This window comes from Kitasatospora sp. NPDC088346 (genome assembly GCF_044740765.1).
Lineage (GTDB): Bacteria > Actinomycetota > Actinomycetes > Streptomycetales > Streptomycetaceae > Kitasatospora.
Genome location: NZ_JBIURH010000001.1, coordinates 622,580 through 835,803, shown reverse-complemented (window position 1 = coordinate 835,803; position 213,224 = coordinate 622,580). Strand labels below are relative to the sequence as shown.

At 73.7% G+C, this 213,224-nt stretch carries 185 protein-coding genes, 1 tRNA gene and 2 pseudogenes (1 of these 188 cut by a window edge); 87 read left to right on the top strand and 101 right to left on the bottom strand.

Translation table 11 applies throughout. From position 1 onward, the window contains the following. Window positions 1–260: hypothetical protein (locus ACIOFR_RS03710; protein ID WP_400992092.1), on the bottom strand; the 260-nt coding region annotated here is incomplete at its 3' end. Between the two features lie 392 nt (window positions 261–652). On the opposite strand from ACIOFR_RS03710, the gene ACIOFR_RS03705 reads away from it, so the two are divergent. Continuing rightward, complete coding sequence (locus ACIOFR_RS03705; RefSeq protein WP_400992090.1) at window positions 653–1,585, top strand: SGNH/GDSL hydrolase family protein; 933 nt, start codon at window positions 653–655, stop codon at window positions 1,583–1,585. 189 nt (window positions 1,586–1,774) lie between these two features. After that, window positions 1,775–4,477, top strand: coding sequence for a PKD domain-containing protein (locus ACIOFR_RS03700; protein WP_400992088.1), 2,703 nt, complete (start codon window positions 1,775–1,777; stop codon window positions 4,475–4,477). A gap of 130 nt (window positions 4,478–4,607) precedes the next feature. Here ACIOFR_RS03700 and ACIOFR_RS03695 read toward each other — a convergent pair whose 3' ends face one another. Next, window positions 4,608–7,034 carry an endonuclease/exonuclease/phosphatase family protein gene (locus ACIOFR_RS03695; RefSeq protein ID WP_400992087.1) on the bottom strand — a complete coding sequence of 809 codons (2,427 nt, stop codon included), beginning with the start codon at window positions 7,032–7,034 and terminating at the stop codon, window positions 4,608–4,610. Between the two features lie 475 nt (window positions 7,035–7,509). On the opposite strand from ACIOFR_RS03695, the gene ACIOFR_RS03690 reads away from it, so the two are divergent. Next, window positions 7,510–9,633, top strand: a complete 2,124-nt coding sequence (locus tag ACIOFR_RS03690; RefSeq protein ID WP_400992145.1) for an NPCBM/NEW2 domain-containing protein — start codon at window positions 7,510–7,512, stop codon at window positions 9,631–9,633. Window positions 9,634–9,776: 143 nt separating this feature from the next. Here ACIOFR_RS03690 and ACIOFR_RS03685 read toward each other — a convergent pair whose 3' ends face one another. Then, entirely contained in the window at window positions 9,777–10,880 is a 1,104-nt protein-coding gene (locus ACIOFR_RS03685) for a HoxN/HupN/NixA family nickel/cobalt transporter (RefSeq protein ID WP_400992085.1), read from the bottom strand. A 265-nt stretch (window positions 10,881–11,145) separates the two neighbouring features. Between ACIOFR_RS03685 and ACIOFR_RS03680 the strand changes: the two genes are divergently transcribed. Further along, window positions 11,146–12,126 (top strand): hydrolase, encoded by a 981-nt coding sequence (locus ACIOFR_RS03680; RefSeq protein WP_400992083.1) that lies wholly within the window; start codon window positions 11,146–11,148, stop codon window positions 12,124–12,126. A 267-nt stretch (window positions 12,127–12,393) separates the two neighbouring features. Continuing rightward, window positions 12,394–14,424 carry a CocE/NonD family hydrolase gene (locus ACIOFR_RS03675; RefSeq protein ID WP_400992081.1) on the top strand — a complete coding sequence of 677 codons (2,031 nt, stop codon included), beginning with the start codon at window positions 12,394–12,396 and terminating at the stop codon, window positions 14,422–14,424. On the opposite strand, the gene ACIOFR_RS03670 is transcribed toward ACIOFR_RS03675, so the two are convergent. The 4 genes from ACIOFR_RS03670 to ACIOFR_RS03655 are packed head-to-tail and all read right to left on the bottom strand — an operon-like array spanning window position 14,421 to window position 18,954. Next, on the bottom strand, window positions 14,421–15,788 hold the full coding sequence (locus tag ACIOFR_RS03670) for a GH1 family beta-glucosidase (RefSeq protein WP_400992080.1): 1,368 nt from the start codon (window positions 15,786–15,788) through the stop codon (window positions 14,421–14,423). The genes ACIOFR_RS03675 and ACIOFR_RS03670 overlap by 4 nt on opposite strands. 20 nt (window positions 15,789–15,808) lie before the next feature. Beyond that, the gene (locus ACIOFR_RS03665; RefSeq protein WP_400992078.1) at window positions 15,809–16,651 is read right to left on the bottom strand and encodes a carbohydrate ABC transporter permease; all 843 of its coding nucleotides are present in this window, start codon (window positions 16,649–16,651) and stop codon (window positions 15,809–15,811) included. Then, window positions 16,644–17,594: a carbohydrate ABC transporter permease gene (locus ACIOFR_RS03660; protein WP_400992144.1), complete on the bottom strand. Its 951-nt coding sequence runs from the start codon at window positions 17,592–17,594 to the stop codon at window positions 16,644–16,646. The genes ACIOFR_RS03665 and ACIOFR_RS03660 overlap by 8 nt, the downstream gene beginning before the upstream one ends. A 46-nt stretch (window positions 17,595–17,640) precedes the next feature. Next, window positions 17,641–18,954 carry an ABC transporter substrate-binding protein gene (locus ACIOFR_RS03655; RefSeq protein WP_400992076.1) on the bottom strand — a complete coding sequence of 438 codons (1,314 nt, stop codon included), beginning with the start codon at window positions 18,952–18,954 and terminating at the stop codon, window positions 17,641–17,643. Between the two features lie 144 nt (window positions 18,955–19,098). Between ACIOFR_RS03655 and ACIOFR_RS03650 the strand changes: the two genes are divergently transcribed. From ACIOFR_RS03650 to ACIOFR_RS03640, 3 genes are all read left to right on the top strand, one after another. Continuing rightward, window positions 19,099–20,331, top strand: a complete 1,233-nt coding sequence (locus tag ACIOFR_RS03650) for an ROK family protein (RefSeq protein WP_400992075.1) — start codon at window positions 19,099–19,101, stop codon at window positions 20,329–20,331. Window positions 20,332–20,703: 372 nt separating this feature from the next. Beyond that, window positions 20,704–23,232 (top strand): discoidin domain-containing protein, encoded by a 2,529-nt coding sequence (locus ACIOFR_RS03645; protein ID WP_400992143.1) that lies wholly within the window; start codon window positions 20,704–20,706, stop codon window positions 23,230–23,232. 146 nt (window positions 23,233–23,378) lie between these two features. Then, window positions 23,379–24,422, top strand: coding sequence for a LacI family DNA-binding transcriptional regulator (locus ACIOFR_RS03640; RefSeq protein WP_400992073.1), 1,044 nt, complete (start codon window positions 23,379–23,381; stop codon window positions 24,420–24,422). Between the two features lie 13 nt (window positions 24,423–24,435). Here the strand turns inward: ACIOFR_RS03640 and ACIOFR_RS03635 are convergent, their stop codons facing one another. From ACIOFR_RS03635 to ACIOFR_RS03620, 4 genes are all read right to left on the bottom strand, one after another. Continuing rightward, window positions 24,436–25,167: a HEAT repeat domain-containing protein gene (locus tag ACIOFR_RS03635; RefSeq protein ID WP_400992071.1), complete on the bottom strand. Its 732-nt coding sequence runs from the start codon at window positions 25,165–25,167 to the stop codon at window positions 24,436–24,438. An 80-nt stretch (window positions 25,168–25,247) separates the two neighbouring features. Continuing rightward, window positions 25,248–25,871, bottom strand: coding sequence for a dihydrofolate reductase family protein (locus tag ACIOFR_RS03630; protein ID WP_400992069.1), 624 nt, complete (start codon window positions 25,869–25,871; stop codon window positions 25,248–25,250). 176 nt (window positions 25,872–26,047) lie between these two features. Next, entirely contained in the window at window positions 26,048–27,784 is a 1,737-nt protein-coding gene (locus tag ACIOFR_RS03625) for an acyl-CoA dehydrogenase (RefSeq protein ID WP_400992067.1), read from the bottom strand. Next, a complete protein-coding gene (locus ACIOFR_RS03620; protein WP_400992066.1) occupies window positions 27,781–29,568 on the bottom strand; it encodes an acyl-CoA dehydrogenase family protein in 1,788 nt (595 codons plus the stop codon). Before ACIOFR_RS03620 ends, ACIOFR_RS03625 begins: the two co-directional genes overlap by 4 nt. A gap of 451 nt (window positions 29,569–30,019) precedes the next feature. On the opposite strand from ACIOFR_RS03620, the gene ACIOFR_RS03615 reads away from it, so the two are divergent. The 7 genes and pseudogenes from ACIOFR_RS03615 to ACIOFR_RS03585 form a co-directional block, all read left to right on the top strand. After that, complete coding sequence (locus ACIOFR_RS03615) at window positions 30,020–31,159, top strand: alpha/beta hydrolase (RefSeq protein WP_400992065.1); 1,140 nt, start codon at window positions 30,020–30,022, stop codon at window positions 31,157–31,159. A gap of 148 nt (window positions 31,160–31,307) precedes the next feature. Beyond that, on the top strand, window positions 31,308–33,620 hold the full coding sequence (locus tag ACIOFR_RS03610) for a glycosyltransferase family 39 protein (RefSeq protein ID WP_400992063.1): 2,313 nt from the start codon (window positions 31,308–31,310) through the stop codon (window positions 33,618–33,620). A gap of 234 nt (window positions 33,621–33,854) precedes the next feature. Further along, entirely contained in the window at window positions 33,855–34,757 is a 903-nt protein-coding gene (locus tag ACIOFR_RS03605; RefSeq protein WP_400992062.1) for a hypothetical protein, read from the top strand. 100 nt (window positions 34,758–34,857) lie between these two features. Beyond that, window positions 34,858–35,451: a helix-turn-helix transcriptional regulator gene (locus ACIOFR_RS03600; protein WP_400992061.1), complete on the top strand. Its 594-nt coding sequence runs from the start codon at window positions 34,858–34,860 to the stop codon at window positions 35,449–35,451. A gap of 24 nt (window positions 35,452–35,475) precedes the next feature. Beyond that, on the top strand, window positions 35,476–36,483 hold the full coding sequence (locus tag ACIOFR_RS03595; RefSeq protein WP_400992059.1) for a hypothetical protein: 1,008 nt from the start codon (window positions 35,476–35,478) through the stop codon (window positions 36,481–36,483). A gap of 339 nt (window positions 36,484–36,822) precedes the next feature. Beyond that, window positions 36,823–37,110 (top strand): annotated as a pseudogene (locus tag ACIOFR_RS03590) (Scr1 family TA system antitoxin-like transcriptional regulator); the annotation flags it as partial. After that, window positions 37,085–37,213, top strand: a pseudogene (locus ACIOFR_RS03585) (hypothetical protein); the annotation flags it as partial. The pseudogenes ACIOFR_RS03590 and ACIOFR_RS03585, both read left to right, overlap by 26 nt. 19 nt (window positions 37,214–37,232) lie before the next feature. Here ACIOFR_RS03585 and ACIOFR_RS03580 read toward each other — a convergent pair. After that, window positions 37,233–37,880, bottom strand: coding sequence for a class I SAM-dependent methyltransferase (locus ACIOFR_RS03580; RefSeq protein ID WP_400992058.1), 648 nt, complete (start codon window positions 37,878–37,880; stop codon window positions 37,233–37,235). 162 nt (window positions 37,881–38,042) lie between these two features. Between ACIOFR_RS03580 and ACIOFR_RS03575 the strand changes: the two genes are divergently transcribed. After that, window positions 38,043–38,807 (top strand): alpha/beta fold hydrolase, encoded by a 765-nt coding sequence (locus ACIOFR_RS03575; protein ID WP_400992056.1) that lies wholly within the window; start codon window positions 38,043–38,045, stop codon window positions 38,805–38,807. A gap of 61 nt (window positions 38,808–38,868) precedes the next feature. On the opposite strand, the gene ACIOFR_RS03570 is transcribed toward ACIOFR_RS03575, so the two are convergent. The 4 genes from ACIOFR_RS03570 to ACIOFR_RS03555 all read right to left on the bottom strand — a co-directional run bounded on the left by ACIOFR_RS03570 (window position 38,869) and on the right by ACIOFR_RS03555 (window position 42,707). After that, the gene (locus tag ACIOFR_RS03570; protein WP_400992054.1) at window positions 38,869–40,461 is read right to left on the bottom strand and encodes an alpha/beta hydrolase; all 1,593 of its coding nucleotides are present in this window, start codon (window positions 40,459–40,461) and stop codon (window positions 38,869–38,871) included. A 39-nt stretch (window positions 40,462–40,500) separates the two neighbouring features. Next, window positions 40,501–40,971, bottom strand: coding sequence for a hypothetical protein (locus ACIOFR_RS03565; protein WP_400992052.1), 471 nt, complete (start codon window positions 40,969–40,971; stop codon window positions 40,501–40,503). Window positions 40,972–41,063: 92 nt separating this feature from the next. Next, window positions 41,064–42,182, bottom strand: coding sequence for an AI-2E family transporter (locus ACIOFR_RS03560; protein WP_400992051.1), 1,119 nt, complete (start codon window positions 42,180–42,182; stop codon window positions 41,064–41,066). Window positions 42,183–42,311: 129 nt separating this feature from the next. Beyond that, complete coding sequence (locus ACIOFR_RS03555; protein ID WP_400992050.1) at window positions 42,312–42,707, bottom strand: ArsR/SmtB family transcription factor; 396 nt, start codon at window positions 42,705–42,707, stop codon at window positions 42,312–42,314. Window positions 42,708–42,774: 67 nt separating this feature from the next. On the opposite strand from ACIOFR_RS03555, the gene ACIOFR_RS03550 reads away from it, so the two are divergent. Further along, window positions 42,775–43,761 (top strand): zinc-binding alcohol dehydrogenase family protein, encoded by a 987-nt coding sequence (locus tag ACIOFR_RS03550; protein WP_400992049.1) that lies wholly within the window; start codon window positions 42,775–42,777, stop codon window positions 43,759–43,761. Between the two features lie 22 nt (window positions 43,762–43,783). Here ACIOFR_RS03550 and ACIOFR_RS03545 read toward each other — a convergent pair whose 3' ends face one another. Further along, the gene (locus tag ACIOFR_RS03545) at window positions 43,784–44,533 is read right to left on the bottom strand and encodes an HNH endonuclease family protein (RefSeq protein ID WP_400992048.1); all 750 of its coding nucleotides are present in this window, start codon (window positions 44,531–44,533) and stop codon (window positions 43,784–43,786) included. 127 nt (window positions 44,534–44,660) lie between these two features. Continuing rightward, entirely contained in the window at window positions 44,661–45,677 is a 1,017-nt protein-coding gene (gene moaA, locus ACIOFR_RS03540) for a GTP 3',8-cyclase MoaA (RefSeq protein WP_400992047.1), read from the bottom strand. Window positions 45,678–45,807: 130 nt separating this feature from the next. Here moaA and ACIOFR_RS03535 point away from each other — a divergent pair, with 130 nt between their 5' ends. The 4 genes from ACIOFR_RS03535 to ACIOFR_RS03520 all read left to right on the top strand — a co-directional run bounded on the left by ACIOFR_RS03535 (window position 45,808) and on the right by ACIOFR_RS03520 (window position 49,810). Further along, a complete protein-coding gene (locus tag ACIOFR_RS03535; protein WP_400992046.1) occupies window positions 45,808–46,428 on the top strand; it encodes an NTP transferase domain-containing protein in 621 nt (206 codons plus the stop codon). A gap of 196 nt (window positions 46,429–46,624) precedes the next feature. Next, window positions 46,625–47,488: a hypothetical protein gene (locus tag ACIOFR_RS03530; protein WP_400992045.1), complete on the top strand. Its 864-nt coding sequence runs from the start codon at window positions 46,625–46,627 to the stop codon at window positions 47,486–47,488. 87 nt (window positions 47,489–47,575) lie between these two features. Then, window positions 47,576–48,439, top strand: a complete 864-nt coding sequence (locus tag ACIOFR_RS03525) for a hypothetical protein (protein WP_400992044.1) — start codon at window positions 47,576–47,578, stop codon at window positions 48,437–48,439. A 252-nt stretch (window positions 48,440–48,691) separates the two neighbouring features. Continuing rightward, a complete protein-coding gene (locus ACIOFR_RS03520) occupies window positions 48,692–49,810 on the top strand; it encodes a DUF2637 domain-containing protein (protein ID WP_400992043.1) in 1,119 nt (372 codons plus the stop codon). 85 nt (window positions 49,811–49,895) lie between these two features. On the opposite strand, the gene ACIOFR_RS03515 is transcribed toward ACIOFR_RS03520, so the two are convergent. Together ACIOFR_RS03515 and ACIOFR_RS03510 are read right to left on the bottom strand one after the other, a co-directional pair. After that, the gene (locus ACIOFR_RS03515; protein ID WP_400992042.1) at window positions 49,896–52,160 is read right to left on the bottom strand and encodes a SpoIIE family protein phosphatase; all 2,265 of its coding nucleotides are present in this window, start codon (window positions 52,158–52,160) and stop codon (window positions 49,896–49,898) included. A 276-nt stretch (window positions 52,161–52,436) separates the two neighbouring features. Next, a complete protein-coding gene (locus ACIOFR_RS03510; protein WP_400992041.1) occupies window positions 52,437–53,006 on the bottom strand; it encodes an ATP-binding protein in 570 nt (189 codons plus the stop codon). A 506-nt stretch (window positions 53,007–53,512) separates the two neighbouring features. Here ACIOFR_RS03510 and ACIOFR_RS03505 point away from each other — a divergent pair. From ACIOFR_RS03505 to ACIOFR_RS03485, 5 genes are all read left to right on the top strand, one after another. Beyond that, entirely contained in the window at window positions 53,513–54,223 is a 711-nt protein-coding gene (locus ACIOFR_RS03505; RefSeq protein WP_400992039.1) for an urease subunit gamma, read from the top strand. Between the two features lie 52 nt (window positions 54,224–54,275). Continuing rightward, window positions 54,276–56,000, top strand: a complete 1,725-nt coding sequence (locus tag ACIOFR_RS03500) for an urease subunit alpha (RefSeq protein ID WP_400992038.1) — start codon at window positions 54,276–54,278, stop codon at window positions 55,998–56,000. 31 nt (window positions 56,001–56,031) lie between these two features. Beyond that, on the top strand, window positions 56,032–57,069 hold the full coding sequence (locus tag ACIOFR_RS03495) for an agmatine/peptidylarginine deiminase (RefSeq protein WP_400992037.1): 1,038 nt from the start codon (window positions 56,032–56,034) through the stop codon (window positions 57,067–57,069). A gap of 288 nt (window positions 57,070–57,357) precedes the next feature. Then, window positions 57,358–57,807, top strand: a complete 450-nt coding sequence (locus ACIOFR_RS03490) for an FxLYD domain-containing protein (RefSeq protein ID WP_400992036.1) — start codon at window positions 57,358–57,360, stop codon at window positions 57,805–57,807. A gap of 148 nt (window positions 57,808–57,955) precedes the next feature. Beyond that, entirely contained in the window at window positions 57,956–58,579 is a 624-nt protein-coding gene (locus ACIOFR_RS03485) for a hypothetical protein (RefSeq protein WP_400992034.1), read from the top strand. Between the two features lie 8 nt (window positions 58,580–58,587). Here the strand turns inward: ACIOFR_RS03485 and ACIOFR_RS03480 are convergent, their stop codons facing one another. Beyond that, window positions 58,588–59,784 (bottom strand): helix-turn-helix domain-containing protein, encoded by a 1,197-nt coding sequence (locus ACIOFR_RS03480; RefSeq protein ID WP_400992033.1) that lies wholly within the window; start codon window positions 59,782–59,784, stop codon window positions 58,588–58,590. Between the two features lie 128 nt (window positions 59,785–59,912). Next, on the bottom strand, window positions 59,913–60,425 hold the full coding sequence (locus tag ACIOFR_RS03475; protein WP_400992032.1) for a hypothetical protein: 513 nt from the start codon (window positions 60,423–60,425) through the stop codon (window positions 59,913–59,915). A gap of 275 nt (window positions 60,426–60,700) precedes the next feature. Between ACIOFR_RS03475 and ACIOFR_RS03470 the strand changes: the two genes are divergently transcribed. The 3 genes from ACIOFR_RS03470 to ACIOFR_RS03460 all read left to right on the top strand — a co-directional run bounded on the left by ACIOFR_RS03470 (window position 60,701) and on the right by ACIOFR_RS03460 (window position 63,121). Further along, window positions 60,701–61,339, top strand: coding sequence for an HAD family hydrolase (locus ACIOFR_RS03470; RefSeq protein WP_400992031.1), 639 nt, complete (start codon window positions 60,701–60,703; stop codon window positions 61,337–61,339). 80 nt (window positions 61,340–61,419) lie between these two features. Further along, on the top strand, window positions 61,420–62,310 hold the full coding sequence (locus tag ACIOFR_RS03465; protein ID WP_400992030.1) for a spherulation-specific family 4 protein: 891 nt from the start codon (window positions 61,420–61,422) through the stop codon (window positions 62,308–62,310). 205 nt (window positions 62,311–62,515) lie between these two features. Next, window positions 62,516–63,121, top strand: a complete 606-nt coding sequence (locus tag ACIOFR_RS03460; RefSeq protein ID WP_400992142.1) for a TetR/AcrR family transcriptional regulator — start codon at window positions 62,516–62,518, stop codon at window positions 63,119–63,121. Window positions 63,122–63,146: 25 nt separating this feature from the next. Here the strand turns inward: ACIOFR_RS03460 and ACIOFR_RS03455 are convergent, their stop codons facing one another. Beyond that, a complete protein-coding gene (locus ACIOFR_RS03455; RefSeq protein ID WP_400992029.1) occupies window positions 63,147–64,670 on the bottom strand; it encodes a hypothetical protein in 1,524 nt (507 codons plus the stop codon). A 274-nt stretch (window positions 64,671–64,944) separates the two neighbouring features. Between ACIOFR_RS03455 and ACIOFR_RS03450 the strand changes: the two genes are divergently transcribed. From ACIOFR_RS03450 to ACIOFR_RS03440, 3 genes are all read left to right on the top strand, one after another. Continuing rightward, complete coding sequence (locus ACIOFR_RS03450; RefSeq protein WP_400992028.1) at window positions 64,945–65,436, top strand: hypothetical protein; 492 nt, start codon at window positions 64,945–64,947, stop codon at window positions 65,434–65,436. A 112-nt stretch (window positions 65,437–65,548) separates the two neighbouring features. Further along, complete coding sequence (locus tag ACIOFR_RS03445; protein ID WP_400992027.1) at window positions 65,549–66,274, top strand: DUF3105 domain-containing protein; 726 nt, start codon at window positions 65,549–65,551, stop codon at window positions 66,272–66,274. Continuing rightward, window positions 66,271–66,960, top strand: a complete 690-nt coding sequence (locus ACIOFR_RS03440) for a DUF305 domain-containing protein (RefSeq protein WP_400992025.1) — start codon at window positions 66,271–66,273, stop codon at window positions 66,958–66,960. The genes ACIOFR_RS03445 and ACIOFR_RS03440 overlap by 4 nt, the downstream gene beginning before the upstream one ends. Before the next feature lie 247 nt (window positions 66,961–67,207). Here the strand turns inward: ACIOFR_RS03440 and ACIOFR_RS03435 are convergent, their stop codons facing one another. Further along, entirely contained in the window at window positions 67,208–68,671 is a 1,464-nt protein-coding gene (locus tag ACIOFR_RS03435; protein WP_400992024.1) for an MFS transporter, read from the bottom strand. Window positions 68,672–69,168: 497 nt separating this feature from the next. Between ACIOFR_RS03435 and ACIOFR_RS03430 the strand changes: the two genes are divergently transcribed. Further along, window positions 69,169–69,681: a MarR family winged helix-turn-helix transcriptional regulator gene (locus ACIOFR_RS03430; protein WP_400992022.1), complete on the top strand. Its 513-nt coding sequence runs from the start codon at window positions 69,169–69,171 to the stop codon at window positions 69,679–69,681. 104 nt (window positions 69,682–69,785) lie between these two features. On the opposite strand, the gene ACIOFR_RS03425 is transcribed toward ACIOFR_RS03430, so the two are convergent. Then, on the bottom strand, window positions 69,786–70,292 hold the full coding sequence (locus ACIOFR_RS03425; protein ID WP_400992021.1) for a methylated-DNA--[protein]-cysteine S-methyltransferase: 507 nt from the start codon (window positions 70,290–70,292) through the stop codon (window positions 69,786–69,788). After that, window positions 70,289–71,941, bottom strand: a complete 1,653-nt coding sequence (locus ACIOFR_RS03420; RefSeq protein ID WP_400992019.1) for a DNA-3-methyladenine glycosylase 2 family protein — start codon at window positions 71,939–71,941, stop codon at window positions 70,289–70,291. The genes ACIOFR_RS03425 and ACIOFR_RS03420 overlap by 4 nt, the downstream gene beginning before the upstream one ends. Window positions 71,942–72,246: 305 nt before the next feature. Between ACIOFR_RS03420 and ACIOFR_RS03415 the strand changes: the two genes are divergently transcribed. Further along, window positions 72,247–73,332, top strand: coding sequence for a LacI family DNA-binding transcriptional regulator (locus ACIOFR_RS03415; protein ID WP_400992018.1), 1,086 nt, complete (start codon window positions 72,247–72,249; stop codon window positions 73,330–73,332). A 132-nt stretch (window positions 73,333–73,464) separates the two neighbouring features. On the opposite strand, the gene ACIOFR_RS03410 is transcribed toward ACIOFR_RS03415, so the two are convergent. From ACIOFR_RS03410 to ACIOFR_RS03400, 3 genes are read right to left on the bottom strand one after another with little or no spacing between them, the layout of a single operon-like run. Continuing rightward, window positions 73,465–74,253, bottom strand: a complete 789-nt coding sequence (locus tag ACIOFR_RS03410) for an ABC transporter permease (RefSeq protein WP_400992016.1) — start codon at window positions 74,251–74,253, stop codon at window positions 73,465–73,467. After that, a complete protein-coding gene (locus ACIOFR_RS03405; protein WP_400992014.1) occupies window positions 74,250–75,212 on the bottom strand; it encodes an ATP-binding cassette domain-containing protein in 963 nt (320 codons plus the stop codon). The genes ACIOFR_RS03410 and ACIOFR_RS03405 overlap by 4 nt, the downstream gene beginning before the upstream one ends. A gap of 12 nt (window positions 75,213–75,224) precedes the next feature. Next, window positions 75,225–75,893, bottom strand: a complete 669-nt coding sequence (locus ACIOFR_RS03400) for a DUF4097 family beta strand repeat-containing protein (protein ID WP_400992012.1) — start codon at window positions 75,891–75,893, stop codon at window positions 75,225–75,227. A 229-nt stretch (window positions 75,894–76,122) separates the two neighbouring features. Between ACIOFR_RS03400 and ACIOFR_RS03395 the strand changes: the two genes are divergently transcribed. Together ACIOFR_RS03395 and ACIOFR_RS03390 are read left to right on the top strand one after the other, a co-directional pair. Beyond that, window positions 76,123–76,935: a helix-turn-helix domain-containing protein gene (locus ACIOFR_RS03395; RefSeq protein ID WP_400992011.1), complete on the top strand. Its 813-nt coding sequence runs from the start codon at window positions 76,123–76,125 to the stop codon at window positions 76,933–76,935. 52 nt (window positions 76,936–76,987) lie between these two features. Then, a complete protein-coding gene (locus ACIOFR_RS03390) occupies window positions 76,988–77,422 on the top strand; it encodes an ASCH domain-containing protein (protein WP_400992010.1) in 435 nt (144 codons plus the stop codon). A 105-nt stretch (window positions 77,423–77,527) separates the two neighbouring features. Here ACIOFR_RS03390 and ACIOFR_RS03385 read toward each other — a convergent pair whose 3' ends face one another. Next, window positions 77,528–80,428, bottom strand: a complete 2,901-nt coding sequence (locus tag ACIOFR_RS03385) for a glycosyl hydrolase (protein WP_400992009.1) — start codon at window positions 80,426–80,428, stop codon at window positions 77,528–77,530. 311 nt (window positions 80,429–80,739) lie between these two features. Between ACIOFR_RS03385 and ACIOFR_RS03380 the strand changes: the two genes are divergently transcribed. The 4 genes from ACIOFR_RS03380 to ACIOFR_RS03365 all read left to right on the top strand — a co-directional run bounded on the left by ACIOFR_RS03380 (window position 80,740) and on the right by ACIOFR_RS03365 (window position 85,352). Beyond that, window positions 80,740–82,041 carry an extracellular solute-binding protein gene (locus tag ACIOFR_RS03380; protein ID WP_400992007.1) on the top strand — a complete coding sequence of 434 codons (1,302 nt, stop codon included), beginning with the start codon at window positions 80,740–80,742 and terminating at the stop codon, window positions 82,039–82,041. Window positions 82,042–82,117: 76 nt separating this feature from the next. Beyond that, window positions 82,118–83,056: a carbohydrate ABC transporter permease gene (locus tag ACIOFR_RS03375; RefSeq protein ID WP_400992006.1), complete on the top strand. Its 939-nt coding sequence runs from the start codon at window positions 82,118–82,120 to the stop codon at window positions 83,054–83,056. Between the two features lie 5 nt (window positions 83,057–83,061). Beyond that, complete coding sequence (locus ACIOFR_RS03370; protein ID WP_400992140.1) at window positions 83,062–83,898, top strand: carbohydrate ABC transporter permease; 837 nt, start codon at window positions 83,062–83,064, stop codon at window positions 83,896–83,898. A gap of 29 nt (window positions 83,899–83,927) precedes the next feature. Next, entirely contained in the window at window positions 83,928–85,352 is a 1,425-nt protein-coding gene (locus ACIOFR_RS03365) for a GH1 family beta-glucosidase (protein WP_400992005.1), read from the top strand. A gap of 115 nt (window positions 85,353–85,467) precedes the next feature. Here the strand turns inward: ACIOFR_RS03365 and rsgA are convergent, their stop codons facing one another. The 10 genes from rsgA to ACIOFR_RS03315 form a co-directional block, all read right to left on the bottom strand. After that, window positions 85,468–86,559, bottom strand: a complete 1,092-nt coding sequence (gene rsgA, locus ACIOFR_RS03360; RefSeq protein WP_400992003.1) for a ribosome small subunit-dependent GTPase A — start codon at window positions 86,557–86,559, stop codon at window positions 85,468–85,470. 265 nt (window positions 86,560–86,824) lie between these two features. Then, a complete protein-coding gene (locus tag ACIOFR_RS03355) occupies window positions 86,825–87,793 on the bottom strand; it encodes a quinone oxidoreductase family protein (RefSeq protein WP_400992002.1) in 969 nt (322 codons plus the stop codon). Between the two features lie 32 nt (window positions 87,794–87,825). Continuing rightward, entirely contained in the window at window positions 87,826–89,238 is a 1,413-nt protein-coding gene (locus tag ACIOFR_RS03350) for an aspartate aminotransferase family protein (RefSeq protein ID WP_400992000.1), read from the bottom strand. 4 nt (window positions 89,239–89,242) lie between these two features. Then, window positions 89,243–90,604, bottom strand: a complete 1,362-nt coding sequence (locus ACIOFR_RS03345; RefSeq protein WP_400991999.1) for a methylaspartate mutase — start codon at window positions 90,602–90,604, stop codon at window positions 89,243–89,245. 11 nt (window positions 90,605–90,615) lie between these two features. Further along, the gene (locus ACIOFR_RS03340; protein ID WP_400991997.1) at window positions 90,616–91,044 is read right to left on the bottom strand and encodes a cobalamin-dependent protein; all 429 of its coding nucleotides are present in this window, start codon (window positions 91,042–91,044) and stop codon (window positions 90,616–90,618) included. 73 nt (window positions 91,045–91,117) lie between these two features. Beyond that, window positions 91,118–92,338: a fatty acid desaturase gene (locus tag ACIOFR_RS03335; RefSeq protein ID WP_400991996.1), complete on the bottom strand. Its 1,221-nt coding sequence runs from the start codon at window positions 92,336–92,338 to the stop codon at window positions 91,118–91,120. A 52-nt stretch (window positions 92,339–92,390) separates the two neighbouring features. Next, window positions 92,391–93,911 carry a pyridoxal phosphate-dependent decarboxylase family protein gene (locus ACIOFR_RS03330; RefSeq protein ID WP_400991995.1) on the bottom strand — a complete coding sequence of 507 codons (1,521 nt, stop codon included), beginning with the start codon at window positions 93,909–93,911 and terminating at the stop codon, window positions 92,391–92,393. A 107-nt stretch (window positions 93,912–94,018) separates the two neighbouring features. Beyond that, window positions 94,019–95,080 carry a hypothetical protein gene (locus tag ACIOFR_RS03325; protein WP_400991994.1) on the bottom strand — a complete coding sequence of 354 codons (1,062 nt, stop codon included), beginning with the start codon at window positions 95,078–95,080 and terminating at the stop codon, window positions 94,019–94,021. Beyond that, window positions 95,077–98,142 carry an AfsR/SARP family transcriptional regulator gene (locus ACIOFR_RS03320; RefSeq protein ID WP_400991992.1) on the bottom strand — a complete coding sequence of 1,022 codons (3,066 nt, stop codon included), beginning with the start codon at window positions 98,140–98,142 and terminating at the stop codon, window positions 95,077–95,079. Before ACIOFR_RS03320 ends, ACIOFR_RS03325 begins: the two co-directional genes overlap by 4 nt. Before the next feature lie 120 nt (window positions 98,143–98,262). Beyond that, entirely contained in the window at window positions 98,263–99,276 is a 1,014-nt protein-coding gene (locus ACIOFR_RS03315; RefSeq protein ID WP_400991991.1) for an EamA family transporter, read from the bottom strand. A 117-nt stretch (window positions 99,277–99,393) separates the two neighbouring features. Between ACIOFR_RS03315 and ACIOFR_RS03310 the strand changes: the two genes are divergently transcribed. Beyond that, a complete protein-coding gene (locus ACIOFR_RS03310) occupies window positions 99,394–99,978 on the top strand; it encodes a CGNR zinc finger domain-containing protein (protein WP_400991990.1) in 585 nt (194 codons plus the stop codon). A 33-nt stretch (window positions 99,979–100,011) separates the two neighbouring features. Here ACIOFR_RS03310 and ACIOFR_RS03305 read toward each other — a convergent pair whose 3' ends face one another. Beyond that, the gene (locus tag ACIOFR_RS03305) at window positions 100,012–101,295 is read right to left on the bottom strand and encodes a YihY/virulence factor BrkB family protein (RefSeq protein WP_400991988.1); all 1,284 of its coding nucleotides are present in this window, start codon (window positions 101,293–101,295) and stop codon (window positions 100,012–100,014) included. A gap of 199 nt (window positions 101,296–101,494) precedes the next feature. On the opposite strand from ACIOFR_RS03305, the gene ACIOFR_RS03300 reads away from it, so the two are divergent. From ACIOFR_RS03300 to ACIOFR_RS03250, 11 genes are all read left to right on the top strand, one after another. Continuing rightward, on the top strand, window positions 101,495–101,578 hold the full coding sequence (locus ACIOFR_RS03300; protein WP_317634116.1) for a putative leader peptide: 84 nt from the start codon (window positions 101,495–101,497) through the stop codon (window positions 101,576–101,578). A 191-nt stretch (window positions 101,579–101,769) separates the two neighbouring features. Then, the gene (locus ACIOFR_RS03295) at window positions 101,770–103,494 is read left to right on the top strand and encodes a nitrite/sulfite reductase (protein ID WP_400991986.1); all 1,725 of its coding nucleotides are present in this window, start codon (window positions 101,770–101,772) and stop codon (window positions 103,492–103,494) included. After that, window positions 103,491–103,667: a hypothetical protein gene (locus ACIOFR_RS03290; RefSeq protein WP_400991984.1), complete on the top strand. Its 177-nt coding sequence runs from the start codon at window positions 103,491–103,493 to the stop codon at window positions 103,665–103,667. The genes ACIOFR_RS03295 and ACIOFR_RS03290 overlap by 4 nt, the downstream gene beginning before the upstream one ends. Beyond that, the gene (locus ACIOFR_RS03285) at window positions 103,651–104,349 is read left to right on the top strand and encodes a phosphoadenylyl-sulfate reductase (RefSeq protein WP_400991982.1); all 699 of its coding nucleotides are present in this window, start codon (window positions 103,651–103,653) and stop codon (window positions 104,347–104,349) included. The genes ACIOFR_RS03290 and ACIOFR_RS03285 overlap by 17 nt, the downstream gene beginning before the upstream one ends. 41 nt (window positions 104,350–104,390) lie before the next feature. Continuing rightward, entirely contained in the window at window positions 104,391–104,990 is a 600-nt protein-coding gene (cysC, locus tag ACIOFR_RS03280; protein ID WP_400991980.1) for an adenylyl-sulfate kinase, read from the top strand. Next, entirely contained in the window at window positions 104,987–105,925 is a 939-nt protein-coding gene (gene cysD, locus ACIOFR_RS03275; RefSeq protein WP_400991979.1) for a sulfate adenylyltransferase subunit CysD, read from the top strand. The genes cysC and cysD overlap by 4 nt, the downstream gene beginning before the upstream one ends. A 2-nt stretch (window positions 105,926–105,927) precedes the next feature. Then, window positions 105,928–107,277, top strand: a complete 1,350-nt coding sequence (locus ACIOFR_RS03270; protein WP_400991977.1) for a sulfate adenylyltransferase subunit 1 — start codon at window positions 105,928–105,930, stop codon at window positions 107,275–107,277. Window positions 107,278–107,505: 228 nt separating this feature from the next. Further along, entirely contained in the window at window positions 107,506–108,660 is a 1,155-nt protein-coding gene (locus tag ACIOFR_RS03265; protein ID WP_400991976.1) for an aliphatic sulfonate ABC transporter substrate-binding protein, read from the top strand. Between the two features lie 138 nt (window positions 108,661–108,798). Then, entirely contained in the window at window positions 108,799–109,602 is an 804-nt protein-coding gene (locus ACIOFR_RS03260) for an ABC transporter ATP-binding protein (protein WP_400991974.1), read from the top strand. Next, on the top strand, window positions 109,589–110,482 hold the full coding sequence (locus tag ACIOFR_RS03255; protein WP_400991972.1) for an ABC transporter permease: 894 nt from the start codon (window positions 109,589–109,591) through the stop codon (window positions 110,480–110,482). Before ACIOFR_RS03260 ends, ACIOFR_RS03255 begins: the two co-directional genes overlap by 14 nt. Window positions 110,483–110,489: 7 nt before the next feature. Continuing rightward, window positions 110,490–111,290 carry a sirohydrochlorin chelatase gene (locus ACIOFR_RS03250; protein WP_400991970.1) on the top strand — a complete coding sequence of 267 codons (801 nt, stop codon included), beginning with the start codon at window positions 110,490–110,492 and terminating at the stop codon, window positions 111,288–111,290. Window positions 111,291–111,392: 102 nt separating this feature from the next. Here the strand turns inward: ACIOFR_RS03250 and ACIOFR_RS03245 are convergent, their stop codons facing one another. Further along, window positions 111,393–111,902 (bottom strand): hypothetical protein, encoded by a 510-nt coding sequence (locus tag ACIOFR_RS03245; protein WP_400991968.1) that lies wholly within the window; start codon window positions 111,900–111,902, stop codon window positions 111,393–111,395. A gap of 84 nt (window positions 111,903–111,986) precedes the next feature. After that, a complete protein-coding gene (locus tag ACIOFR_RS03240; RefSeq protein ID WP_400991967.1) occupies window positions 111,987–113,576 on the bottom strand; it encodes a hypothetical protein in 1,590 nt (529 codons plus the stop codon). 235 nt (window positions 113,577–113,811) lie between these two features. Here ACIOFR_RS03240 and ACIOFR_RS03235 point away from each other — a divergent pair, with 235 nt between their 5' ends. Beyond that, window positions 113,812–114,267, top strand: a complete 456-nt coding sequence (locus ACIOFR_RS03235) for an RICIN domain-containing protein (RefSeq protein ID WP_400991965.1) — start codon at window positions 113,812–113,814, stop codon at window positions 114,265–114,267. A gap of 78 nt (window positions 114,268–114,345) precedes the next feature. On the opposite strand, the gene ACIOFR_RS03230 is transcribed toward ACIOFR_RS03235, so the two are convergent. From ACIOFR_RS03230 to ACIOFR_RS03220, 3 genes are all read right to left on the bottom strand, one after another. Further along, window positions 114,346–115,989 carry a DEAD/DEAH box helicase gene (locus ACIOFR_RS03230; protein WP_400991964.1) on the bottom strand — a complete coding sequence of 548 codons (1,644 nt, stop codon included), beginning with the start codon at window positions 115,987–115,989 and terminating at the stop codon, window positions 114,346–114,348. 212 nt (window positions 115,990–116,201) lie between these two features. Further along, entirely contained in the window at window positions 116,202–116,405 is a 204-nt protein-coding gene (locus ACIOFR_RS03225; protein ID WP_033817632.1) for a cold-shock protein, read from the bottom strand. 288 nt (window positions 116,406–116,693) lie between these two features. Next, window positions 116,694–118,859: an MMPL family transporter gene (locus ACIOFR_RS03220; RefSeq protein WP_400991962.1), complete on the bottom strand. Its 2,166-nt coding sequence runs from the start codon at window positions 118,857–118,859 to the stop codon at window positions 116,694–116,696. A 522-nt stretch (window positions 118,860–119,381) separates the two neighbouring features. Between ACIOFR_RS03220 and ACIOFR_RS03215 the strand changes: the two genes are divergently transcribed. From ACIOFR_RS03215 to ACIOFR_RS03205, 3 genes are all read left to right on the top strand, one after another. After that, window positions 119,382–121,586 (top strand): MMPL family transporter, encoded by a 2,205-nt coding sequence (locus ACIOFR_RS03215; RefSeq protein WP_400992139.1) that lies wholly within the window; start codon window positions 119,382–119,384, stop codon window positions 121,584–121,586. A 182-nt stretch (window positions 121,587–121,768) separates the two neighbouring features. Beyond that, window positions 121,769–122,662 (top strand): phosphotransferase enzyme family protein, encoded by an 894-nt coding sequence (locus ACIOFR_RS03210; protein ID WP_400991961.1) that lies wholly within the window; start codon window positions 121,769–121,771, stop codon window positions 122,660–122,662. Window positions 122,663–122,817: 155 nt separating this feature from the next. Beyond that, on the top strand, window positions 122,818–123,819 hold the full coding sequence (locus tag ACIOFR_RS03205; protein WP_400991960.1) for a polysaccharide deacetylase family protein: 1,002 nt from the start codon (window positions 122,818–122,820) through the stop codon (window positions 123,817–123,819). A gap of 27 nt (window positions 123,820–123,846) precedes the next feature. On the opposite strand, the gene ACIOFR_RS03200 is transcribed toward ACIOFR_RS03205, so the two are convergent. After that, window positions 123,847–124,548, bottom strand: coding sequence for an exonuclease domain-containing protein (locus tag ACIOFR_RS03200; RefSeq protein WP_400991958.1), 702 nt, complete (start codon window positions 124,546–124,548; stop codon window positions 123,847–123,849). Window positions 124,549–124,816: 268 nt separating this feature from the next. On the opposite strand from ACIOFR_RS03200, the gene ACIOFR_RS03195 reads away from it, so the two are divergent. Next, on the top strand, window positions 124,817–125,740 hold the full coding sequence (locus tag ACIOFR_RS03195; protein ID WP_400991957.1) for a S1 family peptidase: 924 nt from the start codon (window positions 124,817–124,819) through the stop codon (window positions 125,738–125,740). Window positions 125,741–125,863: 123 nt separating this feature from the next. Here the strand turns inward: ACIOFR_RS03195 and ACIOFR_RS03190 are convergent, their stop codons facing one another. After that, window positions 125,864–127,033, bottom strand: a complete 1,170-nt coding sequence (locus ACIOFR_RS03190) for a Dyp-type peroxidase (RefSeq protein WP_400991956.1) — start codon at window positions 127,031–127,033, stop codon at window positions 125,864–125,866. Between the two features lie 179 nt (window positions 127,034–127,212). Beyond that, entirely contained in the window at window positions 127,213–128,472 is a 1,260-nt protein-coding gene (locus ACIOFR_RS03185; RefSeq protein WP_400991954.1) for an SAV2148 family HEPN domain-containing protein, read from the bottom strand. Window positions 128,473–128,886: 414 nt separating this feature from the next. Between ACIOFR_RS03185 and glgX the strand changes: the two genes are divergently transcribed. The 3 genes from glgX (at window position 128,887) to treZ (ending at window position 135,241) form a co-directional block, all read left to right on the top strand. Further along, window positions 128,887–131,004 (top strand): glycogen debranching protein GlgX, encoded by a 2,118-nt coding sequence (gene glgX / locus ACIOFR_RS03180; RefSeq protein WP_400991952.1) that lies wholly within the window; start codon window positions 128,887–128,889, stop codon window positions 131,002–131,004. Window positions 131,005–131,081: 77 nt separating this feature from the next. After that, on the top strand, window positions 131,082–133,487 hold the full coding sequence (treY, locus tag ACIOFR_RS03175) for a malto-oligosyltrehalose synthase (protein WP_400991950.1): 2,406 nt from the start codon (window positions 131,082–131,084) through the stop codon (window positions 133,485–133,487). Beyond that, on the top strand, window positions 133,484–135,241 hold the full coding sequence (gene treZ / locus ACIOFR_RS03170; RefSeq protein WP_400991949.1) for a malto-oligosyltrehalose trehalohydrolase: 1,758 nt from the start codon (window positions 133,484–133,486) through the stop codon (window positions 135,239–135,241). Before treY ends, treZ begins: the two co-directional genes overlap by 4 nt. Here the strand turns inward: treZ and ACIOFR_RS03165 are convergent. Together ACIOFR_RS03165 and ACIOFR_RS03160 are read right to left on the bottom strand one after the other, a co-directional pair. Continuing rightward, window positions 135,231–136,133 carry a transketolase family protein gene (locus tag ACIOFR_RS03165; protein WP_400991948.1) on the bottom strand — a complete coding sequence of 301 codons (903 nt, stop codon included), beginning with the start codon at window positions 136,131–136,133 and terminating at the stop codon, window positions 135,231–135,233. The genes treZ and ACIOFR_RS03165 overlap by 11 nt on opposite strands. A gap of 28 nt (window positions 136,134–136,161) precedes the next feature. Then, on the bottom strand, window positions 136,162–136,881 hold the full coding sequence (locus ACIOFR_RS03160) for a transketolase (RefSeq protein WP_400991947.1): 720 nt from the start codon (window positions 136,879–136,881) through the stop codon (window positions 136,162–136,164). Between the two features lie 63 nt (window positions 136,882–136,944). On the opposite strand from ACIOFR_RS03160, the gene soxR reads away from it, so the two are divergent. From soxR to ACIOFR_RS03145, 3 genes are all read left to right on the top strand, one after another. Then, the gene (gene soxR / locus ACIOFR_RS03155) at window positions 136,945–137,433 is read left to right on the top strand and encodes a redox-sensitive transcriptional activator SoxR (RefSeq protein ID WP_400991946.1); all 489 of its coding nucleotides are present in this window, start codon (window positions 136,945–136,947) and stop codon (window positions 137,431–137,433) included. Window positions 137,434–137,556: 123 nt separating this feature from the next. Then, complete coding sequence (locus ACIOFR_RS03150; protein ID WP_400991944.1) at window positions 137,557–138,408, top strand: SAM-dependent methyltransferase; 852 nt, start codon at window positions 137,557–137,559, stop codon at window positions 138,406–138,408. 37 nt (window positions 138,409–138,445) lie between these two features. Next, the gene (locus ACIOFR_RS03145) at window positions 138,446–138,835 is read left to right on the top strand and encodes a VOC family protein (protein WP_400991943.1); all 390 of its coding nucleotides are present in this window, start codon (window positions 138,446–138,448) and stop codon (window positions 138,833–138,835) included. 28 nt (window positions 138,836–138,863) lie between these two features. Here the strand turns inward: ACIOFR_RS03145 and ACIOFR_RS03140 are convergent, their stop codons facing one another. From ACIOFR_RS03140 to ACIOFR_RS03130, 3 genes are all read right to left on the bottom strand, one after another. Further along, entirely contained in the window at window positions 138,864–139,556 is a 693-nt protein-coding gene (locus tag ACIOFR_RS03140; protein WP_400991941.1) for a hypothetical protein, read from the bottom strand. Then, window positions 139,549–140,100, bottom strand: a complete 552-nt coding sequence (locus ACIOFR_RS03135; protein WP_400991939.1) for a SigE family RNA polymerase sigma factor — start codon at window positions 140,098–140,100, stop codon at window positions 139,549–139,551. Before ACIOFR_RS03135 ends, ACIOFR_RS03140 begins: the two co-directional genes overlap by 8 nt. Before the next feature lie 79 nt (window positions 140,101–140,179). Beyond that, complete coding sequence (locus ACIOFR_RS03130) at window positions 140,180–141,073, bottom strand: LysR family transcriptional regulator (protein WP_400991937.1); 894 nt, start codon at window positions 141,071–141,073, stop codon at window positions 140,180–140,182. A gap of 85 nt (window positions 141,074–141,158) precedes the next feature. Here ACIOFR_RS03130 and ACIOFR_RS03125 point away from each other — a divergent pair, with 85 nt between their 5' ends. After that, on the top strand, window positions 141,159–141,884 hold the full coding sequence (locus ACIOFR_RS03125) for a hypothetical protein (RefSeq protein ID WP_400991935.1): 726 nt from the start codon (window positions 141,159–141,161) through the stop codon (window positions 141,882–141,884). Here ACIOFR_RS03125 and coaE read toward each other — a convergent pair. Further along, window positions 141,872–142,471, bottom strand: a complete 600-nt coding sequence (coaE, locus tag ACIOFR_RS03120) for a dephospho-CoA kinase (RefSeq protein ID WP_400991933.1) — start codon at window positions 142,469–142,471, stop codon at window positions 141,872–141,874. The two genes, ACIOFR_RS03125 and coaE, sit on opposite strands and share 13 nt — an antisense overlap. 179 nt (window positions 142,472–142,650) lie before the next feature. On the opposite strand from coaE, the gene ACIOFR_RS03115 reads away from it, so the two are divergent. Then, the gene (locus tag ACIOFR_RS03115) at window positions 142,651–143,538 is read left to right on the top strand and encodes an alkaline phosphatase family protein (RefSeq protein ID WP_400991931.1); all 888 of its coding nucleotides are present in this window, start codon (window positions 142,651–142,653) and stop codon (window positions 143,536–143,538) included. A 60-nt stretch (window positions 143,539–143,598) separates the two neighbouring features. Here ACIOFR_RS03115 and ACIOFR_RS03110 read toward each other — a convergent pair whose 3' ends face one another. Next, entirely contained in the window at window positions 143,599–143,817 is a 219-nt protein-coding gene (locus ACIOFR_RS03110) for a hypothetical protein (RefSeq protein ID WP_400991930.1), read from the bottom strand. A 124-nt stretch (window positions 143,818–143,941) separates the two neighbouring features. Beyond that, window positions 143,942–144,586 (bottom strand): MBL fold metallo-hydrolase, encoded by a 645-nt coding sequence (locus ACIOFR_RS03105; protein WP_400991928.1) that lies wholly within the window; start codon window positions 144,584–144,586, stop codon window positions 143,942–143,944. 62 nt (window positions 144,587–144,648) lie between these two features. Between ACIOFR_RS03105 and ACIOFR_RS03100 the strand changes: the two genes are divergently transcribed. Then, entirely contained in the window at window positions 144,649–145,065 is a 417-nt protein-coding gene (locus tag ACIOFR_RS03100) for a MarR family winged helix-turn-helix transcriptional regulator (protein WP_400991927.1), read from the top strand. Window positions 145,066–145,150: 85 nt separating this feature from the next. Then, window positions 145,151–145,300, top strand: coding sequence for a hypothetical protein (locus ACIOFR_RS03095; protein WP_400991926.1), 150 nt, complete (start codon window positions 145,151–145,153; stop codon window positions 145,298–145,300). On the opposite strand, the gene ACIOFR_RS03090 is transcribed toward ACIOFR_RS03095, so the two are convergent. Continuing rightward, on the bottom strand, window positions 145,290–147,503 hold the full coding sequence (locus ACIOFR_RS03090; RefSeq protein WP_400991925.1) for an MMPL family transporter: 2,214 nt from the start codon (window positions 147,501–147,503) through the stop codon (window positions 145,290–145,292). The genes ACIOFR_RS03095 and ACIOFR_RS03090 overlap by 11 nt on opposite strands. Window positions 147,504–147,692: 189 nt before the next feature. After that, window positions 147,693–149,186 carry a 30S ribosomal protein S1 gene (gene rpsA, locus ACIOFR_RS03085; protein WP_400991924.1) on the bottom strand — a complete coding sequence of 498 codons (1,494 nt, stop codon included), beginning with the start codon at window positions 149,184–149,186 and terminating at the stop codon, window positions 147,693–147,695. Between the two features lie 438 nt (window positions 149,187–149,624). Here rpsA and ACIOFR_RS03080 point away from each other — a divergent pair, with 438 nt between their 5' ends. Together ACIOFR_RS03080 and hrpB are read left to right on the top strand one after the other, a co-directional pair. Then, entirely contained in the window at window positions 149,625–150,506 is an 882-nt protein-coding gene (locus ACIOFR_RS03080; protein WP_400991923.1) for a class I SAM-dependent methyltransferase, read from the top strand. 3 nt (window positions 150,507–150,509) lie between these two features. Then, window positions 150,510–153,023, top strand: coding sequence for an ATP-dependent helicase HrpB (gene hrpB, locus ACIOFR_RS03075; protein ID WP_400991921.1), 2,514 nt, complete (start codon window positions 150,510–150,512; stop codon window positions 153,021–153,023). A gap of 14 nt (window positions 153,024–153,037) precedes the next feature. Here the strand turns inward: hrpB and ACIOFR_RS03070 are convergent, their stop codons facing one another. From ACIOFR_RS03070 to polA, 3 genes are all read right to left on the bottom strand, one after another. After that, a complete protein-coding gene (locus tag ACIOFR_RS03070) occupies window positions 153,038–153,625 on the bottom strand; it encodes a hypothetical protein (RefSeq protein WP_400991920.1) in 588 nt (195 codons plus the stop codon). A gap of 84 nt (window positions 153,626–153,709) precedes the next feature. Beyond that, window positions 153,710–154,462 (bottom strand): hypothetical protein, encoded by a 753-nt coding sequence (locus ACIOFR_RS03065; protein WP_400991918.1) that lies wholly within the window; start codon window positions 154,460–154,462, stop codon window positions 153,710–153,712. 92 nt (window positions 154,463–154,554) lie between these two features. Further along, a complete protein-coding gene (gene polA, locus ACIOFR_RS03060; protein ID WP_400992138.1) occupies window positions 154,555–157,233 on the bottom strand; it encodes a DNA polymerase I in 2,679 nt (892 codons plus the stop codon). Between the two features lie 222 nt (window positions 157,234–157,455). Between polA and ACIOFR_RS03055 the strand changes: the two genes are divergently transcribed. The 7 genes from ACIOFR_RS03055 to ACIOFR_RS03025 all read left to right on the top strand — a co-directional run bounded on the left by ACIOFR_RS03055 (window position 157,456) and on the right by ACIOFR_RS03025 (window position 164,774). Then, window positions 157,456–157,908 carry a PaaI family thioesterase gene (locus ACIOFR_RS03055; RefSeq protein WP_400991917.1) on the top strand — a complete coding sequence of 151 codons (453 nt, stop codon included), beginning with the start codon at window positions 157,456–157,458 and terminating at the stop codon, window positions 157,906–157,908. Window positions 157,909–158,037: 129 nt separating this feature from the next. Further along, window positions 158,038–158,727, top strand: coding sequence for a Tat pathway signal sequence domain protein (locus ACIOFR_RS03050; RefSeq protein WP_400991916.1), 690 nt, complete (start codon window positions 158,038–158,040; stop codon window positions 158,725–158,727). Window positions 158,728–159,016: 289 nt separating this feature from the next. Further along, complete coding sequence (locus tag ACIOFR_RS03045) at window positions 159,017–160,243, top strand: branched-chain amino acid ABC transporter substrate-binding protein (RefSeq protein ID WP_400991914.1); 1,227 nt, start codon at window positions 159,017–159,019, stop codon at window positions 160,241–160,243. A gap of 196 nt (window positions 160,244–160,439) precedes the next feature. After that, window positions 160,440–161,369, top strand: a complete 930-nt coding sequence (locus ACIOFR_RS03040) for a branched-chain amino acid ABC transporter permease (RefSeq protein ID WP_400991913.1) — start codon at window positions 160,440–160,442, stop codon at window positions 161,367–161,369. Between the two features lie 20 nt (window positions 161,370–161,389). After that, window positions 161,390–163,186 carry a branched-chain amino acid ABC transporter permease gene (locus ACIOFR_RS03035; RefSeq protein ID WP_400991912.1) on the top strand — a complete coding sequence of 599 codons (1,797 nt, stop codon included), beginning with the start codon at window positions 161,390–161,392 and terminating at the stop codon, window positions 163,184–163,186. Window positions 163,187–163,194: 8 nt separating this feature from the next. Continuing rightward, window positions 163,195–164,061: an ABC transporter ATP-binding protein gene (locus ACIOFR_RS03030; RefSeq protein ID WP_400992137.1), complete on the top strand. Its 867-nt coding sequence runs from the start codon at window positions 163,195–163,197 to the stop codon at window positions 164,059–164,061. Next, on the top strand, window positions 164,058–164,774 hold the full coding sequence (locus ACIOFR_RS03025) for an ABC transporter ATP-binding protein (protein ID WP_400991911.1): 717 nt from the start codon (window positions 164,058–164,060) through the stop codon (window positions 164,772–164,774). Before ACIOFR_RS03030 ends, ACIOFR_RS03025 begins: the two co-directional genes overlap by 4 nt. A gap of 172 nt (window positions 164,775–164,946) precedes the next feature. On the opposite strand, the gene ACIOFR_RS03020 is transcribed toward ACIOFR_RS03025, so the two are convergent. Further along, complete coding sequence (locus tag ACIOFR_RS03020; protein ID WP_400991909.1) at window positions 164,947–165,597, bottom strand: ANTAR domain-containing response regulator; 651 nt, start codon at window positions 165,595–165,597, stop codon at window positions 164,947–164,949. Window positions 165,598–165,693: 96 nt separating this feature from the next. On the opposite strand from ACIOFR_RS03020, the gene ACIOFR_RS03015 reads away from it, so the two are divergent. Together ACIOFR_RS03015 and ACIOFR_RS03010 are read left to right on the top strand one after the other, a co-directional pair. Continuing rightward, window positions 165,694–165,768 (top strand) — tRNA-Leu (locus ACIOFR_RS03015). 109 nt (window positions 165,769–165,877) lie between these two features. Beyond that, window positions 165,878–166,660, top strand: coding sequence for a helix-turn-helix domain-containing protein (locus ACIOFR_RS03010; protein ID WP_400991908.1), 783 nt, complete (start codon window positions 165,878–165,880; stop codon window positions 166,658–166,660). Window positions 166,661–166,712: 52 nt separating this feature from the next. Here the strand turns inward: ACIOFR_RS03010 and ACIOFR_RS03005 are convergent, their stop codons facing one another. Next, complete coding sequence (locus tag ACIOFR_RS03005; RefSeq protein ID WP_400991906.1) at window positions 166,713–167,711, bottom strand: hypothetical protein; 999 nt, start codon at window positions 167,709–167,711, stop codon at window positions 166,713–166,715. A gap of 271 nt (window positions 167,712–167,982) precedes the next feature. Continuing rightward, a complete protein-coding gene (pyk, locus tag ACIOFR_RS03000) occupies window positions 167,983–169,410 on the bottom strand; it encodes a pyruvate kinase (protein WP_400991904.1) in 1,428 nt (475 codons plus the stop codon). A 393-nt stretch (window positions 169,411–169,803) separates the two neighbouring features. Here pyk and ACIOFR_RS02995 point away from each other — a divergent pair, with 393 nt between their 5' ends. The 3 genes from ACIOFR_RS02995 to ACIOFR_RS02985 all read left to right on the top strand — a co-directional run bounded on the left by ACIOFR_RS02995 (window position 169,804) and on the right by ACIOFR_RS02985 (window position 172,572). Further along, window positions 169,804–171,621, top strand: a complete 1,818-nt coding sequence (locus tag ACIOFR_RS02995; protein ID WP_400991902.1) for a bifunctional metallophosphatase/5'-nucleotidase — start codon at window positions 169,804–169,806, stop codon at window positions 171,619–171,621. A gap of 179 nt (window positions 171,622–171,800) precedes the next feature. Next, a complete protein-coding gene (locus ACIOFR_RS02990) occupies window positions 171,801–172,313 on the top strand; it encodes a GNAT family N-acetyltransferase (RefSeq protein WP_400991900.1) in 513 nt (170 codons plus the stop codon). Between the two features lie 64 nt (window positions 172,314–172,377). Beyond that, window positions 172,378–172,572 (top strand): hypothetical protein, encoded by a 195-nt coding sequence (locus tag ACIOFR_RS02985; RefSeq protein ID WP_400991899.1) that lies wholly within the window; start codon window positions 172,378–172,380, stop codon window positions 172,570–172,572. A 190-nt stretch (window positions 172,573–172,762) separates the two neighbouring features. On the opposite strand, the gene ACIOFR_RS02980 is transcribed toward ACIOFR_RS02985, so the two are convergent. Next, window positions 172,763–174,007 carry an MFS transporter gene (locus ACIOFR_RS02980; RefSeq protein WP_400991898.1) on the bottom strand — a complete coding sequence of 415 codons (1,245 nt, stop codon included), beginning with the start codon at window positions 174,005–174,007 and terminating at the stop codon, window positions 172,763–172,765. Between the two features lie 70 nt (window positions 174,008–174,077). Here ACIOFR_RS02980 and ACIOFR_RS02975 point away from each other — a divergent pair, with 70 nt between their 5' ends. Then, the gene (locus tag ACIOFR_RS02975) at window positions 174,078–175,052 is read left to right on the top strand and encodes a DUF5937 family protein (protein ID WP_400991896.1); all 975 of its coding nucleotides are present in this window, start codon (window positions 174,078–174,080) and stop codon (window positions 175,050–175,052) included. Between the two features lie 123 nt (window positions 175,053–175,175). Here the strand turns inward: ACIOFR_RS02975 and ACIOFR_RS02970 are convergent, their stop codons facing one another. The 21 genes from ACIOFR_RS02970 to ACIOFR_RS02870 form a co-directional block, all read right to left on the bottom strand. After that, window positions 175,176–176,633, bottom strand: coding sequence for an aldehyde dehydrogenase family protein (locus ACIOFR_RS02970; RefSeq protein WP_400991895.1), 1,458 nt, complete (start codon window positions 176,631–176,633; stop codon window positions 175,176–175,178). A 67-nt stretch (window positions 176,634–176,700) separates the two neighbouring features. Further along, a complete protein-coding gene (locus ACIOFR_RS02965) occupies window positions 176,701–177,570 on the bottom strand; it encodes a helix-turn-helix domain-containing protein (protein ID WP_400991894.1) in 870 nt (289 codons plus the stop codon). A gap of 246 nt (window positions 177,571–177,816) precedes the next feature. Further along, entirely contained in the window at window positions 177,817–179,277 is a 1,461-nt protein-coding gene (locus ACIOFR_RS02960; RefSeq protein WP_400991892.1) for a glutamate synthase subunit beta, read from the bottom strand. Beyond that, window positions 179,270–183,868 (bottom strand): glutamate synthase large subunit, encoded by a 4,599-nt coding sequence (gene gltB, locus ACIOFR_RS02955; protein ID WP_400992136.1) that lies wholly within the window; start codon window positions 183,866–183,868, stop codon window positions 179,270–179,272. Before gltB ends, ACIOFR_RS02960 begins: the two co-directional genes overlap by 8 nt. A gap of 493 nt (window positions 183,869–184,361) precedes the next feature. After that, entirely contained in the window at window positions 184,362–185,090 is a 729-nt protein-coding gene (locus ACIOFR_RS02950) for a VIT1/CCC1 transporter family protein (protein WP_400992135.1), read from the bottom strand. A 224-nt stretch (window positions 185,091–185,314) separates the two neighbouring features. Further along, a complete protein-coding gene (gene lgt / locus ACIOFR_RS02945) occupies window positions 185,315–186,286 on the bottom strand; it encodes a prolipoprotein diacylglyceryl transferase (RefSeq protein WP_400991890.1) in 972 nt (323 codons plus the stop codon). Window positions 186,287–186,403: 117 nt separating this feature from the next. After that, window positions 186,404–187,261, bottom strand: coding sequence for a DsbA family protein (locus ACIOFR_RS02940; protein ID WP_400991888.1), 858 nt, complete (start codon window positions 187,259–187,261; stop codon window positions 186,404–186,406). Between the two features lie 56 nt (window positions 187,262–187,317). Next, the gene (locus ACIOFR_RS02935; RefSeq protein ID WP_400991886.1) at window positions 187,318–187,833 is read right to left on the bottom strand and encodes a MauE/DoxX family redox-associated membrane protein; all 516 of its coding nucleotides are present in this window, start codon (window positions 187,831–187,833) and stop codon (window positions 187,318–187,320) included. Window positions 187,834–187,978: 145 nt separating this feature from the next. Then, window positions 187,979–188,242 carry a hypothetical protein gene (locus tag ACIOFR_RS02930; RefSeq protein ID WP_400991885.1) on the bottom strand — a complete coding sequence of 88 codons (264 nt, stop codon included), beginning with the start codon at window positions 188,240–188,242 and terminating at the stop codon, window positions 187,979–187,981. Between the two features lie 156 nt (window positions 188,243–188,398). Further along, window positions 188,399–188,782, bottom strand: a complete 384-nt coding sequence (locus ACIOFR_RS02925; protein ID WP_400991883.1) for a DUF4180 domain-containing protein — start codon at window positions 188,780–188,782, stop codon at window positions 188,399–188,401. A gap of 41 nt (window positions 188,783–188,823) precedes the next feature. Continuing rightward, the gene (locus ACIOFR_RS02920) at window positions 188,824–189,267 is read right to left on the bottom strand and encodes a helix-turn-helix domain-containing protein (RefSeq protein WP_400991882.1); all 444 of its coding nucleotides are present in this window, start codon (window positions 189,265–189,267) and stop codon (window positions 188,824–188,826) included. Between the two features lie 202 nt (window positions 189,268–189,469). Continuing rightward, window positions 189,470–190,279: a tryptophan synthase subunit alpha gene (trpA, locus tag ACIOFR_RS02915; RefSeq protein WP_400991881.1), complete on the bottom strand. Its 810-nt coding sequence runs from the start codon at window positions 190,277–190,279 to the stop codon at window positions 189,470–189,472. Window positions 190,280–190,281: 2 nt separating this feature from the next. Next, window positions 190,282–191,520, bottom strand: a complete 1,239-nt coding sequence (gene trpB / locus ACIOFR_RS02910) for a tryptophan synthase subunit beta (protein WP_400991879.1) — start codon at window positions 191,518–191,520, stop codon at window positions 190,282–190,284. Between the two features lie 59 nt (window positions 191,521–191,579). Then, window positions 191,580–191,729, bottom strand: coding sequence for a tryptophan biosynthesis modulator TrpM (trpM, locus tag ACIOFR_RS02905; protein WP_368666561.1), 150 nt, complete (start codon window positions 191,727–191,729; stop codon window positions 191,580–191,582). A 10-nt stretch (window positions 191,730–191,739) separates the two neighbouring features. Then, window positions 191,740–192,552: an indole-3-glycerol phosphate synthase TrpC gene (gene trpC, locus ACIOFR_RS02900; protein WP_400991877.1), complete on the bottom strand. Its 813-nt coding sequence runs from the start codon at window positions 192,550–192,552 to the stop codon at window positions 191,740–191,742. Between the two features lie 238 nt (window positions 192,553–192,790). Next, window positions 192,791–193,231, bottom strand: a complete 441-nt coding sequence (locus ACIOFR_RS02895; RefSeq protein WP_400991875.1) for a DUF2752 domain-containing protein — start codon at window positions 193,229–193,231, stop codon at window positions 192,791–192,793. 94 nt (window positions 193,232–193,325) lie between these two features. Continuing rightward, window positions 193,326–193,571: an HGxxPAAW family protein gene (locus tag ACIOFR_RS02890; RefSeq protein ID WP_400991874.1), complete on the bottom strand. Its 246-nt coding sequence runs from the start codon at window positions 193,569–193,571 to the stop codon at window positions 193,326–193,328. Between the two features lie 149 nt (window positions 193,572–193,720). Further along, a complete protein-coding gene (locus tag ACIOFR_RS02885; protein WP_400991873.1) occupies window positions 193,721–194,326 on the bottom strand; it encodes a TIGR02234 family membrane protein in 606 nt (201 codons plus the stop codon). A gap of 115 nt (window positions 194,327–194,441) precedes the next feature. Beyond that, the gene (locus ACIOFR_RS02880; protein WP_400991871.1) at window positions 194,442–195,959 is read right to left on the bottom strand and encodes an anthranilate synthase component I; all 1,518 of its coding nucleotides are present in this window, start codon (window positions 195,957–195,959) and stop codon (window positions 194,442–194,444) included. Window positions 195,960–196,017: 58 nt separating this feature from the next. Further along, entirely contained in the window at window positions 196,018–196,392 is a 375-nt protein-coding gene (gene hisI / locus ACIOFR_RS02875; RefSeq protein WP_400991870.1) for a phosphoribosyl-AMP cyclohydrolase, read from the bottom strand. A gap of 99 nt (window positions 196,393–196,491) precedes the next feature. Further along, window positions 196,492–196,938: a hypothetical protein gene (locus tag ACIOFR_RS02870; RefSeq protein ID WP_400991869.1), complete on the bottom strand. Its 447-nt coding sequence runs from the start codon at window positions 196,936–196,938 to the stop codon at window positions 196,492–196,494. 116 nt (window positions 196,939–197,054) lie between these two features. Between ACIOFR_RS02870 and ACIOFR_RS02865 the strand changes: the two genes are divergently transcribed. Then, a complete protein-coding gene (locus tag ACIOFR_RS02865) occupies window positions 197,055–197,573 on the top strand; it encodes a hypothetical protein (protein ID WP_400991868.1) in 519 nt (172 codons plus the stop codon). Between the two features lie 12 nt (window positions 197,574–197,585). Here the strand turns inward: ACIOFR_RS02865 and ACIOFR_RS02860 are convergent, their stop codons facing one another. Beyond that, on the bottom strand, window positions 197,586–198,281 hold the full coding sequence (locus ACIOFR_RS02860) for an ester cyclase (RefSeq protein WP_400991867.1): 696 nt from the start codon (window positions 198,279–198,281) through the stop codon (window positions 197,586–197,588). A gap of 107 nt (window positions 198,282–198,388) precedes the next feature. On the opposite strand from ACIOFR_RS02860, the gene ACIOFR_RS02855 reads away from it, so the two are divergent. Then, window positions 198,389–199,024 carry a TIGR03085 family metal-binding protein gene (locus ACIOFR_RS02855; protein WP_400991865.1) on the top strand — a complete coding sequence of 212 codons (636 nt, stop codon included), beginning with the start codon at window positions 198,389–198,391 and terminating at the stop codon, window positions 199,022–199,024. Window positions 199,025–199,069: 45 nt separating this feature from the next. Here ACIOFR_RS02855 and hisF read toward each other — a convergent pair whose 3' ends face one another. Genes hisF through hisD form a run of 8 tightly spaced genes read right to left on the bottom strand, consistent with a single transcriptional unit; the run spans window position 199,070 to window position 204,824 of the window. Next, on the bottom strand, window positions 199,070–199,840 hold the full coding sequence (hisF, locus tag ACIOFR_RS02850) for an imidazole glycerol phosphate synthase subunit HisF (protein WP_400991863.1): 771 nt from the start codon (window positions 199,838–199,840) through the stop codon (window positions 199,070–199,072). After that, complete coding sequence (locus tag ACIOFR_RS02845) at window positions 199,837–200,271, bottom strand: RidA family protein (RefSeq protein WP_400991861.1); 435 nt, start codon at window positions 200,269–200,271, stop codon at window positions 199,837–199,839. Before ACIOFR_RS02845 ends, hisF begins: the two co-directional genes overlap by 4 nt. Next, window positions 200,268–200,993, bottom strand: coding sequence for a bifunctional 1-(5-phosphoribosyl)-5-((5-phosphoribosylamino)methylideneamino)imidazole-4-carboxamide isomerase/phosphoribosylanthranilate isomerase PriA (gene priA, locus ACIOFR_RS02840; RefSeq protein ID WP_400991860.1), 726 nt, complete (start codon window positions 200,991–200,993; stop codon window positions 200,268–200,270). The genes ACIOFR_RS02845 and priA overlap by 4 nt, the downstream gene beginning before the upstream one ends. Before the next feature lie 20 nt (window positions 200,994–201,013). Further along, window positions 201,014–201,649 (bottom strand): imidazole glycerol phosphate synthase subunit HisH, encoded by a 636-nt coding sequence (hisH, locus tag ACIOFR_RS02835; RefSeq protein WP_400991859.1) that lies wholly within the window; start codon window positions 201,647–201,649, stop codon window positions 201,014–201,016. A 25-nt stretch (window positions 201,650–201,674) separates the two neighbouring features. After that, window positions 201,675–201,827, bottom strand: coding sequence for a hypothetical protein (locus ACIOFR_RS02830; RefSeq protein WP_400991858.1), 153 nt, complete (start codon window positions 201,825–201,827; stop codon window positions 201,675–201,677). Further along, window positions 201,824–202,417 (bottom strand): imidazoleglycerol-phosphate dehydratase HisB, encoded by a 594-nt coding sequence (gene hisB, locus ACIOFR_RS02825; protein WP_400991856.1) that lies wholly within the window; start codon window positions 202,415–202,417, stop codon window positions 201,824–201,826. Before hisB ends, ACIOFR_RS02830 begins: the two co-directional genes overlap by 4 nt. 5 nt (window positions 202,418–202,422) lie before the next feature. Beyond that, window positions 202,423–203,520, bottom strand: coding sequence for a histidinol-phosphate transaminase (locus tag ACIOFR_RS02820; protein WP_400991854.1), 1,098 nt, complete (start codon window positions 203,518–203,520; stop codon window positions 202,423–202,425). Further along, a complete protein-coding gene (gene hisD / locus ACIOFR_RS02815) occupies window positions 203,517–204,824 on the bottom strand; it encodes a histidinol dehydrogenase (RefSeq protein ID WP_400991853.1) in 1,308 nt (435 codons plus the stop codon). Before hisD ends, ACIOFR_RS02820 begins: the two co-directional genes overlap by 4 nt. 95 nt (window positions 204,825–204,919) lie before the next feature. Here hisD and ACIOFR_RS02810 point away from each other — a divergent pair, with 95 nt between their 5' ends. The 3 genes from ACIOFR_RS02810 to ybaK all read left to right on the top strand — a co-directional run bounded on the left by ACIOFR_RS02810 (window position 204,920) and on the right by ybaK (window position 207,870). Continuing rightward, the gene (locus ACIOFR_RS02810) at window positions 204,920–206,497 is read left to right on the top strand and encodes an oxidoreductase (RefSeq protein WP_400991851.1); all 1,578 of its coding nucleotides are present in this window, start codon (window positions 204,920–204,922) and stop codon (window positions 206,495–206,497) included. Window positions 206,498–206,590: 93 nt separating this feature from the next. After that, a complete protein-coding gene (locus ACIOFR_RS02805) occupies window positions 206,591–207,319 on the top strand; it encodes an LON peptidase substrate-binding domain-containing protein (RefSeq protein ID WP_400991850.1) in 729 nt (242 codons plus the stop codon). Window positions 207,320–207,375: 56 nt separating this feature from the next. Beyond that, a complete protein-coding gene (gene ybaK / locus ACIOFR_RS02800) occupies window positions 207,376–207,870 on the top strand; it encodes a Cys-tRNA(Pro) deacylase (protein WP_400991849.1) in 495 nt (164 codons plus the stop codon). 79 nt (window positions 207,871–207,949) lie between these two features. On the opposite strand, the gene ACIOFR_RS02795 is transcribed toward ybaK, so the two are convergent. The 5 genes from ACIOFR_RS02795 to ACIOFR_RS02775 form a co-directional block, all read right to left on the bottom strand. Next, window positions 207,950–208,711 (bottom strand): hypothetical protein, encoded by a 762-nt coding sequence (locus tag ACIOFR_RS02795; RefSeq protein WP_400991847.1) that lies wholly within the window; start codon window positions 208,709–208,711, stop codon window positions 207,950–207,952. 45 nt (window positions 208,712–208,756) lie between these two features. After that, complete coding sequence (locus ACIOFR_RS02790) at window positions 208,757–209,611, bottom strand: ABC transporter permease (RefSeq protein WP_400991846.1); 855 nt, start codon at window positions 209,609–209,611, stop codon at window positions 208,757–208,759. Further along, entirely contained in the window at window positions 209,611–210,609 is a 999-nt protein-coding gene (locus tag ACIOFR_RS02785) for an ABC transporter ATP-binding protein (protein WP_400992134.1), read from the bottom strand. The genes ACIOFR_RS02790 and ACIOFR_RS02785 overlap by 1 nt, the downstream gene beginning before the upstream one ends. Window positions 210,610–210,763: 154 nt before the next feature. Further along, on the bottom strand, window positions 210,764–212,167 hold the full coding sequence (locus ACIOFR_RS02780) for an NYN domain-containing protein (protein WP_400991845.1): 1,404 nt from the start codon (window positions 212,165–212,167) through the stop codon (window positions 210,764–210,766). A 245-nt stretch (window positions 212,168–212,412) separates the two neighbouring features. Then, window positions 212,413–213,224, bottom strand: the 3' portion of a protein-coding gene (locus ACIOFR_RS02775; protein ID WP_400991844.1) for an aspartate-semialdehyde dehydrogenase. It continues 217 nt past the right edge of the window; only the last 812 of its 1,029 coding nucleotides appear in the window; its start codon lies off the right edge, out of view — the gene reads right to left on this strand; its stop codon occupies window positions 212,413–212,415.

Genomic DNA, 213,224 nt, shown 5'->3' with positions numbered 1-213,224 from the left:
CACAGGCCGGCCTCGGAGACCTTGTAGACGCCGACGCACTTGTCGCCGGTGCCCGCGGCCACCAGGCCGGTGTAGACCATGCCCTTGCCTATGTCCCCCTCCGGCACCGAGGCCACCGGTGTGGGTGCCTCGTTGTGCAGCGGACCGGCCGCCGGGCCGATCTCCTGCGAGAGTGCGGCGTCGGCGGACACCACCACCGGGCGGTCACCCTCCAGTGCGGTGCCGATCGTGACGGCTCCCGCGATGAGGCCGGCTGTCACGGTGGCTGCGACCAGCAGCCGACCGCGACGATTTCGGCTTCGGCGGCGTGATACCGCTCCCCTGCGTCCCATGTGTGTCTCTCCCTCAACGGCAGGTGTCGGTGTGGGTGCCGACACCTAGGAGACGGGTGGGGCGGACGGGGATAACAGAAAATCGCACAGACTTTTTTCGGACGGATTCGCGAACGCCTCGGGGAACCTGGGGAAGGCGTGGTTGCGCTCCACCATGGAGCGTAATTCCAAGGAGAACTGACCGACCTTCAGGCTGAATTGATGGCGACGGGGGCCTGGACACCCTCTTAACGTGCCAGTAACTTACCAATGAGTAGCCGCTGTGGCTTGGCTCACACGCACCCCCACCCACCGATCGTTTCTCTCCCCCAGGAGGAACCGTGCTCGGCCCTGCCCCGAAACGAAAGTCCGTCCTGGCGGGCGGCGTCCTGATGGCCGCCGCCCTCACCGCCCTGACCGCCCTCGGCGCCCCGGCCCAGGCCGCCGCCGGCACCGGCAAGTACGTGGCCCTCGGCGACTCCTACGCCGCCGGCGCGGGCGTGCCCGGACAGTACGCCGGCCTGTGCCTGCGCTCGGACCGCAACTACGGACACCTGGTGGCCGCCGCGCTGCACAGCAGCTCGTACACCGACACCACCTGCTCGGCCGCCAAGATCAAGGCGATCACCTCCGCCCAGTACGACGCCTTCATCAGGGTGAACGACCCCCAGCTCGACGCCGTCACCGCCGACACGGAGCTGATCACCGTCGGGATCGGCGGCAACGACCTGGGCACCTCCGACCTCGGCATCGCCGACGTGATCGCCACCTGCATCGGCGGCGCGGTGGTCAACCCGCTCGGCACCCCCTGCAAGGACCACTACGCCGACGGGCACTGGGACTGGAACAGCTGGAGGTGGCAGTGGGGCGAGGACACCCTGCAGCGCCGGATCGCGGCCGCCCGCCCACAGCTGGCCGACGCCCTGCAGCGGATCCACGCCAAGGCCCCGAAGGCCAAGGTCCTGCTGGTGGGTTACCCGTCCGTGCTGCCCGACGACGAGTGGGACTGCGTCGGACGCCAGCCCGTGACCGTCGGCGACGTCGCCTACCTGCGCGGCGTCCTCGGCAGCCTGAACTCCATGCTCGCCTCGACCGCCGCGGCCAACGGCGCCACCTACGTCGACACCGCCGCACCCACCAAGGGCCACGACATCTGCTCGGACGACCGCTGGATCGAGGGCACCATCCCGCACTCCCTCGCCGTCCCCTTCCACCCGAACGCGACCGGCGAGCAGGTGATGTCCCGCGCCGTACTGAAGGCGCTGGGCCGCTGACGGACCACCGGCGCCGGAGGGCGTCGCGGCGGCCCGCCGAGGGCCGTCCGCGGCGCCCCGGAATCCGGTTCGACGGCCGGGTCGTTCGGGTGACAAGCTGTGCGGATCTTCACCGCTTCTCCGCCCAGCGTTCGAAGGTGCGTCAGGGCGGAGTCGCGGGCTACGCCCTGACTCCAGGAGAAGCCCCAGATGCGTCTGAGACATGTCACCGGACTGACCGCCGCGGCGGTCACCACCGTCCTCGGACTTCCGATCCCCGCCGCGACGGCCGCCGCGGCCGTCCTGGTCGTGAACAACAACGACCCCGCGCGCTGCTCCGACGCCGGCGCCGGCACCGTCGCACAGCCGTACTGCACCATCTCCGCCGCGGCGAAGGCCGCCGAACCGGGCCAGACGGTCCGGGTCCTGCCGAGCCTCGCCGGCTACCAGGAGGAGGTGCACGTCACCAGGTCGGGCACCGCGGACAAGCCGATCACCTTCCTCGGCGGGACGCTCCAGATCGACAACTCCGCCCTGCCGACTCTCCACCACAAGACCCCCGGCGAGAAGGCCTTCGTCCTCTCGAACGTCCACGACGTCGTGGTCCGGGGATTCCAGGACGGCGACGCCGAGACCGCGGTGGCGGTCTCCGACTCCAGCCGGGTGACGGTCGACCAGAACCTGTTCACCCTCGAGACCGGCCCCGCCGCCGTCCGGGTGTCGGGCGCGAGCGACCACGTCACGGTCAGCCGCAACCTCTTCCTCGGCTCCGCCGGGGTGCTCGTCGAGGGCGCGCGCTCCACACTGGTGACGGCCAACGACTTCAACTCGGTCGCGCTGAACGCGGTCACCGTCACCGACGCCCCGGACTCCGCGGTCACCAACAACACCGTCGCCTTCCCGTGCGGTGCCGGTGTGGTGCTCGGCGGCGCCTCGACGGGCGCGGTGGTCGAGAACAACCTCATCACCATGCACAACGCGGGCAACCAGGACGACCGCACCTGCGCGGGTAAGCCGGCGCCGGTCGTGGTATCCGCGGGCGCCGCGGGCAGTGCCAAGGTGGACTACAACACCGTCCACCCCTGGCCGGGCGGGACGTCCTACGACTGGGCCGGCACCGGCTACCCGACGGTCGCCGCGTTCCGGTCGGCGACCGGGCAGGGCGGGCACGACGCCGACCTCGACACCGCCTTCGACCCGTACCTGAACTGGCCCTTCAACCAGCTCCCCGACAGCGCGACGGCGGCCATCGACTCGGGTGACCCCGCCGCACCCGGCGTCGGCACCGACCTGTTCGGCGCGGGCCCGGTCGACCACCCGGCCGTCGGCAACACCGGCCCCGGCGGGACCGTCCGGGACCGCGGGGCCTTCGAGCGCACCGGCCTGCGCACCGCCGGCATCACCCTCCGCGGCGACCAGGTCCGGTACCCCAGGGGCGTCGCGCCGTTCGCGATCCAGGCGAAGGCCTCGGCGCAGAGCGAGTGGAACTCCCCCCTCGTCAGCTACTCCTACGACTTCGGCGACGGCACCGCGCCGGTCGTGAGCACCTCGGGCGCCGAGATCGGCCACACCTACGAACAGCCCGGCAGCTACTACGTGGTGGCGACCCTGACCGACGCCCGTGGCGAACGGGTCTCGACCACCAGCTTCCCGGTGGAGGTGTCCGCGCCCGCCGACCTCGTCGCCGACTTCACCACCGAGGTCAACACCAGGCTCGGCGTGCACGTCGCGTCGACCTCGACCTCGCCCTACCGGGTCACCGGCGTCCAGGTCGACTTCGGCGACGGCACCGTCCTCAGCAACGACCAGTTCAACAACCACGCCTACCAGCGGTCCGGCACGTACGACGTCAAGGTCACGGTGACCGACGACGCCGGCCGCACCGCCTCCAGGACCAAGCAGGTCGTGGTCAAGGCCGACCCCGCCTACGAGGTCCTGCTCCCGTCCCAGCGCGTCCAGGTGATCGCCCGGACCTCCGCCGGGCTCCTCGACGCCGGCAACAACCTCGACCGCAACCTCTGGTCCCCGTTCGCCCCGGTCGGGGCCACCGGTGCGAGCTTCTCGCCGGACCAGGTCACCGCGCTGACCACCGTCGGCGTGCACTGGGACCGGCTGCGGACCTTCGCGGTCGCGGGCGGCCGGATCTACGCCGCGGACCGCAGCATGGAGCCGTTCCACCTCGTCGGGTCGTCCGGCGGCATGGACCTGGGTCAGTGGACCAGCTGGTCCGAGGTGACCGCGGCCACGGGCGCGGGAGCTCTTCCCGACGTGACCCAGGTGGCCGCCGCCGCCATCGGGACCACCACCCACCTGGTCGCCGTCTCCAACGGCCGGGTGTACGAGGCCTCCCACGACCGTGCGACCGACCGGTGGAGCGCCTGGGGCGACATCACCGGCGAGGCCCGGCTGCCCGCCGGCACCACCCGCATCGCCGTGGCGACCATCGGCAACGCGCTGCACGTCGCCGCGCTCGGCGCCGACGGCCGGGTCCGGATCGCCGACGGCGACTACACCGCCGGCCGCTGGAGCAGCGGTGACCTCAGCGCCGCCATCGGCAACCCGGCCGGCATCACCGAGCTGTCCGCCGCCGCGATCGACTCCAAGTTCCACGTCCTCGCGCTGGCCGGCGGCAACGTCCACCAGGCCACCGGCGACTACCGGGCCGGCACCTGGACCACCTGGGCCGACGTCACCGCCGTCACCGGGCTCCGCGGCTCGGTCACCCAGCTGAGCGCCACCACCTGGGGCGGCAGCTACAACACGCTGCGCCTCTACGGCGTCAGCGGCGGCCACGTCTTCAACGCCAACGGCGACTACACCGCCGGCCGCTGGTCCACCTGGGCCGACGTCACCGCGCCCGGCGCGGGCGGCGCCACCGCCCCGGTGACGCTGCTGTCGGCCGCACAGCTGTAACACCCTCTCACGGCAGCACGAAGCCCCCGGGTCGCCCCGGGGGCTTCGTGCTGCGTGCGGTCACCGGCCGGCCGTCACGGACCTGACGTCACCGGCGGGACGTCACCGGCCGACCGTCACCGGCGGGCGGTCACGGCTTGATCCGGACCACCTGCGGGTCGTGGTCGCTGGCCTGCGACGCGAACTCGCTGTTGATGTGCACCACGTCGTACTTGGCGTGGGTCACGCCGGGGCTGACCAGGATGTGGTCGAGCACCTGCGAGTTGCCCTGGTAGACGTAGGAGTAGCGCTGCTTCTCGGGGAGCTCGTTGACCAGGTCGCGCAGGACGCAGCCCTTGGTGAGCGCGGTCAGCGCCGGCGAGAACTGGTAGTCGTTGAAGTCGCCGAGCGAGACCACGCTGGCCTGCGGGTCGGCGGCCAGCAGCTTGGCGACGAAGGCCTGCTCGATGCCGGCCTGCTTGACCCGCTGCACCTCGGAGGAGCGGGTCGGGGCCTGGAAGCGGCTGTCGATGCCCTGGTCGCCGCCCTTGCTGTTGAAGTGGTTGGCGATGACGAAGACCTTCTTGCCCTTGAACGAGAACTGGCCGACCAGCGGCTTGCGGCTGGAGTTCCAGGCCTCGTTGCCGGGGTCGATCCGGCCGGGCGAGGCGGTCAGGGCGGTGGTCCGGCCCTTGCCGGCGACGTCGACGGCGGTGGTGGCCGAGCCGCCCGCGATGTCGGTGAAGGAGACCCGCTGCGGGTTGAACAGGAAGACCTGGCGGATGTTCCCGCCGGGCTCGCCGCCGTCCTTGTTGTTCTCGGGGTTGATGGCACGCCAGTCGTACGCCGGGCCGCCGGCCGCCTTGATCGCGGCGACGAACTTGGCCACGGTGGCGCTCGCGTCCACGGTGCCGTCGTTGGTGGCGCCGTTGTTGTCCTGGATCTCCTCCAGGGTCACGATGTCGGGCGAGCGCAGGTTGGTCACCACGCCCTTGGCGAGCTCGGCGAACTTGGCGTCCGGGTCGCCGGGGTCGAGGTTCTCCACGTTGTAGGTGGCGACGGAGAGTTCGCCGGCCGCCGCCGGCTTGGTGACCTCGCGTTCCAGGCCGTTGTCCTGGAGGGTTCCCAGGGTGGAGGCCGCCAGGGTGTAGCCGCCGAACTGGTTGTAGTCCAGCGGGCCGGTGGTCAGGCCCTTGAGCTGGTCGCCGACGTTGGCCAGCGGGAACGGCTTCTCGGCCTCCGGGGTGAGCGCCTGGACCATCAGCCGGCCGGAGTTGGGCTTGTCGTAGCCGAGGTAGACCGCGCCGCCGCGCTTGGACTTCTCGTCCTCGCGCCGGGCCTCGACCCACAGCTCGTGGTACTGGTCGGTGGCCTGCACCACGCGGACGTTCTTGACCTGGACGTTCATCCCCTCCAGGGACTCGAACAGGTCCAGCGCGTAGGTGCCGGGCTTCAGCGGCAGGGCCTCGATCGAGCCGCCGGCCGCCTGGGCCGTGTACTCGGCGGGGATGGAGTCGTCGTTCAGCACGACCGGCGCGGGCACCGGGTTGCCGGAGGAGACCACGGTCACCAGCGGGTTGGTCAGCTCGGTGACGGACTGGCTGCCGCCGGCCTGGTTCGGGTAGTACTCGGTCACCTTGGCGGTCACCAGGACCGAGTCGCCGACCTTGACGGTCGGGGCGGCGCTGCCGGTGTAGACGAACACGCCCTCGCTGGTGGCCGGGTCGGCGTCCGGCGTGGTGTCCTGGATCCAGAAGCCCTTGGAGCCGTAGGTGCGCACGCCGGTGACCACACCGGGGATGCCGGGGACGGTCTGGCCGGCCTTCGGCGACACCCGGGTGGTGCCCTGGATGTCGTGGATCCGCACGGTGCCGGGCTCGGTCGGGTTCGGCGGGGTGGTCGGGCCGCCGGTGCTCTCGCCCTTGCTGTTGGTGGGGGTCGGGTCGCCGGCCTTGAGGTCGGCCGCGTTGTCGTCGGTGTCGGCGAGGTTCGCGGCGCGGGCCACCGAAGCGGTGTTGCTCGCGCCGGCGGCGGGGCCGCTGCCCTCGCGGACCACCGCGGTGCCGAAGCCGACCAGGTCGCGCACGCGCGGCTCGGCGGCACAGTCGGCGGCGGTCTTGCAGGTGAGCGGGGCGGTGCCCTGGACGAGGGCGACGGTGCCGGCGGTGCCGGACAGCGCGAGGGTGCCGGTGGCGTCCGGGGTCGGCAGGTCGACGGTGCCGCCGGTGCCGGCCGCACCGGCCACCAGGTAGCGGCCGCCGGGGGCTATCGAACCGGCGAGCGGGGTGACGCTCCACGCCGAGGTCGGGCCGGGGCTGGCCGAGATGTACTGCACGCTGAAGTCGGCCAGGCCGAACGCGGCGCCACCCTTGTTGGCCAGCTCGATGAAGTCGTTCTTCAGCGTGGCACCGGAGTTGCCGCCACCGCCGTAGACCTCGGCGATCACCGCGTCGGCGGACGGCGCGGCGGCGGCACCCGGCAGCGGGACGAGCACGAGCGAGGCCGCGACGCCGGCCGGGAGGATGGTGGCGCGCAGCAGCGCCCTGCGGGAGCGGGGGCGGGCGGTGGGCTTGGACACCGGTACAGGACTCCTTGATCTGCCCGGTCCCGTCACGGCGGTCCGTTCCGGGCAGGGCGGCGGCCCGGCCGACGTGGGGTCTCCGGGCGGTTGAGGGTATGTCAGAGCGCTTACTACTCGCGTAGATCCGAGGCCCGCGGGCACGTCGGCCTGCCAAAGATACGCGCGTAGAAAATGACGCGACAAGAGCTTGCGCGTTAACTCTTGGCGCGGACACGGTCGCCCACCGGCACGAAGGCGTCCAGCCCTTGGACAGGCTCCCTGCATAGATCAACATTTCCCAACAGTCGGCCGTCGACCTGTTGATTCGAGTCGACCTCCCGCCGGTTTCGGCCAACGGCCTGATCTGAAGCTGCGTCAACACCCTTGACGGGTCCGGGAATCACCGCTGTCATGTGTGACATTCCGTTGGAACGCGTTGGCTTTGGTTGCCTTCTGTTCCGACTCACCCTCACCCTGCAGGAGCCCACCCGTGCTGTCCCGCAGAACCACCTGGCGCCGCCGATCGGTCTCGGCGCTCACCTCGCTCGCCCTGCTGACCGGTGGCGCCGCCCTCACCGCGACCGTCCAGCTGGCGAGTGCGCCGCCCGCACTGGCCCTGGACAACGGCCTCGCCCTCACTCCGCAGATGGGTTTCAACAACTGGAACTCCACCTGGTGCGGCAGTGACTTCAACGAGGCGATGGTCAAGGGCATCGCCGACCTCTTCGTCAGCAAGGGCCTCAAGGAGGCCGGCTACCAGTACGTCAACCTGGACGACTGCTGGGCGCTGCCCGACCGGGACGCCGCCGGCAACCTGGTGCCCGACCCGGTGCGCTTCCCCAACGGCATCAAGGCCGTCGCCGACTACGTGCACTCCAAGGGCCTCAAGTTCGGCATCTACTCCAGCGCCGGGACGAGGACCTGCGACGTCAGGGGCTTCCCCGGCGGGCTCGGCCACGAGCGGCAGGACGCCGCACTGTGGGCCTCCTGGGGCGTGGACTACCTCAAGTACGACAACTGCAACAACCAGGGCGTGGACGCCCGGCAGCGGTACACGACCATGCGGGACGCGCTCCAGGCCACCGGCCGCCCGATCCTGCTGAGCATCTGCGAGTGGGGCGCCAACCAGCCGTGGAACTGGGCGCAGCCGGTCGGCAACTCCTGGCGCACCACCGGCGACATCAGCGACTCCTGGTCCAGCATGATCACCATCGCGCACCAGAACCAGCAGCTCGCACCGTACGCCCGTACGGGTGCCTGGAACGACCCGGACATGCTGGAGGTCGGCAACGGCGGGATGACCGAGACCGAGTACCGCACCCACTTCAGCCTCTGGGCCCAGATGGCCGCCCCGCTGCTGATCGGCACCGACCTGCGGACGGCCGACGCGGAGACCTTCGACATCCTGACCAACAAGGACGTCATAGCCGTCGACCAGGACCCGCTGGGCCGGCAGGGCACCGTGGTGTCCTCCTCCGGCGGCAAGGTCGTGATGTCCAAGCCGCTGGCGGACGGCAGCCGTGCGGTGACCCTGACCAACGAGGGGACGTTCACCGCGACCGTCGCCACGACCGTTCAGGCGGTCGGCATCGGCGGCGCGACCTCGTACGCCGTCAAGGACCTGTGGAGCAAGCAGACCGGCAGCACCACCGGGGCGATCAGCGCCTCGGTGCCGGCGCACGGCACGGTGATGCTCCGGGTCACCCCCGGCAGCCCGGTGCCGCCGCCCGCCGGGATGAACCGGCTCAGCGACCTGTCCTGGACCTCCGCGATCAACGGCTGGGGCCCGGCGGAACGGGACCGCAGCAACGGTGAGACCGGCACCGGTGACGGACGCACCCTGGCTCTGCGCGGCGCCGCGTACAGCCGGGGTCTGGGCGTGCACGCCTCCAGCGACATCCGCTACCACCTCGGCGGCACCTGCCGGAACATCACCGTGGACGTGGGCGTGGACGACGAGGCGTACGGCAACGGTTCGGTGGTCTTCCAGATCTGGAAGGACGGCACCAAGGCCGCCGACAGCGGGACGCTGACCGGTCGCGACGCGGTCCGGCGGCTCAGCGCGGACCTCACCGGCGCCGCCGACCTGCGGCTGGTGGTCACCGACGCCGGCGACGGCGCGCGGTACGACCACGCCGACTGGGCCGATCCCAAGCTCGCCTGCGGCGGTGGCCCGGCGGCCGGCACCCGGCCGCTGAGCGACCTGCCGTGGTCCGCCGCGGTCAACGGCTGGGGCCCGGTCGAGCGGGACCGCAGCAACAACGAGGCCCCGGCGGGCGACGGCCACACCCTGACCGTCCAGGGCGCGACCTACGCCAAGGGCCTCGGCACCCACGCCTACAGCGAGATCACCTACTACCTGGGCGGCGACTGCACCTCCCTCAGCACCGACGTGGGCGTGGACGACGAGTCCGCCACCAAGGGCTCGGTGGTCTTCCAGATCTGGAAGGACGGCACCAAGGCCGCCGACAGCGGCCTGCTCACCTACCAGGACGCGGCCAAGCACCTGACGGCCGATCTGACGGGTGCGCTGGAGCTGCGGTTGGTGGTCACCGACGGCGGGGACGGGGCCTCCTCGGACCACGCCGACTGGGCGGCGCCGCAGCTGACCTGCTGAGCGCGGGCCCGGGCCGCTGATCCGTGCCGGACGGCACGGGGCCCGCCGGTCCGGAGTTCGACTCCGGGCCGGCGGGCCCTCGGTGGTGCGGAGCGGTGGGGCGACGTGTGGGGCGGAGCGGCCGGTGCGGGCCGCTCCGGGGGTCAGTCCTGGACGGCGGCGGGCTCGCGGACGGCCGCCGACCACTTCTGCTCGACCCGGCCGAACTTCCAGTACGCGACCGCGCCGATCCAGGTCAGCACGAACAGGCCGACGATCGCGTAGCCCACCAGGTTGAGGTCGAGCTCCGCGATCCAGCCGACCGGGCCCGAGGTGATCTCCAGCTTCTCGCCGAGCAGCCCGACCAGCTCGATGACGCCGATCACCAGGGCCACCAGCACCGACAGGCCGGTCACGGTGAGGTTGTAGTAGATCTTGCGGACCGGCTTGGAGAAGGCCCACTCGTAGGCGAAGTTCATGAACGAGCCGTCGATGGTGTCCAGCAGGCTCATGCCCGCCGCGAACAGCACCGGCAGCACCAGCAGCGCGTACCAGGGCAGTGAGAAGGCCGCCGCGCCGCCGGCCAGCACCAGCAGCGAGACCTCGGTCGCGGTGTCGAAGCCGAGGCCGAACAGCAGGCCGACCAGGTACATGTGCCAGGGCTTGGTGACCGCCCGGGTGACCCGGCCGAGGATCCGGTTCATGAAGCCGCGCTTGTCGAGCTGGCGCTCCAGCTCCGCCTCGTCGTACTCGCCCTGGCGCATCCTGCGGAACACCTTGAGGATGCCGTTGAAGGCGCCGAGGTTGATCAGCCCGATCAGCACCAGGAAGGTGCCGGAGACCGAGACGCCGATCAGTCCGGTGGCGTTGTGCAGCGAGGAGTCGTCCGACTCGACCTGGCCGGCCAGCGACTGGATGCCGAAGGCGAGCAGCGCGCACAGGCCGAAGACGATGGACGAGTGGCCGAGCGAGAACCAGAAGCCCACCGAGAGCGGCCGCTTGCCCTGCCCCATCAGCTTGCGGGTGGTGTTGTCGATGGCCGCGATGTGGTCGGCGTCGAAGGCGTGCCGCATGCCCAGCGTGTAGGCCGTCAGGCCCATGCCAGCGCCGAAGACCTGGCCGCCGACGTCGTAATGCCGGGGCGCGATGACCGCCAGCAGGGTGAACCATCCGATGACGTGCAGGGCGAGGATGAAGCCGCCCATCCCCGCGAGACGGATCCACTCGTCCCGGGTGAGCCGGTCGCGCAGTCGGCCAGTCGCTGACATGGAGGTCCTCTCGGGGCGGGTGGTCGAGCCGGGCCAGTTTTCCCCCCTGTTGTACCCATGTGCAAATCATGCGCAACAGCGACCGCGAATCGTCTGCCTACATCTCGCACACCGGACCGGTGACCGCCGGGGAGATGTCACACCTCGTACACGGTCCGGTAACGCACCGATACTTACGCCCGCCTCGTCTACGCGCGGATACTCGATGCCGTCCGCGCGGCCGACCCGGCCCGGACACCCCCGACTCCCCACGGAGGAACGGCAGATGACCACCTTCCGGCACATCCGCGGCAAGGCCGCCACCACCACCCTGGCCGTGCTGACGGCCGCCCTCACCGGCCTCGCCGCCCCGGCCCCCGCCGCGCACGCCGCGGCGCGGACCCCCGCCCGCGCCGGTGCGCAGGCCGCCACCTCCGCCGTCCCGCACCGGGTGCTGTTCGACAACACCAAGGCCGAGACCGCCGGCAACGCCGACTGGATCATCAGCACCGCCCAGCCCGACCCGCTGGCCCAGAACCCCGCCCCCACCACCGAGCGGAGCTGGACCGGCGCCCTCTCCGCCTGGGGCGTCGCCCTGCAACGGACCGGCCAGTACACCCTGAAGACGCTGCCCGCCGGCAACACCATCAGCTACGGCGGCGGCGGCGCGCTGGACCTCGCCAACTTCGACACCTTCGTGGTCGCCGAGCCGAACACCAGATTCAGCGCGGCCGAGAAGACCGCCGTCATGCGGTTCGTGCAGAACGGGGGCGGCCTGTTCCTGATCTCCGACCACCTCAACAGCGACCGCAACAACGACGGCTGGGACTCCCCGAAGATCATCAACGACCTGTTCACCAGCAACGGCGTCGACAACACCGACCCGTTCGGCTTCTCGGTCGACCTGGCCAACATCTCCACCGACAACCCGCGCGCCGACTCCCTCCCGGCCGACCCGGTGCTGCACGGGCCGTTCGGCACCGTCACCGGCTCCATCCTGCGCAGTGGCACCACGTTCACCCTCAAGCCCGCCGACAACGCCGCCGTCAAGGGCCTGCTCCACCGCACCGGCTACAGCGGCAACACCGGCGCCTTCTTCGTCACCAGCACCTTCGGCAGCGGCCGGGTCGCCGCCTGGGGCGACAGCTCCCCCGTCGACGACGGCACCGGCCAGTCCGGCAACACCCTCTACAACGGTTGGGACGACCCGGCCGGCACCGACGCGGCCCTGGCCCTGAACGCCACCGCCTGGCTCAGCAAGGCCTGAAGCCCGCGGCCCGAGGCCTGAACGCCGCGGCCTCGGCCCCGAACCCTGCACCCCCGGCCGTGCCCAGCGGCGGCCGACCGGGAGGCTGGGCAGGCGGCCGACCGGGAGCCCGAGCAGGCGACCGACCGGGAGGCTGGGCGCAATGTCCACTATTGTCTGATTCGGCGACCGTCCGGCCGGGCCGCCCGGAGCCTTCAGCCGCTCCCCGCGCGTCCGGCCCGACGGCCACCGGCCGACCGGACCGCCCACGCGCAGGGAGCAGCCACCATGCGGCACCCCACCTCGTACCCGTACCCGATCACCCGCGAGGACGTCCGCATCCCGCTGCCCGACGGCACCCTGCTGCACGCCCGGGTCTGGCGGCCCGTCACCCCCGAACCGGTGCCCGTCCTGCTGGAGTACCTGGCCTCCCGGCTCACCGACCGGACGGCCCGGCGCGACGCCGAGCGGCACCCCTGGTACGCCGGCCACGGCTACGCCTCCGTCCGGGTCGATGCCCGCGGACACGGGAACTCCCAGGGCGTCCCGGCCGCCGAGGACAGCGGGCAGCAGGAGGCCGACGGCGCCGCGGTGATCGACTGGCTCGCCGGCCGGCCCTGGTCCAGTGGCGCGGTCGGCCTGTTCGGCCTCGCCGACGGCGCCACCCTCGGCCTGCGGATCGCCGCGCTCGCACCCCCGCCGCTGCGGGCCGTCGTCGCCGTCTGCGCCGCCGACGACCGGTACGGCGACGACGGGTCCTACCCGGGCGGCTCGCTGCACGCCGTCGACCTGCACGCCCGCTCCGCCGCCGCGCTGGCCCTCGCCGCCCTCCCGCCGGACCCGCGCCACGTCGGCGACGACTGGCGGCGGATGTGGACCGAACGGCTGGACGCCCTGACCCCCGCCGTCCACGAGCGGCTCGCCCACCAGCACCGCGACGACCACTGGCGGCGCGGCAGCCTCCGCGAGGACTACGGCTCGGTCACCGCCGCCGTGCTCGCGGTGGCCGGCTGGGCCGGCCCGCACGCGGACACCGTGCTGCGCCTGGTCGAGCACCTGGACGCCCCGGTGCGCGGCATCATCGGTCCCTGGCCGCAGCAGTACCCCGACCGGGGACGGCCCCCCGGCCCGGCGATCGGCTTCCTCCAGGAGAGCCTGCGCTGGTGGGACCAGTGGCTCAGGGGCCGGGACACCGGCGTACTGACCGAGCCCGCGCTGCGCAGCTGGATGAACGAGTCGGTGCCGCCGGCCACCGCCTACGCCAACCGGCCCGGCCGCTGGGTGGGCGACGAGTCCTGGCCCTCCCCCGACGTCCGGGAGATCCACTACGGCCTGGACACCGCGCTGCGGACCGCGGGCACCGCCTCCGGGGACCGCTTCGTCCGGGTCCGCTCCCCCCAGCACACCGGCATCGACGCCGGACACCCGCGCCCGCTCGGCGGCCCCGCCGACCTGCCGCCCGACCAGCGGGAGGAGGACGGGCGCTCGATCTGCTTCGACTCCACCCCGCTGCCCGAGGCGGTCGAGGTCCTGGGGCGCCCGGGCGTGCGGCTGCGGGTGCGCTGCGACAGCCGGCGCGGCCAGGTCGCCGCCCGGCTGTGCGACGTCGCCCCGGACGGCGCCTCCACCCTGGTCACCCGCGGCGTGCTCAACCTGACCGCCCGGCACGGCACGGACCGCACGGTCGGCTGGGAGCCGGGCGCCGTCGAGGAGGTCGACCTCGACCTGACGGCCGTCGCCCACGACTTCCCGGCCGGCCACCGGCTGCGGCTGGCGCTCTCCTGCTCGTACTGGCCCTGGGTGTGGCCGCAGCCCGAGGCGGCCGGCTTCGAGGTCGACCCGGGGCACAGCACACTGACCCTGCCGGTGCGCCACCTGGCCGCGGACGCCGGCAGCCGCCCGATCACCTTCGAGGCGCCCGAGCAGGCCACAGCGCTGGACGTCGCCACCGCCGAGCCGCTCACCGCCCGCCCCGACCGACTGGCCGTCCACGACGTCGCCGCCGGCGAGTGGCGGCTGGAGGTCTCCCCCGACGTCGGCGCCGCCCACACCCATCCGGACGGCCTGGTCCACCAGGAGCACGCCCTGGAGGCGTACCGGATCGGCTCGGACGACCCCCTGGGCGCGCAGGCCCGCTCGGACCGGACGGTCCGGCTGGAGCGCCCCGACATCGGGTGGGACGTCACCGTCCAGAGCCGCTCCGAGATCAGCTGCGACGCCACCCACTTCATCACCCGCGACCACGTGCGGGCCCTGGAGGGCGGCAGCGTCCTGTTCGACCGGCACTGGGAGCGGCGGATCCCCCGCACGGCCTGCTAGGACTTGTCCGCGAGGTCCCGCCGGCTGCGGGCGCGGTGCCGGCGGATCAGCTCCGCGTAGCGGTGGCCGCTGGTCTTCACGGTGCGCCGCTGGGTCTCGTAGTCGACCCGGATCAGGCCGAAGCGCTTGTCGTAGCCGTACGCCCACTCGAAGTTGTCGAGCAGGGACCAGGCGAAGTACCCGGCCAGCGGGGCGCCCTGGGCGGCTGCGGAGGCGCAGGCGGCGAGGTGGCGCTCCAGGTAGGCGGTGCGCTCCGGGTCGTGGACGCTGCCGTCGGGCGCGACGGTGTCCCGGTAGGCGGCGCCGTTCTCGGTGACGTACAGCTTCGGTGCGTTGTACTCCTTGGTGAGGCGCAGCAGGAGTTCCTCGATGCCGGGGGCGTGCACCTCCCAGGGCATCGCGGTGTGCTCGGGGCCGGGGCCGGGCAGCTGGCGGAAGCGCGGCGCGGGGCCGGCGGGGTCGTCGGCGACGATCTGGCGGAAGTAGTAGTTCAGGCCGAGCCAGTCGAGCGGGGCCGAGATCAGTTCCAGGTCGCCGTCGCGGACGGGGAGTTCGACGCCGTAGAGGTCGACCATGTCCTGCGGGTAGCCGCGCCCGAGCACCGGGTCGAGCCACCAGCGGTTGATGTGCCCGTCGGCGCGGACGGCCGCGGCGAGGTCCTCGGGGCGGTCGCTGCCGGGCTCGATGGTGGAGAGGTTGTTGACGATGCCGATCCGGGCGCCGGGGACGTGCGCCCGCAGCGCCCGGACGGCCAGGCCGTGGCCGAGGTGCAGGTGGTAGGAGGCCCGGACGGCGGCGGTCAGGTCGGTCAGGCCGGGGGCCATGGCGCCGTCGAGGTGGCCGATCCAGGCCGAGCAGAGCGGCTCGTTGAGGGTGGCCCAGTGGGTGACCCGGTCGCCGAGCCGTTCGGCGACGACGGCCGCGTACTCGCCGAAGCGTTCCGCGGTGGAGCGCTCGGGCCATCCGCCGCGGTCCTGCTGGGCCTGCGGGAGGTCCCAGTGGTACAGGGTGGGAAAGGGGGTGATGCCGGCCTCCAGCAGCGCGTCGACCAGACGGTCGTAGAACGCCAGGCCGGCCGCGTTGACCCGGCCGTCGGCCTGCGGCACCACGCGGGGCCAGGCGATGGAGAACCGGTAGGCGTCCAGGCCGAGTTGCCGCATCAGGCCGAGGTCCTCGGGCCAGCGGCGGTAGTGGTCGCAGGCGGTGTCGCCGGTGTCGCCGCCGGCGACCTTCCCGGGGGTGTGGGAGAAGGTGTCCCAGATGGAGGGTGCGCGGCCGTCGGCGTCCACGGCCCCTTCGACCTGGTACGCGGCGGTGGCCGCGCCCCAGACGAAGTCGTCCGGGAGTGCACTGAGGTCGTTCACGGCAAACCTTTCACGGAGGGTCACTTGACGGCCCCGGCGGTCAGGCCGGCGACCAGGTAGCGCTGCAGCAGGAGGAAGCCGGCGACCACGGGCACGCTGACCACCAGGGAGGCGGCCATCACCTGGTTCCAGTACACGTCGGTCTGGGTGGCGTAGCCCTGGAGGCCGACGGCGAGGGTGCGGGTCTCGTCGTTGGTCATGACGGAGGCGAACAGCACCTCGCCCCAGGCGGTCATGAAGGCGTAGACGGCGACCGCGACGATGCCGGGCACGGCGGCCGGGACGATGATCCGCACCAGGGTCCGCAGCGGTCCGCAGCCGTCGACGGCGGCGGCCTCGTCGAGGTCGCGCGGGATGGAGTCGAGGTAGCCGACCAGCATCCAGATCGAGAAGGGGAGCGAGAAGGTCAGGTAGGTGAGGATCAGCCCGCCCCGGCTGCCGTACAGGGCGAGGCCGGTGGTGTTGCCGATGTTGACGAAGAGCAGGAACAGCGGCAGCAGGAAGAGGATCCCGGGGAACATCTGGGTGGACAGCACCGTGACGGTGAACAGCCTGCGTCCGCGGAAGCGGTAGCGGCTCACGGCGTACGCGGCGAGGATCGCGATCAGCACCGAGCAGAGGGTGGCGCCGCCGGCCACGATCAGCGAGTTCACGACGTACCGGCCGAGCGGGACGGTCCTCCAGATGTCCACGTACGGTCGCAGGGTCACGGTGCTGGGGATCCAGCGGAACGGCCCCTGGACGTCCTGCAGCGGCTTCAGCGAGGAGCTGAGCATCACCAGCACCGGGGTGAGGGTGAAGACCAGCAGCACGGCGAGCGCGATCCGGCGGATCCACCGGTAGGAGGCGGGTGGATTAATCATCGGCGCCCTTCCGGCGCGAGGTGGCGAACAGGTAGGCGGCCGTGACCAGCAGCAGGAAGAGCAGCAGCAGCACGGACATGGCCGAGCCGGAGCCGAAGTTCCAGGTGACGAAGGAGGACTGGTAGATGTGGACGGAGATCAGGTCCGCCGCCTCCGGGGCCGAGCGGCCGAACAGCACGTACGGCGTGTTGAAGTCGTTGAAGGTCCACAGGAAGAGGACCAGGACCAGCACCAGGTTGACCGGGCGCAGCGACGGCAGGGTGATCCGGCGGATCTGCTGCCAGACGCCGGCGCCGTCCATCGCGGCGGCCTCGTAGAGCTCGCGCGGGATGTTCTGCAGGCCGGCCGTCAGGGTGAGGAAGGCGAACGGCCAGGACTTCCAGACCGAGACGGTGAGCAGGGCGGCGAAGCTGTTGTCGCCGATCAGCCAGAACGGCCGGTCCGAGGTGAGGTGGAGCTGGTCGTGCAGCACGTGGTTGATCAGGCCGGTGTCGCGCTGGAACATGAAGGACCAGGTGATGACGGCGGCGTACACCGGGAGGGCGTAGGGCAGCAGGAAGGCCGCGCGGAGCAGCCCCCTGCCCTTGAAGGCGTCCTGCATGAAGATCGCCGCCGCGGTGCCGATCAGCCAGGAGAGGCCGACCGACAGCACGGTGAAGGTACAGGTGACCGAGAACGAGTGCAGCAGCGACCGGCCGACGGGGGCGCTGAAGTCCACCGCCGTGCGGTAGTTCCCCAGGCCGGTCCAGGGTGCGGCCGACCAGTCCCGGATGAAGAACTGGGTGAGCCGGCTGAAGCTCATCACGATGCCGACCACCATGGGCACGAGGTGGATCAGCAGCTCCAGGGCGAGGGCGGGGAGCAGGAGCAGGTAGGGCAGGCTCGGGCGGTACCGGCCCGGGCGGGACCGGCCCGAGGCGGATCGGATCGGGGCGGATCGGATCGGGGCGGATCGGATCGGGGCGGATCGGATCGGTCGCGTCCGCACGTCAGGAGGCCGGCATCTGCTGCTGGGCCTTGGTGAGCTCGGCCTTGACGGTGTCCTCGGTGACCGGCTTGCCGGCCGCGGCGGAGGCGAGCAGGTTCTTGACGGCGGTGCCGATCAGGGTCTCGAACTGGCTCTCGTTCGCGACCTGCGGCAGCGGCTGGGCGCTACTGCCCAGGACGTCGGCCAGGGCCTTCAGTTCGGGGGTGGCGAAGGCGGGGTCGGCCTGGGCGGCCCTGACCGGCGGGATGGAGCCGTAGGTCCGGTTGAGCTGCTTCTGCTCCTCGTCGCCGGTCATGAACTTCACGAACTGGAGCGCACCGTCCTTGTTCCGGGTGTTCCTGAAGACGGCGAGGTTGATGCCGGCCACCATCGAGGTGGTGGCCCGGGTGCCGGAGGCGCCGGCGGGGACGGGGATCGGGACGACGCCGAAGTCCTCGGGGTTCATGCCGTGGGACTTGAGGTTGGCGCCGGCGGACTGCCACATCAGCATGGCGGCCTTGCCGGTGGCGAAGTCGGTGACGGACTGGTTGTTGGCGTACTCGGCGTTGCCGGGCGCGGCGATCCGGTCCCTGGCGATGAAGTCGACGTACTGCTTGATCGCGGCGACGGCCTCGGGGGTGTCGAAGGCGGGCCTGCCGGAGCCGTCGAACCAGGCGGTGCCGTGCTGGAGGCCGAGGGCGAAGGCGTGGTGGACGTTCTCGGAGACGTTGCCGCCCTCGATCGCCAGGCCGTACCGGCCGTCCCCGGTGAGCTTCTGGCCGTCGGCGACCAGTTCCTCCCAGGTGGTGGGCGGGTGCGCGATGCCGGCGTCGCGGAAGGCCTTGACGTTGTAGTAGAGCCCGTAGGCCATGGAGTAGAGCGGCACGGCGGCCGGGTCCTTGCCGGCCGCGCCGGCCGAGGCGATGGTGGCGGGCAGGAAGCGGTCCTTGCCGCCGATCGCCGCGAAGGTTGCGTCGTCGAAGGGCAGCAGTGCGCCGGTGGCCTGGAGGGAGGCGGACCAGGTGTTGCCGATGTTGAGGACGTCGGGGCCCTGGCCGGAGGCGGTGGCGGCGAGGATCCGGTTCAGCAGGTCGGACCAGGGCACCACCTCCAGCTTGACCTTGATGCCGGTCTGCGCCTCGAACTTTCTCAGCTCGGGCTCCAGGACCTCCTTGTCGTTCTCCAGGCTGGTGCCCTGGTTGGAGGCCCAGTACGTGAGAGTCTTGGGGCTGCTGTTGTCGCCGCCGGAGCTGCTGGAGCCTCCGCCGCAGGCGGTGGCGGTCAGGGCGAGCGTGGCGACAAGTGCGGTGGCGGCGGCGAGGCGGTTGATGCGCATGACCGTTGCCCCTCTCGGGCGGGGTGGCGTGGTGGGGGGTGAAGTGCGCGATGCGGCGGCTTACTTCACGCCGTGATTTAACGTGTGAGAAAAGCTGGCGTCAAGGGTTTGTGCAGCGTAGATTCAGCCCAGGAGGGAGAGTCCATGACACTTCGAGGCAAGCAGACCGTGCGTGACCTGCGGCGGGGCAGCAGATCGACCCTGTTGCGCAGGCTGTACTTCGACGGGCCGCTGAGCCGGCAGGAGCTCGGCCGGATCAGCGGCCTGAGCGCCGGATCGATCAGCAACGTGATCGGCGAGCTGCTCACCGACGGCCTGGTGGAGGAGTGCGGCTCGGTCGAGTCGGACGGCGGACGGCCGCGGATCCTGCTCCGGGTACCGCCCGGCCGGGCCCACCTGGTGGGGGTGGACGTCGGCGAGACACAGGTCCGGGTCGCGCTGTTCGACCTGACCCTGACCGAGCTGGCCGCCAGCGACCACGCGCTCTCCGACAAGGGTCACGACGTCGACCACGTGGTCGAGTTGATCCTCACCGGGCTGGCCGAGGTGCTGGCCGCGACCGGCGTCGACCCGGACACCGTGCTCGGCGTCGGCGTCGGCGTCCCCGGCATCGTCGAACAGGGCGAGGAGGCCGAGCACGGCCGGGGGATCGTGGTGCACAGCCAGACCGTCGACTGGGACGCGGTGCCGCTCGGCCGGCTGCTGCGGGCCGGCACCGACCTGCCGCTGCACGTCGACAACGGCGCCAAGACCCTCGGCCAGGCCGAGATGTGGTTCGGCGCGGGCCGGGGCACCCGGCACGCCGTGATCGCCCTGTTCGGCTCGGGCGTGGGCGCCTGTGTGATCGCCGACGGCGTCCGGTTCCGCGGCGCCACCAGCAGCGCCGGCGAGTGGGGGCACACCAAGGTGCACGTCGGCGGCCGGCTCTGCCGGTGCGGCTCGCGCGGCTGCCTGGAGGCCTACGTCGGCGCCGAGGCGCTGGTCGAGCGCTGGGGCGCCGCGCCCGCCGGCTCCAGCGAGAAGGCCGGCCTGGCCGCCCTGCTGACCGCGGCCGAGGCCGGGGAGCCCGCCGCCGTCGAGCTGCTGGCGGAGGCCGCCGAGTACTTCGGTGCGGCCATCGCCGACCTGATCAACCTGTTCAACCCCGAGCGGATCGTGATCGGCGGCTGGGCCGGCCTGATGCTCGGCCCGCGCCTGCTGCCCGCCGTGCGGGAGGCCGCGACGGCCTACGCGCTGCGCTTCCCGCGCGCCCAGACCTCGATCGAGCTCGGACGGCTGGGCCCGGACGCCGTCACGGTCGGCGCGGCCACCCTGCCGCTGTCGCAGTTTCTCGACTCGGGCGGTGAACTCCCGGCCCGGGCAGCAGCCACGAGCTGACCGGCCGTCACCTGCCCCGACCAGCGACGACGCCGCGAGGGCGGGGCCGACGGCCGGTCAACCGGCCTCCCCTGCGCGGGAGATGCTCCGGTCCGGACTCGCGACCGGGGGGTTGACACCCGCTCCGGGCGGCCCCGAGACTCCTGCCGGGGAGCGCTCTCCGAGCCTCCGTCGAAACGACCGGCGACCCCATCGCCCCGCTCCCGGCGCCCCTGTGCCGCGCCGGCCGGCCCGTCCGCCGGTCCCCGTGGACGTCCCCTCGTCCGCGCCCCACCCCCACCACCCCACCCACCGCAGGAGAAGCCCGTGAGGCTCACTTCAGCACGCCCCGACGGCAGAGCCGCCCTCGGTCGCCGCGGTTCCGCCGGCCTGCTGGGCCTGGCCCTGCTCTCCGGCGCCGTCCTGGCGCTCCCGAGCACCGCCGCCCAGGCCGCCGACACCCTGATCTCGCAGGGCAAGGCCGTCACCGCCTCCTCCACCGAGAACGCCGGCACCACCGCCGCACTCGCCGTGGACGGCAACACCGGCACCCGCTGGTCCTCCGCCCCCGCCGACCAGCAGTGGCTCCAGGTCGACCTCGGCGCCACCGCCACCATCGGCAAGGTCGTGCTCAACTGGGAGGCGGCGTACGGCAAGGCGTACCAGATCCAGACCTCCGCCGACGGCACCACCTGGACCACGGTCTACTCCACCACCACCGGTACCGGCGGCACCGAGACCCTGAACCTCTCCGCCACCGGCCGCTACGTGCGGATGAACGGCATCACCCGGGGCACCGGCTACGGCTACTCGCTCTGGGAGTTCCAGGTCTTCGGCTCCTTCGGCACCACCACCCCGGGCACCTGCGGCACCGCCGACGCCGCCCAGGGACGCCCCGCCACCGCCTCCTCCACCGAGAACGCCGGCACCGCCCCCGCACTCGCCGTGGACGGCAACACCGGCACCCGCTGGTCCTCCGCACCCGGCGACCGGCAGTGGCTCCAGGTCGACCTCGGCTCGACCCGGCAGATCTGCCAGGTGGTGCTCGACTGGGAGACCGCGTACGGGAAGTCGTACCAGATCCAGACCTCCGACAACGGGACCGCCTGGACCACCGTCTACTCCACCACCACCGGCACCGGCGGCACCGAGACCCTGAACGTCTCCGGCAGCGGGCGCTACCTGCGGATGAACGGCACCGCCCGGGGCACCGCGTGGGGCTACTCGCTGTGGGAGCTCGGCGTGCACACCGCGGACGGTCCGACCGTGCCCCCGGTCCAGGGCGGCGGCGACCTCGGCCCGAACGTCCTGGTCTTCGACCCGTCCACGCCCGGCATCCAGGCCAGGGTCGACCAGGTCTTCGCCCGGCAGGAGTCCAACCAGTTCGGCAACGAGCGGTACGCGCTGCTCTTCAAGCCGGGCACGTACAACGACATCAACGCCCAGATCGGCTTCTACACCTCGATCGCGGGCCTCGGCCTCAGCCCCGACGACACCACCTTCAACGGCGACGTCACCGTGGACGCGGGCTGGATGGGCGGCAACGCCACCCAGAACTTCTGGCGCTCCGCGGAGAACCTGCACCTCAAGCCGGTCAGCGGCACCGACCGCTGGGCGGTCTCGCAGGCCGCGCCGTTCCGCCGGATGCACGTCGAGGGCGGTCTAGACCTCGCGCCGAACGGCTACGGCTGGGCCAGCGGCGGCTACATCGCCGACTCCCGGATCGACGGCACCGTCGGCAACTACTCGCAGCAGCAGTGGTACACCCGCGACAGCGCCATCGGCGGGTTCACCAACGGCGTGTGGAACCAGACCTTCTCCGGCGTCCAGGGCGCCCCCGCCCAGGGCTTCCCCAACCCGCCGTACACCACGCTCGCCACCACCCCGGTCTCCCGCGAGAAGCCGTTCCTCTACCTCGACGGCAACGGCTACCGGGTGTTCGTGCCGAGCAAGCGCACCGACGCCGCCGGCGTCTCCTGGGCGAACGGCCCCGGCGCCGGCAGCTCGCTGCCACTCGACCGGTTCTACCTGGTCAAGCCCGGTGCCACCGCGGCCACCATCAACCAGGCGCTGTCCCAGGGCCTCAACCTGCTGTTCACCCCGGGCGTCTACCACGTCGACCGGACGATCGAGGTCACCCGGCCCGGCACCGTGGTGCTCGGCCTCGGCCTCGCCACCGTCGTCCCCGACAACGGCGTGGTCGCGATGCGGACCGCCGACGTGGACGGCATCCGGCTCGCCGGCCTGCTGTTCGACGCGGGCCCGGTCAACTCCCCTGCGCTGCTCCAGATCGGCCCGGACGGCGCCGGCGCCGACCACGCGGCGGACCCGACCACCGTCCAGGACGTGTTCGCCCGGATCGGCGGCGCGGGCCCCGGCTCGGCCACCACCGCCCTGGTGGTCAACAGCAACAGCACGGTCGTGGACCACACCTGGCTCTGGCGGGCCGACCACGGCGCCGGCGTCGGCTGGACGGCCAACCCGTCCGACTTCGGCATGGTCGTGCACGGCGACGACGTCCTGGCCACCGGCCTGTTCGTCGAGCACTTCAGGAAGTACGACGTGGAGTGGGCCGGCGAGCGCGGCCGGACGATCTTCTACCAGAACGAGATCGCCTACGACGCCCCCGACCAGGCCGCCGTCCAGAACGGCGCCACCCGGGGCTACGCCGCCTACAAGGTCGACGACGGCGTCGACGTCCACGAGGCCTGGGGGCTCGGCTCCTACTGCTACTTCAACGTGGACCCGACCATCCGGATGGACCACGGCTTCGAGGCGCCCGCCAAGCCCGCCGTGCGCTTCCACGACATCCTGGTCAACTCGCTCGGTGGCAACGGCCAGTTCGACCACGTGATCAACAACGTCGGGGCGGCCACCTCGGGCACCTCCACCACCCCGTCCAACGTGGTCTCCTACCCCTGACCCGCCCCCGGCACGGCTGACCCGGCCCGGCCGGACGGCGCCCCGAACGAGCGCTCCACCCGCGAGGACCGGCCCCACAGGCCGCGGGTGGAGCGCTCTCCCAGCGCGCCCTGACGGTCCGCCGCCGAGGTGCTATAACAACCCGTATGACTGACGCCCTCCAGCCCACGGCAGCCCGGCCGGCCACCCTGGAGGACGTCGCACGCGTCGCCGGCGTCTCCCGCTCCACCGTCTCCCGGGTCGTCAACGGCGTCCGCAACGTCGACGCCGCCCTCCAGGAGACCGTCCGGCAGGCCGTCGCCGCCACCGGCTACGTGCCCAACAGCGCCGCCCGCGCCCTGGTCACCCGGCGCGCGGACACCGTGGCCCTGATCGTTTCCGGCGCCGGCGAGACCGGCGGCGACGGGATGCTCTTCACCGACCCGTTCTTCGGCCGGATCGTCAGCGGCGTACTCGGCGGCCTGAGACCGCTCGGCATGCACCCCGTGCTGATGCTCGCCGACGACGACACCTCCCGCGCGCAGGCCGTCGGCTACCTGCGGCGCGGCAGCGCGGACGGCGCCCTGCTGGTCTCCACGCACGCCGACGACCCGCTGCCCGCCCTGCTCGCCGGCGCCGGTCTGCCCGCCGTCCTGTTCGGACGGCCCACCGGCCCGCTGCCGCTCAGCTACGTCGACCTGGCCAACCACGACGGTGCCCGGCTCGCCGCCGACCATCTCGCCGGCCGCGGCTGCCGACGCGTCGTCACCGTCGCCGGCCCCGGCTCGCTCCCCGCCGGCCAGGACCGGCTCGCCGGCTTCCGGGAGGCGATGGCCCGGCACGGACAGCCCTGGGCACCCGCCGAGTCGGGCGACTTCAGCCAGTCCGGCGGCGCCGCGGCGATGCGCCGGCTGCTCGCCGAACACCCCGACCTGGACGGCGTGTTCGCCGCCAACGACCTGATGGCCCAGGGCGCCCTGGCCGTACTGCGCCACCACGGACGCCGGGTGCCCGAGGACGTCGCCGTGGTCGGCTTCGACGACAGCAGCGCCGCCACCTCGGCCCACCCCCGCCTCACCACCGTCCGCCAGCCGGTCGAGGAGATGGCCGAGCGGATGACCACCCTGCTGCTCGACCGGATCGAGCAGCCCGGCGAGCGGGCCACCTCGGTCCTGTTCGAACCGCGGCTGGTGGTACGGGAGTCCGCCTGAGCCGGGGCGTTCCCTAGGTCGTGACCGCCGGGCCGCCCGCCGACAGCAGCAGCCCGCGCAGCACCTCGTCGGCGTCCTCCTCCAGGGTGGTCCCGATGTGGCGCAGCTCCGCACAGCGCTCGGCCCCGGCCTCCGGGTCCGCGCCGGCGCCCGCCGCGTCCACCAGGGCGGACGCCCAGGCGCGTCTCCGCTCCGCCGGGACGCCGGAGGTCTCGTTGAACCGGGCGTAGAGCGCGTACCAGCGGACGTCCTCGTCCTCGTCCGCGCCCAGCCGCAGGAGCACGTCGACGACCCGCTCCTCGGTCCGGTCCGGGTCCGCCACGCACGGGAGTGCGGCCGCGACGCCGAACCTGACCTGCCAGGCCTGGTGGCGGGCGTACCCGAGGACGGTGTCCAGGGCCTCGGTCGCGCCGAGGAAGCCCAACGCCGAGATCATCCCTCCCAGCACCCGCGGGTCCGGCTCGTGCGGCATCGCCCGCCGCAGCAACCGAACCGTCTCGGCGGTGAACGGGCGCCGGCGGTCCCCGTCCAGCGGGCCGAGCTCCCGCAGGACCAGGACGCCCAGCAGGCGCCGTACGGGCTCCGCAGCGGACAGCAGGCCGACCGCCCGGTCGAACACGTCCCGGGTCGGCCGCCCGTGCAGGGCCACCAGGCAGGGCACGGGCAGGTCGGCCTCGTCCTCCTGTTCGGCCAGTGCTCCGGCGAACAGGTCGTCCGTGGTCCGGGCATCCGGGTCGAACGTCATCGCGGGCCTCCCTGCCGGTGCTGTCCGAGTTGCCCGCGGCGCCGTCCGTGGCGTCCGCAGGTGTCCGGCGGCGGCCGAGCCTACCCGGCGGCGACGGCGGGGGCGGGGGCGGCGGCGCCCCGGTCGTAGGTGAGGAACAGCGGGCCGTCGTCGAGCACGGTGTGCTCGGTGAGGTGCCAGCCGGTCGGGTCGAAGGCGGCCTCGCGCGAGAGGAGCGGGATGCCGTTGCCGATCGTCAGCGGGCTGAGCTTGACGACCAGGCGGTCGATCTCGCCGAACAGCGCCGCGGCCAGCTCACCCCCGCCGAGCAGCCAGATGTCCTTGCCGTCCTGCTGCTTCAGCTCGCGCACCGTCGCCACCGGGTCCCCGGAGACCAGCTCGACGCCCGCGTCCGGGCTCTGCGCGAGGGTGCGGGAGAACACCAGGTGGCGCAGGTGCGGGTAGGCGTTGGTGAGACCGGCCTCCAGGCCGGTCTCGTAGGTGCGGCGGCCCTCGACGACGGTGTCGAACCGGGTGCCCTCGGCCGTCACCCCCAGCGCGGCCCGGGCCGGCGCGGGCAGCGTCTCCGGGTACTCGGCGACCAGGTGCCTGACGTAGGACTCGGTGACCGGCCAGAAGCCGTCCGGCCCGGTGGGGTCGGCACCGTCCGGCCCGGCGATGTAACCGTCCAGGGAGGAGGCGATGAAGTACACGAGCTTGCGCAACGGAGGCCTTTCGACGACGGTCGGCGGGGTGCGCGACCTGCGGCCCAGGTGCCGTTCGCACGCGTCCCTGCAGACCCCCCGGTGCACCCACGATCGCCGATCGGCGCCCGGGGATCAACGTCCGTGCACCCATGGTCATGGGGCCCGACCCGGCGCACCGGACCGGGCCCCACCGCTCAGGCCAGCCGGCGGCCGGTCAGGTCGAACGCCCTCCCGGTCTCCTGCCGGTGCGTCAGCTCGGCGAACACCCGGGCGTGGCCGGCCTCCGCGCCGGGCACCGGGGAGCATCCGAGCCGGGCGGTGAGACGGGCCAGGGCGCCGGTGAGCCAGTCCGGTTCGCCGAGGAAGGAGGTGCCGGTGCCAGCGCCGGAGGCGGCGCGGGTGGTGCTGGTGGTGCTGGTGTGGTGCTGCCAGGTCCCCAGGCAGGCGGCCGCGGCCAGCAGGATCGCGTGGCGCTCGGCGAGGGCGGCGGCGGCCGGCGTGTCGCCGCCCGGCGGGGCCTCGGCGAGGTCCCGCACCAGGTCGCGGAGTTCGTCGGCCAGTTGGGCGCAGAGCGGGCCGAGGACCGGTTCGGTGCGCAGGGCCGCGGCGGCGGCCGGCAGCACCGCCAGGAGCGGGTCCGCGCGGTCACTCCGCCGAGCCCGGTCACCGGTGCCGGTCCCGATGCCGATCCCGGCGAGCCGACCGTAGTCCAGGCCGGGCAGGACGCCGTCCGGGTCGAAGAGGCCCGCGACCGGGTCCACGCCGAGGTCCGGTGGCGGCGGTACCACCGGACCGGCGCCGCCGCCGTGGCCGCCGCCGTTGTCGCCGTCGCCGCCGTGCAGGAGCCGGAGGGCGGAGAGGTCCCGCAGGTGCTTCTGGAAGATCCCGTGCGGGCCCTCCCGCAGGAAGGACCGCGCTCCCAGCAGCACGGTCAGGGCGCCCGCGGCCTCCTGGGTCAGCCGCGGCAGCAGGGTCCGGGCCGCCGCCGTGTACCCGCCGCTGCGGTCGGGCAGCAGGTGCAGGGACCGGCAGACCGCGCCGGCCAGCGCGTCGATCGTCAGCAGGTCCAGGTAGGCGCCGGTGAGGGCGGCCCGGGCGTGCGGCAGGTCGGACACCGTGCGCTGGTAGAGCCGCCGTCCGGTGGCGAACCCGGTGACCGTGCGCAGCTGCTGGTCGAGGGTGCCGACGGTGGCGCCGGCCAGCACCGCGGCCGCGACCCGCGCGGCCGGGCCGGCCCCGGCCGGGCCGGCGAGCAGGGCGCCGGCGGGGACCCGGCCGTCCCGGAAGTCCACGCCGTCGAGGTACGCGGTGCGCAGGCCGACGGTCCGGTGGCGGGGCAGGAAGCGCAGCCCGTCGCGCGGGACGGCGTCCAGGTCCAGCAGCAGCGTTGCGGCCCGGTCTCCGTGGCGGACCGGCAGCACGGCGAGCTCGGCCCGGGCGAGGTTGCTGACCATGGCCTGACGCCCGTTCAGGACGACCTCCGTGCCGTCGGGTGCGGCGAGCACGGTCGCGTCCGCGGGTCCGGGGGCCGCGATCCGGCCGCCGTTCAGCAGCACCGCGGCGGCCCTGGCCCGCTGTTCGGGGCTGCCGGCCGACCAGACCGCGAGCGCCCCGGCCGGGCTGCCCGCGCCGTGGGCGACGGCGAGTCCGGCGTCGCGCCGGAACAGCGGGCGCAGCAGCACGGCCAGCCGGTCGGCCCGGTCGAGCCGGCCGCCGAGTTCGACGGGGACGAGCTCGGCGCCCAGCCCGTGGGTTTCGAGCAGCCGTTCCGCCGCCGGGAGCGGGGTGCCGCGGTCGTCCGCGCGAAGGAGGGCGGCGAAGCCGACGGGGTTGTCCTGGTCGTTGGGATCACCTAGCAGGTCCTCCAGCGGTGCGAGGTCCTCGGGGTCGGGGTGACGGCGGTCCTCCGCCGTCGGGTCGAGGGTCTTCATGCGGGGTCCTTCACCAGGGGGTAGTTCAGCAGGGAGGGCAGGTCCCCGGACTCGTACTGGTCGAGCAGGACGGGCAGCAGCCGCTCGAACACCTCGTCGGGCGGTGCCGGCCGGCCGGGCCGGAGCCCGGCCAGGATCCGGACCAGGACGGCTTCCAGCCACAGTCCCCGGTGCCAGAGGGCGGCGCGGCCGGTGTGGGAGTCGCGGTTGCGCAGCCACAGGTGCAGCGCCGCCGAACCGGCGTAGCAGCGGGCGTACCGTTCGGCCAGGGCGAACGCGGGGGCGGGGACGTCGACCGGGGTCGGCCGGTGGGCGGCGAGGTCCGCGGCGAGCCGTTCGGCCTCGGCGCGGAGCTCCTCGGCCCGCCCGGCCAGGGAGGCCGGGACGGCTCCGGCGGCCGCGAGCACGCCCAGCTCCCGCACGGCCTCGCCGAGGCCCTGGACGACGCTGGAGCCGCCGCGGGAGAGCAGCGAGAGCCGGGTGCGGTCGAAGTCGGGCAGCGTCAGGTGGAGCGCGGTGGCTGCGGCCAGGCCGTCGCCGTCCACCACGCCGGCGGCCAACTGCCGTGCGAGCAAAGGGAACTGGGTGATCAGCGAGTGCAGGTTGACCAGCGTGTTGCCGTCGAAGATGCCGACGATCTGGTGGTCGCGGAGCACCTTCTGGTAGCGGCCGTCGTGGCCGTCCCCGCCGCTCGCCCGGTCGCCTCCGGCGGTCGCGTCACCGCCGGTCAGCTGGGACTGCGCGCCGAGGACCGGGCCGAGCCCGGCGATCAGCCCGTCCACGAGGGTCGGCACGAAGTACTTGGTGACGGCGGAGGCCACCGACATCTCGCCGGTGAGACTGTGGATACCGCGGCTCGCGACCAGCGTCGTCGCCTCGGCGAGCAGCAGGTCCGCGTAGGACTGCGCGAGCAGGTGGCGGACGCGGGGTGCGCCGAGGGCGGCGCGGTCGACGGCGGGTCCGCCGGGGGTGACGCCGCCGAGCGCGGACCGCAGGGCCAGGGAGAGGGCGTTGTCGGCGGCGCCCAGCGAGAGCGAGGCGCACAGCGTCCTGGTCAGCTGGAGGCTCTTGAGGACGATCTCCATGCCGCGCCCCTCGGAGCCGACCACCGAACTCGCCGGCACGGGCGCGTCGGTGAAGGCGATCCCGCTGATGTCGGCACCCCGGATGCCGTGCAGGGGCACGCCGGGCAGCGGCCGGTAGCGGCTGGGGTCCAGGCCGTGCTTGTCGATCATCAGCAGCGAGAAGCCGAGCGGGCCGCCGGCGCCGGTGCGGGTGAGCAGGCAGACCAGGCGGCCGCGGGTGGCGTTGTTGATCAGCCACTTCTCTCCGGTGACCAGGTAGCCGCCGTCGGCGGGGCGGGCGGTGACCTCGCCCGCGAGCAGGTCGCTGCCGTGCTCACGCTCGGTCAGCCCCCAGGAGACCGGGTCGCCTCCGATCACCCGGTCGGCCAGCGCCCGGGCCTGTTCGGCGGTGCCGCCGACCCAGACGGAGACGGCGCCGAGGAAGGTCTTGCCGTGCGCGATGGCCACGGTCAGGTCGCGGCGGGCGACGGCCCGGACGAGCTGCAGGGCGGCCTCGAAGCTGTGCAGGTCTCCGCCGTGGGCGGCGGGGACGTAGTGCCGGGGCAGGCCGAGGGCGTCCAGCTCCCGGCAGATCTCCGCCGGGAACTCCTCACGGGCGTCCAACTCCGCACTGCGGGCGTAGGAGAAGACACGTCCCCCGTCGTCGGGATCGCCCATCCTGCGGTCGAAACGTAAGGCCAGGTCGTACGCGGTGTGCATGACGAATTTCCCCCTGATGTCATGTCGAGCGGTGTTCCCCCCTCGCCCGCCGGAACCGTCCGGCGGCGGGGCGTTCGCGGATGCGAGGAAGGCGGTCGCCGCGCAGTTCCCGCGCTCCCGAGGAGCGAACGGGCCAGGTCAGGGGCGCCGGTCCTGCATGTGCCCCCCGGCGTGCCGATCCTGCGCGGACCGCTGTCGAGACTGCCACATCCCCCACCGTCCTGTCCCGGCACATTTGGATCCGAGTGATGACCAACTCACTTGTGAGAATGATGTTTTGGTCCGGACGGAACAGCGCCCGGCCGGTCCCGACAAACGGCCCGCCACGGAATGTCCGCACCGCCTCACCGAGTGCAGCCGAAATGGTGCCGACCCCTTCTCCTTCAGCGCGGTCCCAGGCTGCACCCAGCCCGCTCCCAGCGTGGCCCCGGCGGTCAATTACGATCAGCGGGTGCCAAGCCTCACCGGACTTCCGCTTCAGATCATCACCGCCCTGCTGGCGGTCGCCGCGTTCGCCGCGACCATGTGGCTCTGGCCCAGGATGGGCGGGAGCGGGTGGAAGGCGTGGCTCGGGCGGCTCGGGGCGTTCTTCGGGACGCAGGTCGCCGTCCTGGTCGCGCTGGGCCTGGTGGCCAACGCGTACTTCGGCTTCTACACCACCTGGAGCGACCTGCTCGGGCTGGACGGCGCCCCCGGCCAGGTGGTGGACCACCAGCCCGGCGGCAAGGCCCTCAAGGTGACCGGGGAGCAGAAGATGTACTCCTCCCAGGGGTCCACCACGGAGCGCGCCGGGAAGATCGAGAAGGTGGACATCAGCGGCGAGGCCTCCGGGCTGAGCGGCGACGCGTTCGTCTACCTGCCGCCGCAGTACTTCCAGCCCGAGTACGCCGGCAGCCGGTTCCCGATGGCCCTGGTGCTCTCCGGGTACCCCGGCTCGGCGGAGAAGCTGATCACGCTGCTGAAGTACCCGGAGTCGGCGCTGCACGCGATCGAGGCCAAGCAGCTGCCGCCGACCGTCCTGGTGATGATGCGTCCGACGCCGTCCGGGGTCGGGAACCGCGACACCGAGTGCATGGACATCCCGAACGGCCCCCAGGTGGAGACCTTCTTCACCACCGACGTGCCGAAGGCGATGGCCACCGGCTATCGGGTCTCCGACCGGCCCGAGGCGCGGGCGGTGCTGGGCGACTCGACCGGCGGCTACTGCGCGCTGAAGTTCGCCCTGCGCAAGCCCGACTCGTACCGCTCGGCGGTCTCGCTGTCCGGCTACTACGAGGCGCCGACCGATCCGACCACCGGTGACCTGTTCGGCGGCAACGCCGACCTGAAGCGCGAGAACGACCTGCTGTGGCGGCTGGAGAACACCCCGCCCGCGCCGGTCTCGCTGCTGCTGGCGACCAGCCTGGACGAGGAGAACTACAAGGACACCCAGCGCATGGTCGCCGCCTTCAAGGCGCCGACCCAGCTGTCGACCATCACCCTGGACACCGGCGGGCACAACTTCCACACCTGGACCCGGGAGATCCCGCCCGCGATGGAGTGGCTCGGCCGGCGGATCGCCCCGCCGGTCCCGGCGGCCCACCCCGCCTGACCCTTCGAGCACCAGGGTGGCGGGCCCGGGGGCGGGGCCGGGGTGGCGGGCCCGGGGGCAGGGCCGGGGCCGGGGTCCCGCACAGATCCCACCGTGCTCACAGAGAGTGTTCACACCCCTCTCAGGTACGCCCGCGAGCGTATCGCCCATGACCACGACCAGTTCCGTTCCTCCGACCAGCGAACCGTGGCCCGAGGCTGCGAACTACCCGCCGCCGGCACCGCCGGCCCGGGCCGCGGTCGTCGCCCCGTTCCCGCCGGTCGCCCTTCCCCAGCCCGGCCCCAAGGGCCCGGGGTCCTGGGCCGGACGGCTGCGCACGCTGCCGTCCCGCGCCTGGCGCGGCCGTCCCGACGACCCCCGCTGGGCCAGACCCGCGCTGCTCGGCCTGCTGGCCGCCACGGCGGCGCTGTACTTCTGGAACCTCAGCTCCTCCGGCTGGGCCAACGCCTTCTACTCCGCCGCCGTGCAGGCCGGCAGTGAGAGCTGGAAGGCCTTCTTCTACGGCTCCTCCGACGCGGCGAACTTCATCACCGTCGACAAGGCGCCGATGTCCCTGTGGCCGATGGCCCTCTCGGTCCGGATCTTCGGCCTCAGCTCGTGGAGCATCCTCGCGCCACAGGTGCTGATGGCCGTCGCGACGGTCGCCACGGTGTACGCGACGGTGCGTCGGCGCTTCTCCCCGCTCGGCGGCCTGGTGGCGGGCGGGGCGCTGGCCCTCACCCCGGTCGCGGCGCTGATGTTCCGCTTCAACAACCCGGACGCGCTGCTGGTCCTGCTGCTGACCCTGGCCGCGTACGGCGTGGTGCGGGCCACCGAGACGGCGAGCACCCGGTGGCTGCTGTTCACCGGTGTGATGTTCGGCTTCGGCTTCCTCACCAAGACCCTCCAGGCCTTCCTGGTGCTGCCGGGCTTCGCCCTGGTCTACCTGGTGGTCGCCCCGACCGGCCTGTGGCGCCGGGTCCGCCAGCTGCTGCTGGCCGGGCTGGCGATGGTGGCGGCGGGCGGCTGGTGGGTGGCGATCGTCGAGCTGGCGCCCGCCTCGGCCCGGCCGTACATCGGCGGCTCGCAGGACAACGACTTCCTCTCGGTCACCTTCGGTTACAACGGCTTCGGCCGGATCACCGGCAACGAGACCGGTAGCGTCGGCGGCGGTGGTGGCGGCCGGGGCGGCGGCCAGGGCGGCGGGATGTGGGGCAGCACCGGCATCACCCGGCTGCTCGACGGCGACATCGGCGGCCAGATCGCCTGGCTGCTGCCCGCCGCGCTGATCCTGCTGGCGGCCGGCCTCTGGGCCACCCGCCGCTACGGGCGCTCGGACGGCGCCCGCGCCGCGTTCCTGGTGTGGGGCAGCTGGCTGCTGGCCACCGGCCTGACCTTCAGCTTCATGTCGGGGATCTTCCACCAGTACTACACGGTGGCCCTCGCACCGGCGATCGCCGCCCTGGTCGGCATGGGCGTGGACGGCCTGTGGCGGGCCCGCGAGCGGATGCCGTACGCGGCGGTGCTGAGCGGCACGCTCGCGGTGACCGCCTGGTGGGCGTACGTCCTGCTCGGGCGCAGCGGCGAGTTCCTGCCGTGGCTGCGGTGGGCGGTGCTGGTCGGCGGCCTGGCCGCGGCGGTGGTGCTGCTGGTCGCGGGCCGGCTCTCCGGCCGGCTCGGCGCGCGGGTCGCGGCGGTGGCCGGGCTGGCCGCGCTGGCGGCCGCGCTGGGCGGCCCGGCGGCGTACGCGCTGGACACGGTCTCCACCGGGCACTCCGGCTCGATCGTCACGGCCGGTCCGCGGGTGCAGGGGTCGAACGGCTTCGGCGGCCCCGGCGGCGGTCCCGGCGGGGGCGGGCCGGGCGGCGGCCGGATGATGCCCCCCGGCGCCGGGCAGGGCTGGAACGGGCAGAACGGCGGCACCGGACAGAACACGATGCCGGCCTTCCCGGGCGGCACGGCCCGTGGCGGCACGGCCCCCGGCCAGGGCCAGAACGCTCAGGGCCAGAACGCTCAGGGCCAGAACGGGATGCCCGGCTTCCCGGGCGGCACCGCCGGGGACGGCGGTCGGCGCGGTGCGACGGGCGGCGGCGGCATGGGTGGTCTGCTGAACGGCGCCCAGGTCAGCAGCGAGATGTCGGCGCTGCTGAAGCAGGACTCCGACGCGTACACCTGGGTCGCGGCGGCGGTCGGTTCGCAGAACCAGGCGAGCTACCAACTCGCCACCGGCAAGCCGGTGATGGCGCTGGGCGGCTTCAACGGCACCGACCCGTCGCTCAGCCTGGAGGCCTTCCAGCAGTACGTCGCGGAGGGCCGGATCCACTACTTCATCAGCGGTGGCGGCATGGGTGGCGGCATGGGTGGCGGGATGGGCGGCGACGCCTCCGGCAACGACTCCTCGAAGATCGCCGCCTGGGTCGCGGCCACCTACCCGGCCAAGACGGTGGGCGGCACCACGGTCTACGACCTCACCCAGAAGTAGACCCCACCCATCAGGAACTGGCCCCACCAGCCGGCCCGTCCCCCGCAGCCCGGCCCGTCGGAACTCCCCGGCGGGCCGGGCTCGTTCCTGTGTTCGCACGGCGCCACTCGATGGCGTGACGCAGCGTCATATGTGTTTCCGGCGGCCTACCATGGCTCGTGCCCGACCGAACAGATTGACCCCGGCGGTGCGGAAACACCCCGGGGTCCGGCAACAGGAATACGCGAGTCCCTGATGCACATCCATCGTAGCGCGCCCAGGCGCAATTTCACGGTCCTGCCCAACAGCGTCGTCCAGGACCGGGGCCTGAGCTTCACCGCCCGCGGCCTGCTCCACGATCTGCTGTCCCGCCCGGACGGCTGGCGCGAGGACGCCCGCCAGATGGCCGACTCCAGCACGCAGGGCCGGGGCGCCGTCCGCCGGGCCCTCAGGGAGCTGACCGAGGCCGGGTTCTACCGGGTCGACAAGGTCCGCCGGCCGGACGGCACGGTCCGCTCGGAGGCCCACGCCTTCGACACCCCGCAGGCGGTGGCACCGGCCACCCGGCGGGCGGCACCGGCCGTTCGGCGGGCGGCACCGGCCGACCACCCCCCGGTCCCCGGTGGAGCGGAGTCCGGCGCCCCTGACACCCCTTCGGTAAAGGACCGGGAGAAACCACCCACCCTCCCCGCCGCGCCTCCGTGGATCCGCGAGGCGGTGGCCACCCTGTTCCGCGTGATCAGGCCCGAACCACGCCTGCAGCTGGGCGAGTCGGAGGCACGGGCACTGGCCCCCCTGGTGGCCGGCTGGCTGGATCGCGGCCGTACGGTCGCCGAGCTGGCGCACGCACTGCTGACCGGACTGCCCGCGATCGTGCACTCACCGGTCGCCCTCCTGCGCAGCCGTCTGGAGCGCAAGATGCCGCCGGCTCCGCCGACCGCGGCGGCCTCCGCGCCACCTCCGGGCGATCACGTGTCGCGCCTCCCGGAGTGCACCGGATGCCACGATCCGGTCCCGCGCCCGGGCGTCTGCGGTGCCTGCGCCGGTCTCGGCAGACCCGCCGTCGCGGTCGGGGGCGGCGCGGCGGCCACTCCGGCGGGCGCCGCGGAGGCGCGGGCCGCGATGCGGGGCGCACGGGCGACGGCGGGCGCCGCCTGATCCCGACCGCCCCGGCCCGACCGCCCAGGCTCGACCATCCCCGCCCGTCTAGGCTCGACCGCCCCTCGCAATAGTCTATTTCGACTGATAGATTTCGACCATGCCTCGCCGCGCGCTCGACAACCCGCTCGTCCTCGCCGTCCTCGGCCTCCTCCTCGAACAGCCCGCCCACCCGTACCAGATGCTCGCCGAGCTGCGGAAACGCAGCGAGAACCACGCCGCGGCGATCAACCGGGGCTCGCTCTACAACATCGTGCAGGCACTGGCCGAAGCCGGCTGGGTCGCCGCCCGGGGCCAGCAGCGCGAGGGCAACCGCCCGGAGCGGACCGTCTACGCCCTCACGCCCGCCGGCCACCAGGAGCTCGTCCACCGGCTGGACACCCAGATCCGCACCCCCGAACGGGAGTTCTCCCGCTTCCTGGGCGCCGTCAGCTACCTCGGAGCCCTCGGCCCCGACGGCGCCACCGAGGCCCTCACCGAACGCGGCGCCCGCCTGCACGAGCGCACCGCGACGGACCAGCAGCGCCTCGCCGAGGCGCTCGCCGCCGACGTCCCCCGGCTCCACGTCATCGAGGCCGAGTACGCGCTGGCACTCGCCCGATCCGAACTCGCCTGGATCGACGCGGTCGTGGCCGACATCCGCACCGGCGCCCTCACCTGGCCCGCCGCACCGGCGACCCCGCTCGCACCCTGACCACCGAGAGGACCAGAACCCACCGTGCCCACGACCCCACCGGACGGACTGCTCTTCGGGATCTACCCCGGCTCGATCACCGGCGACGACGCCGGCGGCCTGGCCACCGGCCCGTCCGACGACCCCGCCGCCGTGTCCGCCGCCCTCGACCTGCTCCAGGGCCGCCCGGGCCGCCCCTTCCTCGTCCGCGCCTACGCCACCTTCGACGACACCACCCCACCCGGTTCCCCGCACCCGACGGCCACCCCGGCCGACGCGACCCGGTACGCCGTCCGGGGCCGCCGGCTGGACCTGGTCGCGCAGTACCGGTCCACCGCCGGGGACGTCGACGGCTACTGCGCGTTCCTGCGCGACCTCGTCGAGCAGTACGGCGACACCACCGCGACCCTCCAGGTCACCGAGGAACCGAACGTCACCTCGAATCCCGTACTGGACGGCCACTACCCCGCCGTCACCGAGGCGATCGTGCGGGGAGTCGCCGCCGCCAAGGCCCGGGCCCGGGAGCTCGGACACACGCACCTCAGGATCGGCTTCAACACCACCCCGCTCTTCGGCCCGGCCGCCTCCTTCGTCACCGACCTGACCGCCCGGGGCGGGCCCGACTTCCTCCGCGACCTCGACTACGTGGGCCTCGACTTCTTCCCCGACGTCTTCCGCCCCATCGCCGCCCCCGAGTTGGCGCCGTCCGTCGCAGGCCTGCTGCACCACCACCGCACCGAGGTCCTGACCCCGGCCGGCCTCGGCGACCTCCCCCTGCACATCACCGAACACGGCTGGCCCACCGGCCCCGACCGCTCACCCGCCCGCCAGGCCGAGGTCGTCGACACCGTCGTCCGCACCGTCGCCACCCACGCGGCGGAGCTCCACCTCAGCGGCTACACCCACTTCGCCCTCCGCGACGCCGACACCACCCACCCGGGCCTCTTCCACCGCTTCGGCCTCACCACCGACGACTACGCGCCGAAGCCCGCCTTCGACACATTGCGCCATTTGGTGGAGGAGCTGAGCACCGCCGAACGCGTGCACCCGTAAATCGGCAGCGTGGCGAACAGCCAGTCGACACAAGGGGGTTGCCCGTGAGTCGTCGCACCCTGCGGCCCCCGGGGACGACCGGAAGCACCGCCGCGCTGTTCGGGGCCGAGCTCAGACACGCCCGGGAGGCGGCCGGCTACAGCCAGAGCAACCTGGCCCCGCTCGTGCACTGCGACCGCGTGACCAGGTGCTCCGCACCGCCGGTCACTGACACGAATCCGGTCACTCGTCGACTGGTCCGTCGGGGTGGAGGATCCCGACTGGTTCCGCCGCTTCGCGGAGCTGGCGGCCGAAGCGGTGGAGATGCGCAAGTTGGTCGAGGAGCGGGTCGCGGCCCGGATGAGCCGACAGCCCCGCCACCTCGACCCCAACGGCCCACTCCTGGTCGTCCTCCTCGACGAGGGGGTCATCCACCGCGACATCGGCGGACCGGAAGTGATGAGGGAACAGCTGGCTCATCTCCTGGCGGTGTCCGAACAGCCGGACATCGCCCTGCAGATCGCGCCGTTCGCCCCGAACGAGGTGATCGGACCGGCGCTCTCCATGACGCTGCTCACGCTGCCGGATCGGAGCGAGTGGGCCCATTCGGAGTGCCTGGAGCGTGGCCACTTCAGCAGTACGTTGGACGTCCCGTCCCGCAACTCCCGCGTCTACGGCCTGCTGCGGGCGGGCGCGCTGTCCGCCCGTCAGTTCCAAGAACCCCGACGGCCCCGTCCTCCACTTCCCCTCCACCGCCTGGCAGGCCTTCGTCACCGCCGTACGGGCGGGCGATCCCCGCCCGCACCGACTGGACGCCGCAGGGCCAGGTGGCTCCAGTGCACACCGTGCCGGCCGTGCAGATCCGCGCGCTCGCCGAGGTGCACGACGTCCAGGCCGTGACGGCGCGCGAGGGCGACGGTCTCGTCCGCGGACACGTCGAACATCCGCCGGCCCTCCGGCACCGGCCCGTGCCGGAGAGTGAGGAACGCCTGTCCTTCGGCGGTGAGCAGTTCGGCGAGGGCCGCCATTCCGGCGGACCGTTCCGGCTCGTCCAGGTGCATCCAGACGGCGGTCAGCAGGATCAGGTCGAAGCGTCGCGCCCGACGACGAAGCACGGACAGTTCCGGCAGCGAGTCGTCGAGCCACTCGATCTCCCGCCCGGCGTGGATCCGCCGCCCCAGCGCCCGGAGTTCGGCGGTGGGTTCGACGGCGACGACCCGGTGACCCAGCGCGGCCAGTGCGGCGGCGTCCCGGCCACTGCCCGCACCGACGTCCACCACCACGCCGGGCTCCGAGGGGAGCAGGTGCAGGACCTCGTGGTGGACCTCGGCGAAGGACACGCTCTCGTACTGCTCGGCGAGGGCCTCGGCGGCTTCGCCGTAACCGGCGGTGCCGGCCGGCGACTTCGAATCGATCACTCGCACACAGTAGCGACCGGCCGAATCTCGTATGCACACCACCCACCGTCCCCCTAGGACCGACCGACCGGCACACGGTGGGTGGATGAAGGAGCGGCGTCGGGGCCGAGTCCGGGCGTCGCGACGCCGCCCACCATGTACCGGCCGGTCTAAGGTGACCCGGTGATCCTTTCTCATGATGTGGCCGGAACCGGCCCGACCGTACTTCTGCTGCACTCCACCGTCTGCGACCGACGGATGTGGGACCCGCAGGTGCCGGTCCTGGCCGAGGCCGGCTACCGGGTGGTGCGGTGCGACCTGCGGGGCTTCGGGCAGACCCCGATGCCGGACGGGCCGTACGGCAACGCCCAGGACGTCATCGATCTGCTGGACCTGCTCGGCGCCGAGCGCGTGGCGCTGGTCGGGTCGTCCGGTGGTGGCCGGATCGCGCTGGAGATCGCGGCGCGCTGGCCGGAGCGGGTGGCGTCGCTGACGCTGCTGTGCACCGCCGTCGCGGGCCACGAGCCGGGCCCCGAGCTCCAGGCGTTCGGCGAGCGCGAGGACGCGCTGATCGAGGCCGGCGACGTCGCCGGTGCGACCGACCTCAACGTGGCCACCTGGCTGGGCCCCGAGGCCTCGGCGGCGACCCGCGAGCAGGTGTCCCTGATGCAGCGTCACGCCTTCGAGGTGCAGCTCGCCGCCGTCGAGGAATTCCCCTCCCTCAAGCCGGAGTTCGACCTTGCGGACGTGACGGCCCCGACGCTGCTCGTCTCCGGCGCGCACGACCTGCCGGACTTCCGGCAGATCGCCACCGCCCTGGCGGACCGCCTCGCCGACGCCCGCCACCTCGAACTCCCCTGGGCGGGCCACCTCCCCGGCCTGGAGCGGCCGGACGCGGTGAACCCGCTGCTGGTCGACTTCCTGCGCGAGACGTACCCGGCCGGCTGAGCCGCCCGCCGACCGGGGTGCGGGCCGCAGGCCGCCGGCCCGCACCCGGCGGGGGTCGCGGTCAGTCGCTGCCGCAGCGGGTCCCGGCGGCCGGGACGGTGCCCTCCGTCAGGTAGGCGTCGACGGCCGCCTTGATGCAGCCGCTCTTCCCGTACGCGGTGTGGCCCTCGCCCTCGCGGGTGAGCAGCGTGCCGTGTTCGAGGCCGGCGGCGAGCTTCTCGGCCCAGGCGTACGGGGTGGCCGGGTCGCCGGTGGAGCCGACCACCAGGATGGGGGCGCTGCCGGCGGCCTTCACCGGGTGCGGCTGCTCGGTGGTGTGGAAGGTCCAGGCGCGGCAGTCCGGGTCGAACAGGTCCCGCTCGGTGAAGTGGCCGCCGACCAGCGGGGCCTGCTCGTGGATCTGCCGGAGCGCGGCCTGCTGCCGCTCCGGGGAGGGGGTCTGCGATCCGGGGTCGGCGCAGTGGATCGCGGTGTAGGCGTCCGCGGCGTTGCCGTAGTGGCCGTCGGAGCCCCGGTCGTTGTAGTTGTCGGCCATGCCGAGCAGGTCGTCGCCCTTGCCGCGCACCATGGCCCGGCCGACGGCGTTGCGCAGGTACTCCCAGTCCTTCCGGTCGCCGTAGAGCATGCCGATGGTGCCGGTCCAGCCGAGGCCGGCGGTGAGCGTGCGGCCGTCCGCGGTCCTCAGCGGCTTGTCGTGGAGGCCGTCGAGGAAGTCCGCGAGCTTCTGGGCGGCCCGGTCCGGGTCCTTGCCCAGGCTGCAGTCGGTGTGTCGGGTGCAGTCGGCGGCGAACGCCCGCAGCGACTTCTCGAAGCCGGTCACCTGCTGCACGAGGAGGTCGAGTTGGTCCGCGGTGGGGTCCACCGCGCCGTCCAGGACGAGCCGGCCGGTGCGGCCGGGGAACTGCTCGGCGTAGCTGCTGCCCAGGTAGGTGCCGTAGGAGAAGCCGAGGTAGTTGAGCTTCTGGTCGCCGAGGGCCGCGCGCAGCACGTCCATGTCGCGGGCGGCGTCCTTGGTTCCCACGTGGTCCAGCAGCGGGCCGGAGGTGGCTCGGCAGGCCTCGGCGAACGTCCGGCCGCCGTCGTCCTGGCCACTGTCGGTGCTCAGGAGCCGGTCGCGGGTCCTGTCGTCGAGGCAGTGCACGGCGGTGCTGTCGCCCACGCCGCGCGGGTCGAAGCCGACCAGGTCGAAGCGGTCGTGCAGGGCGCCGTCGAAGATCTTCGAACCGTGCAGCAGGAGTTGCACGCCGGAGCCGCCGGGACCGCCGGGGTTGACGAGCAGTGAGCCGATCCGCTCCGCCGCGTGGGCGGCCGGGGAGCGGGTCAGGGCGACCTCGACGGCCTCCCCGGCGGGGGCCGCGTAGTCCAGCGGGACGCGCAGGCGGCCGCACTGGAAGGCGGACTCGTCGAGCTTGTCGGTGGTCGGGTCGTCCGGGCAGGCGGCCCAGGCGATCTGCTGCCCGTAGAACGGCTTGAGCGCGGGGTCGTCCGCCCCGGTGGCCGGCGCCGAGGGGCCGGCGGCGGCGCTCGGCGGGGCCGCGGCCACCGCCGTGCTGTCGGGGCCGGTGGTGCCGCCGCCGGTGCAGCCCGCGACGAGCGCGGCGAGGAGGACAGCAGGGAGCACCCGACCGGAGAGCCGGGCTGTACGCGTGTTCACCGCCCATGCATATCACCTGGTCACAGACATGATCACATCTCATCCCGAGGCCGATGCCCGGGCCAGGCGGCGGTACCACCAGAACTCCGTGCGCCATGCCCGGCGGTGCGTGAACGGGTCCGGCAGGGTGCGGCGCAGGAATTCGGCGTCCAGGGGCCGCAGTGCCCGGCCGAGCTCGCCGCGGGCTCTGGGCGGTAGGTCCCGCAGGATCTCCTCCAGCACGTCGCGCGCGTGCCTGACGTCGTCGAAGGAGCAGCACCCGCAGGAGCACGCCGCCTCCGCCGGGTACAGCGGACGGTTTCCCGGCGGGCTCAGGAAGGCGCGGTAGCGCCGCAGCGCCTGATCGGTGGCGCCGGGGTGGACGAACCAGCTGCCGCCTCGCCGCTCCGCGCGGTGGATGGCCAGGCTGGTTCCGGCCGAGAGGCCGTGGATCCGGGTGGGCGGCACGGGGCCCCAGACCGGGTGGATCGGGTGTTCGGCGCGCAGCGCGCGCGGCCGGCTACGCGGCACGGGCCTTTCGGTACATGGTCATGGGAGGCATCCTGTCGGCCCCGCCGCGTGCTGTCACCGGGATTTCAGCCGCCCACCGCCGGTCGGGGTCGTCAGCCGGCCTCCCGCAGCTCCTTGCTGACGGCCCACACCACCGAGACCGCCGGGACGGCCACCACCGCCCCGATCACCCCGGCCGCGATGCTGCCGCACAGGACGGAGGCGGCGACCACGACCGGGTGGAGGTTGACGGCCCAGCTCATCACCAGCGGGTGCAGCACGTGGCCCTCGATCTGGCCGATCACCACGATGAGCAGCAGCACGACGAGGGCGATCACCGGCCCGCGGGAGGCGAGGGCGACGATCGAGGCGATCGCCATCGCGATCGGCGAGCCGACCAGGGGGATGAAGGAGGCGAAGAACTCCAGCAGGGTCAGCGGCAGGGCGAGCGGGACGCCGAGCAGGAAGAGCGCGATGCCGACCAGGACGGCGTTGGTGCCGGCCACGATGACGATGCCCCGGGTGTAGCCGGCGAAGGTCCGCCAGGCGGTGCGGCCGGCCCGGTGGTAGGGGTCGCGGGCGCCGGCGGGGAGCTGTCCCCTGGTCCAGAGCCACATCCGGTCGCCGGAGTGGAGCAGGAAGACGGTGGTGAACACGGCGAGGGCGGCTCCGGTCGCGACCTCGGCCACCCGGCCTGCGCCGCTGACGGCTCCGCTGATCAGGGTGGACCGGTGCTCGGCGAGGTAGGTGGTGACCTTTCCGCGCAGGTCGTCGAAGACCTTGGGGTCGATGTGGAACGGGTTGCCCGTCAGGAAGCGTTCGAGCCGGTCGATGCCCCCGGTGAACTCGTCGCTGAGGCTGGACGCCTCCAGGGCGACGGTCTCCCCGATCAGGGCCAGCAGGCCGGCGATCAGCAGCACGGCCCCGATCAGTCCGATGGCGACGGCCGGCGCGCGGGGCATCCGTCGGGCAAGCAGGTCGACCGGCGGGCGCAGCACCGAGGTGATCACCAGGGCCAGGAAGAAGGCCAGGGTGACCAGGTGGAACTTGCCGAGGACCATCAGCACCAGGTATCCGGCGGCGGCGACCACGAGCAGGCGCCAGGCGTGGTCGGAGAGGATCCGCAGGGCCGTCGCGGCACTGCGCCGGCCCGTTCCGCGGTCGGCAGCGGCTCGCCGGTGGGGCGGTGGTCGGTGGCCGGGGCCGGGCCGGGCCGGGTGCTGGTAGGACATCAGTCCTGCATACCGGCCCGCCGCCGGGGCGGGCGGCTCCCGCGCCGAGGAGCCCGCCGGGTGGGCCCGACCGGCGCAGACGCTCCGGGGCTCGGGAGCCGGCTGCGGCTCGGGCGGCCGCGCTCCGGCTCAGGTGCCCGGGGCCGGCTCAGCCGCTCCGGATCCGGTCGGGGCGCGGCCGCCGTACGCGGCGAGGACGGTGGTGACCAGGCCGGGGAAGCGGGCGTCCAGGTCGTCGCGCCGCAGGGTGGTGAGGCGGCGGTTGGCCTCCTCGCGCTGGCGGATCACGCCGGCTTCCCGCAGGACCTTGAAGTGGTGGCTGAGGGTGGAGGGGGCGACGTCCACCGGGAAGGTGCCGCAGGCGCGTTCGGGGCTGGCGTCGAGGGTCCGCACGATGGTCATCCGGGTCGGGTCGGCGAGCGCGTGCAGGACGTCGAGCAGGTCGATCTCCTCGGTCGCCGGGTGGGCGAGCGGGGCCCGCCGCCTGCTGGGTCCGGGCATGCCGGGCACCTCCATGTTCGACATCCATCGAATATCGGTGGTACTAATTCGTTGTTCGTAGAACATCGTAGCTGGCGGACGGGAGCCCGACATGCGTGCCCTGGTGATGACCGCACCCGGCGGTTCGGAGAACTCGCAGGTGCGGGAGGTGGACGAGCCCCTCCCCGGTCCGGGCGAGGTCGCGGTGGAGGTGGTCCGCGCCGGGCTGAACTTCGTCGACGTGATGGCCCGGCGCGGCGACGCCGGGTACGCCGCGTCCTGGCCGTACCGGCCGGGCAAGGAGGTGGCGGGCACCGTCCGGGCGCTCGGCCCGGGGGTGACCGGACTCGCGGTCGGCGACCGGGTGGCCGCGGCGACCACGGGCGGCGGCCTGGCCGAGGTGGTGATCGCGCCGGCGGCGCTCACCGTGCCGGTGCCGGAGGCCGTCCCGTGGGCGCAGGCCGCCGCGGCTCCGCTCGGGCTGGCGACCGCACTGCTCCTGCTGACCGCCGCCGGCCGCTTCACCCCCGGCGACACCGTGCTGGTGCACTCGGCCGGCGGCGGGATCGGCCGGGCCGTCGCGGAGCTGGTCCCGCTGCTGGGCGGCGGGCGGCTGATCGGCACGGTCGGCCGCCCGGACAAGGCCCCGGCCGTCGAGGCCGCCGGCTACCACGCGGCCCTCCCCCGCGGCGAGGGGCTCGCCGACGCCGTCCTGGCCGCCACCGGCGGGCGCGGCGTGGACCTCGTACTCGACCCGCTCGGCACCGAGGCGCTGGAGCTGGACCTGACGGTGTCCGCACCGGGCGGACGGACCGTGCTGTTCGGCAACGCGGGCGGCGGGCGGCTGGACGCCCTGCCGTCGGCCGGCCGGCTGCTGGCGGGAAACCTCACCGTCACCGGCTTCAGCCACCGGGGCCTGGTCGCCGCCGCCCCCGAGCGGGTCGCCGGGGCGCTGCGCCGGGTGCTCGGCCACCTCGCGGACGGCACGCTCACCGCGCCCGTCACCGAACTGCCCTCGCTGGAGGCCGTCCCGGCCGCCCACGACCTGCTGCTGGCGGGCCGGGGCGCCGGCAAGTACGTGGCGGCCGTGCGCGGTTGAGGCCGGCGGGGCCGGCCCGGGGTCAGCCGCCGCACTGCTCCAGCATGGCCTTCTTGTCCGCCGGGGTCACCGGCAGCTGGTACTTCAGCGACACCTGGGCGAACCGGACCGCGTACGCGCAGCGGATCTGCTGGTTGGCGGGCAGCCAGGTGGCCGGGCCGGAGTCGCCCTTGGAGGCGTTCTGCGAGCCGTCGGCGGGGATCAGGTTGAGCGGGTCGTTGGCGATCTGGACGCGCTTGGCCTTGTCCCACGCGGAGGCGCCCTGCTGCCAGTCGTAGGACAGCGGCATCACGTGGTCGATCTGGATCCGGCTCGCCTGCTGCTTGGTGAACTGCACCTGCTTGCCGGTGTAGGGGTCGTAGATGGTCATCCCGGTGACCACGCAGGCGGAGCCGTCCTTGTGCTCGACCTTGGTGCCGTCCCGGCTGAGCAGGTCGTCCCGGGTGGAGCAGTTGTTGTGGCCGAGCGGCACGTCGTCGACGTTGTCCGTCCAGGCCGGGCCGAACTGGTCCCGGTCGTAGCCGGTCCGGGGACCAGGCTCGGCGGTCTTCACCCGGGAGATCAGGTCACGGCCTGCCTTGCGGTCCGCGTCCGAGCTGACCGGGGCGAGGCCGGGCTTGGTGCCGTCCGGGTTCTGCAGCGGGCTGGTGCCGATCGCCCGGGCCGGGCCGGAGCCGCCGGAGGTGGACGAGGACCCGCCGGTGCAGGCGGTGAGCGCCAGCGCGGGTATCAGCAGCGCGGCGGCGGACAGGGCGGTACGGCGGGCGCGCACGGAGTTCTCCCCCGGTCAGTGCGGTTGACGGCGCCCCAGAACACCAGTGCGGCTCACGCCCGGTCAAGTCGTGCGCGCCGCGTACCGGGGGCACCGGGGGCCCGCCCGCCCGCCGCGGGCGCCCCGCTCAGCCGCCGATGGCGGACATCGGCCGCTCCGGCCGGACGAAGTCGGGGGAGTTCACGGAGTGCCCCGGCCCCTTGCGGGCGACCGTGTCGCGCCAGGCCGACTCCACGGCCGCGTCCCCGGCGCCACCCCGCAGCAGCGCCCGCAGGTCGGACTCCTCGGCGGCGAACAGGCAGTTGCGCAGCTGACCGTCGGCGGTCAGCCGGACCCGGTCGCAGCCGCCGCAGAACGGGCGGGTCACCGAGGCGATCACGCCGACCACGGTGCCGGTGCCGGCGATCCGCCACTCCTCGGCGGGCGCGTTGCCGTGCCGGCCGACCGGGACGAGCTCCCAGCGACGCCCGAGCACCGCCAGCAGCTCGTCGGCGGTCACCATCGCCTCGCGGTTCCACGCGCCCTGGGCGTCCAGCGGCATCGACTCGATGAACCGCATCCGGTAGCCGTGCTCGGCGGCGAACTCCACCAGGTCGAGGATCTCGTCGTCGTTGACGCCGCGCACCGGCACCGCGTTGATCTTGACGGGAGCCAGCCCGGCGGCCTTCGCCGCGGCCAGACCCGCGAACACGTCGGCGATCCGATCCCGTCGGGTGATCGCGGCGTACCGCTCGGGCCGCAGCGTGTCCAGGCTGACGTTCACCCGGTGCAGGCCGGCCGCTTCGAGCTCGGCGGCCGTCCGCGCCAGTCCGATGCCGTTGGTGGTGAGCGAGAGCTCGGGCCCGAGCGCGGCCAACCGGGCGATCAGGCCGGGCAGGCCGCGGCGCAGCAGCGGTTCACCGCCGGTGAGCCGGACGGTGCGGATGCCGAGCCGCTCGACCGCGACCCGCACCAGCCGGACGATCTCGTCGTCGGTGAGGACCTCGGCCCTGGGCAGCCAGTTCAGGCCCTCGGCCGGCATGCAGTAGGTGCAGCGCAGGTTGCAGCGGTCCGTGAGGGAGACCCGCAGGTCGGTGTGGACCCGCCCGAAGCGGTCGACCAGCGGGGACGGCGCGCCGTGCCCGCGCTCTGTACGTGGTGCCATCGACCCAGTACAGGGCCCGGCCGGCGGAAGTTCCAGCGGCGGAAGAACCGGGGTGCGGCCCCGGCCCGCACCGGCGCCTCGGAGGATCGTCCAACTGTGACGCGCTGACCAGGCACGACAGACTGGGGACATGGCGAACCCGGCCCCCTCCCCCGCCCCCGTCACCGCGCTGGTCCTGGCCGCCGGCGGCGGCCGCCGCCTCGGCGGACGGCCCAAGGCACTGATCCGCTACCGGGGCCGGACGCTGCTCGAACACACCCTGGCGGTCGCCCGGGCCGGCGGCTGCGCCGCGACGGTGGCGGTGCTCGGCGCGGCCGGCGAGGAGGTCCGGGCCACCGCGGCGCTCGGCGACTGCCTGGCCGTCGACAACCCCGATTGGGCGACCGGCATGGGCTCCTCGCTGCGGGCCGGCCTGGCCGCCCTGCACCCCGGCACCCCGGCGGTGCTGGTGCTGCTGGTCGACACCCCGGGTGTCACCCCCGCGGCGGTGGCCCGACTGCTGGCCGCACACGCCGCCGGGGCCGAACTGGCCGCCGCCGGGTACGACGGGCGCCGCGGGCACCCCGTCCTGATCGGTGCCCGGTACTTCGCCGAGACGGCGTCCACCGCGGTCGGCGACGCCGGCGCCCGGGCCCTGCTGGCCGCGCACCCGCAGGCCCTGCGGCTGGTCGAGTGCGGCGACGTCGCCGGCCCCGAGGACCTGGACACCCCGGAGGACCTCGCCCGCTGGACCGGTCCGCAGGCGGACTGAGCCGGCGTCAGTACCCGGCCCGACCCGACCGCGGGGCCCCTCCCCCGAGCGGCCGGGCGACAGCCGGCCGCCCTCCGACCGTGGCGGGATCCCGCCCCTGAACTGTCCCGGAGGATTGCCGCATTCCGCGCCATCACCTGCGCGAATGGGCGAGGATGGAGGGCGTACTGCCCAGCGACGGAACGGGGTGCCAGCCATGGCCGCAGTGCCGCTGCCCGACGACTTCAGCGAGCCGGCCCGGTTCGGGGCCAACCCGCCCTCGGGGGCGAGCGCGATCCGCTGCCCCGCCTGCCGCCGCGAGCACCTCTACGAGCCCCCGAGCCTGCCCTGCCCGTGCGGTGCCCAGCTCCGGGTGCCGCTGCTGCGCGGCGGCGTCCCGGTCCAGGTCCGGTTCCGCTCCTGGGAGGACTCCTGGCTGAGCATGCGGTGCCCGCACTGCGGCCGCAGCGACCAGTGGCCGCAGCCCGAGTTCACCTGCAACTGCGGCGCGACGGTCCGGCTGCCGGTCGACCGGGCGCCCCGGCTGCAGAGCACCGGCCTGCCCGGTGCCCCGGCCGCCGCCGGCCCGACCGGCAACCGCCCCGCCGGCGCCCGCCCGTACACCACAGCCGTACCCTCCGGCCCGGTCGACCCGACCGGGCCGCCGAGCGGGCACGGGCCCCGGCTGCTGCGCCCACCGTTCCGGCCGCAGCCCGTGCACACCTCGCAGGACGCGGTGCTGACGGCGGCGCGCTACCTGCAGTGGCTGGGCTTCGACGACCTCGAACTGACGGAGGGTCAGGACCGTGACGCGGTCACCCTTCTGGGTGGTCACATGGTCGCCCGGGTGGACACCTTCGCCGAGCCGGCCGACGTGAAGGCCGTCGAGTGCCTGTGGCTGGAGACGCTGCACGCGGAGCAGGTCGCCGCCGCGATGTTCACCACCGCCGGCTACTCCCGGCAGGCCACGGTCCGCGGCGAACAGCTGCTGGTGGCGCTGTTCACGCTGGACGCCGCCGGCATCCCGCAGGCCGCCAACGGCGCGGCCGAGTCGCTGATGGAGACCGGCTGGACCTCCTGACGGACCGTCGGGTTCCGGAATCAGTCGCGCTCGTGATCTGGTGCACAAGCTCACCCCCGTGTTGAATTGCGGCCACAGCAGTACCGCATGCCGGATGGCGCACACAAGGAGGTGGCGTTGTCGGAGCACGGAACGGCCCTGGGGGGGACGGCGGACGCGGTGTGGCGGCTACGGTCGCGCGGCTGTTGGCAGGAGGCCGCCGAACTGCTCCGGCCCAGCGCCGCAGACGACCCCGACGCAGCCCTGAACCGAGCCGAACTCCTCATCGAGCAGGCCCTGTTCACCGGTGACCACTGGGAGCCGGCCGAGGACGCGCTACGCCTGGCCGAGGCCCGGGTGTCCGGGACGGAACAGCGCGCCGCGGCGGCCTGCGCCCGCGGCTTCCTCGCGTACGTGGCGAGCGTGCTGGGCCCGCGCGACCGGCTGGACGAGGCGCAGGCCGCACTCGGCCGGACGTCCGCCCTGCTGCCGCCGGCCTCGCCCGGCCGCCCGCTGCTCGACTTCCGGCGCGGCCTGGTCGCGGAGAACCTGCAGCACGACCCGGGCGCCGCCTGGATCGCCTACCGCCGGGCGCACGACGGCGCGGCCGAGCACGGGGACGAGCTGCTGCGCTCGTACACCTGGCAGCATCTGGCGTCGCTCGCGCTGGCCACCGGGGACCGCGAGCGGGCGCGGGAGGGCTTCCGGGCCTCGCTGCGGCTGCGCGAGGAGCTCGGCTTCACGGTGGGGGTGGCCCCGGCGCTGGCGGCGCTGGCGGACGTGTCGGAGCCGGTGGAGGCGGCCCGACTGCGCGCCGAGGCGGCCCGGCTGGTGCAGGCCCTGGGCGGAGTGCCGGTGTGGCTCGCGCGCCGGTTGCGCGCGCTGTCCGCTCCGGGCGCGCCGTCGGACACGCGCGTCGGGCCGCAGGCCGAGCGCCGGTCCGGCCGGCCGCTGGCGGACGAGGTCGGCTGACACCCGCCCGGGCCCGCCGCGGCGGCCGACGGGCCCGGACCGGGGCGGTGACCCGGCCGGTCCCGGGCCGTGGCACGGGCCCGCCCGACCCTGAAATGGCCACCCCGCACTAAATCTGACGATATTTCGAGCTTGCGTTCGGAATTCCCTCTCCCCGGTGTATTGACGGCAAACCGGTCCATTCCTCTTGCATTTCTCCGCCATGATGGTCCCCGCTCATCACTAGGCTGGAAAGCGAGGCTGGTTCAGGTCATGAGACTGTCGGACATACCGCTGGGCTGGGCCGTCGCGGTGGTGGCCGCCCTGGTGGTCGTCGCCACGCTGGTGGTCGTCGCCCGCACCCGGGCCGCGGCCGCGGCAGCGAGCAGCTCGGATTCCTGGGAGCGCAGCGAGGAGCGCCGACGACGCAAGGAATCGATGTACGGGGGCGCCTCGTACGTCCTGCTGTTCTGCTGCGCGGCCGTCGCCGCGGCGCTGTCCTTCCACGGACTGGTCGGCTTCGGGGTGCAGAACCTCAACCTCTCCGGCGGCTGGGAGTACCTGGTGCCGTTCGGCCTCGACGGCGCGGCGATGTTCTGCTCGGTGCTCGCCGTCCGCGAGGCCAGCCACGGTGACGCGGCGCTCGGATCCCGGCTGCTGGTCTGGCTGTTCGCCGGCGCGTCGGCGTGGTTCAACTGGGTGCACGCCCCTCGCGGGTTCGGTCACGCCGGAGCACCGCAGTTCTTCGCGGGCATGTCGCTCTCCGCCGCCGTGCTCTTCGACCGGGCCCTGAAGCAGACCCGGGTGGCGGCGCTGCGCGAGCAGGGCCTGGTGCCCCGTCCGCTGCCGCAGATCCGGATCGTGCGCTGGCTGCGCGCGCCGCTGGAAACGTACGCCGCCTGGTCGCTGATGCTCCTCGAAGGCGTGCGGACGCTGGACGAGGCGGTCGAGGAGGTCCGGGACGACAAGCGCCAGGCCTCCGTCAACCGCGAGCAGCGACGGATGGCCCAGCGGCGCGAGCGGGCCGAGATCCGGGCCATCGGCCGGACCAACGGCGGCGTCTGGCGGCAGCGCGCCGCGCCGCGTCAACTGGAGCGCCAGCTGGATCACCAGTTGGAGGCCGGCTCGGAGCCTGCCATAGCCGGGCCCACCGACCCGGCCGAGCGGACGTCGGCCGAGCACACCTCCGCCGGGCGCGGTGCGGCCGAGCGCGGCGGGGCGGAGCCCGGTCGGACCGGGTCCCCCGTCGAGGGGCGGCTCGGTCAGGCGGGACTGCCGGCCCGGCCGGCCCGCCGCAGCGTGGACCTGACCCCGGAGGAGGACACCCTGGCCATCCCCCGGCTGGACTCGCTGGAGCAGAAGCTCAAGGACCTGGAGCAGCAGTTCGGTTGAGCCGGTGCCGCCGGCCGGGCCGCCGGGGTGAAGTCCCCGTCGGCCCGGCCCGCTCGGGCCGTCCCGCCCCGCTCGCGGCCGCCGGTCAGTCCGACGGCCCGCCGGCGGCCCGTGCCGCCTGTGCGGCCTGCGCCGCCTGGTCGGTCTCCGCGTCGACCGACAGCTCGAACCACATCCGCTTGCCCGAACCGCGCGGCTCCACGCCCCAGCCGTCGGCCAGCGCCTCCACCAGCATCAGGCCGCGGCCCGAGGAGGCCTGCTCCCCCGGGGTGCGGCGGGTCGGCCAGAGGTCGGACTCGTCCTCCACCTCGACCCGCAGCCGGGCACCGCTGCCGGGCTCCCGGTAGAGCCGGGCGGTGAACATCGCGTCCCGGTCGGTGTGCCGGATCGCGTTGGTCACCAGCTCGGAGGAGAGCAGCTCGGCGGTGTCGATCAGGTCGGGAACGCCCCAGCGGCGCAGTGCGTCCCGGAGCTCGCCGCGCAGTTCGGCGATCCGGGCCAGGTCGGCCTGGCCGATCCGGCGGCGCAGCTGCTGGGCGGCGAGGCCGCCGGCCGGTCCGTCCCAGCGCAGCAGCAGCAGCGCTATGTCGTCCTCACGCTCGCTGGAGTCGGCCGCCTGGGAGGCGATCCGGTCGGCCAGGTCCTCCAGCGGCTCGCGGGCCGCCTCGTCGATGCCGGGCAGCCGGCCGGAGATCGCCCGGCAGAGCCGCTCGAAGCCGGTGTCGAGGTCCATCCCGCGGGCCTCCACCAGCCCGTCGGTGCAGAGCACCACGGTCTCGCCCGGGTCCAGGCTGAACCTGGTCACCCGGTACTCCTCGTCCGGCGAGATGCCGAGCGGCAGGCCGCCGGCCACCGGGACCAGGGCGGCCGACCCGTCGGCCCGGCGGACCACCGGGTCGAGGTGGCCGGCCCGGACGGCGTAGACCACGCCGTAGTCGACGTTGACCTCCGCGTAGGTGCAGGTCGCGAAGTGGTCGGTGTCCAGGTCCGCGAGGAAGCGCGAGGCGCGGGCCATCACAGCGGCGGGCGGGTGGCCCTCGGCCGCGTAGGCGCGCAGTGCGATCCGCAGCTGGCCCATGATGCCGGCCGCGTGCACGTCGTGGCCCTGCACGTCGCCGATCACCAGGCCGACGTGGCCGCCCGGCAGCGGGACGACGTCGTACCAGTCGCCGCCGATCTGCAGGCCGGAACCGGCCGCCAGGTAGCGGACGGCGGTGGTGACGCCGGGGACGGCCGGGACGGTGCGGGGGAGCATCACCCGCTGGAGGCCGGCCGCGAGCTCGTGCTCGGCGTCGTGCAGTCGGGCCCGGGCCAGCGACTGGGCGACCAGGCCGCCCAGCGTGGAGAGCAGGGTGCGCTCGTCGGTGTCCAGCTCGCGGTCGTCGTCGAAGCTGACCACGCAGACGCCGATCGTCCTGCCGCTGGCCACCAGCGGCAGGAACGCCCAGGCGCTGCGGCCGGTGCCGCGGGCCCAGTCCCAGGCCTCCGGGTAGCGCTCCCGGTACTCGGCGCCGCTGCCGATGAAGACCGGCGTGCGGTTGCGGACGGCCTCGGCGAGCGGGTGCGCGGGGGCTAGCGGGGAGCGGTCGTAGAGGGCGACGTCCTCCTCCCGGTAGCCGCTGGCGCCGAGGATGGCGAGCCGGCCGGCCTCCATCGAGGCCAGCACCAGGCCGTCCGGCGGCAGGCCGGGCAGTGGGAGCTCGGTGAAGACCCGGGCCACGTCACGGACGGTGACCGCCTCGGCGAGTGCCCGGGCGGCCTCTTTGATGAAGCGGGAGCGCTCCTCGCGCAGCGCGGCGAGCTCGCCGGCCCGCTCGCGCTTGTGCAGCTCGACGGTGGCGTCCCAGACGAAGCCGACCATCCGGGACGGGCGGCCGAAGGCGTCCGCGAGCACCCGCCCGCGGAACCGGACGGCGTGCAGCTCACCGCTGGGGAAGAGGGTGCGGTAGTAGGCGCCGCACTGGCCCAGCTCGGTCACCGCCCGCTCGACCCGGCGGCGGACCACCGGCGCGTCCTCCGGGTGCAGCATCGCCAGGAAGGCGGCGGAACTGCGGTCGTACCGGTCGAGGGCCAGGCCGAGGATGGCGCAGGCCCGCGGGTCGGCCTCCAGCACGTCGTGCCGGATGTCCCAGTCGAAGGAGCCGATGCCGTTGGCGGCCATCGCGGGTTCGAGCCAGTCCGGGGTGGAGTCCCCGGTGCGGGTGGGCAGGCCTCGGGAGACCGCCGCACCGATCCGGCCGGTGGCCGTCCCGGAGGCGGCGCGCAGCGGCTGGGCCGCGGCGATGCTCCTGGTGGCCTGGGCCGGCGGGATGTGGCGGACGGGCCCAGGCGGCTCGGGCTCTGTGGCCATGCTTCTCCTGCCGCTGCCGGGGCATGCGGTCCGGTCGGACTGCGTTAGCCGTGGGATCAGTGGGTTCAGTGGAACTGGGTGGGACATTGTGTGACCGGTGTGTCTGAGTGGCCGGTCGAGGCACGATTCTCCCCGCCGTCCCGGGCACACATTCTCACTAGCCTCTCGTATGTTCGGCAATGCGGCAATGCCGACGAACCATCCGGGGGACAATCGTGGACGATCCGAGTGATCGCCCGGCGCGGCGGCACCCGCTCGCGCCCACCCACCGCCGCCTCAGACGGCGCCGAGCTCGAACCAGGTGACCTTGCCGTCGCCGCGCAGGTGCACGCCCCAGTCGTCGGCGAGCGACTCCACCAGCAGCAGCCCGCGCCCCGAGGTGGCCCACTCGGCCGGTGCCCGGCGGCCGGGCAGCCGGGTGGTGCCGTCCTGCACCTCGATCCGCAGCCGCTGCCCCGGGGTGAGCACCGCCTCCAGCACGGCTCCCTTACCGGTGTGCAGCAGCGCGTTGGTGACCAGCTCGGAGGTGAGCAGCTCGGCGGTGTCGGCCAGCTCCGGGACGCCCCAGCGGCTCAGCGCGGCCCGCAGCCGGTGCCTGATCTCGCCGACCGCGACCAGATCGGCCGGGGCGAACGCCGCGTGCAGCCGGCGGTGCAGCGCACAGCCCGGCTCCGGGTCCGGGTCGGAGTCGGATTCGGGAGCCGGGCCGGAGTCGGGCGCCGGGCCGCCGCGGGAGGATCCGCCGGCCCGGGCGGGGCCTGCGTGCCGGGCGGGATCGCCGTTCGGGGTGGCCGGGCCGCTGCCCGAGGCCGAGCGCTGCCGCGGAAACCTTGCCTGTCCGTCCATCACCGTACGCCCCCGCCCTTCGCCCGACGGTCGGCGCCGAGTCCCCCACCGGCGACGTCCGCTTGTCGACATCCTCCTTCCCACCGTCGACGCCTGGCAACAGTGCATCCCCGGCCACCTGGGGTGAAGCGGGGCTCATGGGGGGTCAAGTGATCCGTCTGGTGGGAGCGTCGAGGTTTGCGGGCTCCGATGACTAGTTCGGGCCCGTACGTACTCGGCGCGCGCCGGCTGTCGCACGCCGGTGCTCCCGCATCTCCGCCGCACGCCCCACGCGCCTGCTCGCCCCACGCGCCCGCTTGCGCTGTGCGCGCGCTGCCGGGTGGCGCAGCCGCCCGCGCCGCCGTGCGCAATCGGGCGAGATGACACGCCGGCGGCGCGCCCGGCACGCGCAGCGGTCCGACAGGGGCAACGCTGGACATGACGCCCGGGCCCGGGTTCAATGGGCCGCGGAAGTTTGAACGCCGTTCTAACCAGACTCATCCACCGGCACCCGCGAGCGAGGAACCGTGCGACTGACCCCCACCGAACGGGACCGGCTGCTGATCTTCACAGCGGCCGAACTGGCCCGCGCCCGCCGCGCCCGCGGCGTGAAGCTGAACGTGCCCGAAGCCACCGCGCTGATCGCCGACACCGTCTGCGAGGCCGCCCGGGACGGCCGCCGGCTGGCCGAGGCCATCGAGGCCGGCCGCACCGTGCTGAGCGCCGACGACGTGCTGCCCGGCGTCCCGGACGTGGTCACCGTGATCCAGGTCGAGGCCGTGTTCGACGACGGCACCCGGCTCGCCGTGGTCAACGACCCCTTCCGCGGGCACGGCTCGCTCGGCGACGACGCCCCCGGCTCCGTACTGATCGGCTCCGGCGCGGGCTACGACCCGGTCGAGGAGACCGTGGTGCTCCCCGTCCACAACACCTCCGACGTGCCGATCTCGGTCACCTCCCACTTCCACTTCTTCGAGGTCAACCCCCGGCTGGCCTTCGACCGCGAGGCCGCGTACGGCACCCACCTCGCCGTCCCCGCCGGCTCCTCGGTCCGCTTCGACCCGGGCGCCACCGTGGAGGTCGGGCTGGTGCCGATCGGCGGCGGACGGGTCGCGATCGGCTTCGCCGGCCTGGTGGACGGCCCGCTGGACGCCCCCGGCGCCAGGCAGGCCGCCCTGGAGAAGGCCCGCGCGACCGGCTACCTCACCAGCTTCGACGACGCGGAGGTGGAGTCGTGACCCGCCGGCCCGCCCCCGCCAGCCCCGCGTCCCACACCCCGGAGGTCGGCGCATGAGTGCCATCACCCCCCACGACTACATCGCCGTCCACGGTGCCCGCACCGGCGACCGGATCCGGCTCGGCGACAGCGGCCTGATCATCCGGGTGGAGTCCGACTCCCAGGAGCCGGGCAACGAGTTCCTGGCGGGCTTCGGCAAGACCGCCCGCGACGGCCTGCACCTCAAGGCCACCGCCGTCCGCGAGACCTGCGACGTCGTGATCAGCAACGTGGTGGTGATCGACGCCGTCCTGGGCATCCGGAAGACCTCGATCGGCATCCGGGACGGCCGGATCGTCTCCGTCGGCCGGGCCGGCAACCCGGACACCATGGACGGCGTCGACGTGGTCGTCTCCACCGGCACCACGATCGTCTCCGGCGAGGGCATGATCGCCACCGCCGGCGCCATCGACACCCACGTCCACCTGCTGTCGCCGCGGATCATGGAGGCCTCGCTGGCCTCCGGCGTCACCACCGTCATCGGCCAGGAGTTCGGCCCGGTCTGGGGCGTGGGCGTCAACTCCCCCTGGGCGCTGCGGCACGCGTTCAACGCCTTCGACGCCTGGCCGGTCAACATCGGCTTCCTGGGCCGCGGTTCGTCCTCCGACCCGGCCCCGCTGATCGAGGCGCTCGCCGAGGGCGGCGCCTCGGGCTTCAAGGTGCACGAGGACATGGGCGCCCACACCCGCGCCCTGGACACCGCGCTGCGGGTCGCCGAGGAGTACGACGTCCAGGTCGCCCTGCACACCGACGGGCTGAACGAGTGCCTGTCCGTCGAGGACACCCTCAGGGTGCTGGAGGGCCGGACGATCCACGCCTTCCACATCGAGGGCTGCGGCGGCGGACACGTCCCCAACGTGCTGAAGATGGCCGGCGTCGAGAACGTCATCGGCTCCTCCACCAACCCCACCCTGCCGTTCGGCCGCGACGCCCTCGGCGAGCACTTCGGCATGATCGTCTCCGCCCACGACCTCAAGGTCGACCTCCCCGGCGACGCCGCCATGGCCCGCGACCGCATCCGGGCCGGCACCATGGGCGCCGAGGACGTCCTGCACGACCTCGGCGTCATCGGCATCACCTCCTCCGACGCCCAGGGCATGGGCCGGGCCGGCGAGACCGTCCGCCGCACCTTCGCCATGGCCGGCAAGATGAAGGCCGAACTCGGCCCCCTCGACGGCTCCGGCTCGTACGGCACCACCGAGAGCGGCGACGACAACGAGCGCGTGCTGCGCTACATCGCCAAGCTCACCATCAACCCCGCCATCGCCCACGGCCTCGCCCACGAGGTCGGCTCCATCGAGCCCGGCAAGCTCGCCGACATCGTGCTCTGGCGGGCCGACCACTTCGGCGCCAAGCCGCAGCTCATCCTCAAGGCCGGGTTCCCGGCGTACGGCGTGGTCGGCGACCCCAACGCCTCCACCGACCGCTGCGAACCCCTCGTCCTCGGCCCGCAGTTCGGCGCCCACGGCGCCACCGCCGCGGACATCTCCGTCGCCTTCGTCGCCCAGGCCGCCGCCGACGGCTCGTACCTGGACGTCGCCGCCGACCAACTGCCCACCCGCAGGCGCCGGGTGGGTGTCCGCAACACCCGCGGCATCGGACCGCGCAACATGGTCCGCAACGCCCGGATCGGCCAGGTGCAGGTCGAGGCCGACACCGGCCTCGTCTCGCTGGACGGAGCCCCGATCCGCTCGGACCCGGCCGACAGCGTCTCGCTCAGCCGCCTGTACTTCCTCTGAACCCCTCCCCCACGTTTAGGACCCGCCTCTCATGACCACTCCCGCCTCGCTCGGCTACCGGATGCCCGCCGAATGGCACCCGCACGACCGCACCTGGATGGCGTTCCCGACCGACAACCAGACCTTCGACAGCCCCGAGCACCTGCACGCCGCCCGGCAGGCCTGGGCCCGGGTCGCCAACACCATCGTCCGCTACGAGCCGGTGACGCTGATCGTCAACACCGGTGAGAGCGCGGCCGCCCGGGAGTACGTCGCCGCCGAGGTCGAGATCGTCGAGAAGCCGCTGGACGACGCCTGGATGCGGGACATCGGCCCGACCTTCCTGATCGACGGCAAGGGCTCGCTCGCCGCCGCCGACTGGATCTTCAACGGCTGGGGCGCCCAGTCCTGGGCCCGCTGGGACAACGACCAGCACATCGCCGAGCACATCACCGAGCTGACCGGCGTCCGGCGCTTCGCCTCCCGCCTGATCAACGAGGGCGGCGGCATCCACGTCGACGGCGAGGGCACCGTCCTCGTCACCGACACCGTCCAGCTCGGCGAGGGCCGCAACTCCGACTGGACCCGCGAGGAGGTCGAGGCCGAGCTGCACGCCCACCTCGGCACCACCAAGGCCGTCTGGGTCCCGCGCGGACTCACCCGCGACTACGACGAGTTCGGCACCCGCGGGCACATCGACATCGTCGCCTCCTTCGTCCGCCCGGGCGTCGTCGTCGCCCACATCCAGCCCGACCCCGCCCACCCCGACCACGAGGTCTGCCAGGAGATCGTCGCCGGCCTGCGCGCCGCCACCGACGCCCGGGGGCGCACCCTGGAGGTCATCGAACTCCCCGCCCCGACCGTCCTCACCGACGAGGACGGCGAACCGGTCGACTACTCCTACATCAACCACTACGTCGGCAACGGCGTGGTCGTCCTGTGCGCCTTCGACGACCCCCGCGACCAGGAGGCCGCCGCCATCCTCGAAAAGGCCTACCCGGGCCGCGTCGTCGAACTGGTCGACGCCCGCGAGATCTTCGCCAACGGCGGCGGCATCCACTGCATCACCCAGCAGCAGCCGACGGCCTGACGGGCAGGTCGCGCAGTGACCGGAGCCGGGTCGGTCCGGGCGCCCCCGGGCGTTCGACGACCCGGCTCCGGCCGTTCCCGCTCCGACCGTTCCCGCTCCGACCGTTCCGACTCCGGCCGTTCCGACTCCGGCCGCACGAACGGGCATCGATCACATGATCGATCAAATCCCTTGCCGCACAGCAGATTTCACCCCCGTCCAGTCACGGACCGGTCACATGCGGCATGTCCCGGTCCGCCTCCGCGTAGCGTCGCGCACCTCACCACATCCGACGTCCCTGGGGGGACCATGCGCACGCGTGCCATCATCCTGACCGTCGCCGCCACCACCGCAGTCCTCGGCCTCGCCGCCTGCGACCCGGCCGCCACCTCCACCAGCACCGGCACCGCGGCCGCAGTGCCGGCCGCCACCGCTGCGGGCGACGCCGCGGCCGCACCGGTCGCGGCCGGCGACGGCGAGAAGCTGAAGGACGTCGAGATCACCAAGTGCACGGTCGACGCGACACTCAAGTGGCCGTCCGCCGAGCTGAAGATCACGAACCACAGCAGCAAGAACTCCAACTACATGGTCCAGGTGGAGTTCCTGGACGCGGCGGGCACCCGCATCGGCGAGGGCGTGGCCGCCACCAACGGCCTGGCCCCCGGACAGGCCTCCGTGCAGAAGGCGCAGGGCGCCACCGAGACCACCGGCAAGACGTCCTGCAAGGTCATCGACGTGACCCGGTACGCCGCCCCCTGAGCCGCCCCTGAGCCGGCGCCGAGCCGACGCGCCACACCGTCGGCTCGGCCCTGCCGGTGCCGCCCGACCCGCACGCCTCCCGAAACCTCCTGTGCCCCCGCGGGCCCGTCATGGGAGGATGCGGTCCGGCCCGGGGGGAGTGGCACGCATGGGACTCGACTACAGCTACGAGATCTACACGCCTGCCCGGAACGTCACCCGGGCGCTGACCGAGCTCGCCCGGCTGGCGCCGCGAACCGACCGGGTACCGCCCCTCACGGTCACCGTGCCCGGCGGTGGCACGGTCGTCGTCCCGTTCACGTCCCACTTCAGGAGTGAGCCGGTCGACTGTTCCACGGGCGGCACGCTCGAACTCGACACCGCGATCATGGTCGGCGTCGACGACGCGGTGCGCGAGTTCGAGGGAGGTCGCGGCCTCGAAGTCGACGAACTCGGGAGGGTCGCGATCGGGTACGTCTACCTCACCGTCCGGTTCGCGCCCACCCTGCACCCTCGCCACGCCTCACTCCAGTTCACCGCCGCCACCTCGGGGATGAGCCGGATGTTCGAGCGGTCCGCGAGCGTCAGAGCGGTGTTCACCGACCTCACCGCCGCCGCCGGCGGGGTCTGCTGCGTGCTCGACACCGAGAGCCACACCGTCCAAGTGTGCTGGCTGAACGGCCGGCCGGCCCGGGAGACGGTCCCCGGCCCCCGCTTCGCGAACTGCCGCGACCTCGTGGCAGCCTGGGCCGACCCGGGCGAGGGGCCCGCGGTGCGGTCCGGCGACAGCTGAGGCGGCCGTCAGAGCGGGATGGCCAGGTGCCGCGCCGCGTCCGCCGCCGGGCCGGGGGTGCGGGAGCGGTGGGCGGCGGTCAGGACCAGTTCCGCGGTGAGGGGGTGCGCGCGGACGGCCTCGGGGGCGAGGCGGTCGGCGGCGAGCAACTCCTCCAGGGCGGTGGTGTCGTCGCCCGCCCGGGCGAACAGGCGGGCGCGGTCGATGCCGTGGCGGGCGCGGCGCTCCCGGGGGAGGCCGGCCAGGTCGGTCGGCGCGATGCGGTCGAGGACGTCGGGGTCGGCGCCGAGTTCGAGGGCGGCGTGAACGAGGTGGACGGCCCGTTCGCCGGCCGAGAACTCCGTCCGGTGGCCGGGGTGTTCGCCGACCCGGTCGGCTGCCGTGGCCGCCTCCGCCAGGTGCGCGGTGGACTCGGTCTGACGGCCGTGTTGCGCCTCGATGACCGCGCCGACCAGGTGCAGCGTGCCCCACAGGCTCCAGGGGTCCCGGGCGGTATCGGTGAGCAGCCCGTCCAGGCGGGCGAGTCCGCCGTCGATCAGTCGTCGGGCCTCTGCGGTGGCACCGAGCGTCAGGCAGACCTCGGCCTGGAGCCACTGCGCCGCGGTGACCAACAGCGGGTCCCCGGGTACGGCCGCCGCCCGGTGGGCCTGGGCCGCGGCGGTGGCGGCCAGGTCAAGGTGGCCGAGCCTCTTGGCCAGCATCGCGGCGTCGTGCCGGGCCTCGGTGAGCAGGTGATGCGCGATGTCCCGGTCGGTCCCGGCCGCGGTGTCGGCCGCCGCGCGCAGGTCCTCCAGCAACGGCGGTAGCAGCAGGCCGAGTTCGCCGTAGTGGCCGTGGCGCCGCAGCCGGTCGGACTCGTCGACCCGGCGGCGCAGGGCGTCGAGCGGCGGAGGCTCCTCGTCGGCGGTCGGCGGCAGGTCCGCGCGGAGCAGGGCGCGCCGCAGGGCGGGCACCGTCCGGTGGGCGGGGGCCGTCCGCGGGTCGCCGAGCCGGGTCGGGCGGCCCAGCAGGTCGACCGGGTCGGTGTCGAGCGCCGCGGCGAGCGCGTGCACCATCGTGTAGCGGTCCAGCGGCAGGCGGCCGCTCTCGACCGACCGGAGCCAGTCGGCGTTCCGGCCGACCTCCTCGGCGAGTCGGGCCCGGGACAGGCCGGAGGCCTCCCGGTGGCGCGCCACCCGCTGCCCGATGGATCGCCGAGCTGCCACCAGGTTCCCTCCGTCGTCGGTGCCCTCACGCTAGGTCCGTCCGGCCCCGGGGCCCGGTACCTGCCGCGCGGTCCGCGTGGCGGCGCGGACCGCGGGCCGCGCGGCGGGTGAGGGCGGGCCGGGCGCCGTCACCAGGCCTGCGAGACGTCAAGCAAGCGGACGTCGATCGAGCGGACGTCGCCGGCCCGCCGGCGGCCGGGCCTGGACGGGTCGGGACCGGCCGTGACGAGCAGGCGGGCGCCGGTCTCCGGTACCCGGTAGTGGTGCAGGTCGCCTTCCTCGGAGGTGAGTTCGACGGTCCGGCCGGTGGCGGAGATCGCGGCGCGCAGCCGCTCGAAGCGGACCCGGGGCGCGAAGGACCCGTACCGCCGGGCGAGCATCGGGGGGACGAGGTCGGCGGCCCGGCCGTGGACCAGCCGGTGGATCCGGACGCCGAAGCCCAGGCAGGCCATGGTGCCGGCCGGGGTGCGGGCGAAGAGGGCTTCGAGGAGCCCGTAGTCGCGGCGGAGGGTCGTGCCGTGCGGGGTGTCGAGGCGGCCGGGCCCGAGGGCGGCCTTCCAGTCGGCGGGGCTGGCGCCGATCCCGGCGCCGGGGAGGGCGCATCCGGCCGCCGCATGGGCGTAGAAGTCCAGATCGGACACGTGCGTACCCGCCTCTCCCGGCTGTGCGGTCACCGTCCACCGAACAACCTTGACCTCGTGTCAGCTTCGACGTGCGGCGTGGTTCCCGAGCGGCCGGCCCAAGCGGTCCGGTCCGGTGAGCCCACCAGTGTGCGGAGTACCCAGTCAGGGGCGTCCCCATCGCAGAGTTCGCCGCGCAGGAAAGGGAGGTCCTGGTTCCACCCGGTCGGCGACGCGAAGCCCACCCCGGCTCCCGGCTCCCCGGCCGGCGCCCGGCCCGTGGGTACGGTGACGGCATGCAGCGGCTCGCACTCGTCGACCTGGACCACACCCTGATCGAGCGCCGGTGCCCGGTGCCCGAGTGGACGGCCGAGTTCTGCGCCGCCCGGGAACTGCCCCCGGACGCCGCGCCGGAGATCCTCACGACCACCACCCCCGAGACCTTCGCCGGGCTCGCCCGGCGGCAGGGGCGCGCCGGGGCCGGTGAAGCGCTCTGGGCGGCGTACGTGGACGGGCTGGCCGAACGGGTCTACTGCCTGCCGGGTGCGCTGGACGCGGTGGGGCGGCTGCGCGCGGCCGGCTGGACGGTGGTCGTCCTGACCAACGGGTACAGCGCGATCCAGCGCGCGAAGCTCGCCCGGACCGGTCTGCTGGACGCGGTCGACGGTGTCTGCGTGTCCGAGGAGGCCGGGCTCCGCAAGCCGGATCCGGAGATCTTCCGGGTGGCGGCCCGGCGTTCGGGGCTGGATCTGGCGGCCGGGGCCTGGATGGTCGGCAACAATCCGGCGACCGACATCCTGGGCGCCCGGGCGGCCGGGGTCGGTTCGATCTGGATCTCCCCCGGGCTGCCCTGGCCGACGGAACAGCCGGCCCCGGACCACACCGTCCGCGACGTGCCGGCGGCGGCGGATCTCCTTCTCGGGCTGTTCGTCTGAGGTTGCGTCAAGCACCGCGGACGGGTCACTGCCGGGTGCGAGAATGCGATCACGTTCGATCAATCATGGGGGATTTCTACATGCGCACTGTGACCAAGGGCCTTTCGGCTCTGCTGATCGGCGCGGCACTGGCGGTGGGGACCGGTACGTCCGGAGCGGCCGCGGCCACCGGCACCCGGGGCCTGGAGATCGCCGTCCCGGCCTACGTCCACCCGGGCGAGGCGATGCTGACCGGCATCCAGGCCACCCACCCCGCACCGTCGATCGTCATCCTGAACCCCAACAACGGCTACGCCCCGTTCGACGCCGCCTGGCAGGCGCAGGCCGACTCGCTGCGCACCGCCACCACCGCGACCGGCGGCCACACCAAGGTGATCGGGTACGTCGACACCAACCGCACCCTACGACCGATCGCCGACGTCAAGGCGACCGTCGACAACTACCTCAGGACCGGCGACCACAAGCTCCACGTGGACGGCATCTTCTTCGACCAGTCGGGCCGGGACTGCGGCACCGACAACGTCACCCGCGACTACTACGCCGAACTGCGCGCCTACGTGCAGAACGCCGTGTACGCACTCGACCCGCAGGCCGAGGAACTGGTGGTGGACAACCCCGGCACCGCCGTCGCCGACTGCTACCTGGAGCCCGGCCACCGCACCGCCGACACCTTCGTCACCTTCGAGGGCAGCTACGCCGCGTACACCGGCGGCGGCTGGCTCGGCGGCAACGTCTTCAACTACAACGTCGGTTACTACTCCGGTGCCGCCCTCGACCCGAGCGGCACCGCCTTCTGGCACCTCGTGCACGCCGCCCCGAACGCCGAGGCCTCCACCACCGCACTCGACACCGCGTTCACCCGAGGCGCCGGCTACGCCTACGTCACCGACGACGTGATGGACAACCCGTGGGACGCCGCGCCGAGTTGGGGATTCCAGTCGGAGACCTCGCACGCCGCCACGCTGGGCTGACCCCGCACCGCCGGGCGGTGATCACCGGTCACCGCCCGGCACCCGCCGGTCGTCCGCGCCCCACCGGCGCGCCCCACCGGCGCGCGCCGCCGCCGCACGCCGGGCCTCGGGGCGCCGACCTGCGGACCTGCCGACCGGACGGCACCGGACGGACGGCGGCACGACGTATCGTGAGGTCGTGCCGAGCAGCCGGGAGGAACAGCAGATGGCCCAGCCACGGGCGCGCCGGGCCGCGCGGCCCCGCGAGGAGGTCTTCGCGGCCGCCCGGGCGGCGATCGCCGAACACGGGCTGGCCAAGCTGACCATGGCCGGGCTCGGCAAGGACCTCCAGATGAGCGCCGGCCACCTGCTCTACTACTTCGGCAGCAAGGACCAGCTGCTGCTGGAGACCCTGCGCTGGAGCGAGGAGCAACTCGGCGAACGCCGGCGGGCGGCACTCGCCCGGCCGGGCGCCACAGCCCGCGAGCGGCTCGCCTCGTACGTCGAGCTGTACCTGCCGGAGGGCCCCGGCGACCCGCGCTGGATCCTGTGGGTCGAGGTGTGGGGCCGCTCCCCCGCCAGCGCCGAGCTCCGGCAGGGCCAGCTGGCCATCGAGATCCCCTGGCAGGCCGACCTGGTGGCCCTGATCGAGGCCGGCGCCGCCACCGGCGAGTTCACCCCGCACGGGACGACGGGGGATCTCGCGACCCAGATCAGGGCGCTCCTGGACGGCTTCGCGGTACCGATCGCGATCGGGCTGCCCGGCGCTCGGCGCGAGGACGCGCTCGGCCAGGTCGCCTCGGCCGCCGCGGCCCTGCTCGGGCACCGCTGACCCCGCCGGCCGTCCGCCCCGCGCGTCACTCCGTCCAGAGTGCGGCCGCGGTGCGGTCGTCGGCGTAGCCCTTGGCGCGGACCTGGACCTGCCGCAGGAAGTCGACCGTGCCCGGCGGATGCGGATGAGCCCAGTGGCTGGACAGGAAGTGCGCCACGGCTGGCTCCTGCTCGATCGGCTCGGCCAGGCCCAGGGTGCAGAGCAGCAGGATGTCCCCCGGGGTGGCCGGGACCAGCCGGAACCTGAAGGGCCGCACCGGCGCCGCCGGAGCCGCCGGCAGCGGCTGGCCGTCCGGGTGGTGCAGCAGGCGCGCCGCGTAGGCGTCGATCCAGTGCCCGGAGCGGAGCAGGTAGAGCGCGCCGGGACCGGTGCCGAAGGCCGCACGGTGGGTGGCCGACTCATCGAGGGAGACCATCAGGCAGTGCAGCGAGCCGAGGTCCGCCTCGGGGCCCGTTACGTGGGGACCGGTGGCGTCGGGACCGGCGGTGTCGGGGATCGTCCGGTCGGGGTTGGCCAGGTCGGGGTTGGCCAGGTCGGAGGGGGCCCGGTCGGAGCGGGCCCGGGCGGGGTCGACCGCGGTCGCGAGCGGGCCGGCGGCCAGGACGGTGAGCCGCTGGAGCCCGTACCGCAGCCGGTCGCGGGCCCCGGCACGGAGGTCCGCGGCGAGCTCCGTCCGGTTGCGGCCGACCGCGGCCGCGAGTCGGCGGGCGGCTTCGGCGGCCGAGCCCGCGGCGGCCTCGGCGGACTCGCGGCGGCCGGGCGAGGCGAGGACCGCGAGCAGCAGGCCGTCCTCTCCCTGACCGAAGCGGGTGACCAGCAGGGCGTCCCGGCGGGACTCGCCGCGGTAGCGGGCGGAGTCACCGCGGACGGAGACCGCGCGCAGCGTCGCCCTGCCGTACTGCGCGCCGTCCAGCGCCGTGTCCGGCACCAGGCCGGCCAGCGTCTCCGGTTCGGCGGCGGGCAGGGCGGTGGGCTCGGGGCCGTAGGTGGGCGGGCGGTCACCGACGTGCGGGACGACGGGTTCCGGCTCCTGCCGGGGACGGCGCAGCGGCTGGACGGGCTGCGCGGGCCCGGCGAGCGAGGGATCGGCGGCCGGTGGGGGCGCCTCGGCCCGCGGGGGTTCGGCGGCCCGCGGGGGTTTGACGGGGGTCGGAGCGAGCTTCGGGGCGGGGGGCGGAGGTGCAGCGGAGGCCGCGTGTTCGGGCACGCGGGGCTCCCGCTCGGCGGCCGGCCCGGGCTGCGTGGGCGGGGCCACTGACGGTGCGGGTACCGGTACCGGTGCGGCAGCTACGGGCGGTACGGGAGAGGCTGCCGGTACGAGAGCGGCCGGCGGCGCGGGCGGTGGTGTCGGCGCGGGCGGTGGCGCGATGGGCTCCGCCGTGCGCTGGGCGCCGATCATGCCGGCCGCCGAGTCGAACCAGTCGTCGACCGTACCCGGGCCCGTCACCGCGTCCGGGGTGTCCGGGAGAGTTCCGGCGGGTCCCTCGTAGACCGCGTGCCACCAGCCGTCCTCCGGCCGCCGCTGCGGGGGTGCGCCCTGGTCGCTCAACTGGCCGCTCCTCGTCCCTGTGTGCCATCTGTCGAGCGGCCTCGTGCCGGACTCGACGTCATTCTCCCCAAGAAGAACGACGGTGTCCGGGATTCGGGGACAACCCACCACCCGATGGGAGGGGTGTTCCGGCCACGGTGGGTGCCGTTCCGTCCGTGCTTGTCGGAACTGTTCCCAGCAGGGGCGATCAAGCGGCGACCGGCCCGTGACCGGCCGGGGAAGGAAGGCCGAAGAGGGGCATCACATCACTCGTTCGGCTGATTAATATGTGCGCATGACCGCGCCAGGACCGATCGCACCCCCACCGGGGAGTACCGCACTCGCGGTCTCCCGTCCGGCCGTGGTGCTGTGGTCCCTGATCGTCATCGGCCTGATGGCGCTGCTGCCCTGCGCCGGCCGGGCCGGAGCGGTCACCGCGGCCCCGGCCTCCCCGGTGGCCGCGGCCGCCGTCGGTCCGGTCGTGGACGGCCCGGTGCTCCTCCACCACGGCCGGCTGCCCGGACTGGTCGCGCCCGCCGAGCGGGACCGCACCCCGGTGGCCCTGTGCACCGCCGACGACGAACGCCCCTCGCCCGGCAGCGGTTGTTCGAACCACTCGTTCTGCGGCCCGGAGGCACAGCTCCCGAACGCGCCGCCCCAGCCGGCCGCCGTCGTGCCGGCCCGGCTGATCACCGTCCGGGCACTGCCCTGCGGCAACCGGATCGGTGTCCTGTCCGGCCCCGACCACTCACCCGACCTGCACGCCCTGCAAGTCCACCGGTCCTGAGCGGAACCCACCGCCGGCCCGCAGCCGACCCGGTCGGCCCGGCGGCTCCGCCAACCCCACCACCCCCGCACACCGCCGTGCGCCAACGCACGGCGGGGACAAGGACATCTCCATGGGTTCCGCCTCCAAGCAGTCCAAGCCGGCCGCCGGCAAGCCCGGTCGCTCCGGCGGCCGCGCCGACCAGGCCGCCGACCGGAAGGCGCGGATCGCCGAGCTGCGCGCGGCCGAGGCGCGCCGCGACCGCCGCAACAAGATCGTCGCGATCAGCGTGGCCACCGTCCTGATCGGCGGCATGGTCGCCGCCGGCGGCTGGATCGCCCTCGACGCCAAGCAGAAGCAGGACGACAAGAAGGCCGCCGCGGCCGCCGCCGAGAAGGCCCGCCAGGACGCCGCCAACGTGCCGATCGACGGCGTCCAGACCTTCGACAAGCTCAGCCGGAACCACGTCACCACGCCGGTCACCTACGCGCAGACCCCGCCGGTCGGCGGCGACCACAACCCGGCCTGGCTGACCTGCATGGGCAACGTCTACGACAAGCCCGTGAAGAACGAGAACGCCGTTCACTCCCTGGAGCACGGCGCGGTCTGGGTCACCTACAACGCCAAGGCCACCCCGGACGACATCAAGACACTCGCCGCCAAGGTGAGCACCACCCCGTACTCGCTCATGAGCCCGTACCCGGAGGAGCAGGGCACCATCACCCTGAACGCCTGGGGCACCCAGCTCTCCGTGGACAGCGCCACCGACCCGCGGGTCGAGCAGTTCTTCACCAAGTACGTGCAGGGCCCGCAGACCCAGGAGCCCGGCGCCTCCTGCAGCAACGGGACCATGCAGTGACCCCGGCCGAGGGGACCGGCACCGAGGAACTGCACGCAGGCCCGGACACGCCGCCGCGCCGCCGGCTCTGGTGGCCCGCGGCGCTGGCCGCGGTGGTCGCGCTCGGACTCGGCGTCCCGGCGCTGCTGACGAGCGGCCCGAGCGCCTCCGGGACGGTCGCCGCCGCCTCCACCCCCGCCACCGACTCCCCGGAGGCCGGCTTCGCGCGGGACATGGCGGCCCACCACCAGCAGGCCGTGGACATGTCGTTCATCGTCCGGGACCGCACCGCCGACCCCGCCGTGCGGACCCTCGCCTTCGACATCATCAACACCCAGGCCAACCAGCGCGGCATGCTGATGGGCTGGCTCGACCAGTGGGGGCTCACGCAGAACTCCCCGGCCAAGCCGATGGCGTGGATGGGCCACACCTACGAGGCCCACGACGGCTCGCTGATGCCCGGCATGGCGACCAACACCGAGCTGGACCGCCTCCGCGGCCTGGGCGGCCAGGAGGCCGAGGTCTGGTACCTCCAGCTGATGATCGAGCACCACAAGGGCGGGCTCGAAATGGCCCGGGCCTACGTGGACGCGAGCAGGAACCAGGCCGAGAAGCGGTTGGCCCAAACCATGATCAACGGGCAGCAGGCCGAGATCGACCTGATCACCGGCATGCTCGCGGAGCGGGGCGCGAAGCCGCTCAAGTGAACCGGCCGCCGCCGGGGCGGCCTTGGCGTCACGGGGTGGTGCCACGGGGTGGTGCCACGGGGCTGTGGCATGGAGTGGTGCCACGGGGTGGGCCCGACCGAGCCGGTCGGGCCCACCCCGGTCGCGTTGCCGGGCCCTCGCGAACCGGGCCCGCGACGGCAGGGGCCATCCGCGGCCGGGGTCTACGACGGCCACGGTCGTCGACGGCCGGGGTCGTGGATAGCCGCGCGCTCGTGGATAGCCGCGGTCAGCAACGGCCCGGGTCGACGGCAGGGCGTTCGGGGCGCCCTGCCCTGGTGGCGAGCAGGCCGGCCCCGAGCGCCACCACCGCGAGCAGCACCAGCAGTGCGCGGCCGCCGGAACTCCGGCCCGCCAGGTGGACGGCCAGCACCGGAAGGGCGGTGCCCAGGGCCGTACCGAGGCTGCGAACGGTGTTCAGCATGCCGCCGCCGACCGCCGAGCTCTCCGCCGGAACGGCCCGCATCACCAAGGCGTTGTTCGCGGGCAGCAGCAGCCCCAGCCCGAGGCCCACCACCAGGAGGGCCGGCACCGCCGCGGCCGGGCCGATCGGCAGCAGGGCCGATGCGAGCAGGCCCGCCGACGCCGCGAACGCGCCCACCCGGCAGCGCGCGGCATCCGTCCAGCCGGCCGGCAGCAGGCTGCCGCCGAGCGTGGCGGCGAGCGCGAAGGCACCCGGAAGCGCGGTGATCACCAGGCCTGCGGCAGCGACCGGCACCCCGGCCCCGGACAGCATCACCGGGCCCAGCACCAGCGGGCAGAACAGCAACAGGTAGCCGACCAGCGCGAGCACCAGGCCGGCCCTGATCCCCGGGGTGTTGACCAGGCCCGGGGCGATGATCGGCCGGTCGGCCCGCCGCTCCTGGCGGACCAGACCGGCCGAGAGGACGGCGGAGGCGGCGAGCAGCGCGAGCACCGCCCAGCCCGGCAGCGGCAGGCCCGAGGCCGCGGACAGCGCCAGCAGCAACGCGGCCGAGGCACCGGCCAGCAGCACCATGCCGGCCAGGTCGAACCGGCCCCGGTCCGCGTCCCGGCCCCCAGGACGGTCGGGGCGCCCGGCCGGGTGCGTACGGGGCAGCAGGAACCAGCCGGCCAGGATGCCCAGCAGGCCGATCGGCACGTTGATCCAGAACGCCCAGCGCCAGGAGGCGTGGGCGACCAGCAGCCCGCCCAGCGTCGGGCCCAGGGCGAGGCCGAGGGCCTGGGCGGCCGCCTGGATACCGAGCGCGGTGCGCATGGCCCGCTCGGGCACCCCGCGGGCGACCAGGGCGACGCTGTTGGCCTGCATCATCGCCCCGCCGACCGCCTGGACGGCGCGGCAGGCGATCAGCTGGCCGAGGCTTCCCGACAGGCCCGCTCCCAGCGAGGCCAGACCGAAGACCGCGAACCCGCCGAGGTAGACGGTCTTGCGTCCGACCAGGTCGGACAGCCTGCCGACCGGGGCCAGCAGGGCGACCAGAACCACGAGGTAGGCGAGCGCGACCCACTCGACGGCGGCGAGCCCGGCATGGAACCGTTCCTCCAGTGCCGGGAAGACCAGGGCGGTGACGCTCGCGGTGAGCTGACCGAGGAAGGCGCCGACGCAGACCGTGCCGACCGCGAGCCAGTGCGCGTGCGGCCAGGCGGCGACGGCCCGGGGACGGGGACGCTCGGCGAGCAGAGGGCTGTCGAGCAGACGGAATCTGGCGGGCATCGGCACACCGAGAATATATCTGCTGCCGACACACTCTTGCACAGAGTCGCTCGGCATTCGATTTGATCGCACAGGGAGTCATCAGGATGTCGACTCGTTCGGTCGACCAGGGTGTCCGAGGTGGAGCAGCTGGGTGGTGGAGCCGTTCGAACGGGGAGCCGCTCGGACAGGGAACCACTCGGGCGGGGACCGGCTCGGACAGGGACCGGCTCGGATCCGGAACCGCTCGGGCGCGGAACCACTCGGGCCGGGAAGTGCGCGGATACGGCATCACCTGGGCACGGAGGCGCTCGGACGGGGAGCACCTCGGACGGGGACCGCCTCGAACGCGAAGCACCTCGGGCCCCGCCGTGTTCGCCCGCAGAGTCGAACGGGCGCCGAAACGATCGGCCGCCGAACGGACTGGTCGCCGAGGGGATCGGTCGGCGAGCGAGCTGTTCGGTTGCCGACCTGGTCGGGGACCGAGGTGGCCACGGCGAACCGATACGCTGTCGCCCATGCCGCCGCAGCCCGCCCCCACCCCGCCGCAGCCCGAGTCCTCCGCCCTGGAGGAGACGGCCCGGCTGGCCCGCGCCCAGCGGCTCACCGATGTGATCACCCGGCTCCGTCGCGCGCTGCGCAGCAGCATCCGCACCGACTACCCGTGGGAGTCGCTGCCGATGGCCCAGGTCGAGCTGCTGCAGACGCTGGCGGCAGCGCCCCTGCGGGTCGGCGAGCTGGCGGACCGCCAGCGGCTCGCGCCCAACACCGTGAGCGGGCTGATCGGCAAGCTGCTGGACGCGGGGTTCGTGGACCGCCAGGCCGACCCCGGTGACCGCCGGACCGCCCGGATCGCCCTGACCGAGGCCGGTCACCAGCAGCTTAGGGACTGGCGGCAGGCCCACGAACGCCGGCTGGCCGACGCCCTGGAGAGCCTCTCCCCCACCGACCGTGACGCGGTGATGCGTGCCCTCCCCGGTCTGGAGCAGCTCGCCCGCTCCCTGGCCGGCGGCGGCAGCGGCAGCGTCTGACCGCACCGCCGGATCCGCCCGCCCGAACCCCGTCGGGCCCTCCCGAACCCCGCCCGAACCCCGTCCGGGCCCTCGCCCTGGGGCCGAGCCCCCGGCAACGCCCGTCAGAACAGCGCCGCGCCGCGCTCCAGTTCCAGCAGCAGCCGCTTGTTGTCCGTCCCCGCGGCGAATCCGGTGAGCGCCCCGCTGGCGCCGATCACCCGGTGGCAGGGGCGGATCACCAGCAGCGGGTTGGCCCCGACCGCACCGCCCACCGCCCGCACCGCGCGCGGCGAGTGCCCGGCGGCCTCGGCGAGTTCGCCGTAGGTGACGGTGGCGCCGTACGGGATGTCGTCGAGCGCGGCCCAGACGGACTGCCGGAACTCGGTGCCGACCGGCGCCAGCGGCAGGTCGAACGTGGTCAGCTCACCCGCGAAGTAGCCGGTCAGCTGCTCCACGACAGGCGCCAGGGCGTCCGCGTCGGGCACCCAGCCGTCGGCGGGTTCGCTCAGCGCGCCCTTCTGGCCGGGAGCGGTGACGGCCGTCAGCGCGAGCGGGCCGCCGTCCTGGTAGACGCCGCTCAGCAGCAGGCGCCCGAGCGGGCTGTCCATGGTCGTGAACGCCGTTGTCATGCCGTCTCCTCCGTCGTACTGTCCACGTTCGATTCCCCGCCCCTCGCCGCCACACCGGCCGGAACCCCACCACCGGAAGCCCCACCGCCCGACGCCCCACCGGGCACCCCACCACCCGGCGCCCCACCACCAAGCACCCCACCACCACGCACCGCACCACCCGGCGAGGCCGCCGCCACCCAGAGCCGGTGCACGGCGTACGAGCGCCAGGGCGCCCACGCGGGCGCGGCCAGTTCGGCGGCCTTCGGGTCACCGGGCAGGCCCAGGCCTTGCAGGCCGTGCCGCACGCCCGCGTCCGTCGGCAGGAAGACGTCCGGGTCGGCCAGGGCCCGCATCCGCAGGTAGCCGACCGTCCAGGGGCCGATGCCGGGCAGGGCGAGCAGTTCGGCGGCGGCCTCCTCGCGGTCGACGCCGCCGTCCAGCCGGACGGTGCCCTCGGCGAGGGCGGCGCACAGCCCGCGCAGCGCCCGGCGCCGCGATTCGGGCATCGCGAGGTGTTCCGGTGCCGCCTGCGCGAGCGCGTCGGCGGTGGGGAAGAGGAGGCGCAGGCCGCCGCTGGGGGCGGGCAGCGCGGCCCCGTACCGTTCGGCGAGCCGGCCGGCCAGCGTCCGGGCGGCCGTGACGGTGATCTGCTGGCCGAGCACGGCGCGGGCGGCGAGCTCGTGCGGGTCGACGTGGCCGGGCGAGCGGATGCCCGGGCGGGCTTGGACCAGCGGGGCGAGCGCCGGGTCGGCGGCGAGCTGGCCGTCGACGGTGTCCGGGTCGGCGTCGAGGTCGAAGAGGGCGCGCAGCCGGTGCACGGCGGTGGTGAGGTCGCGCAGGTCGGTGAGGACGAGCCGGCAGTCCAGCCAGCCCCGGGTCGGTGGGTCGGCGGGTCCGAGGCCGTCCACCTCGGCGACGGCGTGGCCGTACGGGAGGGCGAGGGTGCGGCGGTAGGTGCGGACCCCGGGGGGCGTGCCGGGGACGACCTCCTCCACCCCGGGCACCGCGCGCAGGGCCAGGAAGTCGATCAGGTGGTCGCTGTCCAGTGCGCCGCGGTAGGCGAGCCGGAGGCTGATGCTGCCGGGAGTGCCGCCGCCCCGGCGGCCGGCCGCGACCTCGGTGCGCAGCCTGCTCGGGGTGCGGTCGTAGACCTCGCGCACGGTGTCGTTGAACTGCCGGACGGAGGCGAAGCCGGCCGCGAACGCGACCTCGGTGACCGGCAGTTCGGTGGTCTGCAGGAGCAGGCGGGCCGCCTGTGCGCGCTGGGCGCGGGCGAGGGCGAGCGGGCCCGCGCCGAGTTCGGCGGTGAGCTGGCGCTGGAGCTGGCGGGAGCTGTAGCCGAGCCTGGCGGCCAGGCCGGCGACGCCTTCGCGGTCGACGATTCCGTCGCCGATCAGCCGCATGGCGCGGCCGACCAGGTCGGCGCGGTGGTTCCACTCGGGCGAGCCGGGCACGGAGTCGGGCCGGCAGCGCCGGCAGGCGCGGTAGCCGGCGCCCTGGGCGGCGGCCGCGGTCGGGTAGAAGCTGCAGTTCACCCGCTTCGGGGTCACTGCCGGGCAGCTCGGCCGGCAGTAGATGCCGGTGGTGCGGACGGCCGTGAAGAACACCCCGTCGAAGCGGGAGTCCCGGCTGTCGACCGCCCGGTACCTGGTCTCGTCGTCGATCACGTTGTCCAGTCTGCGCCATCCCGGAGGGCTCGACTGGCGGGAATCGGACACGGCGGTCCGGCACGGTTCCGGACATCCCCTGGGAGCGCTCTCAGGCCCGTCGCCCGACCCGCTAGGCTCAGCACTGCACACCCACGCGCGGCCACGTACGTCTCGTACGATCACGCACGGCGGGGCGCACCCGCGAGGAGCGCCGCCGTACGGATCGGCGGACGGTCGCGGAGAGCGCCACCGTGCAGAGCGGTGGACGGTCGCCGAGAGCGGCGTCGTGGGGAGCGGTGGACAGTCGCGGAGAGGAGCGCACGGTGACCGAACCGTCGGGGCAGCAGCAGTCGGCCGGGGTCGTCGGGGGCGTCTCCGCGCGGCCCACCCTGGAGTCGGTCGCCGAGCGGGCGGGTGTCTCCAGGGCGACCGCCTCCCGGGTGGTGAACGGCGGGGCGGGCGTGCGCGAGGCCCTCCAGGAGAAGGTCCGCCGCGCGGTGGACGAGCTCGGGTACGTCCCCAACCTGGCGGCCCGCACCCTGGTGACGCGGCGCAACCAGGCGGTGGCCGTGGTGGTCGCCGAACCGGAGAGCCGGATCTTCTCGGACCCCTTCTTCGCCCAGCACCTGCGCGGCATCAGCCGCGAACTCTCGGCGGCCGACAACCAGATGGTGCTGCTGATGATCGAGGAGCAGCGCGACTACGACCGGGTGGGGCGCTATCTGGCCGGCGGCCACGTCGACGGCGTCCTGCTGTTCTCGTTGCACCGCTCGGACCCGCTGCCGCAGATCGCCCGGCGGGTCGGCCTGCCCTTCGTGGTCGGCGGCCGGCCGGGCTGGCCGGGGGCCGAGTCCGACCGCGAGCTGGTGTACGTGGACAGCGACAACCGGGGCGGTGCCCGGCAGGCCGTGCAGCACCTGCGGGAGCTCGGCCGGGTCCGGATCGCCACCATCACCGGCCCGCTCGACCAGACCTCCTCGGTCGACCGTCTGGACGGCTACCGCGACCTGCTGCCCGACGGCGACCCGGCACTGATCGCCGAGGGTGACTTCACCCCGGACGGCGGCGGCCGGGCGATGGCCGGTCTGCTGGCCCGCCGGCCGGACCTGGACGCGGTGTTCGCCGCCTCGGACTCGATGGCCTCCGGGGCGCTGCGGGTCCTGCGCGCGGCCGGGCGCCGGGTGCCGGAGGACGTCGCGGTGGTCGGCTTCGACGACGTCGAGTCGGTGGCGGCGTGGACGGAGCCGCCGCTGACCACCGTCCGGCAGGACATCGAGGAGATGGGGCGGCTGATGGCCCGGATGCTGCTGCGGCACCTGTCCGGCGAGCCGGAGCGGCCGGTCGGCCGTGGCTCGGCCCCCACCTCGGTGATCATCCCGACCCGGCTGGTCCGGCGGGAGTCGGCCTGACCGCGCAACCGCCGGAACACGCCGCCGGGCGGCGAACGCCGACGCGGTGTCGGGTACGCCGCCCGGGGGCGGAACGCGGTACAGGCGGAACGCGGTGCGGAGGGCCGTGCGCGGAGCGAGGGGGCACGGCGGCTACTTCGGGTCACGGTTGAAGGTCGAGGTGGACCAGAAGTAGCCGAGCACCGCGAGCGCCAGGCACCAGGCGACGGCGAGCCACCCGTTGTGGCCGATCTCGCTGCCGAGCAGCAGGCCCCGCAGGGTCTCGATGGCGGGCGTGAACGGCTGGTACTCGGCGATCGGCTGGAACCAGCCGGGCATCGCGTGGACCGGCGTGAAGGCACTGGACAGCAGCGGCAGCAGGATCAGCGGCATCGCGTTGTTGCTGGCGGCCTCCGCGTTCGGGCTGACCAGGCCCATGCCGACGGCGAGCCAGGTGAGGGCCGTGGCGAAGAGCACGAGCAGGCCGAACGCCGCCAGCCACTCCAGGACGCCGGCCCCGGTGGAGCGGAAGCCGATCGCCACGCCGACGGCCCCCACCAGGACGACGCTCGCGACCGACTGCAGCACGCTGCCGACGACGTGCCCGACGAGCACCGAGGGCCGGTGGATCGCCATCGTACGGAAGCGGGCGATGATGCCCTCGGTCATGTCGTTGGAGACGGAGACCGCGGTGCCGACCACGGTGCTGCCGATGGTCATCAGCAGCAGGCCCGGGACGACGTAGGCGATGTACGCGGAGCGGTCCGGGCTGCCGCCGAGGCCCGAGCTCATCGCGTCGCCGAAGATGTAGACGAAGAGCAGCAGCAGCATGATCGGGGTGAGCAGCAGGTTCAGGGTGAGCGAGGGGTAGCGCCGGGCGTGCAGGAGGTTGCGGCGCAGCATGGTGGACGAGTCGCGGACGGCGAGGGAGAGAGAGCTCATCGGACGGTCTCCTTGGGCTGGTCGGGGATGCCGGCGGTGCCGGTGAGGGCGAAGAACACGTCGTCGAGGTCGGGGGTGTGCACGGTCAGTTCGTCCGCCTCGATGCCGGCGGTGTCCAGCCGGTCGAGGACGGAGCGCAGGGCGCGCTGGCTGCCGTCGCTGGGGATCTGCAGGGTCAGTGCCTCGTCATCGCGGGTGACCTCGCCGAGGGCGGAGGCGGCGCCTTGGTACGCGGCGGGGTCGGCGAACCGCAGCCGGACGTGTCCGCCGGGGACCAGCCGCTTCAGCTCCTCGGCGGTGCCCTCGGCGGCGATCCCGCCGTTGTGGAGGACGGCGATGCGGTCGGCGAGCTGGTCCGCCTCCTCCAGGTACTGGGTGGTGAGGAAGACGGTGGTGCCGTCGGTGACCAGCCGGCGGATGATCTGCCACATGGTGTGCCGGGAGCGCGGGTCGAGGCCGGTGGTCGGTTCGTCGAGGAAGATGATCCGCGGGTTGCCGACCAGGGTCATGGCGATGTCCAGGCGGCGCTTCATGCCGCCGGAGTAGGTGGCGGCGGGCTTCTTGGCCGCGTCCACCAGGTCGAAGCGTTCGAGCAGGTCGGCGGTGGTGCGGCGGCCCTCGCTGCGGGGCAGGTGGTGCAGGTCGGCCATCAGGAGCATGTTCTCCTCGCCGGTGATCAGGCCGTCGACGGCGGAGAACTGGCCGGTGACGCCGATCGCGGCGCGTACCGCCTGGGGGTCGGCGGCCAGGTCGTGGCCGCCGATGTGGACGGCGCCGGTGCCCGGGTCGGCGGAGACGAGGGTGGAGAGGATCTTCACTGCGGTGGTCTTGCCGGCGCCGTTGGGGCCGAGCAGGGAGAAGACCGTTCCTTCGGGGACGGCCAGGTCGACGCCGTCGAGGACGACCTTGTCGTTGTAGGACTTGCGCAGTCCGTTCGCCGCGATGGCCAGGTTCGTCATGGTGGCTGCTCCTCAGATGCTGCGGGCGGTGATGTCGCCGTGGGCGGTGGTCGCGTGGATGGTCAGGTCGGCGGCGCCGCCGGCGTTGCGCAGCGCGTTGTGGATCCGGCCGTAGCCGGTGCCGGCGTCGAGGGAGGCGGAGATGCCGGGGGCGGCGCCGACCGACACCTCGCCCAGCTGGGTGGTCAGCACGAGCGCGCCGCGCACGGCTTCGGTGATCCGGATGTCGCCCTTCTGGGTGCTGATCTCCGCGGGGCCGCCCAGGCGGCCGATCGAGACGTCGCCGGCGGCGGTGGTGAGGCGGGCGCTCGCGGCCTCGTCGATCTTGATGGCGCCGGCCGAACCCTCGTAGGCGACGTCGCCGAGGCGTCCGACGCCCCGGAGGTCGGCCGCGGCGGCCTTCACCTCGATGCGCGAGCCGGCCGGCAGCTGGACGGTGACCTCGATGGAGCCGGAGGGGCCGAAGTACTGGTTCTTCGCCTCCGGGGCGGCGACCCGCAGGACGCCGTCCCGGTAGTCGACGGTGGCCTGCGCGGCGGCCTTGACGTCGCGGCTCCTGCCGGGGTCGGCCGGGCGGACGTCGACGGTGGTGTCGGTCCGGTCGGCGGCGATGACCTGGACGCGTCCGGCGGGGATCTCGATGACGGCGGCGACCGGGGCGGGGCTGTCGAACTTCTGCATCGTGTGCTCCTGCACTCGCTGGTGTTGTTTCTGACTTCGCAAAAGCTACGTTGCGTTCAAGAACCTGGCAACAACCACGTTGCATGAAATCGGCATCAGTGCAGGTCACATCAGCAAAATCATTGCAACGGCTGCGAATTTAACGCAACGTCAGACGGGCATGCGTTGCATTGGATGGGGAATGAAAGCTACAGTGCGGGCATCCGACGGACCGTGAGAGGGGATCTCGATGCCGGGAGGCAGGCTTACTCAGCAGGAGCGCCAGCAGATCGCACTGGGGCTGGCCGACGGGCTGGCCTACGCGGAGATCGCGAGGCGCCTGGACCGTCCCACCTCGACGATCACGCGTGAGGTGCTGCGCAACGGCGGGCCCGTCTCCTACCGCGCCGAGCTGGCCCACCGTGCCACCGAGCGCCGCGCGCACCGGCGCCGGCAGGCGACGCCCCGGGCGCAGCAGGCGCCCGAACAGACCCACGGACGCGACCCCGAGGCCGTGCGCGAGTACGAGGAGACCTTCACCACGCTCTTCATGCAGCAGGGCCTGCCGAAGATGACGGCCCGGGTCCTGACGTGCCTCTTCACCACCGACGCGGGCAGCCTCACCGCGTCCGAACTCGTCCAGCGCCTCCAGGTCAGCCCGGCGTCCGTCTCCAAGGCGGTCGCGTTCCTCGAAGGCCAGGGCCTGGTCCGACGGGAACCCGACGAGGGCCGCCGCGAGCGCTACGTCGTCGACAACGACGTCTGGTACCAGTCGACGATGGCCGCTGCCCGCGCCAGCGCCCAACTCGCGGAGATCGCCCGGCAGGGCGTCTCCGTCCTCGGCCACGACACCCCGGCAGCCACCCGTCTGGAGAACATCGCCCGCTTCAGCGAGTTCATCAGCGAGACCATCGCCCGCGCCGCCGAGCAGTCCCGCGAGGTGCTCTATGCGAAGGCCCCCGCCGCCCCCGGCCGGGCGGCCGCCGTCGGCGGCGGCGCCGACACCGACGCCGACGCCGACGCCGACGACGCAGCCAGCGCGCCGGGTGCGGAGCGCGGGTAGGGCGGCGGAAAACCCCGGGCGGCCCTTCCGTGGACGCCGTACGGTCTGCCCCATGAGTGATGATCGGAACGACGATCGGTACGCCGGTCTCCCGAAGGCCGAGTTCGCCTTCCCCGGGCCGCTGCGCGACCGGTTGGTGGCCGCGATCCTCGGCGGCGAGAAGCGCAGCACCACCGGCCTGATGGCCGAGTACCGGGCGCTGGGCGAGGCCCTGCCGACGGTCGGGGACCGGCAGGTGGTGGTGGACTCGGACGACGTCCCGGTGGCCGTGATCGAGCTGACCGAGGTGCGGGTGGTCCCGCTCGGCGAGGTCGACCTCCGGCACGCCCTCGACGAGGGCGAGGGTCTGCGGACGGTGGCCGAGTGGCGGGCCGGCCACGAGCAGTACTGGAGCAGCCCGGAGATGCTGGCGGAGCTGGCGGACCCGGACTTCGCCGTCGACGACACCACCGAGGTGGTGCTGGAGCGGTTCCGGGTGGTGCGGTAACGCGCGAGGCGCTCCGTCCGGCCGAACGCGGGCAGGCCACGACGCCCGCAGGCCGGGTGGCCGGGCAGCCATCGAGCCACCCGGCCACCCGGCCTACGGCGCAGGTCAGTTGAAGGGGATCCGCAGGACGGAGGCGCTGCCCTGGGCCTGGGTCGCACCGACCCGCAGCTGGGACGGGGCGTTGCCGATCGCCGACCACACCTCCACCCGGACGGTTCCGTGGTCGAGGGCGCCCAGCGTGCCGGTCGCGCCGGCCAGACCCGCGGCCGCCCCCGAGTACCGCTCCCAGCCGGCCACCGGGTCGGTCGCGAAGTAGCGGTACGTCTCGACCCGGTCGAAGCTGCCGTCCCCGGTGAGGTCGTAGGAGACCCGGACCTGCTGCCCGAGGCCGACCGCCGAGCCGGCGTCGAGGTAGAGGTCGAAGTCGGTACCGGCACCGGACTTGAGGGTGCCGCTCAGGTTCCGGACCTCGTAGACCCTGGCCTGGTACGGCGTGCCGTCGTGGTTGCCGCCGCCCGCCGAGGGCAGGGTGTCGGTCGCGGCGGCGCTGCCGTAGGCGGTGGTGAGGGTGCCGGCGGCCTGGAGGTAGAAGGTGTTGCCGCTGCCCGCCGGCACCGAGGGCGACGGCGACGGCGACGGTGTCCCCGACGGCGAGGACGACGCCGAGGGAGAGGGAGAGGACGACGGCGAGGGCGGGCTGGTCGGTCCGCCGGTGCCGCCGTCCTGGAAGGCGCCCCGCTCGCTGGCCGTCGATCGGGCCGGCACGGTCAGCGTGTACCCGTCCGAGAAGCGGACCTGCCGGGCGGTGGTGGAGTAGTTGTGCGCCACGTGGGTGCGGGTGGCGCCGTTGCTGAAGACGGCGGCCGTCGGGGTGTCGGCGGTGGTGGCGGGGTCGAGGGTGCCGAGCGCGGCGAGGGCGTAGATCCAGTGGTAGGTGTGCGCCCTGGACTCCCCCTCCTCCGGGGTGTAGCCGCCGTTGCCGCTGTCCCAGGCCGACTTGGCGGCGGCCGGGTCGGCAAGGGCCTGGAACTCCCACAGCAGGTCGCGCCAGTCGGTCAGCACCCCGCCGTTGTTGGCCTTGAGCTCGGCGAGGTTGGCCCGGATCTCGTCCTGGCGGCGGGCCAGGTAGAGCGAACCCCCGGTGACCGGCAGCACGTTGATGCCGTGGATCATGCCGGGTGCCGCGGTCCACCACGTGGAGTAGGCGGCGCCGCTGCCCCAGACCATGCCGACGGTGCCGTGGCCGAAGGAGGCCGGGAAGTTGGCCCGGTCCGCGTCGAACCAGTACTGCTCGACCGCGTTCGCCTCGGTGGTGTAGAGGTAGACGCCCAGGTCGCGCAGGGTGGTGTCGCCGGTGGCGGAGCCGTAGAGGATCAGTCCGGCGCTGAAGTTGAGCGACTCGGAGGAGGACTCCTGGTTGTTGCCCGCGGCGAACGCCGCGTGGCCGGCCGCCCAGCCGTGACCGGCGTAGACGTCGAAGTTGCGCAGCAGCGGGAAGCGGGTGTCGGCGCGGTCCGCGTTGGCGGCGTCCTTGGCGATCAGCTTGACCATGCCGCCCCAGGCGGAGTCGGCGGCCCACGCGCTGTCGTAGCGGGCGACGGTGGCGGCGGCCTGGACGAAGTACCCGTAGTGGAAGTGGTGGTCGTTGAGTTCGGCGTCGGTGCCGTAGGAGGCGGGGTAGCCGATCAGGGTCTTCCACACCGCGTCGTACGCGAAGCCGGGTGAGCCGGTGCCCCGGAACCAGGTCTGCAGCTTCCCCTTGATCAGGCCGAGCAGCTTGTCCCTGGTCGCGGCGTCGCCCAGCTGGTCGGCGACGGGGACGAGTTGGGACAGCCGGCCGAGGGCCTTGCCGGTCCAGTAGGTGTCGGTGGCGCCGGCGAACGGGTCGGCGGCGTCGGCCTCCTGGCGCACCAGCGCGCCGAGTGCCGCCCGGTCGTAGCCGCCGACGTCCGGCAGCGAGGGCAGCACGCCGCCGACGCTCTGCACGGTGGTGAAGCCGCCGCCCTCGCGGACCTTCATCGGCCCGCGCGGCGAGACGTAGCCGAGCGGGGTCAGCGGGTCGGTCGTGGCCCGCCACTGGTGCGGGTAGAGGGCGAGCAGGGTGCCGGTCCGGGTGCCCTCCTGGGCGGTGGTGGTGGCGGTGTAGGTGGTGGTGAGGGTGCCCGCCGCGGGCTGGTGGCTCCAGTCGGCCCTGGTGTCGGTGACGAAGCTGTACGCGTAGGTGCCGAAGAGCGCCAGGTCGGACTGGGCCGGCAGGACGGCGACGGAGTAGTAGTCCTTGGCGCCGAGCGCCGCGCTCAGGGTCGTGCCGTTGACGTTCCAGCCGGTGCCCGCGGGTGCGAACAGGCCGTAGTTGTGGCCGGCCACGGTGATCCCGAGGACGTTGCCCTGGTTGGCGAAGACGGTGGGTGCGGCGGCGGTGGTGATCTGGGCCGCGCCGCCGGTGGCGTGGGCGTAGACGTACGGCAGGCCGTGTCCGATGGTGGCGCTGAAGGTGTGCGCGCCGTCCGCCCAGTACGGGGTGACGGTCCAGTCGGTCCAGCCGTCGACCTTGGTGTCCGGGGAGTTGAGCCCCGCCACGCCGAGGGTGAGGTCCCGGGTGTGGGTGTAGTCGTACTGGCGCCCGTCCCCGGTGACGGTCGGGGTGGTGGGGTAGCCGACCTCCAGTCCGGCGGCGACGGCCTTGAAGGTGAGCGGGTGGCCGTACATGTTCTCCGAGTACGGGTTGCCCGCGTAGCGCTGGAAGACCAGGGAGGACCACCAGTCGTTGGTCGGCACGGCCTTGCCGGCCATCCGCGGGGTGACCTTGGGGGTGACGGGTGCGCCGTCGGAGTTGCTCGGGCCGACGGTTCCGGCGGGGCGGCTGTCGCTGTAGCCGCCGAGGCCGACGGGGACGGTCGCGGCGGCGGCGCTGCCCGCGCCGACGGTCGCGGCCAGCGCGGCCGCGGCGGCGAGCGCCAGTGCCGTGACGGCGGCTGCCGGGCGACGCACGGATCTGAACTTCATGGATCCACCTCGGGTGGGGGACGGTGGGGCGGGAGCACCGCTTGAGAGCGCTCTCAGCGTTGGGACGCTAGGGCGGTCACAGACCCCTGTCAACGCTCCGGACACAATCCCCGACTTCACTCTCCGAACGGACTCCCGCGTCAACCCCGAAGGTTACGTTCGGGTTTCGGACTCTTGACGAGCGAGAACGCCACCGGGCACTCTCCTGACATCGCATTGAGAGCGCTCTCAGACATTCTTCGCCGGTCCACTCCGGCACCCACCGGCACCCACCCGCCACCCACCGACCTGCTGCGCCAGGAGGCACCCCCATGCGCCCGTTCAGAAGCCGCACCACCGTCGCCCTCGCATCCGCCGCACTCGCCTCCGGTCTGCTGCTCACCGGCTGCGGATCCGGCGGCACGGCCTCCGGGGACACCGCCGACGCCAAGGTCACCCTCACGGTCGACCTCTTCGGCACCTTCGGTTTCAAGGAGAGCGGCCTCTACGACGAGTACTCCAAGCTGCACCCCGACATCACCATCAAGCAGACCGACACCCAGGACGAGGCCCAGTACTGGCAGGCGCTGCAGACCAAGCTCGCGGGTGGCGGCGGCCTCGCCGACGTCCAGGGCCTGGAGGTCGGCCGGGCGGCGAGCGTGGTGCGGAAGCAGGCGGACAAGTTCACCGACCTGAAGACCCTCGGCATCGGCGGGGTCAACGACGAGCTGGTGCCGTGGAAGGGCGCCGCCGTCAAGACCCCCGACGGCAGGGTGCTGGGCGCCGGCACCGACATCGGCCCGGAGGCGATCTGCTACCGCACCGACCTCTTCAAGGCCGCCGGCCTGCCCACCGACCGCACCGAGCTCGCCGCCAGGTGGTCCACCTGGCAGGGCTACCTCGACCTCGGTCGGACGTACGCCGGCAAGGCCGCGGCCGGCAACGCCTGGACCGACAGCGCGGCCGGCATGTTCACCGCCGAGGTCGGCCAGCAGAAGGTCCGGTACGCCGATGAGAGCGGCAAGCCGGTCTTCGACAGCAACCCGGCCGTCAAGACCGCGTGGAGCGACGCCAACCGGCTCGTGGCCGACAGCCTGTCCGCCAAGCTGCCGCAGTGGACGCCGGAGTGGAACAAGGCCTTCAGCACCGGCAGGTTCGCCACCCTCAGCTGCCCCGCCTGGATGATCGGCTACATCAAGGGCCAGGCCGGCGACGCCGGCGCGGGCACCTGGGACATCGCCCCCGGCCCCGGCAGGACCGGCAACTGGGGCGGCTCGTACCTGACCATCCCGCGCACCGCCAAGCACCCCAAGGAGGCCGCCGCGCTGATCACGTGGCTGACCGCCAAGGAGCAGCAGGCGAAGCTCTTCACCAAGCAGGGCTCCTTCCCGTCCAGCACCGGCGCGCAGGCCGAGATCAAGGCCGTCACGGACCCGTACTTCAACAACGCCCCGATCGGCCAGATCTTCGGCGAGTCCGCCGCCAACATGCCCGCCCAGGTGCTCGGCACCGACGACGGCGTGATCGGCAAGGCCTTCACCGACGCCCTCGGCGAGGTGGAGCGCACCGCCACCGCCCCGGACACCGCCTGGCAGCACGCCATGGACAACATCAAGAAGGCCAACGGCAACTGACCCGCCGGCAGCCACCCGCTCCCGGCCCGACCGGCCGCCGCCGGCCCGGGCCGGGAGCCCGTCGAAGGACTCCTCCATGGCCATCACCTCCGCCCGGCTGCCCGCCGTGGCCGCCGCCGGGTCCCGGCCGCGGCGGGCCGGCCGGCTCGCCCCGTACGGCTTCGTCGCCCCCTTCTTCGTCCTGTTCTCGGCCTTCGGGCTGTTCCCGCTGGTGTACACCGCGTACGTCTCGCTGCACCGGGTGGAGCTGCAGACGGCGGACCGGATGGACTGGCTCGGGCTGCAGAACTACACCCGTCTCCTCGACGACCCGTTCTTCTGGAACGCGCTGCGCAACACCTTCACCATCGGGGCGCTCTCCACCGTCCCGCAGCTGCTGATGGCGCTCGGCCTGGCCCACCTGCTCAACTACCGGCTGCGCGGCCGGACGTTCTTCCGGGTCGCGATGCTGATGCCGTACGCGACCTCGGTGGCCGCCGCGACGCTGGTGTTCGCGCAGCTCTTCGGCCGGGACTACGGCCTGATCAACTGGGCGCTCGGCAGCGTCGGGCTGGACCCGGTGGACTGGCAGGCCGACACCTGGGCCTCGCAGTTCGGTGTCTCGGCCGTCGTCACCTGGCGCTGGACGGGCTACAACGCGCTGATCTACCTGGCCGGCATGCAGGCCATCCCGGCCGACCTGTACGAGTCGGCGGCCGTGGACGGCGCCTCCCGCTGGCAGCAGTTCCGCCACATCACCGTGCCGGGCCTGCGGCCCACCATCGTCTTCACCGTGGTGGTGTCCACCATCGGCGCCACCCAGCTGTTCGGCGAACCGCTGCTGTACGAGGGCAACTCGGGCGGCGGCATCTCGCACCAGTACCAGACCCTCGGCCTGTACATGTACGAGCAGGGCTGGTCCTTCTTCCACCTGGGCCGGGCGGCCGCCGTGGCCTGGGTGATGTTCCTGCTGATCGTGGTGCTGGCCCTGGTGAACGCGGCCGTCGCCGCCCGGCGCAACCGTACGGACCGGTGATCGAGATGAAGACCGCCAAGCGCTCCCCCCTCCGGGGCGGCCCGCTCGCCTACGCGGTGCTGGGCGTCGCCACCCTGCTCGCCGTGTTCCCGTTCTACTGGACGCTGGTGGCCGCCAGCCGGTCCAACTCCGAGCTCAGCGCGGCGACTCCGGCGCTGACCCCCGGGCCGAACCTGTTCCACAACCTCGGCGAGGCGTTGCAGCAGGCCGCCATCGGCACGGCGCTGCTCAACTCGCTGCTGGTCTCGTCCGTCGTGACGGCGGGCGTGGTGCTCTCCTCCACCCTGGCCGGATTCGCCTTCGCCAAGCTGCGGTTCCGCGGCCGCGGGCTGCTGCTGGCGGTCACCGTGGGCACCATGATGATCCCGCCGCAGCTCGGCGTGATCCCGCTGTTCATGGTGATCGTCAAGCTGGACCTGCAGAACAAGCTGCCGGCCGTCGTGCTGCCCTCGCTGGTCTCGGCCTTCGGGGTGTTCTTCATGCGGCAGTTCCTGCTCCAGGCGCTGCCCGACGAGCTGATCGAGGCCGGCCGGATGGACGGCGCCTCCCTGCTGCGGATCTTCCGGTCGATCGTGCTGCCGGTGGCCCGCCCGGGGATGGCCGTGCTCGGCATGCTGACCTTCATGGCCACCTGGAACGACTTCTTCTGGCCGATCGTCGCGCTCAGCTCGCAGAACCCCACGGTGCAGGTGGCGCTCAAGTCCCTCGGCCAGGGCTACGTGCCCGACCAGTCGATCGTCATGGCGGGCACCCTGCTCGGGACCTTGCCCGTGCTGGTGGTCTTCGCGCTGCTCGGCCGTCAGATCGTCGGCGGCATCATGCAGGGCGCGGTCAAGGGATGAACACTCAACTCACGATCCTGGAAGGCGAGATGACAGTCGAAGCCCTGCCCTCCCCGGTCCGCGCCGGCTTCCCCGCCGACTTCGTCTGGGGTGCGGCCACGGCCGCGTACCAGATCGAGGGCGCGGCGACGCTGGACGGCCGCACGCCGTCCATCTGGGACACCTTCAGCCACACCCCCGGCAAGGTCCGCAACGGCGACACCGGCGACATCGCCGCGGACCACTACCACCGCTACCGCGAGGACGTCGCGCTGATGTCCGAACTCGGGCTCGGGGCTTACCGGTTCTCGCTCTCCTGGCCGCGGGTGCGGCCCGGCGGGCGGGGGCCGGCCAACCGGGCCGGGCTGGACTTCTACGACCGGCTGGTGGACGAGCTGCTCGCCGGCGGCGTCACGCCGGTCGCCACCCTGTACCACTGGGACCTGCCGCAGGAGCTGGAGGACCGGGGCGGCTGGACCGACCGGGACACCGCGTACCGCTTCGCCGAGTACGCCGCGATCGCCGCCGCGGCGCTCGGCGACCGGGTCCCCACCTGGACCACCCTCAACGAGCCCTGGTGCAGCGCCTTCCTCGGCTACGGCAACGGCGTGCACGCGCCCGGCCGCACCGACCCGGCGGCAGCCCTGACCGCCCACCACCACCTGCTGCTCGCGCACGGCCTGGGCACCGCCGCCCTGCGGTCCGCGCTGCCCGCCGGGGCGCAGGTCTCGCTGACCCTCAACCTGGCCGCCGTGCGCCCGCTGTCGACCGACCCGGGCGACCTCGACGCGGCCCGCCGGATCGACGGCCTGGCCAACCGGATCTTCCTGGACCCGGTCTTCCACGGCCACTACCCCGCCGACGTGCTCGCCGACACCGCGCAGCTGACCGACTGGTCCTTCGTCCGGGACGGCGACCTCGCGGAGATCTCCCGCCCGATCGACTCACTGGGGATCAACTACTACACCCCGACGGTGGTCGCGGCCGACGACCCGGCGGCGCCGGCCCCCCGGCAGGACGGCCACGCCGGTGAGCTCTCGCCCTGGCCCGCCGACCGGGGCGTGCGGTTCCTGCCCGCCGAGGGCAGCCGCACCGCGATGGGCTGGCCGGTGGACGCCGACGGCCTGTACGAGCTGCTCACCCGGCTGCGCGACGACCTGCCCGGCCTGCCGCTGCTGGTCACCGAGAACGGCGCCGCGTACGAGGACTACACCGACCCCTCGGGCGCGGTGCACGATCCGGAGCGCGTCGCGTACCTGCACGGCCACCTGTCGGCGGTGCGCCGGGCGGTGGCGGACGGCGCCCCGGTGCGCGGGTACTTCCTGTGGTCGCTGCTGGACAACTTCGAGTGGGCGTACGGGTACAGCAAGCGGTTCGGGATCGTGCACGTGGACTTCGCCAGCCAGCGCCGCACGCCCAAGGACAGCGCCCGCTGGTACGCCGAGGTGATCCGGACCGGCGACCTGCCGCACTGACCGGACCGGCACCGGACGGGACCCCCGACGGCCGCGAGGCCGACCCGAGACCTGACGGCCGGGTCGGCCTCGCGGCACGCGGTGGGAGCGGCACCGCCGGCGTCCGCCGGAGGTGTCAGCGGTGCCGGGTCGGGCTGTTCGGCCCGCGCATCGACTTGGTGATGGTCTTCCACTTCTGCAACTGCTCCTTGCGCAGCCGGGCGTCGCTGCGCGAGGCGATCCAGGCGCTCTCCCGCTGGAGCTTGCGGTAGCTCTCCATCCGCCGGTACGGCAGGGTGCCGTCCTCCAGCGCGGCCAGCACGGCGCAGCCCGGCTCGCTGTGGTGCCCGCAGTCGTCGAAGCGGCACCGCCCGGCGAGCTCCTCGATCTCGGCGAAGGCCTGGCCGAGGCCCTCGCCGCCGTAGAGGCCGACCTCGCGCAGGCCGGGGGTGTCGATCACCAGGCCGCCGCCGGGCAGGGCGACGAGTTCCCGGGTGGTGGTGGTGTGCCGTCCCTTGCCGTCGCTGTCGCGGGTCTGCTGGACGGTCATCACCTCCCGTCCGGCGAGTGCGTTGGTCAGGGTGGACTTGCCGGCTCCGGACTGCCCGATGAGGGCGCTGGTGCCGGGTGCGCAGGCGCGCAGCACGTCGATGCCCTCGCCGGTCTCGGCGCTGACCGCGAGCACGGTGACGCCGGGGGCGATGTGTTCGACGTCGGCCCGGATGTGGTCGGCGTCGTCCACCAGGTCGGCCTTGGTGAGGACGACGACCGGTTCGGCGCCGGACTCCCAGGCCAGGGCGAGGAAGCGCTCGATCCGGCCGAGGTCGGGGTCGAGGGCGAGCGAGACCGCGATGAGGACGGTGTCGATGTTGGCGGCCAGCACCTGGCCGTCCGAGCGGCCGCCGGAGGCCTTGCGGACGATGGCGGTGGAGCGCGGCAGCAGGGCGTCGACGGTGGGCAGGCCGGCGGTGGCCAGGTCGACGGCGGCCCAGTCGCCGGTGCACGGGCCGTGCAGCGGGTCGGAGCTGCCGACCGGCCGGGAGTCGGCGCGGACGGTGCGCGGCTCGCCGGTTTCGGGATCGGCCAGCAGGACGTCGCAGCGTCCGCGGTCGACCCGGGCGATCAGCGCGGGGGTGAGGCCCGCCTCGGCGAGGGGGGCGAATTCGGCGGCCCTGCTCTGGTTCCAGCCGTGGCCGGAGAGCGGGTGGGCAGCGGAGAGGGAGTTCAACGGGGTGACCCTTCGGAGGGTGTGGCCCCGGCTGTGTGCGCGCACGGCGCGGCACGCACCGGCGGTGCGTGGTGGAACAGCGGTTGGAGTCAGCCGGAGACCACGGAGGTAGGAACGGTGGGCTTCTGAGCGCTCGCGGCACTCACCGTAACGACGGCCATCACGGTCCTCACCTCCTGATTCGTTCCGGGTCGACGGGCACGGCCCACCGCGGGCCGGCCGAACACGGAAACCGTAGCCGGGCCGGGCGGTGGGCCGCCACCGGTTATTCGGGCAGGAGCAGCAGCTTGCCGGTGGTGGCCCGGGACTCCAGCAGTTCGTGCGCCTTGGCGGCCTCGTCGAGCGGGAGTTCGGCGTGGATCCGCGGGCGCAGCCGGCCGTCCGCCAGGTGGGCGAGGACGGCGGCGGCGGAGCCGGTGAGGGCCTGCCGGTCGCGGACGTGGTCGGCCAGGCTGGGCCGGGTGACCTTGAGGGAGCCGAGGGTGCGCAGCCGTTCCAGGTCGAAGGGCGGCACCTTGCCGCTGGAGAGTCCGCACAGCACGAGCAGTCCGCGCGGGGCGAGGGCGTGCAGGCTGGACTCGAAGGTGTCGGCGCCGACCGAGTCGTAGACGACGGTGGCGCCGCCGCCGGTGAGTTCCTCGATCTGCCGGCGCATCCGCTCGGGCTCCAGGTACGGCAGCACGAAGTCGGCGCCGTGTTCGCGGGCGGTCTCCCGCTTGGCCTCGGTGGACGCGGTGGCGAGCACGGTGGCGCCGCGGGCCGCCGCGAACTGGACCAGCAGTCCGCCGAGGCCGCCGGCGCCGGCGTGCACCAGGACGGTGTCGGCGGCGCCGACCGGGTGGGTGGTGTGGCTGAGGTAGTGGGCGGCGAGCCCCTGCAGCAGGATCGCGGCGGCGGCCCGGGCGGAGACCCCGGGCGGGACCGGCACCGCCTTGGCGGCGGGCACGACGGCGTACTCGGCGTAGGCGCCGAGCGCCGTCGCGTAGGCCACCCGGTCGCCGGGGGCGAAGCCGGCGCCGGGGCCGGCCTCGACCACCGTCCCGGCGGCCTCCTGGCCGGGTACCAGCGGGAGCGGGGCGGGGTAGGTGCCGTCGCGGTAGTAGACGTCGATGAAGTTGACGCCGACGGCCTCGTGCCGGACCAGGATCTCGCCCGGCCCGGGCGCGGGCGTCGCCACCTCGCGCGCGACCAGGACCTCGGGCCCGCCGGTCTGCTCCACCAGGGTCGCGCGCATGGCAATTCCTTTCGTCAGCACCTGTGTTGATGTTACGTCAGATACGAGTCCGCGACGGTGAGCGCCTCGTCGACGGCGGCCAGGCCCTCACGGGCCTCCTCCTCGCTGGTGGTGCAGGGCGGCAGGACGTGCAGCCGGTTGTAGTTGGCGAAGGGCCACACGCCGCGCTTGCGGCAGGCGGCCATCACCTGGTTGAGGGGCTCCGCCTGGGCCGGGGTGGCGGCGTACGGGACGAGCATCTCCCGGCTGTCGCGGTCGCGGACCAGCTCCAGGGCCCACATCACGCCGAGGCCGCGGACCTCGCCGACCGAGGGGTGCCGTTCGGCGATCTCCCGCAGGCCGGGGCCGAGGACCTGTGCGCCGAGCCGGGCGGCGTTCTCCACGATCCCCTCGTCCTCCATGGCCCGGATGGTGGCGACCGCGGCGGCGCAGGCCAGCGGGTGTCCGGAGTAGGTCAGCCCGCCCGGGTAGACGCGGTGTTCGAACTCGGCGGCGACCCGTTCGGAGATCAGGACGCCGCCGAGCGGGACGTAACCGGAGTTGACCCCCTTGGCGAAGGTCATCAGGTCCGGCACCACGTCCCAGTTGTCGACCGCGAACCAGCGGCCGGTGCGTCCGAAGCCGACCATCACCTCGTCGGTGATCAGCAGGACGCCGTACTCGTCGCACAGCTGCCGCACGCCCGCCAGGTAGCCCGCCGGGGGCACCAGCACGCCGCCGGTGCCGATCACCGGTTCGAGCAGGACGGCGGCGATCGTGGACGGGCCCTCCATCCGGATCACCAGGTCGAGGTGGGCGAGGGCGCGCTCGCACTCCTCCTGCTCGGTGGTGGAGTTGAACGGCGAGCGGTAGAGGTAGGGGCCGAAGAAGTGGGCGACGCCGGCGGCGCCGGTGTCGGTGGCCCAGCGCCGGGGGTCCCCGGTGAGGTGCATCGAGGTGGCGGTGGAGCCGTGGTACGAGCGGTACGCCGAGAGGACCTTGGGGCGGCCGGTGGTCAGCCGGGCCATCCGGACGGCGTGCTCGTTGGCCTCGGTGCCGCCGTTGGTGAAGAAGACTTTGTCCAGGTCGCCCGGTGCGTGGGCGGCGACCAGCCTCGCCGCCTCGCCGCGCCGGTCGTTGGCGAAGTGCGGGGCGATGGTGCACAGGCGGGCGGCCTGCTCCTGGATCGCCCGGACGACCTTCGGGTGGGCGTGGCCGATGTTGAGGTTGACGAACTGGGACGAGAAGTCGAGGTACCGGTTGCCCTCGTAGTCCCAGAAGTAGGAGCCGGCCGCACCGGCCACCGGCACCGGGCTGATCTGCCCCTGGGCGGACCAGGAGTGGAAGACGTGCGACCGGTCGTCGGCCCGGACCGCCCGACCGCCTTCCGGGTCGCGGTCCCGGGCGACGGCCCGGTCGAGGGCGGCGGTGCCGGCGGAGAGGTCGGTGGTGTCGTCGACGGTCATGGGTTCACCTCGTGGGCTCAAGGAAGTAGTTGATGTCCGCGGTGACGCGTTCGATGATCCGGTCGCGGTCCGCCCGGGCGCCGAGCCGGCGCTCCTGGAAGTGCCGGGTCGGTGCGGAGAACGGCAGCCCGGCGTGGTGGAGATAGCGGACGGCCCCGGAGGGGTCCCGGCCGGGGATGACCTCGGAGCGGGCGTGCCGGCTGGCGCTGAACGGGATGTCGAGCCGGCCGGCCGCGAAGGCCCGGGCGACGGCGCCGGCCAGGTCGTCGGTGCCGTCCTGGAGGACGGGTTCGACGAGTTCCTCGACCTCGCGCCGGATCCAGTGCTCCTCCTCGGCGATCCGCTCCTCGTCGAGCCGGACGAAGTCCAGCAGGCCGGAGAGCGCGAGCGAGGTGGTGCGGATGCCATGGGCGTTGGCGGCGGCGTCGGGGATCCCGTGCGCCTCCTGGTTGGTCTTGTTGATCACCTTGGTGGCGCGCCCGAGGCGGGCGACCAGGCCGCCGTAGAGGATCAGTTCGTCGGCGGCCCGCTCGGAGTGCGGGAAGACGCCCATGAACTGGTGCAGCACCGGGAACACCTCGACGGTGTCCGGCAGGTAGCGCCGGGCCAGGGTGCGCACCGAGCGGAGCGCGGCGATGTCCTGGTGCGCCTCGCCGCCCTGCGGGTAGGCGATCGACAGGCACCGGACGCCGGCCCGGGCCGCCAGCACGGCCTCCAGCAGGGTGAGGGCGAGGCTGGTGGACGGCGGCACCAGGACGGCGGTCAGGGTGCCGAACAGTTCGCGGTCCATCACGACGCCCTGGTCGGCCAGCCGCCCGCAGGCGGCGTCCACCTGCTGCCAGGCGCGCAGCGAGTGCTCCAGCGGGACGTCCTTGGAGTAGGGGAGGTTGTAGGTGATGCCGCCGCCCTCGAAGGAGCTGATCCCGGAGGCCACCGTGACGGCGAACAGGTCACGGGCGTCGGGCGAGCCGTGCCGGACCTCCAGCGGGACGGCGACGGTCTCGTTGAGCTCGCGGCCGCGCTGCCAGCCGTGCGCGACCAGCGGGTAGCCGTTCAGGTCGCCGGGGTTCTCCCGGAGCAGCCGCCGGGCGGTGGCGAACTGCTTCAGCCGGGTGTACGAGTCGATGGTCAGGGTGAGGAGGCCGGGCCCGGCCGGTTCCAGGGTGCGCAGCAGGGTGGCCATCTGCTGGTGGCCGCCGACCCCGCAGCGGGGCTGGACGAGCGGGCGTCCGGCCAGGTCGGCCGCCCTCAGGACGTCGACGGCCAGGGGCTTTCCGCGGTCCCGGAGGTAGCCGACGGCCTCGGCGGCGGGCGGCAGGGAGGCCGCCACCTCGGGGTGCAGCTCCAGTTCGTCGAAGACGGACACGCTCTCCCCCGTCAGGCGCCGGCGAGCTGGGTCGCCCGGGCGGCGTGGATGAGGTCGAGCAGGACGGGCAGCTGGGTGGCGTCGGCGAGCAGGTGGTCGACGCCGAGGGAGCGCAGGCGTTCCTCCTCCCCGCCGTCCTTGCGGCTGCCGACGGAGAGGTTGCCGCCGACCACGACCGGGCAGTTCAGCAGGCCGCGGGCGCGCAGCTCGGGCAGGGTGCGCAGGTCCTGGTGGGCGTGGCCGTTGAGGCTGCCGATGACGACGGCCTCGGCGTGCGGGTGGGCGGCGTGCGCCGCGGCGAAGTCGGCGAGCGGGGTGCAGACGCCGAGGTTGAGCACCTGGAGGCCGTGCAGGCGCAGTTGCATCGCGATCAGGTGGTTGGCGACGGCGTGGGCGTCACTCTCGGCCACGCCGAGGATGACCAGGCGGTCCTCGTTCACGGGTTCCTCTCGGGGGCGGGCGGTGCTTCCGGGCGCGGGCGGTGCTTCCGGGCGCGGTCGGGCCGCGGCGGTCTCAGTCGTCGAAGGCGGCGAACAGCTCGCGTCCGCTGACCTCGGCGAGGCGGGCCGGGTCGTACTCGGCCGGGTCGGCCGCCGCCAGCGAGTCGAAGACCAGGTTGACGGCGGCGACCAGCCCCCAGACCTCCCGGTAGGGCGGCCAGCCGCGGCCGGGTGCCCGGTCGTCGGCGGCGCGTTCGAAGATGTACGCGCCCCAGCGGCGGCTCATCGGGTGGCGGTGGTGGAAGTCGTGGCACACGGTGTCCCCGGTGAGGACCAGGTAGCGGGCCGGGAAGTGGACCAGCAGCATCCGGGTCCACCAGCGGGTCCAGGCGAGCAGGCGGCGCGGGAGCGGCAGTCCGGGTGCCGGGGCGCGCTCGCCGAGGAAGATGGCGTTGGTGAGGCTGCCGAAGTAGGCCTTGCCGCGGCGCTCGGTGGTCGTGGCGGCGGGGAAGGTGTGTTTCACGCACAGGCGCAGGGTGTTGCTCAGTTGGTAGAAGAGGGTGAGCGGCAGGACCCAGCCGACCAGCAGGAAGGTCCAGCCGTGCAGCCAGGTGGCCAGGCCGGCGGCGGTCGCGTACCCGGCGAGGGTGAGGGCGCGTTCGGTGCGGGAGGCGGTCGACCAGTAGGAGCGGGCGCGGGCCACCAGGAAGCGGGCGTGGAAGACCGGTGAGGCCAGCTTGCGGAGCAGTACCGTGCGCCACATCTGGCGCCGGGTCATGCCGGGGTGCAGTTCCAGGCTGACCAGGAAGGCCTGCACGGTCGGGTCGCGCAGGGTCATGTGGTGCAGGGCGTGGTGGTCGGCGACGTGTTCGGTCCGGTACCGCTCGAAGTGCTGGATCATCAGGGTGGCGGCGATGATCCGGCCGAGCACGCGGTCCTGGCGCGGTCGGGCCCACATGTTCTGGTGGGCGCACTGGTGGAAGATCATCATCCGGAGGTTGCGCATGCCGTGCAGGGTCATCGCCCAGCCGAGCGGCAGCAGCGCGAGCCACCCGGCGCCCAGGGTCAGTGCGGTGCCGGTGACGGCGAGGCCGCAGGCGGTCGAGAGCAGCGCGTTCAGCAGGTGGGCGGTGGGTGACAGGCGCACCGGGCGCTGGTCGGTGTGGGGTTTGCCGGTCAGGAAGGTCAGTGGCAGGGCGAGCACACCCGGGAGGGTGCGCATCGAGTCCCGGATCCCGGCCGCGTCGGCGCCGCGGCCGGCTCCCGGCTCGTAGCCCCGGTCGAGGAGTACCACGTGTCGTGCCCTTCTCGTGTCGAGGTCCGAGGTGCCGTGGGGTGGTGGACGGTCAGTCCTGCTGCTCGGCGAGGGACTTGGCGGCGGTGTCGAGCACCGAGTCGATCACCAGGTCGAGGTCGGCGTCGGCCGTCGCGGGGTTGAGCATCATCAGCTTCAGGAAGACCGGCTGGGTGCCGTCCTCGCGCGGGACGCGGGTCCGGGCGAGCAGGGCGGTACCCTCGGCCATCAGCCGGCGGCGCAGCGCGCCGTTGAAGGCGTCCGCGTCGATCCGGTCGTCGGTCGGCAGGTAGCGGAAGAGCACGGTGCTGAAGGCGGGTCGGGCTGCGAGCTCCAGCCTCGGTTCGGCCTCGATCCGGGCGGCGGCGTGGCGGGCCTGGTCGTGGCAGCGGTCGACCATCGCGGCCAGCCCGTCCCGGCCCAGGGTGCGCAGGGTGACGGCGATCTTCAGGGCGTCGGAGCGCCGGGTGGCCTGGATCGAGGTGCCGTAGAGGCCGAAGTAGCCGGCCTCCTTGTCGTCGCCGGCGTTCAGGGTGGTGGTCTGCTGGGCGAGCGGGCCGAACGAGCCGGCGTCCTTGACCAGGAAGATGCCGGAGGACGCCGGCGTCCAGCCGAACTTGTGCAGGTCCATGGTGATGGAGTCGGCCTCGGCCAGGCCGTCCAGCATGCCGCGCAGCCGGGGCGAGAACAGCGCGCCGCCGCCGTACGCGGCGTCCGCGTGCAACCAGACGTCGTGCCGGCGGGCGATCTCGGCCAGCTCGGGCAGCGGGTCGACCCAGCCCTCGTCGGTGGAGCCGGCGCAGGCGATCAGGGCGATCGGCAGGACGTCGTCGCCGAGTTCGGCGAGCATCCGGTCGGTCTCGGCGGGGAGGATCCGACCGACCAGGTCGGTCGGGACCCGCAGGATGGCGTCCTCGCCGATGCCGACGATGCCGGCGGCCCGGCCGATCGAGAAGTGGGTGGCGGGGGAGCAGAGCACGACCGGGCGGCGCTCCAGGGCGGCGATGCCGTCCTGGAAGGGGTGGCCGGCGCCGCGGCGGGCGGCGGTGTTGTCGCGGGCGGCGAGCAGCGCCATCAGGTTCGAGAGCGAGCCGCCCGCGGTGAGCGTGCCGCCCGAGCCGGGGCCGTAGCCGGCCAGCCGGGTCAGCTCGCCGACCACGTACTTCTCAAGTTCCAGCGCGAACGGGCCGCTCTCCCAGGCGTGCAGCGACTGGTTGAGGGTCGCGGTGACCAGTTCGGCCGCGGCGGCGACGGTGGTCGGCGGGCACTGCATCCGGGCGACCGCCGCGGGGTGGGTCACGTCGACCGAGAACTCGGCGTACGCCTCGATCAGTTCGCGGAACGCCATCGCCGGTTCGGCGGGCTCGGCGGGCAGCAGCGGCCCCTCCAGCGCGCGGCGGGCGGCCTCGGCGGCGGCGGCCGGACCGCCCTCGCGGACCGGGCCGCCGCGGACGGTGTGCGCCGCGGCGAGGACGTCGATCGCGGTGTTGACCAGGGAGCGCAGCTCCTCCAGCCCTTCGACCGTTCCGGCCGGCCGGAACACGGACGTGCTCGCATGCTCGTTCTTGACCATGGTGAAGCCCTCCTGGCGTGCGTCCGGTGCGTCATCTGTGACAGGTGCTGGTCAGCAGGTGCTCGACCGATTGCACGCGGAGGGGATATCGATCCGGTATCGACCGCCTATTGCCGTTCCTCGGCCCGCGCCGAGCGCGCGCCGGGCGCCGCCGTGCGGGGTGGTGGTGCGGCGGCCCCGGAGCGGCGGACCGCGGCCCGGCAGAGCCGGGTCAGGAAGGTCGCGTCGTACGCGGCGGTGCCGAGCAGCTCGACCAGGACGCTCTCGTCGGCGTCGCGCCAGCGGCCGGTGCTGTCGGCGATCACCGCACCGAGCCTCGACTCCACCGGCCGGCGGCCACCGGCGAGTTCGAGCGCCCGGCGGGACTCGCTGCGCCGGGTGAACAGCCGGCGTCCGGCCCCGGCCGGCCCGACGAACCGCCAGTCGTCCACCACCAGGTGGTCGGCGAACGCGTACATCTCCTCCGGGAGGTCCGCGCCGGTGGCGTTGACCACGACCGCGCCCGGCGCGGTCCAGTCCGGGCGCAGCTGCTCGGCCGGACCGGTCAGCAGCACCAGGTCGGCACCGAGCAGGGTCTCGCGGACGTCGGCGGCGAAGGTCAGCCCCACGCCCCGCTCGCGCAGCGCGCGGGCCAGCCGCCACCACAGTCGTGCCGTCCGGACCGGATCCCGGTCGTGCAGCGCCACATGGGTCAACCCCGGTAGCCGAAGGGCCAGTTGGACCAGCAGCTCGGCAGCCGGCGGGCCCGCCCCGACCACCCCGGCGGTGACCACCCCGCCCGGGGCCAGGGCGCACATCGCGGCGGTGCCCAGCCCGGCCGTCCACAGCCTCAGCGCGCAGGACGCCGACAGTGCCCACTCCCGTCCCGAGGGGCCGTCGTGGAGCCGGACCTCGTCCCGGTCGGCGCACACCCGCAGCACCGCGGGCGGGGAGCCCCCGGCGGGGGGTCCGGCCAGCGTCTCGCGGACCACCGCCAGCGGGTCCAGGTCCAGGAAGGCGGCCTCGGCCTCCTCGTCGCTCAGCCACCGGGCCGGGCCGTCGTCCCCGGTCCCGCTGTCACAGCCGGTCTGGGCGCCGCGGCCGGACAGGGCGCCGGAGGGATCGCCGTCGCACCGGCCGCCCCGGTCCTGGCGGGCCGCCAGGTGCGCCGGGTCGGGCGGACGCTTCACTCGCCCACCGCCCGCAGCCCGCCGCGCGGATCCGGGCCGAAGCCCGGTGCGCGGTGCGGCGGGTGGCCGTCCGACGCGCCGGTCGCCCCGTGCCACCGGCGCAGCGAGGCCCGTGCGGCGGCCTGTCCCTGCGGGTGCCCCAGCTCCACGAACACCTCCAGCGCGTCCCGCAGTTGGACCTGGGCGGCGCTGGTGCGGCCCTGCGCCAGGCTGGTGTCCCCGAGGCTGAGCATCACCCTGGCGTACAGCAGCCGGTCACCGGCGTGCAGCGCGATCCGCAGCGCGTGCTGGAGGGCCGGGCCGGCCTCCTCCGGCCGCCCCTGGCGCAGCCGGACCCGGCCCAGGCCGTGCAGGGCGTGCGCCTCGCCGATCCGGTCCCGGGTGTCCCGGGCCGTCCGCAGCGTCTGGTGGAAGCCGCACTCGGCGGCGCCGCTGTGGCCGGTGAGCAGTTGCAGCTCGCTGACGCAGTGCCGGACCCGGGCCTGGACTCGGCCGCTGCCGGAACGGACGCCCAGCTCCAGGGCGCGTTCCAGCAGCTTTCCGGCCGGGCGGGGGTGGCCCGCCTCCAGGCTCGCCACGGCCAGGTCGCACAGCACCTGCGCCTGCCCCGCGGTGTCGCCCGCGGTGTGGAGGACGGCCATCGCGCGGGCCCAGTGGCGCTGTGCCGCCGGGCCGTCGCCGAGCAACCGGCCGCTCTCCCCGAGGGCGCGCAGCGTCCGGCCGAGGCCGGGCCGGTCGTCGAGCTCCGCGAACAGCGCCCGGGCCCGTTCCAGCCGCTCGCGGGACTCCGTCAGCCGGCCCTGTGCCGCGTCGACCGCGCCCAGCGAGTACAGCGCCGCGGCGTGGCCTCGGGCGTCGCCGGCCGGGCCGCCGGTCACCGCGACCGCCGCCTGCGCGGTGCGGCGCCAGTCGGCCAGGTGCCCGCCGGTCGCCAGGAAGTCGGCGGCGGCCAGGGCCAGGCCCCAGCATAGGCCGGCGAGTCCGTGCTCGGCCGCCTGCCGGACGGCCGCGACCAGGGCCTGCCGCTCGCTCTCCAGCCAGGCGGCCGGACGGCGCAGCAGCTCCCGGGTGAACGGCTTCGGCAGCGGCCAGCGTTCGGTGGCGCCGTCCGGGAGCGGCAGGCCGGCGCCGTACTCGCGTCGGTGCGCCTCCTCGGTCAGCGCCAGCCAGGCGCCGAGCGCCCGGCGCAGCGCGGCCTGTGGTGCGCCGTCCCGCTCCTCGGCGTCCAGCCGCTCGCGGGCGAAGGAGCGGATCAGGTTGTGCAGCCGGTAGCGGACCGGCCGGCCGCCGCCGGCCGGGGCGGCGACCTCGACCAGCCGCACGTCCACCAGGCTCTCCAGCAGGTCCTCGGCCCGGCCGGGATCGAGCTCGCAGAGCGGTGCCGCGACCCACCCGGGGAACTCGGGGACGTCCAGCACCGCCAGCCGGCGGAACAGCCGCCGGGCCCCGGCGGACAGCGCGTCGTAGGTCTCCTGGAAGCAGCTGCGCACGGCCAGCCCGTCGTGCACCAGCTCGCCGAGCGCGCCCTCCCGGCTGCGCAGCCGGGCGACCAGCTTGCCGACCGGCCAGTGCGGCCGGGAGGCGAGCCGGGCGCCGGCGATCCGCAGGGCCACCGGCAGCCCGCCGCACTGCTGGACGAGCTGCGCGGTCGTGTCCCGGTCGGCGTCGATCCGCTCGCGACCGGCGATCCGGCCGAGCAGTTCCACCGCGTCGTCGGGACCGAGCACGCCGACGTCGACCGGCAGCACCCCCGGCAGGCCGGTCAGCCGGTGCCGGCTGGTGGTGATCACCGCGCAGCCGCCGCTGCCGGGCAGCAGCGGCCAGACCGGCTCCGTCGACAGCACGTTGTCGAGGACGATCAGCACCCTGGCCTCGGCGAGGGTGTCGCGGTAGAGCTCGGTGCGCTCGGCGGGGTCCTCGGGGATGGCCCGCTCGCTGACGCCGAGCGCCCTGAGGAAGCGGACCATGACCGGCTGGGCGCCGTCGGCGGCGCGGTGGCCGTCCAGGTCGGCGAAGAGCTGGCCGCCCGGGTAGGCGTCCCGGACCTGGTGGGCGACGCCGACGGCCAGGCTGGTCTTGCCCACGCCCGGGGTGCCGCTGATCGCGACCACCCGGGGGGCGGCCCGGCAGGAGGTGCCGGGCCCGGCCAGCAGGTGGTCCCGGATCCGCCGGGCGTCCTCCTGACGCCCGACGAAGTCCACCAGGCCGGGCGGGAGCTGGCGCGGGGTGGCGAGCCGGCCGGTGTCGCCGCCGCGCTGCGGGCCGCGCTCGCGGCGGGCGCGCCCGGCGCCCCGTTCGCGGCCGCCGGGACCGAGGTCGAGTGCGGGCCGGCGGGCCAGGATGTCGCGGTGCAGGCGCCGCAGGTCGGGGCCGGGCGAGACGCCGAGCTCCTCCGCGAGGGCGCGGTGGGTGCGCAGGTAGACGTCGAGGGCGTCGGCCTGCCGGCCCGATCGGTAGAGCGCGAGCATCAGGTAGCCCTGGAGCTTCTCCCAGAACGGGTCGGCCGAGGCCAGGGCGGTGAGTTCGCCGAGCAGGTCGTCGTGCCGGCCGAGGGCGAGGTCCAGCCGCAGCCGCTCGTTGAGCGCCGCGCGTCGGGCCTCCTCCAGCCGGACGGCCTTCTCCTGGACCAGCCGGCTGGGGATGCCCGCGAGGGCGGCGCCGCGCCAGACCGCCAGCGCGGCCTGCAGCAGGTCGGCACCCTGGGCGAGGTGGTCGCGCTGGACGGCGGCGCGGGCCCGGGCCACCAGGTCCTCGTAGGTGTGGACGTCCAGGCTGCCCTCGGGCAGGGCGAGCAGGTAGCCGGGCGCCCGGGTGTGGATCAGGGTGCGCTGGCCGGCCGCGGCGAACCTGCGGCGCAGCGCGGAGACGCAGATCCGGATCTGCTCGCGGGCCGTCGGCGGCGGGCTGTCGTTCCACACGGCGTCGATCAGGCGTTCCACCGACACGACCCGCTCGGCCTCCAGTGCGAGCACGGCCAGGATGATCTGCTGCCGCACACCGCCGAGGCCCACCGGCCGGCCGTCGACCTCGACCTCGATCGGGCCGAGTATCCGAAAGTCCATCTGTGGCCTTTGCTCCTCGGTCTACGGGGGTGTCCACGTGCGAGGTTCGAGGCTGAGCGGGGTGGTGCGGGGCCCGGCGCCGGGGCGGGCGGGCAGGCGGGTCGGAGCCGGGCGGGTGGGTCAGAGCCGGGCCTTCGGCCGGTCGTCGGGCAGCGGGTCCGGGGTGCCGGCCGCCGGTGCGGGCGGCGCCGCGGGCTCGCGCCGCTCGGCCCGCTGGAGGTGGACGATGCCGCCCAGCAGGACGGCGGTGCCGACGAGCTGGAGGGCGTTCAGGGCCTGTCCGAGCCAGACCCAGGCGAGGACGGCGCCCGCGAGCGGCTCCAGGGAGATGTTGACGGCCCCGGCCTGCGCCCCCACCCGGGCGGTGCCCCAGGAGTAGAGCAGGAACGGCAGCAGGGTCCCGAAGACGCCGATCACGGCGGCGCCGAGCAGCAGCCGCGGGTGGTGGAACAGGTCCGGTACGCCGTGGGCGGCCTGGAAGGCAAGCCAGAGCACGCCGGCCACCCCGAACGCCCAGGTGTTGGCGGTGAGCGCGCCGCAGACCCGGGCCGCGTGCCCGCCGAAGGCCGAGAAGCAGGCCACCCCGGCCGCGGTGAGCAGGCCGAAGCCGATGCCGGGCAGGTCGAGGCCGCCGAGCGGGGTGGTCGGGAGTTCCACCACGAGGGCCACCCCGACCAGGGCGGCGGCCAGGCCGGCCAGCATCCGCAGCGAGGGCGCCCGGCGGGTGGCCGCCAGGGTCCAGGCCATCACGAAGGCGGGGGCGAGGTTCTGCAGGACCAGCGCGACCGCGACCGGCAGCCGCTGGATGGCCAGGAACAGGCCGGCGTTGGCGACCGACACCGACACCCCGAAGCCGATCACCCACGGCCACGGCACCGGAGCCCGGCGCGGGGCCGCACCGGCCGGCCGGGCCGCTGCCGCCCGGCGGCGGGCGAGGACGGAGAGGACCGTCAGCCCGGCGAGCGCGATCCAGGTCCGGAACGCGACGACCTCCAGCGGGTCCGCGCCCTGGCCGAAGAGCTTGCCGGCGAGGGTGCCGCCGAGCCCCCAGAGCGTCGCGGCGGCGATCACGGCCGCCAGCCCGCCGTGCCGGGCCGCCGTGGCGGCGAATCGGTGTGCGTGGATGCGTGGCATGGCCGGACTCCGAGGATTGACGGGGCCCGTGGGCACCCGAGCGGTTGATCCACAGCGCAACGTTAGGTAACCTACAAACCATTTAGCCGGTTAGTCAAGATGGCTGGTGAACCACCGATGAAGCGCCAGGAAGCCCCGGGCCCGCTGGAACTGGTCCGCGGGTTCATCAACACGCACGACCTGGAGAAGGGGACGGACGAGCTGTCGACCCCCGCCCGGACCGGGGCCTGGCTGGCCGACCGGCGGCTGCTGCGCCCGACCGTGCCGGTCGACGAACCGCTGCGGCTGCGCGCGGTCGAGATCCGCGAGGCACTGCGCTCCCTGGCCGGCGCCAACTCGGGCTCGGGGGCGGACCCGACGGCCCTCCGGGCACTGGACGAGCTGGCCGGCGCGGCCGCCGTCCGGCTGCGCTTCGGCCCGGACGGCAGCCAGGACGTCGCCCCGGGCTGCGGCACGGCGCCGGCCGGGGACGTCACGGGCGCGCTCGGCCTGCTGCTCGCCGCCACCGCCCGGGCGGCCTTCGACGGCACCTGGCGGCGGCTGAAGGTCTGCCCCGCGCCGGACTGCCGCTGGGCCTTCTACGACCACTCCAAGAATCGCTCCGGCACCTGGTGCCAGATGGCCGAGTGCGGCAACCGCGCCAAGGCCCGCACCTTCCGCACCCGCCACGGCGGCGCGGCGGGGGCCGACGACGGCCCCTGAGGCCCAGGGCCCGTCCGGCCGGTCCGGCCGGTCCTACCGGCCGTCCCAGGAGCCGGGCGCCGGGTAGGACGGCGGCGCCGGCGGCCAGTCCGGGCGGTCGCTGTCCGGCGGCGGCGGAGGACGGCGGCGGGTGCCGCCGCCGCCGAGCCGGCCGCGGACGTTGTGCGGCGGCAGCACCTCGGCCCAGCGCTCGGGGTACTCCGAGGGCGGCACGCCGTCGTCGTCGTCCTCGTCGAGCTCCTCCTCGGCGCCGTCGCCCAGGCCGAGCTCGCGGGCCCGCACCGCCCGCTGGACGGCGCGCCGGGCGGCCACCTCGCGGACCAGGGTCGCGGCCGCCTCCTCGCTGGCGCGCTCGTTCTCGGCGCGGGCGTCGGCGGTCTCCACGGTCGGCCAGCGCCGGTCTATGGCGGCGTTCATGGCCGCGCCGATGAGCACCGCGAGCGCCACCACGCCGATCCACAGCAGGACGGCGACGGGCGCCGCCAGCGAGCCGTACACCGAGGGGCCCTCGACCGAGCTGACCAGGTAGAGCCGCAGCAGAACGCTGCAGAACACCAGCACCACCAGCGCCACCAGGGCACCCGGGATGTCCTCGCGCCAGGGCGTGCTGACGGGCACCGCCACGTGATACAGGGTGGTCAGGAAGACCACCAGCAGCAGGATCGCGGCCGGCCAGTACAGCGCGCTGACAAGCCCGGCCGAGTCCGGCAGGGTGTGCACCACCAGACCGGGGCCGGCCACCAGCAGCGGCATCACCAGCGAGCCGATCGCCAGCGCCCCGAGGTAGAGGCCGAGCGACATCAGCCGGGTCTTCACGATGCCCCGCTTGCCGTCGAGGCCGTACATCACGGTGATGGTGTCGATGAAGATGTAGAGCGCCCGGGAGCCGGACCACAGCGAGAGCAGGAAGCCGATCGAGATCAGGTCCGGCCGGCCGCTGTCGAACACGCCCTTCAGCAGCGGTTGCACGATCTGCTCGACCGAGCTCGGTGAGAGCACCGTCCCGGATGCCGAGACGATGTCCTGCTTCAGCTTGTCGATGGTGCCGGCGCCGAGGATGTCGTCCAGGTAGCCGAGGGTGCCGGCGAGGCAGAGCAGCAGCGGCGGGATGGACAGCAGCGTGAAGAACGCGGCCTCCGCGGCCAGGCCGGTCACCCGGTACTCGACACAGGTGTTGGTGGTGTCCTTGAGCAGGCCCCACAGCGTCCGGCGCCAGGTGTTCTGCTTCGCCGCGCGCCGACGCCCGCCCCGGCGGCGGACGGGACGCTCGACGGCCTGGCCCTGGTTGTCCTGCGAAGTACTGCCGGCTGCTTGCACGCCTCTACGGTATCGGCCCGTGCCACCAGGTCCGCGCGCCCGCACGCGCGAGGCCCGCGCCCGGGGCCCCGCGGGCAGGGTGGCGGCCCCGGCGGCCCGGAGCTCCGGGATTCGACCGGTGTCTCACACTGCGAAACCTTTGCGTCCAGAATACGGACGTTGGTGGACCGGGGGTCGCCCGCCGTGCGAATCTCTTGCCATGCCAAGCGCCGGAGCCACCCTAGTAGGTCGACTGCACGTCGATCTCCTTCGCGTGTCCAGCGCCATCTGTCCGGTGACCTGAGCCCACCCCGCCGCCACCACCGCACCCGGCGCCACCGCCGTCGCCGCTCGTGCGGTTGCGCGAGCGCCCCCGGGCAACAGGTCACTGCTCATCGACTCCCCGCCGCAGTTCGCACGAGAACGCGCAGGTCGGAGCAGGACGTGCCCGGGACGCAGTGCCCCGAACCACGCCAGCCGATTGAGGACGACACCATGGCCCCCACTCCCGAACCGGTCGAGCCCCAGGTCGACAGCGCCGCCGCGCGCCGTCCCGCCGCCGCCCGCAAGGTGACCCGCCACCGCGGCGAGGGCCAGTGGGGCATGGGGCACTTCACCCCGCTCAACCCCAACGAGCAGTTCAAGAAGGACGACGACGGTCTCAACGTGCGGACACGCATTGAGACGATCTACGCGCACCGCGGCTTCGACTCGATCGACCCGGCCGACCTGCGCGGCCGGATGCGCTGGTGGGGCCTGTACACCCAGCGCAAGGAGGGCATCGACGGCGGCAAGACCGCGATCCTGGACCCGCACGAGCTGGACGCCGAGTACTTCATGCTGCGGGTCCGGATCGACGGCGGGCGCCTGACGGTGGCCCAGCTGAAGGCGATCGCCGAGGTCTCCGAGCAGTACGGCCGGGGCACCGCCGACCTGACCGACCGGCAGAACATCCAGTACCACTGGATCCGGATCGAGGACATGCCCGCGATCTGGCAGAAGCTGGAAGGCGTCGGCCTGTCCACCACCGAGGCCTGCGGCGACACCCCGCGCGTCATCCTCGGCTCCCCGGTGGCCGGCATCGCCGAGGACGAGATCATCGACGGCACCCCCGCCATCGACGAGATCCAGCGCCGCTTCATCGGCAACCCCGAGTTCTCCAACCTGCCGCGGAAGTTCAAGTCGGCGGTCTCCGGATCGCCGCTTCTGGACGTGGCGCACGAGATCAACGACATCGCCTTCGTCGGCGTCGTCCACCCCGAGCACGGCCCCGGCTTCGACCTCTGGGTCGGCGGCGGCCTGTCCACCAACCCCAAGCTCGGCGTCCGGCTGGGCGCCTGGGTCCCGCTGGAGGAGGTCGCGGACGTCTACGGCGGCGTCATCGGCATCTTCCGCGACTACGGCTACCGCCGGCTGCGCAACCGCGCCCGGTTGAAGTTCCTGGTCGCCGACTGGGGCGTGGAGAAGTTCCGCCAGGTGCTCCAGGACGAGTACCTGAAGTACGACCTGATCGACGGGCCCGCGCCGAAGGAGCCCAGCGGCACCTGGCGCGACCACGTCGGCGTCCACCGGCAGAAGGACGGGAAGTTCTACGTCGGCTTCGCGCCGCGGGTCGGCCGGGTCGACGGCGCGCTGCTCGGGAAGGTCGCCGACCTGGCCGCCGCCCACGGCAGCGACCGCCTGCGCACCACCGCCGAGCAGAAGATGCTCGTCCTGGACGTCGCCGAGGACCGGGTCGAGTCCCTGGTGGCCGGGCTGGAGGCACTGGACCTGCGGGTCACCCCCTCCCCGTTCCGCCGCGGCACCATGGCCTGCACCGGCATCGAGTACTGCAAGCTCGCCATCGTCGAGACCAAGGAGCGCGGCCGCACGCTCATCGACGAACTGGAGCGGCGCCTGCCGGAGTTCAGCGAGCCGCTGACCATCAACATCAACGGCTGCCCGAACGCCTGCGCCCGGATCCAGGTCGCGGACATCGGTCTCAAGGGCCAGCTGGTCACCGACGAGAACGGCGAGCAGGTCGAGGGCTACCAGGTGCACCTCGGCGGCGCGCTGGGCCTGGAGGCCGGCTTCGGCCGCAAGGTCCGCGGGCTCAAGGTCACCAAGGCCGGCCTGCCGGACTACGTCGAGCGCGTGCTGACCCGCTTCCAGGCGGAGCGCACCGAGGGCGAACGGTTCGCCCAGTGGACCGCCCGCGCCAGCGAGGAGGCCCTGTCGTGAGCGAGCGCGCGGCACCGTTCTTCTGCCCCTACTGCGGGGACGAGGACCTGCGCCCGTCCGAGGCCGGGCACGGCGCCTGGGAGTGCCACAGCTGCCGCCGGGCGTTCCAGCTGAAGTTCCTGGGCCTGCTGTCACCTGCCAACGGGGGGAGTTCGGATGAGCACCGCGACTGACCTGGAGGCGCTGGCCACCGCGGCCGGCCGTGACCTGGAGGAGGCGTCCGCGCAGGACGTCCTGCGCTGGGCCGCCGACACCTTCGGCCGGAAGTTCTGCGTCACCTCCTCGATGGAGGACGCGGTCGTCGCCCACCTCGCCTCCTCGGTCTTCCCGGGCGTGGACGTGGTGTTCCTCGACACCGGCTACCACTTCGCCGAGACCATCGGCACCCGGGACGCGGTGGCGGCGGTGATGCCGGTCAACGTCATCACCCTCACCCCGCAGCTCAGCGTGGCCGAGCAGGACGCCCGGTACGGGCCCCGCCTGCACGACCGCGACCCGGACCTGTGCTGCTCGCTGCGCAAGGTCGAGCCGCTCAACCGCGGCCTCGGCGGGTACGACGCCTGGGCGACGGGCCTGCGCCGCGACGAGTCCCCGAGCCGGGCGAACACCCCGGTGGTCAGCTGGGACCCGAAGCGCCGCAAGGTCAAGATCGCCCCGATCGCCCGCTGGACCCAGGAGGACGTGGACGCCTACGTCGCCGCCAACGGCGTGCTGCTCAACCCGCTGCTGTGGGAGGGCTACACCTCGATCGGCTGCTCACCGCTGTCCTGCACCGCCAAGCCGGGCGACGGCGAGCAGGGCCGGGCCGGCCGCTGGGCGGGCTCCGGCAAGACCGAGTGCGGCATCCACCTCTGACCCCCGCCCCGACCCCCTACGCACCACCAGGAGATCCCACCGTGACGACAGCCGACACCTCGGCCGCCGGGGCCACCGCAGAGGCGGCCCCCCGGGCCGCCACCTGCGAGCGCGGCGCCACCGTGTGGCTGACCGGGCTGCCCAGCGCGGGCAAGACCACGCTCGCCTTCGCCCTGGCCGACCGGCTGCGCGCCGAAGGCCACAAGGTCGAGGTCCTGGACGGTGACGAGATCCGGGAGTTCCTCTCCAAGGGCCTCGGCTTCACCAAGGAGGACCGGCACACCAACGTGACCCGGATCGGCTTCGTCGCCGAGAAGCTGGCCGCGCACGGTGTGAAGGTGCTGGCCCCGGTGATCGCGCCGTACGCCGACTCCCGGGCGGCCGTGCGCGAGCTGCACGCCGCCAGGGGCACCGACTTCCTGGAGATCCACGTCGCCACCCCCGTCGAGCTCTGCGCAGAGCGCGACGTCAAGGGCCTGTACGCCAAGCAGGCGGCCGGCGAGATCTCCGGCCTGACCGGGGTGGACGACCCGTACGAGGCTCCGGTCGACCCGGAGCTGCGCATCCAGACGCAGGGCCGCGAGGTGGCCGACTCGGCCGCCGAGCTGCACGTCTTCCTGACTCAGAGGGGCCTGGCATGACGACCGCGACCCACCGCCCGCTCGACACCCACGAGAGCCCCTACGCGCTGTCGCACCTCGACGCCCTGGAGGCGGAGTCGGTGCACATCTTCCGCGAGGTGGCCGGCGAGTTCGAGCGCCCGGTGATCCTGTTCTCCGGCGGCAAGGACTCCATCGTCATGCTGCACCTGGCGCTCAAGGCCTTCTGGCCCGCGCCGGTGCCGTTCGCCCTGCTGCACGTGGACACCGGCCACAACTTCCCCGAGGTCATCGCCTACCGCGACCGCGTGGTGGCCCGGCACGGCCTGCGCCTGCACGTGGCGCACGTCCAGGACTTCATCGACGACGGCCGGCTGCGCGAGCGCCCCGACGGCACCCGCAACCCGCTGCAGACCGTCCCGCTGCTGGACGCCATCGAGTCCAACAAGTTCGACGCCGTGTTCGGCGGCGGCCGCCGGGACGAGGAGAAGGCCCGCGCCAAGGAGCGCGTCTTCTCCCTGCGCGACGAGTTCGGCGCCTGGGACCCGCGCCGCCAGCGCCCCGAGCTGTGGAGCCTGTACAACGGCCGGCACGCGGTCGGCGAGCACGTCCGGGTCTTCCCGCTCTCCAACTGGACCGAGCTGGACGTCTGGCAGTACATCGAGCGCGAGAGGATCGAGCTCCCGGAGATCTACTACGCCCACGAGCGGGACGTCTTCGCCCGCGACGGCATGTGGCTGACCGCCGGCGAATGGGGCGGACCCAAGGAGACCGAGCCCGTCCAGCGGCGGCTGATCCGCTACCGCACGGTGGGCGACATGTCCTGCACCGGAGCGGTCGACTCGGACGCGGCGACCATCGCCGACGTGATCGCCGAGATCGCCGCCAGCCGCCTCACCGAGCGCGGCGCCACCCGGGCCGACGACAAGCTCTCCGAAGCCGCCATGGAAGACCGCAAGCGCGAGGGGTACTTCTAGACATGCCGACCGACCTGCAGGCCGACTCGACGGCCGAGAACCCCTTCGGCGAGGCCTCCGCCACCGCGCTGCTGCGCTTCGCCACCGCCGGCTCCGTGGACGACGGCAAGTCGACCCTGGTCGGCCGCCTCCTGCACGACTCCAAGTCGGTGCTGGCCGACCAGTTGGAGGCCGTCGAGCACGCCTCCCGCAGCCGCGGCCAGGAGACACCCGACCTGGCGCTGCTCACCGACGGCCTGCGCGCCGAGCGCGAGCAGGGCATCACCATCGACGTGGCGTACCGCTACTTCGCCACCCCGCGGCGGCGGTTCATCCTCGCCGACACCCCCGGGCACGTGCAGTACACCCGCAACATGGTGACCGGCGCCTCCACCGCCGAGCTGGCCGTCGTACTGGTCGACGCCCGCAACGGCGTGGTCGAGCAGACCCGCCGGCACGCCGCGGTGGCCGCCCTGCTGCGGGTGCCGCACGTGGTGCTCGCGGTCAACAAGATGGACCTGGTCGGGTACGCCGAGCCCGTCTTCGCCGCGATCGCCGAGGAGTTCACCGCCTACGCGGCCTCGCTCGGCGTGCGCGACGTGGTGGCCGTGCCGATCTCCGCGCTGGCCGGGGACAACGTCGTCGTCCCCTCCGCGCACATGGACTGGTACGGCGGCCCGACCCTGCTGGAGCACCTGGAGACCGTGCCGGTCGGCACCGACCCCGGCGAGGAGCCGGCCCGGTTCCCCGTCCAGTACGTGATCCGCCCGCAGAGCGAGGAGCACCGCGACTACCGCGGCTACGCGGGCCAGCTGGCCTCCGGCGTGCTGCGGGTCGGCGACCCGGTCACCGTGCTGCCCTCCGGCCACACCACCACCGTCGCGGGCATCGACGCCCTCGGCCGGCCGACGGACATCGCCTGGGCCCCCCAGTCGGTCACCGTCCGCCTCGTCGACGACATCGACATCTCGCGCGGCGACCTGATCGCGGCCGGACCGGCCCCGGTGCCCACCAAGGACATCGTGGCCACGGTCGCCCACCTGAACGAGCGCCCGCTGCGCACCGGCGACAAGGTGCTGCTCAAGCACACCACCCGCACCGTGCGCGCGCTGGTGAAGGAGATCTCCTACCGGATCGACATCACCACCCTCGAACAGCGCAGCGGCACCGAGGGCCTGGACGTCAACGACCTCGGCCACGTGGTGCTGCGCACCGCCGAGCCGCTGGCCCTCGACGACTACAGCGCCAACCGCCGGACCGGATCGTTCCTGCTGATCGATCCGTCCGACGGCACCACCCTCACCGCCGGCATGGCGGGCGAGGCGTTCGACACCGTACGCACCACCGATCCGGACGAGGAGGACTGGGTCTGATGCCCAGCGAGGCGTTCTCGGGCATGGACAAGGAAGGCGGCCGCATCGGCAGCGGCGTCCTCGGCAGCGGCCAGGGCGGACTGACGCGATGTGGGGGCGGACAGGGGCACTGATCCCCTGTCACCGGGCCGGCCCTTCCCCCAGCAGAGCCGGCCCGGCCTGCCCGGCATCCCGATGCCGACAGCACCACCGCAACCTTTCACCCTCCATGGAACAGGGACGACTCTCATGGCACCCAGCACCTCCCTCACGCATACCCCGGCCCGCCCGAACGCCGGCCGGATCAGACGCTCCGCCGTCGCCGTCGTCGCCGCGGTCACCGTCGCCGGCCTGCTCAGCGCCTGCAGCTACGGCTCCAAGAGCACCGACAAGGCCTCGGCCGCCCCGGCCTCCGCGTCCGGCGCCGCGGACACGAAGCTCTCCGCCGACACCGTGAAGATCGGCTACTTCGCCAACCTGACCCACGGCACCCCGCTGGTCGGCCTCCAGGAGGGCCTGATCCAGAAGGAGCTCGGCGCCACCCAGGTCAAGACCCAGATCTTCAACGCCGGCCCGGCGGAGATCGAGGCGCTGAACGCCGGCTCGATCGACATCGGCTGGATCGGCCCCTCCCCGGCGATCAACGGCTTCACCAAGTCCAAGGGCACCTCGCTGCGGGTCGTCGGCGGCTCCGCCTCCGGCGGCGTGAAGCTGGTGGTCAACCCTGACAAGATCAAGACCCTGGACGACCTCAAGGGCAAGAAGATCGCCACCCCGCAGCTCGGCAACACCCAGGACGTGGCCCTGCTCAACTACCTGGCCGAGAAGGGCTACAAGGTCGACGCGCAGTCCGGCGCCGGCGACGTCTCGGTGGTCCGCTCGGACAACAAGGTGACCCCGGACGCCTACAAGTCGGGCTCCATCGACGGCGCGTGGGTGCCGGAGCCGACCGCCTCCAAGCTGGTCTCGCTCGGCGCCAAGGAACTGCTCAACGAGAAGCAGGTCTGGCCGGACGGCAAGTTCGTGATCACCAACATCATCGTCTCGCAGAAGTTCCTCAAGGAGCACCCGGACGTGGTGGAGGCCGTGCTGCGCGGCTCGGTGAACACCAACGCCTTCATCAAGGCCAACCCGGACAAGGCCAAGGCCGACGCCAACGAGGCCATCAAGGCCGCCGCCGGCAACGCCCTGGACCCGGCGGTCCTCGACCCGGCCTGGAAGGACATCGAGTTCCTGGACGACCCGCTGGCCGGCACCTTCCAGGCGGAGGCCGACCACGCGGTCAAGGCGGGCCTGCTGGAGAAGCCGAACCTGACCGGGATCTACGACCTCACCCTGCTCAACAAGGTGCTCAAGGAGAAGGGCCAGCCGGCCGTCGCGGACGCCGGCCTCGGCGTCAAGTGACCCCCGCCCCGTGACTCCGCGGTCCGCGCCCCGTTCCCGTCCGGTCGATGCCCAATCACAGGACGGAACGGGGCCGGGCCCCGGCTCCCGCTCCGCAGGCCCACGCCAGACCCCTCACGCAGGACAGGAGGTGCCCGGATGACCCCGGCACTGACCACCTCGGAAGACGCTCCCGGCGTCGAGCTGCCGACCGGCGGCCCCGCCGTCCGCCTCTCGCACGTGCACAAGACCTTCGGCCGTCCCGGCACCGCCGCCCCCGTCCTGGAGGACATCTCCCTGGACGTGGCCCCCGGCGAGTTCGTCACCCTGCTCGGCGCCTCCGGCTGCGGCAAGTCCACCCTGCTCAACCTGGTCGCCGGGCTCGACCGGCCCACCTCCGGCACCATCGAGGTGCCCGGCGGCCGCCCGGCCCTGATGTTCCAGGACCACGCGCTCTTCCCGTGGCTCACCGCCGGCCGCAACATCGAACTGGCCCTGCGGCTGGCCGGCGTGCCCCGCGAGGAGCGCCGCCCCGAGGCCGAACGGCTGCTGGAGCTGGTCCGGCTCGGCGGCTCGTACCGCAAGCGGGTGCACGAGCTGTCCGGCGGCATGCGCCAGCGCGTCGCCCTGGCCCGCTCGCTCGCCCAGGGCGGCAACGTGCTGCTGATGGACGAACCGTTCGCCGCGCTCGACGCCATCACCCGCGACGTGCTGCACGACGAGATCACCCGGATCTGGGCCGAACGCCGGCTGACCGTGCTGTTCGTGACCCACAACGTGCGCGAGGCCGTCCGGCTGGCCCAGCGCGTCGTCCTGCTCTCCTCCCGCCCCGGCCGGATCGCCCGCGAGTGGCGGATCGACCTGCCGCAGCCCCGCCGGATCGAGTCCTCCGGCGTGGCCGATCTGTCCATCGAGATCACCGAAGAACTGCGTGGGGAGATCCGCCGCCATGTCCAGCACTGACACCGCGCCCGCCCAGGAGTCCACCGACTCCGCCAGCGTCGAGGCCGGCCTCGACGCGCTGGAGACCGTGCAGGTCCAGCGCACCCCCGTCAGCCAGGTGCTGCGACAGAAGGTCCTGCCGCCGGTGCTCGGCATCCTGCTGGTGCTGGGCGTCTGGCAGCTCGCCGTCACCCTGGAACTGACCACCACCGACAAGCTGCCCAGCCCCGGCGAGGTCTGGCAGTCGCTCACCAAGCTCTGGTACGCGGGCACCCTGTTCGAGATCATCTGGACCAGCCTCTGGCGGGGCCTGTCCGGCTTCCTCGCCGCCGTGGTCATCGGCACCCCGATCGGCCTGCTGGTCGCCCGGGTCAAGCCGGTCCGGGCGGCGCTCGGCCCGGTGCTCTCCGGCCTCCAGTCGCTCCCCTCGGTGGCCTGGGTGCCGGCCGCCGTCATCTGGCTCGGCATCAACAACTCGGCGATGTACGCCGTGATCCTGCTCGGCGCCGTCCCCTCCATCGCCAACGGCCTGATCTCCGGCATCGACCAGGTGCCGCCAATCTACCTGCGGGCCGGCCGCACCCTCGGCGCCACCGGCCTGGCCGGCGCCCGGCACGTGCTGCTGCCCGCCGCCCTCCCCGGCTACCTGGCCGGCCTCAAGCAGGGCTGGGCCTTCTCCTGGCGCTCGCTGATGGCCGCCGAACTCATCGCCGCCTCCCCCGACCTGGGCGTCGGCCTCGGCCGGTACCTGGAGAACCAGCGCGAGTTCTCCGACATGTCCGGGGTGCTGCTCGGGATCATCCTGATCCTGGTCGTCGGCGTCGCCATCGACCTGCTGATCTTCTCGCCCATCGAGCGCCGGGTGCTGCGCAGCCGCGGCCTGCTCGTCACCACCCGCTGAGGTCCCGATGCACCACGGCCGGCCGACCGCCCTCCCCCACCGGTTCCCCGCCCACGCGGGGGGCGGCCCCGCCCTGCTGCTGATCGCCCACGGCAGCCGGGACCCCCGGCACGCCGCCACCGTCGAGGCGCTGGTCGACCTGGTGCGGGCGGCCCGGCCGTCGCTGGAGGTCGTCACCGCCTACCTGGACCACTGCGCGCCCCGGATCCCGCAGGTGGTCGGCCGCCTCGACGGGCGGGCCGCGGTCGCCGTGCCGCTGCTGCTCGGGCGGGCGTTCCACGCCCGCAGCGACATCCCCGCCGCCCTGCGCGCGGCCGCGGCCGACCTGCCGCTGGCCGACGTGCTGGGCCCCTCCCCCCTGCTGCTCGACGCCCTGGACCGGCGCCTGGCGGAGGCGGGCCTCGACCTCGGCTCCGCCGCCGTCCGGGCCGGCACCGGCGTGGTGCTCGCCTCGGCCGGCTCCTCCGACCCGGCGGCCAACGCCGCCGTCCGCGAGCTCGCCGCCGAGTGGCGGCGCACCCGCGGCTGGGCCGCCGTGGAGACCGCCCACGCCTCGGCCGTCCCGCCGCACGTCCCCGACGCGGTCGCCGCCCTGCGGCGCACCCCCGGCGTACGACGGGTGGCCGTCGCCCCCTACCTGCTGGCCCCCGGCCTGCTCCCCGACCGGATCGCCTCCGCCGCCACCGCGGCCGGCGCCGACCTGACCGCGGCCGTCCTCGGCCCGTCCCCCGAGATCGCGGCCCTCCTGCTGCACCGCTACGACCGCGCCGCCCTGGCCACCTCGGCCCCGGCCGCCCTCAGCGCCTGACGTCCGGTCACCGAAGGGTGCCGGAGCGGCGGACCGTGGCGGCGGTCATCCGCCACGGCGGCGCTCCCCCTCGCCCGCCGACCGGCTGTCCCGGCTCTCCGGTCAGCCGGTGGCCGCGCGGAACCGGGCGGCCAGGTCGGCGACGGCCTCGCGCTCGGCGCGGCTGGTGGCCGTCGGGCGGTCCTCCCGGCGGGCCTGCTCGCTCGCGTACCGCAGCGGCGGCTCGGCCCAGCGCCAGGCGTGCCCGGCGCAGCGCCGCTCGTCCGGGGTGCCCCGTTCGGCCGCGCGCAGCAGGTCCTCCAGCACCCGGCGGCGGCCGACCGCCGCGACCAGGGCGGCGGTGAGCCAGCGCGGCGCGCTGGGGTCGTCCTCGCGGAGCACGGCGGCGAGCACCAGGTCGTAGTGGTGCGCGGCCGCGGCCCGGTCGGCCTCCAGGGCGCGGCGGACCGTCTGCCGCTTGTGGCCGATCCGGTGGTACTGCGGGTAGTGCGGCTGCCGTTCGGCGAGCCGGGCCACCCGCTCGTCCGGCTCGTCCTGCCAGTCCAGTGCGAGCGCGGCGAGCAGCTCGTCCAGCCCGCGTTCCTGTCGGCCGAGCCGTTCCCCGAGGTCCATCGGTCCACCGTACGCCGGGCCGGGCGGGGGCCCGGGCGCGGGGCGGCCCACCCGCCGGGCGGCGGGTGGGCCGTGCGGTGCCGGTCAGGACAGGGCGCCGCGGTCCTTCGGGGAGGTGACCCCGTCGAAGGTCAGCAGGTGCCGCTGGGCGGTCACCGCGTACAGGTCGGGGCGGCCGTCGCCGGTGCCGTCGCCGGAGCTGCCCAGCGTCGGGTAGTCCGCGACCGGGAAGGTCCCGATCAGGGTGCCGCCGGCCGGGTCCGCGAGCGCGGAGAGGTCCCAGGAGCCGTCCGCGGCCCGGGTGACGGGGTGGCTGCGCAGCGCGCCGGTGGCCCGCTCGCGCGACCAGAGGGCGAGCGTGCCGTCCGCGGCCCGGCCGGGGGTGATCAGGTCGTAGCCGGCCCAGGTGGCGGCACCGAGCTTCCTGACCGACCAGAAGCTGTACATGTTCACGTCGGTGAGCAGCCAGAGGTCGCCGTCCTCGACGGTCAGCAGGGAGGGCCGCTGGTCCTCCCCCAGGGCGCCGAGCGACACCATCTGGTCGGCCTTGGCCCAGTCGGGGGCGAAGCCCGCCGGGATGGTCGGCTCGTCCCAGGGCGAGTCGGCCGGCCGGTCGACGGAGCGCACGCCGCCGGTGAAGCTCCCGTAGTCCGCGTTGTTGTAGAGGTACGGGCCGTAGTGGGGCCGGAACGCGATCAGGTCGTCCATCGGCGCGTGCTGCTCCCAACCGCGGTGGACGAGCTGGTAGTTGCCCCAGCTCTGTCCGTCCGGGGCGCGGTTGGCGGCGACCACCGAGCTCGGGGCGGTGCCGGTCGCGGTGGCGCTGATGATCTGCAGGTTGCCCTTGGCGTCCGGCAGGAGGATGTCCGGGACGCCGTCGCCGTCCACGTCGCCGGGGGTGCTCGGCGGGTTGGGGTCGGACGGCGCGTAGAAGGTGTACTGCGCGGGCCAGCTGATGTTGCCGGCGTGGTCCATCGCCCGCAGGGTGAGGGTGTTGGTGCCCCAGGAGGTGACCCGGATCGGCACGGTGGCGCGGCCGTCCGGCCCGGCCGGCACCGCGTTCGGGCTGGTGCAGTCCTGGCCGAAGCCGAGGTAGGGGCCGGTGGTGTACCAGTAGCAGGCGACGCCGGAGGTCGGGTCGGCGGCGGTGAAGGTGAAGGAGCCGGTCTGGCCGGCGTGCTTGGCGGGATCGCCGCTCGACGGGAAGTCGGTCGACTCGACGGCGAGTTCGGCGGGTGCGGTGGTGTCGACCCGGAACCGGCAGGCCTCGGTCGGGCCGTCCGCGTGCACGCCCTTGGCGCGCCAGCTGTAGGCGTGGCCGTCGGTCAGGCCGGTGACGGCGGCCTGGGCGGTGCCGGCCGTGGTGGTCGCGGTGGCGTCGAAGACCTCGGTGTGCTCGGGCGTCCCGTCGTCCCGGACGGTGAACCGGACCTCCGGGGTGCTCGCGGTGACGGCCAGGGTCGGTGCGGCGGTGGTGATCCAGCCGGGCGCGCCGCCGTCGCCGCAGGCGGTCCGCTGGCCGGTGGCGGCGAAGCCGGGGGCGGGTACGGTCCTCGGGTCCCGGACGGGTGCGCTGTCGGCGGCGCCGGCCGGCGCCGCGGTGAACAGCCCCGCGACGGCGGCGAGCGCCGCTCCCGCCGCGACGGCCGGAAGCCTGCCGGTGGTACGGGCCATCTGTGTCTCCCCCTCGTTCGGGCCGGGTGCGGTGCGGTCGGCCCTGTGCGATCGATGCGCGAGTGATCATGTCCGATCGGCAGCGGGCACGGCAAGGCGGTTTCCGGGCGAACGAACCGGCGGCCGGGGGCGGTTCCGGCCGGTTCCGGCCGGTTCCGGCCGCTGTCCGGGGCACGGCGTACGGTGGTCGCGGCGGGTCACGGCGGGTGACGGCGACGATGGTGGGGGTCGGGCGATGGGACGGGCGGCGCAGGGACGCGGACCGGTGGCGGAGGGGAGCTACCGGCTGCGGAACGTCGGGAGCGGGCTGCTGCTGGAGGTCGCCGGCGGCAGCGTTCGGCACGGTGCCAAGGTGCGGCACGGGCGCGACGACGACAGTGCCGCCCAGGTGTGGCGGGTGTCGGCCGTGCACGAGGGCGCGGGCCTGTACCACCTGGAGAACGCCGCCAGCGGCAAGCGGCTCGACGTCACGGGTGCCCGCACCGACGACGGGGTGCCGTTGCAGCAGTGGTCGGCGAACGCCTTCGGCGCCCAGGAGTGGCTGTTCGAACGGCACGTGGACGCGCCCGGGACGTTCACGGTGACGGCGTTCGTCAGCGGCAAGGTGATGGAGGCAGCGGACGACGGCACCGTCCGGCAGTGGGAGGACACCGACACCCCGGCGCAGTGGTGGCGTCTGGAGCAGGCCTGAGGCCGGGCGCCGCCCGGTACGCCGGAGGGGCGCCCGGCCAAGGTGACGGCCGGGCGCCCCTCCGTGCGGCAATCGGGGTCAGTCCGCCTTGCGGCGCTGGCGACCGCTGCCGTAGTTGGAGCCGCTCTTGGTGCCGGAGCCGGGCTGGGCCCGGCCGGAGGTCTTGCCGATGAACCCGGCGGCCTGCCGGCTGCCACCGGCCGCCGCACGGTTGCCGCCGGCCGCCGCGCCGAGGCGCTGCTTGGGGCGCGGGCGGCGCGGGTTGCCGTTGAGGTCGACGTCCTTGGGGAGCGCGGAGCGCTTGGACTGCGGACGGCGGCGGGGCTGGCCCTCGGCGCCGCCCTCGGCCTTGGCCGCGGCCTGGGCGGCCTGCGCCACCTGGGCGGGGGCGAGCAGCGGCAGGACCGCGACGCCGCTGGGGGTGCGGGCGCCGGTGATCCGGTTCAGCTCGCCGTCGCCGGGGCGGACCTTGGTGACGGTCGGCCGGATGCCGGCGGTGGTCATCAGCCGCGAGACCTCGCGCCGCTGCTCGGGCAGGACCAGGGTCACCACGGTGCCGGACTCGCCCGCGCGGGCGGTGCGGCCGCCGCGGTGCAGGTAGTCCTTGTGGTCGATCGGCGGGTCGACGTTGACGACCAGGTCCAGGCCGTCGATGTGGATGCCGCGGGCGGCGACGTTGGTCGCGATGAGCGCGCTGACCTGGCCCTCACGGAACTGGTCCAGGGTGCGGTTGCGCTGCGGCTGGGACTTGCCGCCGTGCAGTGCGGCGGCCTGCACGCCGGCGGCGCGCAGCTGCTTGGCGAGCCGGTCGGCGCCGTGCTTGGTGTGCACGAACATGATCACGCGGCCATCGCGGGCGGCGATCCGGGCGGTCGCCTCGGCCTTGTCGGCCGGGTCGATCTGGATGACGTGGTGGTCCATGGTGGTGACGGCGCCGGCCGACGGGTCCACCGAGTGGGTGACCGGGTCGGTGAGGAAGCGGGTCACCAGGCGGTCGACGTTGCGGTCCAGGGTGGCGGAGAAGAGCATCCGCTGCCCGCCGGGGGCGACCTGCTCCAGCAGCTTGGCGACCTGGGGCAGGAAGCCCATGTCGGCCATCTGGTCGGCCTCGTCCAGCACGGTGATGTCCACGTGGTCGAGCCGGACGTCACCGCGGTTGATCAGGTCGTCCAGCCGGCCGGGGGTGGCGACCAGGACCTCGGTGCCGCGGCGCACCTGGTTGGACTGGCGGGTGATCGACATGCCGCCGACCACGGTGGTGATCCGCAGGTTGAGGCCGATCGCGTACGGGCTGAGCGCCTCGGTGACCTGCTGGGCCAGCTCGCGGGTGGGCACCAGCACCAGGGCCAGCGGGTAGCGCGAGTCGGCGCGGCGGCCGGCGGTGCGGGCCAGCAGCGGCAGGCCGAAGGCCAGGGTCTTGCCGGAACCGGTGCGGCCGCGGCCGAGCACGTCGCGCCCGGCGATGGCGTCCGGCAGGGTGGCGGCCTGGATCGGGAAGGGCTCGGTGACGCCTTCGCGGGTGAGCGCGGTGAGCAGCGCCTTGGGCATGTCCAGCTCGGCGAAGCTCGCCGCCGGCGGACGCGCCGGGGTGCCCTGGACGACCGTGAACTCCTCGGCCGGGCGGGGGGCCGCGGTGCGCGGGCGGGCGGAGGCGCCGGCGTTCCTGCGCGGCGGGCGGCCGCCACCGGTGCGGGTGCGCTGGGTGCGTGCGGGGTCGGTCATGGTGCTCCAAATCCTGCTCGGCCGACCGCTGCGGCGCGCTGCCGCGGACGGTGGGACCTCGGGTGCGACCCCCGGCCGGTGGGCTGGGGGAAGGTCGGCCGTCAACAGGAGTGGGAAGTGCGCCGCCCCGGCCGTTCGGCGGCATGGGCGAGGGCCCGCACCCTGCGGTACGGGCCCTCGCGCAGCACTGGTGAGTCGGCTGGAAGCCGGTCTCAGATGGTGCGGATGTTCTCGGCCTGCGGGCCCTTCTGGCCCTGCGTGACGTCGAACTCGACCTGCTGGCCCTCGATGAGCTCGCGGAAGCCGTTGGACTGGATGTTCGAGTAGTGGGCGAACACGTCAGCGCCGCCACCATCCTGCTCGATGAAGCCGTAGCCCTTTTCGCTGTTGAACCACTTCACGGTGCCGGTAGCCATAACCGTCTCCATTTTTCACTGGGGCGTCAGGGTCCACACCTCGTGAACCCCAAGTAGCCGCGATCCCCATCCGGAGACAAAACACCGGACAAAACAAATGCGCCTGTTGGTTGATACCAGCAGGCGCACACACACGTTCATGGGAACCAATACTGCAACTGCCTCGACTGTAGCACGGCCGATCGGTGTGGTGATCGGAAAGTTCCCCTGGTCACACGACGTTTGGGTGACGAAGCGAGGGGGCAGGCGGATCGACTCCGCACGCCCCCTCGCCTTCAGGTGGTGAACTCAGCGCCGGCCGGCGGGCTCCGGCGCGACGGTGGCCGCCGGAGCGTCCTCCGCGTGGCCCGGGAGCCCGGAGTGGCCGGGCCACCAGGCCGCCCGGCCCAGCAGCGCGGTGAGCGCCGGGGTGAAGAACATCGCCATCACGAAGGCCGAGACGGCGATGCCGAAGGCCACCGAGAAGCCGATCTGGCTGAACAGCGAGTTGCCGGCCAGCAGCATGGTGGCGAAGGTCAGGGCCAGGATGCTGCCCGCCGCCGCGACCGTGGGACCGCCGTGCCGCATGGCCAGGCCGGCCGCCTTGCGCGGACTGTGCCCCTCGGCCGCCTCCTCGCGCAGGCGGGCGATCATCAGGATGTTGTAGTCGGTGCCGATCGCCACCACGAACAGGTAGATGAACATCGGCAGCATGAACATCAGGCCCGGCTCGCCCTGGAAGCGCTGGAACACCAGGCTGGTGGCGCCGACGGTGGCGCCGAAGCCGAGGCCCACCGCCGCCATCAGGTACCAGGGGGCGACGATGCTGCGCAGCAGCAGCGCCAGGATCAGCATGATCAGCAGCGCGGCGACCGGGAAGACCAGCGAGTAGTCGCGGGCCATCGCGGTGTTGATGTCCTTGTACACCGAGGTGATGCCGCCGACGTAGGCCTCGGTGCCCTGCGGCGCGGAGCCGTGCGCGACCTTGCGCAGGCCGTCGATGCTGTCGATGGCCCGGTTGGTCGCCGGGGCGTCCTTGAGCATCACGGTGATGTCGGCCGTGGCGCCGTCCTGGCTGAGGTGGGGCTGCGGCACGACCTGGGCCACGCCGGGGACCTTGCCGAGCTCGGCCACGTACCCGGTCAGCGCGGAGGCGTCGAGCTTGGCGCCCTCCTTGGTGCTGGTCAGGTAGATGTGGCTGGGGTCGGCGGCGCCGGCCGAGAAGGCCGTCATCAGGGTGTCCTGGACGACCATCGACTCCTTGGTCTTCGGCATCGAGCCGGAGGCCAGGTCGAAGGTCCCCTTGTAGCCGAAGGCCGCGAGCGACAGCACCACCAGCAGCGCGCCGGAGACCAGCGTGACCAGCAGCGGCTTGCGCTCCACCGTCCGCCCGAGCGCGGCGAACCGGGCGTTCTCGGGCTCGATCCGCCAGGCCTTGGAAGGCCAGAACAGCACCTTCTCCGGGATCAGCGACAGGATGGCCGGCACCAGGGTGACCGAGGCCAGCGCGGTGACGAAGACCGCGATGGCCAGCGACGGGCCGAGCGCCTTGAACATGCCGAGGCTGGAGAGCACCAGCACGCTGAACGCGACGATGACCGCGCCGGCCGCGGAGGCGATCGCCTCGCCGACCCGGCCGACCGCGTTGACCACGGCCTCCTTGCGGTCGTCGCCGGCCCGAAGCCGCTCGCGGTAGCGGAACATCAGGAAGAGGAAGTAGTCGGTGCCGACGCCGAACAGCACGATGATCAGGATGGCCGAGACCGAGCTGTCCGCCTTGAGGCCGAAGGCCTTGCTGGCGTCGGCGATCAGGCCGTTGGCGACCATCGAGAAGACGAAGATCGACAGGACCGGCAGCAGCGCGATGATCGGGCTGCGGAAGATGATCCCGAGCGTGAGCAGGATGATCACGATCGTGCCGACGCCGATCAGCATGTTGGCGAGCTTGGAGGAGTCCTGCTGGTCCAGGTTCTGTGCGGCCTGGCCGCCCAGCTGCACCTTGAGGTTGGTGCCCTCGGCCAGCTTCTTGGCCTCGTCGCGCAGTTCCTTGGCCGAGTCGGCGGCCTCGGGCTTGTGCGCCGAGTTCTTCTCCATGCCGACCATGGACAGCGCGTAGCGGCCGTCCTTGGAGGTGGACTGCTCGCTCACCGGCAGAATGGTCTCGACCATCTTGACGTGCTTGTCGGTGAGGCCCTGGACGACCTTGCCCATGGCGGCGGTGTCGGCGGCGTCCAGCTTGCCGCCGTCGGTCCGCTCGAAGAGCACCATCGCGGCCGGGGTGAAGTTGGCCGGGAAGGCCTTCTCCTGCACCTGCGCGGCCTGGATCGACTCGTAGTGCTTGGGTAGGAACGCGCTCTCGTCGGTCTGCGCGGTCAGCGTCGGCGCCGTGGCGATGATCGCGACAGCGGCCACCAGCCAGCCGACGATCACCCACCAGGCCCGCCTGACGACGAAGTGTCCTATTCGGTGGAACATGCTCGTTGTGCCTCCTGGGCATGGTTCACCGCAGCCCTGGGGGGACGGGACGCCGGGCGACGGCAGGACCGGGCGGTGAGCGGCGGCGCCTGCTCTTAGCCGGTCGGCAGGTAAGTACGGTCAGCATCCTACGGGAATTTACTTGCCGCCCGGCAAGTGGATTCCCGTGGACCGCCCCCTAGGGGTGGCCCCGTGCCGCCCCCGGACCATCCTGACCTGCGGACCGCCCCGAACACCTCGTACTCCGGGTGGAGATGCCTCCCCCTCAGGGTGGACTCGGGTCCTCCCCGTCCAGGAGGAGATCTCGGGGACCCGGGTAGGGGAAACCCCACCTCCGGGGTGAGGGAAGGCCCAGGGACGACTCCCCCGCCAGCCCGATGTCGCCCCGGCCGGCGTTTTCCTAGCCTTCCTCATGCAGCTTCCACAGCGCGCCGGACCGCAGCCGGCGACCGCTTCCGGCGGCATCCGGCCGCCGCTCTCCCTGGGGGACGAACACCCGTGAAACTTGGACTCGCCGCGACGATGGGTGCCTGGAGCGCCCGGCACAGAAAGACGGCCGTCTTCGGCTGGCTGCTGTTCGTGGTCCTCGCCGCCTACCTCGGCGGGGTGCACGGCAGCACCAAGGTCGAGCAGTCGGAGTCGATGCCCGGCCAGGTGGCCCGGGCCGCCCGGATCCTCGACGAGGCCGGGATCGAGAGGCCGGCGGGCGAGAGCGTCCTGGTCCAGAGCCGGACCATGACCGCCGACGACCCGGCCTTCCGCCGGGTGGTGGACGAGGTCGGCGCCGCCGTCACCGGCACCGGCCGGACGGCGGACCTGCACAGCCCGTACGACAGCGGCGCGATCTCGGCCGACCGGCACTCCGCCCTGCTGCAGTTCACCCTGACCGCCAAGGACGACAAGGCGGTGGAGGACGTCCCCGCCGTGCTGGCCGCCGTCGGCACCGTCCAGGCGGCCCACCGCGACCTCACCGTCGAGGAGTTCGGCGAGGCCAGCGCCGGCAAGTGGTTCCAGGACCAGTTCAAGAACGACTTCAGCCGCGCCGAGTGGACGGCCGTGCCGCTCGCGCTGGGCATCCTGCTGATCGCCTTCGGCGCGCTGGTCGCCGCCGTCCTGCCGGTGCTGCTCGCCCTCACCGCGTTCATCGCGGCCGGCGGTCTGGTGGCGCTGAGCAGCGGGCTGCTGCACACCAGCGACGACGCCAGCTCGGTGATGCTGCTGGTCGGCCTCGCGGTCGGCGTCGACTACTGCCTCTTCTACCTGCGCCGCGAGCGCGAGGAACGGGCCGCCGGACGGGACGCCGCGACCGCCCTGCGGATCGCCGCCGCCACCTCGGGCCGCGCCGTCCTGGTCTCCGGCATCACCGTCGTGGTCGCGATGGCCGGCATGTTCCTCACCGGTATCGCCGACTTCCAGGCCATGTCGCTGGCCACCATCATCGTGGTGGTCACCGCCGTGCTCGGCTCGCTGACCGTGCTGCCCGCGCTGCTCTCCATGCTCGGCGACCGGGTCGACAAGGGCCGGGTGCCGTTCCTGCACCGGCTGCGCCGCGGCGACGCCGCCGGCGGCCGGGTCTGGAACGCCGTGCTCACCCCGGTGCTGCGCCGCCCGCTGGCCGCCACCGTGCTGTCCGGCGGCCTGCTGCTGGGCCTCGCCGCGCCGATGCTCACCATGCACACCGCCAACCTGACCTTCCAGCAGCAACTGCCCGCCGGCAACGCGCTGGTGGCCACCTCGGCCCGGATCGAGGCGGCCTTCCCCGGCAGCCCCTCGCCCGCCACCGTCGTGGTCAGGGCCCGGGACATCGACTCCCCCGAGATGACGAAGGCGATCGCCGACTTCCAGGCCAGGGCGCTCACCACCAAGGGCATGCACGGCCCGATCCAGGTCACCGTGCACCCCGAACAGAACGTCGCCACCATCGACGTCCCCCTGCTCGGCAGCGGCAACGACGCCACCAGCAACGACGCGCTGGAAGCGCTGCGCGGCACGGTGGTCGCCGACACCCTGCTCAAGGTGCCCGGCACCGAGGCCCCGGTGACCGGCCAGACCGCGGGCTCCTACGACTTCAACCGGCAGATGTCGGACTCGATGCTCCCGGTCTTCGGCTTCGTCGTGGCGTTCGCCTTCCTGCTGATGCTCACCTCCTTCCGGTCCCTGGGGATCGCCGTCACCGCCGTGGTGCTCAACCTGCTGTCGGTCGGCGCGGCGTACGGGGTGCTCGCGCTGGTCTTCCAGCACGGCGTCGGGGCGTCCCTGCTCGGCACCGCCGGGGTGGGCGCGGTGGAGTCCTGGGTGCCGCTGTTCCTCTTCGTCATCCTGTTCGGGCTGAGCATGGACTACCACGTCTTCGTGGTCTCCCGGATCAAGGAGGCGCACGACCGCGGTCTGTCCACCCGGGCCGCGATCTCGTACGGCATCCGCAGCACGGCCGGCGTGGTGACCAGTGCGGCCGTGATCATGGTCGGCGTGTTCGCGGTGTTCGGCACCCTGTCCATGCAGTCGATGAAGCAGATGGGCGTCGGCCTCGCGGTGGCGGTGCTGATCGACGCCACCGTGATCCGGGCGGTCCTGCTGCCCGCCGCGATGACCCTGCTGGGCGAGCGCAACTGGTACCTGCCGCGCTGGCTGTCCTGGCTGCCGAGGCTCGAACACGGCGAGCCCGCCGCACCGGCCGCCGCGGCCCCGGCCCGGCCGGCCGCCGAGCCCCAGCACGCCGGGCGCTGACCAGCCCGGCCGTACGGACCCCCACCGACCGCACAGGGGACGGCCGGTGGGGGTCCGTGCCGTCCGGGCGCACACCCCCGGGCCCCGTCCGCGCCGACCGCGCGTCGCACGGGGCCCGGCGCCGTTCGTGTCCGACGCTTACGGCAGGATGGACCGGCACCCGCCAGAACGGAGCCGCCACGATGACCACCGCAGCCCCCTTCGACGAACCCCGCGCCCGCGCCCTGCTGGCCGCCGCCTGCGCGACGGCCGGCCTGCCCCGGCCCGACGCCGCCGCCCTGCTGGCGCTCGGCGAGAACGCGGTCTTCGACCTGGGCACCCCGGCCGTGGTCGCCAAGGTCGGCCGCGGCCCCGCCACCGCAGAGCGGGCCGGACGCGAGCTGACCACCGCTCAGTGGCTGGCCGGCCAGGGCGTACCGGTGGTCCGCCCGTACCTGCCGGAACCGGTCGAGCAGGACGGACACCCCGTCACCTTCTGGCACCGGCTGCCGCCCGCCGTCCGCGCCGCCCGGCCCGCCGACCTCGCCCCGCTGCTGCGCGCCCTGCACCGGCTGGCGCCGCCGCCCTTCCCGCTGCGGCCGCGCGACCTGCTGGCCCCCGTCGACCGCTGGCTGGACGCCGCCGACGGTCGGATCGACCCGGCCGACGCCCGCTTCCTGCGCGAGCGCAAGGAACGGTTCGCCGCGGCCGCGGCCGGGCTGACGCCGCACCTGCCGCCGGGCACCGTCCACGGCGACGCGCTGCCCCGCAACGTCCACGTCGGCCCGGACGGGCCCGTCCTGCTCGACCTGGAGAACGTCGCCCAGGACCTCCGGGAGCACGACCTGGTGGTGCTCGCCCTCAGCCACGACCGGTACGGCGTCCCCACCGAGGACTACCTCGCCTTCACCGAGGCGTACGGCTGGGACGTCCGCGACTGGTCCGGCTTCGCGGTGCTGCGCGGCGCCCGGGAGACCGCGAGCGCGGCCTGGGTGGCCCAGCAGGCCGCGACCGCCCCGGCGGCACTCGCCGAGTTCCGCCGCCGGGTGGACTCCTTGCGGGCCGACGACCCGCAGGTGCGCTGGTACCCCTTCTAGGGATCCGCGGGAGCCCCGGATCCGGCCACCGCCACGGCCGGTTCCGGTCATCGGCACCACTCCTACCCGGTGGCCGGAACCGGTCCGCCCGGCCCCGCGTCCATGGCAGCACACGACCCGCCCCGAGCCGGTCGGCACGACACCAGGAGTCGTCCATGCTGCCTCCCCGCCACCTGTCACCGCACCACCGCGCCGTGTGCGGGGCCCTGGCCGCGCTGCTCCTCCCCGTCCTGCTCGCGGGCTGCGGAAGTGCCGGGGGGCACTCGGTCCGGGCGGCCGGGGACGCGGCCACCCCCAGCGCCTCCGCGTCGGCATCCGCCGCCTCCCCGAGCGCGAGCGTCTCGCCGTCCGCCACCGCGACGCCCGGCGCCGGGTCGAGCGCCGCCCGGGGCGCGGCCGGTGCCACGAGCGGCCCGGCCTCCCCCTCCGGCCGTCCGGCCACGCCGAACGCCCCGGCCGCCACCAAGCCCGCCGCCCCGCGGCCGGACACCCCGGCCGCCCCGCGGCCCACCGGCGGCCGGCCGGTGACGAGCACCCCGCCCGCGCCGGCGCCACCGGCCGTCGCACTGGTGCGCTCCACCGCCACCGGCGGCCGGAGCGTGGCGCTGACCTTCGACGACGGGCCCGGTCCGGCGACCGGTCCGATCCTCGACCTGCTCGCCCAGTACCACGTCCGGGCCACCTTCTGCATGGTCGGCACCAACGCGGCCGCCAACCCGGCCCTGGTGCGGCGGATCGTCGCCGAGGGGCACCGGCTGTGCGACCACACCGTGCACCACCCGCAGCCGCTGCACGCGCTCTCCCACGACCGGCAGGTGCAGGAGATCACCGCGGCCAAGGACATGATCCTGGACGCCGCCGGGGCGGGTACCCCGGTGACCTGGTTCCGCGCCCCGGGCGGGGACTTCACCGCCGAGAACGAGCAGATCGCCGCCCGGGCCGGGATGCGGTCGCTCAGCTGGTCGGTCGACCCGCGCGACTGGTCCCGCCCCGGTACGGCGGCGATCGTGTCGGCCGTCCAGCGCGGCCTGCGGCCGGGCGGTGTGGTGCTGATGCACGACGGCGGCGGCGATCGCAGCCAGACCGTCGCGGCGCTCCGGCTGCTGCTGCCGTGGCTGACTGCACAGGGGTACTGCTTCGACCTCCCGGCCTCCTGACCCCCGCGCCCGCCGCCGGGCCGGGGATCAGCGCAGCGGCCAGCGCCCGTCCACCACGGCGTCGGGCTCCTTGCCCTGGCGCAGCCAGCTCTGCAGGCCCTCGGCCCAGGCGCGGTACCAGTCCACCTGACGGTCGTGCAACTGCTCGGGGGTCAGCTCGCCGGCCTGCGCCGGGTACCGCTCGCCGAGCGCCACCGCGACCCGGACGGCGGCCAACGCGTCGCTGCCGGCCTCGTGCGCGTCGGCCAGCTCCACCCCGTACACCTCGCAGACCCGCTGCAGGGTGCGCGAGCCCTTGCGGTACTTGTCGACCGTGCGGTCGATCACCAGCGCGTCCAGCACCGGCCCGACCCGGCCGCCGAGCCGCTCGGCCAGGGTGGGCAGCCGGTACCGGCGCAACTCGGCGTCGAGCAGCGACAGGTCGAACGGCGCGTTGAACAGCACCACCGGACGGCCGGCCAGCAACCGCGAGCAGAGCGCCCGGGCTATCTCCTCCACGCCCTCGGCGGCGGGGCGGCCGTGGGCGCGGGCGTACGCGTCGGCTATGCCGTGGACGGCGGTCGCCTCGGCGGGCACCGGGACGCCCGGGTCCAGCAGCCAGCCGGCGGCGGCCTCGGTACGGCCGCCCAGCGTGTCCACCAGGGCCGCGCTGACGATCCGGGACTCCGCCGGATCGGTGCCCGTGGTCTCCAGGTCGAAGCCGACCAGTGGCCCCTTCCACCAGCTCATGTGGCACGTCCTCTCCGTCTGTGCTGCCGTGACGTGCTCCATCATGGCGGGCGCCTGTGACAGCCCGGCCGCCGGGACCTGCGCTGCGGGCGGGCGGCCGGCCGGTGCGGGCCTGCCGCGCGGGGCCGGTCTGCGCTGATCAGGTGAGCCTGCGGGCGCGCTGGACGGCCCGGGTGGTTCGCCTTCGTACGGTGGCCGCTCAGGGCCGTTCCGGCGCACGAGTCCCCGTGCGGGCAGGCGGGCGGCCGACGAACGGAGAGCACCGCTGATGACACGTAAGGTCCTGCGCACACTGCTGCCCGCAGCCGCACTCCTCTGGACGGCCGCGGTCGGCCCGGCCGCAGCGGCCGTCCCGCTGCCGATCGAGGCGCCGCCCTGCGGCCCGGCGGAGCTGGCGCGGCTGGGCGGTCTGCAGGCCGACCTGGACGCCAAGGCCGCCGCGGGCGAGGCCGGTCGGGCCCAGTACTGGTACGTCGACCCGCGGGCCTGCCGGCTCAGTGTCGCGGTGCTGCGCGGCGCCGGGGACGCGCACACCGAGGGGTTCGTCGGCGCCGCGCTGGCCGCGTCCGCGCTGCCCGCGCCGACCGCGCTGACCGAGCTGGACGAGCCGGTCGGCCGCCGGATCGCCCGGGTGCCCGCCCCCGCGCAGCGCGGCGCCCGGGCCGCCGGGACACTGCACGGCGGCAGCGCGATCTACAGCGGGACCTCCGGGCTGGTCTACGAGTGCACCAACGGCCTGAACAACTACCGCCCGGGCACCACGACCACCGCCGGCCACTGCGCCGACGCCGCGACCACCTGGTACGACGCCAAGGGCAACCGGATCGGCGCGGTCACCGACTGGCGGTACCCGGGTGCGGACTGGGCGGTGATCACCCCGGTCGCCGGCTGGAGCCTGCCGAACGACGTGCTGGGCTCCTCGCTGCCGATCAGCCGCTTCGCCCGGGCGTCGCTGGGCGAGGCGGTCTGCGGCCGGGGGGCCACCAGCGGCACCCGGTGCGGCTCGGTCACGGCGCTCAACGTCACGGTCAACTACCCGGACGGGCTGGTGAAGGGGCTGGTCAGGAGCAGCCAGAGCGGCGGCGAGGGCGACTCGGGCGGCCCGGTCTACGACGGCGGCGCCGGGCTCGGCCTGATCAGTGGCGGCGCGTCGAGCGGCAGCCCCACCTTCTTCCAGCCGCTGACCTTCTGACCGCGGGCTGACCCCGCGCAGACCGCGGCTCACCCCGCACTGACCCCGGGCTCACCCCGAGCCGACCCCGCGCACCGGCGGTGCGGCCGTCCCGGTCCGGGCGGCCGCACCGCCGGAGGCGCGTCAGCCGGCGGCCAGCAGGCTCCGGCCCAGCCAGTCGTCCTCGTCCCGCACGCCGGGGAGGACGAAGAAGTAGCCGCCGCCGACCGGCACCGTGAAGTCGGCCATCGGTTCGCCGGCCAGCCGGAGCTGCACGGCCTCGAACTGCCGGACCACGTCCTGCTGGTAGCAGCAGAACACCAGGCCGAGGTCGAGCCGGCCGCCGGCGTCGACGCCCCGGTCGAAGTTGTAGCCGCGGCGCAGGATCCGGCTGTCGGCGCTCTGCGGGGTCCGCGGGTCGGCCAGCCGGACGTGCGCCCGCTCGGGCGCCTCGTCGAGGCGTGCGCCGCTGTCCTTGCGGCGGCCGACGATCCGTTCCTGGTCGGTGGCCGGCAGCCGGTCCCAGGCCTCGCCGAGCATCTGGATCACCCGGATCACCTGGTAGCTTCCGCCGGCCGCCCAGGCGGGCTCGCCGCCCGTCCCGGAGACCCACACCAGCCGGTCCATCTCCCGTTCGGAGCCGGTGTCGGGGTTGACGATGCCGTCCTGGAAGCCCATCAGGTTGCGCTGGACTCCGGCCGGCCGCGGCCGGTTCTGGAAGCCGTCCACCCGCCAGCGCGGCTGCAGGCCACCGTCGCCGTGCGCGATCAGGTCGCGCAGGGCGTGCAGCACGGTGTCCCGGCTGTCGGCGCAGATCTGGAGCGAGAGGTCGCCGTGCGCGTCGCCGGGCGGCATCCGGTCCTCGGGGAAGGCGCGCATGGCGGTCAGCCGGGCGGGCCTCGCGGCGGCCAGGCCGTAGCGGTCGTCGAAGAGCGAGGCGCCGACGCCGACCGTGACGGTGAGGTTGTCGGCCGGGACGACGGGACCGAGCATCCCGTTGTCGCCGTCCGGGTCGGGCGGGGCGCCGCCGGTGGTGAGGAAGGCGATCCGCCGGGTGAGGGTGCGCAGCAGCCGTTCCAGGGCGGCCCGGTCCGGCGCTCGGACGTTGCAGGCGACGAAGGCGGCGTGGGCCTGCGGCGGGGTGGTCACACCGGCCTGGTGCGGACCACGGAACGGGATCCGGAGCCCGCCCGGCTCGTCGGCCCGGGCCGGGGCGGCGGTGAGGGGCAGGGCCAGGGTGCCGGTGGCGAGCGCGGCGGTCCTGAGCAGGCTGCGGCGGGCCGGGCCGACGTCGGCGGTGGGCTGGCTGGTCATCGGACGGGCTCCCGGGTGCTGGGCTTCAGGGCGGGGCGGCCCGTACGGACAGGGGGCCGCTCACCTGTTTGGTATCCGCGCCGCCCGGCACCGGCAACCGGGGCTCGGCCGCCTGGCCGAGGTGTGCGGGCGCGTCAGGAGGGGTGCCCGGCCGTCTCCGGGTGCCCGCCCGCCGCCCTTCAGGAGACCGCCCGGGAGTCGGCCCAGACCCCCTCGAACTCCTCGCGGTAGACCTCCAGCAGTCCCGGCTCGGTGCCGCCCGGCTCCTGTCCGGCCCCGCCGCGCAGCACCAGCGCGGGCGACTCGATGCCCCGGGCCCGGCGCAGGTACGGCTGGACCACCCCGAGGTCGGTCGAGCGGCGGCGCCCGCCCGGCCCGGCCGTCCGCGGTCCCTCCACCAGGTACGCGGTGAACCGGGGCATCTCGTCGAAGACCCGGATCTCGAAGCCGCCCTGGTCGCGCAGCCGGGCCCGGACCCGGCGCACGTGCATGATGTTCATCTCGATCGACCGGGACAGCTCACCGCGTCCGATGCCGAGCTCGCGCTCGCGCCGGCGCACCGCGCTGGAGGCCGGGTTGAGGAAGAGCAGCCGGACCCGGCAGCCGTCGGTGGCGAGCCGGACCAGCCGCTTGCCGGTGTAGTTCTGGCAGAGCATCCCGAGCCCGATGCCGACCGCGTCCAGCCGCCGGGCGCCGTCCAGCAGGTCCTCGACCGGCAGCTCGCGCTGCAGCCGGACCCGGTCGGCGTGGACGGCGACCACGTCCGCGAAGCGCCCGCCGACCAGTTCCTCGACCACGTCGGAGGGCACCCCGCCGTGGCCGCCGTCGAGCAGGGCGAGCAGCCGGGCGGCGGCCCGCTCGGTCTGGTCCAGCACGGTCTGCGACAGGCTCCGGTTGCGGGAGACCACGTGCCGGGCGACCTCCAGCTCGTCCAGGGCCAGCTCCACCTCGCGGCGCTCCACCAGGTACGGCTCGAAGCAGGGCCAGTGCTGCACCATCAGTTCGCGCAGCTGGGGCAGGGTGAGGAAGACCAGCGGGTCGTCGTCGGCCGGGTCGAGCAGGTAGCCCTTGCGGCGGCTGACCTCGCGGACGGCCGCGGCCCGGTGCACCCACTCCTCGCCGGCCGGGCCGGCGGCGGCCGTCACCCAGTCCTCGCCGTGCGCGGGGGCGTAGAGCGGCCGGAGCACCTCGTCGACCAGGGAGCGCATCTTCTGCTCGACCAGGTTGAGCCAGACGTAGGCCCGCCCGGCCAGCCGGACCCGGCGGTAGGCGGTCTCCCACTCGGCGGCCGTCCAGGCCATCAGCGGGCCCTCGACCGGGCCGGCCTGGCCCGGGACGGTGCCGCGTCCGGCGCCGGAGGGCCGCATCACCAGGGTCGGCGCCTCGCTGCGCCGGGGGCCCAGTTCGGGCCCGCCCTGGCCGTCGGCGGGGAACCCCATGCGCCACCTCACCTCTCGGCCATCCGCTCACCGGGAGTGACGGGCCGTCCACTGACACGGACTCAACCGTGGCGGCCCCGACGGAACCTGGGCCGGCACGCGGTCCGGTGGGCATGCCCGGACGATCAAGAGTACTGCCCCGTCCGTCCGGGGCGCAGCCCGTTGACGGCGCGGTCGGACCGACGATCGGACAGTCGGTCCGCTGGAAACAGCCGAGATTCCGTCAGTTTCGGCCAACGGACACCCGTTCGGGCGAACAAGTGGTGAATGGGTTCGGTCTTCGGGCGGCCGTTGGGGAGTATGCGACATGTGCCGTGCGTCACGGTACGGACGGGTGGTACCCGCCGCGGCGCTCCACCGGGGAACACTGCGGTGGGCGCCAGGTCCCGTCCGCTACACGGAAGTTGAGGACATATGCAGGTCTGGCCAGGGCAGCCGTACCCGCTCGGCGCCACCTACGACGGAGCCGGCACCAACTTCGCGGTGTTCTCCGAGAGCGCCGACCGGATCGAGCTGTGCCTGATCGCGGAGGACGGCTCGGAGACCGCCATCGAGCTGCGCGAGACGGACGCCTTCGTCCGGCACGCGTACCTGCCCGGTGTCCAACCGGGCCAGCGCTACGGCTTCCGCGTGCACGGCCCGCACAACCCGGGCCTCGGCCAGCGGCACAACAGCGCCAAACTACTGCTCGACCCGTACGCCAAGGCGATGAGCGGCCACATCGACTGGGACGAGTCGGTGTACGGGTACCACTTCGGCGCCCCCGAGCGGCGCAACGACCTGGACTCCGCGCCGCACACCATGCACTCGGTGGTGATCAACCCGTACTTCGACTGGGGCACCGACCGGCCGCCGCGCACCGACTACCACCGCACCGTGCTGTACGAGGCCCACGTGAAGGGCCTGACCAAGCTGCACCCGGGCATCCCCGAGGAGATCCGCGGCAGCTACGCGGCACTGGCGCACCCGGCCGTCATCGAGCACCTGGCGAAGCTGGGCGTCACCGCGATCGAGCTGATGCCGGTGCACCAGTTCGTCCGCGACCACCGGCTGCGCGACCTGGGCCTGTCCAACTACTGGGGCTACAACACCGTCGGCTTCTTCGCCCCGCACTCCTCGTACTCCTCCACCGGGGACCGCGGGCAGCAGGTGCAGGAGTTCAAGTCGATGGTGAAGGCGCTGCACGCGGCCGGGATCGAGGTGATCCTCGACGTGGTCTACAACCACACCGCGGAGGGCAACCACCTGGGCCCCACACTCTCCTTCCGCGGCCTGGACAACGTCTCGTACTACCGGCTCGCCAAGGACCAGCGGTTCTACGAGGACACCACCGGCACCGGCAACAGCCTGCTGATGCGCAGCCCGCACGTCCTTCAGATGATCATGGATTCGCTGCGCTACTGGGTCACCGAGATGCACGTCGACGGCTTCCGCTTCGACCTCGCGGCCACCCTCGCCCGGCAGTTCCACGAGGTGGACCGGCTGTCCTCGTTCTTCGACCTGGTCCAGCAGGACCCGGTGGTCTCCCAGGCCAAGCTGATCGCCGAGCCCTGGGACCTGGGCGAGGGCGGCTACCAGGTCGGCAACTTCCCCCCGCTGTGGACCGAGTGGAACGGCATGTACCGGGACACCGTCCGCGACCTGTGGCGCGGCGAGACGGCGACACTGGCCGAGTTCGGCTCCCGGCTCACCGGCTCCTCCGACCTCTACCAGGACGACGGCCGCCGCCCGATCGCCTCCATCAACTTCGTCACCTGCCACGACGGCTTCACCCTGCGCGACCTGGTCTCCTACAACGAGAAGCACAACGAGGCCAACCACGAGGACAGCCGCGACGGCGAGTCCTTCAACCGCTCCTGGAACTGCGGCACCGAGGGTGAGACCGAGGACCGCGCCGTCCTGGACCTCAGAGCCCGCCAGCAGCGCAACTTCATCGCCACCCTGATGCTCTCCCAGGGCGTGCCGATGCTCTCCCACGGCGACGAGCTTGGCCGCACCCAGCTCGGCAACAACAACGCCTACTGCCAGGACAACGAACTCACCTGGGTGCACTGGCCCGAGGCCGGCGGCCCGCAGGCCGAACTGCTGGAGTTCACCCAGGGCATGATCTGGCTGCGCCGCGACCACCCGGTCTTCCGCCGGCGGCGGTTCTTCCACGGCCGCCCGGTCTCCGGCACCCACGACGACCTGACCGACATCGCCTGGTTCACCCCCTCGGGCGAGGAGATGACCAAGCAGGACTGGTCCACCAGCTACGCCAAGTCCCTCACCGTGTTCCTCAACGGCAACGCCATCTCCGAGCCCGACCGGCGCGGCGGGAAGATCGTCGACGACTCCTTCCTGCTGCTCTTCAACGCCAGCTCCGCCCAGCTGGAGTTCACCGTCCCCGCCGACCACGGCGACGCCTGGGTGGTCGTCGTCGACACCACCCTGCCGGTGCTGCCCGCCCCCGGCACCGGCACCCGGGTGAAGGCCGGCGACACCCTCTGGCTCGCCGACCGCTCGCTGCTGGTGCTGCAACGGCCGGCCTGAGCGGCCCCGCGCCGGGCGCTGCGCCATTCGTACCAGGACGGAGGTAGGCCGCCCCCGGCGCGGGTAGGCATGACCTCATGACCTCAGCCGCCGCCCGACCGCCGACGGCCAGCTACCGGCTCCAGCTGCAACCCGGCTTCACCCTGCACGACGCCGGGCGCGCGGTGCCCTACCTGGCCGCGCTCGGCGTCTCGCACCTGCACCTGTCGCCGCTGCTGGAGGCCGTACCGGGATCCACCCACGGGTACGACACCGTCGACCACACCCGGATCAGCGAGCAGCTCGGCGGCGAGGACGCCCTGCGCGACCTGGCCGCCGAAGCCCGCCGGCACGGCCTCGGCCTGATCGCCGACGTGGTGCCCAACCACATGGCGCTGCCCGTGCCCGAGCAGCTCAACCAGCCGCTGTGGCAGGTGCTCCGGGACGGCCCCGACTCGCCGTACGCGCCCTGGTTCGACATCGACTGGGCGGCTCAGACCGGCCCCGAGGACGCCCCCGGGCGCGGGCGGCTGCTGCTGCCGCTGCTCGGCGACCGGCTCGGCGCCGTCCTCGACCAGCTGATCGTCGACGGCGACGTGCTGCGCTACCACGACCACGCCTTCCCGCTGCGCCCCGGCACCGAACGGCTGCCGCTGGACCGGCTGCTGGCCCGCCAGTGGTACCGGCTGGCCTGGTGGCGGCTGTCCTCCGAGGAGCTGAACTACCGCCGCTTCTTCACCGTCAACGAGCTGATCGCCGTCCGGATCGAGGTGCCGGAGGTCTTCGAGGCCACCCACCGCACCCTGCTGCGGCTGCACGCCGAGGGCGTCCTGGAGGGGTTCCGGATCGACCACCCGGACGGGCTGGCCGACCCGCGCGGCTACCTGCGGCAGCTCGCGGCGGCCACCGGCGGCGCGTACACCGTGGTGGAGAAGATCCTCACCGGCGAGGAGCGGCTGCCCGCCGACTGGCCGTGCGCGGGCACCACCGGCTACGACGCGCTGCGCCGGATCGACGGCGTGCTCACCGACCACGCCGGGGCCGAGCGGCTGACCACCTCGTACCAGCGGGATGTCGCCGACCGGACCACGGCCGCCGAGGCCGGGCTGCGGGCCCGCGCCGAGCTGACCGGGCCGGACGGCGAGCTGGCCGCCGAGGTGGAGCGGCTGGTCCGGCTGGCCGGCCGGATCTGCGCCGCCGAGCCCGCCCTCGCGGACCACGGCGCCGGCGAGCTCCGGCAGGCCCTGCGGGCGCTGCTCACCGCCTACCCGGTCTACCGCCCGTACGTGGTGCCGGGCGAGGTGGCCCCGGCGCAGGCGGTGGCGGAGTTCGCCGCGGTGTTCGAGGCGCTGCACGAGTCCGGCACCGAGCCGGGACCGACCGCGGAGCTGGTCCGCGACCTCGCGCTCGGCCGGCTCGGGCGCAGCGCCGCCAAGGACGAGTTCTGCGCCCGTTTCGGGCAGACCGCCTCGGCGGTCGCCGCCAAGGGGGTCGAGGACACCGCCTTCTACCGCTGGACGGGCCTGCTGGGGCTGAACGAGGTCGGCGGCGACCCGGGCCGGCCGGGCGTCCGCCCGGCGGAGTTCCACCGCTGGTGCGCGGATCTGGAACGGCAGTGGCCGCACGCGATGACGGCGCTGTCCACCCACGACACCAAGCGCAGCGCGGACGCCCGGGCCCGGCTGGCGGTGCTGACCGAGCTGCCGGAGATGTGGGCCGCCGAGTGCGCCGCCTGGACGGCCGCCGCCGGCCCCTGCCCGGACCGCCCGAGCGCCTGGCTGCTCTGGCAGACCCTGGTCGCCGCCTGGCCGCTGCCGGCCGAACGGCTGGTGGGCGTGGTGCTGAAGTCCGCCCGCGAGGCGAAGGTGCACACCTCCTGGGCGGCCCCCGACGAGCAGTACGAGAGGCGGCTGACCGAGTACGCCCGGGGGGTGCTGGGCCACCCGGGCCTGTGCCCGCGGGTGGAGGGCATGGTCGGGCTGCTGGCGCCGTTCGCGCGCAGCAACTCGCTCTCGGCGGCGCTGCTGCACCTGACCGTGCCCGGGGTGCCGGACCTCTACCAGGGCAGCGAGGAGCCGCTGACCACCCTGGTCGACCCGGACAACCGGGCGCCGGTCGACCTGTCCGCGCTGGCCGTCCGGCTGACCGACTCCCCCGCCGGGCGCCCCGGCGACCTCGCCCGGGAGAAGCTGCACCTGACCACCACCGCCCTGCACCTGCGCCGCACCCACCCGTTCGGGCCCTACCGCCCGCTGGAGGCCACCGGCCCGGCGGCCGGGCACCTGGTCGCCTTCGCCCGCGGGGACGGGGTGGTCACGCTGGCCACCCGGTTGCCGTACGGGCTGCAGCGGCGCGGCGGCTGGGCGGACACCACGGTCGCCCTGCCGCCCGGCCGGTGGACCGACGAGCTGACCGAACGGCATCTCGACGGCGGCGGGGCGAGGGTGTCCGAGCTGCTGGAGCGGGCGCCGGTGGCGCTGCTGACGGCCGGGCGGCGGCCGTGACCGAGTACCGGGTGTGGGCGCCCGCCGCCGAGCGGGTCGAGGTCGAGGTGGCCCGCGGGGTCCACCCGATGCGGCCGGACCCCGGCCGGCCCGGCTGGTGGCGGGGCGAGGCCCCCACCGGGGACTACGGCTTCCGCCTCGACGGCGGCCGGGCGCTGCCGGACCCGCGCTCGCCCCGGCAGCCGGACGGGCCGGACGGGCCGAGCCGGCCGGTGGACCACACCGCCTTCGCCTGGTCCGACACCCCCTGGTCTGGCCGGCCCCTGCCGGGGGCGGTGCTGTACGAGCTGCACGTGGGGACCTTCACCCCCGCCGGGACCTTCGACGCCGCCGCCGAACGGCTCGACCACCTGGTCGCCCTGGGGGTGGACTTCGTCGAGCTGATGCCGGTCTGCCCGTTCCCCGGCCGGTACGGCTGGGGCTACGACGGGGTGTCGCTCTGGGCGGTGCACGAGCCGTACGGCGGCCCCGACGGGCTGAAGCGGTTCGTGGACGCCGCGCACCGCAAGGGGCTGGGCGTGGTGCTGGACGTGGTGCACAACCACCTCGGCCCGTCCGGCAACCACCTGCCCGCCTTCGGCCCGTACTTCACCGAGCGGCACCACACCCCCTGGGGGGCCGCCGTCAACCTGGACGCACCCGGCTCGGACGAGGTCAGGGCGTACCTGATCGGCAGCGCGCTGGCCTGGCTGCGGGACTACCGGATCGACGGGCTGCGGCTGGACGCCGTGCACGCCCTCGCGGACGACCGGGCCCTGCCGTTCCTGGAGGAACTCGCCTGCGAGGTCGACCGGTTGGGCGCGGCGACCGGCCGGCCGCTGTTCCTTGTCGGCGAGTCCGACCTGAACGACCCGCGCACCACCGGCCCCCGGCAGGCCGGCGGCCTCGGGCTGGCGGCGCAGTGGAGCGACGACTTCCACCACGGGCTGCACACCCTGCTGACCGGCGAGTCCCAGGGCTACTACGGGGACTTCGCCGAGGACCCGTACGCGGCGGTGGCCAGGGCGCTGACCCGGGGCTGGTTCCACGACGGCGGCCACTCCTCGTTCCGCGGCCGGCGGCACGGGCGGCCGTTCCCGCCGGCGTACGGCCACCGGCTGCTCGGCTACCTGCAGACCCACGACCAGGTCGGCAACCGGGCCACCGGGGACCGCCTCTCGGCCTCCCTCTCCCCCGGCCGGCTGGCCGCCGGGGCGGCCCTGGTGCTGACCTCGCCGTTCACCCCGATGCTCTTCATGGGCGAGGAGTGGGGCGCGAGCACCCCCTGGCAGTACTTCACCGACCACACCGACCCGCAGCTGGCCGAGGCCGTCCGGCAGGGCCGGCGCCGGGAGTTCGCCGAGCACGGGTGGGCCGCCGAGGACGTCCCCGACCCGCAGGCCCGTTCCACGGTGCTCGGCTCCACCCTGGACTGGACCGAACCCGCGCAGGCACGGCACGCCGCGCTGCTCGACTGGTACCGGCGGCTGATCCGGCTGCGGCGCTCCGCCCCCGAGCTGATGGACCCGGACCTGGCGGCCGTGCGGGTCGGGTACGACCGCGAGCAGGGCTGGCTGCTGGTGCACCGCGGCCCGTACCGGGTGGCGGTCCGGATCGGCGGCGCCGGGCCGGTGGCGGTCGGCCTCGACGCACCGTACGCGGGCACCCTGGCGGCCTTCGGCGACGCCCGTCCCGGCGGGGACGGCTCGCTGGTCCTCGGCCCGGACTCGGTGGCGGTCGTCCGGGTCGGCCGCGCCCCGGCGCTCAGCCCGTGAAGCCGGTGAAGCCCGTGATCCTGGCCCGCAGACCGGCCGCGTCGAGGCCGTAGGCGGCCAGGTGCTCGGGGATGGAGCCGTAGTGGCGGTGCTCCTCGCGCGGGACGCCGAGGCCGAGCACCCGGTGCGGCAGGTCGGCCAGGGCCGCGTGCGCCTCGCGGTCGGAGGTCCCCGCCAGGTAGGGCTCGACCAGGACCACGTCGGATCCCTCGCCGAGGGCGGCCCGCAGGCCGGCCGCGTCGAAGGGGCGCACGGTGGCGGCGTAGAGCACCGTGACGTCCAGGCCCTCGGTCGCGGCGAGCACCGCGTCCAGCATCGGGCCGACCGCCAGCACCACCGCCCCGCCGCCGCGCCGGACGGTCAGGAAGCGGCCCGGGCGCACCGCGCGGGCCGCTCCGTTGCTGTGCACCGAGAGCCGGACGTACTGCAGGCTGTCGCCGTCGGCGGCGGCGTGCCGCAGCAGCGCCTCGGCCTCGTCGGGGTGGCCGGGCACGTGCACCGACCAGCCGGGCAGGGTGTCCAGCAGCGCGACGTCGCCCGGCGCCATGTGGGTGCGGCCGCCCGCCGGCCAGTCGTACGAACCGGAGGCGCTCACCAGGACGGCGCCCACGCCCTGGTGGCCGAGGTCCAGTTTGACCTGCTCGAAGGGGCGCTCGACCAGGAAGCTGGCGAAGGTGTGGGCGATCGGCCGCATCCCCGTCAGGGCCATCCCGCCGGCCGCGCCGATCAACAGCTGCTCGCGGATGCCGACGTTGACCACCCGGTCCGGGTGGCGCTCGGCCGCGGCCGCGAAGCCGGCCGCGCTGATGTCGGCCAGCAGCACGGCCAGCCGGGGGTCGGTGTCCAGCAGGTCGCCGGTGACGTCGATGAAGCGGTCGCGCATGGTTTCCATCGGGGGTTCCTCTACGGGGAAGGGGAGTTCAGGCGTTCTTGGGCTCGACACGGGCGACCACGGCGTGCGGGCGGCCGGGGTGCGGCGCGGTGAAGGCCCGGTACAGCGCCTCGTGGTCACGGCCGTCGACGGTCTCGGTCGACCAGCCCTCCGCCGCGAACCGGGCCGCGATGCCGCCGCGCCAACCGTGCGTGGCCGAGGAGTTGTCGATCGCCACCACGTGCAGCCGTTCCAGCCCGGCGGCCCCGGCGAAGGCCACCGCCTCGTGGTTGCTGCCCTCGTCGAACTCGGCGTCGCCGATCAGCACCCACACCGCCGGGTCGGCCAGCGCCCGGGCCCGCAGACCGAGCGCGGTGCCGACGGCCAGCGGCAGGCCGTGCCCGAGCGATCCGGAGCCGACCTCGGCGCCCGGCACCAGCAGCCGGTCCGGGTGGTGGCCGAGCGGGGAGTCGTAACCGCCGAAGCTCGCCAGCAGCTCGGGGGCCAGGAACCCCTTGGCGGCGAGCACCGCGTAGTACGCCATCGGGCCGTGGCCCTTGGAGAGCAGGAAGCGGTCCCGGTCGGCGGCCCCCACGGTCTGCGGCGAGACCCGCAGGACCCGGTCGTAGAGCACCCACAGGACGTCCAGGGTGGAGGTGGCGGCCGGGCCGTGCTTCTCCGCGCCGGTCATCAGGGAGAGCAGGTCGGGCAGGTCCGAGAAGCCGTACGGGGACTCGGGCCGCCGCTCGGTTCGTGTCGCGGTGGTCATGGAAGGATCGTGCAACCTGAAGTCGACTTCAAGTCAAGCCGCGCCGGCGCTATCCTCGGCGCCATGGGACTCAGCCGGCAAGACCTCCTGACCATCGGCCAGCTCGCCGAACGCAGCGGCCTGGCCACCTCGGCGCTGCGCTACTACGAACGGATGGGCCTCATCCACTCCGAACGGACCACCGGCAACCAGCGCCGCTTCGCCCGCTCCACGCTGCGCCGGATCGCCTTCGTCCGGGCCGCCCAGCAGGTCGGACTCTCCCTCGACGAGGTGCGCACCGCACTCGACCGGCTGCCCGTCGACCGGGCCCCCAGCCACGAGGAGTGGAACGGCGTCGCCCGCACCTGGCAGCTGAGGATCGAGCGGCAGATCGAGGAACTGGAGCTGATGAAGCGGAAGTTGACCGGCTGTATCGGCTGCGGCTGCCTCTCGCTCACCCGCTGCGGGCTCTACAACGCGGACGACCGCGCCGGCCGGGCCGGCTCCGGCGCCCGCTACCTGCGCACCGGCGACCCCACCGCCGGCCCCGAGCCGCTGCCCGCCACGACCTGAGGGCACCCGCGGAGCCAGGGCGTGTTCGCCGAGTCCGCCGGGCCCGGTTCTCCGTTCCCTTCGGCAACTCCACCCGTCCCGTCTATGCTGCCAGCGACACCACGCGCAACGGGGGAGCACTCCATGACCGACCATCAGGACGTCTCGCTGGACTGGATGTCGGGCGAGGGGGCGGAGGCCCACGTACCGGTCGACCTGCGCCCGGACGTGCCGCACCCGGCCCGGATGTACGACTACTACCTCGGCGGCAAGGACAACTTCCCGGCCGACCGGGCCGCCGCCGAGCAGGTCGTCTCGCTCGGCCCGCTGGTGCGGATCAGCGCCCGCGCGAACCGGGCCTTCCTCCAGCGCGCCGTCCGGCACCTCGCCGAGGAGGGCATCACCCAGTTCCTGGACATCGGCACCGGCATACCCGCCGCCGGAAACACCCACGAGATCGCCCAGCGGATCGTCCCGGACGCCCGGGTCGCGTACGTGGACAACGACCCGATCGTGCTGGTGCACGGCCGCGCCCTGCTCGCCGGCTCGGGCGCCGGCCACGTCACCGTCGTCCAGGGCGACCTGCGCGACCCCAAGGCCGTACTGGCCGACCCGGCCGTCCGCGCCGTGATCGACTTCGACCGGCCGGTGGGCCTGCTGCTCTTCGCCGTCCTGCACTTCATCGACGACGCCGACGACCCGTACGGCATCGTGCGCACCCTGCTGGACGCACTGCCCGCCGGCAGCCGGATCGCCCTCTCCCACGCCACCGGCGACTTCACCACGCCCGAGCAGGCCGCCAAGGGACCGGCCGTCTACCGGGCCGCGACCGCGCAGCTCAGCATGCGCAGCCGCGAGCAGGTGGCCCGGTTCTTCGACGGGCTGGAGCTGGCCGAACCCGGCCTGGTCACCGCGCCGCTGTGGCGGCCCGACCAGGAGCCGCAGGACACCGACCGCGAGGTCGCGATCTGGGCCGCAGTGGCCCGCAAGCCCTGACAGCCCGCCGCCCGGCACCGGCTGGCAGGATCGGGGCATGGCGCACATCTCCCTCACCACCCTGCTGGTCCGCGACTACGACGAGGCCATCGCCTTCTACGTCGACGCCCTCGGCTTCGAACTGCGCGAGGACACCCCCCGCGGCGACGGCAACCGCTGGGTGGTGGTCGCCCCGCGCGGCGCCACCGAGTCCGGCCTGCTGCTCGCCCGGCCCACCAGGGCCGAGCAGCAGGCCCGGATCGGCGACCAGACCGGCGGCCGGGTCGGCCACTTCCTCGTCACCGAGGACTTCGCCGCCGACCACCGCCGGATGACGGCCGCCGGCGTGGTCTTCCTGGAGGAGCCCCGGCACGAGCCGTACGGCACCGTCGCGGTCTTCCAGGACCTCTACGGCAACCGCTGGGACCTGCTCCAGCCGGCCGGCTGACCCCGCCGGGCCGATCCGCCCGTCCTCCTCAGGACCGGTTCGGCCCGACCACGTCCAGCAGGTCGCCGACCTCGGTGTGCTCGAAGTACCACCGGGCGTCGGCCTCGGACAGCCCGACCGCGGCCGGCGTCCCGGCCTGCCGCCGGAAGGGGTCGAGCCCCTCCGGCCGGGTGCAGATCCACACCGCGGCACCGTCCGGCGCGGTCAGCCCGACGCACCAGGCCAGCGCCGCCGTGTCCGCGGCCGGCCCGGCCTCCGCCAGGACGGCGCCGCTGCGCCGGTCCATGGCCGCGGTCGCCCGCTTGGCCGTCACCGTGTACCGCCGGCCCTCGGCCACCGCGCCCGGCCCGTCCAGCGGCCAGCCCGGGGCCGCCATCAGCGGCCTCGCCGGCTCGGAACCGGTGCGGACGATCAGCAGGTTGGCGTTCGGGACCACCACCGTGGTCTCGGTCCGGTGGGCTCCCGGCGAGGCCGCCGGAGCCACCGGCCCGGCGGCCGCCCCCCGGCCCTGCTGCCACAGCAGCCCGCCGCCGCCCAGCAGCGCCGCCGCGCACACCGCCGCGGTCACCCCCAGCGCGGCCCGCCGCCGTCGCCTGCGCCGCACCCCGCGTTCGCGGACCGTGCCGTACGGCAGCGGGATCGCCGCCGGAGCGTCCGCCACCAGCTCCCGCAGGGCCAGCGTGAGACTCTCCCCGCCCGTGAACTCGTCCGCCTCAGGCACAGTTCGCCATCCTCTCGTCGCCGCGGGAAGACCCCCGCCCCCGCCGCCCGGCCGCCCCGGCCGGGCCCTCCTCGTCACCGAGGTACTCGGCCAGCGCGGCCCGGCCGCGCGACAGCCGCGCCTTGACCGTGCCGATCGCCGCCCCGGTCTCCTCCGCCACCTGCGCCAGACTCAGGTCGCACAGGTGGAACAGCACCACGGCCTGCCGCTGTGCCCCCGGCAGCCGCCGCAGCGCCGCCACCAGGGCGGTGTGCTCGGGGCCCGGGCCCGGCACGTCGCGGCGGCTGAACTGCTGCCGCTCCAGCACCCGCCCGCGCAGCGCACGGCGCCACCGGCTGACCGCCAGCCGCCGGGCGACCGTGCGGATCCAGGCGTGCGGCGTGCCCTCCTCCGTGCTCAGCCCCGCGCGGTTCGCCCACCCCCGTACGAAGGCCTCCTGCACCGCGTCCTGCGCCTCGTTGAAGTCCCCGGTCATGGCGTAGACCTGCCGCACCAGAAGGGAGAACGAGGACAGGTAGAACGCGTTGTACTCCTCGTCGGTCATCCTGTCGCTGCTCCATCGTGTCGATCGGATGCCCGCGCATCCGACGGGGGTACGCACGGCCGCCGCGCCGGGTTGCAGGTCATTTCTCAGGTGCGGCGGCGAGCAGCCGCACCAGCCGGTCCGCCGGGCCGGGCGGCAGGCTGCCGTGCACCAGCTCGACCCGGTGGACCAGCCGGGGCGTCCGCAGCGCGACGGCCACGACGCCGTCCGCCCCACGCAGGGCGGCGGACGGGAGCAGCGCGATCCCGTGCCCGGCGGCGACCAGCGCCAGCAGGCCGCGCAGTTCGCTGCCCAGGTAGCGGGTGGCGGGCCGGAAGCCGTCCGCTCCGGCGGCAACGCGCAGCCGGTCCAGCGCCATGGCCACCTCGGGCGCGTCCAGCCACCGGGCGTCGGCCAGGTCGGCCAGCGCCACGCCGGGGCGGGCGGCGAGCGGGTGCCCGGCCGGCAGGGCGAGGGCCAGCGGTTCCTCGGCGACCGCGGCGGTGAGCAGCGGTCCGACGTCCGGCAGGCCGAGCGGGTCGCTGGGGGCGGCCACGCCGTCGACCAGACCGAGGTCGACGGCGCCGGTGGCGACCTCGGCGGCCACGGCCGCGCGCGGCAGCTGCCGCAGGGTCAGGTCGAGGCCGGGATGGGCGGACCTGACCCCGGACAGGGCCCGGGCCAGCCGGTCGGTGACGGCCTGGGCGGAGACACCGACCACCAGCCGGGCCGGCCGGGCGCCCGCCAGACGCCGGACGTCCGCGCGGGCCGCGTCCAGGCGCAGCAGCAGCGGGCCGGCGTGTTCCAGCAGCCGTTCCCCGGCCTCGGTCGGGCGGACCGGGCGCCGTTCGAGCAGTGCGGCGCCCAGGTCCGACTCCAGCGCCGCGACCTGCTGGGAGACGGCCGACTGGGTGTAGCCGAGCTCCCGGGCGGCGGCCGAGAAGGAGGCGAGCCGGGCGACGACGGTGAAGGTGCGCAGGAAGACCGGGTCCATCCCGCTATTGTCCATCAGCTCCACTGATGGACAGGTCATGGATCATCGTTGGCGCTGATGACGGACGGCCCCTCAGGATGGACGCATGACCTACCGCACCGCGCGGGTCGCCCTGGTCGGCGACCGCTCCCCCAGTGTCCGTTCACACGCCCGCATTCCCGGTCTGCTGGACGCCCTCGCCCGGCGCGAGCAGCTGGTGCTGGACGCCTACTGGATCCCCACCGAGGACGCCGTCGCCGACGGCGCGGTGGCCGCCTTCGACGCCGTCTGGCTGGTGCCGGGCAGCCCGTACCGCAGCGAGGCCGGCGCGGTCGCGGCCGCCCGTACCGCCCGTGAGCTGGGCATTCCGTTCCTGGGCACCTGCGGCGGGTTCCAGCACGCGATGCTGGAGTTCGCCCGGACGGTCTGCGGGCTGGCCGGGGCCGCGCACGCCGAGAACGACCCGGGCGCCGCCGATCCGCTGATCGCCCCGCTGGCCTGCTCGCTGGTGGGCCACGAAGGCGCGGTCGCCGTCGAGCCGGGGTCGCTGGCCGCCCGGCTGCTGGCGGCCGGGCGGACCGTCGAGCGCTACCACTGCTCGTACGGGCCGAGCGGCCCGGGGCTGGCCGTCCTGGCCGAGCACGGCATGCGGTTCAGCGGGCGCGACGAGGCGGGCGAGGTGCGGATCGCCGAACTGCCGGGGCACCCGTTCTACCTGGCCACGCTCTTCCAGCCGGAGCTGTCGGGCGGCGCCGGGGGCGGCGTGCACCCGCTGATCCGCGGGCTGGCGGCGGCGGCCGTGGCGCGGGCGGCCGCGCCTCAGTCGGCCTGACGGTCCTTCAGTCGCCGCCAGACCTCCTGCACCCGGGGCGCGAGGTCGGTCAGCGGGCCACTGTTGTCGATCACCAGGTCGGCGACGGCGAGCCGGGTCGGCCGGTCGGCCTGCGCCGCCATCCGGGAGCGGGCCTCCTCCTCCGGCATCCCGCGCAGCCGCACCAGGCGCTCCAGCCGGACGTCGTCCGGGACGTCGATCACCACCACCAGGTCGTAGAGCGGGGCGAGCCCGTTCTCGGCCAGCAGCGGCACGTCGTGCACCACCAGGTCGTCCGGCCCCGCAGCGGCCTCCAGCTCGGCGGAGCGGGCCCGGACCAGGGGGTGGACGATCGCGTTCAGCGCGGCCAGCCGGGCCGGGTCGGCGAAGACGATCCGGCCGAGCGCGGGGCGGTCCAGCGAGCCGTCCGCCAGCAGCACCTCCGGGCCGAACTCGGCCACCACGGCCCGCAGTCCCGCGGTGCCCGGGGCCACCACCTCGCGGGCGATCAGGTCGGAGTCGACGATCACCGCGCCCAGCTCCGCGAGCTGTCGCGAGACCTCGCTCTTGCCCGCGCCGATCCCGCCCGTCAGTCCGATCCTCAGCATGGCGCCAGGCTACCGGTGGGCCGGGCCCCCGCTCCGGGCGGGCCGGACGGCGAACGCCCGTCGAACATCGGGCGAACACTTCGGCGGTCCGGCCCGCAGCCCCGGGGCCCGGGTCCGCCGACGGGCCGTCAGCCCGGTTAGGGTGCCGGACAGACACTCGAACGGACGGAGCACCCCCCATGTCCAGCCTCTGGCCCACCGGCCCGCGCCGGGTCCTGGTCGTCGGCATCGACGGCGTCCGGCTCGACCTGCTGCCCGAGCTGCACACCCCGCACCTGGACGCGGTGGCGAAGGCCGGCTTCCTGGCGCCGGTGCTGGTCGACGACGCGACGCCGACCATGTCGGGGCCGTGCTGGGCGACCATCACCACCGGTGTCGGGGTGGCGAAGCACGGGGTGCTCGGCAACCACCTCGGCGGCAACCGGCTGGACGTCTTCCCGGACTTCACCACCCGGCTGGCCGCCACCCACCGCCGCCGCACCTTCGCGGCCGGCGGCTGGGAGCCGCTGTTCCTGGCCCGCAGCGGCGGCCCGCTGTTCGCCGCGCCGGGCCGGCTGTCCTACGTCGCCCCGCTGGAGGACACCCCGCAGGCCTGGGAGGTCTGCGACGAGCGGGTCACCGCCGAGGCCGAGTACGTGCTCGGCCGCAGCGACGACGACCCGCAGGCCTCCTTCGTCTACCTCGGCGCGGTCGACGAGACCGCCCACTTCCTGGGCTGCGGCGAGGAGTACCGCCACTCGGCGGAGGCCGCCGACCGCCGGCTCGGCCGGCTGCTGGCCGCCGTCGACGGCCGCCCGAACCGGGCCGGGGAGGAGTGGACGGTCATCGTGGTCACCGACCACGGCCACGTCGACCAGGGCGGCCACGGTGGCCGCAGCGAGCTGGAGCGCACCGCCTGGATAGCCGCCCAGGGCCCCGGCATCGTCCCCGGCGGGGCCGTCCGGCCGCTGCACCACACCGATGTCGCGGCGCACGTCTACGCGGCGCTGGAGATCGTCCCGGACCCGCACTGGACGCTGGACGGCCGCCCGTTCACCCCCGCCGGGGAGCCCGCACCGGCCTCCTGAGCGACGGCGCGCGCCCACCCGGCTGCGGTCCAGCCGGGTTGGGCCGCCGGCGGGACCCGCTCACCGGTGGACCAGGGCGGCCGTCACCCGGCCCGCCGCGTCCAGGCACGGGACCAGCCGGTACCCGTCCAGGTCGACCAGCAGGGCGAGCGCCGGGCCGCCCGAGGCCTCGTCGGGGAGCATCAGCCAGCCCTCGGCGAAGTCGTCCGGCTCGCCCCGGCCCGCCGGGCGGTCGGCGGGCCGCCGGCCGGCCAGGACCCGGCCCGGCGGAACCGCCACGGCCCGGGCACCTCGGCCCCGGCGTCCAGGGCGGGCAGGGCCGCGAAGAGTTCCGGCAGATAGTCCATACGGGCGAGGACGAGCCGCGCCGCGCCGCGCACCCGGTTCCCGGTCCGGCGGGCGCTCAGCCGGGCAGGTCGACGCCCTCGCCGACGGCGAGCTGGGCGAACTCGGCGCCCGTCCCGGGACCGCCGTCGCCGAGCAGCCGCCCGTGCACCGACCGGCCGACGTCGCTGAGCACCGCCTCGTGGATGGCCAGGGCCCGCGAGGGGCCGGCCTCCCGGACGTAGTCGATCAGCTCCGAGACCTTGGTCCACGGGCCGGCGACCGGCAGCAGCAGCGTCTCCACCGGGTGCGGCGGGACGGTGAGCGCGTCCCCGGGGTGGAAGAGCGTGCCGCCGAGCAGGAACCCGATGTTGTGGACCCGCGGGATGTCGGGGTGGATCACCGCGTGCCACTCGCCGTGCACGCTGACGTCGAGGCCGTCGATCTCGAAGGCGTCGCCCTCGCCGACCACCGAGACGTTGGCGGCGATGCCGTCGAGGTGGTCGGCCACCGCGCGGTTGGTCCAGATCCGCAGGCCCGGGTGGTCGGCGACGGCCGCCCGGAGCCGGTCCTCGGCGAAGTGGTCCAGGTGTTCGTGGGTGATCAGCACCGCGTCGGCGCCCCGGAGCGCGTCGGCCTCGGTGAACATCCCGGGGTCGATCACCATGGTGGTGCCGCCCCGCTCGATCCGGACACAGGCATGGCCAAGCTTGGTCAGTCGCATGGGAAAAACCCTACAGCAAGGCTGTGCAGTTTTGCTGCACATCAACGCGCTAGGCTGACCCCATGGAGAACGTCGACCCCCTGGAACTCGCCGCCGAGCTGCGCCTGACCGTCGGCACCCTGGTGCGCGGGCTGCGGGCCGGCGACGAGCTGCCGCAGAACCAGGCCGCCGTCCTGGGCCGGCTGGTCCGCGAAGGCCCCTGCACCACCAGCGAACTGGCCGAGCTGCAACGCGTCCGCCACCAGTCGATGGCCCGGACGGTCGCCCTGCTCACCGAGGCGGGGATGGTCGAGCAGCGCCCGCACGCCCACGACGGCCGCAAGGTGCTGATCGCCGCGACCCCGAGCGGCACCGCCGCCCTGCACGCCCAGCGGGCCCGCCGCGAGGGGGAGCTCGCCGCCGCCATCACGGAGCGGCTCAGCCCGGACGAGCAGCAGGTGCTGCGGCGGAGCGTGGAGCTGCTGCGACGGCTGGCCTGAGGGCCGTCCGGGTGAACGGGACATGCCCCGGGGCCGCTCGCGCGTTGTGCAGGGCGACCGTCATCGAGAGAGGCAGCACCCCGCCATGAGCAGCACCGCCCGCTCCGCCCTGATCATCGCCGCCGCCCTGTTCGGGCTGCTGGCCGCCGGCACCGGCTCGGCCTCCGCCTGCGGAGTGCTGGACGCCGCGACCGCGCTGGCCCCGAGCTACGGGAACGGCTGCGTCAATCGCTGAGCCGGGCGACCGGCCCGACCATCGGCAGCCGCGGCGCGGGCAGCCGGCCGGGAAGGTGGAGCGGCGGCAGCTTGACGTGCTCGCTGAGCCCGATCATCCTGTGCAGCCTGCGCAGCGGCGCCGGCGCCCACCAGTTCAGCTTGCCGAACAGCGACATGGTTGCCGGCACCAGCAGGCAGCGCACCAGCGTGGCGTCCACCGCGACGGCCACCGCGAGCGCGATGCCCATCTGCTTGACCATGAGCATCTGCCCGGCCGCGAAGCCCGCGAAGACGATCACCATCAGCAGGGCTGCCGAGGTGATGATCCGACCGCTGCGCTGCAGTCCGAGCTGCACCGCCTTGGCGCTGTCGTACCCCTGGTCGTGCAGTTCCTTGATCCGGGAGAGCAGGAAGACCTCGTAGTCCATCGAGAGGCCGAAGGCGAAGGCGAAGACCAGGACCGGGATGAAGGTCTCCAGCCCGCCGGTCGGGGTGAAGCCGAGCAGTCCGCTGAAGTAGCCGTGCTGGAAGACCAGGGTGAGCGCACCGAGTGAGGCGCCCAGCGAGAGCACGTTCATCAGCAGGGCCTTGACCGGCATCACCACGGAGCCGGTCATCATGAACAGCAGGATCAGCGTGCCGGCCCCGACCAGGGCGAGCGCCCACGGGCCGCGGCTGGATATCTCGTGCTGGAAGTCGACCACCGAGGCGGCGTCGCCGGTGACGTAGGTCTGCAGCCCGCCCCGGTCCGCCCGCAGCTCGTCGACCACGGACTTCGCCTGCGCGCCCTGCGGATCGCCGTGCACCAGCACCTCCACGGTGCTCAGCCGCTCGTCCACCGGGGTCACCGCCCGCACCCCGTCCACGCCGGGCAGCTTCGCCACCACGCCGTCGGCGTACGCCTGGGCCCGGGCCGCGTCGGCCTCGACCACCACGGTCACCGGGGCCGGCGCCTGCTGCGGGAAGCGCTCCTCGACGGTCTGCGCCACCTGGCGGGCCGCGAAGGACTTCGGCAGGACGTCGGCGCCGGAGTTGCGCCACTGCGAGCCCAGGAACGGCGCGCCGGCGGCCAGCAGCAGCGCGACGCAGACCAGCATCACCGGGACGGCGCGCTTCTGCACCACGCGGACCGTCCGGGAGAAGAAGCCCTCGTCGGGCACCGGGGCGAGGGGCGTCCTGATCCGGCGGCCGACGAAGCCCAGCAGCGCCGGGATCAGCGTCAGCGCGACGGCGACGGCGATGACCACCACGGACACCCCGGCGGCCGCGACCGCCCGGAAGACCGGGCTGGTGAAGACGAAGAGCCCGGAGAGGGCGACGGCCACGGTCAGTCCGGAGAAGGCGACGGTACGGCCGGCGGTGGCGGAGGTGCGTTCGACGGCCTGGGCGATGGTGGCGCCGTTGCCGCGCTCCTCGCGGAAGCGGTTGACCATCAGCAGCGCGTAGTCGATCGAGAGTCCGAGGCCGAGCACGGTGGCGATCGGCAGCACGCTGGTGTCGATGTCCATCATCCGGCTGAACCCGAACATCGCCAGCAGGGCCCCGCCGACCGAGGCGATCGCGCCGATCCCGGGCAGTCCGGCCGCGGCGAGGCCGCCGAACACCAGCACCATCACCAGCAGCGTCAACGGCAGGGTGACGATCTCACCGAACCGGGTGTCCTTCTCGGTCTGGTCCTTGACCTCCTGCTGGAGCACCAGGTCGCCGCCGATGGTGACGTGCGCCCCCGGCGCGCCGATGTCGGCCAGCCGGTGGGTGACGGCGTCCAGCTGGGCGGGGGTGCCGGCGTCGGCCATCCGTACGGAGACCAGACTGGCGTTCCCGTCGGCGGAGGTGAGCGAGCCGCCCGCGCCGTAGGTGTCGGCGACCGAGGCGACCCCGGGCAGACCGGCGATCTCGGCGGTGGCCGCCGTGACGGCGGCGCGTACGGCCGGATCGGTGACGGCCGCCCCGTCGACCACCGCGGTGACGGTGCCCTGGACCGGGTCGGCCGCCTGGACCACCGCCTCGCCCCGGGCCGACTCGGAGCCGCCGGCCCCGGTCGAGGCCACGGTGCCCTCGAAGACCCGGCCTCCGATCAGCACGCCGAGGGCGAGCACCACCACCCAGAAGCCGAGGACCCAGCGGCGGTGCCGGTAGCAGGCCCGGCCGAGGGCTGCGAGCCGCCCACCGACCTTGGGGTCGGCGGGCGCGTGCGGTGCTGCGGTGTGCGAGTGGCGCATATGCAGGAGGCCTTTCGGACAGTTGCCCCAAACGTATGCGCAAGCTCATCTTCAGCCTATAGGCGGACCATGAGCCTCATATCACACTTTCCTTCACATAAAGACCACATAAGCAGCAAGAAGCCCCCACCCGGTCTCCCGGGTGGGGGCTTCCTCAGCTACGAACCGTCAGGGACGGACCGTCAGCGATCAGCTCTGGCCGCCGGCCAGCTTCTCGCGGAGCGCGGCGAGCGCCTCGTCCGAAGCGAGAGCGCCGGAGCCCTCGTCGCTGCTGGAGGAGTACGAGCCACCGCCACCGGAGACCGGAGCCTCTTCGCCGGCCTCGGCCGCAGCGGCGGCGTCGGCCTCGCGGCTCTTGATGACCTGGGCCTGGTGCGCCTCGAAGCGCGACTGCGCCTCGGCGTACTGGGCCTCCCAGGCCTCACGCTGCTTCTCGAAGCCCTCGAGCCAGTCGTTGGCCTCGGGGTCGAAGCCCTCCGGGTAGATGTAGTTGCCCGCGTCGTCGTACGAGGCAGCCATGCCGTACAGGGTCGGGTCGAAGTCGACCGTCGCCGGGTCGGCACCGAGGGACTCGTTGGCCTGCTTCAGCGAGAGGCTGATGCGGCGGCGCTCGAGGTCGATGTCGATGACCTTGACGAAGATCTCGTCGCCGACCTGGACGACCTGCTCCGGGATCTCGACGTGGCGCTCGGCCAGCTCGGAGATGTGGACCAGGCCCTCGATGCCCTCGTCCACGCGGACGAACGCACCGAACGGAACCAGCTTGGTGACCTTACCCGGGACGACCTGACCGATCTGGTGGGTCCGGGCGAACTGCTGCCACGGGTCCTCCTGGGTCGCCTTCAGCGACAGGGAGACGCGCTCGCGGTCCATGTCGACGTCGAGGACCTCGACGGTGACCTCCTGGCCGACCTCGACAACCTCGGACGGGTGGTCGATGTGCTTCCAGGACAGCTCGGAGACGTGAACGAGACCGTCGACGCCACCCAGGTCCACGAAGGCACCGAAGTTGACGATCGAGGAGACGACGCCGGAGCGCACCTGGCCCTTCTGCAGGGTGGTGAGGAAGGTCTGGCGGACCTCGCTCTGGGTCTGCTCCAGCCAGGCACGGCGGGACAGGACCACGTTGTTGCGGTTCTTGTCCAGCTCGATGATCTTGGCCTCGAGCTCCTTGCCGACGTACGGCTGGAGGTCGCGGACGCGGCGCATCTCGACCAGCGAGGCCGGGAGGAAGCCACGGAGGCCGATGTCGAGGATGAGACCACCCTTGACGACCTCGATGACGGTACCGGTGACGATGCCGTCCTCTTCCTTGATCTTCTCGATCGTGCCCCAGGCACGCTCGTACTGAGCGCGCTTCTTGGACAGGATCAGACGACCCTCCTTGTCCTCCTTCTGGAGAACCAGGGCCTCGATGTTGTCACCAACCTTGACAACCTCGTGGGGGTCGACGTCGTGCTTGATCGAGAGCTCGCGAGACGGGATGACACCCTCGGTCTTGTAACCGATGTCGAGGAGCACCTCGTCACGGTCGACCTTCACGATGACGCCCTCAACGATGTCGCCATCGTTGAAGTACTTGATGGTCTCGTCGATCGCCGCGAGGAAGGCTTCCGCGTCGCCGATGTCGTTGACCGCAACCTGCGGGGTGGTGCTGACAGAGGTGTCGGTGGGGCTCGTCATTAGGAAAAGGGCTCCGGTACGGACATGAAGTCGTAGGTAATGCCACGCGGAGGGCCCGTATCGCTCCCACCGAAAGCCGGACAGCCAAGAACACGGCACACCGAGATCCCGATCAACGAGAAGTGGTGTCCGTCTTGCGACCGTGGGGTCTTCGACAGATGCGAGCGCGACCTGCTCCGTCCGAGGCGCGCAGGCCCGCAGCGCAACTTGTAGCATACGGGGACAGCCGGGCACGGTCAACGCCAAGAAGGCGCGACCGGTAGAGGCCGGGATCGATCAGGCCATATCCTCCGAATGCGCGCCCCACACCTGGGTGTGGGACAGGCAGCCGCAGGGGCCCACCCCGGATGCCACCGTCCGCTCCCGGTCCCGTGTCAGGGGCCGGTCACGACAGCAGCGCTTCCGCACCCCATACCCTACGCGACGGGCACTACCACCTTGGCCACCACCCCCGACTTCCAGCCCGACGATCTCGACGATCTGCCGCCCGAGCACCTCGCCGTCGAGGACGAGGAGGACGGCGACGCCCTCCGCCGCACCGCGGGCGGGCCCGAGAGCAGCCGCGCCAGCCGGCACTGGTGGGACCGCAACGCGGACGAGTACCAGGACGAGCACGGGGAGTTCCTCGGCGACGACCGCTTCGTGTGGTGCCCGGAGGGCCTGGACGAGGCCGACGCCCGGCTGCTCGGCGAGGCCGGCTCGCTCAAGGGCCGGGACGTGCTGGAGATCGGCGCCGGCGCCGCGCAGTGCGCCCGCTGGCTCGCCGCACAGGGCGCCCGTCCGGTCGCCCTGGACATCTCCTTCCGCCAGCTCCAGCACGCCCGCCGGATCGACCTCGGCCGCGGCGGCGAGCCGGTCGCCGTGGTGCAGGCCGACGCGGCCGTGCTCCCGTTCGCCGACGGCGCGTTCGACCTGGCCTGCTCGGCGTACGGGGCGGTGCCGTTCAGCGCCGACACCGGCGCCCTGATGCGCGAGGTGCACCGGGTGCTGCGGCCCGGCGGACGCTGGGTCTTCTCGGTGACCCACCCGATCCGCTGGGCCTTCCCCGACGAGCCCGGCCCCGAGGGGCTGACGGCCGCCGCCTCCTACTTCGACCGCACCCCCTACGTGGAGCAGGACGAGCAGGGCCGGGCCACCTACGTGGAGCACCACCGCACCCTCGGCGACCGGGTACGCGAGCTCACCGGCGCCGGCTTCCGGCTGCTGGACCTGGTCGAACCGGAGTGGCCGGACGGGCACGAGCAGGAGTGGGGCGGCTGGAGCCCGCTGCGCGGCCGGCTGATCCCCGGCACCGCGATCTTCGTGGCGGAGCGGGGCTGAGCGGTGCGTCCCGTGGGGGTGGAACTGCCCGTCCGCAGCGCCGTGCCGGCGCTGCACCGGGCCCTGGCCGAACGCGGCGTCGCGGTGCTCGCCGCACCGCCCGGCACCGGCAAGACCACGCTGGTGCCGCTGGCCCTGGCCGGGCTGGTGCCCGGACTGGAGGGGCCGGCCCGGCGGGTGCTGGTCGCCGAACCGCGCCGGCTCGCGGTCCGCGCGGCCGCCCGCCGGATGGCCTGGCTGCTCGGCTCGGCGGTGGGCGAGGAGGTCGGGCACACCGTGCGCGGCGAGCGGCGGGTCGGCCCGAGGACCGTCGTCGAGGTGGTCACCACCGGCGTCCTGCTCCAGCGGCTGCAACGCGACCCCGAGCTGGCCGGCGTCGACGCCGTGGTGCTGGACGAGTGCCACGAGCGGCACCTGGACGCCGACACCGCGCTCGCCTTCCTGCTGGACGTCCGGGCCGCGCTGCGACCGGAGCTGCACCTGGTCTGCGCCTCGGCGACCTCCGACACCGATGCCTGGGCCGACCTGCTGGGCGGCGAGGACGGGCCGGCGCCGGTGGTGGAGGCGCACGGCGTCTCCCACCCGGTCGACGTGGTGTGGGCTCCCCCGCCGCGCGCCGTGAAACCCCCGCAGGGCACCCGGGTCGACCCCGCCCTGCTCGACCACGTCGCGGCCACCGTCCGGCGGGCGATGGCCGAGCGGGACGGCGACCTGCTCTGCTTCCTGCCCGGGGTCGGCGAGATCGCCCGGGTCGCCGGGCAGCTCGCCGACCTGCCGGCCGAGGTGCTGCACCTGCACGGCCAGGCACCGCAGGCCGTCCAGGACGCGGCGCTGACCGCCGGCGAGCGGCGCCGGGTGGTGCTGTCCACCTCGGTCGCCGAGTCCTCGCTGACCGTGCCGGGCGTCCGCGTCGTGGTCGACTCCGGACTGGCCCGTGAACCGCGCACCGACCACGCCCGCGGCCTCGGCGGCCTGGTCACCGTCCGGGCCTCGCTGGCCGCCGGACGGCAGCGGGCCGGACGGGCCGGACGCGAGGCCCCCGGCACGGTCTACCGCTGCTGGGCCGAGGCCGCCGACGCGCTGGCACCGCGCTTCCCCGCCCCCGAGATCGCACTGGCCGACCTCACCTCCTTCGCCCTGCAGGCCGCCTGCTGGGGCGATCCCGGGGCGGTGGCGCTGACCCTCCCGGACCGGCCACCGGCCGGGGCGATGGCCGCCGCCCGGCAGACCCTCACCGCGCTCGGCGCGGTGGACCCCGACGGCCGCGCCACCGCACGCGGCCGCCGGATCGCCCGCACCGGCCTGCACCCCCGGCTGGCCCGCGCCCTGCTCGACGGCGCGGAGCGGGTCGGCGCCGACCGGGCGGCCGAACTGGTCGCCCTGCTGTCCGAGGAGCCGCCCCGGGCGCTCGGCGACGACCTCGCCCAGGTCTGGCGGGCGGTCCGGGACGGCCGCGACCCCTACGCCCGCCGCTGGCGGGAGGAGGTCCGCCGGCTGCGGCGCTCGGTCGACACGCCGCGCACCGGCCCCTCCGACACGGCCGCGGCCGGGCTCGTCGTCGCCCTGGCCCACCCCGAGCGGATCGCCCGCGCCCGCGGCGCCGACGGGCCGTACCTGATGGCCTCCGGCACCGCCGGCACCCTCGCCCCCGGGTCCCGGCTGGCCGGCTCACCGTGGCTGGTGGTCGCCGTCGCCGACCGCCCGGCCGGGTCGCCGTCGGCACGGATCCAGCGCGCCGTCACCCTGGACGAGGAGACCGCACGAATGGCCGGGGCAGCCCTGCTCACCGACCGGCAGGAGGTCGAGTGGTCCTCCCGGGACGGCGAGTTGACGGCCCGTCGGGTCGAGTCGCTGGGCGCGATCGAACTGGCCGCCGAACCGCTGAAGTCCCCCGACCCGGCCCTGGTCCGGGCGGCGCTGCTGACCGGACTGGCCCGCGAGGGCGTCGCCACCCTGCTGAGCTGGCCGCCGAACGCGACCGGACTGCGCGAACGGCTGGCGTTCCTGCACCGCACGCTCGGCGACCCGTGGCCCGACGTGAGCGACCGGGCCCTGCTCGACGCCGCCGACCGGTGGCTGGAACCCGAACTCGGCCGGGCCCGCCGGCGCGCCGACCTCGCCCGGATCGACACCACCGCCGCCCTCCAGCGCCTGCTGCCCTGGGCGAGCGGGCAGGCCGGCCGGCTGGACGAGCTGGCGCCCGAGCGGATCACGGTGCCGACCGGCTCACGGATCCGGGTGGACTACGGCGGCGACCGGCCCGTACTGGCGGTCAAACTGCAGGAGCTGTTCGGCTGGCAGGCCACACCCCGACTGGCCGACGGGCGCGTCCCGCTCACCGTGCACCTGCTCTCCCCCGCCGGGCGCCCCGCCGCCGTCACCGGCGACCTGGCCGGCTTCTGGCGCGAGGGCTACAAGGCCGTCCGTGCGGAGCTCCGCGGGCGCTACCCCCGCCACCCGTGGCCGGAGGACCCCGCGACGGCCGAACCGACCCGGCGGGCCAACCCGCGCCACTGAGCCCCGCGAGGACCTCAGCCGGGGGGCGCGGGCGGGCCGGTGTACTGCTTGGGCGAGGCCGCCGGGTTGGGCAGCGGGGTCGGCGTCAGCACCGGGGTGCAGGTCATCACGGTGCCCGCCGCGTCGCGCTGGCAGTTCGGGTTGACCGGAGCCGGGTTGTGGTCGCAGCGGCAGTCGTCGGTGCGCGGGGAGACCTGGCTGCGCGGCGTCGTGGTGGCCCGCCGGGTGGGCGTGGCGCTCCTGGCGGACGGCCCGGCACTCGGCCCGGCCGCGTGCCCGGCACCCCCCGCCGGGCCGCTCTGCCCGGAGCCCGGCTGCGCACTCGAACCGGCGTCCGACCCGGCGTCCGACCCGGCGCCGGCCGGGGCCGGGGCCGGCGGCTCGGCGGACGGCGACGGGGAGGCCACCGAGGACGGCGACGGCCCGGCGGCCGGCACCGACGCCGCGGGCGCGACCGCGGGCGTCCGGGCGGGCGCCGAGCCGGATCCCGTGAGCGCCCAGCCGCCCAGGCCCGCCGCCGCCAACACCCCCGCCGCGACCAGCCCGGCCGACCGCACCCGCCGCCGGGCCCGTACCGGCTGCCCGACCTCGTCCTCGACCATGGTTCCCCTCCTCGGCCGGACCGATCACCGGCCCGGGCTGGCGGGATTCTAGGTCCTGTCCGGGCCCGGGCCCCGACCCGGGTCCTACCCGCCGCGGCGCGGTCGGCGGGCGGTGAACCCCAGCGGATGCCGCCGCAGGAACCGCAGCCCCTGCCGGAGGTACCCGCGCGGGTTGGTGTCCAGGTGGACCGCCCAGCCCGGACGGTCCTCCCCGCGCAGCTGCGCGTAGCAGGCCAGCGCGTACCCGTACGCCTCCTGGGTCAGGTAACCCAGCCTGCGGTGGCCGACCCGCCCGTCACGCTCGACCCGGGTGAAGGCCGCGTTGGCGTTCAGGACCCCGAAGCCGAAGACGACGGTCAGCAGGTCGGTCAGCGGCTCGCCGTCGGTGCGGCCCGGGTCGATCCGGTGCTCGGCGAGCAGCCGGACGTGCCCCAGCTCGTGGGCGACGGTGGCGACCAGCGCGACCGGGTCGGCGGCCAGCGCCTGGTCCACGGCGATCACCGGACGACCCCGCTCGATCCGGAAGTGGCCCGCAGCCCCGCTGGAGCGCACGGTCAGCCCCAGTTCGGCCGCCATCAGGTCGGCCCGCGGATCGTGCGGCTCCACCTCCACCAGCAGACCGGCCGGGTCCACCCCGAACGGTCCGCAGAGCCCGGCCACCAGCTCGCCGATCCGCTGCGCCGAACCGTCGAACGGCCCCGGGAAGTGCTCGGCGGTCGGCAGCACCGGCGGACGCAGCAGCACCCCGGCCCCGAACTCCGCCAGCAGCCAGGCCGTCGACTCCTCGATCCAGGCCCGCTCGCGCGGCCCGACCGGGCACCTCGCCGTACCGAACACCCGCCGCCCCCGTCGTCCGCCGCCGTCGTCCGCCGCCGTCGTCCGCCCCGTCGTCGCGGCGGCGGCCGCCCCCGCGACGACGGTGGTGCGGGTCAGTGCGCGGCGGCCTCCCAGTTCGCGCCGACGCCCACCGAGACGTCCAGCGGGGCCCGCAGCGGGTACGCCCCGGCCATCTGCGCGCGCACCAGTGCCTCGACCTGCTCCCGCTCGCCGGGCGCCAGCTCCAGCACGATCTCGTCGTGCACCTGGAGCAGCATCCGGGAGGCCAGCCCGGCCCGGGTGAGCTCCTCGTCGACCCGCAGCATGGCGATCTTGACGATGTCGGCCGCCGAGCCCTGGATCGGGGCGTTCAGGGCCATCCGCTCGGCCATCTCGCGGCGCTGGCGGTTGTCGCTGGTCAGATCGGGCAGGTAGCGGCGGCGGCCCAGCAGGGTCTCCGTGTACCCCACCGCACGGGCCTCCTCGACCACGCGCTGGAGGTACTCGCGCACCCCGCCGAAGCGCAGGAAGTAGGTGTCCATCAGGCCCTGCGCCTCGGCCGGCTTGATGCCGAGCTGCTGCGAGAGCCCGTACGCGGACAGGCCGTAGGCGAGGCCGTAGGACATCGCCTTGATCTTGCGGCGCATCTCGGCGTCGACCGCCTCCGGCTCGACCTCGAAGACCTGCGAGGCGACCGTGGTGTGCAGGTCCTCACCGCTCTCGAAGGCCTCGATCAGCGCCGCGTCCTCGGACAGGTGCGCCATGATCCGCAGCTCGATCTGGGAGTAGTCGGCGGTCAGCAGCGCCTCGTACCCCTCGCCGACCACGAAGGCGCGGCGGATCGCCCGGCCCTCCTCGGTGCGGACCGGGATGTTCTGCAGGTTCGGGTCCTGGGAGGACAGCCGGCCGGTGGCGGCCACCATCTGGTTGAAGGTGGTGTGGATCCGGCCCTGCGGCGAGACCGTCTTGAGCAGGCCCTCGACCGTGGTGCGCAGCTTGGCCTGGTCCCGGTGGCGCAGCAGGATGACCGGCAGCTCGTTGGTGGTCTGGCCGGCCAGCCACGTCAGCGCGTCGGCGTCGGTGGTGTAGCCGGTCTTGATCTTCTTGGTCTTGGGCAGCGCCAGCTCGCCGAACAGGATCTCCTGGAGCTGCTTGGGCGAGCCGAGGTTGAAGGGGTGGCCGGCGGCGGCGTGCGCCTCCTCGACGCAGCGCTGGATCTCGGCGGAGAACTGCGCCTCCAGGCCGGTCAGCCAGTCGCGGTCGGCGGCGATGCCGTAGCGCTCCATCCGGGCCAGCAGGGCGGCGATCGGCAGCTCCATGTCGTGGAACAGCTCGACCGCGCCGACCTCGGCCAGCCGGGTCTCGAACAGGGCGGCCAGGTCGAGGACGGCCCGGGCCTGCACCATCAGGGCCTGCGCGGCGGCGGTGCCGTCCTCCTCCTCCGCGTCGAAGGACAGCTGACCGGTCTCGGCGGCCGCCGCGGGGGCCAGTGACCGGGCCAGGTACTCCTCGGCCAGCACGTCCAGCGTGAAGGTGCGCCGGCCGGGCTTCTCCAGGTACGCGGCGAGCGCGGTGTCGGCGGTGACGCCCGCGATCTGCCAGCCGTGCTCGGCGAAGGCGCGCATCACGTGCTTGGCGATGTGCAGGGCCTTCGGGCGGGAGGCGTCGGCCAGCCAGGCGGTGAAGGCGTGGTCGTCGGCCTCGGCGAGCTGCGCCGGGTCGAACCAGGCGGCGGTGTCGCCGGCGGCGAGCGCGATCTCCTGGACCTCGCCGGAGCCGAGCGCCCAGCGGTGGACGGTGGCGATCGCGACCAGGCCCTTGCCGTGCTGGTCGAGCCAGCCGGCCAGGGCGCCGGGCTCGGTGAGCAGCTCGCCGTCGACGTCGAGGCCCGGGGAGGCCTCGGCGGCGGCCTCGGGCTCGGCGCCGGCCGGGTCGATGCCCTGGATGCGGTCGCGGAAGTTGGGGTTGCGGAACTCCAGGCTCTCCATGAGCCGGGCGACGGCGTCCTTGTCGAAGGGCTCGCGGCCGAGGTCGGCGACGCCGAGCGGCAGTTCGACGTCGCGGACCAGCTCGGTGAGGACGCGGTTGCGCCGGACGGAGTCCAGGTGCTCGCGGAGCTTCTCGCCGACCTTGCCCTTGACCTCGTCGGCCCGCTCGACCAGTTGCTCGAAGGAGCCGAACTGGTTGACCCACTTCGCGGCGGTCTTCTCGCCGACGCCGGGGATGCCGGGCAGGTTGTCGGACGGGTCGCCGCGCAGCGCGGCGAGGCCGGGGTACTGGGCCGGGGTCACGCCGTACTTCTCGGCGACCTTGTCCGGGGTGTAACGGGTGAGCTCGGAGACGCCCTTGGTCGGGTAGAGCACGGTGGTGTGCTCGGTGACCAGCTGGAGCGAGTCGCGGTCGCCGGTGACGATCAGCACCTCGAAGCCCTCGGCCTCGGCGGCGGTGACCAGGGTGGCGATCACGTCGTCGGCCTCGAAGCCCTCGACCGACAGCCGCCGGATGCTCATCGCGTCGAGCAGCTCGTGGATCAGGCCGATCTGGCTGCGGAACTCGTCCGGCGTCTTGGCGCGGTTGGCCTTGTAGTCCGGGAACTCGGCCGAGCGGAACGTCTGCCGCGAGACGTCGAAGGCCACCGCGAGGTGGGTGGGGCGCTCGTCCCGCACGGTGTTGGCCAGCATCGAGGCGAAGCCGTACACGGCGTTGGTCGGCTGGCCGGTGGTGGTGTTGAAGTTCTCCACGGGCAGGGCGTAGAACGCCCGGTAGGCCATCGAATGCCCGTCGAGCAGCATCAGCCGGGGCCGGCCACCCGCACCCTCGCCCGCGCCCTTGCCTGCACTCTGCGTAGCCACGTCCACGTCCGTCCTGCCGGTTCCACTGCCAGCAACAGATCCTATGGCCCGCCGCCGACAACGGACGTGAGGACGCAGACCACCGCCGCCGGGGGCCCCGGCCGCACCGGTCGTACGATCGCAGTCAGCACCATGCGATCCCTTCACAGCGGCAGGAGCGCCATGACCGACGAGGCCCCCGTACTCAACGTGCCCCAGGACGTGCTCGACCACTTCGCCAAGCTCGGCGTCAGCCCCGAGACGTTCTCCGGCGGCCACCTCGGCGACAAGCTCGGCCTCAAGGTCGTGGAGGCCTCACCGGACCGGGTGGTGGGCACCATGCCGGTGGACGGCAACCAGCAGCCGTACGGGCTGCTGCACGGCGGTGCCTCGGCGGCGCTGGCCGAGACGCTCGGCTCGATCGGGGCGATGCTGCACGCCGGCCCGGGCCGGTACGCGGTCGGGGTGGACCTGAACGCCACCCATCACCGGTCGGCCACCTCCGGGCAGGTGACCGGCGTGGCGACGGCGGTCTTCAAGGGTCGGACGGCCGCCACCTACGAGATCTCGATCACCGACGACACCGGCCGCCGGATCACCAGCTGCCGGCTGACCTGCATGCTGCGGGATCTGTAGCGGCCCGGATCCGCGGCCGCCGCGATCCGTGTCGGCAGGGCCAACTACCCGTCCCCGCCCCCTCGTTCGAACGCCGGTTTGATCCCCGCCCGGCCGGGGCAGGCCATGGCCAGACGAGGGGGCGGTGGCATGTCCGGCACAGGGCGGGAACGCGGCGCGGGGCCACCCGCCGGCCGCGGCTCCCTCGGGCCGGTGGAGGCCGCCCGGGGCACCGTCGAGGCCGGGCCGACCGGCCACCGTCCGACCCACCGCCGACCGCACCCGGCGGACCTGACCCGACGTCAGAAGTACGCCCTGGCCACCCTGCTGCTGGCCGCGGCCACCCTGCCGGCCACCGGGCACGCCGGCAGCCGTCCCGAACAGGCGGCCAACTCCCCGCCCCCGTACCCGGCCCAGATCACCCACTTCCGCTACGCCGGGACGGGCCCGGCCGCGGTGGCCGGCGGCGACGGCTTCGCGCTGCGGGTGACCGTCCGCAACGACGGGCCCGGGCCGGTGGAGCTGGTCGCCGTCCGGCAGAGCTACCGGGGTGTCGAGGTGACGGCGCCGGGCGCCCTCCCGCGCCGGCTGGATCCGGGCGTTACGGCCGTGGTCGAGGTGGTGTTCCGGGTGACCGACTGTGCCCAGGCGCCGCCGGACGCGGGCATGCCCTTCCTGGATGTAACGCTGCGTAACACGCGTGCAATCCAGACCCTGAGCCAGATCCTCGGCGACGCCTACGCGGGAGATCTGTCGCGAAACCTCCATATCGCCTGCCCGGATTCCGATAACCGAACAGGGATGCCCGTTCCGCCCTTCCCGGACGTAGTCGTCCGATAACCGGACATTCCTTGGGTGAGCAGGGAATCCGGCCCGACAGCCTTCCACAGGACGAGACGAGGAGCGCTATTCGGAGCCCCCAAACGGCGAACGGCTCAGCATGTGAGATTTTCGCCGGGGGTACTCATAACAAGAGAATCACAGCATGTCCGGACCTCTGCCCCAGCCGCCGAACCCGTTCTAGAGTCACGGCCAGTCACCGCGCCAACCGATTGGGCCCAGGCCCAGCGCGCGACCCGGCCGCCGCCATCTCTGGCGCCGCGCCTTCCTGATCCAGAAGGGGACCCTCGTGCGTAAGAGTTCACTGCTTGTCGTGAGCATTGCCGTCACCGGAGCTCTCACCCTCTCCGCGTGCGGCTCGCGTGGTGAGAAGAAGGCCGGCGACGACGCCAGCGGCAGCACTGTCGTGACCATCGGTGTCGACGCGCCGCTCACCGGCCCGCTCGCTCCCCTCGGCCTCGGCATCCAGCACTCCGCGGAGCTCGCCGCGAAGATCGCCAACGACACCAAGGAAGTTCCGGGCGTCACGTTCAAGGTCAAGGCCCTCGACGACAAGAAGTCGCCGCAGGAAGGCCAGTCCAACGCCACCGCCCTGGTCGCCGACAAGACCGTGCTCGGCGTGGTCGGCCCGCTCAACTCCGGTGTCGCCCAGTCGATGCAGCAGATCTTCGAGACCGCCAACCTGGCCGAGGTCTCCCCCGCGAACACCAACCCCGCCCTGACCCAGGGCGAGAAGTTCGAGACCGAGAAGAAGCGCCAGTTCAAGAGCTACTTCCGGACCGCCACCACCGACGCCATCCAGGGCCCCTTCGCCGCTCAGTACGCCTACAACGACCTGAGCAAGAAGAAGGCGTACCTGATCGACGACAAGAAGACCTACGGCGTCGGCCTGGTCGCCGCCTTCCAGAAGGAGTTCACCAAGCTCGGCGGTTCCGTCGCGGGCAGCGACCACATCGACGAGAACAACCTGGACTTCTCGGCCGTCGTCACCAAGGCCAAGGCCGCCGGCGCCGACATCATCTACTACGGCGGCGAGTACCCGCAGTCCGGCCCGCTCAGCGACCAGCTGAAGAAGGCCGGCGTCACCGTCCCGGTCATGGGCGGCGACGGCATGTACGACCCCGAGTACATCAACAAGGCCAACAAGAACGCCGAGGGTGACCTCGCCACCTCGGTCGGCGCCCCGGTCGAGACCCTCGACTCGGCCAAGAAGTTCGTCGCCGACTACGCCGCCGCGAAGTACGCCGACCCGTACGCGGCCTACGGCGGCTACTCCTACGACGCCGCCTGGTCCATCGTCCAGGGCGTCAAGGCCGTCGTCGCCGCCAACAACGGCAAGCTGCCCGACGGCGCCCGCGGCAAGGTCGTGGAGGCCCTCAGCAAGGTCAGCTTCGACGGTGTGACCGGCAAGGTCGCCTTCGACGAGTACGGCGACGCCGTCAACAAGCAGCTCACCGTCTACGTCGTCAAGAACGGCGCCTGGACGGTCGCCAAGTCCGGCACCTACTCCGGCTGACCCGGACCCGGACCCGCCCCGCGGTGACCGCACGGCACCGCGGGGCCGCACCACGAACCACCGGCACCACACAACGAACCACCAGGCGGGGGGCGCTGCGAACCAGCGCCCCCCGCTGTACATCCTCTGTACGCCACCCGGTTCGAGCCGACCCCCACAGCGAACCCACCCACCGAACCCCCTCGGAGGCCCAGCGGTGCACCAACTGCCGCAGCAGCTGGCCAACGGCCTGATTCTCGGCGCCCTTTACGGGCTGATCGCGATCGGCTACACAATGGTCTACGGCATTGTCCAGCTCATCAACTTCGCCCACGGCGAGATCTTCATGACAGGTGGGTTCGGCGCCCTCACCACCTACCTCATCCTCCCGTCCGGCACCAGTCTGTGGCTGGCCCTGCCCCTGATGCTGGTCGGCGGCGTCATCGTCGCCGTCCTGATCGCCGTCGCCGCCGAGCGCTTCGCCTACCGGCCGCTGCGCGGGGCCCCCAAGCTCGCACCGCTGATCACCGCGATCGGTCTGTCGATCGCCCTCCAGCAGCTCGTCGAGCAGTTCTACCCCGGCGCCAAGTCCGGCCGCAGCTTCCCGCAGCTCCCGGGTGGCCCCTACGTCTTCGGGCCGATCACGCTGCAGCCCGCCGACTTCTACCTCTTCATCGCCGCCCCGCTCTGCATGGGCGCGCTCGCCGCCTTCGTCGGCAAGACCCGCACCGGCCGCGGCATGCAGGCCACCGCGCAGGACCCCGACACCGCCAAGCTCATGGGCATCAACACCGACCGCATCATCGTGATCGCGTTCGCCCTCGGTGCCGCCTTCGCCGCCGTCGCCTCCATCGGCTGGGGCCTGCGCTACGGCCAGGTCGCCCCCGCGATGGGCTTCCTCGCCGGCCTCAAGGCCTTCACCGCGGCCGTCCTCGGCGGCATCGGCAACATCTACGGCGCCATGCTCGGCGGCCTCGTGCTCGGCGTCGCGGAGGCCATGGCCACCGCGTACATCCAGGAAGTCCCCGGCATGCAGCAGCTCGGCGGCGGCTCCTGGGCCAACGTCTGGGCCTTCGTCCTGCTCATCGTCGTCCTCCTCGTCAGACCACAGGGTCTGCTCGGGGAACGCGTCGCGGACCGAGCCTGAGGAAGCGGGAGACCCACACCATGAGCACCATCACGCGCCGTGCCGTCCCGATGCCCCCGGTCGCCGCCAAGGCCCTGGTCGCCGTCGGCGGTCTGGCCACCGCCGCCAGCACCATGATCCACTGGACCTACACCGCCGAGTTCCCCGGTGACCTCACCGTCGACGGCTACCCCGGCGGCCTGCAGATCCTGACCCTGGTCGCCGGCCTGCTCACCGCCGCGTTCGCCCTCCCCCTGTACGGGGTCAAGGGCACCCGCTGGCTCAGCCCCGCCGGCCCCGAGGCCGCCGCGCTGATCCTCGCCGTCGCCGGCTTCGCCACCACCTGGTTCACCGTCATCGCCATCAGCGTCGAGCTCGGCGGCGTCGCCAACCTCGAACCCGGCGGCGCCATCGCCGCCGTGGCCTCGCTGATCCCGCTGATCGGCGCCCTCGGCCTGCCGCAGCAGAGCAGCGTCACCCCGGCACCGGAGACCAGGAACCCGCTGGTCACCCTCCGCCACATCGCCGGCTCCCTCGGCCGCCTGATCGGCCCCCGCCCCGACCTGCGGCCCGCACCGCCGCAGAACCGCTGGGTCGAGGTCCTGATCATCATCGGCGCGGCCGCCGTCGGCCTCACCGTCTTCACCTACGGCATCACCACCGAGTACGGCGAGCTGTTCATCGGCTTCATGATCCTCACCGCCATCGGCAGCTGGGCGCTGCTGCGCGGCGGCCTGCTCGGGCAGCTCACGGCGATCACCGCCCGGCACCGCGGCACCACCACCGCCGCCGCCTTCGCCGCGGCCGCCGCCTTCCCGTTCACCCAGACCGACGACCACTTCGCCACCGTCGGCGTCAACATCCTGATCTTCGCCACCGTCGCCCTCGGCCTCAACGTCGTCGTCGGCCTGGCCGGTCTGCTCGACCTCGGCTACGTCGCCTTCCTCGGCGTCGGCGCCTACGCCGCCGCCCTGGTCTCCGGCTCCAGCTCCTCCCCGGTCGGCCTGCACTTCCCGTTCTGGGCCGCCGCCCTGACCGGCATGGCCGCCGCCCTGGTGTTCGGCGTCGTCATCGGCGCACCGACCCTGCGCCTGCGCGGCGACTACCTCGCCATCGTCACCCTCGGCTTCGGTGAGATCTTCCGCATCGCCGTCAACAGCCTCGACGGCATCTCCGGCCCCAAGGTCACCAACGGCCCCAACGGCATCCGCAACATCCCCGACCTCGACATCCTCGGGTTCAACTTCGGCGCCGAGCACACCTTCGGGTCCTTCACCCTCGGCCGGTTCGCCAACTACTTCCTGCTGATGCTCCTGGTCACCGCCTTCGTCGTGATCATCTTCAGCCGGGCCAACGACTCCCGGATCGGCCGCGCCTGGGTCGCCATCCGCGAGGACGAGACCGCCGCCCAGGCCATGGGCATCAACGGCTTCAAGCTCAAGCTGCTCGCCTTCGCCCTCGGCGCCGCGCTCGCCGGCCTCGCCGGCACCGTCATGGCCCACGTCAGCTACAGCGTCGTCCCCGACCCGTACCAGTTCGCCGGACCGGTCCCGCCCAACAGCGCCTTCCTGGTCGCCGCGGTCGTCCTCGGCGGCATGGGCACCATCAGCGGACCGCTCGTCGGCGCCACCCTGCTCTACCTGATCCCGGAGAAGCTGGTCTTCCTCAAGAACTACCAGCTGCTCGTCTTCGGCATCGCCCTCGTCCTGCTCATGCGCGTCCGCCCGGAAGGCCTCATCGCCAACCGCCGCGCCCAGCTGGAGTTCCACGAGGACGCCGCCGACTCGCCGCCGCCCGCAACGGCCGGCGAGCCCGCACTCACCAAGGCAGGGGCGTGACCCGCACCATGACCACCAGCACCGTCCCCGCCCCGCGCCCCGCCGACAACGCGGACACCACCCCGATCCTCGAAGCCACCGGCGTCATCATGCGCTTCGGCGGCCTCACCGCCGTCAACGACGTCAACCTCACCGTCAACAGCGGCGAGATCGTCGGCCTGATCGGCCCCAACGGCGCCGGCAAGACCACCTTCTTCAACTGCCTCACCGGCCTCTACGTCCCCACCGAGGGCACCGTCCGGTACAAGGGCACCGTCCTGCCGCCCAAGCCCCACCTCGTCACCCAGGCCGGCATCGCCCGCACCTTCCAGAACATCCGGCTGTTCGCCAACATGACCGTCCTGGAGAACGTCCTGGTCGGCCGGCACACCCGGACCAAGGAAGGCCTCTTCTCCGCCATCCTGCGCGGCCCCGGCTACCGCCGCGCCGAGGCCGAGAGCCGCGAAAAGGCCATGGAACTCCTGGAGTTCTGCGGCCTCGCCCACAAGGCCGAGCACCTGGCCCGCAACCTCCCCTACGGCGAGCAGCGCAAGCTGGAGATCGCCCGGGCCCTGGCCAGCGACCCAGGCCTGCTGCTCCTCGACGAGCCCACCGCCGGCATGAACCCGCAGGAGACCCGCGCCGCCGAGGAGCTGGTCTTCGCGATCCGCGACAAGGGCATCGCGATCCTGGTCATCGAGCACGACATGCGGTTCATCTTCAACCTGTGCGACCGCACCGCCGTCCTCGTCCAGGGCCAGAAGATCGTCGAGGGCGACCGCGAGACCGTCCAGGGCGACGAGCGCGTCATCACCGCCTACCTCGGTGCGCCGCTCGAAGGGGCCACCGAGACCCCGGCAGCAAGCACGGACACCAGCACGGAGGCAGACCAGTGACCGCGCTCCTTGAGGTCGAGGACCTCCGCGTCTCGTACGGCAAGATCGAAGCCGTCAAGGGCATCAGCTTCACCGTCAACCAGGGCGAGGTCACCACCCTGATCGGCACCAACGGCGCCGGCAAGACCACCACCCTGCGCACCCTCTCCGGGCTGCTCCGGCCGACCTCCGGCAAGATCACCTTCGAGGGCAAGCCGCTCACCGCGGTCCCCGCCCACAAGATCGTCTCGCTCGGGCTGGCCCACTCCCCCGAGGGGCGGCACATCTTCCCCCGGATGAGCATCGAGGAGAACCTCCTCCTCGGCGCCTTCCTCCGCAAGGACACCCCCGGCATCACCGAGGACGTCGAGCGCGCCTACACGCTCTTCCCGATCCTCGGCGAGCGCCGCAAGCAGGCCGCCGGCACCCTGTCCGGCGGCGAGCAGCAGATGCTCGCCATGGGACGCGCCCTGATGTCCCGTCCGAAGCTCCTCATGCTGGACGAGCCCTCCATGGGCCTGTCCCCGCTGATGATGCAGAAGATCATGGCGACCATCGTGGAGCTCAAGGCCGCGGGCACCACCATCCTGCTCGTCGAGCAGAACGCCCAGGCCGCCCTGTCCCTCTCCGACCAGGGCTACGTCATGGAGACCGGCCGCGTCGTGCTCACCGGCACCGGTGCCGACCTGCTCCACGACGAGTCGGTGCGCAAGGCGTACCTCGGCGAGGACTGAGCAACACCCGCACGCGCGAAGGGCCCCGCCGGACGGCGGGGCCCTTCGCCGTCCGCCCCGGGGCGGCGCGGCACGCCCCGGACCTGGACCGGGCCCGGACAGCGCTCCGCCCCGCCGGAGGCGGCCCGGCGGGGCGGAGCGGAGTGGAGCGGGACGGGTCGGCGACGTGCCGTCAGGCCTCGGACTCGGCCTTCTTGCGGTCCTGGGCGTCGCCCTCCTCGATCACGGCCTGCGCGACGGCGGCCATGGTCATCCGGCGGTCCATCGAGGTCTTCTGGATCCAGCGGAACGCGGCCGGCTCGGTCAGCCCGAACTTGGTCTGCAGCACGCTCTTCGCCCGGTCCACCAGCTTGCGGGTCTCCAACCGCTGGGTGAGATCCGCGATCTCCTCCTCCAGCGTCCGCATCTCGGTGTAGCGGGAGACCGCCATCTCGATCGCCGGCACCAGGTCGCTCTTGCTGAACGGCTTCACGATGTACGCCATCGCACCAGCGTCCCGGGCACGGTCCACCAGCTCGCGCTGCGAGAAGGCGGTCAGCATCAGGACGGGGGCGAGATGGGCCTCGTGGATCTGCTCGGCCGCCGAGAGGCCGTCCAGGACGGGCATCTTCACGTCCAGGATCGCCAGGTCGGGCCTGAGCTCCTCGACCAGCCGCACCGCGGTCGCACCGTCCCCCGCCTCGCCGACGACGGTGTAGCCCTCCTCCTCCAGCATCTCCTTCAGATCGAGGCGGATCAGGGCCTCGTCCTCGGCGATGACGATGCGGGTGATCTGGGGCAGATCGGGCTCAAGCGGCTGGGGCTGCTCGTCGGCGGTGCTCACGGGGCTCCTCGTTCCGGCGGGGTACTGCATGCACGAGCCTACCTAGACACGGTATGTTGGTGTCACACCGGGAGGCCATCCGCCTTCGAAGTGTAGGCCCCGATAGCCCAATTGGCATGAGGCAATGGTCTCAAACACCATACAGTGTGGGTTCGAATCCCACTCGGGGCACTTAACCTTCGATTTCAAGGTCGTAAGTCAAGCGAGGATCTTCATCACCTCGGGTGAATATCGGCGATTACCCACTCCGAATGGATGACTCGCCGCAAGCCTCGCTCCCATGCACGATCTCAGCGTGAGGCAGCACGCCGTCTCATTGCTCCGCAACGGGTGCCGCAATGTCGAGGTGGCCGAACGGTGCGGTGTACCCGTCGGGACCGTCGCGCGCTGGAAACACGCGGACCTCTCACGACGGCACGCACTACCCGGGCGGAGGCCGTCGACCTGCCTCCACTGCCACGGTGACCCTCTGGACCGCTCCGCCTACAGCTATCTGCTCGGGCTCTACCTGGGCGACGGGTACATCGTCCAGCCCAGGCAGCACCGCGCGCACAGCCTCGCCATCACCTGTGACGACAAATGGCCCGGACTGATGAACGAGGTCGAGCACACCATACGACTGGTGCTGCCGAACAACACGCCGTGCCGGGTCAGCCGGGGCGGGTGCCACGACGTGAAGGTGTACTCGAAGCATCTGCCCTGCTACTTCCCGCAGCACGGACCCGGCAAGAAGCACGAGCGCCCGATCGTCCTCGCCCCGTGGCAGCAGGAGATCGTGACGGCCCATCCCTGGAGATTGGTCCGAGGCCTGATCCACTCGGACGGGTGCCGGATCACCAACTGGGCCACGCGTACGGTCGCCGGTGCGACCCGGCGCCACGAGTATCCCCGGTATTTCTTCACCAACACCTCGGCCGACATCGTCCGTCTGTTCACCGACACCCTGGATGCCGTGGGTGTCGAGTGGAAGGCCTGCCGGCGCGCCGGCGGAGCGGTCAACGTCTCCGTCGCCCGGCGGGCGTCCGTGGCGTTGCTGGACGAGCACGTCGGCGCGAAGTGGTGACGGCGCGGCCCTCCCCCCGGAGGGCCGCGCCGTCGGCCGGTGGGGCGGCGGGTCAGTCCACGGGGCCGCTAGCCTTGACCCCGGTGGCGGGCAGGACGGCGGTGGCGGGGGCGGCGGTTCCCCGGTCGGGGTCGGTGACGGTGAGGGTGTAGTCGCCGTCGGTGGCGCCGGGGAAGACGAACCAGGCGACCTGGTCCTGCCGGGTCGGGCGGTCGGGGTAGATGGCCTCGATGGGGGCGACGGTGGGGCCGACCTCCTGGCCGTTGGGGAGCCGCAGGCGCAGGCTTCCCCCGTCGAGGGCCATGCCGGCCGGTCCGACCTGGCCGTTCAGGTCGAAGACGAGGAGCAGGCCGCGCTGGCCGAGGGTGAGGGCGCCGCTGCCGTTTCCGCCGCCGACGTCGGCGCGCAGCTGGGCGGACTTGAGGGTGAGGGTGAGCCGTCCGGAGGTGAGGGCGGGCTTGGCGGGGAGCTTGAGGTCGACGGGGGCGAGGGTGACGGCGGGCCGGCCGCCGGTGCCGAGGGGGACGACGGACTGGGCCTGGCCGGAGTCGCCGAGGACGAGGGAGGCGCCGTCGAAGCCGAAGGGGCCGGTGCCGGTGAAGGTGATCTGCAGCGGGTTGGTGGCGCCGGGGGTGGGCGGGACGGCGCTGCCGTGGTCGCCGGTGAGCGGGGTTCCGCCGATGTCGATGGCGATGTCGGGCCAGTCGCGGACGGCGGTGGTCCGGAAGGTGTTGGTGACGGTGGTGGCGAGGGTGACCTCGAACCGTTCGCCGTCGGGGTCGGGGTCGGGGGTGTAGGTGGCGGTCTTGACGTCGAAGCGCAGGCCGCCCCAGTAGGCGGTCCTGCCGATGGTGACGGTGCCGGCCTTCGCGGCGGCGGGCGTGCCGGTGGCGGCGCCCGGGGCGGCGGTGCCGGCGGCCGGGGTGGTGGCGGCCGGGGCCGGGGCGGGGTCGGCGTGGTCCTCGGGTCCGCAGGCGGTGGCGAGGCCTGCGGCGAGGAGGGCTGCGGCGAGGGCGAGGGCGGTGGATCTGCGCGGTCTGCTGCTGCTCATGGCGGGTCGGTCCCCCTGTGGGCGGCCCTGCTGCCGGGCCGGTCGAGGGGAACGTACCCGGGCGGCCGCAGGGTCGGTCCGGCTGTGACGGGATGGGGACGGTACCGGTGCGCGGCGGCCGTGATCGGTGCGGAAACGTGAAGCGCCGCCCCCTCCCAAAGGGGCGGCGCCTCAGCGGTGATGGTGCCCGGGTGGTGCGGTGTTCAGCGGTGCGGTGTTCAGCGGTGCGGTGGTGCGGTGGTCGGCGGTGCGCCGTTGGGTGGCGCGGTGGTCAGTTGTCGAGTTCGCCGACGTGGTGGACCCGGACCAGGTTGGTGGAGCCGGCCAGTCCGGGCGGTGAGCCGGCGGTGATGATGACGATGTCGCCCTTCCGGCAGCGACCGAGGCTCAGCAGCTGGGCGTCGACCTGGGCGACCATCTCGTCGGTGGTGGGGACGAACGGGCCGAGGAAGGTCTCCACGCCCCAGGTGAGGGCGAGTTGGCTGCGGACGGCGGGCTCGTAGGTGAAGGCGAGCACGGGGATGGGCGAGCGGGAGCGGGTGAGCCGGCGGGCGGTGTCGCCGCTCTGGGTGAAGGCGATCAGGTACTTGGCCTCCAGGAAGTCGCCGATCTCGGCGGCGGCCCTGGCCACGGCGCCGCCCTGGGTGCGGGGCTTGTTGCGCTCGGTCAGCGGCGGGAGGCCGGCGGCGAGGACGTCGGCCTCGGCGGCCTCGATGATGCGGCTCATGGTCTTGACGGTCTCGACCGGGTACTTGCCGACGGAGGTCTCGCCGGAGAGCATCACGGCGTCGGTGCCGTCCAGGACGGCGTTGGCGACGTCGGAGGCCTCGGCGCGGGTGGGCCGCGACGCGTTGATCATCGAGTCGAGCATCTGGGTGGCGACGATGACCGGCTTGGCGTTGCGCTTGGCCAGCTTGACCGCGCGCTTCTGGACGATCGGCACCTGCTCCAGCGGGAGTTCGACGCCGAGGTCGCCGCGGGCGACCATGATGCCGTCGAAGGCGTCGACGATGGATTCGAGGTTCTCGACGGCCTGCGGCTTCTCGATCTTGGCGATGACGGGGAGGGTCCGGCCCTCCTCGGCCATGATCCGGTGCACCTCGTCGATGTCCTTGGCGCTGCGCACGAAGGACAGGGCGATCAGGTCGGCGCCGGTCCGCAGGGCCCAGCGCAGGTCGGCGACGTCCTTGTCGCTGAGCGCGGGCACGGAGACGGCGACGCCGGGGAGGTTGAGACCCTTGTGGTCGGAGATCAGGCCGCCCTCGATGACGATGCAGTGCACCCGGGGGCCCTCGACGTGGGTGACTTCGAGGCAGACCCGGCCGTCGTCGATCAGGATGCGCTCGCCGCGGGAGACGTCGGCGGCGAGGCCCTTGTAGGTGGTGCCGCAGATGTCGCGGTCGCCCGCGACGTCCTCGACGGTGATGGTGAACTCGTCGCCGCGTTCAAGAAGTACAGGCCCATCGGCGAAGGTGTCCAGGCGGATCTTCGGGCCCTGGAGGTCGACGAGGATGCCGACGCTGCGGCCGCTCTCGTCGGAGGCCTTGCGGACCCGGCGGTAGCGTTCCTCGTGCTCCAGTTGCGATCCGTGGCTGAGGTTGAATCGGGCGATGTCCATTCCGGCGTCGACCAGGGCCTTGATCTGGTCGTACGAGTCGGCGGCCGGCCCGAGAGTACAGACGATTTTTGCTCGGCGCATACCTCTAGAGCGTAGGCATTACCGGTGCGTAACAACGAAGTTCCGGCCGTTGGACCGGTGGCTGTTGCAGAAAGTTTTGATTAACAAACTGACACATCGTGACCTGCCGTGCGGTGAGTTGGAGTTACCGCCGATGGACGGACTCCCGCGAGCTGCGCGGACGCCCGTGCCGGGGCGTGCGGCCCGCGGTTCGGGTGAGACACCGACGGCGCGGTTGACGCACGGACGTACGGGGGCAGGGTCGCGGTGTCACGCCGGGGTCGCCAAGAACTCACCTGCCGGAAACGTCGGGGGGCTGGTCCCCGGACGTTTCGCCGGGCAGACTTCTACGCGCGTCACAACATGCCCCTGTCAGCCCCGCTGACGGTCCGTCCGCCCCCGTGGGAGTCGTCCATGCCGTTGAACCGCCGAGACTTCGTGACCCGCTCCGCCGCGACGGCGGCCGGCGCCGCACTGGTCGGCGCCGTCCCCGTCGTCGCCGCCACCCCGGCGGCCGCCCAGGGCGCGGACGAGGCGGCGCGCCGGGCGCCGGTCAAGGAGTCCTTCACCGTGATGGGCACCACCGACCTGCACGGCCACGTGCTCAACTGGGAGTACTTCACCGACTCCGAGTACGACGACAAGGCGAAGAACGACGTCGGCCTGGCGAAGATCTCCACCCTGGTGAAGCAGGTCCGGGAGGAGAAGGGCTGCCACCGCACCCTGCTGATCGACGCCGGCGACACCATCCAGGGCACCCAGCTCTCGTACTACTTCGCGCGGGTCGAGCCGATCACCGGCAAGCGCGGGCCGAAGCACCCGATGGCGGCCGCGATGAACGCGATCGGCTACGACGCGGCCGCGCTCGGCAACCACGAGTTCAACTACGGCATCCCGGTGCTGCGCGCGTACGAGAAGCAGCTCGACTTCCCGCTGCTGGGCGCCAACGCGCAGGACGCGAAGAGCGAGCGGCCGGCCTTCCCGCCGTACGTCATCAAGGAGTTGCGACTGGGCCACGGGCGGGCACTGCGGGTCGGCATCCTGGGCCTGACCAATCCGGGCATCGCGATCTGGGACAAGGCGAACGTCGCGGGCCAGCTGGTCTTCCCGGGCATCGTCGAGATGGCGAAGAAGTACGTGCCGCGGCTGCGGGCGGCCGGCGCGGACGTCGTCGTGGTGGCCTCGCACTCGGGCATGGACGAGGTCTCCTCCTACGGCGACCAGCTGCCCTGGCCGGAGAACGCCTCGGTGCAGCTGGCCGAGACCGTGCCGGGCGTGGACGCGGTGCTGGTCGGCCACGCGCACAAGGAGATCCCGCAGCGGCTGGTGGTCAACAAGACCACCGGGAAGACCGTGGTGCTCTCCGAGCCGCTGTGCTGGGGCGAGCGGCTGACCTGCTTCGACTTCGAGGTCGAGTACCAGCGCGGCGCGTGGACGGTCAGCTCGGTCAGCTCGCGTGTGCTCAACTCCAACACCGTGCCGGAGGACCCGGCGATCGTGAAGCTGATCGGCGCCCAGCACCGCAAGGTGGTCGCCTACGTCAACCAGGTGATCGGCACCAGCAAGACCGAACTCTCCATCGCGGAGGCCCGGTTCAGGGACGTCCCGATCATCGACCTGATCGGCCGGGTGCAGGCCGACGCCGTCCGCACGGCGCTCGCCGCCACCCCGTACGCCGCCCTGCCGGTGCTGGCGCAGGCCGCGCCGTTCAACCGGACGGCGCTGATCCCGGCCGGCCAGGTGAAGCTGCGGGACGCCGCCGGGCTGTACATCTACGAGAACACCCTGGAGGCCCGGCTGATGACCGGCGCCCAGATCAAGGACTACCTGGAGTACTCCGCCCGGTACTTCGCCCCGCGGGCGCCCGGCGACGCGATCGACCCGGATACCCTGACCAACCAGCAGAACATCCCGGACTACAACTACGACTCCGTGTACGGCGTCTCGTACGACATCGACCTCACCCGGCCGGTCGGCTCCCGGATCACCGGCCTGTCGTACGACGGCAAGCCGGTCGACCCGGCGGCGCAGTTCGTGCTGGCGGTCAACAACTACCGGGCCAACGGCGGCGGCAACTTCCCGCACGTGGCGGCGGCGACCAAGGTCTGGTCGAACTCGGACGAGATCCGCAACACCATGATCGCCTGGGTGAAGGCCAAGGGCGTGATCGACCCCGCGGAGATCAGCGGCGGCACCTGGCGCCTGGTGCGGGCGGGCGTCCCGCTGTTCTGACCGGACGCGTCACTCCCGCATGGGCGACGGGGGCGAGCCGGGCAGCCGGCCGCCCCCGCCGTCGTCGTCCGCTCGGAAGTCCGCGCGGAAAGTCCGCGCGGACGGGCCGCTCCGGAGGCCAGGATGGAGGCCGGTGGGCGACCGGGGCGACCGGGGCCGGCGGATCCGGGAGGGGCGGGATGATCTTCGATACCGAGCGGTTGACGGTCCGGCTGTGGACGGCGAGCGACGTGGACCGGGCGTTCGACCTGTACGGCCGCTGGGAGGTGGCCCGCTGGCTGGGATCGACCCCGCGCGCGCTGACGGACCGGGAGCAGGCGCAGACCCTGGTGGAGCGGTTCCGGAGCCGCTCCGCCGACCCGCGGTTCGGCTGCTGGGCGGTCGAGGTCCGCGACAGCGGATTGGTGGCGGGCACCGTCCTGCTGGTGCCGATCCCGGACGGCGGCGGGGAGGTGGAGGTCGGCTGGCACTTCCACCCGGACTGCTGGGGCCGGGGGTACGCCACCGAGGCGGCCCGGGGCGCGCTGGCGAAGGGCTTCGCCGAGGGCCTCTCGGAGGTCTTCGCGGTCACGTACCCCGACAACGCTCCCTCCCAGGCGGTCTGCCGCCGACTGGGCATGGAGCCGCTGGGGCGCACCGACCGCTGGTACGGCACGGAGCTGGAGGCGTTCCGGCTGACGGCTTGCGGCTGACAATCAACAGCTGACGACTGACAACTATCGAAATCTGTCAGCCGATCAGCCCCCGCAGCGTGCCGTGGCGGACCCCCCGATCGTCGACCGCCTGGACGCCGACGAACGGGTCACGCCGGTCGAGCAGCCACCCGTTGGGCCGGCACCGCTCACCGGGACGGCCGAGGGCGCGACCAGGCCCTCCGGGAGTTCCGTCAGGTGCCGGGCGGACGGCGACACGGACGGCGACATGGACGGCTCGCTGATCAGGACGACGTAGAGCAGCGAGCCGAGCAGGGTGAGCCTGAGCTGGCCGGCCGGCAGCCCGGTGGCGCACCTGCGGCGGCGAACAGCGGGCCCGGCACGCTGCCCACGGGGGCCGACCTCCAGGACGGACGACGGCAGCGCCCCGGGGAGACGCCGTGGTGGCGCCGTGGTGGCGCCGTGCGGTTCCCCGACGTACGCCCTGGTCAGGCCGCCGGCGGTGTGCCGCGTTCCTCGGCGGGCCCGCCGAGCCGTTCGATCAGCAGCAGGGCCGGGACGGCGGCGAGGCTGAGCCCGCCGAGCAGCGCCCAGGGCCAGGCCGGGCCGCGGGCGAGCAGCAGGGTGAGCAGCCAGGGGGCGGCGGTCTGGCCGACCGTCCAGGAGAGCTGGTAGACGGCGAGGTAGCGACCGCGCAGCCGGGGGTCGGCGAGGCGGACGCTGAGCTCCTCGGAGTACGGGGAGGCGACGGTCTCGGCGAGGTTGTAGACCAGCATGGCGAGGTGGGCGCCGGCCACCGCGGCCCAGCCGGGGGCGGCGGAGAGCAGGGCGAAGAGGGCGAAGGCGAGGACGTTGAGGAGCGACCCGGCGGCGATCACCCGGGTGGGGCGGAAGCGTGCCAGGCGGCGGGCGACGGCGGTCTGGGTGAGGACGATCTGCGCGCTGTTGAGGAACAGCAGGGAGCCGGCCAGCCAGGCCTGCTGGTGCAGGCCCTCGGTGAGGTAGAGGGCGAGCAGCAGGCTGAGGACGAGCGAGGCGAAGACGAAGCTGAGGTTGACGGCGACGAGCAGCAGGTAGCGGCGGTCGCGCAGGACGGTGCGGTAGCTGCCGAGGTCGTCGTCGGGGGCGGGGGCGGGGGCGTTGAGGGGGCGCCAGGTGGCGAGCAGCAGGGCGGCGAGGGCGAAGCTGGCGGCGTTGCCGAGGACGGTGGCGCGCAGTCCGTCGGTGCCGCCGAGGGCGAGCAGGAGGGCGCCGGCGGCGCCGCCGAGGGCGAGGCCGCCGTTGCGCAGGGCTCCGACGAGGGCGAACCAGCGGGGGCGGTCGTCGGGGTGGGCGGCGAGGACGACCAGGCCGGTGCTGGCGGTCCAGTAGGCGGCGGTGCCGATCTGGGCGAGGAAGACGACGGTGACGATCTGCCAGGTCTGGTGGGCGGTGAGGAAGGCGGTGTGGGCGAGGGCGGAGAGCAGGTTGGCGGTGGCGGCGACGCGGCGGGCGCCGTAGCGGTCGATGAGGGGGCCGGTGAGGAGGGCGGTGGGCAGGGCGAGGAGGCGGGCGAGGCTGATGGCGGCGCCGATGGCGGGCAGGCCGAGGGTGGTGGTGCGGGCGAAGTAGACGACGGTGAAGGCGAGCAGGAGTCCGCTGCCGAGGCTGTCGATGAGGTGGGCGCCGAGGAGGCCTCGTCCGCGGGCGGTGTTCGGGCGGGTGCGGGGTGGCGGCATGATCGTGCTGGTCATGCGGCGATCCTCCGGCGGCCGGTCGGGGGTGCCCATTGATTTCGTGTGGGTGGAATCCTCGGAGGGGTGGATGCTGACGCTGGCGTTCTCGGCGCAGGACGTGGCGCTGACCCGGTTCGCGTGTTCGCCGCTGTGGGAGGTGGCCAACAGCGTGCAGGTGCTGAAGGAGCCGGGTGAGCACGCGGTGCACCTGCCGTGGGTGCGGCAGGTGCGGGCGCGGCTGGCGGGGGTGGGGTTCGAGTTGCTGGACCAGTTGGTGCCGGTGCCGACGGTGTACACGCCGGACTTCCTGACGCCGGTGCCGCCGGGCTGGTCGCCGTCGCTGGAGGAGGAGTTGGCGCGGTTGGTGGCGACGGCGCCGGAGCAGGTCCGGGTGGATCTGGACCGGTTCGAGGGGCCGTTGCCGCCGCTGGTGGCGGCTCTGCGGGCGGATCCGGTGGCGGGTCTGGCGCGGTTGGCCGGGGAGGTGCGGGCGTACTGGGCGGCTGCGGTGGAGCCGTACTGGCCGCGGATCGTGCGGTTGGTGGAGGGCGAGGTGCTGCGCCGGGCGCGGCAGATGTCGGTGGGCGGACCGGCGGCGCTGTTCGAGGACCTGCATCCGCGGGTGTCGTGGGAGGCGGGCAGGTTGCGGGTGGCGCACCGCTGGTTCGCGGCGGAGCGGGTGCTGGACGGGGAGCGGGGGCTGGTGCTGGTGCCGTCGGTGTTCGCGTGGCCGGGGGTGTACTCGCAGTCGAATCCGCCGTGGCAGCCGGGTCTGGTGTATCCGCCGCGCGGGGTGGCGACGCTCTGGGAGCGGTCGGTGCCGGTGCCGGAGGGGCTGGCGGGGGTGCTGGGGCGGGCCCGGGCGTTGCTGCTGGCGGAGTTGGGGGCGCCGGCCTCGACGACGGAGCTGGCGGAGCGTACGGGGCTGTCGGCGCCGAACGTGTCGCACCATCTGACGGCGCTGCGGGGGGCGGGGCTGGTGGCGCGGCACCGGACGGGGCGTTCGGTGCTCTACCTGCGGACGGCGGTGGCGGAGTCGCTGCTGGCGGCCGGCGGCGGGTAGCGGGGTAGCAGGTAGGGGCGCGGGACAGCGGCCCCGGGACAGCAGCCGCGCGGCAGCGGCACGGTGGGTCCCGGGCACCGCCGCCGGCCCCGCCCCGGAGTGCCGGGGAGGGGCCGGCGCGGCTCAGAACGGGAAGCGGCTGCGCTCGTGCTGGATGGATATCCACTTGAGGGTGGTGAACGCCTCCACCGTGGCGTCGCCGTTGAGGCGGCCGAGGCCGGAGTTCTTCTCGCCGCCGAAGGGGACGATCGGCTCGTCGTGGATGGTGCCGTCGTTGATGTGGATCATGCCGGTGTCGATCCGCTGCGCGAGCCTGACCCCGCGCTCGACGCTGGCGGTGTGGACGGCGCCGCTGAGGCCGAACGGGGTGTCGTTGGCGATCCGGACGGCCTCGTCCTCGCCGTCGAAGGGGAGCACGACGACGACCGGGCCGAAGAGTTCGTGGTGCAGGATCGGCGCGTCGGCGGGGATGTCGGTGAGCACCACCGGGTCCATCAGGGTGCCGACGGTGGCCCCGCGCAGCAGGACGGTGGCGCCGTCGGCGACGGCCCGGTCGACCTGCGCGGTGACCGAGTCGGCCTGGGCGGAGTTGATCAGCGGGCCGATCTGGGTGGCCGGGTCGAGCGGGTCGCCGACCTTGAGGGTGGCGATCTTGCGGACGAACCGCTCGGTGAACTCCTCGGCGACGCTGCGGTCGACCAGGACGCGGTTGGCGGCCATGCAGACCTGGCCCTGGTGGGCGAAGCGGCTGAAGACCGCGGCGTCCACGGCGTAGTCGAGGTCGGCGTCGTCGAGCACGATCAGGGCGCTGTTGCCGCCGAGTTCGAGCACGGTGCGCTTGAAGTGGCCGGCGGCGACCTGGGCGACGTGCCGGCCGACCGTGTCCGAGCCGGTGAAGGCGATCACCTTGGGGACGGGGTGCTCCAGGAAGGCGTCGCCGATCTCGGCGATGTCGGTGAGCACCACGTTGAGCAGGCCGGCGGGCAGTCCGGCGTCCTCGAAGAGCTTGGCGATCAGGGTGCCGCCGGTGATCGGGGCGTCCTGGTGCGGCTTGAGCACCACGCCGTTGCCGAGGGCGAGCGCCGGGGCGACGGCCTTGAGGGAGAGGAACAGCGGGAAGTTGAACGGGCTGATCACCCCGACCACGCCGACCGGAAGCCGGTAGACGCGGTTCTCCTTGCCGTCCACCGGTGAGGGCAGGATCCTGCCCTCGGCGCGCAGCGAGAGCTGCATGGCCTCGCGCAGCATGTCCTTGCAGAGCGAGAGTTCGAAGCCGGCCTTGAGCCGGGTGCCGCCGAGTTCGGCGATGATCGTCCGGGTGATCTCCTGCTCGCGCTCCTCCATGAGCCGCAGGGCGCGTTCGAACACCAGGCGCCGGGCGTACGGGTTGAGCCTGCCCCAGTCCTTCTGGGCCCGCTCGGAGGCGCGGTAGGCCTGGTCGACCTCGTCGACGGTGGCGACGGTGATGGCGGCGAGCTTCTCCCCGGTGTACGGGTTGAGGTCGACGATGTCCCAGGAGCCGCTGCCCGGTCGCCACTGGCCGTCGATGTACTGCAGCGACAGTTCCTCGATGTAGGACATCCGTTCCCTTTCACTGGGGCATGGCGCGCCCGGGGTTCAACTGACGGGACATCATCGTACTGATGTGTCAGTTCTCTTGGAGGATCCCGTGCAGGAGGGCCAGGGTGCGCTCGGGCGAGAGGCCCTCGGCGCGCAGCCGGCGCACGGCTGCGGCGTACTCGGCGACCTCGGCGGGCCGGTCGAGGTAGAGGGCGCCGGTGAACTGTTCCAGGTAGACCAGGTCGGGCAGGTCGCGCTCGGGGAAGCTGAGGATGGTGAACGAGCCGCTCTCGGCGGCCAGTCCGCCGCCGCCGAGCGGCATCACCTGGAGGGTCAGCTGCGGGAGGGCGGCCAGTTCGATCAGGCGCAGCAGCTGGCGCCGCATCACCTCGGGTCCGCCGCAGGGCCGGCGCAGCGCCGCCTCGTCGACGATGATCACGAGTTCGGGTGCGGGCCGGGAGGTGAGCAGCCGCTGGCGGCGCAGCCGGACGGCGACCCTGCGGTCGATCTCGGTGTCGGTGGCGGCGGCGTTGCCGAGCCGGACGACGGCGCGGGCGTACTCCTCGGTCTGCAGCAGGCCGGGGACGAACTGCAGCTCGTAGCCGGTGATGGCGGCGGCGGCCTCCTCCAGTCCGAGGTAGGCCTGGAACCAGCCGGGTACGACGTCGCCGTAACCCTGCCACCAGGCGGGGGCGTTGGCCTCCTGGAGCAGGTCGAGGACGGCGGCGCGGCTGTCCTCCTCGTGGACGCCGTAGAGGGTGAGCAGGTCGGCGACGTCGCGGGTCTTGAAGCCGACCCGGCCGAGCTCCATCCGGCTGATCTTGGATTCGGAGGCGCGGATCGAGTAGCCGGCCTGCTCGCGGGTGACGCCACTGGCCTCGCGGAGCCTGCGCAGCCGGGAGCCGAGCACCATGCGCCGTGCGGTCGTGCCGGTGCCCGCCGCCTGCTGGCCGTTCATTCCGGTTCCCCTCCGCCGGTCCAACCCGCGTTCTCCAACCGCGGCATCCTTTCACTCCGGGCGCCGGTAGGACCAGGGAACGGACCGGCTGCCACCGGCGAAAAAGCGGAACGGCGCCTGCCCCATACCTGGTCGGGGAATGGGCAGGCGCCGTATGACCGGGGCCCGGCGGCTCTGACGGGTCACGGGTGGTGCAGCCGGGCCGTGGTGCGCCCGGCGGTTCGGGTTGAGGGTGGGGCGGACCCGTCAGACCACCAGGGGGCGGTCCGTCGGGCGGATCGGGGCGGGCAGCGGGGTCTTGCCGCCCAGGTACTTGTCCACGGCGGCGGCCGCGGAGCGGCCCTCGGCGATGGCCCAGACGATCAGGGACTGGCCGCGGCCGGCGTCACCGCACACGTAGACGCCGTCGACGTTGGTGCCGAACTTGCCGTCGCGCGCGACGTTGCCGCGGGCGTCGAGCTCGACGCCGAGCTGCTCGACCAGGCCGTTCTTCACGTCGGTGCCGGTGAAGCCCATGGCGAGGGTGACCAGCTGGGCGGGCAGGGCCCGCTCGGTGCCGGGCACCGGCTCGAACCGGCCGTCCTTGAACTCGACCTCGACCAGGTGGAGTTCCTGGACGTTGCCGTCCTCGTCGCCGGTGAAGTGGGTGGTGTTGACGGCGTAGATCCGCTCACCGCCCTCCTCGTGCGCGGAGGTGACCTTGTAGGTCATCGGCATGGTCGGCCAGGGCTGGTGACCGGGGCGCTCCTCGCTGGGGCGCGGCATGATCTCCAGCTGGGTGACCGAGGCCGCGCCCTGGCGGTGGGCGGTGCCGACGCAGTCCGCGCCGGTGTCGCCGCCGCCGATGACGACCACGTGCTTGCCCTTGGCGCTGATCGGGGAGTCGACGTAGTCGCCCTCCTGGACCTTGTTGGCCAGCGGCAGGTACTCCATCGCCTGGTGGATGCCCTTGAGTTCGCGGCCGGGGGCCGGGAGGTCGCGGGCGGTGGTGGCGCCGGCGGCGATGACGACCGCGTCGAAGCGGTCGCGCAGCTGCTGGCCGGTGAGGTCCTCGCCGACGTGCACGCCGGTGCGGAACCGGGTGCCCTCCGCGCGCATCTGCTCGATGCGGCGGTTGATGTGGCGCTTCTCCATCTTGAACTCGGGGATGCCGTAGCGCAGCAGGCCGCCGATGCGGTCGGCGCGCTCGTACACCACCACGGTGTGCCCGGCCCGGGTGAGCTGCTGGGCGGCGGCCAGGCCGGCCGGGCCGGAGCCGACGACGGCCACGGTCTTGCCGGACAGGCGCTCCGGGACCTGCGCGGCGACGCCGCCCCGGTCCCAGGCCTTGTCGATGATGGTGACCTCGACGTTCTTGATGGTCACCGCGTCCTGGTTGATCCCGAGCACGCAGGCCGACTCGCAGGGAGCCGGGCACAGGCGGCCGGTGAACTCCGGGAAGTTGTTGGTCGCGTGCAGCCGCTCGATGGCGCCGGTCCAGTCGTCCCGGTAGGCGAGGTCGTTCCACTCGGGGATGAGGTTCCCGAGCGGGCATCCGTTGTGGCAGAACGGGATGCCGCAGTCCATGCAGCGGCCGGCCTGCTTGGTGATGATCGGCAGGAGGCTGCGCTCGACGTAGACCTCGTTCCAGTCCCGCAGACGGACGTCCACGGGACGGCGCTCGGCCAGCTGCTTGGGCGTGGTCAGGAAGCCCTTGGGGTCAGCCATGTGCCGCCTCCATCATCTTGCGAGTGGTCTCGGACTCGGAGAGCCCGTCGCGCTCAGCGGCGTCCTTGGCGGCGAGCACTGCCTTGTAGTCGGTCGGCATGATCTTGGAGAAGCGGCTGACGCCGCTGCCCCAGTCCGCCAGGAGCTCGGCGGCGACGGTGGAGCCGGTCTCCTCGTAGTGCTGCTGCACGGTCTCGCGCAGCCATTCCCGGTCGTCGGCGGTGGGGGCCTCGATGCCCACCATGCCGTCGTTGACGTTCGCCGGGCGCAGGTCCAGGACGTAGGCGATGCCACCGGACATGCCCGCGGCCAGGTTGCGGCCGGTCTCGCCGAGGATCACGACCCGGCCGCCGGTCATGTACTCCAGGCCGTGGTCGCCCACGCCCTCGACGACCAGGGTGGCACCGGAGTTGCGGACGGCGAAGCGCTCGCCGGCCTTGCCCCGCAGGTGGATCCGGCCGCCGGTGGCGCCGTAGCCGATGGTGTTGCCGGCGATCACGTGGCTCTGGGCGTCCGCGCCGATGGCCGCGGCCTCGCGGGCCGGGCGGACGATCACCACACCGCCGGACAGGCCCTTGCCGACGTAGTCGTTGGCGTCGCCCTCCAGGCGCAGCGTGATGCCGCGCGGGACGAAGGCGCCGAAGGACTGGCCGGCGGAGCCGGTGAAGGTCACGTCGATGGTGCCCTCGGGCAGGCCCTCGCCGCGGTACCGCTTGGTCACCTGGTGGCCGAGCATGGTGCCGACCGTGCGGTTGACGTTGCGGATCGGCAGCTGGATGCGGACGGCGTCGCCGCGCACCAGGGCGTCCTCGGCCAGCTCGATGAGCTGGTTGTCCAGCGCCTTGTCGAGGGCGTGGTCCTGGACGGTGGTGTTGTGCAGGGCCGCGCCCTCGGGGAGCTCGGGCACGTGGAAGAGCGGCGTCAGGTCGAGGCCGGCGGCCTTCCAGTGGGTGATCGCGTCGGCGGCGTCGATGTGCTCGGCGTGGCCGACCGCCTCCTCGATGGAGCGGAAGCCCAGCTCGGCGAGGATCTCGCGGACCTCCTCGGCGATGAACTCGAAGAAGTTCACCACGAACTCCGGCTTGCCGGAGAAGCGCTCGCGCAGCACCGGGTTCTGGGTGGCGACGCCGACCGGGCAGGTGTCGAGGTGGCAGACGCGCATCATGATGCAGCCGGAGACCACGAGCGGCGCGGTGGCGAAGCCGAACTCCTCGGCGCCGAGCAGGGCGGCGATGACCACGTCGCGGCCGGTCTTGAGCTGGCCGTCGGTCTGCACCACGATCCGGTCGCGCAGCCCGTTCAGCAGCAGGGTCTGCTGGGTCTCGGCGAGGCCGAGCTCCCAGGGGCCGCCCGCGTGCTTGAGCGAGGTGAGCGGGGAGGCGCCGGTGCCGCCGTCGTGACCGGAGACCAGCACCACGTCCGCGTGCGCCTTGGAGACGCCGGCGGCGACGGTGCCGACGCCGACCTCGGAGACCAGCTTCACGTGGATGCGGGCCGCCGGGTTGGCGTTCTTGAGGTCGTGGATCAGCTGGGCGAGGTCCTCGATGGAGTAGATGTCGTGGTGCGGCGGCGGGGAGATCAGGCCGACGCCCGGGGTGGAGTGCCGGGTCCGGGCGACCCACGGGTAGACCTTGTGGCCGGGCAGCTGGCCGCCCTCGCCGGGCTTGGCTCCCTGGGCCATCTTGATCTGGATGTCGTCCGCGTTGACCAGGTACTCGGAGGTGACGCCGAAGCGGCCGGAGGCGACCTGCTTGATCGCCGAGCGGCGCTCCGGGTCGTACAGGCGCTCCGGGTCCTCGCCGCCCTCGCCGGTGTTGGACTTGCCGCCGAGGCGGTTCATCGCGATGGCGAGGGTCTCGTGCGCCTCCATCGAGATGGAGCCGTAGGACATCGCGCCGGTGGAGAAGCGCTTGACGATCTCGGAGACCGGCTCGACCTCGTCGACCGGGACCGGGGCGCGGCCCTTGCCGTCCAGCTTGAACAGGCCGCGCAGCGTCATCAGCCGCTCGGACTGCTCGTTCACGCGCCCGGTGTACTGCTTGAAGATGTCGTAGCGGCGCGAGCGGGTGGAGTGCTGGAGGCGGAACACCGTGTCCGGGTCGAACAGGTGCGGCTCGCCCTCACGGCGCCACTGGTACTCGCCGCCGATCTCCAGTGCGCGGTGCGCGGCCGGGATGCCGGAGGCCGGGTAGGCCTTGGCGTGCCGGGCGGCGACCTCCTTGGCGATCTCCTCCAGGCCGATGCCGCCGAGCTTGGTGGTGGTGCCGGCGAAGTAGCCGTCCACCAGCTCCTGGGAGAGGCCGATCGCCTCGAAGACCTGGGCGCCGCGGTAGGAGGCGACGGTGGAGATGCCCATCTTGGACATGACCTTCAGGACGCCCTTGCCGAGCGCCTTGATCAGGTTCTTGATGGCCTTCTCGGACTCGACGCCCTCGATGAAGACGCCCTGGGCGACGAGGTCCTCGACGGACTCCATCGCCAGGTACGGGTTGACCGCGCCGGCGCCGTAGCCGACCAGCAGCGCGACGTGGTGGACCTCGCGGACGTCACCGGCCTCCACGATCAGCGATACCTGGGTGCGCTGCTTGGTGCGGATCAGGTGGTGGTGGATGGCGGAGGTGAGCAGCAGCGACGGGATCGGGGCGTGCTCGGCGTCCGAGTGGCGGTCGGAGAGCACGACGATCCGGGCGCCGTCGGCGATCGCGGCGTCGGCCTCGGCGGCGATCTCGGCCAGGCGGGCGGCCAGGCCGGCACCGCCGCTGGAGACCTTGTAGAGGCCGGAGAGCGTGACGGCCTTGAGGCCGGGCTGGTCGCCGTCGACGTTGATGTGGACGAGCTTGGCGAGCTCGTCGTTGTCGATCACCGGGAAGGTGATGCCGACCGAGCGGCAGTGCGAGGGGGCGGCGTCGAGCAGGTTGCCCTCGGGGCCGAGGTTGCTCAGCAGCGAGGTGACGAGCTCCTCGCGGATGGCGTCCAGCGGCGGGTTGGTGACCTGCGCGAAGAGCTGCACGAAGTAGTCGAAGAGCAGGCGCGGCTTCTCGGAGAGCGCGGCGATGGGGCTGTCGGTGCCCATCGAGCCGAGCGCCTCGCCGGCCGTCCGCGCCATCGGCGCGAGGATGACCCGCAGCTCCTCCTCGGTGTAGCCGAAGGTCTGCTGGCGGCGGGTGACCGAGGCGTGGGTGTGCGCGATGTGCTCGCGCTCGGGGAGCTTGGCGAGCTGGATCTGCCCGGCGGCGACCCACTCCTCGTACGGGTGCTCGGCGGCCAGCTGGGCCTTGAGCTCCTCGTCCTCGACGATGCGGTGCTCGGCGGTGTCGATCAGGAACATCTTGCCGGGCTGCAGCCGGCCCTTCTTGACGACCGTCTCCTGGTCGATGTCGAGCACGCCGACCTCGGAGGACAGGACGACCAGGCCGTCCTCGGTGATCCAGTAGCGGGCCGGGCGCAGGCCGTTGCGGTCGAGCACGGCGCCGATCCGGGTGCCGTCGGTGAAGGTGACGCAGGCCGGGCCGTCCCAGGGCTCCATCAGGTTGGAGTGGTACTGGTAGAAGGCGCGGCGGGCGGGCTCCATGGTGGCGTGGTTCTCCCACGCCTCCGGGATCATCATCAGCACCGCGTGCGGCAGCGAGCGGCCGCCGAGGTGGAGCAGCTCCAGGACCTCGTCGAAGGAGGCCGAGTCGGAGTGGTCCGGGGTGCAGATCGGGAAGATCCGCTCCAGGCCCTGCCCGTTCGCGTTGGCGGGGATCAGGTCGGTGGCGAGCTGGGACTCCCGGGCGGTCATCCAGTTCCGGTTGCCCTTGACCGTGTTGATCTCGCCGTTGTGCGCGACGAAGCGGTACGGGTGGGCGAGCGGCCAGCTCGGGAAGGTGTTGGTGGAGAAGCGCGAGTGCACCAGGCCGAGCGCGGAGGCGTAGAGCCGGTCCGACAGGTCGGGGAAGAAGGGCTCCAGCTGGCCGGTGGTCAGCATGCCCTTGTAGACGATGGTGCGGGCGGAGAGCGACGGGAAGTACACGCCGGCCTCGCGCTCGGCGCGCTTGCGGACCACGAACGCGATCCGGTCCAGCTCGATGCCGGCCTTCTCGCCGTGGCTGACGAACAGCTGGCGGAAGGCGGGCATGACCGAACGGGCGGTGGCACCGAGCAGGTCGGGGGTGACCGGGACCTCGCGCCAGCCGAGGACGGTCGCGCCCTCCTCGGCGGCGATCGCCTCGATCCGGGCGGTCGCGGCGGCGGCCTCGTCGGCGTCCTGCGGGAGGAAGGCGATGCCGACGGCGTAGGAGCCGGCGGCCGGCAGCTCGAAGGAGACCTTGGACCGCAGGAACGCGTCCGGGATCTGGGTGAGGATGCCCGCGCCGTCGCCGGAGTCCGGCTCGGAGCCGGTGGCGCCGCGGTGCTCGAGGTTGCGCAGGACGGTCAGCGCCTGCTCGACGACGGTGTGGTCGGCGATGCCGGTCAGCGTGGCGACGAAGCCGACGCCACAGGCATCGTGCTCGTTGCGAGGGTCGTACAGGCCCTGGGCTACAGGTCGCGCATCCGGAACGAGCGCGTAGGGCCGGGCGGCGGCCTGCTCGGGCTCGTTGGCGGAGTGCATGGATGCAGACAGCATCGGCTCTCCCGTCGTCGTCATTGGCAAGAAGCTGTGCAATAGGGACGACGTTGGCCCTGATGCGATTTCGTGCAGGTTACATGATGCCGGATATCCCGAGAAGTGGAATATCGCGTCCACATCGCGGACATAATCCGCAGGTCAGACGCGGTTTCCGGGGGGTTGCCAGGGGCTGGGGAGACAGGCCCTGCTCGGCACGTTGCCACCAGTGTGCCCGGCCGGACCGGGTGCGAAACAGGGGCGAAACGCGCCGTCCACATGGCGGCGACAGGCCCACCTGGGATTCCATCCCGACAGAAGGGCGGCGGGATGCGATTCCTCGGACTGTCGCACCTGCGGGCGAGCCTAGGACAGGCGGCGAGTGGCACCCATGTGCGGAACATCACGCATCCGGCGGCATAACCATGCAACCTCATGTGTCATCGCACAGACCCGCCCGGCGGCCCTCACGACGGGCGCCGCGGCGGGTACCGCGAGGTCAGCCGACGTGCCCGCCGATCAGATGCCCCAGCAGGAAGGTCACACCGGCCGCGGCGCCGCCCAGCACGAGCTGGCGCAGCCCGCTGAACCACCAGCTGCGGGCCGTCACCCGGGCGACCACCGCGCCGCACAGGAACAGGCCCACCGCCGCCACGATCAGCGCCGGCCACAGGGCGCTCGCCCCGAGCAGGTACGGCAGCAGGGGCAGCAGCGCCCCCACCGCGAAGCAGCCGAACGAGGACGCCGCGGCGACCAGCGGCGAGGGCAGGTCGTTCGGGTCGATCCCCAGTTCCTCCCGGGCGTGCACGGCCAGCGTCCGCTCCGGGTCCACCGACAGCTGCCGGGCCACCTCGTGCGCCAGCGCGGGCTCCACCCCCTTGGCGACGTACAGCTGCGCCAGCTCGGCCAGCTCGCCCTTCGGGTTGCGGCGCAGCTCCAGGCGCTCGGCCTCGATCTCCGCCTCGACCAGCTCCCGCTGGGAGGCCACCGAGGTGTACTCGCCCGCCGCCATCGAGCAGGCTCCGGCGGCCAGGCCGGCCAGGCCGGTGATGATCACGGCGGTGCGGCCGATGTCGCCGCCGACCACGCCGGTCATCAGCGCGAGGTTGGAGACCAGGCCGTCCATCGCGCCGAAGACGGCGGGGCGCAGCCAGCCGCCGTTGACGTCGCGGTGGTGGCCCTCGTGGGGTATCCGCGGCGGCTGGTGGTCGGCGGTCTGTTCTGCGATGGTCACGGTCATGGTGCTGCACGGCCTTCCGTCGAGCGTCCCTCCCCCACCGGCTGCGGCCGGGTACGACGAAGCGCCGTGAACCGGGCAGCGCGCAGGGCTCTCACTGCTCGACGTTAGCCATCTGACCTGCGAGTTTCCAGCAAAGTAAGGCTGTCCGAACATGGCTTCGGCCGCCTGCGCCGAGGTGGGCACAGGCGGCCGGGAAGGCAGACAACAGCAGGTCAGGTGGGTTGGTCGGAGTTCTTTCCGGACTGCTTCGGCCCGTCGGCCGGCTCGGCGGGCGCGTCCTGGTCCGTCAGGTCGGCGGGCTCCTCCGCGGCGGTGACCGCGGGCTCGGCCTCGGTCTCGGCCTCGGCCTCGGCCCGGGCCGCCGGGTCGATCGAGTCCGGGTCTTCGCGGCCGGGGTACCGCCTGGCGCCGATCAGCAGGTAGGCGACGGCACCGGCGAAGACCAGGATCGAGGTCCAGTCGTTGAGGCGCAGGCCGAGGATGTGGTGGGCCTCGTCGATCCGCAGGTACTCGATCCAGAACCGGCCCACCGTGTACGCGGCGACGTACAGCGCGAAGGCGCGGCCGTGGCCGAGGGTGAAGCGGCGGTCGGCCCAGATGACCAGCAGGGCGACACCGACGCACCAGAGCGACTCGTAGAGGAAGGTGGGGTGGTAGATCCCGGTCGTCACGGTGCCGTCCGGCTGCACCTTGTCGATCTCCAGGCCCCAGGGGAGCGTGGTCGGCTTGCCGTAGAGCTCCTGGTTGAACCAGTTGCCCCAGCGGCCGCAGGCCTGCGCCAGGGCGATGCCGGGGGCGATGGCGTCGGCGTACGCGGGCAGCGGGACGCCGCGGCGGCGGCAGCCGATCCAGGCGCCGACGGCGCCGAGCGCGATCGCGCCCCAGATGCCGAGCCCGCCCTCCCAGATCTTGAGGGCGTTCCAGGGGTTCTTGCCGTCATCGAAGTAGAGCTGGTGATCGGTGATCACGTGGTAGAGCCGGCCGCCGACCAGGCCGAAGGGCACGGCCCAGACGGCGATGTCGCCGACGGTGTGCTTGGCGCCGCCGCGGGCGACCCAGCGCTTGCTGCCGAGCCACACGGCCACGACGACACCGATGATGATGCAGAACGCGTAGGCGCGCAGCGGGACGGGTCCCAGGTACAGGACGCCCCGCGACGGGCTCGGAATGTAAGCGATATCCATGGCAGGGTCGACGCTACCGTGTCGCACCCGCCACTCCGGCACCGCAGGCGGTCACAGCTTGGCCAAACACCTCGCCGCCGCACCCCGGGCGGGGTGCGGCGGCGCGCGGTGGCCGGCTCAGGGGGACGGCGGGGTGTTGCTCTCGGCCGCGGTGCTGGTCGGTGCGGGGCTCTGGCCGTTCGGGCCGGGGCTGCCGAGCGGCTTGCCCGCGTTGGCCTCGTCGACCCACTTCACCAGGTCCTCCGGGCTGATCTGCTCCTCGCCCTTCTTGGGGTAGATCGGCCCGCCGTTGAGCAGCACGGTCGGGGTGGACTTGTAGCTGGACTTGTCGAAGTCCTGCTGCACCGCCGACACCCAGCCGCCGTACTTGTTGTCGTTGACGCAGGCCTCGAAGACCGGTGTGTCCAGACCGGGGACCTTCTTGGAGAGCTCGATCAGGGTGGCCTTGTCACCGAAGGAGTCGCTGGTCTCCTCCGGCTGGTTGCGGTAGAGCACGTCGTGGTAGTCGCGGAAGTGGCCCGCGTCCTGGGCGCAGGCGAGCGCGTTGGCCCCGTACTTGGAGCCGCTGCCGCCGAGCGAGCGGTCGATGAAGGACACCACGTGGTAGTTGACGAACAGCTTGCCCTGGTCCTCCAACTGGTCGATGGTGGGCGAGAACTGGCGCTCGAAGCTGCCGCAGGCGGGGCAGCGCGGGTCCTCGTACACGGTGAGGACGGCGGGTGCGTTGGCCGGGCCGGCCGGGAGGACGAGGCTCTTGTCGCCGATCGCCCCGGTGGGGGCGGCGACCGGGGTCTCCGGCTTGGAGCGCTGGTTCTGCACCACCACGCCGACCACCACGGCGACGGCGATCACCGCGAGCACCGCCCCACCGATCACCAGCTTCTTCTTGCGCTTGTCGCGCGCCTCCTCGGCCGCCCGCGCCTCACGCATCCGGTCGCGGGCGTTGCGCTTGCCTTCACGGTTCTTCTCACTCATGGGTGCTGTGTCCAAAGGGGGGATCGGGTCACCGGGGGTGGGTGGCTCGCGCCGGCCTAGGCGACGAGCCAGGCGTCGGCCGAGAGCTTCGTCCGGGGCCGGAAGATCAGCCAGAGCGCCAGCAGCAGGAAGCCGGAGTCGCGCAGGATCTCCTGGAGGTACTCGGTCTTCGAGGCGTCCACCGTGCCGCCGCCGCCGAAGCAGCCGCAGTCGATGGAGATGCCGCGCGCCCAGGCGGAGGCGATCCCGCCGATGAAGGCGAGCAGCAGGACGGCGGAGATCACGGCGACGATGCGGGTGCCCAGGCCGATCAGCAGCAGGACCGCGAGGGCCAGCTCCAGGAACGGCAGGCCGTAGCCGATCGGCTTGACCAGGGACTCCGGCAGGATCTCGTACGCCCGGACGGCCTGCGCCGCCTCGGCCGGGTCGGAGACCTTCGCGAGCCCCGCCCACCCCCAGACCACGGCCAGGGCCAGCCGGACCACCAGACCGAACCACTCGGCCGGCTCGCCGTCCACCGCCCGACGCAGCCGCGAACCCGCGTCCGCCTCGGCGGTCTGCTGACTGGCCATCAGGGAATCCCCTCCTGCGATCGCCGCCGCTGCCCGGCGGGCCCGGCGTCCTGCCAGATGAACCGCCGGGGAAAAGGGAGGGTTCCTCCATTTTCAGGAGTTAAGCCGAATGAGTGATCAAAGGCGGTCATATGTCCGATCGCGTTTACGGCCGGTACGGCGCGCAGCGACTCTGCCCGGCGAGGTCACCGCGCGGCTGCCGGCCGCCCGCCAGCGAGCGGTCGGCCCGGGAGCCCGCCTGGGCCGTCAGCCGGGCCGCCTCCCCGCACAGGTACGCATCCTGCCTGGCCCGCTCCTCCCCCCGCCTGGCCAGCGCCTGCTCGACGGCCGCGTCCACCCCCACGCAGGCGCTCAGCGCGAGGGCGGCGGCAGCGGCACGGAGCAGGACGGAGCGGTGCAGGCACGGCACGGGCAGCCCTTTCGCGGAGCCTGGTCGTTCGAACGGTGCACGAACCACGGAGGTCCGGGGAGCACGGGGGACTCGTCCCTCCGCTCAACGCCGGTCAACCGTCGCCGATGCGTGTCGACTCCGCTCTTCACCCGTTCGGACCGACCGGCCCGCGGGTCATCCGCTCCGGCGTGCGGTCCGGGCCAGCCGCTCGCCGAGCCCCGCGAGGTCCTCGACGAACCACACCCGGCTCCCCTCGTTGCACTCGCGGACGAAGTCCCGCAGCGCGGCGCTGCCCTCCAGGTGCCGTTCGACGTCCCCCAGGACGGCGAGGCCCAGGCGGTAGTTGGCGAACTTCTGGACGATCCCGCCGGCCAGTCGGGTGCGCAGCCGGAAGAACGCGTCGGGCAGCCGCTCGACGGGGACGGCGACCCACCGGGCGTCCACGCCGAACGCCTCCCCGATCAGGTCCAGGGCGTCCTGCTCCCCCGCCAGCGGCGGTCCGGCGGGCGCGCAGAGCAGTACGGGGGTGCCGTCGAGGTCGTGCAGGGTCTCGGTCACGGGGTGGGTCCTCTCCTGGGCGGGTGTCGGCGGGCGGGCGGTCAGCCGGTGCCGGTCAGTCCGGCGACCAGCCGCAGGATCTCGGCGCCGTCCTCCAGCCCGCCGATCACGATGATCTTCAGGCTGGCGCGCTCCCGGTCGTGCGCGGTCTCCACCCGCAGCGGTTCGCCGCCCTGCGGCCGGCCGGTCAGCGCGGCGGTGATCAGGGTGGTCACCCGGTCCACCGTCGCCCGGTCGATCCCGTCGATCCGCACCACACAGGTCGCCTCACCGTGCCGGGCGACCGGGGCGGACGGCGGGACCGCCGACGACGGCTCCGCGACGGGCCGGCCGGTCAGGGCCGCCAGGTCCTCCCCGGCGATGCGGTACTGCTTGCCGATCCGGACGGCCTTGAGCCGCCCGTCCCGTACGTAGCCGCGCACCGTCCGCACGTGCAGCCCCAGCAGCTCGGCCACCTGCTCCACCGAGTACAGCTCCTGCGCCATCAAAGCCTCCTCAAACTTCCCCAAACATACCTGACATCCGGACGTTCAGGGAAGGATAGGGAGTGATAGCGACAACGCAGGGCGGTGAACGACGGACGGCCCGCCGGTCCTCGCGGGAGGCGAGGACCGGCGGGCCGTCCGAACGGCAGGTGCGGCAGGTGTGACAGGTGCGGCAGGCGTGACAGGTGGTGCGGGCAGCGGGTCAGCCGCGGCGGACGCCCTCCGCCAGCTCGGCGGCGAGCGCGCGGACCGACGCCAGGGCGGCCGGCTCGTCGCCGTCCGCGTCCAGGATCCGCTGGACGAAGGCCGAGCCGACGATCACGCCGTCCGCGAAGCGGGCGACCTCGGCCGCCTGGTCCGCGTCGGAGACGCCCAGCCCGACGCAGACCGGCAGGTCGGTGGTGGCCCTGGTGCGGGCCACCAGGTCCTCCGCGAGGTTGCCGACCGCGGCCCGGGTGCCCGTCACGCCCATCACGGCGGCGGCGTAGACGAAGCCCGAACCGGCGGCGGTGACCTCGGCCAGCCGCGGGTCCCGGCTGCTGGGGGCGACCACGAAGACGGTGTCGAGACCGTGCTCGCCCGCCGCCTTGCGCCACTCGTCCGACTCCTCGACCGGCAGGTCCGGCAGGATGCAGCCGGCTCCCCCGGCGGCCGCCAGGTCGGCGGCGAACCGCGCCACGCCGTAGCGGTCGACCGGGTTCCAGTACGTCATCACCAGCACCGGCGCGTCGGTGCCGGAGGAGACCTCGGCGACGGTCCGCAGCACGTCCTTGATCTTGACGCCGGCCCGCAGGGCGATGTCGTCGGCGGTCTGGATGGTCGGGCCGTCCAGCACCGGGTCGGAGTGCGGCAGGCCGATCTCGACGACGTCGCAGCCGCCGTCGATCAGCGCCCGGACCGCGGCGATGCCGCCCTCGACGGTCGGGAAGCCGGCCGGGAGGTAGCCGATCAGGGCGGCCCGGCCCTCGGCCCGGACGGCCGCGAGGGTGGTGCTCAGCTTGGTCTGCGTCATGGTCACTTGCCCCCGTCGGCGGCGTTGTCGTCGTAGAGGCCGAAGTACTGCGCGGCGGTGTGCATGTCCTTGTCGCCGCGGCCGGAGAGGCTGACCAGGATGGTGGCCCGCGGGCCGAGCTCCCGGCCGAGGACCAGGGCGCCGGCCAGCGCGTGGGCGCTCTCGATGGCCGGGATGATGCCCTCGGTGCGGGACAGCAGGCGCAGGGCCTGCATCGCCTCGTCATCGGTCACCGGCCGGTACTCGGCGCGGCCGGTGTCCTTGAGCCAGGCGTGCTCCGGCCCGACGCCGGGGTAGTCGAGGCCGGCCGAGATGGAGTGGCTCTCGATGGTCTGGCCGTCCTCGTCCTGGAGGACGTAGGTGCGCGAGCCGTGCAGCACGCCCGGGTCGCCCTTGGTGAGGGTGGCGGCGTGCTTCGGCGTCTCGGCGCCCTCGCCGGCCGCCTCGCAGCCGATCAGGCGCACGCCCGCGTCCGGGATGAACTCGTGGAAGATGCCCATCGCGTTGGAGCCGCCGCCGACGCAGGCGACGACCGCGTCGGGCAGCCGGCCGGTACGCTCCAGCACCTGCTCGCGGGCCTCGACGCCGATCACCCGGTGGAAGTCGCGGACCATCATCGGGAACGGGTGCGGGCCGGCGACGGTGCCGAACAGGTAGTGCGTGGAGTCGACGTTGGCGACCCAGTCGCGGAACGCCTCGTTGATGGCGTCCTTGAGGGTGCGGCTGCCGGACTTCACGGCGACGACCTCGGCGCCGAGCATCCGCATCCGGGCGACGTTGAGCGCCTGGCGCTCGGTGTCCACCTCGCCCATGTAGATGGTGCAGTCGAAGCCGAACAGCGCACAGGCCGTGGCGGTGGCCACGCCGTGCTGGCCGGCCCCGGTCTCGGCGATGATCCGGGTCTTGCCCATCCGGCGGGTGAGCAGGGCCTGGCCCAGCACGTTGTTGATCTTGTGCGACCCGGTGTGGTTCAGGTCCTCGCGCTTGAGCAGGACGCGCGCGCCGCCCGCCTCGGCGGAGAAGCGGTGCACGTCGGTGAGCGGGCTGGGACGCCCGGTGTAGTCCTTGAGCAGGGCGTCGAGCTCGGCGGCGAAGGCCGGGTCGGCCTTGGCCTTCTCGTACTCGTCGGCGACCTGCTGGACCGCGGCGACCAGCGCCTCGGGGATGAAGCGCCCGCCGTAGGCGCCGAAGTAGCCGCGGGTGTCCGGGACCTGGGGGCCCGGCCGGTGGTTCTCGGACATGGAGAAGTCCTTGAGGTGAAGGGGATGGCGTGCGGTGACGTCTGGCGGCGACCGGAAGGTCAGCCGTGCGTCCTGCGCCATCGGCGCCCCGGCACCTGTCCCGGCTCGCACCCGATCACGTACCGCACCCGGCGCCCCAGCACCCGGCGCGCGGGCGCGCGGCAGCCGCGCGGGCGGCAGCCGGGGGCGAGACGGGAGGCGAGGGACATGGTGTGCGGGTCAACCCCGCCCGTTGTTGCGCAGCGCCGGGTGGGCACCGGCGGCGACCAGGTCGGCCACCGCGGCCTTCGGGTCCCTGCCGGTCACCAGGGACTCGCCGACCAGGACGGCGTCGGCCCCCAGGTTGGCGTAGGAGATCAGGTCGTGCGGGCCGCGCACCCCGGACTCGGCGACCTTGACCACGTGCGCCGGGATGGCGTCCACCACGTTGCCGAAGGTGTTGCGGTCCACCTCGAGGGTCTTGAGGTTGCGGGCGTTGACCCCGATGATCCGGGCGCCGGCGTCGACCGCGCGGGCGATCTCCTCCTCGTCGTGCACCTCCACCAGCGGCGTCAGGCCGATCGACTCGGCCCGCTCGATGAGCGAGACCAGGGCCGGCTGCTCCAGCGCGGCCACGATCAGCAGCGCGAGGTCGGCGCCGTGGGCGCGGGCCTCCCAGAGCTGGTACGCGGTGACGATGAAGTCCTTGCGCAGGAGCGGGGTGTCGACCGCGGCGCGTACGGCGTCGAGGTCGGCGAGGGAGCCGCCGAAGCGGCGCTGCTCGGTCAGCACGCTGATCGCGGCGGCGCCGCCGGCCGCGTAGTCCGTGGCCAGGGCGGCCGGGTCGGCGATGGCCGCCAGCGCGCCCTTCGACGGGCTGGAGCGCTTGACCTCGCAGATCACCCGGACACCGTCGCCCCGGAGGGCGGCCACGCCGTCCTTGGCCTCGGGTGCCCTCGCGGCGAGCTCCTTGAGCTCGTCCAGGGAGACCCGGGCCTGTCGCTCGGCGAGGTCCTCACGGACCCCGTCGATGATCTCGTCGAGCACACTCACGCGAGCGCCCCCATCATTCTGCTGGCTGTGAGCCGGTCAGGGTCGTGCCCTGCCGGGTCTTGCAGTCGTTCCGGCCTCGGGTGCGATGCGCACGGATCGGTGAGGATCCTGTGCTTCCACGCCCCCGTCGGTCCTTCGATGGTATCGGGCACAGGGGGCGTGAAGTGCATCGGACCGGCTCGCGTCTCGCGGATCGGACCTCCCGTGCGCCGTTGCGCACGCCGGCGCCGCGGCCCGGTCAGGCCATCCCGGGGGCCAGTCCGACCCCGGGAGGAAGGTTGCGCAACACGGTGAACGCGACCAGCAGCAGCACCAGCAGCACCGTCTGCCGCGCCCCGAACGCCACCCTCGGCGCGGGCCCGCCGCTCAGCGCCGCCCACGTCCAGCGCACCCAGAACACCGCCAGGACGACGGCCAGCACCAGCACCAGCACGTTGTCGTGGGCCGCCGTGTTGAGATCGCCCCTGGTCAGCGCATGCACACAGCGCAGGCCGCCGCAACCGGGGCACCACCAGCCGGTGGCCTGGAGCACCGGACAGACGGGGTAGTGGCCCGGGCTGCCGGGATCGACCGCGGCGACGTACGCGGTCGGGATGGCGACCGTCACCAGGGCGGCCAGCGGGCGGCCGAGCCGGCGGAGCGGGGACCCCTTCGGGGCCGGGGCTGCGGGAGCGTTCACGCAGCAGATTGTGCCCGCCGCGCGGGCCGGGCACGGGAACGCGGAACGGCGGGCGTGGCGCGCCCGCCGTTCGGCCGTAGTGATCCCTGCGCGGTCAGGCGGTGACCGGGGTGCGCTCCTCGGTGGGGGCGGGCGCGAAGTTCGGGCTGGGCTGCTTGCCCATGCCCGCCATCGCCATCGCCTTGCCGACGACACCGGCGGCCACCACGACCACGAGACCGGCCCAGAAGAGCGGGATGCTGGGGATGATCATCGCGACACCGCTGACGGTGAAGCCGATGAAGGCGATGGTCACGCCGGTCCAGGCGGCGGGAGTGTGGCCGTGCGCTGCTGCCGACATCTGCTGGTGCTCCTTGGTTCTCCGGGTCCCGGGCGGGCGGCCGCGTGGCGCTCGACGGGTTGACGCCTCCATTGTGCCGGGCCGTTACACGTACACCCAAAGGGGGGCCCGGTAGCCTCCGTCACACCCCGCCGGGCGCCGACGGCGGATCAGCCGGTCGGGTCCTCGCCCCGGTCCAGGGCCTTCCACAGGTCGGCCGGGGAGTTCGCGGCGGCCCGCGGCGCGGCGGCCGCCCTGCGGGTCGGGGCCTCGTAGCGGGCCCCCATGGCCGGCCAGTGGCGGCCGGAGCGGACGGTCAGCACACCGGCCAGGGCCAGCAGCACCCCGCCCGCCAGCGCCACCCAGGGCCACCCGGAGTGGCTGATCTGCTGCGCCTGCGCGTCGGCCAGCGCGAGCTTGCGGGCCGCCTCGGCGTGCAGGCCCGCCGTGTCGGTGGCGCCCAGCAGCGCGCCCGCCCCCGCCCCGAGCCCGGCCAGCACCGTCAGCACGCCGACGGCCGCGCGGGCCCGGCCCCGCACCGCGAAGACCGCCACCGCGGCGGCCAGCGCCACCAGCGCCAGACCGCCGGGCAGACCGGTCAGCGTGCTGCCGGTCGCGCTGATCTCCAGCCGCCCGCCGTCCAGCCCGGTCACGGTGCCCCGTGCCCAGGTCCGCCCGACGGCGGTCAGCACCAGGACGGCGCCGAGCGCGGTGAGCAGCAGCATCAGCGCGAGGCTGCGGCGGTCGGTGGGGCGGGGAGCACTCTGTTCGGTCACCCGTCCACTATCCACGACGGCGGCGCCGGCACCGTCAGGCGGGGTCCCGGGGGAAGCCGTCGGTGCGGCGGTCACGCCGTCCGCCTCCCTCGCTGCCCCGGTGGTGCCGATGGGCTCACGACAGCGGCGCGCGCAGGGTGTTGGCGGTGGCGACGGCGCGCAGGACGGCGGCGGCCTTGTTGCGGCACTCGGCGTCCTCGCTCGCCGGGTCGGAGTCGGCGACCACGCCCGCGCCGGCCTGGACGTAGGCCGTGCGGTCGCGGATCACGGCGGTGCGGATGGCGATCGCGGTGTCCGAGTCGCCGGCGAAGTCCAGGTAGCCGACGCAGCCGCCGTACAGGCCGCGGCGGGTGGGCTCCAGCTCCTCGATGATCTGCATCGCGCGCGGCTTGGGCGCCCCGGAGAGGGTGCCGGCCGGGAAGCAGGCGGTGAGCACGTCGAACGCGGTCCGGTCGGCCGCGACCCGGCCGGTGACGGTGGAGACGATGTGCATCACGTGGCTGTAGCGCTCGATCGACATGAAGTCGACCACCTCGACACTGCCCGGCTCGCAGACCCGGCCGAGGTCGTTGCGGCCCAGGTCGACCAGCATCAGGTGCTCGGCCCGCTCCTTGGGGTCGGCGAGCAGCTCGGCGGCCAGCTCGGCGTCCTCGTGCGGGGTGGCGCCGCGGTGCCGGGTGCCGGCGATCGGGTGCACCATCGCCTCGCCGTCGGTGACCTTGACCAGCGCCTCCGGGCTGGAGCCGACCACGTCGAAGCCGCCCGCCGCGCCGCCGTCCGGGCCGGGGAAGCGGAACAGGTACATGTACGGGCTGGGGTTGGTGGTGCGCAGCACCCGGTACACGTCCAGGGCGGTGGCGGGGCAGGGCGCCTCGAACCGCTGCGAGGGGACCACCTGGAAGGCCTCGCCCGCCCGGATCCGCTCCTTGACCACCTCGACGGCCCGGCGGTACGGCTCGCCGCCGAAGGGTGACCGGGCGTCAGCGGCGGTCGGGGTGAAGGTCGCCAGGCCCGGGTCGACCGGCCGGCCGAGGTCGGCCTCCATGGCGTCCAGCCGGGCGACCGCGTCCGCGTAGGCCTCGTCGACGCCGGTGGCGAGGTCGTTGTGGTTGACCGCGTTGGCGATCAGCACCACGCTGCCGTCGACGTGGTCGAGCACGGCCAGGTCGGTGGCCAGCAGCAGGGTGAGCTCGGGGAGCCGCAGGTCGTCGGGGGTGAGGTTCGGCAGCTTCTCCAGGCGGCGGACCACGTCGTAGCCGAGGTAGCCGACCAGGCCGCCGGTGAGCGGCGGGAGGCCGTCGTCGGCGTGCCGGGGGGTGTGCAGGGTGGCGAGGGCGGCGCGCAGCACCTCCAGCGGGTCCCCGGTGGTGGGGATGCCGACCGGGGGCGCGCCCAGCCAGCGGGCTCCGCCGTCGGGGCCGACGGTGAGGGTGGCGGCGCTGCGCACGCCGACGAACGAGTAGCGGGACCAGCTGCGGCCCTGCTCGGCGGACTCCAGCAGGAAGGTCCCGGGCCGCTCGGCGGCGAGGCTGCGGTAGACGCCGATCGGGGTGAGGCCGTCCGCCAGGAGCCGACGGGTGACGGGGATGACCCGGGTGTCTGCGGCGAGCTTGCGGAAGGCCTCTAGGTCCATGGGGTTCTGCACCGTTCGGGGTAGGCGGACTGACGCGGGGACAGCTGGTGGGGACAGGCTACCGAGCGAGCGGCAGGGCGTCGGCGTCGAAGCAGGTCCGGTCGCCGGTGTGGCAGGCGGCGCCGACCTGGTCGACCTTGACCAGCAGGGTGTCGCCGTCGCAGTCCAGGGCGACGCTCCGGACGTGCTGGAGGTGGCCCGAGGTGTCGCCCTTGACCCAGTACTCGCGGCGGCTGCGGCTCCAGTAGGTGCAGCGGCCGGTGGTGAGGGTGCGGTGCAGCGCCTCGTCGTCCATCCAGCCGAGCATCAACACCTCGCCGGTGTCGTACTGCTGGGCGATGGCGGGGAGCAGGCCGTCCTCGGTGCGCTTGAGGCGGGCCGCGACGGCCGGGTCGAGGGCGGTGGTGCCGGGGGTGGCGGGCGTGGTGGACATGGGTCCCATTGTGGCAGCCGGGGCGGGAGGGGCGGATCGAGGGACGGATCGGGGGACGGTGGGATCCGGTACGGCGGGCCGCACGGCCGCGGCCCGTCCTCACGCCGGGCTCTCCCCGCCGTCCGGCCACACCACCTGGACGAACAGCCCGGCCCGCCGCGCCTCCTCGACCACCCGGGCCGGTCCGCTGCCCGGACGGCCGTCCCAGACCGCGATCAGCTCGTCGACCATGCCGACCAGCGCCCGGCAGGTGTCGTCGCCCGGGCCGCCGGCCGCCGCGGGGGCGAGCCGGTGGACGGCGGTGGCCCGGCCCAGCAGACGGCTGCGGGCCGCGTCCGGGCGGGCGCCCGCCGGGACGATCACCTCGATCCTGCCGCCGTGGTCCAGGACGGCCTGGGCGAACCAGCGTTCCGGGCCCGGCGCGAGGCAGCCCACCCCGACCAGCTGGTAGGCACCGAAGGCGGTCACGAGCTGCCAGAGCTCGCCCCTGACCAGCATCTCGGTCAGGTCCGACAGGCCCTGGTGACCGGTGATTCCGACGCGCATGGAAGATCTGACCCCTCAGCCGGGGTCGTGCCGGCGCCAGCGTATACGGAATCGCCCGAACCACTGACGCCGGCGGCCGGGCCCGGACACAATGGCTGCGAGTCGAGGGGGCAGCGGTGCGACAGCGGCGGGTGGTGGCGACGGCGGTCGCCGTGGTGGTGCTGGTGGTCGGGGCGGCCGTCCTGCTGTGGCCGCAGGACCGGCACCGGGCGGCCGCGCCGCCGCCCCCCTCCCCCTCGCCGAGCGCGACACCGAGCCCGAGCGCGAGCCCGAGCAGGGTGCTGCCGTACCCGTTCTTCCTCCCGGGCACCTGCCTGGACCACCCGCAGCTGAGCGAGACGGTCACCCGCGCCGAGGAGCGGCCGTGCGACGGCCCGCACGACGGCGAGGCGATCGCCGACGTCGTGCTGCCCGACGGGATCACCAGCGACGCCGGGATCGGCCGGGCCCTGCGGGAGCTGTGCGCGGCGCCGGTCGCCGAACGGCAGAAGCTCCAGGGCGGTGACGGCAGCTACTACGGCTTCCCGCTCGGCCCGTACCTGCAGTACTACCAGCAGGGCATGCACGAGGCGACGTGCACGCTGACGGCCAGCGACCGGCAGGGCGGCCGGAAGCTCACCGGCCACCTGCGCTGACGGCCCGCCCGCTCAGCCCTCCGGCATCATGCCCAGCTGGCGCATCATGGAGACGGTGTCCCAGCTCCACCAGCCCTCCTTGGCCATGCCGTCCTCGAACCGCCACATCGTCATGCCGGCGCACTCGACGGTCCGGTTGCTGGCCGGCATGCCCATGAACTCGCCGATGTGGGTGCCGCGCCACATCCAGCGGGTGGCCACCTGGTCGCCGTCGGCGATCTGGCTGCGGATGTCGAAGGTGAAGTCGAAGGACTTCCGGTAGCCCTCGATCATCTGCTTGACCGCCGCCGGGCCGACGGTGTCGGCGTCCATCGAGGGGTCGTGGTCCCGGTAGTCCGCCGCGACCAGCTCGTCGATCGGGGTCATGTCGCCCCTCGCGGTGTTGACCAGCAGGCGCCGGGCCGCGTCCTTGAGCAGTTGCTCGTCACGGACCAGGTCCAGGTTGGTGAAGGTCGGGGGCTCCTGGCAGAGCGCGACCATCTCCCGGAAGATCCGGTCGGTCTCCGGCAGGCCGGAGTTGCGCATCGCGGCCTCGTACGAGGGGAACTCGACGATCTCGACGATGTGCCGGCCGTCCGCCCGGTCGGCGCCCACCATCGCGTGGGTGGCGGTGCGCCGGCCCTCGGTCTGCTCGATCCAGTCGTCCATCAACCGGTTGAGCTCGTCCGGCCGCTCGGTGCGACATTCCACGATCTGTACAAAGGTCATCGCGACCTCCCGATGAGACCCCCTGGTTGCCTCCGTCCACCGACCGCGCCGCCTTCCACTCTCCTCCGGCCCCACCACACCCACAAGGCAGGTCCTAGGGTGGCCGCATGGCGAGGTATGCGCGGGTGGAGCGGGAGCGGTTGGCGGGGCTGCTGACCGGGGCGGGGCCGGAGGCGGCGACGCTGTGCGGGGGGTGGCGCACGCGGGACCTGGCGGCGCACCTGGTGCTGCGGGAGCGGCGGCCGGACGCGGCGGCGGGGATCCGGCTGACGGCGCTGGCCGGCTGGAACCGCCGGGTCCAGGCCGAGTACGCCGAGCGGCCGTACGAGGAGCTGGTGCGGATGTTCCGCGAGGGGCCGCCGCGACTGTCCCCGTTCGCGCTGCCCGGCGCGGACGAGGCGGCCAACGTGGTGGAGTTCTTCGTGCACGCGGAGGACGTCCGGCGGGCCGGGGCGGCCGGGCCGGAACCGGTGGATCCGGGTCTGGCCGGGGCGCTGTGGCGGCGGCTGCCGTCGCTGCTGCGGTTCGAGGTGGGCCGCCGGCTGCCGGTCGCCCTGGTGCTGGCGCGCCCGGACGGGCAGCGGGTGGAGCTGGCCCACCCGACCGGTCCGACGGTCGAGATCACCGGCGAGCCGGGCGAGCTGGTGCTGTTCGGGTACGGGCGCGGGGCGCGCGCGCAGCTCACGGTGAGCGGCGCCGAGACGGCCGTCGCGGCACTGCGGCGGGTGCGGCCGCTGCCCTGACGGCCGGCGCGCGGTGCCCCCGGGCCGGGGGCACCGCGGCGGCGGTCAGCGGACGGGGTGGCCGGCCTCGCGGAGGGCGTCCTTGACCTGGTCGATCCGCAGGTCACCGAAGTGGAAGACGCTGGCGGCGAGCACCGCGTCGGCGCCGGCCTCGACGGCCGGGGCGAAGTCGGCCAGCTTGCCGGCCCCGCCGGAGGCGATCACCGGGACGCTGACGGCCTTGCGGGCGGCCCGGATGATCTCCAGGTCGTAGCCGTCCTTGGTGCCGTCCGCGTCCATCGAGTTGAGCAGGATCTCCCCCGCGCCGAGCTCGGCGGCGCGCACGGCCCACTCGATCGCGTCCAGCCCGGTGCCGCGGCGGCCGCCGTGCGTGGTCACCTCGAAGCCGGAGTCGGTGACGGTGCCCTCGGGGCAGCGGCGGGCGTCCACCGACAGCACCAGCACCTGGCGGCCGAACCGCTCGGCGATCTCGCGGACCAGCTCGGGGCGGGCGATGGCGGCGGTGTTGACGCCGACCTTGTCCGCGCCGGCCCGCAGCAGCTGGTCGACGTCGTCGACGGTGCGCACGCCGCCGCCGACGGTGAGCGGGATGAAGACCTGCTCGGCGGTGCGCCGCACCACGTCGTAGGTGGTGGCCCGGTCCCCGGACGAGGCGGTGATGTCGAGGAAGGTCAACTCGTCGGCGCCCTGGGCGTCGTAGAGCTTGGCGAGCTCGACCGGATCGCCCGCGTCGCGCAGGTTCTGGAAGTTGACGCCCTTGACCACCCGCCCGGCGTCGACGTCCAGACAGGGGATGACTCGTACGGCGAGGGTCACTGCTTGCCTTCCAGGGAGGTTGCCAGCCCGGGACGGTGGGCCTCGATCTCGATCTCGACCATCATCCGGGAGTCGATCAGGCCCTCCACCACGACCATGGTGGAGACCGGCCGGATCGCGTCGAAGAGCTGCTTGTGCGCCCGGCCCGCCTCGTCGCAGTCCCGGACGTGCGTGAGGTACATCCGGGTGCGGACCACGTCGGCGGCCGAAAGCCCGTACTCCGCAAGGGCCTTGAACGCCACCTCGAAGGCGGCGAGGGTCTGCCGGTACGGGTCGCCCTCGTGGTGCACCAGGCCGTTCTCGAAGGCGGTGGTGCCCGCCACCAGGACGGTGTCCCCGACCGCGATGGCTCGGGAGAATCCGAACTGCTCCTCCCAGGGGGAGAATCCGGTCACTCGGTGCGAACGCGGCGCGGCCGGGGTCTCACTCATCGGGACACTGCCTCCAGGGCCTCTTCGAGGGTGAACTTCTGCTCGTAGAGGGCCTTGCCCACAATCGAACCCTCGACACCTTCCGGGACGAGGGTCGCGATGGCGCGCAGGTCGTCGAGCGAGGAGACCCCGCCGGAGGCGACCACCGGCCGGTCGGTCGCGGCGCAGACGTTGCGCAGCAGCTCCAGGTTGGGGCCGGTCAGGGTGCCGTCCCGGTTGACGTCGGTGACCACGTAGCGGGCGCAGCCCTCGGAGTCGAGGCGGGCGAGGACCTCGTAGAGGTCGCCGCCGTCGCGGGTCCAGCCGCGGCCGCGCAGGGTGGTGCCGACCACGTCGAGGCCGACCGCGATCTTGTCGCCGTGCTCGGCGATCACCTTGGCGACCCACTCCGGGGTCTCCAGGGCGGCGGTGCCGAGGTTGACCCGGGTGCAGCCGGTGGCGAGGGCGGCGGCCAGCGAGGCGTCGTCGCGGATGCCGCCGGAGAGCTCGACCTTGAGGTCGAGGCGGCCGGTGACCTCGGCCAGCAGCTCGCGGTTGGAACCGGTGCCGAAGGCGGCGTCCAGGTCGACCAGGTGCAGCCACTCGGCGCCGGCGCTCTGCCAGGCCAGGGCGGCGGCGAGCGGCTCGCCGAAGGAGGTCTCGGTGCCGGAGGCGCCCTTGACCAGGCGGACGGCCTGGCCGTCGCGGACGTCGACGGCGGGGAGGAGTTCGAGGCGGCTCATCGGTAGGACAGGCTCCTGGCTCAGAGGGTGTTGACCCAGTTGGTCAGCAGGGCGGCGCCGGCGTCGCCGGACTTCTCGGGGTGGAACTGGGTGGCCCAGAGCGGGCCGTTCTCGACGGCCGCGACGAACGGCTGCCCGTGCGTGGTCCAGCTGACCAGCGGGGCGGTGATGTTGTCGTTTGTCACCCGCAGCTCCCAGTTCCGCACGCCGTAGGAGTGCACGAAGTAGTAGCGGGTCATGGGGTCGAGTCCGGCGAACAGCCTGCTGCCGGCGGGCACGTCCACGGTGTTCCAGCCCATGTGCGGGACGACCGGCGCGTCCAGCGGCTCGACCGTGCCGGGCCACTCGTCGCAGCCGGCCGTCTCGACGCCGTGCTCGACGCCGCGCTCGAAGAGGATCTGCATGCCGACGCAGATGCCGAGCACCGGGCGGCCGCCGGCCAGCCGGCGGCCGATGATCACGTCACCGCGGACCTCCTTCAGCCCGCGCATGCAGGCCTCGAAGGCGCCGACGCCGGGGACGAGCAGTCCGTCCGCCTCCAGGGCCGTCCGGAAGTCCGAGGTCACGGTGACGTTGGCGCCGGTGCGCTCGACGGCCCGCTGGGCGGAGCGCAGGTTGCCGGACCCGTAGTCCAGCACGACGACGTTCTTGGCCATCAGGGTTCTTCGTCTCTTCCGGTCTCTAGAGGCGCATGACGCCGGAGGCGAGGCACAGCACGGCACCGATCGCGAGGACCGCGATCAGGCTCTTGGACTGCTTCTGCTTCCAGAACGAGTACACGCCGCCGGACAGGAAGAGCCCGGCGATGATCAGCAGTGTTGCGGACTTGCTCACAGCGCACCCTTGGTCGAGGGGAGGATGCCTTCCGCGCGCGGGTCGCGCTCGGAGGCGTAGCGCAGGGCACGCGCGAGGGCCTTGAACTGGCACTCGACGATGTGGTGCGCGTTGCGACCGTACGGGACGTGCACGTGCAGGGCCACCTGCGCCTGGGCGACGAAGGACTCCAGGATGTGCCGGGTCATCGTGGTGTCGTAGCTGCCGATCATCGGCGCCATGCCCGCGGGCTCGGTGTGCACCAGGTACGGGCGGCCGGAGAGGTCCACGGTGACCTGGGCGAGCGACTCGTCCAGCGGCACGGTGCAGTTGCCGAAGCGGTAGATGCCGACCTTGTCGCCGAGCGCCTGCTTGAAGGCGGCGCCGAGTGCGAGGGCGGTGTCCTCGATCGTGTGGTGGGTGTCGATGTGCAGGTCGCCGTCGGTCTTCACGGTGAGGTCGAAGAGGCCGTGGCGGCCGAGCTGGTCGAGCATGTGGTCGTAGAACCCGACGCCCGTGGAGATGTCGGTCTTGCCGGTGCCGTCGAGGTCGATCTCGACCAGGACCGAGGTCTCCTTGGTGGTGCGCTCAACGCGGCCGGTACGGGACATGCGGGTTACAGCTCCTTGATGGAATAGCGGACGGCGTCGAGGAAGGCGTCGTTCTCCGCCGGGGTGCCGGCGGTGACGCGCAGCCGGCCGGGGACCCCGTTGTCCCGGACCAGCACGCCCCGGTCGAGAATCGCCTGCCAGACCGCGTGCGCGTCGTCGAAGCGGCCGAACTGGATGAAGTTGGCGTCGGAGTCGGTGACGTCCAGGCCGAGCCCGCGCAGCGCGTCGACCAGCCGGTCGCGCTCGGACTTCAGCTGCTCGACGTAGCCGAGCAGGGTGTCGGTGTGCTCCAGGCAGGCCAGCGCGGTGGCCTGGGTGACGGCCGACAGGTGGTACGGCAGCCGGACCAGCTGGACGGCGTCGACCACGGCCGCGTCGGCGGCCAGGTAGCCGAGCCGCAGCCCGGCCGCGCCGAAGGCCTTGGACATCGTCCGGGTGACCACCAGGTTGGGCCGGCCGGCCAGCAGCGGCAGCAGCGAGGGCCGGTGCGAGAACTCCACGTACGCCTCGTCCACGACCACCAGGCTCGGCCCGGCGGCCTGGGCGGCCTCGTACAGCGCGAGCACGGTGTCGGCGGCGACGGCGGTGCCGGTCGGGTTGTTCGGCGAGCAGACGAAGACCACGTTCGGCCGCCGCTCGGCGATGGCCGAGGCGGCCGCGTCGAGGTCGACGGTGAAGTCCGGGTTGCGCGGCCCGGAGATCCACTCCGTGCCGGTGCCGCGGGAGATCAGCGCGTGCATCGAGTACGAGGGCTCGAAGCCGATCGCCGTGCGGCCGGGGCCGCCGAAGGTCTGCAGCAGCTGCTGGAGGACCTCGTTGGAGCCGTTGGCCGCCCAGACCTGCTCGCGGGTGCGGGCGAAGCCGGTGGTGCGGGTCAGGTAGGCGGCCAGGCCCTCGCGCAGCTCGACGGCGTCGCGGTCCGGGTAGCGGTTGAGCCCGCGGGCGGCCTCGGCGACCCGCTCGGCGATCCGGGCCACCAGCGGCTCGGGCAGCGGGTACGGGTTCTCGTTCGTGTTGAGCTGCACGGGGACGTCCAGCTGCGGTGCGCCGTACGGGGACTGGCCGCGCAGCTCGTCCCGGATCGGGAGATCGTTCAGGTTCACGTACCGGGTACCGTCCAGTCGAAGCGGGCCTTGATCGCGTCACCGTGGCCGGGCAGGTCCTCCGCCTCGGCCAGGTTCACCACGTGCGCGGCGACGTCGGCGAGCGCCTCGCGGGAGTAGTCCACGACGTGGATGCCGCGCAGGAAGGACTGCACCGACAGGCCGGAGGAGTGGCAGGCGCAGCCGCCGGTCGGCAGCACGTGGTTGGATCCGGCCGCGTAGTCGCCGAGCGAAACCGGCGAGTGCGGGCCGATGAAGATCGCGCCGGCGTTGCGGACCCGGGCGGCGACCGCACGGGCGTCGCGGGTCTGGATCTCCAGGTGCTCGGCGGCGTAGGCGTTCACCACCGCGAGTCCCTGCTCCAGGTCGTCGACCAGCACGATGCCGGACTGCCGGCCGCCGAGCGCCTCGGTGACCCGCTCGCGGTGCCGGGTGGTGGCGACCTGCGCCGCGAGCTCGGCCTCGACCGCCTCGGCCAGCGCGGGCGAGTCGGTGACCAGCACGGAGGCGGCCATCGGGTCGTGCTCGGCCTGGCTGATCAGGTCGGCGGCCACCTCGCGCGGGGCCGCGGTGTCGTCGGCGAGGACGGCGATCTCGGTCGGCCCGGCCTCGGCGTCGATCCCGATCCGGCCCTTGAGCAGGCGCTTGGCGGCGGCCACGTAGATGTTGCCGGGGCCGGTCACCAGGTTGACCGGCGCGCACTCCTCGGTGCCGTAGGCGAACATCGCGATCGCCTGGGCGCCGCCGGCCGCGTACACCTCGGTGACGCCGAGCAGCGCGCAGGCCGCCAGGATGGTCGGGTGGACGGAGCCGCCGAAGGCCTTCTGCGGCGGCGAGGTGACGGCGATGCCCACGACCCCGGCCTCCTGGGCCGGCACCACGTTCATCACCACGGAGGACGGGTAGACGGCCAGGCCGCCCGGCACGTACAGGCCGACCCGGTCGACCGGCACCCACCGTTCGGTGACCGTGCCGCCGGGCACCACCCGGGTGGTGTGGTCGGTGCGGCGCTGCTCGCGGTGGACCAGGCGGGCGCGGCGGATCGACTCCTCCAGCGCGGCCCGGACCTTCGGGTCCAGCGCCTCCAGGGCGGCGACGATCTGCTCCTCGGCGACCCGGGTGCTCTCCAGCTTCACGCCGTCGAACCGCTCGGTGATCTCGATCAGCGCCGCGACCCCGCGATGGCGTACGTCCTCGCAGATCGGCCGCACCTTCTCCAGGGCGGCCTCCACGTCGAACTCGGCTCGGGGCAGCACGTCGCGCAGGTCCGAGGAGGAGCCGCGCAGGTCGATTCGAGAGATCACACGGCCAAGTGTAGGGAGTGGCCGAAACCGACGGTCGCGCATTTCAGTCCGTGATACGAAAGCCGAGACGATTCACGATCTTCGGGGGAGACGGCGTGGACCACGCACCGGGCGACTGGACGCCGACCGAGCAACGGCTGTGGCAGGCCTTCCGGCAGGGCAGCGTGCACGATCTGCGGGTCGGCGACGACACCCTCGACGACGCGGCCGGCCCGGCGGTCTGGGGCCCCTCCCGCACGGTCCGGGCCGAGGTGATCGCCAAGCTGCTGCTCGCCGGACCGGAGCCGTCCCCCGGGCGGGTCGCCTCGCTCAAACTGAGCGGCGCACTGATCACCGGCCCGCTGGTGCTGGCCGGCGCGGACATCCGGCACTACGTCGAGTTGCACCAGTGCCGGTTCGAGCGGAAGGTGCTGATCTCCGAGGCGCGGGCCGGCACGGTCCGGCTGATCAGCTGCCTGATACCCCGGCTGGAGGCCTCCCGGCTGGCCACCGAGGGCGACCTCCACCTGGCGCGCTGCCACCTCCCGCAGGGCCTGCGGCTCACCGACGCCAAGATCGGCACCGACCTGCTGCTCAACCAGGCCGTCATCGGCGCCGACCGGCACGGCCGGGCACTGTCCGGCGAGGGCCTCACCGTCAGCCAGGACCTGGAGGCCGACCGGATCACCGCCCACGGCGAGGTCAGCCTGCGCTCCGCCCGGATCGGCGGCCGGCTCTCACTGCGCGGCGCCCAGCTGCACGCCGCGGCCGAGGACCGCAACTGCCTCAACCTGGCCCACATCACCGTCGGCCACACCCTGTACCTCGGCGGGTCGCTGGACGGCGGCTGGGCCGACTCCCGGACCATCTACGGCGACGGCTACGGCGCACCCATCCCGCCCGGCGCGGCCAGCACCCCGCTGCGGGCCTTCGGCGGCGTCCGGCTGGTCGACGGCCGGTTCGAGAACGCCTGTCTGATCACCAACGCCGAGTTCCACCTGTCCGAGCAGCAGGAGCTCTCGCTGCGCCGGATCCAGACCCCGGAGCTGCGGATCACCTGCCCCACCCCGCCCCGCGGCAGGGTCTCGCTCTCCCGCGCCCGGGTCGGCAACCTGGTCGACTCGCCCGAGAGCTGGCCGCGCGACGGCCTGGTCGGGCTCACCGGCTTCACCTACGACTCGCTGCGCCCGGACCGGCCCTTCACCGTCCGGCAGCGGATCTCCTGGCTGGAGAACGCCCTCGCCGAGTACCGCCCCGAGCCGTACGAACAGCTGGCCGCCGCCCTGCGCCGCGACGGCCGGGACGACGACGCCCGCGAGGTCCAGTACGCCAAGCAGCGCCGCCGCCGGGCCGCCCTGCCGCTGCCCGGCCGGCTCTGGGGCGTCCTCCAGGACTTCACGGTCGGCTACGGCTACCGGCCCGGGCGGGCCGCGCTGTGGCTGGTGCTCGCCTGGGGGCTGGGCACCGCGTACTTCGCCGAGCACCCGCCACCGCCGCTGAAGGCCGACGAGGCACCCGCCTGGAACGCCCCGCTGTACGCGCTCAGCAAGGTGATCCCGGTGGTCGACCTCGGGCAGGGCGGCTGGAACCCCGACCGGCCCGGCCAGTGGGTCGCGGCCGCCCTGGTGATCACCGGCTGGTTGCTCGCCACCACCGTCGTCACCGCCGCGACCCGGCTGCTCCAGCGCGGCTGAAGACCGGCCCACGGGCCGCGGCGGGCCCGATCGGGGGACTCTCCGCGAAAAGGGCGGGGCGCGGGCGGCGGCGCGGCAACTACGCTGTGCGCCGTGACTGAACGGCTGCCGCTCTTCCCGCTCAACACGGTCCTCTATCCGGGACTGGTGGTGCCCCTGCACGTCTTCGAGGAGCGCTACCGCCGGCTCGTGGCCGACCTGCAGGACCAACCGGAGGACCGGCCGCGCCGCTTCGGCGTGGTGGCGATCCGGGACGGCCGCGAGGTGGCCCCGGTCCGCGAGAGCGAGGAGCCCGCGGGCCCGCTGGACGGCCTGGGCACCGTCAGCGGCGACCCGCTGGAGGCGATCCACCGGGTCGGCTGCGTCGCCGACGTCAGCTCGCTGCGCGAACAGCCCGGCGGCCGGTTCGAGTTGCTGGTCACCGGCACCACCCGGTTCCGGCTGCGGTCGGTGGAGACCGGCGGCCCGTACCTGGTCGGCGAGGCCGAGACGCTGCCCGAGCAGCCCGGCGAGGGCGCCGGCGCGCTCGCGGCCGGGGTGGTCCGGGCCTTCCGGGCGTACCAGAAGCGGCTGGCCGGCGCCCGCGAGGCCAGCCTGGCCGGCGAGCAGGACCTGCCGGGCGACCCGCAGGTGCTGTCCTACCTGGTCGCGGCCGCCGCCGTGCTGCCCGCGCCGGTCAAGCAGCAGCTGCTGGCCTGCCCCGACAACGCCGGGCGGCTCGCGCTCGAACTGGAGCTGCTGCGCAGCGAGACGGCCCTGCTGACCCAGCTCCCCTCGCTGCCGGCCGTGGACCTGACCCGGCAGGCGTTCAGCCCGAACTGACCCCTCCCCCGGGCCCGCGCGGCCCCGGACCCGCACCCGCCCCGCAGAGGAGCCGCATGGCCAGGAAGACGAAGAAGGGCGGCCAGGGCACGCCCGCGACGGTGGCCCTGGAGGCCGCCCGGGTGCCCTTCACCGTGCACGCCTACGAGCACGACCCGGCCGCCGACACGTACGGCGGCGAGGCCGTCGACGCGCTCGGCATCCCGGCCGGTCGGGTGTTCAAGACCCTGGTCGCCGAGGTGGACGGCACCCTGACGGTCGGCGTCGTCCCGGTCTCCGGGAAGCTCGACCTCAAGGCGCTGGCGGCCGCCGTCGGCGGCAAACGGGCCGCGATGGCGGACCCGGCCGCCGCCGAGCGCAGCAGCGGCTACGTGCGGGGCGGGATCTCGCCGCTCGGCCAGCGCCGGCCGCTGCCCACCGTGCTGGACCTCAGCGCGCTGGAGCACCCGACCGTGTTCGTCTCGGCCGGCCGGCGCGGCCTGGAGGTCGAGCTGGCCCCGGCCGACCTGGTGGCGCTCACCTCCGCCCGGACGGCCCCGATCGGACGCTGAGGACGGGCCGCGGCGGCGGCTCGGCGGGGCTGCTCGGCGTGGTTCGGGGCCTTCCGGGGCCTTTCGGGGCCGCGCGGGGCTACTCGGGGCGCGGGGCGTCCTGCGGCGGGGTCCGGCCCTGCGGCTGCGCGCCCTGCTGATCCGGCTGCTGCTGGTCCGGCTGCTGCGGCGAGCCCCCGCCCGCCCGGTGGCGGCCCTCCGGCGCCGACCACTGCGGGCCGAACGCCCAGTACGGCGGCGGCTCCTCCTCGCGCTTGCCGAACGCGGCCGACATGGCCAGCAGCAGCACCATCGCCGTCAGCGGCCAGACCAGCAGCGCGCCGTGCGCACCGAGCTCCAGCGGCGCGCTGAAGGTGCCGCCGTCCCCCACCTGCCGGGCGTGCGCGCGCAGGTCGGCCGTCGGGCCGAGCGCGGCACCGAGCTGCCAGGCGGCCAGCGAACCGGCCAGACCGCCGAGCGCGAGCCCGACCGCGACAGCGATCCCGCCGCCGCGGCCGCGGGTGAGCAGGAAGGCCGTGACGGCACTGAGCGCGCCCGCCCCCAGCCCGAGCAGGGCGAGGACGGCGTCCGCCCCGGCCCGCTGCTCGCCCTCCGGGTCCATGTAGAGGATCTGGTTTCCGCTGACCTGGAACATCACCCTGGGCGCCAGCCAGTACCAGAGCAGGCCGACCAGCACGCCGAGCAGCGCGCAGGCGAGGCCGGTCAGGACGCCGATCCGCAGCTCGGGCAGGAGCGCCGGCCTGGTGCGCTCGGCCGGGACGTCGACGGTCGGCGGGGCGAACGGGTCCCGGTCGGGCCCGGGCCCGGCCTCGGCACCCGCAGGTGTGTTTGGTACGGTCACCCGACCATCGTTTCACGCCCCGGGCGCGCCGGTCCGCTCAGCCCGTCAGCGGGTGGCCCGCCGGTACGCCCAGGCGGCCAGCGTGAGGGAGGCGAGCGCGACGCCCGCGCAGACCGAGAGGTCGCCGGCGACGGCCGTCCAGTCGGGCCGCTCGCCGAACGTCCGGGCGAAGGCCTCCACCCCGTAGGTGGACGGCAGCAGGTCCCGCAGCCACTGCACGAAGGTCGGCAGGTGGTCGACCGGCAGCACCCCGAGCAGCAACGCGGCGGACATCCCGAGCTGACCCAGCAGGGTCGCGATCTCCTGCTTCGGCGCCAGCAGTCCGCAGGCCGCCCCCAGCCCGGCGAGCGCCGCACCGGCCAGCGGGACCACCGCCAGCAGCACCCACAGGTGCGCCGCCGACAGCCCGAACAGCCAGGCGCCGAAGCCTGCCGTGACCAGCGAACCGGGCAGCGTGAACGAGGCGTACGCCCCCGCCGCCCCGAGCACCACGGCGGCCGGCGGCACCGGCAGCGTCGCGTAGTGGTCGAGCCCGCCGGTGGCACGCAGCCGTCCGAAGTACTGGGCGAGCAGGTTGAGCGCGACGAACGCCACCACCAGCACGCTGGAGCCGGCCACCACCGAGCGGGCGGCCGGGCTGTCGCCGGGGTCGACCACGCCGCGCATCATCACCAGGATGCCGATCGACTGGAAGGTCGCCACGAACAGCAGCGGGATCCGGGCCACACGGGCCCGGGCGAGCTGCGCCCGGTACACGGCGGCCATCGCGGGCAGCAGGCCGGCGGCGGGCGCCAGCGGGGCCGGTTCGGCGGCCGCCGGCGCCGCGACCGCGGGGTCGGCGGGTGCGGGGGCTTCGAGCAGGGTCACCCGGTCACGCTCCAGGTCCACGGGGCCACCCATCACTTGACCAGTCCGGTGCCGCGGCCGCCGAGCTTGAGGTACGCGTCCTCCAGGCTCGGGGTGGCCAGCGTGAAGTCGTCCAGCGCCGCGAAGGCCGGGCCGGTGGTGACCGCGGCGACCAGCTCGCGGGCGTCCTCCGGGGTGGTGCGGACGGTCCAGCGGCGCCCGCTGCGCTCGGCGCGCTCGGCCAACCGGGCGACCGCGGGTACCGTGACCGGGGCCTCGGTGCGCCAGACCAGGTCGAGCCGCACGTCGCCGTCCACCAGCGCCTTCAGGCCGCCGGGCGAGTCACAGGCGATCACCCGGCCGTCGTCGATCACCGCGACCCGGTCCAGCACCGTCTCCGCCTCCAGCACGTTGTGGGTGACCAGCACCACCGTGGTGCCGCGCTCGGCCCGGCGGCGCTCCACGGCGGACCACACCGCCCGGCGGGCGACCGGGTCCATGCCGGTGGTCGGCTCGTCCAGCACCAGCAGCGGCCGCTCCCCCACCAGCGCGGCGGCGAAGCAGGCCAGCCGCCGCTGACCGCCGGAGAGCTTGGCGAGCGGGCGGCCGGCGAGCGGCTCCAGGCCGAGTTCGGCCAGGACGGCGACGGACTCCGCGCGGGCTTCGGACCGGCGGAGGCCGCGCAGCCGTCCGGTGGTCTCGGCGGCCAGGGCGACGGTCAGCTCGTCCAGCGCCGTGGACTCCTGGCCCAGGTACGCCAGCAGTCGCGGGGCCCGCTCGGGGTGACGGACCACGTCGTGGCCGAGGATGTCGATGCTGCCGCGGTCGGGGCGCAGCAGGCCGGTGAGCTGGCGGACCAGGGTGGACTTGCCGGCGCCGTTGGGGCCGAGCAGCCCGAAGATCTCGCCGCGGCGCACGGTCAGGTCGATGCCGTCGTTCGCCCGGATCTCGTCGGGCCGGGCGCCCCTGCCCCTGGCCCCGCTCCGGTAGCTCTTGGCCAGGTCGCGGACGGTGCAGCAGGTGCCCTCCGAGTGGCGGCCGGGCCCGCCCACGTCGCCCTGCGACGGGGGCTGCACTGCCTGCCGGTCGGTGTCGCTCACGGTCGAAGACTCTACGCGTTGACGGTGCGGATCCGGACAACGGGGTCAATCCGGCCCGGCGGCGGGTCCGCGGGGCGCCGGCGGCCGTCCCGGGTGCCGGCCCGGCTCAGTCCTGGGCCCGGCGGGGCTCCTGGTGTCCCGGTGTCTGGTGGGGCTCCTGAGCGGCGTGGGCTTCGCCGGTCTGGTGGGGCTCCTGAGCGGCGTGGGCTTCGCCGGTCTGGTGGGGCTCCCGAGCGGCGTGGGCTTCGCCGGTCTGGTGGGCCTCGTCGGCGTTGCGCGCCCCGGGCAGGTCGACCTCCTGCCCCTGCGAGGCCGCCTGCTGGGGGACCCGGGAGGCGAACTCCTTCCAGAAGCCGGCCCGGATGGCGTACCGGTCGTGCTCGTCGATCTGGTCGTCCTTGTGCGCGAGCAGGCCGAACCGGGCGGCGTAGCGCAGCAGCTCGCCGTCGAGCCGGTGCGGGATGCGCGGGTAGTCCGTCCACAGGACGCCCAGGCGGTCCCGGGTGCCCTGCCGGTCGACGGCGCCCATCCGGTCCGCCGCGCAGAGCCGGTCGCTCCAGCGGCGGGCGAAGACCTGTCCGACCTCGTGGGCGTCACCGCCGATCGTGGTGATGTCCTCCTCGCGGTCCGCCCAGCGCTGTTCGGCGCTGGTCAGCTGGGCGAGGGTGGGAAGCCCGTCGGCGGCGGTGGTGGCGACCGGTTCGGCGGACGGGCGGTCCACCCAGCCCCGGTCGGAGGACCAGCGCAGCACCGGGCCGCCCAGCCCGGCCGAGGCGACCGGTGCGGTGGCGCGCACGGCCAGGTCCTTGGGGGTGGGGATCATCCGCAGCGCGGCGGCGGCCGCCGGCCGCGGACGGGCCGGCGGGACGGGGACGGCCGGCTCGGTCGACCCGACCACCATGATCTCGGCGATCTCGGGGGCCGGGGCCGGCGCGGGGAACGGCGAGGGGAAGGCCGGCTGCTCCTTCTGCCGGGCCCAGCGGGTGATCCACTCCCGGTCCAGTACCCGCCGTTCGTCGGCCTCTCCGACCAGGTCCTCGGACTGGTTGAAGTCGCCGTCGGCCGCCTGGAGCGCCCACAGGTGGACGGCCACCCCGTGCTCCTTGGCGGACATCACCCCGGGCAGCAGGTCGCCGTCGCCGGTCACCAGCACCACGTCCGCGCAGGCGTGGTTGCGGGCCAGCTCCGAGAGCTCGGCGTGCATCGCGGCGTCCACGCCCTTCTGCACCCAGCGCCCCTCGGCCCGGGTCAGCGCGCCCAGCCGCACGGTGACCCGGGGCAGCACCCGCAGCCGTCGGTGCTCCGGCAGTGGCCGGCGCTCGGGCGCCGCGTCGAACCAGTAGATCCGCAGCAGCGGCAGACCCGTCTCGGCCTCCGCCCGCTCGCGCAGCGCCGAGATCAGCACGGTGTGGTCCACCGCCACCCGGGAGCGCCCGGGCTCTCCGGCGAGCAGGCTGGCGGCAGCACCCAACAGGTATCCGGCGTCGACCAGAACGACACAGCGGTCCACAGCTCCGCACCTCTTCTCTGGTCGGCCGGGCGGTGTGGGGGAAGTCGCCTGGCGGTCCGTGCGGCTATTGGGCCTTCCTCTACCCCCGGGGACGCCGGGCGAACCACCCGTTCCGCCTCCGGTCCCGCGGCCTCGGCCGCGCGCCTTCGAGCCGCCGAGCCGCCGACTGCGGTGTGGACGGGGAACGCCGACGGCCCGCCACCGCGGTGCGGGGCGGGCCGTCGGCGTCGGACGGGGCGCGGCGGTCAGCCGCGCAGCTCCGCCGCCACCAGCTCGGCGAGCTGGACGGCGTTGAGGGCCGCGCCCTTGCGGAGGTTGTCGTTGGAGAGGAACAGCGACAGGCCGTGCTCGACCGTCTCGTCCGCGCGGATGCGGCCGACGTAGGTCGGGTCCTGGCCGGCGGCCTGGAGGGGGGTGGGGATGTCGGAGAGCTCGACGCCCGGGGCACCGGTGAGCAGCTCGACCGCCCGCTGCGGGCTGATCGGGCGCTCGAAGCGGGCGTTGATCTGGAGCGAGTGGCCGGAGAAGACCGGGACGCGCACGCAGGTGCCGGCGACCTTGAGCCCGGGGATGCCGAGGATCTTGCGGCTCTCGTGGCGGAGCTTCTGCTCCTCGTCGGTCTCGTTGGAGCCGTCCTCGACGACGGAGCCGGCGAGCGGGATCACGTTGAACGCGATCGGGCGCCGGTAGACGTTGGGCGCCGGGTACTCGACGGCGGAGCCGTCGTGGGCGAGGGCGGCCGCGCCGTCGACCACCTTGAGGGCCTGGTCGTGGAGCTCGGCGACGCCGGCCAGGCCGCTGCCGCTGACCGCCTGGTAGGTGGAGACGACGAGCGCGGCGAGCCCGGCCTCCTCGTGCAGCGGGCGCAGCACCGGCATGGCGGCCATCGTGGTGCAGTTGGGGTTGGCGATGATGCCCTTGGGGCGGTCCGCGATCGCGTCCGGGTTGACCTCGGCGACCACCAGCGGGACCTCGGGGTCGCGACGCCAGGCGGAGGAGTTGTCGATCACCACGGCGCCGGCCGCGGCGACCCTGGGGGCGAGGGCCTTGGAGGTGG

Coding starts and splice junctions, on each gene's coding strand:
- ACIOFR_RS03700 (WP_400992088.1), top strand. CDS start 1,775: ATGCGTCTGAGACATGTCACCGGACTGACCGCCGCGGCGGTCACCACC.
- ACIOFR_RS03685 (WP_400992085.1), bottom strand. CDS start 10,880: ATGTCAGCGACTGGCCGACTGCGCGACCGGCTCACCCGGGACGAGTGG.
- ACIOFR_RS03680 (WP_400992083.1), top strand. CDS start 11,146: ATGACCACCTTCCGGCACATCCGCGGCAAGGCCGCCACCACCACCCTG.
- ACIOFR_RS03675 (WP_400992081.1), top strand. CDS start 12,394: ATGCGGCACCCCACCTCGTACCCGTACCCGATCACCCGCGAGGACGTC.
- ACIOFR_RS03665 (WP_400992078.1), bottom strand. CDS start 16,651: ATGATTAATCCACCCGCCTCCTACCGGTGGATCCGCCGGATCGCGCTC.
- ACIOFR_RS03655 (WP_400992076.1), bottom strand. CDS start 18,954: ATGCGCATCAACCGCCTCGCCGCCGCCACCGCACTTGTCGCCACGCTC.
- ACIOFR_RS03650 (WP_400992075.1), top strand. CDS start 19,099: ATGACACTTCGAGGCAAGCAGACCGTGCGTGACCTGCGGCGGGGCAGC.
- ACIOFR_RS03640 (WP_400992073.1), top strand. CDS start 23,379: ATGACTGACGCCCTCCAGCCCACGGCAGCCCGGCCGGCCACCCTGGAG.
- ACIOFR_RS03635 (WP_400992071.1), bottom strand. CDS start 25,167: ATGACGTTCGACCCGGATGCCCGGACCACGGACGACCTGTTCGCCGGA.
- ACIOFR_RS03625 (WP_400992067.1), bottom strand. CDS start 27,784: ATGAAGACCCTCGACCCGACGGCGGAGGACCGCCGTCACCCCGACCCC.
- ACIOFR_RS03620 (WP_400992066.1), bottom strand. CDS start 29,568: ATGCACACCGCGTACGACCTGGCCTTACGTTTCGACCGCAGGATGGGC.
- ACIOFR_RS03610 (WP_400992063.1), top strand. CDS start 31,308: ATGACCACGACCAGTTCCGTTCCTCCGACCAGCGAACCGTGGCCCGAG.
- ACIOFR_RS03605 (WP_400992062.1), top strand. CDS start 33,855: ATGCACATCCATCGTAGCGCGCCCAGGCGCAATTTCACGGTCCTGCCC.
- ACIOFR_RS03600 (WP_400992061.1), top strand. CDS start 34,858: ATGCCTCGCCGCGCGCTCGACAACCCGCTCGTCCTCGCCGTCCTCGGC.
- ACIOFR_RS03560 (WP_400992051.1), bottom strand. CDS start 42,182: ATGTCCTACCAGCACCCGGCCCGGCCCGGCCCCGGCCACCGACCACCG.
- ACIOFR_RS03555 (WP_400992050.1), bottom strand. CDS start 42,707: ATGTCGAACATGGAGGTGCCCGGCATGCCCGGACCCAGCAGGCGGCGG.
- ACIOFR_RS03550 (WP_400992049.1), top strand. CDS start 42,775: ATGCGTGCCCTGGTGATGACCGCACCCGGCGGTTCGGAGAACTCGCAG.
- moaA (WP_400992047.1), bottom strand. CDS start 45,677: ATGGCACCACGTACAGAGCGCGGGCACGGCGCGCCGTCCCCGCTGGTC.
- ACIOFR_RS03535 (WP_400992046.1), top strand. CDS start 45,808: ATGGCGAACCCGGCCCCCTCCCCCGCCCCCGTCACCGCGCTGGTCCTG.
- ACIOFR_RS03530 (WP_400992045.1), top strand. CDS start 46,625: ATGGCCGCAGTGCCGCTGCCCGACGACTTCAGCGAGCCGGCCCGGTTC.
- ACIOFR_RS03525 (WP_400992044.1), top strand. CDS start 47,576: ATGCCGGATGGCGCACACAAGGAGGTGGCGTTGTCGGAGCACGGAACG.
- ACIOFR_RS03520 (WP_400992043.1), top strand. CDS start 48,692: ATGAGACTGTCGGACATACCGCTGGGCTGGGCCGTCGCGGTGGTGGCC.
- ACIOFR_RS03515 (WP_400992042.1), bottom strand. CDS start 52,160: ATGGCCACAGAGCCCGAGCCGCCTGGGCCCGTCCGCCACATCCCGCCG.
- ACIOFR_RS03510 (WP_400992041.1), bottom strand. CDS start 53,006: ATGGACGGACAGGCAAGGTTTCCGCGGCAGCGCTCGGCCTCGGGCAGC.
- ACIOFR_RS03500 (WP_400992038.1), top strand. CDS start 54,276: ATGAGTGCCATCACCCCCCACGACTACATCGCCGTCCACGGTGCCCGC.
- ACIOFR_RS03495 (WP_400992037.1), top strand. CDS start 56,032: ATGACCACTCCCGCCTCGCTCGGCTACCGGATGCCCGCCGAATGGCAC.
- ACIOFR_RS03490 (WP_400992036.1), top strand. CDS start 57,358: ATGCGCACGCGTGCCATCATCCTGACCGTCGCCGCCACCACCGCAGTC.
- ACIOFR_RS03485 (WP_400992034.1), top strand. CDS start 57,956: ATGGGACTCGACTACAGCTACGAGATCTACACGCCTGCCCGGAACGTC.
- ACIOFR_RS03470 (WP_400992031.1), top strand. CDS start 60,701: ATGCAGCGGCTCGCACTCGTCGACCTGGACCACACCCTGATCGAGCGC.
- ACIOFR_RS03465 (WP_400992030.1), top strand. CDS start 61,420: ATGCGCACTGTGACCAAGGGCCTTTCGGCTCTGCTGATCGGCGCGGCA.
- ACIOFR_RS03460 (WP_400992142.1), top strand. CDS start 62,516: ATGGCCCAGCCACGGGCGCGCCGGGCCGCGCGGCCCCGCGAGGAGGTC.
- ACIOFR_RS03450 (WP_400992028.1), top strand. CDS start 64,945: ATGACCGCGCCAGGACCGATCGCACCCCCACCGGGGAGTACCGCACTC.
- ACIOFR_RS03445 (WP_400992027.1), top strand. CDS start 65,549: ATGGGTTCCGCCTCCAAGCAGTCCAAGCCGGCCGCCGGCAAGCCCGGT.
- ACIOFR_RS03435 (WP_400992024.1), bottom strand. CDS start 68,671: ATGCCCGCCAGATTCCGTCTGCTCGACAGCCCTCTGCTCGCCGAGCGT.
- ACIOFR_RS03430 (WP_400992022.1), top strand. CDS start 69,169: ATGCCGCCGCAGCCCGCCCCCACCCCGCCGCAGCCCGAGTCCTCCGCC.
- ACIOFR_RS03425 (WP_400992021.1), bottom strand. CDS start 70,292: ATGACAACGGCGTTCACGACCATGGACAGCCCGCTCGGGCGCCTGCTG.
- ACIOFR_RS03410 (WP_400992016.1), bottom strand. CDS start 74,253: ATGAGCTCTCTCTCCCTCGCCGTCCGCGACTCGTCCACCATGCTGCGC.
- ACIOFR_RS03405 (WP_400992014.1), bottom strand. CDS start 75,212: ATGACGAACCTGGCCATCGCGGCGAACGGACTGCGCAAGTCCTACAAC.
- ACIOFR_RS03400 (WP_400992012.1), bottom strand. CDS start 75,893: ATGCAGAAGTTCGACAGCCCCGCCCCGGTCGCCGCCGTCATCGAGATC.
- ACIOFR_RS03395 (WP_400992011.1), top strand. CDS start 76,123: ATGCCGGGAGGCAGGCTTACTCAGCAGGAGCGCCAGCAGATCGCACTG.
- ACIOFR_RS03390 (WP_400992010.1), top strand. CDS start 76,988: ATGAGTGATGATCGGAACGACGATCGGTACGCCGGTCTCCCGAAGGCC.
- ACIOFR_RS03385 (WP_400992009.1), bottom strand. CDS start 80,428: ATGAAGTTCAGATCCGTGCGTCGCCCGGCAGCCGCCGTCACGGCACTG.
- ACIOFR_RS03380 (WP_400992007.1), top strand. CDS start 80,740: ATGCGCCCGTTCAGAAGCCGCACCACCGTCGCCCTCGCATCCGCCGCA.
- ACIOFR_RS03375 (WP_400992006.1), top strand. CDS start 82,118: ATGGCCATCACCTCCGCCCGGCTGCCCGCCGTGGCCGCCGCCGGGTCC.
- ACIOFR_RS03370 (WP_400992140.1), top strand. CDS start 83,062: ATGAAGACCGCCAAGCGCTCCCCCCTCCGGGGCGGCCCGCTCGCCTAC.
- ACIOFR_RS03365 (WP_400992005.1), top strand. CDS start 83,928: ATGACAGTCGAAGCCCTGCCCTCCCCGGTCCGCGCCGGCTTCCCCGCC.
- ACIOFR_RS03355 (WP_400992002.1), bottom strand. CDS start 87,793: ATGCGCGCGACCCTGGTGGAGCAGACCGGCGGGCCCGAGGTCCTGGTC.
- ACIOFR_RS03350 (WP_400992000.1), bottom strand. CDS start 89,238: ATGACCGTCGACGACACCACCGACCTCTCCGCCGGCACCGCCGCCCTC.
- ACIOFR_RS03330 (WP_400991995.1), bottom strand. CDS start 93,911: ATGGTCAAGAACGAGCATGCGAGCACGTCCGTGTTCCGGCCGGCCGGA.
- ACIOFR_RS03320 (WP_400991992.1), bottom strand. CDS start 98,142: ATGGACTTTCGGATACTCGGCCCGATCGAGGTCGAGGTCGACGGCCGG.
- ACIOFR_RS03315 (WP_400991991.1), bottom strand. CDS start 99,276: ATGCCACGCATCCACGCACACCGATTCGCCGCCACGGCGGCCCGGCAC.
- ACIOFR_RS03310 (WP_400991990.1), top strand. CDS start 99,394: ATGAAGCGCCAGGAAGCCCCGGGCCCGCTGGAACTGGTCCGCGGGTTC.
- ACIOFR_RS03300 (WP_317634116.1), top strand. CDS start 101,495: ATGCCAAGCGCCGGAGCCACCCTAGTAGGTCGACTGCACGTCGATCTC.
- ACIOFR_RS03295 (WP_400991986.1), top strand. CDS start 101,770: ATGGCCCCCACTCCCGAACCGGTCGAGCCCCAGGTCGACAGCGCCGCC.
- ACIOFR_RS03285 (WP_400991982.1), top strand. CDS start 103,651: ATGAGCACCGCGACTGACCTGGAGGCGCTGGCCACCGCGGCCGGCCGT.
- cysD (WP_400991979.1), top strand. CDS start 104,987: ATGACGACCGCGACCCACCGCCCGCTCGACACCCACGAGAGCCCCTAC.
- ACIOFR_RS03270 (WP_400991977.1), top strand. CDS start 105,928: ATGCCGACCGACCTGCAGGCCGACTCGACGGCCGAGAACCCCTTCGGC.
- ACIOFR_RS03265 (WP_400991976.1), top strand. CDS start 107,506: ATGGCACCCAGCACCTCCCTCACGCATACCCCGGCCCGCCCGAACGCC.
- ACIOFR_RS03260 (WP_400991974.1), top strand. CDS start 108,799: ATGACCCCGGCACTGACCACCTCGGAAGACGCTCCCGGCGTCGAGCTG.
- ACIOFR_RS03255 (WP_400991972.1), top strand. CDS start 109,589: ATGTCCAGCACTGACACCGCGCCCGCCCAGGAGTCCACCGACTCCGCC.
- ACIOFR_RS03250 (WP_400991970.1), top strand. CDS start 110,490: ATGCACCACGGCCGGCCGACCGCCCTCCCCCACCGGTTCCCCGCCCAC.
- ACIOFR_RS03245 (WP_400991968.1), bottom strand. CDS start 111,902: ATGGACCTCGGGGAACGGCTCGGCCGACAGGAACGCGGGCTGGACGAG.
- ACIOFR_RS03240 (WP_400991967.1), bottom strand. CDS start 113,576: ATGGCCCGTACCACCGGCAGGCTTCCGGCCGTCGCGGCGGGAGCGGCG.
- ACIOFR_RS03235 (WP_400991965.1), top strand. CDS start 113,812: ATGGGACGGGCGGCGCAGGGACGCGGACCGGTGGCGGAGGGGAGCTAC.
- ACIOFR_RS03230 (WP_400991964.1), bottom strand. CDS start 115,989: ATGACCGACCCCGCACGCACCCAGCGCACCCGCACCGGTGGCGGCCGC.
- ACIOFR_RS03225 (WP_033817632.1), bottom strand. CDS start 116,405: ATGGCTACCGGCACCGTGAAGTGGTTCAACAGCGAAAAGGGCTACGGC.
- ACIOFR_RS03220 (WP_400991962.1), bottom strand. CDS start 118,859: ATGTTCCACCGAATAGGACACTTCGTCGTCAGGCGGGCCTGGTGGGTG.
- ACIOFR_RS03215 (WP_400992139.1), top strand. CDS start 119,382: ATGGGTGCCTGGAGCGCCCGGCACAGAAAGACGGCCGTCTTCGGCTGG.
- ACIOFR_RS03210 (WP_400991961.1), top strand. CDS start 121,769: ATGACCACCGCAGCCCCCTTCGACGAACCCCGCGCCCGCGCCCTGCTG.
- ACIOFR_RS03205 (WP_400991960.1), top strand. CDS start 122,818: ATGCTGCCTCCCCGCCACCTGTCACCGCACCACCGCGCCGTGTGCGGG.
- ACIOFR_RS03200 (WP_400991958.1), bottom strand. CDS start 124,548: ATGAGCTGGTGGAAGGGGCCACTGGTCGGCTTCGACCTGGAGACCACG.
- ACIOFR_RS03195 (WP_400991957.1), top strand. CDS start 124,817: ATGACACGTAAGGTCCTGCGCACACTGCTGCCCGCAGCCGCACTCCTC.
- ACIOFR_RS03190 (WP_400991956.1), bottom strand. CDS start 127,033: ATGACCAGCCAGCCCACCGCCGACGTCGGCCCGGCCCGCCGCAGCCTG.
- ACIOFR_RS03185 (WP_400991954.1), bottom strand. CDS start 128,472: ATGGGGTTCCCCGCCGACGGCCAGGGCGGGCCCGAACTGGGCCCCCGG.
- glgX (WP_400991952.1), top strand. CDS start 128,887: ATGCAGGTCTGGCCAGGGCAGCCGTACCCGCTCGGCGCCACCTACGAC.
- treY (WP_400991950.1), top strand. CDS start 131,082: ATGACCTCAGCCGCCGCCCGACCGCCGACGGCCAGCTACCGGCTCCAG.
- ACIOFR_RS03165 (WP_400991948.1), bottom strand. CDS start 136,133: ATGGAAACCATGCGCGACCGCTTCATCGACGTCACCGGCGACCTGCTG.
- ACIOFR_RS03160 (WP_400991947.1), bottom strand. CDS start 136,881: ATGACCACCGCGACACGAACCGAGCGGCGGCCCGAGTCCCCGTACGGC.
- soxR (WP_400991946.1), top strand. CDS start 136,945: ATGGGACTCAGCCGGCAAGACCTCCTGACCATCGGCCAGCTCGCCGAA.
- ACIOFR_RS03150 (WP_400991944.1), top strand. CDS start 137,557: ATGACCGACCATCAGGACGTCTCGCTGGACTGGATGTCGGGCGAGGGG.
- ACIOFR_RS03145 (WP_400991943.1), top strand. CDS start 138,446: ATGGCGCACATCTCCCTCACCACCCTGCTGGTCCGCGACTACGACGAG.
- ACIOFR_RS03135 (WP_400991939.1), bottom strand. CDS start 140,100: ATGACCGACGAGGAGTACAACGCGTTCTACCTGTCCTCGTTCTCCCTT.
- ACIOFR_RS03130 (WP_400991937.1), bottom strand. CDS start 141,073: ATGGACCCGGTCTTCCTGCGCACCTTCACCGTCGTCGCCCGGCTCGCC.
- ACIOFR_RS03125 (WP_400991935.1), top strand. CDS start 141,159: ATGACCTACCGCACCGCGCGGGTCGCCCTGGTCGGCGACCGCTCCCCC.
- coaE (WP_400991933.1), bottom strand. CDS start 142,471: ATGCTGAGGATCGGACTGACGGGCGGGATCGGCGCGGGCAAGAGCGAG.
- ACIOFR_RS03115 (WP_400991931.1), top strand. CDS start 142,651: ATGTCCAGCCTCTGGCCCACCGGCCCGCGCCGGGTCCTGGTCGTCGGC.
- ACIOFR_RS03105 (WP_400991928.1), bottom strand. CDS start 144,586: ATGCGACTGACCAAGCTTGGCCATGCCTGTGTCCGGATCGAGCGGGGC.
- ACIOFR_RS03100 (WP_400991927.1), top strand. CDS start 144,649: ATGGAGAACGTCGACCCCCTGGAACTCGCCGCCGAGCTGCGCCTGACC.
- ACIOFR_RS03095 (WP_400991926.1), top strand. CDS start 145,151: ATGAGCAGCACCGCCCGCTCCGCCCTGATCATCGCCGCCGCCCTGTTC.
- ACIOFR_RS03090 (WP_400991925.1), bottom strand. CDS start 147,503: ATGCGCCACTCGCACACCGCAGCACCGCACGCGCCCGCCGACCCCAAG.
- rpsA (WP_400991924.1), bottom strand. CDS start 149,186: ATGACGAGCCCCACCGACACCTCTGTCAGCACCACCCCGCAGGTTGCG.
- ACIOFR_RS03070 (WP_400991920.1), bottom strand. CDS start 153,625: ATGGTCGAGGACGAGGTCGGGCAGCCGGTACGGGCCCGGCGGCGGGTG.
- polA (WP_400992138.1), bottom strand. CDS start 157,233: ATGCTGCTCGACGGGCATTCGATGGCCTACCGGGCGTTCTACGCCCTG.
- ACIOFR_RS03055 (WP_400991917.1), top strand. CDS start 157,456: ATGACCGACGAGGCCCCCGTACTCAACGTGCCCCAGGACGTGCTCGAC.
- ACIOFR_RS03050 (WP_400991916.1), top strand. CDS start 158,038: ATGTCCGGCACAGGGCGGGAACGCGGCGCGGGGCCACCCGCCGGCCGC.
- ACIOFR_RS03035 (WP_400991912.1), top strand. CDS start 161,390: ATGAGCACCATCACGCGCCGTGCCGTCCCGATGCCCCCGGTCGCCGCC.
- ACIOFR_RS03030 (WP_400992137.1), top strand. CDS start 163,195: ATGACCACCAGCACCGTCCCCGCCCCGCGCCCCGCCGACAACGCGGAC.
- ACIOFR_RS03010 (WP_400991908.1), top strand. CDS start 165,878: ATGCACGATCTCAGCGTGAGGCAGCACGCCGTCTCATTGCTCCGCAAC.
- ACIOFR_RS03005 (WP_400991906.1), bottom strand. CDS start 167,711: ATGAGCAGCAGCAGACCGCGCAGATCCACCGCCCTCGCCCTCGCCGCA.
- pyk (WP_400991904.1), bottom strand. CDS start 169,410: ATGCGCCGAGCAAAAATCGTCTGTACTCTCGGGCCGGCCGCCGACTCG.
- ACIOFR_RS02995 (WP_400991902.1), top strand. CDS start 169,804: ATGCCGTTGAACCGCCGAGACTTCGTGACCCGCTCCGCCGCGACGGCG.
- ACIOFR_RS02990 (WP_400991900.1), top strand. CDS start 171,801: ATGATCTTCGATACCGAGCGGTTGACGGTCCGGCTGTGGACGGCGAGC.
- ACIOFR_RS02980 (WP_400991898.1), bottom strand. CDS start 174,007: ATGACCAGCACGATCATGCCGCCACCCCGCACCCGCCCGAACACCGCC.
- ACIOFR_RS02975 (WP_400991896.1), top strand. CDS start 174,078: ATGCTGACGCTGGCGTTCTCGGCGCAGGACGTGGCGCTGACCCGGTTC.
- ACIOFR_RS02970 (WP_400991895.1), bottom strand. CDS start 176,633: ATGTCCTACATCGAGGAACTGTCGCTGCAGTACATCGACGGCCAGTGG.
- ACIOFR_RS02965 (WP_400991894.1), bottom strand. CDS start 177,570: ATGAACGGCCAGCAGGCGGCGGGCACCGGCACGACCGCACGGCGCATG.
- ACIOFR_RS02960 (WP_400991892.1), bottom strand. CDS start 179,277: ATGGCTGACCCCAAGGGCTTCCTGACCACGCCCAAGCAGCTGGCCGAG.
- gltB (WP_400992136.1), bottom strand. CDS start 183,868: ATGCACTCCGCCAACGAGCCCGAGCAGGCCGCCGCCCGGCCCTACGCG.
- lgt (WP_400991890.1), bottom strand. CDS start 186,286: ATGGATATCGCTTACATTCCGAGCCCGTCGCGGGGCGTCCTGTACCTG.
- ACIOFR_RS02940 (WP_400991888.1), bottom strand. CDS start 187,261: ATGAGTGAGAAGAACCGTGAAGGCAAGCGCAACGCCCGCGACCGGATG.
- ACIOFR_RS02935 (WP_400991886.1), bottom strand. CDS start 187,833: ATGGCCAGTCAGCAGACCGCCGAGGCGGACGCGGGTTCGCGGCTGCGT.
- ACIOFR_RS02920 (WP_400991882.1), bottom strand. CDS start 189,267: ATGGCGCAGGAGCTGTACTCGGTGGAGCAGGTGGCCGAGCTGCTGGGG.
- trpA (WP_400991881.1), bottom strand. CDS start 190,279: ATGACGCAGACCAAGCTGAGCACCACCCTCGCGGCCGTCCGGGCCGAG.
- trpB (WP_400991879.1), bottom strand. CDS start 191,520: ATGTCCGAGAACCACCGGCCGGGCCCCCAGGTCCCGGACACCCGCGGC.
- trpM (WP_368666561.1), bottom strand. CDS start 191,729: ATGTCCCTCGCCTCCCGTCTCGCCCCCGGCTGCCGCCCGCGCGGCTGC.
- ACIOFR_RS02890 (WP_400991874.1), bottom strand. CDS start 193,571: ATGTCGGCAGCAGCGCACGGCCACACTCCCGCCGCCTGGACCGGCGTG.
- ACIOFR_RS02880 (WP_400991871.1), bottom strand. CDS start 195,959: ATGGACCTAGAGGCCTTCCGCAAGCTCGCCGCAGACACCCGGGTCATC.
- hisI (WP_400991870.1), bottom strand. CDS start 196,392: ATGTCCACCACGCCCGCCACCCCCGGCACCACCGCCCTCGACCCGGCC.
- ACIOFR_RS02870 (WP_400991869.1), bottom strand. CDS start 196,938: ATGCGCGTCGGAATCACCGGTCACCAGGGCCTGTCGGACCTGACCGAG.
- ACIOFR_RS02860 (WP_400991867.1), bottom strand. CDS start 198,281: ATGACCTTTGTACAGATCGTGGAATGTCGCACCGAGCGGCCGGACGAG.
- ACIOFR_RS02855 (WP_400991865.1), top strand. CDS start 198,389: ATGGCGAGGTATGCGCGGGTGGAGCGGGAGCGGTTGGCGGGGCTGCTG.
- ACIOFR_RS02845 (WP_400991861.1), bottom strand. CDS start 200,271: ATGAGTGAGACCCCGGCCGCGCCGCGTTCGCACCGAGTGACCGGATTC.
- priA (WP_400991860.1), bottom strand. CDS start 200,993: ATGAGCCGCCTCGAACTCCTCCCCGCCGTCGACGTCCGCGACGGCCAG.
- hisH (WP_400991859.1), bottom strand. CDS start 201,649: ATGGCCAAGAACGTCGTCGTGCTGGACTACGGGTCCGGCAACCTGCGC.
- hisB (WP_400991856.1), bottom strand. CDS start 202,417: ATGTCCCGTACCGGCCGCGTTGAGCGCACCACCAAGGAGACCTCGGTC.
- ybaK (WP_400991849.1), top strand. CDS start 207,376: ATGGCCAGGAAGACGAAGAAGGGCGGCCAGGGCACGCCCGCGACGGTG.
- ACIOFR_RS02790 (WP_400991846.1), bottom strand. CDS start 209,611: ATGGGTGGCCCCGTGGACCTGGAGCGTGACCGGGTGACCCTGCTCGAA.